The sequence below is a fragment of the Bradyrhizobium sp. WSM4872 genome (assembly GCF_055811715.1).
This window is the reverse complement of the sequence record NZ_JBVVPT010000003.1, coordinates 56,577-279,911: the sequence shown is the minus strand read 5'-3', so window position 1 is coordinate 279,911 and position 223,335 is coordinate 56,577. Positions and strand designations below refer to the sequence as shown.

Sequence of the window (223,335 nt, the reverse complement as noted above, 5' to 3'; positions counted from 1 at the left end):
CGAGGACTCCGCGCCGCAGCGCTTCCCGGCCCGCATCAAGGTCGAGAACGTCAACGAGCCCGGCGCGCTGGCGCAGATCGCGACCGTAATCGCCGAGCACGACGGCAACATCGACAACATCAGCATGCAGCGCCGCTCACCGGATTTCACGGAGACGACGATCGATCTCGAAGTCTACGATCTCAAGCATTTGAGCGCGATCCTGGCCCAGCTGCGCGCGAAGGCGGTCGTCGCCCGCGCCGAACGTGTTAATGGATAGACGCCTTCCGTCTTGGTCTATTCCTATGATTCCGTGAGTCCCGAAATGCCTGCACCTCCGCTCCGCCTCGGCGTCAATGTCGACCATGTCGCGACCCTGCGCAACGCGCGCGGCGGCCGCAATCCCGATCCGGTGCGCGCGGCGCTGCTGGCGATCGAGGCCGGTGCCGACGGCATCACCGCTCATCTGCGCGAGGATCGCCGGCACATCCGCGACGAGGACATGGCGCGGCTGAAAGCCGAGATCTCCAAGCCGCTCAATTTCGAGATGGCGGCGACCGACGACATGATGCGCATCTCGCTCGCCACCAAGCCGCATGCGGTGTGCCTGGTGCCAGAGCGGCGCCAGGAGGTGACGACCGAAGGCGGGCTCGACGCCGTCGGCCAGCACAATGCGCTGGCGCCTTATATCGCGCGGCTGAACGATGCAGGCATCCGGGTGTCGCTGTTCATCGCGGCCGATCCCGCCCAGATCGAGACGGCGGCGCGGCTGCGCGCGCCCGTGATCGAGATCCACACCGGCGCCTGGTGCGACGCCGTCGTCGACGGTCACGCCGATAAGGCCGAGGCCGAATGGCGGCGAATCGTGGCAGGGGCGAAGCTGGCGAAGGAAGCGGGGCTGGAGGTTCACGCCGGACACGGGCTGGACTACGCGACGGCGGAGACGATCGCCGGCTTACCTGAGATCATGGAGCTCAACATCGGCTACTACATGATCGGCGAAGCCCTGTTCGTCGGTCTCGCCGAGACGGTGCGCAGCATGCGCGCGGCGATGGACCGCGGCCGGAGCCGGGCATGATCATCGGCATCGGCTCCGATCTGATCGACATCACCCGTGTCGGCAAGGTGATCGATCGCCATGGCGAGCGCTTCCTCGACCGCATCTTCACCGCGGCCGAGCGGGCCAAGGCGGAGCGGCGCGCCAAGAACGAGAAGATGGTGGTGGCAACCTACGCCAAGCGCTTCGCCGCCAAGGAGGCCTGTTCCAAGGCGCTCGGCACCGGCATCAGGCGCGGCGTGTGGTGGCGCGACATGGGGGTGGTCAACCTGCCGGGAGGACGCCCAACGATGCAATTGACGGGCGGGGCGCTGGCCCGGCTCCAGGCCCTGACGCCGGAGGGCTTCGCGGCGCAGATCGACCTGTCGATCACCGATGATTGGCCGCTGGCACAGGCCTTCGTCATCATTTCCGCCGTGCCGCTGGCGAAACCCTGATTAGGTACCGATCATTTTATAATTCGCATTCAAAATCAAATGCTTATGCAGTTTTGATGCGATCCTTGATTGCGTGGCCTCCGACAACCGTCTAAAAGTCCGCGGACGCAAATCAGGCTGGGCGAATTCGGCTTTACGCCGGAATTGGCCCTCATTATCAGAATCAGGACAATCTCCTTGGGCCGCGAGCGATGGGCTGTTCGCGGGAGGAGGGCGCGCTGTGACCGCCCGCCGGAATTGAGAGAGCAATGAGCGTGACTTCAGGAACGAAAACTGAGAGCGGCGTCGGCGAAACGATCCGGGTCGTGATCCACGCTCTCCTGATCGCGCTGGTGATCCGCACCTTCCTGTTTCAGCCGTTCAACATCCCATCCGGCTCGATGAAGGGGACGCTGCTGGTCGGCGACTATCTGTTCGTCTCGAAATATTCCTACGGCTACAGCCACTACTCGATCCCGTTCTCGCCGCCGCTGTTCTCGGGGCGGATCTGGGGCTCGGACCCGAACCGCGGCGACATCGTCGTATTCCGCCTGCCGAAGGACGATTCCACCGACTACATCAAGCGCGTGATCGGCCTGCCCGGCGACCGCATCCAGATGCGGGACGGGCTGCTCTACATCAACGACACGCCGGTCGAGCGGCAGCGCATGAGCGAATTTGTCGGCGAGGACCCCTGCGGCGCCGAAGGCGGCGGCGTCTCCCGGGTGAAGCGCTGGAAGGAAACGCTGCCGAACGGCGTGTCCTACGAAACGCTGGACTGCGCCGACAACGGATACGTCGACAACACCAACGTCTACACCGTGCCGACCGGCCACTTCTTCATGATGGGCGACAACCGCGACAACTCCACCGACAGCCGCTTCCTTGGCCAGGTTGGCTACGTGCCGCAGGAGAATTTGATCGGGCGCGCCCAGATGATCTTCTTCTCGATCGCCGAAGGCGAGCATGCCTGGATGTTCTGGCGCTGGCCCTGGGCGGTGCGCTGGAATCGCTTCTTCAAAATCGTCCGATGAAAGACGAAGCCAAGGACATCGCGACCCTGCCGACCGAGGCGCAAGCGGGCCCCGACGGCGAAGCTGCGACCAAGAGCCTTGAGAGCAAGACGCCTGAAAACAAGACGCCTGCAAAGAAGAAGCGGGTGCGGAGCAGCAAGGCCAGGGGCTTGGATGCGAATGCGGGGCTCGAGGCGCGCATCGGCTACAGCTTTGCCGATCCGAACCTTTTGATGCAAGGCATCACGCATGTCTCCGCGTTGAAGTCCGGGCGCAAGCGCGGTGACAGCTATCAGCGGCTGGAATTCCTCGGCGACCACGTGCTCGGGCTCGTCGTCTCCGACATGCTCTATCACGCCTTCCCGAACGCCGACGAAGGCGAGATGTCCAAGCGACTTGCCGAACTGGTGCGCAAGGAGAGCTGCGCCGACGTTGCCAAGTCGCTCGGTCTGCTCGACGACATCAAGCTCGGCTCGGTCGGCTCCAGCGCCGACGCGCGCCTGCGCAAGAGCGTGCTCGGCGATATCTGCGAGGCCGTGATCGGCGCCGTCTTCCTCGATGGCGGCTACGCGGCGGCGGCCGATTTCGTCAAGCGCAACTGGACGGAGCGCATGCACAAGCCGCGACGTCCCTTGCGCGATCCCAAGACCGTTCTCCAGGAATGGGCGCAGGGCAAGGGATTGCCGACGCCCGTTTACCGCGAGGTCGAGCGCACCGGCCCGCATCATGATCCGCAATTCCGCGTCGCGGTCGATCTTCCGGGACTCGCTCCGGCGGAAGGCATCGGCGGCAGCAAGCGCGCGGCAGAGAAGGTGGCAGCTTCAGTGATGATCGAACGTGAAGGCGTTGGCGGCGGCAATGACGGTTGAAGCGAGCGGCGAGGCGCCCACTGCTACGCGCTGCGGCTTCGTCGCGCTGATCGGCGCGCCGAACGTCGGCAAATCCACGCTGGTCAATGCGCTGGTCGGGGCCAAGGTCACGATCGTCTCGCGCAAGGTGCAGACCACGCGCGCGCTGATCCGCGGCATCGTGATCGAGAACAATTCGCAGATCATCCTGGTCGATACGCCCGGCATCTTCCTGCCCAAGCGCCGGCTGGACCGCGCCATGGTCTCGACCGCCTGGAGCGGCGCGCATGACGCCGACCTCGTCTGCGTGCTGCTGGATGCCAAGGCCGGCATCGACGAGGAAGCCGAGGCGATCCTCACCAAGGTCGCCAGCGTCAAGCACGAGAAGATTTTGGTCATCAACAAGGTCGACCTGGTCCAGCGCGAGAAGCTGCTGGCGCTGGCGCAGGCCGCCAACGAGCGCATGGCCTTCGCAAAGACCTTCATGATCGCGGCGATCTCCGGCGACGGCGTCGACGACCTCAGGCATACACTGGCCGAGATCGTGCCGCCGGGGCCGTTCCTCTATCCCGAAGACCAGATGTCGGACGCGCCGATGCGGCAGCTTGCGGCCGAGATCACGCGCGAGAAGATCTTTCGCAAGCTGCACCAGGAATTGCCCTACCAGTCCACGGTCGAGACCGACAAGTGGGAGGAACGCAAGGACAAGTCGGTGCGCATCGAGCAGACGATTTTCGTCGAGCGCGAAAGCCAGCGCAAGATCGTGCTCGGCGCGGGCGGCGCCACCATCAAGTCGATCGGCGCGGACTCGCGCAAGGAGATCGGCGAGATCCTGGGCGTGCCGGTGCACCTGTTCCTGTTCGTCAAGGTGCGCGAGAACTGGAGCGACGATCCCGATCGCTACCGCGAGATGGGCCTGGAATTTCCCAAAGAATAACCACGAAAAGATCGGTCGGCGATGAGCGTACCAAGCAACGTACGGCGCTTCGAAGCGTTGCTCTATGCATCGTTGATGCTGGATGCCTTGTCGGTGGCGGTGCAGGACCGCACGCCGACTGCCGAGATGACCGAACAGATGATCATGACGTCGTCGCTGCTTGCCGGCGGCATGATCCTGCTGCTGGTCTATTTCGTGCGGCTGGCCGCGCGCGGGCGCAAGAACTGGCCGCGCTGGGTTCTGGCGGCAGCACTCGTACTGTCGGTGATCTCGCTCGGCCAGATCATCGGGGAGAAAGGCATGGAACTCGACAGCGCCATCGAGATCGTCTCCTGCGTGCTGACGGCGATGGGATTGTACTTCTCGTTCCGCGGCGACGCGCAGGGCTGGTTCAACGTGTAAGGCGTCGGGTGGATTGGCGGCGCTTCACCTTCCGGCCTTCGGCCAATCCGCCCTACGATTGAAGACCGGAATCCGCTAGACTTCACCGATGGAATGGACCGACGAAGGCATCGTGCTGGGGGTGCGGCGGCATGGCGAGAGCAGCGCCATCGTCGAGCTGCTGACCCGCGCGCACGGCCGCCATCTCGGTCTCGTCCGCGGCGGCGCCGGCTCTCGGATGCGGCCGCTGCTGCAGCCCGGCAACAGCCTCAGCGTGGTGTGGCGGGCGCGGCTCGACGAGCATCTCGGCACCTATGCCATCGAAGGCCTGAAGCTGCGGGCCGCGACGCTGCTGGGATCATCCCACGGCGTTTACGGCATCACTCATCTCGCTTCGATTGCGCGGTTGCTGCCGGAGCGCGATCCGCACGAACACCTCCTGGCGCTGCTCGAACATTCGCTGGACGATTTCGATGATATCGGCAGCGCCGCCGTACACGTGATCCATTTCGAGCTGGCGATGCTCACCGAACTCGGCTTTGGGCTGGCGCTGGAAAACTGCGCGGTGACCGGAGAGACCACCGACCTGATCTACGTCTCGCCCAAATCCGGTGGCGCGGTGTCGCGCGGGGCGGGCGAGCCGTGGCGCGACCGCCTATTGCGGCTACCGCCGTTCCTGCGCCAGGGCGAGGTGCAGGGCGACCTCACTGATCAGGATCTCCAGGACGGCTTTCGACTGACCGGCCTGTTCCTGCTGCGCCACGTGCTGGAGCCGCGTGGGCAGGGCCATTCCGACGCGCGGGCGGGCTTCATCAGCGCGTTGACGCGACAGCAGGCAAAGGCCGCGATTCCCGCGCCATGAGCCTAGCGCGGCTCTGCATTGTCGCAATATAGCGGCCCGCCGTGGAACGAAATCGGGTTTCCGTGACTTGCCCCCGGGGTTCCAACCGGGGATATCCTGATGCTGATCAAGGGACTTGTGATATCGGCAGCGCTGATCGCGCTGGCGCCGGACGCCCTTGCGGGTGAGCAGCCGGGCGTCTTTCGCCGTGCCTCCTGCACCGTTGTCAGATTCTATGTGGCCAAATATTCCGCTGCAGCCGCAGAGGCATGGGCGCGGTCCAAGGGCGCGACGGAGGCCGAGATCGAGACGGCGCGGCGGTGCCTGACCAATGCCCCGGGCACCACGCAGGCTAAAGCCGCGCCACCCACCCAGACCTTCACCGCAGGCTGGGCTGGCCAGTAGGCCGCCCACAGGGAACCAATCGATCCTTGCCCGATTCGCTTCCACGGTTTAACCGGGCGGCATGGGAAAACGATTGATTCCGCCGGAGGAACCGGCCGAAATTCACGAGGTGCCGCTGCGTGAGGCGCTGGAAGAGCGCTATCTTGCATACGCGCTCTCCACCATCATGCACCGCGCACTGCCCGATGCCCGCGACGGCCTGAAGCCGGTGCATAGGCGCATCCTCTACGGCATGCGCCTGCTCCGGCTCGACCCCGGCACCAGCTTCAAGAAATCCGCAAAAATCGTCGGCGACGTGATGGGCTCGTTCCATCCGCACGGTGACCAGGCGATCTACGACGCCATGGTGCGTCTCGCGCAGGACTTCTCCTCGCGCTATCCGTTGGTCGACGGCCAGGGCAATTTCGGCAATATCGACGGCGATAATCCCGCCGCCTACCGTTACACCGAAGCACGCATGACCGACGTCGCGCGGCTTCTGCTCGACGGCATCGACGAAGACGGGGTCGAATTCCGTCCCAACTATGACGGCCAGTCGAAAGAACCGGTCGTGCTGCCCGGCGGCTTCCCGAACCTGCTCGCCAACGGTGCGCAGGGCATCGCGGTCGGCATGGCGACCTCAATCCCGCCGCACAACGCCGCCGAGCTCTGCGACGCCGCGCTGCATCTGATCGAGAAGCCCGACGCGAAATCCAAGGCCTTGCTGAAATGGGTCAAGGGTCCGGATTTCCCCACCGGCGGCATCTGCGTCGATTCCAAGCAGGCGATCGCTGAAGCCTACACCACCGGCCGCGGCTCGTTCCGCGTCCGCTCGCGATGGGAGCAGGAAGAGGGCGCGCGCGGCACCTGGGTCGTCGTCGTCACCGAGATTCCCTTTCTGGTGCAGAAGTCGCGGCTGATCGAGAAGATCGCCGAGCTGCTCGACCAGAAGAAGCTGCCGCTGGTCGGCGATATCAGGGACGAGTCGGCCGAAGACGTTCGCATCGTGATCGAGCCGAAGTCGAAGAACGTCGATCCCGCGCTGATGATGGAATCGCTGTTCCGGCTGACCGAGCTCGAAAACAAGATTCCGCTGAACCTCAACGTGCTGATCAAGGGCCGCATTCCCAAAGTCGTGGGGCTGGCGGAATGCTTGCGCGAATGGCTCGACCATCTGCGCGACGTGTTGATCCGTCGCACCAACCATCGCAAGGCCGAGATCGAGCGCCGGCTGGAGATTCTCGGCGGCTTGCTGATTGCCTATCTGAACATCGACGAGGTGATCAGGATCATCCGCAATGAGGACGAGCCGAAGCCCGCGCTGATCAAGGCGTTCAAGCTCACCGAGGTGCAGGCCGAAGCCATCCTCAACATGCGGCTGCGCTCGTTGCGCAAGCTCGAGGAGATGGAGATCCGCAGCGAGGACAAGGATCTTCGCAAGGAGCTGAAGGGCATTGAGGGATTGCTGGCGTCCGAACCCGAGCAGTGGAAGAAGGTCGGCGAGCAGGTCGGCAAGGTCCGCGACATGTTCGGACCGAAGACGCCGCTCGGCAAGCGCCGCACCACCTTTGCGGACGCGCCCGAGCACGATCTCGCTGCGATCGAGGAGGCCCTGGTCGAGCGCGAGCCAGTGACCGTCGTCGTCTCCGACAAGGGCTGGATCCGCACCCTGAAGGGCCATGTCGAGGATCTCTCGGGGCTGGCTTTCAAGCAGGACGACAAGCTCGGGTTCGCGTTCTTCGCGGAAACGACCTCGAAGCTGCTGCTGTTCGCCACCAATGGAAAATTCTACTCGCTCGATGTCGCAAAACTTCCGGGCGGCCGCGGTCACGGCGAGCCGATCCGCCAGTTCATCGATCTCGAGCCGGAGGCCGCGCCGGTCACGCTGTTCGTCAACAAGGGCGGACGCAAATTCCTGGTCGCGAGCCACGAGGGCCAGGGCTTCGTCGTCAACGAGGACGATTGCGTCGGCACCACCAAGAAGGGCAAGCAGGTCCTCAACGTCGACATGCCGAATGAGGCGCGCACGGTCACCGAGGTGCTCGGCGACACCGTCGCGGTCATCGGCGAGAATCGCAAGATGCTGCTTTTCCCGCTCGAGCAGGTGCAGGAGATGCCGCGTGGCCGCGGTGCGCGCCTGCAAAAATACAAGGACGGTGGTCTTTCCGACGTCGCCGTGTTCGACGCCAAGGCGGGCCTGACCTGGAAGGACTCCGCGGGCCGCGAATTCTCTGCGACCATGAAGGAGCTCGCCGAGTGGCGCGGCAACCGCGGTGATGCCGGCCGCCTCGCGCCGAAGGGATTCCCGAAGTCGAACAAGTTCGGCAGGGTGATCGGGTAGGACGCGGGCCGTCGCCATATCGACAGTGTCATGCCCCGCCACCGGGTCTCGCCTTCGGCGAGCCCGATGACAGGCTCCGGCGGGGCATCCAGTACGCCGCGACCTCTCGGCTCAATCGTAGCTTTCTCTGGAGTACTGGATCGCCCGGTCAAGCCGGGCGACGACAGCGGGGGGCAGCGCGCAAACGCGCGGCAGATAGCTGTGAGCGCATAAGTGCCTTCCTCGAACGGGCACGAACATTGCCTTTTCCTGGCGACAGCAAACAGCTCGTCAACAGGCAAAAGGCACCAATGTCCAAACTGAAGGCTTTTATTCCGGCGCTATTCGCCTTGGCGCTGACCGCGCCGCCGGCGCATGCGGCGGGCAATCTCGTCGCGGTGCTCGAGGCGGAGATCATCACGCTCGATCCGCATTTCTCCACAGCCTACATTACGCGCACGTTCGGCTACATGGTGTTCGACACGCTGTTTGCGAAGGATTCCAAAGGCGAGATCAAGCCGCAGATGGTGCAGGACTGGAAAGTCTCGGCCGATGGCCTGACCTACAGTTTCACGCTGCGCGACGGCCTGAAATGGCATGACGGCCAGCCGGTCACGGCCGCCGATTGCGTCGCCTCGCTGCGCCGTTGGGGCACCCGGAGTGCGCTCGGCCGCCGCATCTTCGCGATCACGGCCTCGCTCGAGCCCACCGACGCAAAAACCTTCGTGCTGACGCTGAAGGAGCCGTCTGGTCTCGTCATCGACGCGCTCGGCAATCCCGTCAGTCCGGTCGCCTTCATGATGCCCGAGCGCGTTGCCAAAACGCCCGGCGACCAGCGCATCACCGAAATCGTCGGCTCCGGCCCGTTCGTCTACAGCAAAGCAGATCACCGCACCGGCGACCGCATGGTCCTGAAGAAATTCGCCGACTACGTGCCGCGTCCAGAGCCTGCCGACTTCCTCGCCGGCGGCAAGCGCGTCAACGTCGACACGCTCGAGATCCGCGTCATTCCGGACGGCGCGACCGCAGCCTCCGCGCTGCAGGCCGGCGAAGTCGATTTCATGCAATACGCGCCGTTCGATCTGCTGCCGACCATGGAGAAGAACTCACGGGTCAAACTCGTCAATTTTACCGGCGGCAACATGTTCGCGGGCGCCTATCGCCTCAACGCCGCATCGAAGCCGTTCGACGATCCCGCCATCAGGCGCGTGCTGTGGAAGCTGGTAGATCAGCGCGAGGTGCTGGACGCACTCGGCCTGGACGCCAGATACGCCGCTCCTTGCGCGACATACTTCACCTGCGGCACCACCTATGACAGCAAGGCCGGCACGGAAGCCGCCGCCAAGCCGTCGATCGAAGCAGCGAAGGCCGCGCTGAAGGCGACGAAATATGCCGGCGAGCCTGTTGTCGTGATGGAGGCCAACGATCTCGAAGCCCCGCGCGTCTCGGCGCAGGTGCTGGCCGAGCGGCTGAAACAGGCCGGGTTCACCGTCGATCTCCAGGTGATGGACTGGGCGAGCGTGCTGGCGCGCCGCGCCAAGAAGGAGGGCTGGAGCGTCTATGGCGTTCACGCCGGAGGTTTTGACCTCGGCTCGCCGCTGACCAACGTCATGGTCGCCTTCAACTGCGCCGACTTCACCGGCTGGCAATGCGATGCGCGCATTACGCCGCTGATGGAGGCCTTTGCCAAGGCGCCCGCCGAGGAGGATCGCAAGAAGATCGCCGGCGAGATCCAGGCCGTCATGTACGACCAGGCGCCCGCTATACCGTGGGGCCAGTTCGCCCAGCCCGCCGCCTCTCGCACGACTTTGCGCGGTCTGATACCGTCGGCCATCCCGGTGTTCTGGAACGTTGAGAAGTAGCGCGATGTACGATGTTATTGTTGTCGGCGGCGGCTCCGCCGGCGCCGCTGTTGCGGCGCGGCTCTCGGAAGATCCCGCACGCCGCGTGCTGCTGCTTGAAGCCGGCCTCGACTGGCGCGCCGACGAGGCGCCCTGGGAGGTGAGGACGCCGAATCCGATCCCGATCATCCACAAGCGCGAGTACCAGGAGAAATGGCAATGGCCGGATCTGCTGACGCGCCGTGTGGCCGGCCAGGAGCCGCGCTTCTACTGGCGCGGCAAGGGGCTCGGCGGCTCCTCGATGATGAACGGCCAGATCGCCATCCGCGGCGTCGCCGATGCGTTCGACGAATGGGCCGCAAATGGCTGCACCGGCTGGTCGGCCAGGGACGTGATGCCGTTGTTCTCGGTGATCGAGGATGATCTGGAATTCGGCGACGCCGCCGGCCATGGCCGCGGCGGACCGCTGCCGGTCTATCGGGCGCCGCCGGAAAAGTGGGGCCCGATCGATCGTGGCTTGCGCGATGCGGCGCTGGCGAGCGGCTATCCCTGGTGCGCCGACGTCAACGGCCCTGATGGCGAGGGCGTCGCTTGCTATCCCATCAACAGCCGCGACAGCCGCCGCATCACCACCAATGAGGGTTATCTGGAGCCCGCGCGCGGTCGCGCCAATCTGGAAATTCACGGGCATGCGCTGGTTGATCGCGTGCTGATCAGCGACGGTCGGGCGACCGGTCTTCGTGTTCGCATCGAGGGGCAGGGCACCCGCGAGATCAGCGCGCGCCAGATCGTGCTGTGCGCAGGCGCCATCCACAGCCCGGCAATCCTGCTGCGCTCGGGCATCGGACCTGCGGATGAGCTGAAGGCGATGGGGATTGCGGTCGAGCGCGACCTGCCGGTCGGCAGGCACTTCTTCGACCATCCGCTGTTTCGCGCCACGATCCAGCTCCAGCAAGACCTGCGGCCGACCGATCCGGACACGCGTCATACCAATTGCTGCGTGACCTATTCGTCGGGCCTCGCCGACGGCGGCAAGCGCGACATGATCCTGATCGCCTTCAACCACCGCGGCATCGGTGTGCCCGGAGCGATCGGGGCCGGGCTGTTCAACGCCTATTCGCGTGGCACGCTCAAATTGGCCTCGACCGATCCCGCGATCGATCCCGTTGTCGAGGAGAACATGCTGGCCGATCCCCGCGACATGCTGCGCATGATGGATGCGGTGAGGCGGCTTGCCGTGATCACCGAGCAGCCGGCGCTGTCAGGCATCGCCGACTGGATCAGGCTCGCCGACACCGATCTGACGCTGTCGCAAGCTGCGGCCTTGCCCGATCAGGAGCTCGACGCGCTGCTGCGGCGTGAGACCGGCGACATCCAGCATGCTGCCGGCAGCTGCCGCATGACCGGCGTCAACGACGCTGACGGCGTGGTCAACCCTGACGGCACCGTGAAGGGCATCTCCGGCCTGCGCGTCGCCGACGCCTCGATCATGCCATCGGATTGCCGGGCCAACACCCACTTCACGACAGTGGTGATTGGGGAAGCGATTGCGCGGATGATGATGCGGTAGGTTCAATCGCCGGTCCCGCCACGGCGGTCTGACGAACGCGCATGCGAAAAACCTACCGCTCGACGGCCAGGCCGAACAGCGGTCGGAGGTGTGTTCCCAGAATGTTGCCGACGAAAGCCGCGACCAGCCAGCACCAGCCGTGCAGGCTGCCCGATGCGATTCCGCTGAAATAAGCGCCGATATTGCAGCCATAGGCGAGCCGGGCGCCATACCCGAGCAGCAGGCCGCCGATGATGGCTGCAAGGAGCGAGGATGCGGAGATGCGCCATGTCGGATGGAATTTGCCGGCGAGGCCCGCGGCCAGCAACGCTCCCAGGATGATGCCGAAGTCCATCACGGAGGTGATGTCGGCGAAGACGCTTTGGTGCAGCGATGCGGCCCGAGCACCCTGCCAATAGGGCCATGAGGCGACGTCGACGCCGAAGCCCATCAGGATCTTCGATCCCCAGAGCGCGAAAGCGGAGGTGATGCCCCAGGGACGTCCCGCTAGATACAGCGTGGCGAAATTTCCGATCGCAAGCAGGATCGCGCCCCACAGGAGCGGCCACGGCCCCTGCATGAAGCGGCGCGCGCCGCGCAGCTTCGTCCGCGCTCCCGGCTCGAGTTGGCCGTGCCGGGCGATCTCGGCCCTGACGGTGATGAGGTAGATTGCAGCCATCACAGCCCAGCAGAGCACGAGCGCCGGCAGCCATCCGAGCCGTTCGATCAACGAGACGGCGCCGATGTTCGGCAGCGCGCTCCACCACGGCAAATGCAATGCACCGAGCGTAGATCCGGCGATGAAGGCCGCCAACGTCACCAGCATGCGGGTGTTGCCGCCGCCGGCGGTATAAAGCGTTCCCGATGCACAGCCGCCGCCAAGCTGCATTCCAAGGCCGAACAGGAACGCCCCGGTCAGCATGCCCACGCCCACTGCGCCGAGCTCGCCATGCACGGCGACGCCGAACAGCGTGCTTTGCGCCAGGACCGGAAAGAAGAGGGCGGTTGCCAGCGCCAGCATGACCATTTGCGCACGGAGGCCGGCACCTCGTCGCGCGACAATGAAGACGCGCCAGGCCGAGGTGAACCCGAACAGCGCATGGTACAGCGTCAGGCCAAGTGCGCCTCCGACAAGAAACAACAATCCCTGTTGCCAGGAGATCGTACCTGACAAGGCCACTGCGCCCGCCAGAAGAATTGCCGCAGCGACAACGACGACCGTGAAATTGACGCCGTGCCGGTCATTGTCAGGGGCAAGCAGTCGCGCATCGATGGATAGATCGGTCATGGCTCATCCAAAAAGCGGAGTCCTCGGCAGTGGGAGCTAACCTTGGCGAATTCTCCCCGTTCCAATCTTCCCACATTGGAACTGATGGGATCGCGCTAGGCTGTCATGCCCCGGCTCGACCGGGGCATCTAGTACGCCGCGGCTTCTCTTCTCAATCACGATCGTCTCGGAGTACTGGGTCGCCCGGTCAAGCCGAGCGACGACAGCGAGAGTGGAATGACTGGTCTTCGCGCCGATATACGATCCAAACAGCGGACGAGCGCTCGCGATCTCGCGGCGCGTTCCGCCCGAGTTTGCTTCGTCGCATTGCCCTCGTTGAGACAAGGGCGCAGGGAAGGCCGGGCGCCGGCTGGCACCCGCAGGTCCGTGCGCGATAGAAATGCACACGGGGTGGACCACAGGTTCGCCGGATCGCCCGGCCTTCCCTGCGCGATGGTTTTAACGTGTCCTTCGTGCTCTCCTCGGGGAGCGATGCACTATTGCCCCCGTCGCCATGCAGATGACTGATGCGCGCGCCCGGTTGGGCCGCCACATCACCGCAGGACTTGACGCACAGACCCCGGGCGTCAGGACCACACGACTTGTTCGTCCGCGCACGTCCTCGCATGTCGCTTCGAGTGCTGGCGTGTGCTCACACCCAAAGCCATGCCAAGACGCTTTCGGCATCGTGTCGTAGGCACGAAAGCCATTGCTCACAGCCGAAGCCGCCCTGCAATGCCTGTTATGCCCAACGCCGTCGCGTCCATCGCTGCCCAGCCCGCGGTTCGTGACGATCGCGATCCGCCCCTTGTCTCGGGCCAGGGTGTGTCGCTTGTACGTCAAATCCGAATTTCGGTAAAGTGGAATATTTCGCGGGGTGGGCTTGACAGGCGGTGTGGCGGAAATGGTCGCGGCTGTTTTGCCCGACGGGCACGGGGAGGCGAGGGGGACGAGCTTTGGCCCAAAGTGCTGAGAGACGGCAGCTTTTGAGGGCGGAGCGGGAGTCGTTCGGCTCGGTCATCATCGACGGCTTGTGACCCCGTAGCGGACTCTCGCATCGGTTACTAGTCAGCTTCAACGTAGCGAATGATGCTCTGATTTTGAACGTTTGCAACCAATTCATCCGCGCGGGACAAAAGACGGCGGAGCAGCGGCGACGGATTGGTCCGATTGTATCCCAGCGCCAGATCGACCGACGGCGTGCCGCCCTCGAGCGCTCTGGCGACGACGTTCGGTGCAAGCATGTTCTGCGCATAGAGCGGGACGAGGCTAATTCCGCCTGTGGAAGCCACGAGCGACATGGCCGATGATATGTTTTCGCCTTCGTATTTCGCCTTGAGGGTAATGCCGACCCGAGATGCGTAATCCTGTATGACCTCTTGCAAGACCGGCGATGTTCTTGCCGAGCTGACATAGATCTCGCGGGCGAGATCCTGCGGACGAATCTTCTTCCGTGACGCCAAGCGGTGTTCGGCCGGCAGCACGGCAATCAAGGGCTCCTTCGCCAATATCTTGAAGACGACGCCCTCGTTGTCTTTCTCTGGACGAAGGAAAGCAATGTCCAGCTTTCCCCGCATCAATGCCAGTGCGAGTTCTGGCGAAGATTGCGTGCTGAGCGTCACGTCGACATCGGGGGCTTCCTCGCGGAGGATGCGCAGCAACTGGGGGAGCCACATCACCTCCAGTCCGACGAGAAAGCCCATCGAGAGGACGGGCCTTTGCGGTTGCGCCGTCTGCCGGGCCCCTTCCGTTGCGGCCTCGACCTGCAGCAGCGCCAGCCGCGCATGATCGAGAAACACGCGTCCGGCAGCGGTCAGCGTCACGCCTCGCGCCTGGCGCTCCAACAATTGGACGCCGACTTCGGCTTCCAGATCGCGAATTTGCCGGCTCAAGGACGGCTGGGAGGTGTTCAGTCGCCGTTCGGCGGCGTTCAGCAGGCTGCCTTCTTCAGCGACGGCAACGAAATAGCGCAGGTGCCGGAGCTCCATGATCCCTCGTATATCTTCCAGGCATAGCTTGAAGCCTACAAGGTCTTGGTCAGGAGCCAAAGAGGGATTTACCGTTTCGCAGTCTTCAACCAAAAAGGACAACGAACAATGTCTTCGCCGAAGCATAGTATCGTCTTCAGCAAAGTGATCCCAGCACTCCAGGCCGATAGGCACGGCGTGATCGCAATTCAGTACGGCCTCGACAATTCTGCAGCGCGATCGAGAGTGAAGTCTCTCATTTAGCGGGAAACGCACGCGAATGCGCAGGAGCGACGAATAGCGCCGTGCCGGATCCGGCGATAACGCGTCGGCGATCGGGCGTCGCCACGGCAAGGGCTCGCCTGCGAGGCCACTGAACATCGTGTCTTTTGGAAAGCCAGGGGGCGCGGTCTGTGGCCTGATCAGCTTGGGCCTGCCTGCTTTTTAGACCCCCGTCCGCAAACTTTTCAACAAAGATCTAACAGCGCAGATGGAGCGACTCGATGTCGACGATCACGACTACAGACGGCGTAAGCATTTTCTACAAAGATTGGGGATCAGGTCAGCCTATCGTGTTCAGCCACGGCTGGCCGCTGACAGCGGACGACTGGGATGCCCAGATGATGTTCTTCCTTCGCCACGGCTACCGGGTGATCGCCCACGACCGGCGCGGCCACGGCCGGTCCGACCAACCCAACACCGGCAACAATATGGACAATTGGGTTGCCGACCTCGCGGCCCTGACTGAACACCTCAGCCTGCGCGACGCGATACATATCGGGCATTCGACAGGTTGCGGTGAGGTCGCTCGCTATGTTGCTCGCCACCCGGCGCGCGTCGCGAAGGCCGTGCTGGTCGCTTCACTGACGCCGAACATGTACCGGAGCGAGGACAATCCGTCCGGTCAACCGCCGGAGTGGTTCGAGGCGATCCGGGCAGGTATGTTGGGTAACCGGTCGGAGTTCTACCGTTTCGTCCCTGAGAATCCGTTCTACGGCTACAATCTCGACGGAGCCAAGCCTTCGGAGGCCATTATCGCCAACTGGTGGCGCCAAGGCATGGCTGGTGGTGCCCTCGCTCACTATGCGACCGTCGACTCTTGGCTCGAAGACTACACCGAGGATCTCAAGAAGATCACCGTGCCGGTGCTGGTGATGCATGGCGAGGCGGATCAAGTCGTCCCATTCGCAAGTACCGTGCCGCGTGCGGTCAACCTGCTTAAGAACGGCTCGCTGAAGACTTATCCCGGCTATCCCCATGGCATGCTCACCACACATGCGGATGTCCTCAACCCCGACCTGCTCTCGTTCATCAGGTCTTGACGACATCGCTCATCCGTCATCGTCTCCCGCACGAAGGAGATGCCGTTTGCAAGGCGGCCTCTCCTTCCAGTTCAAGAGACGGTGTACGACAGCCGCTTTTTGGCCCATAGCCGCCATGCAATCTGACGGCTTAGTGACGCCTTCAAGGGCACCCCGGACGCAACGAACCACTGAGTTCGCGTCCTAGATCATCCCCGCCAACCGCAATGCCACGCCCGCAGCGCAACTGCCCGCCAGCACCGTCAGCATCCCCAGCTTGAACCGGAAGATCGCGGTTGCGGCCGCGATCGACAGCACGAGCGCGGGGATATCGACGCTGGTCAGCACCGGCATGTCGAAGGCAAACAGGAAGGCGTGCACCGGAACGGTGTCGCGGAACAGCGTGTGCAGCGCGAACCAGATCGAGAGGTTGAGGATCACGCCGACGACGGCAGCCGTGATGGCACTGAGCGCACCGCCGAGGCCCTTGTTGCCGCGCAGCCGTTCAACGTAGGGGGCGCCTACAAAAATCCAGAGGAAGCAGGGTGTGAAGGTGACCCAGGTCGCGAGCAGCCCGCCGAGCGTGGCCGCGAGCATCGGCGACAGCCCGCTGGCGTCGCGGTAGGCGGCCATGAAGCCCACGAACTGAAGCACCATGATCAAGGGGCCCGGCGTGGTCTCGGCCATGCCGAGGCCGTCGAGCATCTCGTGCGGCTTGAGCCAGTGATAGTGCTCGACCGCCTGCTGGGCGACATAGGCCAGCACTGCGTAGGCGCCACCGAAGGTGACCAGCGCCATCTTCGAGAAGAACAGCGCGATGTGACTGAAGACATTGTCTTGTCCAACAGCGAGCAACAGCGCGATCACCGGCACCAGCCACAGCGCCAGCCACAACGCGCCGACGCGAATCGTGCGCGCGGTGTTGGGGCGTACATGCTCGGGCACGGCGTCGCCGAGCATGCTGTCGATCACGGCGCTGCTGCCGGCAGGGCCGTGACCGGCCGGCGCGAATTCCGGACGGCCCTGTTTGGCACCGATATATCCTATAACGCCTGCGGCGATGATGATGACCGGGAAGGGGATCGCGAAGAAGAAAATCGCGACGAAGGCGATCGCGGCAAGCGCGATCATGATGTGGTTCTTCAATGCGCGCTTGCCGACGCGCACCACGGCCTCGACGACGATGGCGAGCACGGCGGCTTTCAAGCCGAAGAACAGAGCCTCGACGAAGCTGACATTGCCGTAGGCGGCGTAGACGTAGCTCAGGCCCATGATGGCGATGATGCCGGGCAGGATGAACAGCCCGCCCGCCATCAGCCCGCCGGCGGTGCGGTGCATCAGCCAGCCGACATAGGTCGCAAGCTGCTGCGCCTCCGGGCCCGGCAGCAGCATGCAGTAATTGAGCGCGTGGAGGAAACGGGCTTCCGAGATCCAGTTCTTCTCCTCGACCAGGATGCGGTGCATGACCGCAATCTGGCCCGCGGGCCCGCCAAAACTCAGGCAGGCGACGCGGAGCCAGACGCGAAAGGCTTCGCTGAAGCTGACGCCGTGACCGGCATCAGCTCCTGCTTCGATCGTACGGATATCCATCAAGCCTTCGCCTTGTTGGTCGGCCAGTTGTGGGTCTCGGACGTGGCGTCGCGACACCAGCGATAAAAGGCGTCGTAGAGCAGCATGCCGGCCTCGAGCTGTTCGAGGTCGTCATCATACATCCGCGACAGCCCGAGCGAAGCTGCGAGCAATCCGGGAGCCTCCGGCGCAAGGTCGGGCCGCCCGGTGTCGGCGCCGCGCACGAGCGTTGCGAGCCGGAGCAGCGCCGGCGCGGCAATCCCGAACTCCTCGATCATCACGTCGAAGGTGCAGAGCTCGCCACGGTGGCTCCAGAACACGTTCTCGATGTCGAACGGGGCTGCCTTGAATCGCTCGCCGACGGCGATCACTTCGGACGGGGCCACGAACAAGAACACCGCATTGGGATCGACGAAACGTCGGATCAGCCAGGGGCAGGCGATGCGATCGACCTTGGGCCGCGCCCGTGTCACCCAGACGGTGCGTCCCTTGGCGTCGCGCGGCGGCAGCTTGCGGGTATCGAGCAGCGGCAGCTTTGCGTCCTTCCAGCCCTCGAAGCCGCCTTCCAGCGTCTCGGCCTGGACCCCAAGCTGCCTGAGCCAGGCTGCCGTGCCCTGCGCCAGCTTTGCGCCGCGCAGGCAGGAGACAATGGCGGTGCGGCCGGCGAATTCGGCACCCCATTCCGGAACATTGTCGTGACTGAGCTTGATCGAACCTGGGATCAACCGCCGGTCGGCGGCAAAATCCTCGTCGGTGCGCACGTCGATCAGGGCAGGAGCGTTCGCCGTGCCGATCAACCGTGCCAGTTTGTCAGATGATATCGTCGTGTAGGAAGACATGATGCGCCCTCGTGAAAAACAACGGGACGCGATACTTGGGCATGTCGCCTCGTGGGGAGATCGCTCAAATCCCCATGGCCTTCATTACACCGAAACGGCACCTACCTGTCAATCGGCTCGTTCCGGCGATTTTGCCCAGAAGACTCGCAGGTCTATATTAGGGGTCAACGGCCCGGGCCTTTCGGAGACTTTGCGATGCATTCCCATTCCGTCGAACAATGGACCCATGACCACGCCTTCCTGGGCGACAAGCACGACGAGAACGAGCGGCGCACCTGGCTCGTCGTCATCCTGACGCTGGTCATGATGGTCGGCGAGATCGTCGCCGGCTCGCTGTTCGGCTCGATGGCACTGCTCGCCGACGGCTGGCACATGGGCACGCATGCGGCGGCGCTGGGGATTGCCGCGTTCGCCTATCGCTTTGCGCGGAGGCACCTGGGGAGCTCGCATTTCAGCTTCGGGACTGGGAAATTCGGCGATCTCGCCGCCTTCGCCAGCGCGATCATCCTCGGTCTGATCGCGGTCGAGATCGCCTATGAGAGCGTGCTGCGGCTGATCAATCCGGTGCCGATCGTCTATGGCGAGGCGATCGCGGTCGCTGCCCTCGGTCTGTGCGTCAACCTCGCCAGTGCCTGGCTGCTCCGCGACAGCCATGGTCATCACCATCATGGCCATGCGTATGATGATCACGATCATCATGATCACGATGATCATCATCATCACCAGCATCACGACAACAATCTCCGCGCGGCCTATGTCCACGTCATGGCGGACGCAGCGACATCGGTGCTGGCGATCGTCGCTCTCGTGGTCGCCATGTATTCGGGATGGGCCTGGGCCGATCCGGCGGTCGGCCTGATCGGCAGTGCCGTGATCGCAAGCTGGGCGTTCGGTCTGATCAAGACGTCAGGCGCGGTGCTGCTCGACGTGCGCGCCGACGAGAAGCTCGAGCGTGTGATCCGGGCGCGCATGGAGGTCGGCGACGACCGCGTCACCGATCTGCATCTGTGGCAGGTCGGTCCCGGCCATTGCGCCGTGCTGGTGTCCGTGGTGTCGGACAAGCCCAAGCAGCCGGCGGTCTACAAAAAGCGGCTCGCCGGACTGAAGGGGCTGAGCCACGTTACCGTCGAGGTCGAGACCTGCCCGCGTTGACAATGTCTTTTGCGGGAATTCTGCGGACTGGCCGGGGTTGATCTTCGGTCACAGCCGACATGGCAGTCGACATGGCTGCAAGGGAGGGACGAATGATGCCAAGGGTCAAGAGGATCAAAAGGACCAAGCTCGCTGTCGCCGTCGCTGCACTCGTTCTGTCCGGTCATGCGGTGCTCGCGCAGTCCGAAAAGACGCGTGTCGAAAAGCTCTACGTCTTCAATTGCGGGGAGGGCACCGCTGGCGACATCTCGCGCTGGACGCCCGGCCTCAACGAGGGCAAGACGATGGACTTCGTCGACAGCTGCTATCTCATCAAGCACGCCAAGGGCTGGTTCCTGTGGGACACCGGCATCACCGACGCAGTCGCCGCGATGCCGAATGGCCTTGCGCCAGCCGATCCCAAAGCCGTGACCTGGCGCCGGCCGAAGACGCTTGCCGCCCAGCTCGAACAGCTCGGCCTCAAGCCGGATGACGTCAAGATGATGGCGGTCTCGCACACCCATCCCGACCACACTGGCAATGTCGAGCTATTCCCGCAGGCCACGCTCTACGTGCAGAAGGCCGAGTATGACTGGCCCGGCGCCAACAACGAGCCGCGGTTCAAGCCGTCACATCCGGTCGAGCTGCTTGCGGGCGACAAGGACGTGTTCGGCGACGGCAGCGTGACCATCCTGTCGACGCCCGGCCATACGCCGGGACACCAATCGTTGCTGGTAAAGCTGCCGAAGACCGGCGCCGTCGTGCTGTCGGGCGATGCGGTGCATTTCAAGGACAATTGGGACAACCGCCGCGTGCCCAGCATGAACGCCAACAAGGACCAGAGCGCGGCCTCGATGCAGAAGATCGCCGACACGCTCAGTAAGGAGAAGGCGCAGCTGTGGATCAACCACGACAAGTCCCAGCGCGACAGCCAGAATATGTCGCCGGAGTTTTACGACTAGCGCGGCTAGCCTTTCGGTGCGGTCACGGCGGGCGGGCTCGCGTCCGGCGCCTTCTTCGGCTTCAGCGAGCCGGCGTAGAAGGAGATCAGCCAGACCAGGATGATGGCGAGGAGATAGACACCCCAGGCCTGCGGCGGCGTGGTCGCCCAGCGCAGGAGGCCTTTGAATGTGCGGGGCGGGCGCGTGTCTTCGGTCATGCTCCGCTTGTGCGCGAAAGCTCCCGCCCGGTCAATCCGGCCGCGGTTGCGCGCGGATCATGAACAGCGCGGCCAGCGCCGAGAGGCTGAGCGCGGAGGAGACGATCAGCACCTTGGCGCCCATGACGTCGATGAGCAGGCCGAAGGCCAGCGGCGCCACGGCCTGCGCCATCCGTGCCGGCGCGCCGATGATGCCGAGGCGATAGCCGAAATCCTTGGGGCCGAAGATCGACAGCGGCAGCGTGCCGCGCGCGATGGTCAGGATGCCGTTGCCGGAGCCGTGGAACAGCGCAAACGCACTGGCCGCGGCGCCGCCGAAGATCGCCACGACCACCGCGCCGATCGGGTGGGTGAGGCAGGCGAGCCGCGTCGACCACAGCGGGTGAAAGCGGCTGAGGAAGCCTGCTTCCAGAACCCGCGCGGCCACTTGCGCAGGGCCAATCAGCGCTCCGGCCGCGATCGCCTCGACCGGCGTCGCGCCGGTGGTCTCCAGGATACGCGGAAAATGCGCGGCCATCGCGCCGGTGACGGTCCAGACCGCGGCGAAGACGAACGCGAGCAGGATCATGGTGCGGTCGAGCGGCAGATGCGGCTTCTCTGCTGTCGCCGCGGCCTGCCTCGCGCCCTTGATCGTCGGCAGCATGAAGAAATTCAGCGGCAGGCTGATCAGGATATTGGCGGCGGCCCAGGCGAAGCAGGTGTCGCGCCAGCCGATATGGGCGAGGCCCCAGGCGGTGAGCGGCCAGCCAATGGTGGATGCAAAGCCCGCCATCAGCGTGATGCCGGTGATCGGCCTGCGCGCCTCGGTGCCGTAGATGCGGCCGAGCGCGGCGAAGGCGGCGTCGTAGAGCCCCATCGCCATGCCGATGCCGAGCACGAGCCAGGCCATCGTCATCACCGCCACCGATTGCGAGAGGCCGAGCAGAACGAGACCGGCGGCGATCGTCAGGTTCGACACCGAGAGGACCTGCCGGCCGCCGACGAGATCGATCTGTCGCCCGATACGCGGGCCGAGCAGCGCCGAGATCACCAGCGAGGCCGAGAACGCGCCAAAGACCCAATTCGAGGAGATGCCGAGATCGCGCGCCATGGGATCGGCGAGCAGCGCCGGCAGATAGTAGCTCGAGGCCCAGGCCAGGGTCTGCGTGGTACCGAGCGCCAGGATGATCGGAAGCTGGCGCTGGCTCATATCCCGGTATTTCTGGTCGGCGGTGTCATCATTCCCATTTGCGGCCCGAGGCGGCAGCGCGTCAACAGCGTCCGCGACATATGCGACCTACCGCGGGTGAGAGCCTTGACGCAAGGTCGCGCCCCGCCTTTCGCTCGTCACGAATGCACGGCATAATGGCGCATGCAATTGACCTCGCGCCTTGCGTTGATGAACTGGTTGGCCGGCCAGGGGCTCACCGGCCTGCCCGAACCCGAACTGCTGCGCGGCTTCTGCGAGCGCTGCCGCGCCGAGGGGCTGGAACTCTCGCGTGGGCTTGTCGTCATCGATACGCTGCACCCGATCTACGAGGGGCGCGCCTTCCGCTGGAGCGATACGCCGACCAACGAGAGCGACGTCGTCGAATACGGCTCGACGGCCGAGGGCGACGCGGCCAACAATTGGCGCCGGTCGGTGTTCTATCATTTGCTCGAGCATGGCCACGACGAGATGGTGATCGACCTCGCCGACGCGCCCTCGCTCGATTTTTCGCAGATCGGCGAGCTCGCCGAAACGGGTCACCGCCATTTCCTGGCCTTTGTGCACCGCTTCGGCGAGACCGGAGCGCTTGGGCAGATGGACTGCCTTTACTCATCCTGGACAACGCGACGCGACAGCGGCTTCGCGGAAGGCGAGCTCGCGGCGCTGCGCGATCTCGTGCCGGTGCTGGGGCTCGCGATCAAGTCGGCGCAGCAGGTCGACATCGCGCGCACGCTCGGCCGCGTCTATCTCGGACGCGATGCGTCAGAGCAGGTTTTGAGCGGACGTATCTCGCGCGGCGTCACCGAGCGCATCAACGCCGTGCTCTGGTATTCGGATCTGCGCGGCTCGACCGGAATCAGCGAGAGCATCGGCCCCGACGAGATTATCCCGTTCCTCAACGACTATGCGCAGGCCGTGATCGATGCGATCCACGACGCCGGCGGCGACGTGCTGAAGCTGATCGGCGACGGCGTGCTCGCGATGTTCACCGGCGAGGACATGGCGCATGCCCGGCGCGCGGCGCTACGCGCCGAGCATCTGTTCCGCAAGAACGTCGCTGCGCTGAACCTGCGGCGGGGGGCCGAGGGCCGTCCCACCACGTCCGCCTATATCGGCCTGCATGTCGGCGAGGTCTTTTACGGCAATATCGGCAGCGAGGACCGGCTCGACTTCACCGTGGTCGGTCCGACCGTGAACGAGGTCAGTCGCATCGCCTCGATGAGCCGTTCGGTCGATCGCGAGCTGCTGGCCTCGGCGGAATTCTACAAGGGCCTCGACGCCGCCGGCCGCCGGTATCTCGTCTCCACCGGCCGCTACGCGCTGCGCGGCATCGGCCGCGCGCAGGATCTCTACACGCTCGATCCGGAGGTGGACGCGAGCGAGCCGGTGACGGGGAGCTACGAGCGATATCTGGCGGGCTAGGCTGGCTGCTCCCCCAATGTCGTCCTGGCGAAAGCCAGGACCCATAACCACCGACTGTAGTTTTGCGAAGACTTGTAGTTGGGGATTTCTTGCCAAACTGCTCCCTTGGGTAATGGGTCCTGGCTTTCGCCAGGACGACGCCAGAGAAATTGTCTAACACCGCGCCGCCACCTCATCGCCCACCATGTCCGGCTGCCGGTCCAGCGCCACCGCGGGCGAGAGCCAGATCACCAGCGCCTGCACGCCGAACACCGCCGCGGCGAGATACAGGCAGGCTTCCGCGCTCCAGACACCGCCGACGATAGCTCCGAGCGCCGAGCCGACCGGACGGGCGCCGTAGCTCATGATGTTGATGGCGGAGACGCGGCCGAGCAGGCGCGGCGGGGTTACCGACTGGCGCAGCGTCGTGGTCGAGATCACCCACAGGATCGGCCCGACGCCGAGCAGGAAGAAGCTCAACGCCGCAAGCCAGGGCGAGGGGACCAGCACCGTCAGCGCCATCACCATCGCGGCGACGAACCCGGTGACGGGGCCGAGGCCGACGACCGTGCCGAACGCGATGCGCTTCATCACGCGGGTGGCGAACAGCGCGCCGATCACCATGCCGACGCCGTACATCGTCAGCACGGCGCCGACACCGGCAGCGGTCAGGCCGAGGTGACGTACGGCGTAGGGCACGAACACCGCGATCTGCAGGAACCATCCGGTGTTGAAGATGAACTGGGTGATGAAGACCGGCCGCAGCAGCGGATGGTGGAACACGAACGCTGCGCCCTCGCGGATGTCCTGGAACGGATGCCGCCGTGGCGCCGGCGTGCGGGCGGGCTCGTAGATGCCGGAGAGCAGCACGACGGCGATTGCGGACAGCGCGGCCGCAAAGCCGAAGGCGGGGCTCGCGCCCCACCACCCCACCAGCGCGCCGCCGAGCGCAGGGCCGCTGGCGAACGCGATGGTGCGTGCAAGCTCGATCCGCGCATTGGCGGCCGGCAACAGGTCCGAACTCACCAGCGAGGGCACCAACGCCGGCGCGGCCACGCTGTAGACGACGGTACCGCACACGGCGGCAAAGCCGAGCAGAGCCAGCAGCGGCAGATTGAGCGCGCCGAGTGCGAGCAGCAGCACGATCGCTGCAAGGGCCGCGACCCGCAGCGCCTCCGCGCCCGCCATCAGCGAACGGCGGGAGATGCGGTCGGCCAGCAGGCCGGCCGGGATGGCGAAGAGGACGAAGGGCAGGGTCAGCGCGGTCTGGAGCAGGCCCGTCTGGCCTTCGGCGACGCCGAGCGTCAGCACCGCGACGATGGGGGCCGCGGCCAGCGCGATCTGTTCGGCCGACTGTGCCGCCAGGTTCGACCAGGCGAGGCGGTTGAATGTCTCGGGGAGGCGTGGGGAATTTGACATGGCTCATTTCCTGCAAAGTCGGGTTAGCGCCACTATCCGCCTCGGGAGGCCGCCGAACCCACCCGGTTCCCGACAGGGCGCCAAATAGCGACCGCCACCGGAACGCACCCGGCTAGATGCAGTTGCAAATGAGTTGCAATAAGGCTCGACTTCGGTATTCTCGCCCCATGGATGCTCGCTCGCCCGATTTGACCCGAGACGCCGCCGGCTGGCGCAATGACGCGCCTGCGACCAAGAGCCTTGCCGAGGTGAATGCCTCGGTCGCCCTCCCCATCGCGGGGGTGTGGTGGCGGCGGCTGCTCGCCTTCGTCGGTCCGGGCTATCTGGTGTCGGTCGGCTACATGGACCCCGGCAATTGGGCGACCGACCTCGCCGGCGGGTCCAAGTTCGGTTACACGCTGCTCTCGGTCATCCTGCTCTCAAATTTGATGGCGATCCTGCTGCAATCGCTGGCGGCACGGCTCGGCATCGTCACCGACCGCGATCTCGCGCAAGCCTGCCGTGCGACCTATTCGCCGGCCGTGAATTTCCTGCTCTGGATCGCCTGCGAGGCGGCGATCATCGCCTGCGATCTCGCCGAGGTGATCGGCACCGCCATCGCGCTAAAACTCCTGTTCGGCATTCCCCTGATCGGCGGCGCGCTGATCGCTGCGCTGGACGCCTTCTTGCTGCTCATCCTGATGAATCGTGGCTTCCGTTTCCTCGAAGCCTTCGTCATCGCATTGCTCGTCGTGATCGCAGTCTGCTTCACGGTCCAGCTTGCCGCGGCGGCACCGCCGGTGGCCGAGATGCTGAAGGGATTTGTGCCGAAGACCGAGATCTTCACCAACCCCGAGATGCTCTACATCGCGATCGGCATCATCGGCGCGACCGTGATGCCGCATAATCTCTATCTGCACTCCTCGATCGTGCAGACGCGCGCCTATGAGCGCAACGACACGGGCCGGCGCGAGGCGATCAAATGGGCGACGACGGATTCGACCGTCGCCCTGATGCTGGCGCTGTTCATCAATGCGGCGATCCTTGTGGTGGCGGCTGCGACGTTCCACAAGAGCGGCCATTCTGATGTGGCCGAGATCGGCCAGGCCTTCGAGCTGCTGTCTCCGCTGCTCGGCCTCGGCATCGCCTCGACGCTGTTCGCGGTGGCGCTGCTCGCTTCGGGCCTGAATTCAACGGTGACGGCGACGCTCGCCGGACAGATCGTGATGGAGGGCTTTCTCGATTTGCGCCTGCCGAGCTGGGCGCGCCGGTTGCTGACGCGCGGCATCGCGATCGTTCCCGTGATCGTCGTCACCGCAATCTATGGCGAGCGCGGCACGGCCGATCTGCTGGTGTTCAGTCAGGTCGTGCTGTCGATGCAGTTGCCCTTCGCGGTCATCCCGCTGGTCCGCTTCGTCTCCGACCGTCGCAAGATGGGCAAGTTCGTAATCCCGGTGTGGGTCGCGGCGATCGCGTGGATCGTCGCGGGCATCATTGTGATTTTGAACTTGAAGCTGCTCGCAGATACGCTGTTCGGGTGAACACGGCTGTCGTCGTCCGGCTCGACCGGACGACCCAGTATTCCAGAGACAGTTGTGAATGACCCGAGGCGTCGCGGCGTACTGGATGCCCCGCTTTCGCGTGGCATGACGGAGAGCTAATCCTGCGGCTCGGACGCGGCATCGCCCTGTGCGTCGATGCGCAGCCAGCCTGACGGCGCGAGGCGCTGCTGAGGCAGGAAGCGGGCCTTGTAGTCCATCTTCTTCGAGCCCTCGATCCAGTAGCCGAGATAGACGTAAGGCAGTCCTTGCCGGCGAGCCCGGGCGATGTGGTCGAGGATCATGAAGGTGCCCATCGAGCGGCTGACTTTGCCGGGCTCGAAGAATGAATAGACCATCGACAGGCCGTCGCTGAGCACGTCGGTCAGCGCGACCGCGATCAGCTGCTCGCCGCGGCCGGTGATGCCGCTGTCGGGACCGCGCTTGCGGTACTCGATGATGCGGGTCTCGACGTGGCTGTCCTCGACCATCATGGCGTAGTCGAGCACGGTCATGTCGGCCATGCCGCCATGGCGGTGACGGGAATCGAGATAGGCGCGGAACACCGAATATTGCTCGGAGGTCGGCACCGCGCTGCGCTGCTCGCCGATGATGTCGGCGTTTCGCGCGATGACTTTTCGGAAGTTGCGGGAGGGGCGGAACTCGTTGGCGATCACCCGGACCGAGACGCAGGCGCGACACTGGTCGCAGGCGGGCCGGTAGGCGATCGATTGGCTGCGACGGAAGCCGCCATGGGTCAGGAGGTCGTTGAGGTCACCGGCGCGCTCACCTACGAGGTGCGTAAACACCTTGCGCTCGTGCCGGCCCGGCAGATAGGGGCAGGGGGAGGGCGCCGTGAGGTAAAATTGTGGGGTGTCGCGCGAGTGCTGGGTCAAGGGACGTCGTGGGCCTCCAAAATATGCATCAGCATCGCGCTACGAAAGCCGCCGGTCAATTGGTCTACTCGGCAGGTCAGATCGGACAGCATAGCGGGTCCAGGTTGATAGGTTCTTGATCAGCGGGTCCATGATCGAAAGGTCGCTGATCAGTATGTCCTGGCGCCTTGAGGCACCGGTGCGCGAACGGAATTGTTGATCACGACCGTTCCCAACACGAAATCCTGCAGCAAGCGCCTGCGGCCGTTGAAGAGGCCGACCAGGACGACGAAAGGCGACAGGAACGAGACGGTCACCCAGAACAGCACGGCGTGGGTGGCGCCGAGCACGAAATAGCCGGGCGCGCCGTACCAGGTGCGCAATTCAAGATCCATCACGCGCATGCCGATGGTCGCGGACGACGGACCGCCGATGCAGGCGCCGTAATAGACGATGGCCCAGATCACGGAGGCCGGCCAGGCCAGCCAGAAAAGCGCCCAGCCGATGCCGAGCGTGACCACGCCGAACACCGCGATGAAGAGGTAGCCGAGGATCACCGGCACCGAGATCACGACCATGTCGATCAGGAAAGCGAACACGCGCCGCGTCGCAACGCCGCGGAACAGTTCCGGGTGCAGATAGGGATCGTAGGCGTGAGCCGCACCATCACTGCGCCAGGCATTGCCCGAGTCCGAATACGACATCACCGTCCTCCCGAGGGGAAACTCCCGTGGCAGCACATGGGAATAGGCCGTCCGCGTGCCAAGGGTGCCGGGATTAACAAGACGAAATATTCCGGCGATTCGGGGGCGGTGGAGGTGGTGGCGGCGCCACACCCTCCGTGTCGTCCTGGCGAAAGCCAGGACCCATTACCCCAGGGCGTAGTTTGGCGATGACTGGAAGTTGGTACGTTCGCCGGTATCGATACCGCGTGCTCTCGATAGATCACGCGGTATGGGTCCTGGCTTTCGCCAGGACGACGATGAAGAGACAGGTGTGCCCGGCCTTCGCCGGGACGACATTGGGGCCTACCCCTGAGCGCGCAGCTTCTCCGCCGCCTTCGGTGCAAAGTAGCTCAGCACACCGTCGGCGCCGGCGCGCTTGAAGGCGAGCAGGCTCTCCATCATGGCGCGGTCGCCGTCGAGCCAGCCGTTGTTGGCGGCGGCCGCGATCATCGCGTATTCGCCGGACACTTGGTAGGCGAAGGTCGGCATTGCGAACGTGTCCTTCACGCGGCGGACGACGTCGAGATAGGGCATGCCGGGCTTGACCATCACCATGTCGGCGCCCTCGGAGATATCGAGCTCGACCTCGCGCAGCGCCTCGTCGGTGTTGGCGCTGTCCATCTGGTAGGTGCGCTTGTCGCCGGTGAGCGTCTTGGCCGAGCCGATGGCGTCGCGGAACGGGCCGTAGAAGGCGGAGGCGTATTTTGCGGCATAGGCCATGATCTGCACGTCGAGCAGGCCGGTGCGATCCAGGCCCTCGCGGATCGCGGCGACGCGGCCGTCCATCATGTCTGACGGCGCGATGATGTCGCAGCCGGCTTCGGCCTGCACCAGGGCCTGACGCACCAGCACGGCGACGGTTTCATCGTTCAGTATCTTGCCGTCGGAGATCAGGCCGTCATGGCCGTGGCTGGTGAAGGGATCGAGCGCGACGTCGCAGAGAATGCCGATCTCCGGAAACTCCTTCTTGATCGCGCGCACCGCCTGGCAGACCAGATTGTTCGGGTTGGTGGCTTCCGAGCCCTCCTCGTCGCGCAGGGACGGGTCGGTGTAGGGAAACAGCGCGAGGCAGGGGATGGTGAGCTTCATAGCGCGCTCGGCGTCGCGCACGGCCTGGTCGACGCTGAGACGCTCGACGGCGGGCATCGAGGCGATCTGCTCGCGCTTGTTGTTGCCGTCGATCAGAAACAGCGGCCAGATCAGATCATCCGTCGTGAGCACGTTCTCGCGCACCATGCGCCGGGCCCATTCGGCCTTGCGGTTGCGGCGTGGGCGGACGGTCAGATCGAGGGCAGGGGAGGCCCCAGTGCCATCCCGGCGCGAGACCTCGCGCAATTCGATCGGACGCCCGTACTTGATCGCCATCACTCTTCCTCCGGCTGGAATTATTCTTATACCAGCTCGCATGGTTCCCGTCACCGCGGGTTGACCTGCCGCAAAAGATGGCAGCCGATTGATTTTGCGGGGCAAAGCAGCCAGAAGGGGGCATGTCCGAGATCTCCACCCGCGATGCGGCCCGCGACAGCGCCAGGGATGCCGTCCGAGACAATGCCAGAGACAGCGCAATGTCGGTGGCGGCGATCTCGTCGGATCGGGCCGAGTCCGACGACAATGTCTGGACGCGCCGGCTCGTGCTGTTCCTGCGGGTGATGGCGCTGCTCTCGATTCTCAAGGGCCTCTATCATTGGGCGCAGGTGACGGGCTTCGTCGGCGGCGAGGACGAGGCGTTCGAGAACCAGTCGATGGCCTGGCAGGCCTCAACCATCTACTTCGCCGTGATCGAGCTCGTTGCCGCGGTTGGCCTCTGGCTCGCCACACCTTGGGGCGCCGTGGTGTGGCTGACGACCGTGGTGTCGATGGCGGTGATCGAGCTGATGTTCCCGGGCATCTACGGCGGCAGCCTGATTGTGGTCGGCGTCGAAGCCTTCATGCTCGCCGCCTATCTCGCGCTCGCCTGGATGGCCGCACGCGAACGGCCGCCATAGGCGAAGTCATTTCAACGTTCTCTCTCTCTCTCTCTCTCTCTCTCTCTCTCTCTCTCTCGTGCCCCGGACGCTGCGCAGCACGTAGTGATGCGCTGCTGAGCCGGGGCCCATCTCTCCACAAGCGCGTTTGTAGCCCCTGGGTCCCGGATCTTCGCTACGCTCGTCCGGGACACGAGGGCGCAGTTGTGCCCGCTTGGTTGACCGTTCGTTGCGTAAAATTCGACGTAAGTTTTCGCTAACCAGCCTGTTCCGCCACAGCTCTTACGCGGGCGTTTCGAAACGGGGCGGGGCTGTTCTGGAATGCGACAATCGGGGCGGACGGAGGGTGAACAGGACCTTTCGAGAGTCAACAGACTGTTGCGAAAAGTGCTTGTGGCACAGGCTTAATCCGCAATTCACTGTCTTAAATTCATGATCTCTTTATTCTCTTATTTAAGCCGATCTTCAAACGAGCCCCCTTAAGTTGCACCTATCAGACGGGACACAAGTTTCGTCGAATGAGTGTCGATAAAAACGACAACAGGGGAAGTGTCATGATGAAAGCCGTCGCAACTGCGGCAGATACCGCAGAACGCGTCTCCGGCCAGCAGGGTTCGGTGCAGACGCTCTATCTGGAAGCTTTGACTCTGGTGGAGCGGCTGCATCGCCGGCTGCTCGACGTCATCAAGGACGAGTTCGATCGCCGCGGCCGTGCGGACATCAACTCGGTGCAGGCGCTCCTGCTCTACAACATCGGCGACAAGGAGCTGACCGCGGGCGAACTGCGCACGCGCGGTTATTACCTCGGCTCCAACGTCTCCTACAATCTGAAGAAGCTCGTCGAACTCGGCTTCCTCGATCATCAGCGCTCGCGCGTCGATCGCCGCTCGGTGCGCATTCGCCTGACGCCGCAGGGCCAGGAAGTTCGCCGCATCGTCGACTCGCTCTACCAGAAGCACGTCAAGACCGTGGAGCAGGTCGGTGGCATCTCGGGCGAGGAGTTCTCGACCCTGAACAAGTCGCTGCATCGCCTCGAGCGGTTCTGGACCGACCAGATCCTGTATCGTCTCTGAGCTCTTCGACGGGATTTGGCCAAGCCGGCCCACAACAAGACCGGCAAGTCTCCCGAACGTGCCTGAGCTTCCCCAAGCGCGCCGGCCCGGCTCTGTCCGGACCGGTGCGTTTTTTCTATTTCGCGGTTGCGAAAAAATCCCCAACCGGTGGGAACGAGTTCCCGGTTCGGTGCTTATCCCCTTCGATCGGAGGGCGGACGATGCTGGTCGAGCGTGGCGTGGGGGTGATGAACGTGGAACTCGTGAGCGAGGCCTATGCCATCGCCGCGAACTATCTTCGCCGCTCCGGCGCGATCCGGGACACCCTCGTCACCGACGAACACCTGCTCGAAATCGTCATCAAGCTGCTCCAGCACGGCGAATTCAACAAGATCAGGCTGGCCAACAAGGCCATCGTCAGGTTCGAGGCGCAGTCCGAGGCCAAAGCGGTTGCCTGATCTCAACTCCCAAACGCGGCAAGAATCAGAGGGTGCCATGGAAGCTGCCATCGACCGGATCATGCATACCTACGATTTGCTCGCCAACCGCACCTCTGCGGCGAGCGCGGAGGCGCGGGAAAAGGTGACGAACTACCTAAATACCTTGATGGAAGCCGGCGAGAAGGACACGCACAGGTTGACCGTGTGCGGCCTGACCTATCTGCGGCAGCTCGACGGCAGCGTGGATCCCGTGAAGGCGGGGTATACCGGGCTGTAGAGGCCGGCGGCCGGTCAGCCGGTCGCACCCCGCGGCGTTTCGAACCCAAAGCGGGCCTTTCCGGACATTGGACGACCGGATGCCGGCCGGTCGTCCAAATCCTCCAATCCCACCATATCTTGCATAAATCACAGGTCCGACCCGCAAACCCTTGGCCTGTTGCGGGCGATGTGGTAGATCGCGCTCGCCGCTTCCGATCGCCACACCAGACCCGCCCGTAGCCCGCCAAACGGCTGCGGCGGTGGAGATATTCGCAAGATGACCTTCGCCAAAACCGCCTCCGCGCCCGATTCGTTTTTCACCGCCTCGCTCGAGCAGGCTGACCCGGAAATCGCAGCCGCCATCAAGGGCGAGCTCGGCCGTCAGCGTCATGAGGTCGAGCTGATCGCCTCCGAGAACATCGTCAGCCGTGCCGTGCTGGAAGCGCAGGGTTCGGTCATGACCAACAAATACGCGGAAGGCTATCCGGGCGCGCGCTACTACGGCGGTTGTGAGTGGGTCGACGTCGCCGAGAACCTTGCGATCGATCGCGCCAAGAAGCTGTTCGGCGCCAACTTCGCCAACGTGCAGCCGAACTCCGGCAGCCAGATGAACCAGGCGGTGTTTCTGGCGCTGCTTCAGCCCGGCGACACCTTCATGGGCCTCGATCTTGCCGCCGGCGGCCATCTCACCCACGGCTCCCCCGTCAACATGAGCGGCAAATGGTTCAAGGCCGCGCACTACACCGTGCGCCGCGAGGACCAGATCATCGACATGGACGCCGTCGCCAAGCAGGCCGAGGAGGTCAAGCCGAAGCTGATCGTGGCCGGCGGCTCGGCCTATTCGCGGGCCTGGGACTTCAAGCGCTTCCGCGAGATCGCGGACAGCGTCGGCGCCTACCTCCTCGTCGACATGGCGCACTTCGCCGGTCTCGTTGCCGGTGGCGTGCATGCTTCGCCGGTGCCGCATGCCCACATCACCACTACCACGACCCACAAGTCGCTGCGCGGACCGCGCGGCGGCCTGATGCTGTGGAATGACGAGGCGTTGACCAAGAAATTCAACTCGGCGATCTTCCCGGGACTGCAGGGCGGCCCCCTGATGCATGTGATCGCGGCGAAGGCGGTCGCCTTTGCCGAGGCGCTGCGGCCGGACTTCAAGGTCTATGCGAAGAACGTCGTCGAGAACGCCAAGGCGCTGGCCGAGACGATGAAGAGCCACGGCTTCGATATCGTCTCCGGCGGCACCGATAACCATCTGATGCTCGTCGACCTCCGGCCGAAGGGCCTGAAGGGCAATGCTTCGGAGAAGGCGCTGGTTCGCGCTGCCATCACCTGCAACAAGAACGGTATTCCTTTCGACCCCGAGTCGCCGTTTGTCACCTCCGGTATTCGGCTGGGCACGCCTGCGGCAACCACCCGCGGCTTCGGCGTCGCTGAATTCCAGCAGGTCGGCGGCATGATCGCCGAGGTCCTGAACGCGATCGCGCAATCCTCCGACGGCAAGGCGCCGCTGGTGGAGGCCGCGATCAAGGAACGGGTCAAGGCGCTCACCGATCGTTTCCCGATCTATCAGTAAGGTCCAAGAAAACCGGTCAAGGTCAACGGATGCGCTGCCCGAACTGCAACAGTCTCGATACGCAGGTGAAGGACTCGCGTCCGACCGAGGACTCTTCCGTGATCCGCAGGCGGCGCGTGTGCGTCGCCTGCAATTTCCGCTTCACCACCTTCGAGCGGGTGCAGCTGCGCGAGCTCACGGTGATCAAACGCAACGGCCGCCGCGTGCCGTTCGACCGCGACAAGCTGATGCGCTCGGTGTCGATCAGCTTGCGCAAGCGGCAGGTCGAGCCTGAAAGGGTGGAGAAGATGGTCTCCACCATCGTGCGCGAGCTCGAGACCGGGGGTGAAGCCGAAATCTCATCGGAGGTGATCGGCGAGACCGTGATGGAACATCTGCGCACGCTCGACGACGTCGCCTATGTCCGCTTCGCCTCGGTCTACCGCAATTTCCGCGAGGCCAAGGATTTCGCCGACGTGCTCGGTGAGCTCTCCGGTGAGGAGGAAGCGCGGCTCGCCGCGATCCGCAAATGATCTTTCGCATCCTGGAGGATCAATTCGCGCAAAAGGCGCGCGAGTCCAGGGATGCCGACCGGCGCTTCATGGAGCTTGCGCTGGCGCTCGGCAGGCGCGGGCAGGGACGTACCTGGCCCAATCCCGCCGTCGGAGCCGTCATCGTCAAGGACGGCGTGATCGTCGGCCGCGGCTGGACCCAGCCCGGCGGACGGCCGCATGGCGAGCCTGAAGCGCTGCGGCGCGCAGGCGAGGCCGCGCGCGATGCCACGCTCTATGTCACGCTGGAGCCGTGCTCGCATTTCGGCAAGTCGCCCCCGTGCGCCGACGCAGTGATCGCCGCGGGCATCAAGCGCGTGGTCGCCGCGATCGAGGATCCCAATCCGGAAGTCGCGGGTCAAGGTCATGCGCGCCTGCGCGCCGCCGGCATCATGGTGGATGTGGGTCTGTGCGCGCGGGAAGCCGCTTTCGATCATGCCGGGCATTTCCGTCGCATCAGGGATCACCGCCCGCATGTGATCCTGAAGCTCGCGGTCTCGCCCGACGGCAAGATCGGTGCGGCTGGCGGCAAGCCGGTCGCGATCACCGGCGAGGCGGCGCGCAACCGGGTGCATCTCCTGCGGGCGCAGAGTGACGCCATCCTGGTCGGCATCGGCACGCTGCTGGCGGACGATCCGCAGCTCGACTGCCGCCTGCCGGGCATGGCGGTGCGCTCGCCGGTGCGCGTGGTGCTCGACCAGAACCTGCGCATTCCCGGCGCAAGCAGGCTCGTGGGCTCCGCGCGCGAGATTCCGCTGTGGGTGGTGGGTTCTGAACTCGCGGAGGCCGCGGCCGCCACGCGGCTCGGTGCTGCCGGCGCGCAGGTGATCCGCGTGCCGCCCGGCAACGCCTCGGGACTCGATCTTGCGGCGGTGCTGCATGCATTGGCCGGCAAGGGCATCACGCGGCTGATGGTCGAGGGCGGCAGCCGCGTCGCCGCGTCCTTTATCGCCGCCGACCTCGTTGACGAGATCTGGCTGTTTCGCGGCGCGGAGGCGGTGGGCGCCGACGGGGTGGATGCGCTCGCCGCATTGCCGCTGTCGAAAATCACGCAGTCGCAGGCCTACAAGGTTCATGCTAGCGAGACCTTCGACAAGGATACTCTCACCATCTACGAGCGCGCGTAATGTTCACCGGCATTGTCACCGATATCGGCGAGATCGTCGGCTTCACGCCGACCGCGCGGGGCCAGTTGCACCGGCTGCGCATCGCCTGCCGCTACGACCAGACCACCATTGCGGACGGCGCCTCGATCGCCTGCAATGGCGTCTGCCTGACGGTGGTCGCGTCCGGCGTCGAAAGCGGCAAGGACTCTGCTCAAAGGACATGGTTCGACGTCGATGCCGCGGCCGAGACGTTGGCGCTGACGACCGCAAAGCACTGGAGGGTCGGCACCAGGCTCAATCTCGAACGTGCGCTCAAGATCGGCGACGAGCTCGGCGGGCATATCGTCGCCGGCCATGCCGACGGCATCGCGACCCTCGTCAGCCGCGAGGACCTGCCCGACATGGCGCGGTTCGAGCTCTCCACGACGTGGGAGCTGGCGCGGTTCATCGCGACCAAGGGCTCGATCACGCTCGACGGCGTCTCGCTGACGGTTAATACGGTGAAGGACGTGAGCTTTTCGGTGCTGATCATCCCGCACACCCTGACGGTCACGACGATCGGCGGCTGGAAGGCGGGGAATGAGGTCAATATCGAGGTCGATCTGATGGCCCGCTACGCGGCGCGGCTGACGGAAATGAAGTGACGGCGTCTTTGAACTTGGCTTACCCGCTGGTGGCGACTACATAGCGCCAACCCCTGTGGAACGGATTTGACTATGGCAGACGCGCGGCGCGCACCCCTCAAGGACCAGACCGACATCTCCGGCGCACGCGCGCTGATTGTCGAGGCACGGTTCTATGACGATCTCCAGGACGCGATGCTCGAAGGCGCGGTGGCCGAGCTGAAGGCGGCCGGTCTGACCCATGACGTCATCACGGTTCCCGGCGCACTGGAGATTCCTGCGGCGATCACCATAGCGGTTGATGCCGCGGCCGCCAATGGCAAGCCCTACGACGCCGCGATCGCACTCGGCTGCGTGATCCGTGGCGACACCATCCATTTCGAGATCGTCTCGCAGGAATCCTCGCGCGCGCTGATGGACCTGGCGGTGGCGCGAAAGCTGCCGCTCGGCAACGGCATCCTCACCGTCAACACCGAGGCGCAGGCCTGGGCGCGGGCGCGCGCCAGCGAGCTGAACAAGGGCGGCGATGCCGCGCGGGCCGCGATTGCGATGCTGCGCATCAAGCGCCGGCTGGCGCGGGCTTGATCATGGCCGACAACAACAAGAAGCCGCCGGCCGGCACGGAGAAGAAGGCGAACCGGCGCGGTGCGGCGCGGCTCGCAGCCGTGCAGGCGCTGTACCAGATGGATATCGGCGGTGCCGGCATCAACGACATTTTTGCGGAGTTCGAGAGCCACTGGCTCGGTAACGAGGTCGAGGGCGACACATATCTCCCGGCGGAAGCGGCGTTCTTCCGCGACGTCGTCTCCGGCGTCGTGCGCGACCAGAAGAAGCTCGATCCGCTGATCGACGAGGCGCTGTCGAAGGGCTGGCCGTTGAAGCGCATCGAAGCGATCCTGCGCGCGGTGCTGCGGGCAGGGGCCTACGAACTGGAACACCGCAAGGACGTGCCGGGCCGCGTCGTCGTGTCCGAATATGTCGACGTCGCCAATGCCTTCGTCGACCGCGAGGAGACCGGCATGGTCAACGCGGTGCTCGACCAGATCGGCCGCCAGTTTCGCGGTGACGAGTTCGGGCGGGGGTAGATTGAGACGACGTCCGCCGTAGCCGTCATCCTGAGGTGCCGGAGCGAAGCGGAGGCCTCGAAGGACGGCGGCGTGCCACCGAAGGTGCATCTCGGCCGCGCATCCTTCGAGGCTCGCAAGGGCTCGCACCTCAGGATGACGGGTCTAGTGCCGTGACGCAGGACAAAGAAACGGTATCCGCCGAAGACTCCCTCATCGCGCGCTATTTCAAACCGCTGGCGACTGATCCCGGCGCGCTGGGGCTGGTGGACGATGCCGCCATCCTGCAGGCGCTCGGCAGCGACATCGTCGTCACCACCGACGCGGTGGTCGAGGGCGTGCATTATCTTGCCGCCGATCCGCCCGATACCATCGCGCGCAAGGCGCTGCGGGTGAACCTGTCCGATCTCGCCGCCAAGGGCGCCGTGCCGGCCGGCTTCGTGCTGACGCTGGCGCTGCGCAGCAAGGAAGACGCCTGGCTCAGGCCGTTCGCCGATGCGCTAGGCGAGGATGCCAAGACCTTCGCCTGTCCGCTGCTCGGCGGGGACACGGTGTCGACGCCGGGGCCGCAGATGATCTCGATCACCGCCTTTGGCCGCGTGCCGCAGGGGCGGATGGTTGGCCGCACCGGCGCGAAGCCGGGCGACCGTATCCTGGTCACGGGGACGATCGGCGATGCCGCGCTCGGCCTCGATGTGCTCACGGGCGGGACGATGGCGGCCATGCTGACGGCAGATCAGGCCGCGCAGGACTATCTGATCGATCGCTATCGCCTCCCTCGGCCGCGCAATGCATTGGCCGGGGCAGTGCTCGCCCATGCCAGCGCAGCGATGGACGTGTCCGATGGTCTGGCAGGTGATCTTGCCAAGCTCTGCGCCGCCTCCGGCGTCAGCGCCTTGGTCGAGGCGCACCATGTTCCGCTGTCACCAGCCGCTGCGATGTCCGCCGTCGGCCTTGAAAGGCTCGTGTCCGGCGGGGACGATTACGAAGTTCTGTGCGCCATTCCCGAATCGCGCTGCGCCGATTTCATACGGGAGGCCGAGCAGGCTGGTGTCCGCGTCACGGCGATCGGCACCATCATCGCCGGCCAACAAGCGCCGCGATGGACGGGCGCAGAAGGCCGCAAAATCACACTGCGCCGCCTATCCTATAGCCATTTCTAGGCCCTGGTGCGGCCAGGCGCGTCTAGTCTCTCTGCTTTTTGGGGACAACCGGGTACTATCGGCAATCGCAAACCGGCGGATTTGATTCGGATGACAGCGACCTCAACCGCGAGCAAGCTGCAGCCTGTTCCCGGCAGGGAATGTGGAAGCTGCACGCTCTGCTGCAAGGGTCTACAACATTCCTGAGATCCAGAAGCCTGCCGGCAAGTGGTGCGGGCAGTGCAAGCCCGGGCGCGGCTGCAAGATCCACGACAGCCTGCCGGACCAGTGCGCGGAATTCAATTGCCTCTGGCGAACGGATGCGGCGATGCCGGCGCAATGGAAGCCCGATCAGGCGAAGATGGTGGTCACCATCCATCCGATCAGCCGGAACATCCAGATCCAGGTCGATCCAGGCCTGCCATCGGCATGGAGCCGACAGCCCTATCACGATCACCTACGGCAATGGGCGACGAAGAACATGCCGAAGGGCATGCATGTGGTCGTTTTCGTCAACGAGCTGGCGACACTCGTTTTGCCTGACCAGGATGTGGCGCTTGGTCCCGTGACACCCGACCAGACGATCGCAGTTCGTTTGGAGCCTGGTCCGAACGGTGGCGTCTATGAGATCAAGGTCTCGACTACGCGGAGGACGGATGATGGCCAGACCTTCGAGATCGCGTCCTCATCCCGTCATCCTGTGAGGTCGGCGGCCTAGGCTTGGCCACGGCTGGGCTCGGTCCCTTCGGTAGGTCGCTTGCCTGTTCTGTGGCAAACGGGCGACTCCGGACCGGCCTAAATACTTGCCGAGATCGGCTTTTTCGGGTCATCCGGCGTTGCACCCTCAATTTGATTTTGGCAAGGTCGTGACCGACTAGGGCCGCGCCTTCGGGCAAGGAGCGGCCTTTTTCAAATCAAGGCGCCGCACCGCACGACGGAAAACAAAAGGCGCCGGGGGTACGTTCATCAAGGATCTGAGGCAAAAAATCACATGACAGCATTATGGTTGATTGTGCTCTGCGGAGTGCTTTCCGTCGTCTACGCGATCTGGGCGACGTCTTCGGTCTTGAGCGCGGATGCGGGGTCTCCGCGCATGCAGGAAATCGCGGCAGCGGTGCGCGAAGGCGCACAGGCCTACCTGCGGCGTCAGTACACCACGATCGGGATGGTCGGTATCGTCATCTTCGTGCTGCTCGCCTATTTCCTGGGGCTCTATGTCGCGATCGGTTTTGCCATCGGTGCGATCCTGTCGGGAGCTGCCGGCTTCATCGGCATGAACGTCTCGGTCCGCGCCAATGTGCGCACCGCCCAGGCGGCGACGACGTCGCTCGCGGGTGGTCTCGAGCTTGCCTTCAAGGCGGGCGCCATCACCGGCATGCTGGTGGCAGGTCTCGCGCTGCTCGGCGTGACCCTCTATTTCGGCTTCCTGGTCCATTCGCTGAAGCTTGCGCCTGACAGCCGCGTCGTCATCGACGCCATGGTGGCGCTCGGCTTCGGCGCCTCGCTGATCTCGATCTTCGCCCGTCTCGGCGGCGGCATCTTCACCAAGGGTGCGGACGTCGGCGGCGACCTCGTCGGCAAGGTCGAGGCCGGCATTCCCGAGGACGATCCGCGCAACCCGGCCACCATCGCCGACAACGTCGGCGACAATGTCGGCGACTGCGCCGGCATGGCCGCCGACCTGTTCGAAACCTATGCGGTGACCGCGGTCGCGACCATGGTCCTGGCGGCGATCTTCTTCGCCAAGACGCCGATCCTCGCCGACATGATGACATTGCCGCTCGCCATCGGCGGCATCTGCATCATCACCTCGATCATCGGCACCTTCTTCGTGAAGCTCGGGCCGAGCCAGTCGATCATGGGCGCGCTTTACAAGGGCCTGATCGCAACCGGCGTCCTGTCGCTGGTCGGCATCGCCGGCGTGATCTATTACCTGATCGGCTTCGGCAAGCTCGCCGGCGTCGATTACACCGGCATGGCGCTGTTCGAGTGCGGCGTGGTTGGCCTCGCCGTCACCGCGCTGATCATCTGGATCACCGAATACTACACCGGCACCGACTATCGTCCGGTGAAGTCGATCGCCCAGGCCTCGGTCACGGGCCACGGCACCAACGTGATCCAGGGCCTCGCCGTCTCGATGGAATCGACCGCGCTGCCCGCGATCGTCATCATTGCCGGCATCCTGGTCACCTATAGCCTCGCCGGCCTGTTCGGTATCGCAATCGCGACCGCCACGATGCTCGCGCTTGCCGGCATGGTCGTCGCGCTCGACGCGTTCGGTCCGGTCACCGACAACGCCGGCGGCATCGCCGAGATGGCGGGCCTGCCGAAGGAGGTCCGCAAGTCGACCGACGCGCTCGATGCGGTCGGCAACACCACCAAGGCGGTGACCAAGGGCTACGCGATCGGCTCCGCCGGTCTCGGCGCCCTGGTGCTGTTCGCGGCCTACAACGAGGACCTCAAGTTCTTCATTGCGGATTCCGCGCACCACGCCTACTTCGCCGACGTCAAACCGGACTTCTCGCTCAACAACCCCTACGTCGTGGTGGGCCTGTTGTTCGGCGGTCTGTTGCCGTATCTGTTCGGCGCGATGGGCATGACCGCCGTGGGCCGCGCGGCGAGCGCGATCGTCGAGGAGGTCCGCCGCCAATTCCGCGAGAAGCCGGGCATTATGCAAGGCACCGACAAGCCGGATTACGGCAAGGCGGTCGACCTTTTGACCAAGGCGGCGATCAAGGAAATGATCATCCCCTCGCTGCTTCCGGTGCTGTCACCGATCTTCGTCTACTTCGTGATCTATGCGATCGCGGGGGGCGGGGCGGCCGGCAAGTCGGCGGCGTTCTCGGCCGTGGGCGCGATGCTGCTCGGCGTGATCGTGACAGGCCTGTTCGTCGCGATCTCCATGACCTCGGGCGGCGGCGCCTGGGACAACGCCAAGAAGTACATCGAAGACGGTCATTTCGGCGGCAAGGGCAGCGACGCCCACAAGGCGGCCGTGACCGGCGACACGGTCGGCGATCCCTACAAGGACACGGCGGGACCGGCGGTGAACCCGATGATCAAGATCACCAACATCGTGGCGCTGCTGCTGCTGGCGATCCTCGCGCACTGAACCTGCAGTGCGCGACAAGCGACAAACCCGCGGTGCAAACCGCGGGTTTTTTGTTGTTCGCTCTAAGAGACCGTCGCCATGAAGTTCGAGACGACCAGATGTATAGGGTGCGGCTGCGACATGTTGGCGGCAGACAGTGTTTGTCCAACTTGCGGCAAGGCGCAAAGGGGCTCTCGGCAATCCGGGCCTCGCACAATGTTGGCAGTCGCGCTGGCGGCGGCCATCCTCCTCGCCTTCAACTGGTTCAAATCCCCAGCGCCACAAGCGGGACCTACTGCACGTCCATCTGCAGCCCTTCCTTCTGGATGATGCCGGCGAACTTCTTCGTCTCGGCGTCCACGAAGGCGGCAAACTGGTCGGGCGTGCCGTAGTCGGCGCGGGCGCCCATGGCGACGATGTTCTTCTTGATATCGTCACGCTCGAGCATCGCCTTCACTTGAAGGTTGAGCGCCTCGACAACGGCGGGCTGCACACCCTTCGGCAGGAAAACCGAGAACCACGACGAGACGTCGAAAGCCGCGAGCTCCGGCGCGCTCTCGCGCATGGTCGGCAGGTTCGGCGCGAGGTCGCTGCGCTCAGTCGTGGTGACGCAGAGGCCAGTAAGGGTGCCGTTCTGTACCTGCGGCAGGCTCGGATAGAGGTTGTCGAACAGGATCTGGATGTCGCCGGCGAGCGCCGCCTGGAGCGCGGGACCGGCGCCGCGGAACGGGATGTGCGTCATCTTCAGGCCGGTGAGCTGCAGGAACCAGGCGCCGGTGAGGTGAGGGCTCTGGCCGACGCCGGAGGAGGCGTAGCTGAGCTTGTCCGGATTGGCCTTGAGATAGGCGACCAGCTCGGCGATCGACTTGATGCCGGTCTTGGGATGCGCCGAGACGATGTTCGGGATCCGGATCATGTTGGAGACCGGCTGGAGCTGGTCCGGCTTGTAGGTGAGGTTCTTGAAAATGCTGTAGGCGATCGCGTTCGGGCCGGGATTGCCTATCAGGATCGTGTGGCCGTCAGGCTTGGCGCGGACCACCTCGGCTGTGCCGATCGTACCGCCGCCGCCGGACCGGTTTTCCACCACGGCCGATTGGCCCCAGGCGGTCTGCAGATGCGCCGCCAGAAGCCGACCCATCACGTCGGTCGAACCGCCGGCGGCCGCCGGCACGACGAGGCGGACGTTTTCGGTGGGCTTCCAGTCCGCCAGACTCGATCGCGGCAGGATCGCTGCGGTCGAGAGGGCGGCAGCGCCGGTGAGCACGCGACGGCGGGACAGCAATTGATTGGGCACGAATCCACTCCCTGCATCTTGTTTTGCAGGGAGCGTATGGAACAGGACGCGCAACGGCAAGCCGCACGAAGCCGCAGGCTGAAGGCTCAGTTAAAGCTGAGCAGCTTGAAGATCGGCGTGAGGTAGCTCATCTCCTGGCCCGACGTCGGCGTGGTCCGGCTGATGAAGTCGAAGATCTTGCCGTCCTGGAGACCGTAATTCGCAAGCCGGCGCACGCGCCGGTTCTTGTCGAAATAGACCGCGATGACGCGCTGATCGACCACCCTCTGGTTCATGAAGGCGACCATGCGCTCGGAGCGCTGCGAGATGTAATAGAACACCTCGCCGTCGAGGGTTGCCACGGTGGAGGGGGTGCCCATCACGATCAGCACCTGGTCCTGGCTCGCGCCGATCGGAATCTGCTCCAGCGCGCCAGGCGGCAGGATATAACCCTTCTGGAACTGCTCGCCGGTGCAGCCCGCAAGCGCAGCGCCAACCAGGGCCGCGGCCGCGAGCAGGCGCAAGCCGCGCCAACGTGCTTGAAGGCCGCGCGGCTTGTCTGCACGCAGGCTGGTCTGGTTCGTTATCGTCATAGCGGAACTGATTCCGTCCCCTTGCGTCGCGCGAGGCGCTGAAGTACCGGGCGGAGGCTCTGAATGCAACACGCGCGCGCCCGCTTGCGGAAACCACAATGCTTTGGCCGTTCAATCACTTCAGGAAACCCCGCCTAGCCTCGCCGGGCACCATTGAAGCCATCTATGGCATGATCGTGACGCAGGCGCGAGAACCCATATTTTACCGCGACTTGGGCGTGCCGGATACCGTTAACGGGCGTTTCGATCTGTTGCTGCTGCACCTCTGGCTGCTGCTGCGCCGCCTGCGCACGGTCCAGGGCGCTCCCGGACACGGCGCCACCGAGCTGTCGCAGGCGCTGTTCGACCGCTTCTGCGAGGACATGGACGACAATCTGCGCGAGATGGGGATAGGCGACCAGACCGTTCCGAAGCGGATGCGAGCCTTCGGCGAGGCGTTTTACGGCCGGGTCCAGGCCTACGATCAGGCCATGGAAAGCGGCGGCGAGGCGCTGGCATCGGCGATCTGCAAGAATATCTTGAATGGGGTCGGCATGGACCAGGCGCAGCGGCTCGCGGCGTATGCCAGGGCTGTCGAGGCCGAGCTCGCCCGGACCGGCGAGGCCGCACTGCTGGGTGCGTCCTTCAAGTTTCCCCCAGCACTCCCTGAGGATGTCACGCCATGACCCGACCGATACCAGCAACCGGGCCCGATCCCTGGCGGGTGCCCGTCATCGTTGCACAGATCCCGGATACCGGCCTGCATCGCAAGCTCGAGGCCTCGGCCGCCGAGCGGCAGGCCATGGCCGAGACGGCTGGCTTGCGCGAGGTTGTCTCGGTCCAGGCCGACTTCGATGTCGTGCCGAAAAGCGGCAACCGGATCCAGGTTACGGGCCACGTTCGTGCCCGGATCGGCCAGACCTGTGTGGTCACGCTTGACCCGATGGAGAGTGACATCGACGAGGCGGTGGACCTGATATTCGCCCCCGAGGCCGAGGTCCGCCGCCTGGCCGACCTGATGGAGGAGGGGCAGGACGATCAGGAGCAGGTCGCCGACCCGCCGGAGGCGATCGTCAACGGCACTATCGACCTCGGCCGGCTCGCCACCGACGCCCTGTTCCTGGCGGTCGACCCCTATCCGCGGAAGCCGGGGGTCGTGTTTGAGCCCGAGGTCATCGCCCCCGATCCGGAGGACCATCCCTTTGCGGTCCTGAAGGCACTCCAGGGCAAGAAGAAAGACCAATAGCTGCCGTCTTTCCCAGAGGACCGCTTTGCTACGGGGCGCGAGGTGTTTGCGGTGGTGGTTTGAAAGGTCGAATTATCTGTTTGATTTTGATGCGTTTCTTGTGAATTACGCCGTCCGCGGCCAGATGCTCCCAGATGCAAAAGGCTGGGGGCAAGAGGTTGTTTCGGGATAACAAAACGCTATTGTCGCGCCCCGGTCCGGGTGCGGCGTGGCGCTTGACCGACCGCCATGTTCGTGGCGAACCCATTTGCGGCCCCGCTCGTTCAAGACCGCACCAGACCAGGTTTCCAGGACTTTTATGCCAAGCAAGGTTCGCATCGCGCTTGACGCCATGGGGGGCGACGCCGGCGCCGCCGTGGTCATTCCAGGCGCCGCCATCTCGCTTGCCAGGCATCGCGAGATCGAATTCCTGCTGATCGGGGATCGCGCGAAGATCGAGCCCGAGCTCGAGCGCCACCCCGCGCTGAAGGCGGCGTCGAAGATCATCCATACCGATGTCGCGGTCAGCGGCGAGGACAAGCCGAGCCAGGCGCTGCGGCGCGGCCGCAGGACCTCCTCGATGTGGCTTGCCATCGATGCGGTGAAAAAGGGCGAGGCGGATGTTGCGGTCTCGGCCGGGAATACCGGCGCGCTGATGGCGATGTCGCGCTTCCACCTACGCACGCTGCCGGGCGTCGACCGTCCGGCCATCGCCGGCATGTGGCCGACCAGGCGCGGCGATTCCGTGGTTCTCGACCTTGGCGCCAGCATCGGCGGCGATACGCATCATCTGGTGTCGCTCGCCATCATGGGCGCGGCGATGGCCAGCGTGCTGTTCAACAAGAAGCGTCCCACGGTCGGCCTGCTCAATATCGGGGTCGAGGAGATCAAGGGGCACGAGGAGATCCGCGAGGCCGGCGAAATCCTGCGCGCCAGGAACCTGCCCGAGCTCGACTATCTCGGCTTCGTCGAGGGCGACGGCATCGGCAAGGGGGTGGCCGACGTCATCGTCACCGAGGGCTACAGCGGCAACATCGCGCTGAAGGCCGCGGAGGGAACCGCGCGGCAGATGGCGGAATTGCTCCGGGACGAGATGAAACGGGGCTGGCTGTCAAAGCTCGGCTATCTGTTTGCGCGCAACGCCTTCCAGGCCCTGCGGAACAAGATGGACCCGAACAAATCCAACGGCGGCGTGTTGCTGGGGTTGAACGGGATCGTGGTCAAGAGCCATGGCGGAATCGCTGCCGAAGGCTTTGCCTATGCGATTGATGTTGGCTATGAGATGGTCAAATTCGATCTCCTCAACAAGATCAATCAGATGCTCAACCGCGAAGGTGGTGCACTCAATTCCGTGCAGGCCGCGCAGGAGGCTGTTTCGTGACTCAAATTCGTTCGGTCGTGCTGGGCTGCGGCTCTTATTTGCCGGAGCAGGTGGTGACCAACGCCCAATTGGCGGCGCGCATTGACACGTCCGACGAGTGGATCGTGCAGCGCACCGGCATTCGCGAGCGGCATATCGCGGCCGAGGGCGAGTTCACCTCGCACTTAGCGCTCAAGGCGGCGCAGGCCGCGCTCGCCGATGCCGGCGTGGACGCGCAGTCGATCGACCTGATCGTGCTCGCGACCTCGACCCCTGACAACACCTTCCCCGCCAGCGCGGTCGCCGTGCAGCACGGGCTCGGCATCAATCATGGCGCGGCCTTCGACCTTCAGGCGGTGTGCTCGGGCTTCGTGTTCGGGCTCGCCACCGCCGACAATTTCCTGCGCACGGGCGCCTTCAAGCGCGCGCTGGTGATCGGCGCGGAAACCTTCTCGCGCATCCTCGACTGGACCGACCGCGGCACCTGTGTGCTGTTCGGCGACGGCGCCGGCGCGGTGGTGCTGGAGGCGCAGGAGCAGCCGGGCAATGCCGCGACCGACCGGGGGATCGTGACCACGCATCTGCGCTCTGACGGCCGTCACAAGGCGAAGCTGTTCGTCGACGGCGGCCCGTCCTCGACCCAGACCGTCGGCCATCTGCGCATGGAGGGCCGCGAGGTCTTCAAGCACGCGGTCGGCATGATCACCGACGTGATCGTCGATGCCTTCAAGGCGACCGGGCTCAATGCCGACAGCATCGACTGGTTCGTGCCGCACCAGGCCAACAAGCGAATCATCGACGCGTCCGCGCACAAGCTCCATATCGCGCCGGAGAAGGTGGTGCTGACGGTGGACCTTCACGGCAACACGTCGGCGGCCTCGATCCCGCTGGCGCTGTCGGTGGCGCGCAAGGACGGCCGCATCAAGCGTGGCGACCTGGTTCTGCTGGAAGCCATGGGCGGCGGCTTCACCTGGGGCTCCGCGCTGGTGCGCTGGTAAGCCACAGTCGATAAAATTTTGCCCGAATCAGATCGGATTATCGATGCGCCTGCATTGATGAGCGCTGTTGACCGCCGTATCGTAAGCTCATAATTTCAGACAACAATTGTTCGCCGTGATGTGGGGCAGGGCGATGACCGATCAAAGTAAAACCGTAACGCGTGTCGATCTGTGCGAGGCCGTCTACCAGAAGGTGGGGCTGTCGCGCACGGAATCGTCTGCCTTCGTGGAACTCGTGCTGAAGGAGATCACCGATTGCCTTGAGAAAGGCGAGACGGTGAAACTGTCCTCGTTCGGCTCCTTCATGGTCCGCAAGAAGGGTCAGCGCATCGGTCGCAATCCCAAGACCGGCACCGAGGTGCCGATCTCGCCGCGCCGGGTCATGGTGTTCAAGCCGTCCGCGATCCTGAAGCAGCGCATCAACGCCCAGCACCGCACCAATGGCGACGCCAGCAAGGCGCAACCCGAGGCGTAATCCGCCCTCCGGATAAGGATTTGGCATTTGGACAAGGCGCCGGATGCGTTCCGAACCATCAGCGAAGTAGCGCAGGAACTCGACATTCCGCAGCACGTGCTGCGGTTCTGGGAGACGCGATTCTCCCAGATCAAGCCGATGAAGCGCAGCGGCGGCCGCCGCTATTACCGCCCGGACGACGTCGACCTGCTCAAGGGCATCCGCCGTCTGCTCTACGGGGAGGGCTACACCATCCGCGGGGTGCAGCGGATCCTGAAAGAACACGGCGTCAAATCAGTGCAGGGCCTCGCCGACAGCGCGGCCGCGGTCTCGTTCGGCGCCATCGAGGACGCCGTCGGTGCGAGCCTGATGGAGCCCGAGGAGGAGACCGGCGTCCGCGGCGCCCGCGACAGCGACGATGACGACTACCAGGGCGAGGAGGAGGAGGGCATCGACTTCCGCTTCTCCGAGACCGACGACGAGGAAATCCTCACCACCTTCCGCAAGGGCGGCACCCCCGCGCCCGCCGGCCCCAGCGCCATCGACCGGGAGCGCCTCGGACGGGTGCTCGCCGAACTGATCGCCTGCCGCGAGATGCTGGATCAGGCGCTGAAGGACGCCTGACGCCGGATCTCCCCGGCTGTGGGTCAGTTCCGGCGCCTTTCGGCGGAGGCAGCAAAATGGTGTCACCTCGCCTTGCGCAAAGCGGCGATCCTAGCTAATGGAACGACGTTCGGAGCGTGGCGCAGCCCGGTTAGCGCACTAGTCTGGGAGACTAGGGGTCGGAGGTTCAAATCCTCTCGCTCCGACCATTTGTTCGTAGGCTTGGCTGAGCACACGCGCGAAAAGCATCGCAACGGATGCATTGTCTGTTCGCGATCAGGCCTAGGGCTCGCCCGGCGACAATGAGAGCATCAGAAGTGCCCGACGAGCCGATGACCCTCAAGTTCCGCTGTCCGCCGGGTCTTGAAGACAAATTGCCGCCGCCGGTCCCTGCGAGTTTAGGCCTGCCTGCCTGGCTGAAGGCGATGCCGACGCAGGCGTTCAACGCGATCAATCAGCGCGAGGAGGATACGGTTAAGCGGTGTCCTCCGGTCGTCGACGCCATGACGAGCGGCTTCCTGATCCCATTGATGTGCGATGTCAGGTTTGAGAACGGGGAAATTTCCTGGGACAATGACCTGCCAGCCGGTGGTGAGCTCGATTTCCCGCGCTCTCCCGTTGGATTTCACGACTCCAGTCAGGTCACGGGATCGCCGTTGTTCGAGCCGGACCGGCTTCTCATCAAGTTTCGTAACCCATGGCTGATCGAAGCGCCGGAAGGCTATTCGGTTCTGTTCATGCATCCGATCAATCGGTTTGATTTGCCCTTCACGACGCTGACGGGCCTCGTCGATTGCGATCGATATCGTGACAGCTGGATCCATTTCCCGGTGCATTGGCACGACGTGAATTTCAACGGCGTGCTGCAGAAGGGGACACCGATTGCGCAATGCATGGCGGTGAAGCGGGAAACCTGGGTCGCTCAGACCGCACCACTGACTGCAGAGGAGATGCGGCGGGTATTCGAGGTGACGAAGTCGGTCGCGCAGGAGCCCGGCGCCTATCGACGGCAGTTCCGTGCGTGAGCCGTGTTACGGCACTTCGCCTTGCAGAAACTTCTTGAGCGCGCTCGGGCGGAAGAAGAAGCGGCCGTGCGATGAATGGACGAGCGTGTAGGCGGCTTGTGCCAGCATGCGAGGGCGGCCGTGTAAGGCCGAACGAAGGCTCGCCTCGCCCGCTTCGCGCTCACCCAACTCGAACAGGCAGGCCGCGAGGTTGGTGCGTGCCATGGCATCGTCAGGGCGCAGCGCCAGCGCGAGCCGGTACATTTCTGCGGCCGTGGCATAGTCACCGTCCTGGCGCAGCACGCGTGCAAGTAGGGTCGAGATATCGGGACGCCCAGGCGCGACCTCGTGGGCCTTGACGAGAATCGCGCGCGCCTCACCGCGCGTATTGCGCTCGAGATGCAGGCGCGCAAGATCCAGTTGTAGGTCGATGCTTTCCGGCGCGAGCGCGAGAGCGTTGCCGATCACCGCGATGGCCTCATCGAGGCGCCGATCCTTGGCAAGCTGGCCGGCGAGTTCCTGGAACGCCGGCAGGAAAGGCGGGCGACGCGCCGCGGTCCGGCGCAATTGTTCGACGGCTTCCGTGCGACGTCCGGATTCGCCCAAGGCCGCGCCAAGTAGAGTTTCAATGCCCGGATCACTCGTGCGGCGCGCCGCCTTGTCCAAGGGCAGGATGGCCTCCGCTGCGCGGTTCTGAGCGAGCAAGGCGCGGCCAAGAACCCATGTCGCGACGATATCGTTCCGGCTCGTCTTCAAGACTTCGGCTGCAAGCCGCTCAGCCTCGGCGAAATTCTGCATCCGCAGCGCGAGCGTGGCGTGCTCGCGTAAATCGGTTTGATGAGGTCCGCGGCTGGGGGGAAGAACAGAGCGCTTCGACACCGGGCTCGCCATCGACGACTATCGAGGCGCCAAGTATGGCCTCGGCCCCAGCGTCGGGCAACCGCTATTCGGCTTCCCGCGCTGACGCCGGATGGGCGGCGTGCGCGTGTGATCATCTTGCGAGCAGTGGCTTAAGGAGTGGGTGTGATTGTCACAAAGCGCGCCGCCGCAATGGGGTCTGGCGCTGTCGGTGCCCGCGCGGAAGGACCAGTCGGCCTCCGGGGCGTTTCCTCGTTTTTAGTCTTGGTCCGTCGTCTTGGTATCAGTAATTTTGCGGGGCCTTAGGCGTGGCCCTTGATCTCGTAGCGACCCGGAACGCATTTGTAGCGATCGAGCCGCCAGTTGGCGTGGTAGATCGGATGCTCGCCCATCCATTTCGCCAGGGGGGCCTGTGCGCCGATCGCACACTGCATCATCGACATCTCGGGCGTCATGTTGCTGTCGGTCACGATTTCCTCGATGCAACTGCCTGAGCTGGCTGCACTCAGCCGGCAGAGCACGGCAACGACGGTCACGAACATTCCAGTCACCTCATCGGTAGTTTCTGACCACGAAGAGGATGCAAGCGGAGTGCCAGAGCCTGTGACGCAAACAACACGCTGGCCTGGCCGACTCGACCCAGCGTCCGGACTCCATTTGACGATTCGGATTGTGAAAAAATTGCCCCTAAACCGGAGCCGGGCAAATACGGGGAACCGGCTGGGGTGAGTCGCAGGGATGTCGAATTCCGGGGGCAGCGCCGCGCCGGTGGCGCTTCACAGGCCGCGCGCAGCCGGTAGGCTCGGAAGGACGTGGCCACCCGCCAAAAGAGCGGGACCGCCACAAGGGATATGGAAACGCGAGGGCAGACCATGAAGGCACGACCGACCGGCGTGATTCCGCCGATGACGACGCCGTTCCGCAAGGATGGCGAGATCGACTACAAGCTTGTAGCGCCCCAGGTCGACTGGATGATCGGCGCCGGCGCGCATGGCGTCGCGGCCGGCGGCTCAACCGGCGAGGGGCACACGCTCGATCACGAGGAATATCGCGACCTGATGGAGGCGACGGTCGCCGCGGTGAAGGGACGCATTCCCGTGATCGCCGGCATCATCGTCGATTCCACCCGTGATGCGATCCGCCGCGGCAAGCTGGTGCGCGACATGAATGTCGCCGCGCTCCAGGTCACGCCGGTGCATTATCTGTTCAAGCCGGACGACGAGGCGATGGTGGCGCATTTCCGCGCCATGGCTGATGAGACCGGCATGCCCATCATCATCTACAACGTGGTGCCGTGGTCGTATCTGTCGCCGGCACTGCTGACGCGGATCATGACCGAGGTGCCGCTGGTGGTCGGCGTGAAGCAGAGCGCGGGGGACCTGAAACTGTTCGCGGACCTGATGATGATGGCGCCTGACAAGCTGATCTACAGCGCGGTCGATGCCCTGATGTATCCGTCCTACACGTTGGGGGCCCATGGCTCGATCGCCGCGATCCTGACCGCGGCACCGCATGCCTCCGTCGCACTCTGGGATGCGGTGAAGGCGGGTGACCATCCACGCGCGCTCGATCTGCACAAGAAGCTGCTGACGCTGTGGAACGCTGTGATCGCCGACAATCTGCCGGCCTGCACGCGCTATGCGCAGACGCTGCAGGGCCTGCCCAGGACTTATCCGCGCGCGCCGATGCCGGAGGCCTCAAGCGCGCAGCAGGCGGCGATCCGCAAGGCGCTGGACGGGCTTGGCGCGTTGAACGGGCGGCGCGTCGAGGCGGCCGAATAGTCCACGCCCCGAAATTACTGATGAGCATGGCAGCGCCGATCCGCTTTTACCTGCGGATGCGGCGCTGCTACATTTTGTGCGCGCTCCGATGCGCGCGGCGCGAGCTGTGAAGAAACATACCGAGAAGGGAGGGGCCGAAAGTCCCATGAAGGATTTTGCGGGAAAGATCGCCGTCATCACCGGTGGCGGCACGGGAATGGGACGCGAGCTCGCGCGGCAGCTCGTCGCCGAGGGCTGCAATGTCGCGATGTGCGACGTCTCGGAAGCCGCGATGGCCGAGACCAAGCGGCTGTGCGAGGTCGAGAAGCTGCCGCAGGGCCTGCGCGTCACGACTCATGTCGCCGACGTCTCGATCGAGGATCATCTCAAGCGCTTCCGCGACGAGCTCGCCGAGCAGCAGAAGACCGACCGGATCCATCTTCTGTTCAACAACGCCGGCATCGGCGGCGGCGGTAGCCTGTTCACCAACACCCGCGAGCAGTGGGAGCGCACCTTCAACATCTGCTGGGGCGGCGTCTATCTCGGCGTCCGCACCTTCCTGCCGATGCTGGTCGCGGCCGACGAGGCCCACATCGTCAACACCGCGAGCGTCAACGGCTTCTGGGCCTCGATCGGCATGAACCAGTCCCACACCGCCTACAGCTCGGCGAAGTTCGCCGTGAAAGGATTTACCGAAGCGCTGATCAACGACCTCCGCCTGCACGCGCCGCACGTCAAATGCTCGGTGGTGATGCCCGGCCATATCGGCACCTCGATCGTCTCCAATTCGCGCAAGGTGCAGAGCGCCGACGGCTCGGAGCGGCTCAACGCCGACGAGGTCGCGCTGACCCGCAAGCGCATCGTCGCGGCCGGCGTGCCGGATGCCGACAAGATGTCGGACGAAGACATCCAGGCGGTGTTCACCGAGCGCGCCCGCAGCTTCCTCGAGGATGCGCCGACGACGGCGGCGCAGGCCGCCCGGATCATTCTCGACGGGGTCAAGGCGGAGCAATGGCGCATTCTCGTGGGCGAGGACGCAAAGCGCCTTGACGAGCGCGTTCGTGCTACACCGGAGCAGGCCTACGAAAGATCCTTCTACGAAAGCTTCACGCAGGAAGTCGGCTGGCGGCTCGGCTGAGGCGGCCGCCGGGCGCGCGGATATAGGTATGATGCTCATCATAGCAAGAGGCGCGCAGGCAATTTCGCGTGCCACCTCTTGCCAGTTCTCTTGGCAGTTCTCTTGCCAGTGCGCTGCCGGCGTCCTGCCCGTGTTCGGCCATTCATGACGAATAGGAATGTCACGCATGCGACCCGTCCCTGCGTTCAAGCGATGGTGATCTCCAACGGCTCTCATTCGGCGCACGGCAGCTTGGTCAGGGAACCAAAATAGTTTAGTCAGTCATGTGTAAGGCGATGACCAGAGCGTAGCTCCCGATGATACCCGCATGCCTCTCCGACGACTGGATCCTTTGCCCGGAGCGAGAGGACATCTCCGCTGAGTTCACGCGGCTCCTGACCGCGGCCCAGGAGGGCGGCGCCACGATCGCGGAATGCCTGATGATCGCGCGGCAGCTGAAGCGGGGCGACGACCAGTCCTGGCACCGCGAGTGGAAGAAGCTGGCGCAGACCAATCGACATCGTGCCGAGGCCGCGTTCGCGGAAGGTCACAGGGCGACCGCGCAACGCAACTGGCTCCGCGCCATGAATTACTACAGTGCGGCCGCGATGCCGCTCGATCAGGCGGACGAGCGCCGCTGGGTCGCGGTCCTCGCGATGCAGGATTGCGCCCGCCGCTTCCTCGCCGCGCGCGAGCCTGCCGGCGAAGTCGTGACGATCCCCTGGCTCGACGGCCATTCGTTGCAGGGCTATTTCCTGCCCGCGCCGTCGGGACGCGTGCGAGCCCCGACCGTGATCTGCATCGGCGAGCCGGGCCACCGCAAGGAGGAGTTTCTGTTCAAGCTCGCGCCGCATGCGCGCGAGCGCGACTTCTCGCTGCTGGCGCTGGATCTGTTCGGCGACCAGCGCGACGACTATCTCGACGCGCTGTTGCGGCGCCGGGATCTCGAGAGCGCGATTCCGTGCGTCATGGACTATCTGGAGACCTGCAGCGACGTCGATTTCGAGCGCGTCGCGATCGTCGCCGATGGCTGGGGCTCTTCCTTCGTGGCGCGCGCGGTGCTGCAGGAGCCGCGGCTTGCCGCCGCCGTCTGCGATGGCGGCCTGTGGGACCTGCACGAGCGGGCCTTCTTTGCCAGCCGGTTCGCGATGAGCGACGTCAGCATCGTTCCGGTGCCGCATGCGCCGCTGATGGCCTCCAGCGCAGACTGTCCGGTGCTGATCACGCTGGGTGAGGACGGCTGGCTCAAGGCCGATCGGGCGCGTCAGATCGTCCAGACGTCCCGGCTCGGCAGTTCGGATGTCATGTTGAAGGTCTTCACCGCGGCCGAAACCGGCGCGGCGCAGGGCCATGCGGATAATCCGAGCCTCGCCAATGAATACATCTTCGACTGGCTCGAATCCCGGCTCGGCGCCGCGAGGCGCATCTGAGGACGTCGACTCAGAAGTCGAGGGTCAGGCGTACGCAGGCCTTTTCGAGACGGGTCTTCAGCATCGCGAGCTTGGTGGTAAATTCCGTCAGCTCTTTCTCGTCGAACTCCTGGAAGACGAATTCCTTGATCGTCTTGTACTGCTCGTTGAGGCTCGCCAGGTGCTTCTGCGTCTTCTCGGTCAGGGACAGCCGCACCACCCGTGCGTCGGTCGGCGAGGGACGACGGCGCAACAGGCCCTTCTTCTCGAGCAGCTTGGACTGGGTAGTGACGAACGACGGGTCGACGTGGAGCAGTTTCGAGACGACGTTGACCGGAATGCCGTCGTCCTTGTCGAGGTCGGAGATCGCCATCAGGATCAGCCATTGCGGGCCGCTGATGCCGAGCGTTCTCGCCCAGAACTGACGCAGCTCCTCCAGGTACATGTTGATCGACGATATCTCCCAGGTGAAGCGCCTGATGATATCCAGATTGCCGATGGAGCGGAGGCGCGCCCCTTCTTTCCTCGTCGCTGACACAGCGTCACTCCCGTGATCTGATTTGTATGCGGCCGGTATCGTGCAAGCCATAGTCCACGCAAGCCTGCTCTGACGCAAGTGCAGAGCAGGGTAATTTCGTCACTAAAACTACAAAGATGATCAGCTCACGGAATCGCCTCGCAGCGGTGTTGCTCAGGGGGCACAGGTTTAGCGAAACCACAAAGCTTACCAAATAAGGTATTTTGATTAGTGAACGGCGCAGGCATATTGCTCCTTGACGGTGGGGGGTACTCGATCGTCCCGTTGCAGGTGGTTTGCTCACGGCCCTCGCGTGGAAAGAGGGTGTGTCCGAAAGCGCAAAGCGGCCGAGCGGATTTGAAAGACGGGGATCTGGGGGGCCTCACGGTCCGGTCTTCGTAACATGAGCAACTTGGAGGTTTTAATATGAAATTGGTGAAGAGCCTTTTGCTCGGCACTGCGGCGGGTCTGATCGCCGTCGGTGGAGCTCAGGCGGCTGATCTTCCGGTCAAGGCCAAGGCGGTCGAGTACGTGAAGGTCTGCTCGCTCTACGGCGCGGGTTTCTACTACATCCCGGGCAGCGACACCTGCATCAAGCTGGGCGGCTATCTGCGTGCCGAAGTGGCGCTCAATGCCGGCGGCAACTACAGCGCCCAGTACAACAACGTCTTCGCGGCCAACAACCGCCTGACCAACTATTACTCGATGCGCGCTCGTGAAGATCTCAACATCGACACCCGCACCGCGACCGAATACGGCGTTGTCCGCACCTATTTCGATGCGGTCTTCACCTGGACGACCGGCAACTATGTCGGCGCCGGTTCGGGAACGGGTGCCACCCAGTACAGCGGCACGCTCGGGCTCAACGCCGCAGGCACGGGCCTGATCGGCTCGACCAGCGGCGCGGTGAACGGCACCGACGGCACGACCTCCGGCGGCGCGCTCGGCGTCTACTACGCCTTCATCCAGTTCGCCGGCTTCACCATGGGCAAGGCCGTGTCGCAGTTCGACGCGCCCTGGATCAACTATCCCGGCAACAACTTCGACCAGCTCGTCGGCGGCAGCGGCAGCACCAACGGTGTTGCCCAGTTCACCTACACCGCCGATCTCGGCCAGGGCGTGACGGCGATCGTCTCGGCCCAGGACCAGACGCAGGTGTTCCAGACCGCGCTCTGGAATACGGCCGGCATGTCCACCACCGGCGTCCTCGGCGGTGCTTACGGCTCCAACGATCTCGGCGGCACCCGCTCTCCCGATCTCGTCGGCACGCTCCGCGTCGACCAGGCCTGGGGCCTGTTCCAGGCCTCGGTCGCAGCGCACGACAACCATGTCGGCTATTACGGCGCGAGCGAAGCCACCGGTCACCCTGAAGACAAGTGGGGCTGGGCCGTCCAGCTGGCTCTGGGGATCAAGAACATCCCGACCGGTGCCGGCGACGTGATCAACATCTCGGGCGTCTACACCGAAGGTGCGAGCCGCTACAACTTCCAGGAGCTGGCAGCGACCAGCTACTCGATGTTCGGCGGTTCGGGCGGCGCGTATCAGAGCATCGGCTTCGCCGGCGTGTCTGACGCGGTGTTCGCACCCGGCAGCGGCCTCGAGCTGACCAAGACCTACGGCTTCCGTGGTGCCTACACCCACAACTGGAGCCCGTACTGGAACTCGGCGCTCTATGGTGCGTGGGCCGCCGTCAACTACAGCGGCACGGCCAAGGGCATGATCTGCGGCAGCGCCGCGTTCGCGACCCTGACCGGCACCTGCAACCCGGACTTCAACATCGGCCAGATCGGTGTCATCACCCGCTGGACCCCGGTCAAGAACCTGACCTTCTCGGCTGACTTCACCTACAGCCATCTTGACCAGAAGTACTCGGGCGTGATCACGACGCCGGCGCTCACCAGCGTTGCCAAGCCCGCGGCGACCTATGAGCTGAAGGACCAGGACACCTACAGCCTGCTCGTTCGCGCCCAGCGCAACTGGTAAGCCTTGATCTTCGGATATGACGCAGCCCCGGCGGGACACCGCCGGGGCTTTTTTTATGAGATGAGCTTTTTTACGACGATGGCTTTCGGAAAATCCCGCGGCCTGTGCGGGCGACGAAGACGAGCCATGCGATTCGATCGGCCCCAAATTTATTTACTTACCTGAGTTACTAAGCTATATAACTCGCAGCCGATGACGAAAGTTGCGGCTCTGACTTGATGCTAAACCTCCAGAAACCTCCGGCAATGCCCTGCCGGAGGTTTTTCGTTTGAGGACACGGCTCTAGAATACGGTTCTAAGCGCGCATGACGCGCGCGCGGGAATTCGGCCGGTAGGCGAGGCGGCTGTGGCCGGCGCAATAGGACTGGCCGTCGGGTGCGGAGTTGCCGCAGAAGCAGAAATCGTCCGCGCCGGGCGTCGAGATCGGCCAGCGGCAGCGGTTCTCGGCAAGCTCCAGCAGCGAGCAGCGGTTGGCGTCGTCGATAGGGCCAGTGACTACGGGCGCGCTAGGCTCGCCATAGATCGTGGCGAGCATCTCGTATTGCAGCCGCGGCACGGTCCGCGATGTGCGCGAAGGCGCCAAGCCCCGGTCCTGAACTTTGCGATCGTCGATGGTCCGGCCGCGCGTCAGATTGAGGCGAGACAGCTTGCCGATCACGGCATTGCGGCTGACGCCGATGTCGGCGGCGATCTCGCGGCAGGAGAGCCCGGCCTCGAAATGCTGCTTCAAAAGTTCGATTCTTTCGTCGGTCCAGGTCGGGGAGAGAACAGGCATTGGTGCGGTCCCAGGTTGCAGATGGCGGCCATCCGTCTCTCGAGATCCGTCCGCCTCACGTTCGGCGCGCGCTCACGTCCTGCCATTGTCGCGAATCGACAAAAGCCCGTCCTTGATGGCGAGACGGATGCCTTCCTCGATCAGGGTACGTGCGACGCCGGGAACGCTGGTGCCGTGGGTGCCCTGTCTCACCAGCTTCTCCAGATAGGTGATGGTCGAGAGCGCCAAGGTTACGGGAATGCGGTCAGTCTCGGCTTTTTCGGTGGCCATGGACGAAACGCTAGCCTCTTACTCGTGTACATAAAAGTAACAATTAAGACTCTATTTAGGTTTGGAGGCGGAAGTCAAATGCAGGCCGCGGCGCTTGGTCAGCTCGTTGGAATCGCGAGGGAAATCAGGCATGGTAGGACACGCCGCGCGGCAGGCAGGCGGCGGTGTGGCCTCGACAGGTCAGGCGTGGGCAGGTCGGCTCAGCCGTGCACGATCGTCTTTTCGATCATGCAATGGATGCCCTTTGAGCCGTTGACGGTCTGGGTGACCCGCAGGTCGGCCGCCAGGCTGCACAGCGTATAGGCGTCCTCGCGCGACAAATTGCGCCTCTCGCCGAGCAGCACGATCATGTCGCGCAGCGCCCGCACCACGCACTGGTCGAGGTCGGGGTCCATCGCCATGGTCATGTAATGCGTCGCCGTCTCGCCGCGGGGATATTCGAGCCTGAGGTCCTTGCGCAGTGTCAGGCGAAAGCGGCCCTGGAGCGCGGTCTCGATCGCGGTGACGCAGACCTCGCCGTCGCCCTGCACGCCATGGCCGTCGCCGCAGGAGAACAGCGCGCCCGGGACGAACACCGGCAGATACAGCGTCGCACCGGCGCCAAGCTCCCTGTTGTCGAGATTGCCGCCCATGGCGCGCGGGACCAGCGAGGAGATGCGGCCCCAGGCGGGAGGGGGCGAAACGCCCATCACGCCGAAGAACGGCTTGAGCGGCAGGTCGAGCCCCCACGGCATGCGGGCGACCATCCGCGACCGGTCGAGCGGGATGTTCAGGATGCGCGTCTCGTGGAAATCGTCGGGCAGGGTGCCGGACAGCGGCTTGATCATGTTCCAGCCCCAGTCCTGCCGGAGTTGGACGTCGAGGATCTCGACCGCGAGCACGTCGCCGGGTTCGGCGTCCTCGACCGCGATCGGGCCGGTGAGGATATGGCCCGGCAGCATGCGCTCGTTCCTGGCATGAACCTCGTGCATCTCGGGCGGAATGTGAAACTTGCTGCGGTCGGGCAGCATGTCCGGACCGCCGCTGATGGTATCGACCGTGACCTCGTCACCGCTCGCGATGGTGAGGACGGGCTTGAGCGCGGCCTCGAAGAAGCCCCAATGACAGGTCTCGGGGCTGGAATGCAGGTGGTGATGGGTCATGGGGTGTCCGTCCGTTTCACAGGCCCGGGCTTGACCAGGCAATCGATCCTCTTCCAAGAAGCTTTCTGAAGATCGACGGGCGGGTCAAGCCCGCGCGCAACAGGCACGATCATTCCAGCGAGGCTCCCCTGCTTTTTGTCCTGTCCAAGACCCTCGGCGCCGCGGTGCTGCCGATCAACTTCATGATCGAGCTCGGGATCGTCTCGGTCGTCCTGATGGCGACGCGCTTTGCCGCATTCGGCCGCAAGCTCGCCGCGGCCACGCTGATCATGCTGGCGCTCGCCGCGTTTTCGCCGGTCGGCAACCTTTTGCTCTATCCGCTGGAGTCGCGTTTTCCGCCGTGGGATCCGTCGCGCGGTGCGCCCGACGGCATCATCGTGCTCGGCGGCTCGGTCGACACCGATCTGTCGGCGGCGCACCGCACGCCGGTCGTCGCGCACGCGGCCGATCGCTTGTTTGCGCCGGCCGAGCTCGCGCGCCGCTATCCGAACACGCGCATTGTTTTCACCGGGGGCACCGCGAACCTGCTTTCGACGGACTCTCGGGAGGCCGACTACTCCGCGCCGATCCTGGAGAATCTGGGCATCGCCAAGCAGCGCCTGATCCTCGAGCGGGACTCTCGCAACACCTACGAGAATGCCATCTTCACAAAACAATTGGTGGCGCCCAAGCTAGGCGAACGCTGGCTCCTGGTCACCTCGGCCTTTCACATGCCGCGTTCGATGGGGATCTTTCGCAAGGCGGGATTTGACGTGGAAGCCTATCCCGTGGACTGGCGAATGGGCGGGCGTGACGATCTCTTCTCTTTCACCAATGTCGGCACGGACGGGCTCGGCCGAACCGAGGTCGCCGTGCGCGAATGGATCGGACTCGTCGCCTACCGCCTGATGGGCCGGACTGGCGAGTTGCTCCCGGGACCGGCTAAGGACTAGAACCGTTCAAGAAACAATAACAGCGCCGGCGCGCGACTGCCGGCCGGGAGGACGCCATGCAACAGCAGAGTGCAGACCGCATCGATCTTGCCGGCCTCGTCGCCGATCTCAACAGCCTGTTGCGGCTGAAGACCACGGTGATCGGCATGAAGCTGTTCGCGCGGACCGCGGACATGGAGGCAATCCCCAAAATCCGGCGGCCGAACGCGGTCCACACCACCGACCAGATCGTCAGCATGGCGGCGCGTCTGGGCTGGACGGTCGGCATCACAGCCGACGATCTCGTCGGCGCGCAATGCCGCGCGGTGATCGGCCTTGCACCGCAGGACGAGAAATGGCTCGCCGGCGAAAACTATGTCGGGGTCTGGCACGGCACGGCGGAGGACGCACGCAAGCGCCAGGAGGCGCTGGACGTGGTTCCGTTCGGACAATATCAGGCGCTCGCGGTCAGTCCGCTGGCGAGCGGCCGGCTCGATCCGCCGGACATCTGTCTCGTCTATGCGACCCGGGGCAGATGATCATCCTGATCAACGGGCTGCAATATACCGGCTACAAGAAGTTCGAATGGGGCGTGGTCGGCGAGACCGCTTGCGCCGATTCGTGGGGCAGGGCGCTCAAGACGGGCGAGCCCAGCCTGTCCTTGCCATGCTATGCCGAACGGCGCTATGGCGGCGTGCCGGACGAGGAGATGCTGATGGCCCTGAAGCCGGAACATCTCGCCAAGGCAGTTGTGGGCATGAAGGCGCTGGCGAAGAACGGCCTGCGTTATCCGATCCCGCCCTATGGGATTCAAAGCGACGTCCGTGCCGGCATGGGCGTGAGCTACGCGAAGAAGCAAAGCAAAGGCCGACCATGAGCTCTGCGAAATTCGACATCGTCGTCTATGGCGCGACCGGTTTTACCGGCCAGCTCGTCGCCGAATACCTGACCCAGCATTACAAGAGCGACCATTCGCTCAAATGGGCGATGGCAGGCCGCAGCCTCGGCAAGCTGAAATCGGTGCGCGATGCGATCGGCGCACCCGGGAATACGGAGCTTATTGTCGCGGATGCGTCGGACCCGGCCTCGCTGAAGGCGATGGCGGAACGGACGATGTCGGTGATCACCACCGTCGGCCCGTATCAGCTCTATGGCGAGGAACTGCTCGCCGCCTGCGTCGCCACGGGCACGGATTATTTCGATCTCTGCGGCGAGCCGATCTGGATGCGCCAGATGATCGACAAGTACGAGGCGGCTGCGAAAGAGAGCGGCGCACGGATCGTGTTTTCCTGCGGGTACGATTCCGTGCCGTTCGAGCTCGGTACGTTCTTCGTGCAGGAAGAGGCCAAACGTGCCTTCGGCGCGCCGGCCCCGCGCGTGAAGGGCCGCGTGCGCGACATGCGCGGCACGCTTTCGGGCGGCACCGCCGCGAGCGCGAAGGCGACCTTCGATGCCGTGGCCAAGGATCTCAGCCTTGTCGCCATTCTCAACGATCATTTTGCGCTGACGCCCGGCTTCAGCGGCCCGAAGCAGCCGAAAGGCAACAGGGCCGCCTTCGAGGAGGACCTGCAATCCTGGGCGGCGCCGTTCATGATGGCGCTGATCAACACCCGCAACGTTCACCGCTCCAACATGCTGATGGGATTTCCCTACGGCCAGGACTTCGTCTACGACGAGATGGTCCTGACCGGTCCCGGCGAGAAGGGCGAGGCCAACGCCAAGCTCGTGATGGCTGCCAATGCGGGCAAGACCGGCCCCGACGCACCGAAGCCGGGCGAGGGGCCGTCGAAGGAAGAGCGCGAGAACGGTCTGTTCGATCTGCTCTATATCGCGATCGCACCCGATGGCCGCATGGTTCGCGCCGGCGTCACCGGCGATCGCGATCCCGGCTACGGCTCGACCTCGAAGATGATCTCCGAATGCGCGATCTGCATGCTGCGCGACACGACCGACGTCGCAGCCGGCTTCTGGACGCCGGGCGCGGCGATGCAGCACAAGCTGATCAAGCGGCTGGTCGAGAACGCGGGGCTGACGTTCGCTGTGGAGGAGTAGCTGTCACCTTCCCTTCTCCCAGGCGGCGAAACCGACCTTTCATCCTCAAGCCGTCTCGCGTGTTGAGCACGAGCAAGGTGATGTTCACAGCTCCTGCGGCAAGCTCGACAGCCTGCACCGCATAGAAGACTGCATCAAACTCGGCGGCGCTCGCCTTATGTGCGAGGAACAGTGCGGCGGGGACGAGGACCAGGACGCCATTGCCGGCGATCAGCGGCATTCGCTTGATCTTGGCGCTGACCAGGCCGGCTCGCCGACCCCGTGCCAGCGTAAGGCCCGTGCCCCCCGCCGCCGCCAGCGCCGGGACCAGCAAAAGAAAGCCCCATGGTATGGCCGTCTTGATGGCGGTGATGACGGCTTGGGATGCGAAAAGCTCACTGAGCGCAGTCGACAGCCAAAATGTCGAGATGGTCAGAAGCGCGATTGCGCCAGCGATGGGATGAATCACCTTGATCATCACTAGGTTTCCTTGACCGAGAACGGCTAGCTTGTTCAATATGACATGATGGTGTCGATATTTATGATACAAAGAACCATATTGACATGATGATGTCAATAAACATCATGGTGAGAATATGCGCGCTCCGAAGCGATCTCCGGCCGGTGATGCCTTGACTGACCTCATTCTCGATCTGTTCAGGGTCAACAACCTGACCGTGACGTGGGGCGACCGGCTGGTCGCTCCGCTCGGCCTGACCAGCGCCCGCTGGCAAATTCTGGGGGCAATCGTGGCCGCGGACCGCGCCCAGCCGGTCGCCTGGCTCGCCCGCGACCTCGGAGCGAACCGGCAGAACGTTCAGCGCATCGTCAATGACCTGGCCCAGGAAGGGCTCGTTACGTTCGAGCCCAATCCACATCACCGTCGCGCCCACCTCGTGGTGCTGACGGACAAGGGGCGGAAGACTTACGACGCTGCCATCCGCCTGTACGACCCCAGAATCAACGCACTCGTGCAAGGTCTGCCGATGGAAGAGCTCAGGACCGCCGGTCGCCTCATGAAGGCACTGCGCAAGAAGCTTGAAGACGAAGAGAGTGCGACAGAGGCTTGATCAATCGTCGTGCCGACATCGGCTATGTGGTGACGCTCTGCGACTGGTCCTTCTCGCGCCGCCTGTGCCGAGTTCGTTTCGACCTGATGCGCTTACACCGCCCGCGCGTCGTAGGCGTACATGAAATCCATGCCCTTTGCGCCGAGCGGCAGCAGCCATTTCATCATCTGATTTCGCATCCAGGCGCCGGTGGCGCTGAACTCGCGCTTGCTGTTGCCGTTGCGTCGCGCCATGGCGACGATCTTCTCGGTGCGCGGACGGCGCTCGGCCTCGAATTCCCTGAAGGTGGCGCCGAGCTCCTGACCCTCCTGCATCAACCGGGCAAGGCGCATCGCATCCTCCAGCGCGAGCGAAGCGCCCTGGCCGGCGTGGGGGCTGGTTGCATGGGCGGCATCGCCGATCAGCAGCGAGCGCTTGCGCGACCAGGTCGGCAGGGTGGCGACGTCGAGCGTGTCCGTGACCACGATGTTCTCGGCTGCCTCGATGATGCCAGGGATTGGATCGTGCCAGCCGCGGTGGAAGCCGCGCAGGTGCTGCTTCAGCGTCGCGTGGTCGAGCGCGCGGAACATCGCCGCGTCCATGCCGTGCGCCGGCTGCGTGCTCCACCACATCACGCCGTCGGTCGGATCGGGGCTGCAATAGCCGTAGCCGAAGAAGCCGCTCTGCCCGAACGTAGTCTCGACGTGCCGGCCGATCGGCCGGCCGTCGAGGACGGCGTGCGGCACGAAGCCGCCGAAGCCGATCAGTCCGGTATCGAACGGCTGCGGCCCGTCCGGCACCACCTGGCGGCGCGTCACCGAGTGCACGCCGTCGGCGCCGATCAGGAAGTCGCCTTCGGCCGTGGTGCCGTCGGCGAAGTAGGCGATGATCGGCTGGTCGCCGCGATCCTCGATCTTGATCAGGCGCTTCTCGAAATGGAGTGAAACGCATGCGCACCAGGCTTTGTCGATCAGCATCTCGTTCAGCGTGGCGCGGCAGACATTGACCGCGGGTTGGCCGAAGCGCCGCGCGAGGTCGCGGTTGATCGAGCCGAGCCTCTCTCCGGCTTGCGAATAGAAATCGAACGATTCCGCGATCGAGCCGCGGCTGATCAGCTCGTTCGAAAGGCCGATCTCGTCCATGATCTGCATGCCGTTCGGCGCGATCTGAAGGCCGCCGCCGATGCCTTTCGAATAGGGCCAGGCCTCGTAGATCGCGGACTCGATGCCGGCGCGGCGCAGCAGGATCGCCGCCACGGGCCCGGCGATGCCGGCGCCGATGATCAGGGCCTTGCGGGGACGATAGGACATGGCTTGCTCCCGACGTTTCCGTGGTGCTATGAGAATTACGGTCGCTAAATCTCTTAGTAACTAAGATATATGTCCACTAAGATACGAGGTCTGCCTTGTCAAGGACGAAGGCGCGCGCCGCGCTGCTGCAGGAGCTCGAGGAGGCGATGCGCAGGTCGTCAGCGCAGGGCGTGCTCTATGGGCAGACCGTTGCGAACGTGGCCGGAATTGCCAATTCCGATCTCGAATGCATGGACATCCTGTATCTCGAAGGCCGCGTCACTGCCGGCCGTCTCGCCGAAGTGACGGGGCTCACGACCGGCGCCATCACCGGCGTGGTCGACCGCCTCGAAAAGGCGGGGCTGGTGCGCCGAGAACGGGACGATGCCGATCGTCGCAAGGTTTTCATTACCGTCGTGCCGGAGGCGATACAAAGGCTCGGCCAGTTCTACGTGCCGATGCAGCAGGCGATGGAGAAGGTTTTTGGCGGCTATTCCGACCAGGAATTGCGCCTGCTGCTGCGTTTCGCCAATGAGGGCTACCAGGGCGTGCTCGCGGCGACCGCAGCGCTGAAGGGCCTGCTCGATACGCCGCCGGAAAAGCGGCCCACTCTCAAGCTGAAGAAGCTTCGTCGCCAGCCCTAGACTTGTAGATCTGCGTCGCCGCGATCATGCCCCACATCGCGCCCAGCATCATCCAGAAATGCCGCCAGTGGTCGGTGTCGATCACAAAACTTTCGCCGACGGTGCCGACGAAGGCGGAGAACACCGCGAGATAAGCGCGCTGCCAGGGCACAGGCACGAAGATGTGCCTGACGCCCATGATGACGGTGGTGAAGACCAGCGCGGGATAGCAGATGCCGGACAACCAGCCGCCCGACATGAAGGCGTTGAGATAGGAGTTGTGGGTGTCCTCGGGGAAGAAGCGGTGGAATTGCAGAGGGCCGATGCCGAACGGCAGGTCGAGCGCCATCTCCGCTCCCAGGATGTGCCGGCCGAACCGGCCGAAGCGGCCTTCGTCATAGCTCTGGTCGAAGCTCGCGCGCTGCTTGAACATCTCGGCGGTGGAATCGAACGACATCAACACCGCGATCAGCGCAAGGCCAAGCACCGCGGCCAGGATCGCCATGACGATGATGCGCGAGCGCTGCGCGTTGGTGCGGCTGGTCAGCACCATCAGCGCCAGCATGAAGGCGGATGTCAGCACCAGCCCGCCCCAGGCGGCGCGGGAGAACGCGAGCAGGATCGCCAGCGACATGATGCCGAAGGCGATGACGTTGCGGAACGCCTTGCCGGCCTTGTCGGAGACGACGCTCTGCAGCGAGAACAGCGCCGGCAGGATCAGGAAGGCCCCGAGCACGTTCGGGTCCTTGAAGGTGCCGCGCGCGCGTCCGTACAGCGTGAGGAGGTCGTCGCCGCCGGGAATCAGATGGAAGTAGCCGGCGACCGCCGAGAGCGAGGCGACCATCGCGCCGACCACGAGCCCGCGGCGGAGCATGTCGAGCCGGGCAGCGGTGTCTTCCGACGTGACCATGGCGAAGAACACGACCGTCACCGCCATGTACCAGGAGGTCGCAATCCAGCTCACCACCTCGGACTGCTCAAACAGCGGGATCGCGCTGATCGTGTAGCCGATATTGAGCAGGACCAGCATCAGCAGCAGCGGCATCAAAGCGAGCCGCAGACGCAGGCCGGTGGCGAAGAAGGTGACGGTGGCCAGCAGCGTCACGATCTCGTAGGGGCTCGGCTCGATGAAGACGATCGCGCCGGAGGCGCCGACCAGCCATACCAGCGCGCGCTGGAGCGCCAGCACGCCGGGCGCAGCGCGAACCGCTGCATTCATCTCCCCGGCTGTTGCCGCATACGCCATCACACGCTCATACGTTTACGCAACTCATACACAAACACCGCCAGGTGCCCGCCTTCGCGAGGCACGACGGAAGACCACAACTCAATACGCGTTCTCGTTCTTGGTCAGCAGCGAGATCGGCGTCTTCAGCAGAATGACGAGATCGAACAGCACCGACCAGTTCTCGATGTAATAGAGGTCGAACTCGACGCGTTTCTGGATCTTCTCTTCATTGTCGATCTCGCCGCGCCAGCCATTGATCTGGGCCCAGCCGGTGATGCCGGGCTTGACCCGGTGGCGGGCGAAATAGCCGTCGACGGCTTCGTCGAACAGGCGGCTCTGCAGCTTGCCCTGCACTGCATGTGGACGCGGCCCGACCAAAGAGAGATCGCCGGAGAAGACCACGTTGAAGAGCTGCGGCAGCTCGTCGAGGCTGGTCTTGCGGATGAAGCGGCCGACGCGGGTGACGCGCGAGTCGTTCTTGGTCACGACCTTCGAGGCCGTCGGATCAGCCTGATGATGGTACATCGAGCGGAACTTGTAGACGTCGATGCGCTCGTTGTTGAAGCCGAAGCGCTTTTGGCGGAACAGCACGGGGCCGGGGCTGTCGAGCTTCACGGCCAGCGCCACCAATCCCATCACCGGCAAGGCCACGAGCAGCGCGAGAGTGCCGACCACGCGGTCGAACAGCCATTTCATCACCAGGTCCCAGTCGGTGATCGGCGCCTCGAACACGTCGAGCGTCGGCACCTCGCCGATATAGGAATAGGAGCGGGGGCGGAAGCGCAGCTTGTTGGTGTGTGCGGAGAGGCGGATGTCCACCGGCAGCACCCAGAGCTTCTTCAGCATCTCCAGGATCCGCGTCTCGGCGGAGATCGGTAGCGCGAACAGCACGAGATCGACGCGGGTGCGGCGGGCGAACTCGACGATGTCGTCGACCTTGCCGAGCTTGCGCGCGCCGGCACAGGTGTCGAGCGCGCGGCTGTCGTTGCGGTCGTCGAACACGCCGAGCACGTGGATGTCGGAATCCTCCTGCTCCTTCAGCGCCCCGACCAATTGTTCGCCGTTGCGATCGGAGCCGACGATGATGGTGCGGCGGTCGAGCCGGCCCTCACGCCCCCAGGCGCGCACGAGCGAGCGCAGCACCAGACGCTCGCAGAGGAGCGCGGCGAGCCCGAGGACGTAGAAGGTGGCAAGCCACAGCCGCGATATTTCGCTGCCGAACTTGGCGAAGAAGGAGATGCCGATGAACGTCAGGAAGACGAAAGACCAGGACGAGATCATCCGCGTCATCTGCCGGAGCTGACCGCGGAACAGCTGCACCTGATAGATGTCGGCGGCCTGGAAGCAGACCACGGCGGAAACCGCGACGGCGATGACCTGCGCGGGATAGATCCAGCTGAAGGAGCCGGCGTGCGGCATGACATAGCCGAGATAGAGCACGATGCCGACGAGGCTCAGCAGCGCGAAATCGGCGAGCCGTACGAAGCCGGCGATCACGATCGGTGAATAGGCGCGGGCGACCTTCTGGTTGACGACGTCGAGCGCGGCGGGCGAGAGCCGCTGGCGGCGCTCCACAAAGGGCCGGTCAGCCGGCTTCGCCGCGGCGCTGGTCGCGGCATCGAGCATCGAGCGTGCGTTGAGCGGTTCCACGGGCGTCCACGTCCATTCCAAAAACCCGCGGACCGCGTCCTTGCGCCCCGGGCGAGCATCCCCTGGGCCTTGGATTATCGGACAAATCGGAAGATTCTCTAAAGCCGGTCTTAAGAATGGTTAGTGGTTGGTAAACGCGTCGCGATAGCCCGCGAGGACGCCCTCGACCATCGCCTGCTGGGAGAAATGCGCGGAGATGCGCTCGCGAAGCGACGAGGCGCGCTGCGCTGTTCCCAGCGGATTGTCGAGCGCGGCCGCAATCGCCTCCGCCATGGCTTCCGCGTTGCTCGGCGCAAACAGCGCCGGGTTCTCCGCGCCGAAAATCTCGGGAATGCCGCCAATCTTGGACGCGATCATCGGAATGCCGGCGGCACCGGCCTCGATCACGACATAGGGCATGGAATCGCCACGCGAGGGAACGACCAGCAGCCGCCCCTTGGAGAAGCCGTAGCGTGCCTTGACGTGACCGATGAAGCGGATGGCACCCGAGAGGCCGAGCCTCTCGACCTGCGCTTTCAGCGCCGCGGTCTCCTCGCCGTCGCCGCCGAGCGTCAGTGTGACCTTCTTGCCGCCCTCGTGCAGGCGCGCCACCGCGTCGACCAGCAGATCGGCGCCCTTGATGTGCCTGAACTCACCGACATAAGCGAGGTCGGTGGCGTCGTCGGCCATGACGACAGGTTCGAATTCCTCCGGCGTCACGCCGTTGAAGACGCAATGCACCACGCCCTTCGGCTTGCCGACGATGCGCTGATAGGTGTCGCGGGCAAACGCGCTTTCGAACAGGAACAGGTCGGTAGCGTCCATCAGCGTACGCTCGAGCCGCGCGTAAAACTCGCCCTTGAGGGTGTTGAGGGGATAATGCAACGAGCCGCCATGCGGGGTGTAGATGCGGATGGTGTCGTCGGATCGTCGCCGCATGCGGATAAAAGCGCCGGCCTTGGCGCCGTGGCCATGCATGACGTCGGGCTTGAGCGTGGCGATCAGGCGCCGCAAGCGGAACCAGACCAGGAGATCGTCAGGCGACGGTTCGCGGCGGATCGCCATCCGGTGCACGCCGAGTTTCAGCCGCGGTGCGAGCTCGGCAAGGGCCTTGTCGGCACGCTCACCGCCGGTGAGACTATCGGCGAGGATGCCGACATGATGGCCACGATCGACCTGGCCGTTGGCGACGTCGAGGATGTGGCGGAAGATGCCGCCGACCGGAGCGCGTACGGCGTGCAGGATGCGAAGCGGCTGGTCGGGAGAGGGGGGCATGATCAAAACCAGCGCTCGACGGCGAATGCTCGAACAATCTGACGAAATATCGAGACGGATTAAGAGCCCTCGTGGTTAACAAACGGTGACGGACGTGCACGCGCGAGCTGCCGCACGCCGCGATTAACCCAGCGGCAACCTTAATGGAGTGTAATCGCCCTGGTTGAGGTAGGTTCGTGGCGTTGCGCCTGCGGGAGTGTTCGATGCGTTTAGCGTTCTGGCGTGCCGGCAAGGACAAGGCGGTGGTCGAGCGGGCTGTCTCGAAAGCGGCAGCCAAGCGGGCCGAGTTCGAGCCCCGGATTGAAGCAAAGGCTGCGCCGGTTGCTCCGCGCCCCGCGCCAGTCGAATCCGGCGACATCGACCTGCACGCGCTCGGCGCGGCATTGGCGCGCAAGCGCGGCTGGATCATTGTGCCGACAGTGCTGGCGCTCGTCGCATCCGTCGCGATCGTCAATCTCATCACGCCGCGCTACAAGTCCGAATCCCGCATCCTGATCGACGGCCGCGAGAACGTGTTTCTGCGCCCCAACAGCGATCGCGCCGAGGAACGGCAGGCGCTCGACGCCGAAGCCGTCACCAGCCAGGTGCAGCTCGTGCTGTCGCGCGATCTCGCGCGCGAGATCATCAAGAAGAACAAGCTTGCGGAACGGCCGGAGTTCGATCCTGTGCTGCAAGGCATTTCGCCGCTGAAATCGCTTGCGGCGCTGGTCGGCATCGGCCGCGATCCGTTCTCGATGACGCCGGAAGAGCGCGTGCTGGACGCCTATTACGAGCGCCTCCAGGCCTACGCCGTCGACAAGTCCCGCGTCATCGTGATCGAATTCCAGTCTGCCGATCCCGATCTCGCAGTGCGCGTCGCCAATTCCATCGCCGACGGCTATCTCGTGCTCCAGCAGGATGCGCGCCAGGATCAGGCCCGAAACGCCAGCCAGTGGTATGCCGGCAGGATCGACGAGCTGCGGCGGAATGTCTCCGAGGCCGAAGCGAAGGCCGAGGACTTCCGCTCCAAGTCGAGCCTGTTCGTCGGCACCAACAACACGACGCTGTCGAACCAGCAGATGGGCGAGGTCAACACCCAGCTCAACAATGCGCGCGCGCTCAAGGCCGACGCCGAGTCCAAGGCGCGCCTGATCCGCGAGATGATCCAGAGCGGCAAGCCGATCGAATCGTCGGAAGTGCTGAACTCGGAATCGATGCGCACGCCTTCGCAGCAGCGCGTGGCGTTGCGGGCGCAGCTGGCCGAGCAATCTTCGACGTTGCTTGGCAACCATCCGCGCATCAAGGAATTGAAGGCGCAGCTCGCCGACCTCGACACCCAGATCCGCGACGAGGCCGCCAAGCTCGCCCGCACGCTCGAAAACGATGCGCGTGCCGCCAGCGGGCGCGTCCAGGAATTGTCAGCGAGCCTCGAGCAGCTCAAGAAACAGGCGACGGCCACCAACGGCCAGGACGTGCAGCTCCGCGCCCTCGAGCGTGAGGCCAAGGCCCAGCGCGACCTGCTCGAAACCTATCTCGCGAAGTACCGCGAAGCCAACACCCGCGAGACCATCGACACCGCGCCGACGGACGGCCGCATCATCTCGCGCGCGATCGTCTCGAACACGCCGGCCTATCCGAAGAAGCTGCCGATCGTGCTGATCGTGACCATCGCGACTCTGCTGCTCTCGTCCGGCGTCGTCGTCACCGGAGAGTTGTTGCGCCAGACTGCGCCCCGTGCCGTGGCGGTGTTCGCGCCAGCGCTCACGCGGGCGTCGGCTCGCCAGGAGCAAATCGTCCAGCCGATGGTCGTCGAGCCCTTGGTGGATCCGGCCGTCGATCCAGCCATGGCAGAACCCGCGCCGCTTCAGCCGGAGATGACAGCCGATGCCGATATCACAGAATTCGCGGAGATCGAACAACTGGCCGAGCGCCTGCGCGCCGCCGGGGTCATGGCGAAAAAAGTCACGGTGCTCGGCACCGCGAGCGGCGAAGCCATCACGCTGTCGACGCTGACATTGGCCCGGCACCTGGCGCGCGACGCGCGGGTCGTCGTGGTCGATCTCGCCGCGTCCTCGCCGACCATGGCCGCCGTGTCCGTCGATGCCTCGGCGCCCGGCCTTGCCGAACTGATGCAGGGCGAAGCGTCGTTCGCGCAGATCATCACCCGGGACAAGCTCTCGCGGCTGCATCTGGTCATGGCCGGCCGTCCCGGCTTCGATCGCAGCCTGCTGCAGTCGCCCCGCGTGACACTCGCGATCGACGCGCTGCTGCGCGCCTACGACCACGTGCTGCTCGATGCCGGCAGTGCCTCCGACCTTCCGGCGGAGCTCCTGACGGCGAATGCCCGCGCCGTCGTGGTGCCCGACGCCTCGATGGCGCCGGATGCGCGCGCACTGATGCGCGAGCAGCTCAGCGCCGTCGGCTTCAGCGAAGTGACGATGCTGAGCAGACCCGTGCAGCCGTCGGATGCGAGGGACGCGCCGCGCGTCGTGGCGGCGTGATTGTTTTTCCCTCTCCCCGTGCGGGAGAGGGTGGCTCGCCGCGATAGCGGCGAGACGGGTGAGGGGTATCTCTCCGCGAGTCCCACCGTCTTTTGAGTGTGAGGATAGATACCCCTCATCCGGCGCTTCGCGCCACCTTCTCCCACAAGGGGAGAAGGGAGGGCAGCTCGCAAGTGGCGAGAGATCAAGAGGCTGAGAACTTACCCGAACGCCCGCCGCAGCCGCTGCGCCAAATCGAACAGCATCTGGTTCTGTTTCACCAGCCGCTTGCCGTGGCTCAGCGAGGACATCGCCATTGCCGCGAGTTTTCCGCGTGACGTCAGCGGAACGAAACTGTCGAAGATGTCCTGGTCGTCCTTGCAGAACATCCGCTTGTACTCGTCCGAGCCGATGCCGAGGTCGAGCGAGCGGTAGCCGCGCTCGGCGCAGCGGTCGATGATGTAGCGCATCAGGATCAGCCCGGGGCTGTAGCGGGCGTGCTCGGACATCGTGTAGGTGTTGAACATCATCGAGAAGCGCTGGCCGTCGGCGACGCCGGCGAAGATCGCGATCACCTCGTCGTCGCATTCGAGCGCATGGATGTCGATGACGCGGCCGTCACCGCGTGGCGCAAGGCAGGCGCTGCGGATGAATTGCTCGACGCCGGGCTCAGCGAAGACGTTGGGAAGCTTCTGTTCGGCCATCCGGGCCGGCTTGACGCGGAAGAACCAGTCGAGCAGGCGGGTGATGTCCGCGTCGGCGGTCGCCAAATGATAGCGATAGCCGGCGAGCGCCTGGAGCTTCTTCTCCTTGCTCTTGAGGCGGCGGCGGAAGGAGTTGCTGATCCGCGATGCCGGGGGGCCGCCCGGTTCCATCGTAAGCAGCGGACAGCCGTTGACCGCGCTTTGGCGCGGCAAATGCGCGAACGGGTTCTGCTGGTCGTTCCAGTGCAGCGGCTGCTGGGTCAATGCGAGCACGTCGGCATGCTCGCTGAGCGGCGCAAACAGCGCGTCGAGATCGCCGCTGGCGATCTGCGCTGCAAATTCGGCGTTCCACAGGCCCATGTTGAAGGTCGTATGCTTGCCGCCCATGAAGCAGGCCGTGCGCACGCGGTGGTTTTGGCGCAGCGAGAGCGGCAGCAGCAGCAGCGGCTGATGCTCGGCGTCGCGGGCAACGACGATGAAAGGGCGGGCGCCTTCGTGCTCGCCGACCAGACGCTGCCAGGGACTAAGCAGATCAAATCGCTGATAGGGCGTGAAGAGGTGACCGGGCTGCTCGAAGGCGCGCCAGACGGCCTCGGTCGCGCCGAGATCTGTCGCAATATCGACATGCGCGATGCGGCCCGCTTTCGACCGCGCTGGCAATTCTGCCGTCCGGCTTTGCATCGCCGCAGCCATGGTCATTCGCGAACCTGTCGAGAAATCAAAAATATGCGTAATTCGGCCTGTGGCCGACCTTTGCAAAGAAATGTCAACAAAGAGTAATGACTATAAGAGGGGGGAACGGCCGCCGACGGGCGCGAGGTGGGACATTGGCATCCGACGACAGATGGCTGGAACGGCTGCGCCTCGAGCTGACCTGGTTCACGGGCCAGGCTGCGCTGCGCAGCCGTGGTGCCGGCGCCATCCTGCGCTTTGCGCATGTGCGGCCGAGGCGGCGCGGCGGGTTTCAGCCGCTGCACGAGAACGAGATCACGCCGCATTTCCTCGATCGCGCCATTCGTGCGCTGAAGCGGTGGAAGTATGATTTTGTCGGCATGGACGAGGTCTGCCGGCGCGCGGTGACGCTGTCGGAACAGCGGCGCTTCGTGGCCCTCACCTTCGACGGCGCCGGCAAGGATCTGATCGAGTTTGCCTGTCCGGTGCTGGCGCGCCACGCCGTGCCCTTCACGGTCTATGTGCCCACGGCGTTTCCCGACGGTGTCGGTGAGGCGTGGTGGCTCGGACTCGAACAGGTGATCGCGCGCGAGAGCCGTGTCAGCCTGATGATGGGCGAGAAGGAGCAGCGCTTCACTGTGACTGGCAACGCGGAGAAGCAGGCGCTGTTTTCGTTCCTCGATGCCTGGCTGCGCTCGCTGCCGCCGGCGGATGTGTCGGCTGCGATCGCAGACCTCTGCACGCGCTACCGGATCGACCTTGCCGCGCTCTCGCGCGAGGCATCGATGAAGTGGGAGGATCTGGCGAGGCTTGCGGCCGATCCGCTGGTGACGATCGGCAGTGCGACCGTGAACTATCCAGTTCTCGCGAACATGAAGGATGCGGCGGCGCTGCGCGAGATGACGATGGGCAAGGCGGTGGCGGAGGCGGCCTTCGATCGCGATATCCGGCATCTCGCCTTTCCGTTCGGCGATCGCGCCTCGTTCCGGCGCAGCCATGTCATCATGGCGGAGGAGGCCGGCTTTGCCAGCGCGGTGACGACGATCCCGGGCGTCGTGGATGCGGAGGGGCGCACCAATCTGCGCGCGCTGCCGCGCATTTCCTGGGATGGCCGGGTGCGCTCGCTGCGCATCATGCGGGTGCTGGTGTCGGGGGTTGCTTTTGCGCCGGTGAAGCCGACGGGCGGAACTACGAACTAGTTTTCGCCCGGTCCGGCCGCTGCATCCAGCTCACGATCGGCATCGCCGGCAGCACCCAGCCCATGCCGACCACCACGTAATAGATCGCCTGCCGCCAGCCGGATTCGGCGATCCACGGCATCTGCGCCAGCGCCATGCCGAGCAGGGCCCAGACGGTGGCGAGCACCAGGAGCAGGATGGTGCCGAGGAACTTGCGCGTGCGGATTGTCATGACGGAATATCGCGGCTTTCGCGTAAACTTGCGCTGCGGGAGCGGGGGACTATAAGGGGCACGCAGTTTGGTTCAAGCCTTGTCGGTTCAAGCTCTGGTTTTGCCTCGAATGACGACGATTTCCGCCCCGTCCGAACCGCATCGCGCCGTGCGCTGGTGGCTGATCTCAGTGGCTGCGCTAATCGCGCTGATGGTGCTGGTCGGCGGCGCGACGCGACTGACGGAATCCGGGCTCTCGATCGTCGAATGGAAGCCGGTCACGGGCAGCGTGCCGCCACTCTCGGAAGCGCAGTGGACGGCGGCCTTCGAGGCCTACAAGAAGATCCCGCAATATCGCGAGCTCAACGCCGGCATGAGCCTGTCCGAGTTCAAGGAGATCTTCTGGTGGGAATGGAGCCACCGGCTGCTCGGCCGTTTCATCGGCGTCGCCTATCTCTTGCCGTTCCTGTTCTTCCTCTGGCGCGGCGGCCTGTCCGGTGAGTTGAAGCGGCGGTTGTGGCTGTTGTTCAGCCTCGGCGGGCTCCAGGGCGCGGTCGGCTGGTGGATGGTGGCCTCGGGGCTGTCTGAACGCGTCGAGGTGTCGCAATATCGGCTGGCGACGCATCTTGTGCTCGCGCTCGTCATCTTCGCCGGCATTGTCTGGACGGTGCGGCGGCTCGCCGGGCGTCCGCAGATCGCGGCATCGTCGCGGCTGCGCTTCACCAGCGCCTTGCTCCTCGTCGTGACCTTTATCCAGATCTATTTTGGTGCGCTGGTCGCGGGCCTGCGCGCCGGCCGCGCCTACAACACCTGGCCGCAGATCGACGGTGCGTTCATTCCCTCAGGGGAGCGGCTGTGGTTCGAGACGCCGTGGTGGCGCAACATGTTCGACAATGCGCTGACAGTGCAGTTCGAGCACCGCATGACGGCCTATGCGCTGTTCGCGCTGGCGGCGTTGCACGCGTTCGATGCGATGAGTTCACGGGCGGGGTCTGCGGCGAGCGGCGCGCTTTTGCTGTTGGGCGCAGTCAGCCTGCAAGCATTGCTCGGCATCTTCACGCTGCTCAACCAGGTGCCGATCGATCTCGCGCTCGCGCATCAGGCGGTCGCGATCGTGGTGCTGACGCTTGCGGTGATGCAGACAGAGCGGCTCGCTCCACGGCATTCCACCGAAGCGCAGCCGCGCGCGGTTCCCGTCGGTCAGCCCGGCTGATCACTATCAGCCCGGCTGATCAGCAATAGCCGTAGATGCCGCACGAGTAGGGCAGACGCCAGAAATAATCGACCTGCTTCCCGCCGTAATACGCGCCCTGGTAATCGTAGTCCCAGGGGCGCCCGTAATAGCCCGGCAGCGTGTGCGAGCCCGGCAGCAGTGGCGTACCCGGCAAATTGCGGATGTAGCTGCCGATGCCGTAGGCCGGCGAGATCAGCGCATCCGGATCGGTCTCGACATAAACCCGCGGCGGCTCCTGCGGCGGAGCGGCCGCACGCCGCCTCGGCGTGGCCGGCAAATCGGCAGCAATCGCGGCTGAGACCGTCAGCATCGCCGCAAGGGCAGGCACCATCCAGCGCAGCATCGTCGGCTCCGAATCAAAAGGGCGATCCAGTGACGATGTATGCGGCAGGTATGGTTAATGACTGTTAACTGGAGCCATATTCCGGGGCGCACTCAGGCGCCCCGGAATGACCAGGACGGCTACGCGCCCAGCGCCTGTTCCAGATCGGCGATCAAATCTTCCTTGTCCTCGATGCCGATCGAGAGCCGCACCACGTCGGGGCCGGCGCCGGACTTGATCTTGGCAGCGTCGTCGAGCTGGCTGTGTGTGGTCGAGGCCGGATGGATGACCAGCGAGCGGGTGTCGCCGACATTGGCCAGATGCGAGAACAGCTGCAACTTCGACACCAGGCTGACGCCGGCGTCGTAGCCGCCCTTCAGGCTGAAGGTGAACACGGCGCCGGCGCCCTTCGGAGCGTATTTGCGCGCGAGCTGGTTGTACTTGTCGCTCGCAAGGCCCGCATAGTTCACCGCGGCCACCGCCGGATGGCCGGCGAGGAATTCGGCGACCGCTTTCGCATTGTCGCAGTGCTTCTGCATGCGCAGCGGCAATGTCTCGATGCCGGTGAGGATCATGAAGGCGTTGAACGGCGACAGCGCCGGTCCGAGATCGCGCAGGCCGAGCACGCGGCAGGCGATCGCGAAGGCGAAATTGCCGAACGTCTCCTGCAGCCGGATGCCGTGATATTCAGGCCGCGGCTCCGAGAGCATTGGATATTTGCCGCCGGTCGACCAGTCGAAAGTGCCGGCATCGACGATGATGCCGCCGATCGAATTGCCATGGCCTCCGAGAAACTTCGTCAGCGAGTGCACGACGATGTCGGCGCCGTGGTCGATGGGACGGATCAGATAGGGCGAGGCCAGCGTGTTGTCGACGATCAGCGGGACGCCCGCCTTGCGCGCCACCGTCGAGATCGCCTCGATGTCGGTGATGCTGCCGGCAGGATTGGCGATGGACTCGATGAAGATCGCCTTGGTGCGCGGCGTGACCGCACGTTCGAAGCTCGCAATGTCGTCGGGATCGGCCCACACCACGTTCCAGCCGAAGCTCTTGAACGCGTGCGTGAACTGGTTGATCGAACCGCCATAGAGCTTTCGCGCCGCGATGAACTCGTCGCCGGGCTGAAGCAATTGCTGCAGCACCACCACCTGCGCGGCATGGCCCGAGGCCACCGCAAGCGCGGCGGTGCCGCCTTCGAGCGCTGCGACCCGCTCTTCCAGCACCGCGTTCGTGGGATTGCCGATGCGGGTATAGATGTTGCCGAACGCCTGCAGGCCGAACAAAGAGGCGGCATGGTCGGCGTCGTTGAAGACGAACGACGTCGTTTGATAGATCGGAGTCGCGCGCGCACCGGTGGTGGGATCGGGCTGTGCACCGGCATGCACGGCGAGGGTCGAAAATCCCGGAAGGCGATCGCTCATGGAGGGCGTCCTGTTCTCGTGGTCTGAAATCGCGCGGCATGCTGATTGGCGCCGCGGCTGCCGTCAAGACGCGGCTTCACATCGGAACGATCGTGCTACGCATTGTCGCGTTCGCGAAATGAAACCTTCGCAATTGCGTCAGCTTTGCTCGCTCTTGTTTTTGGCGGCGCGGTCCGATGCCGCGGTGTCTCCGCCCCCGACACTCATCCGATTGAGGGATAAGCGCATGCCCTGCGTCGGCACCGGGGCGCGTTTGGAGCTCAGCGTGCGTGAATTGACGCCCATCCAGGAGATCTCCGACGACAGGCGGCCATATTCGATCTTGGGGCAGCGGTTCATCACCACCTTGATACCGACCGATTCCGCCTTCAGCGCCGCCGCATCGTCGCGCGCCCCCAACTGCATCCAGATCACCATCGGCAGCGGATCGAGGGTGAGGGCTTCCTCGACCACCGGCATGATGTGGCTGGAGTTGCGGAAAATGTCGATCATGTCGACGGGACGGTCGATGTCGGACAGCGAGGCGACGAAGGGTTTTCCGAGCAGCTCCTTGCCGACATGGCCGGGGTTGACCGGAATCATGTCGTAGCCGCGCTGGGCCAGATATTTGAACGCGAAATAGCTCGGTCGCACGTTGGCCGGCGAAGCGCCGACCATCGCGATCGATTTCACGTTGTTGAGGATGCCCCGGATGTAATTGTCGGGATACGCGTCGTGGTTCATTGGCTCATCTTTTCGGGCTCATCTTTTTCGCCGTCATTGCGAGGAGCGAAGCGAGGAAGCAATCCAGTCTGCCTCCGAGGTGGGATTTCTGGATTGCTTCGCTTCGCTCGCAATGACGAATTACTCGTCCCGCCATGTCGGCGTGCGCTTCTCGATGAAAGCGCCGATGCCTTCCTCGGCGTCTCGCGCCATCATGTTCTCGGTCATCACCTCTGCCGCATAGCGATAGGCGTCTGCAAGGCTCATCTCGGCCTGGCGATAGAACGCCTCCTTGCCGAGCTTGACGGTATAGGCGGATTTCAGTGCGACCTGTTCAGCCAGCGCAATGGCGGCGTCGCGCTCGGTGCCGGCGGCGACGACGCGATTGACGAGCCCGATCTCGCGGGCGCGCGCGGCCGGGATCGGCTCGCCCGTCAGCAGCATCTCCATCGCCTGCTTGCGCGGCACGTTGCGCGACAGCGCCACCATCGGCGTCGAGCAGAACAAGCCGATGTCGACGCCGGGGGTAGCGAAGTGTGCTGCTTCGGAGGCGATCGCGAGGTCGCAGCTTGCCACGAGCTGGCAGCCGGCGGCGGTGGCGATGCCCTGGACCGATGCGACCACGGGCTTGGGCAGGCGCACGATCGCCTGCATCATCGCGCTGCAGGCGGTCATCATCTCGGCGAAGAAGGCCCGGCCGCGATCCGGGTCGGCGCGGCGCGCGGTCAGCTCCTTCATGTCGTGGCCGGCGGAGAAGGCGGGACCGTTGGCCGCGATCACGACACCGCGGACGGCCTTGTCGTCGCGGATTTCGTTGAGCTCGGCATGCAGGCTTGCGATCATCCTCTCCGACAGGCTGTTGCGGGCGGCCGGGCGGTTGAGGGTCAGGACCGCGATGGGGCCCACGGTCTCGCGCAGCAGGATCGGCGGTTGCGGGGAGGGGGCGCGGGCGGCCTGGACGGACATCAAAGTGTTTCCGGTTGGATTATTGCGATTGGATGACGCAGATAACTTAATGTAACAGGGGACGTGAAGCGAGGGTGAGGGGGAGCATGGCGTTAGCGAAAATGAGCGTGGCGGAGCTCGAGCAGTTCCTCCGCAACGAGTTTCCTCAGGCCTTCAGCGGCGACGACATCACGATCGAGAGCGCGGACGGTCAGGCCTGCCTTTTGCGTCAGCGCTATAGCGAAAAGATGCTGCGGCCGGGCGGAACCGTGTCCGGCCCGACACTGATGGCGCTCGCCGATTTCGCGATGTACGTGGTGCTGTTGTCCGCGATCGGGCCGATCGGGCTCGCCGTGACCACCAATCTCAACATCAACTTCCTGCGCAAGGGGCAGCCCGGGCAGGACGTGCTGGCGGAGGCGCGGCTGCTCAAGCTCGGCAAGCGCCTCGCGGTCGGCGAGGTGAAGCTGTTGTCCGGCACCTCGCCCGATCCGATTGCGCATGTCACCTCGACCTATTCCATTCCAAACGTTTGAACTTTTCGCGGGTATCTTGATACCATATTTCTAAGTCATTGATGTTTAACAAGTAAATTCCGCCTTTGGGCATTGACCGCGGCGCCTGTGTTCTCTAGAAAACCGCCAGTCCGGTGCGGTGTTCGCGCCGATGCTCCCCGTTCACGGAAACTCTGACATGAAAACCTTTTCGGCAAAGCCGGCTGAGGTGACGAAGAAGTGGGTACTGATCGACGCCAAGGGTCTGGTCGTCGGCCGTCTCGCCACCATCGTCGCCATGCGCCTGCGCGGCAAGCACCTCCCGACCTACACCCCGCACGTTGATTGCGGCGACAACATCATCATCATCAACGCGCAGCATGCGGTTCTCACCGGCCGCAAGCGCGAGCAGAAGACCTATTACAAGCACACCGGCTATGTCGGCCACGTCAAGGAGCGCACCGCGCGCCAGATCCTCGAGGGCAAGCATCCCGAGCGCGTGCTCGAGAAGGCCGTCGAGCGCATGATCCCGCGTGGCCCGCTCGGTCGCGTCCAGATGGGCAACCTCCGCGTCTATGGCGGCGCCGATCATCCGCACGAGGCCCAGACGCCCGAGAAGATCGACATCGCCAAGTTGAACCGCAAGAACACGAGGGCCGCATAACATGGCCGAATCCATCCAGTCGCTCGACCAGCTCTCGCAGCTCAAGACGGCGGCCGCGCCCGACGCGCCCAAGCACGAGAAGAAGGTCGACAAGTTCAACCGCGCCTACGCCACCGGCAAGCGCAAGGACGCGGTCGCCCGCGTCTGGATCAAGCCGGGCGCCGGCAAGGTCACGGTCAATGCGCGCGAGGTCGAGGTCTATTTCGCCCGTCCAGTGCTGCGCATGATGATCGAGCAGCCGTTCTCCGTGGCCGCGCGGTCCGGCCAGTATGACGTGATCTGCACCGTCGCCGGCGGCGGTCTGTCCGGCCAGGCCGGTGCCGTCCGTCACGGCATCTCCAAGGCGCTGACCTATTTCGAGCCGGAGCTGCGCACCGTGCTCAAGAAGGGCGGCTTCCTCACCCGCGACTCGCGCGTGGTCGAGCGCAAGAAGTACGGCAAGGCCAAGGCCCGCCGGTCCTTCCAGTTCTCGAAGCGTTAATTGCTTCGGTCGCATTCGCCGCGAAAGCGGCTTCAATGAGATGCAAAAGGGCGCTGATTTCAGCGCCCTTTTTGCTGTTCGTTTGTATGCAAATTGATGGCGTGTTTCCTGAAAACTTGGGCTCGCATGAAAACCTGAATGGAACCCGCTGGACATAGCGTCGCATTTGGAAGGGCGCGCAAATCGGCTGAGCCGATCGCGTAACTGCTATGTCTAGAAGGGGGCCGACATGATGTCGCTCGATAGCATCACGCTCTATTTGGTCGCCACCATGGTTGCCGCACTGCTCGGCGCCATGATGGTGTTTTTCGGAAGGCAGGAGAATAGCGCTGCGCTGAAATGGTGGGGCACCGCGTATCTGCTCGGCGCTGCATCGGTGGCGCTCTGGACGGCGGCCGGCGACAGACTGGGGCCGCATCTTTACCTTGCGCTGAACGCGGTCGGCTTCGTCGCCTGCGGCATGGTGTGGAACGCGGCGCGCGTCTTTCATGGTCGCAAGCCGAACTGGCCGGGTCTCCTGATCGGCGCGCTTGCCTGGGCCGCTGCCGCCACGCTGCTCGATCCCTCCGCGTCCATGCTGCGCATGATCGTTGGCGCCGGCATCGTCTCGATCTACGCGGCGCTGACCGCGAGCGAGCTCTGGGTCGAGCGGCGCAAGAGCCTGCAGCGGCGCTGGCCGGCCTTCGTGGTCCCGGTGATGCACGGCTGCGTGTTGATGCTGCCGATCCTGCTCGGCAGCTTCCTGCGCCCGCACGATGCAGGTTTTGCCAACAGCATCTGGGTCACCGTGTTCGCGGTCGAACTCGTGCTTTATGCCGTCGGCACCGTGTTCGTGATCTTCATGCTGGTGTCCGAGCGCACCGTCACCGCGCACCGGACCGCCGCCTCCACCGATCCGCTGACTGGAATGCTCAACCGCCGCGGCTTCTCGGAAGCCTGCGGACGCGTGATCGAGCGCGAGGCCAAGGCCGGCCGTCCCGTGACCGTGATGATCTTCGACATCGACCATTTCAAGTCGATCAACGACCGCTTCGGCCATCCCGCCGGCGACGAGATGCTGAAATTGTTCTCGACCGTCGTCGTCAGCAATCTGCGCATCAGCGACATGTCGGGTCGCATCGGCGGCGAGGAGTTCGCAGCGCTCCTGCCGTGTTCGCTGGAGGAGGGCGTGCTGGTCGCCGAGCGCGTGCGCGAGGCCTTCGAGACCTCCGGCATCGTCGTCGACGAGGGCCCGGTCGACACCACCGTCAGCATCGGCGTGGCCGGCGGTCCGGCCGGCACCGAGCTCGAAGTGCTGCTGGCTTCGGCCGACACCGCGCTCTACCAGGCCAAGCGCGGCGGCCGAAACCGCGTCGAGTCGGCGGAGGAGCTGCCACTGTCGCTGGAGAACTGGCGCCGCCAGAGCGCGGCGCGGATCGGCATGCCCAACACGCAATCCAAGACACAACCGGCGACCGCCTAGGCTAAGGAGGCCTCGCGGTAATCCGCTGTTTACCATTCGATCCCTACCATTGCGGACATGGAATCGATCCGTCGACAGAATCCGCAGGCCGCCTTGATGTCGCTCGAAGCCGCTGCGACTTCGGCACGCGGCGGCTTCGCCTGCCTGTTCTCGACCGCGGACGAATACGAGAGCGCGCTGATCACCGAGCGCCGCGCCCAGGGGCGTTACACGCAAGGCCGCAGCTACTGGCCGCTCGCCCTGTTCGCCGGTTGTGCGCTGACGGTGGCGGGCACCGTTCTGCTGCTCGCCTGAGTGATCTGCATGTCTGGACCGGGCAGGGCGCCGTTTCGGCGCCTTTTTCTTTGTCGCGGGCTGCGGTAGACACGCCCATCGAACAAAAATGGGTGGAAACAGATGATCACCGAGATCGCGCAAATCGACGTCAAGCCGGGCAGCGAGAAGGATTTTGAGGCCGCCGTCGCCAAGGCCAAGGCCGCTTTCGGCCGCTCCAAGGGGTTTCATGGTTTCGAGCTGCACAAGTCGATCGAGAAGCCGCAGCGTTATCGTCTGATGGTGAAGTGGGAAACGCTGGAGAACCACACCGTCGATTTTCGCGGCTCCGAAAATTTCACCGAGTGGCGCGGCCTCGTCGGACAGTATTTTGCGGCCCCCCCTGAGGTCGAGCACACCGAAACCGTGCTCACCACCTGAGGCGGCTCAGGCCGCCTCGGCCAGAGGCGGCGCTTCATACGTCTTGAAGTGGTCGATCATGACCTTGGCGATGGCGACCAGTGGCAGCGCCAGCGCCAGGCCCCAGATTCCGAACACGACGCCGAGCAGGATCTGGAACGCGAACAGCGTGGCCGGCGGAATGTCCAGTGCCTGCCGCTGAAGGATCGGCGTCAGCACATAGCTCTCCATGGCGTGCACCCCCATGAAAAGGAGGAAGGCTGACAGCGCCGGAATCCATCCTGAGGCGAGGCTCGCCAGCACGACCACGACGCCGGCTATGATAGCGCCGACGGTCGGAATGAAGGCGAGCAGGCCTGCCTGGATCCCCAGGATGAACGAGCCGGGAATGCCGATGGCGACGAGTCCGATCCAGGTCACGACTCCCACCGCAAGCATCACGACGATCTGCGCGATCAGCCAGCGCTCCAGCGTCTCGCCGATTCGGTCGATGATCAGGGCTACGCGAGTACGATGCCTGGCCGGCGCGAGAAACAACAGGCCGTCATGATAGACGGTGGGCTGGGCGGCGAAGGCGAGCCCCAGGAACAGCACGATGAAGATGTTGCCGACCGCGCTGATGGTGCCGAGCAGCAGCTTGAACGTCTGGCTCACGATCGCCCCGCCGCTCGAGGCCAGCGCGCCAGCGCCCGGCAATCCGCCGTGCGAGCCCGAGTTCGGGGCCGGCGCCGGCGTCGCATCGGTGGAGGCAGCGGGTGCGGCGTTGCCGAGATCGAAGAAGCTGGTGTCAATCCCATGGTTTTCGAGGAAGGACCGGACGTTGGTGATCTGCGACTTGATGGTCTTGCTCAGCAGCGAGGCCTGCTCGGCGATGGTGGCGCCGCCGAGATAGGTCACGCCTGCGAGCATCACGGCCAGCGCGGCACAGACGATGGCGAGCCGGACCGCGTGGGGCAGGTGCACGCGGCGGCCGAGCGCGTTGGTCAGCGCGTTGAGGCCGACGCCGAGCAGCATTCCGGTGAAGATCAGGAGCAGGGTGGCGGCAAAATACCAGGTGAAGACCAGCATTGCCGTGAACAGCACGATGCCAATGCCCCCGACCGAGATCGCCCAGGCCAGATCAGCGCGGGTCCGGGGTCGCTCATCTGCGGGAATGGTCACATCGGCTCCTTTTCAGCGCGGTGCGCACCGCACTCTTTCGATAAACGCGATCCGGATCAAGACCGCGTCAACGCGCTGGTTTGACGCTGCCGCGTGAACGGTGCAGAGCGATGAGGAAAGAACAGGTGAGGGCGCTTGAGTTTCATCAGCAAGTGGGCCGGTCTGCTCGGCCTTCTCGCCGTGCTCGTGGTCGGCGACCAGATCCGGATCAACCGGCCCGGTCACAAATATCGCCTCACTGTCGAGGTGACGACGCCTGACGGGATCAAGACCGGGGCGGGCATTCTGTCCGTCGTGCCCGATCGCGGCTATAGCCGGGGCGGACGCACCACGATGCGCGGCGAGGCTGTGTTCGTCGAACTCGGCCAGGGAAAGAATGTGGTGGCATTGCTCGCGCATCAGCAGGGCGCGAAGCTCGATCTCGACGACATCAACTATGTCGCGCTCCGCGCATATGGCGCCGCGCGCGGCAACCGCGTCTCGTTCAACGAGCTCAACCGGCAGACCGGCGTCGTCGCGGTGCAGGGGGACCTAATGCCCGTGCTGGTGAGCTTTGGCGATCCCCTCGACCCCGCGACGGCGCGGCTTGTCGCCGGCGACCGTGCGGAGGCGGTCCTGGGCAACGGCTATGCACTCCACGGCCTTACCGCCGAAATGGTGCCCAACGGGCTCTGGCCGATTGATTTCGGTGGCGTGCTCGGGGAGTCCGTGACGCGCGGAATCGAGACGAAACTGCCCTGGCTGGCCACGCCGGGAGACGCGGCGGCGACCGCGCTGAAGGCCGCCGGCCTGCCCCTCGGCGGCGCGATCGAGGCCCGGGAGGCATTTGCGCGAAAATAGCATTGCCGTCCCGCGTACCCTTCTGTTGAATTTGTTCCACCCCAAGGGCATGTTTGGAGAATCGTCTTCGGCGAGAGGTCTGAACGGGAGATGAGAAAGCCGGTCGTCGGCGTGATCGGGAACGCCCATCGCGTTGAAAATCGATTTCAGGTCCAGATGGTCGGCGAGCGTAATCTGCGCGCGGTGGCCGAGGTGTCCGGCGGCCTGCCGGTGATGTTCGCGGGGTCGCCCGACATCACCGATATCGGCGCGCTGCTCGATACCGTCGACGGCATCGTGCTCACCGGCGCCCGGGCCAACGTCCACCCGACCCGTTTCAACGTCGATCCGTGTGAGGCGCACGAGCCCTACGACATCCACCGCGACGAGGTGGCTCTGGCGCTCTCGGTCGCCTGCGTTGCCCGCGGTATCCCGCTGTTCGGCATCTGCCGGGGCCTCCAGGAGATGAACGTCGCCTTCGGCGGCTCGCTGCATCCCGAGATCCGCGAGATCCCGGGCCGCATGAACCATCGCATGCCGAGGCTCGAGAACGGTGAGATCCACCCCGACCCGACAGTGGTGTTCGCCGATCGTCATGATGTCGATCTGACGCCGGGCGGCGCGTTCGCAGAATTGCTCGGCTGTAACAAGATCAGGGTCAATTCGCTGCACGGCCAGGGCATTCTCGATCCCGGCAAGCGCGTGCTGATCGAGGGCATTGCCGAGGACGGCACCATCGAGGCGATCCGCATCGCGGAAGCCAAGGCCTTTGCGCTCGGCGTGCAATGGCACGCCGAGTACGATCCGCAGCACAATCCGATCAATCGCAAGCTGTTCGAGGCGTTCGGTCAGGCCATGGTTGCGAAGCAGCGCGCAGCGGCGTAGCTGCAGGGCGCACCGAGGCCTATAACCATCGTCATTGTGAGCGCAGCGAAGCAAATCCAGTCGCTGTCGGGTGACGGCGTGGAGGCGACCTCGATCTCTCGGGCGGAATAAACCAGCTATCAAGAAATGGTGCGCGCCGGTTTTCTCGATTCCGATTCGTTCTTTGAGAACGAAGTGGAGTCAGACAGAGAACGAAAGTCGAGGACCGCAAACAAAAAAGGCGCCCCGAGGGACGCCTTTCGTGTGTCGCGGTCGTTCGCGCCGCTTAGCCCGAATAGTACATTTCGAACTCGACCGGGTGCGGGGTCATTTCGAAGCGGGCGACTTCGGTCATCTTCAGCTCGATGTAAGCGTCGATGAAGTCGTCGTCGAACACGCCGCCGTTTTTCAGGAAGCCGCGGTCCTTGTCGAGGTTTTCGAGCGCCTCGCGCAAGCTGCCGCACACGGTCGGGATCTGCTTCAGTTCTTCCTTCGGCAGATCGTAGAGGTCCTTGTCCATCGCCGGACCCGGATCGATCTTGTTCTTGATGCCGTCGAGGCCGGCCATCAGCATCGCGGCGAAGCCGAGATAGGGATTGGCGAGCGGATCGGGGAAACGCACCTCGACGCGCTTGGCCTTCGGCGAAGCGGTGTAGGGGATGCGGCAGGAGGCCGAGCGGTTGCGCGCGGAATAGGCGAGCAGCACGGGGGCCTCGTAGCCCGGAACCAGACGCTTGTAGGAGTTGGTCGACGGGTTGGTGAAGGCGTTGATCGCCTTGGCGTGCTTGATGATGCCGCCGATGTAGTGGAGGCAGGTCTCCGACAGGTCGGCGTATTTGTTGCCGGCGAACACCGGCTTGCCGTCCTTCCAGATCGACTGGTGCACGTGCATGCCCGAGCCATTGTCGCCGAAGACCGGCTTCGGCATGAAGGTGGCGGTCTTGCCGTAGATGTGCGCGACCTGGTGGATGCAGTATTTGTAGATCTGCATGTGGTCGGCCATCAAGGTCAGCGTGTCGAACTTCATGCCGAGCTCGTGCTGGGCGGAGGCGACTTCGTGATGATGCTTCTCGACCTTGACGCCCATCTTGGCCATGGCGCCGAGCATCTCCGAGCGCATGTCCTGCACCGAATCCTGCGGCGGCACCGGGAAGTAGCCGCCCTTGGTACGGACACGATGGCCGAGATTGCCGCCTTCGTATTCGGTGTCGGAGTTGGTCGGCAGCTCCGAGGAGTCGAGGCGGAAGCCGGTGCTGTAGGGATTGGCGGAGAAGCGCACATCGTCGAACACGAAGAACTCGGCTTCGGGGCCGACGAACACGGTGTCGCCAACGCCCATCGACTTCACCATCGCCTCGGCCTTCTTGGCGATGCCGCGGGGATCGCGGTTGTAGGGCTCGCCGGTGGTCGGCTCGAGCACGTCGCAGGTGATGACCATGGTGGTCTCGGCGAAGAACGGATCGATCGTCGCGGTCACCGGATCGGGCATCAGGCACATGTCGGACTCGTTGATCGCCTTCCAGCCGGCGATCGAGGAGCCGTCGAACATCGTGCCTTCGGCGAAAATGTCCTCATCGATCATGCTGATGTCGAAGGTGACGTGCTGCCACTTGCCGCGCGGATCGGTGAAGCGCAGGTCGACGTATTTGACGTCGTTGTCCTTGATCGATTTCAGGACGTCTTTGGCGGTCTTCATGCATACCCCTTTTGGCTCTGCGGGTCGGTTTCCAAACTTCGAGCGACCGTGTTCACGCTTCTTGAGGCGCGCGAGGCACAAACAAAACGAGGCCGCCGAAGCAGCCTATTTCTTGTCAGAATGTCGCAAAATGCGGGATAGCACCCGGCTCAGATAGCGTCCAGCCCGGATTCGCCGGTTCGGATGCGGATCGCCTCTTCGATGTTGGAGACGAAGATCTTGCCGTCGCCGATGCGCCCGGTTTGCGCGGCGCGGCGGATTGCGTCGATGGCGCGCTCGACCAGATCGTCGCCGATCACGATCTCGATCTTCACCTTGGGCAGGAAGTCGACGATGTATTCTGCGCCGCGGTACAGCTCGGCGTGACCCTTCTGCCGGCCGAAGCCCTTGGCTTCGGTGACCGTGATGCCCTGAAGGCCGACTTCCTGAAGCGCTTCCTTCACCTCGTCGAGCTTGAATGGCTTGATGATGGCTTCGATTTTCTTCACTGCGCGCCTCCCGGCCTTTCGAACAAATAGCAACGTCTTCGTCAGGATGCGCTTTTCATGACGCACGATCTTGTCTTCGCTATGCCGGGATCCCTGACCAGTCCGGCAACAACGGCCGGCCACACCCTGATAAATGCCAGTGAGCACGACGAACCGAAGCGACTTCCGCGAAAGCAGGGTCTATGCCAAGTTGCAAATGCCCTGATTATTGGAGCGTTATCAGCCTTTTAACGTGCAGCTCTGATAGGTGACGCCGACCCGCACAAAATACCGCAGACTACGAAATAGGCAAACGGTTCAATATCTGTGCAGATCGTTGTTCCGTTGCATGGGCCGCCGCGGAACGTGCCTGTTGAGAAGGCTTTTGGACAGGGAAGTGGCATGGAAGTTCTGACCAACGCCGAAATGCAGCGTGCCGACCAGCTCAGCATTGCGGCAGGCACCCCCGGCTTCAAGCTGATGCTCAGTGCCGGCCAGGCGGTCGCCGAGGCCGCCAACGCGCTGGTGGAGCAGGGGCCGATCCTGATCGTGGCCGGCCCCGGCAACAATGGCGGGGACGGTTTTGTCGCAGCCGCCGAGCTCGCCGCGCAAGGCCGCGAGGTCTCGGTGATCCTGATGTGCGAGCGCGACCAGCTCCAGGGCGATGCGGCCTCGGCCGCGCGGGGCTGGAAACACCCGGTGCTCCCGTTCAACCCGCAGGCGATCGGGCGACCGGCGCTGATCGTCGATGCGCTGTTCGGCGCTGGCCTCAGCCGTCCGGTCGAGGGCGAGGCGCGTGAGATGATCGAGGCAATCAACGCCAACGGGGCGCCGGTGCTCGCGGTTGACCTGCCGAGCGGCATCAACGGCACCAGCGCAGCCGTGCTGGGCGTGGCGGCGAACGCCACCGAGACAGTCACCTTCTTCCGCAAGAAGCCGGCGCATCTGCTGCTGCCGGGGCGGATGCATTGCGGCCACGTGCGTGTCGCCGACATCGGAATCGACGCGCAGGTGCTGGACGAGATCGCGCCGCAGATATTCGAAAACGATCCGGACTTCTGGGGCGCAGCCTTTCCGGTGCCGCGCATCGACGGCCACAAATACGCGCGGGGCCATGTGCTGGCGGTCTCGGGCGATGCGGCCGCGACCGGTGCGGCGCGGCTCGCCGCGCGCGGGGCGTTGCGCGCCGGCGCGGGCCTGGTGACTCTGGCCACACCGCGTGATGCGCTGGCAATCAATGCGGCTGCGCTCACCGCGGTGATGGTTCGCCCCGTCGATACCGCCATCGAGTTCGGCGAGCTGCTCGGTGACAAGCGCTACAACACCTGCATGATCGGTCCGGGCGCGGGTGTCGGCGAGCGCACCTGCGATCTCGTCCACACAGCGCTTAATGCGCAGCGGCGCCTGGTGCTCGACGCGGATGCGCTGACGAGCTTTGCCGCCAATCCCGAGCGCCTGTTCGAATCGATCAAGATGTCGCAGGACAAGGCGGTGGTGCTGACGCCGCACGAGGGCGAGTTCCCGCGGCTGTTCTCCGACCTCAGCAATAAACATCCGGGGCGCTCGAAGATCGAGCGCGTGCGCGCCGCCGCCGAGCGCTCAGGCGCGGTCGTGCTGCTGAAGGGCGCGGACACCACGATTGCCGCGCCCGACGGCCGCGCCACCATCGCCGCCAACGCACCGCCCTGGCTCGCCACCGCGGGTGCCGGCGACGTGCTCGCCGGCATCATCGCAGGCCTCCTCGCGCAAGGCGTCCCGGCGTTTGAAGCCGCCAGCATCGCCGTGTGGATGCATGGCGAAGCGGCGAGCGAGGCGGGGCCGGGCCTGATCGCGGAGGATCTCACCGAGACGCTGCCCGCCGTGCACCGACGAATCTATCATGCGCTGGGGATCGAGTACTAATGCTCAGGCAGCTCGCGCTCACCGATATGGGCGCGGCGGCGCAGGTTCACCGGGCCGCATTCGACCATGCGATGCCCAGGCTCGCTGGGCTGCATACGCCGGACGAGGATCGCTGGTTCTACCCCGAGCGTGTGTTCGCGAGGTGCCGCGTGTGGGGACGCTTCGATGCCGATGTACTGAGCGGGATCATCGCTTTCCGTGACGGCTTGATCGAGCAGCTTTACGTGCTTCCTGCTGTTCAAGGGCGGGGGACTGGCACCGAACTCCTTGACGTCGCCAAGCAAGCCAGCGAACGGCTGGAGCTCTGGACCTTTCAGCGCAATACGCGCGCAAGGCGCTTCTATGAAGCGCGCGGGTTTACGTTGATCGAGCAGACCAACGGGACCCGAAACGAGGAGAAAGAACCGGACGCTTGCTATCTTTGGATGCGTCCAGGCCGATAGCTCACTCCACCCCGTACCAGCGCACCAACCGCGGCGCGGCCCAATCGGTTACGACGGATTCGATCAGCCACCGCCCGGGGGAGGCCGCAGCGAACGCGATGCGCTGGGTCTGGCCGGGTTCGATCGCGAGCGTGTCGAGCCAATAGGGCTTCCAGCCGTCGTCGAGCTTGTCGAGCAGCCGGAAATGGTGGCCGTGGAGATGGAAGACGGTGGCGACGGGTGCGGGGTTCTTGAGGGCCAACACGACGGTGCGGCCAGCCTTGGTGCGAAAGGCGGGGGCGGAGGACGTCGAGAAATTTGCGGGCCGTACCCACCCGGCGTCGGCCGCCCCGAGCGCGACATCAAATCGCAGGGCGCCCCTCAGATCGAGCCGGTCGGGCAGGTCATTCGGAGGGAGCGGCTGCGGCGGCGACAGCGGCGCGCGCCGCTCAAGCTTGCCGGAGACGGTCAGGCGGCCGACCTGGCGCGCCTCCTTGCCGTCATGCAGCAGGAATGGGGCCGACGTGGCCGCATCCACGAAGGCGTCGGCGCGTGCGCCGGGAGCCAGCACCAGCGCGCCGTTGCGAGCCGGAAACGGCTCGGCCGGCTGTCCGTCCAGGGCCAGCACCTGGACCTCGTGACCTTCCAATTTGATCGCCAGAACAGAACGTTGCGAGCCGTTGATAAAGCGCAACCGCAGCCGCTCATTCGTCGAAGCTGAGAGTTCGAATGAAGTCGTTCCGTTGATTGTAAAGAGCGGGGATGTGTCCTTCGGGTCCCGGCCTGGGGTAAGCGCGGTCCCATCCGGCCGCAGCCGCCATTCCTCGATCAAGAGCACCACGTCGCGATCGGCGGCGACCGCGTTGGTCTCGGTGGCGATGATCGGAAGCGGGCGGGCGGGCTGCTTCAGGCCGTCCTCGAACAGCCGGAAGTCGGCCAGCAGGGTTCCCGCGTTTGGCACTGAAACGATTGATGTTTCCGTCGCTTCCGGGGCCGTCGGGGCGCGTCCCCGAAGCGGGTCGGCGGCGGCCGGGCCGTTGAGGCCGTACCAGACTGGTGCAAGCGGTACAGGCAGGCCGTTGCGGAAGACCACCTCGCAGCGGTCGCCACGTTTGAGACGGACATCCCCGAGGTGGCTTACGGCGGCCAGCTCCCAGATGGGTGTAGCCGGCTGCCCCGGCCTCAGAGCCAGCGTCGCCGGCCTTGCCTGAAGGGCGAGCTGGGCGGTCATGGCCGGGACTGCGCCGCCCGCCATCAGCCCGGCCGCAGAGGCGCCAAGTCCGGCGCCAAGTCCGGCCAAAACCTCGCGCCTCGTCGGGTCGAAGATCCGCGTTTTCATGGCCGATCCGGACCACGCCGAGCTGGATAAGTCCAGCCGTCGTGCCTAGTTGAAGCCTGTCTCTATCGGGCCATTTTTTTGCTGCGAACAGGCGGGCACATGCTATAAGCCCGCCGCCCGCGGCATCGCGGCCGGTCTTGATGCAAATTTACGCGGGCGTGGCGGAACTGGTAGACGCGCTGGATTTAGGTTCCAGTGACGAAAGTTGTGGGGGTTCGAGTCCCTCCGCCCGCACCAAGCGCTTTCAGCGTTTGCACGGATTACGCGATCTGCTCCCGCGCGGATGTTTGTCCGCCGGAAGCCGGTCCGATGAACCACCGGCGTTGAGGCGTTCGCCTCGCGCCGGATCGATTAATGACAGCGTCCCGACGCATGCGCGCCGGGACCGAACGAAAAGAAGATTGGACACCATGCAGGTCACAGAAACCCTCTCGGAAGGTTTGAAGCGCGAGTTCAAGATCAGCGTTCCCGCGTCTGATCTCGACGCCAAGGCCGGTGCCAAGCTCGTCGATCTCAAGGACAAGGTTCGCATCAACGGCTTCCGTCCCGGCAAGGTGCCGGTCACGCACCTCAAGAAGGTCTATGGCCGCTCGGTGATGGCCGAGACCATCGACCAGACCATCCGCGACACCAACACGCAGCTGTTCTCCGAGCGCGGCTTCCGCCTTGCGACCGAACCGAAGATCACCATGCCGACCGAGCAGGCCGAGGTCGAGGAGCTGCTCAACGGCAAAACCGATCTGACCTACACCGTTGCGATCGAGGTGGTGCCGTCGATCGCGCTCGCCGACTTCAAGACCTTCGAGGTCGAGAAGCCCGTCGCCGAAGTCACCGACGCCGACGTCGACGAGGCGATCAAGCGCATCGCCGATTCGAACCGCGGCTATGCCGCGAAGGACGAGGGCGCCAAGGCCGAGTCGGGTGATCGCGTCACCGTCGCCTTCAAGGGCACCATCAACGGCGAAGCCTTCGAGGGCGGCGCCGGCGAGGGCATCCAGGTGGTGATCGGATCCAACACCTTCATCCCCGGCTTCGAAGAGCAGCTCACCGGCATCGGCGCGGGCGAGACCCGCACGCTGAAGGTGGCGTTCCCCAAGAACTACATGAACGAAAAGCTCGCCGGCCAACCAGCCGAGTTCGAGACCACCGCGACGCTGATCGAGGCGCCGCAGGATCTCGCGATCGACGACGAGTTCGCCAAGACGCTCGGCCTCGAATCGCTGGACAAGCTGAAGGAAGCGGCGCGCGAGCGGCTGGTCGCCGAGTTCGCGACCGCGACGCGCCAGCGCGTCAAGCGCGCGCTGCTCGACCGCCTCGACGAGGCCCATCGCTTCGAAGCCCCGCCCTCGCTGGTCGACGAGGAGTTCAATCTGATGTGGAACTCGGTGAAGGCCGAGATGGACTCCGCCGGCAAGACCTTCGCCGACGAAGACACCACTGAAGACGCCGCCAAGGAAGAGTACCGCAAGATCGCCGACCGCCGCGTGCGGCTCGGCCTCGTGCTCTCCGAGATCGGCGAGAAGAACAAGATCTCCGTGACCGACGACGAGGTCGGCCGCGCCGTGATCGAGCGGGCGCGCTCGATGCCGGGCCGCGAGAAGGAGGTCTGGGACTATTACCGCAGCAACGCCCAAGCGTTGGCCCAGCTTCGTGCACCGATCTATGAGGACAAGGTCGTCGACTTCATCCTCGAGCTTGCCAAGGTGACCGAGAAGAAGGTCTCGCGCGACGATCTCTACAAGGACGACGAGGCGGAAAAGACCGCCGCCTGAGGGCTCCCGAAGAGCCTTTAGGAGAGCCTTTGGGATAGCCTTGCATTAAGGATGATCAGCGAAGAGGTCGAGCTAGCCAGTTGGCCGGCTGGGCCTCTTTGTACGAATCAGCTTCAACTGCCTCACGGATTAAGCCTTAATTCGCTCCGCACTTGTCAGGCGCGAATTGGGCTATATCTGTCGCTACGCCTTCTGCTTCTACCAAGCTCTTCTACTATCAAGTTCCTGCATCACGGGACGTCCATCGGCCTTCCGGCAGATCCAGCTCCGACTGGCAGCCGGGCCTGGCGATGTCCGCCTCTTCAAAACCTAGGTGACTCATGCGCGATCCGGTTGAAACCTACATGAACCTCGTGCCCATGGTGGTCGAGCAGACCAACCGTGGCGAGCGCGCCTACGACATTTTCTCGCGCCTTCTGAAAGAGCGCATCATCTTCCTGACCGGGCCGGTCGAGGACGGCATGTCGACGCTCATCGTCGCGCAGCTGTTGTTCCTTGAGGCGGAAAATCCGAAGAAGGAAATCTCGATGTACATCAACTCGCCGGGCGGCGTGGTGACGTCGGGCCTTGCGATCTACGACACCATGCAGTTCATTCGTCCGCCGGTCTCGACACTGTGCACGGGCCAGGCTGCCTCGATGGGCTCGCTGCTGCTCTGCGCCGGCGAGAAGGACATGCGCTTCTCGCTGCCGAACGCGCGCATCATGGTGCATCAGCCCTCCGGCGGCTTCCAGGGCCAGGCCACCGACATCATGCTGCACGCCCAGGAAATCCTGAACCTGAAGAAGCGGCTCAACGAGATCTACGTGAAGCACACCGGCCAGACCTACAAGGCGATCGAGGACGCGCTGGAACGCGACAAGTTCCTGACCGCGAGCGACGCCAAGGAGTTCGGCCTGGTCGACAAGGTCATCGACAAGCGCGCCGAGGAAACCGCGGCGCCGAAGACTCCGTAGCACTACTGCGGCGGCGAACCTTCGGGCTCGCCGGCGCCATCAGGGAGCGTTCACGTTAAGGACACGTGCGCGCGTCGCAAAACGTAGTTTTGCGCCCTGCGACAGGCAGAAAGTTCCGCTTTCGTGCTTGTTTTTCGTGGCAATCCAGCAACGCCGGGGTGATTTCGATCACTTCGCCCGTGCCAAGACCGGAAATCACGGTATTGTCACGGGTAGCCGGCGACCCCCGATTAGCGAATTCTTGATAGTCGGGTGACAGCATGGTTCGCTACGACTGATCGGCTATGATCGCGGGGAATCGAGTGACCGTGATTCGCACGGCATGCAACGCGTAGGGTCTTTTTTGGTACGGAATTTGCTCTATTTGAAGGACTGTACCGGCTGTCGTGCCGGAATAGGGCGATCGAGCGGACGGGATCGAACCGCGGACGGAGACATGAATGAGTAAGGTCGGCACGAGCGACTCCAAGAACACGCTGTATTGCTCGTTCTGCGGCAAGAGCCAGCACGAAGTTCGCAAACTGATCGCGGGTCCCACGGTCTTCATTTGCGACGAGTGCGTCGAGCTCTGCATGGACATCATTCGCGAGGAGAACAAATCCTCGCTGGTGAAGTCGCGCGACGGGATTCCGACGCCGAAGGAAATCTGCAAGGTGCTGGACGATTACGTGATCGGCCAGAACCATGCGAAGAAGGTCCTCTCGGTCGCGGTGCACAATCACTACAAGCGCCTCAACCACCAGACCAAGCACAACGACGTCGAGCTTGCGAAGTCGAACATCCTGCTGATCGGTCCGACCGGCTCGGGCAAGACGCTGCTCGCGCAGACGCTCGCCCGCATCCTGGACGTTCCGTTCACGATGGCGGATGCGACGACGCTGACCGAAGCCGGCTATGTCGGCGAGGACGTCGAGAACATCATCCTGAAGCTGCTCCAGGCCGCCGACTACAATGTCGAGCGTGCCCAGCGCGGCATCGTCTATATCGACGAAATCGACAAGATCAGCCGCAAGTCCGACAATCCCTCGATCACGCGCGACGTGTCGGGTGAGGGCGTGCAGCAGGCATTGCTCAAGATCATGGAAGGCACGGTGGCTTCGGTCCCGCCGCAGGGCGGCCGCAAGCATCCGCAGCAGGAATTCCTGCAGGTGGACACCACCAACATCCTGTTCATCTGCGGTGGTGCGTTCTCGGGCCTCGAAAAGATCATCTCGGCACGCGGTCGGTCGACCTCGATCGGTTTCGCCGCTCAGGTGCTCGCGCCGGAAGACCGCCGTACCGGCGAAATCTTCCGTCACGTCGAGCCGGAGGATCTCCTGAAGTACGGCCTGATCCCTGAGTTCGTCGGCCGTCTGCCCGTCGTGGCGACGCTGGAGGATCTGGACGAGGCTTCGCTCAAGAAGATCCTGGTCGAGCCGAAGAACGCGCTGGTGAAGCAGTACCAGCGGCTGTTCGAGATGGAGAACATCGAGCTGACCTTCGCCGACGAGGCGCTTGGCGCGGTTGCCCGCAGGGCGATCGAGCGCAAGACCGGTGCGCGCGGACTGCGCTCGATCCTGGAGGCGATCCTGCTCGAGACCATGTTCGACCTGCCGGGCCTCGAAGGTGTGGAAGAAGTCGTGATTTCCCGCGAAGTCGTGGAAGGAACGGCGCGTCCGCTCTACATCTACGCCGATCGGTCCGATCGCGCCGTCGAGAACGCCAGCGCCTGATTTCGGCGCTGGAACGCTCCAATCGTCTCCTCAAGCAAGGCTGCGGAAGGTATCTCCGCAGCCGGTGTTGCGTCGCTTTATTCGCGTGCGTAAGCGCCTGATGGCGCGCGTCTTTCAATGACTTGACACCCCCCCAGTCGATAGCCACCTAATGTAGGCGGCGAGCAAAAATTCTCTTCAAGATTCGCCTCAGTTCCGATCCGGCAGGCCGGTCCAACCTCAAAAGGACCGACCGGTTTAGCGGATCACCTCGGCACCTTGTGGCGGTTGCGCATGAGCATGGCGGGCTGCGTGCAAGGGGGCAAAGCAAAAGGAAAAGGCCATGACCAATCCAAAACCCAGGCCAACCATCGTTCATGGCGAAACGCACGCCTATCCCGTGCTGCCGCTGCGCGACATCGTCGTCTTCCCGCACATGATCGTTCCGCTCTTCGTCGGCCGCGAGAAGTCGATCCGCGCGCTCGAAGAGGTGATGAAGAACGACGCGCTGATCATGCTCGCGACCCAGAAGAACGCGTCCGACGATGATCCGGCACCCGATTCCATTTACGAGACCGGTACGCTTGCCAGCGTGCTTCAGCTCTTGAAGCTTCCCGACGGCACCGTGAAGGTGCTGGTCGAAGGGCTCGAGCGTGCGCGCGTGCAGAAGTACACCGATCGCGCCGACTATTACGAAGCGACCGCGGTTGCGCTCGCCGACACCGATGCGAAGTCGGTCGAGGCCGAGGCCATGGCGCGCTCGGTCGTGTCCGACTTCGAGAGCTATGTGAAGCTCAACAAGAAGATCTCGGCCGAGGTCGTCGGCGTCGTGCAGGCGATCACCGATTTCGCCAAGCTCGCCGACACCGTCGCCTCGCATCTCGCCGTCAAGATCGCGGATCGCCAGGGCATCCTGGAGACGCTGTCGGTCACGCAGCGCCTGGAGAAGGTGCTGGGCCTGATGGAGAGCGAGATCTCGGTGCTCCAGGTCGAGAAGCGCATCCGCTCGCGCGTCAAGCGCCAGATGGAGAAGACCCAGCGCGAGTACTATCTCAACGAGCAGATGAAGGCGATCCAGAAGGAGCTCGGCGACGACGACGGTCGCGACGAGCTCGCCGATCTCGAAGAGAAGATCTCCAAGACCAAGCTCTCCAAGGAAGCGCGCGAGAAGGCGCAGCATGAATTGAAGAAGCTGCGCCAGATGTCGCCGATGTCCGCAGAAGCGACCGTCGTGCGCAACTATCTGGATTGGCTGCTGTCGATCCCGTGGAACAAGAAGTCCAAGGTGAAGAAGGATCTGGAAGCCGCGCAGGCGGTTCTGGATGCGGATCACTACGGGCTGGAGAAGGTCAAGGACCGCATCGTCGAGTATCTCGCCGTGCAGTCGCGCGCCAACAAGCTGACCGGCCCGATCCTGTGCCTCGTCGGCCCTCCCGGTGTCGGCAAGACCTCGCTCGGCAAGTCGATCGCGAAGGCGACCGGGCGTGAGTTCGTGCGCGTCTCGCTCGGCGGCGTGCGCGACGAGGCCGAGATCCGCGGTCACCGCCGCACCTATATCGGCTCGATGCCCGGCAAGATCATCCAGTCGATGCGGAAGGCGAAGTCGTCGAATCCGCTGTTCCTGCTGGACGAGATCGACAAGATGGGCGCCGATTTCCGCGGCGATCCGTCCTCGGCGCTGCTCGAGGTCCTCGACCCCGAGCAGAACGCGACCTTCAACGACCACTATCTCGAGGTCGACTACGATCTGTCCAACGTGATGTTCATCACGACCGCGAATACGCTCAATATTCCCGGACCGCTGATGGACCGCATGGAGATCATCCGGATCGCTGGCTACACCGAGAACGAGAAGGTCGAGATCGCGCGCAAGCACCTGATCCCGAACGCGGTGTCCAAGCACGGTCTGGACTCCAAGGAGTTCTCGATCGACGACGACGCGCTGCTGCTTTTGATCCGCCGCTACACCCGCGAAGCGGGCGTGCGCAATTTGGAGCGTGAGCTCTCCACACTCGCCCGCAAGGCGGTGAAGGAGCTGATGATCTCCAAGAAGAAGTCGGTCAAGGTCACCGAGAAGACTCTGGAAGAGTTGCTCGGCGTGCCGAAGTACCGCTTCGGCGAGATTGAGAGCGAGCCGCAGGTCGGTATCGTCACCGGCCTTGCCTGGACCGATGTCGGCGGTGAGTTGCTGACGATCGAAGGCGTCATGATGCCCGGCAAGGGCAAGATGACCGTCACGGGCAATCTGCGTGACGTCATGAAGGAATCGATCTCGGCGGCGGCGTCCTACGTCCGCTCGCGCGCGATCGTCTACGGCATCGAGCCACCGCTGTTCGACCGCCGCGACATCCACGTGCACGTGCCGGAAGGCGCGACGCCGAAGGACGGTCCGTCGGCGGGCGTGGCGATGGCCACCGCGATCATCTCGGTCATGACCGGCATCCCGGTCCGCCACGATGTCGCGATGACCGGCGAGATCACGCTGCGCGGCCGCGTGCTGCCGATCGGCGGCCTGAAGGAGAAGCTGCTGGCTGCTGCCCGCGGCGGCATCAAGACGGTGCTGATCCCCGAGGACAACGCCAAGGATCTCACGGAGATTTCCGATGCGATCAAGGGCGGCATGGAGATCATCCCGGTCTCGCGCCTCGACGATGTCGTCGCCAAGGCGCTGGTCAAGAAGCCGGTGCCGATCGTCTGGGAAGAGGACACCAAGGTGACGGTGAAGCCGGACGGCGACGAAGCCGCCGGCGGCCTGACCGCTCACTGAGATCGCAGCTCGAAAAGATGATAAAACGGCGCCTTCGGGCGCCGTTTTTGTTGTGGGGCATTTTGTTTTGGGCAGCGGATGACGACGATGCACATCGACGGGCAATGCCATTGCGGCGCGATCACCTTTGAAGCCGAGATCGACCCCGAGACGGTGTCGGTCTGCCATTGCCGGGACTGCCAGACCCTGACGGGATCGCCGTTCCGGGTGACGGCGATCTGCACCAAGGCCGACGTCAAGCTGACCGCCGGCACGCCCAGGATCTACGGCAAGCGCGGCGACAACGGCCGGATGCGCTTCCAGCACTTCTGCGCCGAGTGCGGTTCCCCGCTGTTCACGAGCGGCGAGGGCGACCAGGAGGACGATTGGGGCATCCGCTGGGGCAGCATCCGCCAGCGCGATAAATTGCGGCCCGTCAGGCAGATCTGGTGCCAGTCGGCGGCGGTGTGGATCGACGCGGTGCCACTGCTGCCGGGACGGCCGGGGGATTGAGGCCGAGGAAGTGCAGTTCCGCGCTTGCCCGTTCGGGGCAGGTGGGGATAAAGAAGCGGCGAGGGGCGGTTAGCTCAGCTGGTTAGAGCATCTCGTTTACACCGAGAGGGTCGGGAGTTCGAATCTCTCACCGCCCACCAGCCTTTGCTCGCTTCGCGAGCTTCGGCTCGGCGAGCCAGCCTCACACGTTATTGGCGCGAAGCGAACGAAGGCTGCCGCGCAGAAGCCGATAGGCGCAGGCGGGCAATACCGAGACACAGAGGCCCTGATGCAACAACCAAGCGGACACGAGCAGAACGCCGACCAGATCGCCTACTGGAACGGTCCCAGCGGGCAGCGTTGGGCCGATCGCCATGCGGCACAGGAGAGCCTGCTTGGCCCCATCGCCGATGTGCTGATTGACCGCGCCAGGCCGAAGCCGGGCGAGCGCGTTGTCGATGTCGGCTGCGGCTCCGGCGCGACGACGTTCGCATTCGCGAAGGCTGTCGCGCCTGATGGCTTCGCGCTCGGGCTCGACGTCTCCGAGCCGATGCTGTCGCAGGCGCGCGCGTTTGCGCCAAAAGGCCTGCCGCTGGATTTCGCGCTGGCGGATGCGACGGTGCATGCGTTCGAGCCGGCGAGCTTTGACCTGCTGGCCTCGCGGTTCGGCGTGATGTTCTTCGCCGATCCCATCGCATCTTTCACCAACCTCCGCCGCGCGCTGAAGCCGACGGGGCGGCTGGCGTTTGCCTGCTGGCGCGAACCGAAGGAAAATCCGTGGATGATGGCGCCGTTGATGGCCGTCTACAAACACGTGCCCAAGATGCCGCCGGTCGGGCCGGACGAGCCGGGCCCGTTCGCCTTTGCCTCGGAAGAGCGCGTGACGCGCATCCTGAAAGGCGCGGGCTTCGTCGACATCGCGATGGAGCCGCACAATCTCGCGATGGATGTCGCGATCGGCGGCGGGCTCGATGCCGCGGTCGAGGGCGCGCTCCAGATCGGCCCGGCCAGCCGCGCGCTGCAGGGCCATCCGCCGGAGACGTATGCCGCGGCTAAAGCCTCGATCCGCGAAATGCTCGCGCCGTTCCTGAAGGGTCAGAGCGTGGCGCTCCAGGGCGCGATCTGGATCGTGACGGCGAAGGCGGCGTAGGCGTCGCTGTTCACGCGTCCCCGCGCCAAACAGTCAGTGTCGTCCGGGCCTAGTGCGCAATTGCGCACGGGGGCCGGCAACTGTTATGTTGGCTTGGTGTGCAGGTACGGTTTCCTGTCGCGCATGATGGCATTGAGGACTGTGAGCAGCTTCCTGGCGACGGCAATGAGGGCGAGTTTGGCTGGTTTTCCGGTCTGTCGCAGTCGGGTGTAGAAGGCTTCGAACGGATCGGCGCGGCGAACCGCGTTCAGAGCGGCCATGTAGAGGGCGTCACGCACGCGCTTTCGGCCCCCGGCGATCTTGCGTTTGCCACGGAAGGCGCCGCTGTCGACGTTGAAGGGGGCCAGGCCGGCAAGCGCCGCAATTTGTTTCGGTCCGACCCGGCCGAGTTCCGGCATCTGTGCGATCAGCTGCATGCAGGCTACGGGACCTACGCCGGGAAGTGACCGTATCAACTGCGCATCATCCGAGATTTCCGGCTCAGTCTTGATCAATGCGCTGATGTCGGCCTCGATCTCGGCGATCTCGCTGTCGAGGACTTCAATGAGACGGCCGATACGATCGGCCATGGCGCGGTCATCGGCCTCGCTGCGCCGGTTCTTCTCCTGAGCACGCATGAGGACCAGCTGATCCCGCCGTTTTGCCAGCCTGGCCAGCGCATTGCGGGCGGGATTGGCGGCTTGCTCGGTGGCCGGCTGCATGGCCCGGGCAAAGCTCGCCAGCATCCGCGCATCGATCGGGTCAGTCTTGGCCAGCTGGCCACTGGCGCGCGCAAAGTCGCGGGCCCGGGCCGGGTTGATCCGGGCGAAACGGATGCCGGCCTGACTGAGCGCCTCGCGAAGCTCGATGTCATAGACACCCGTGGCTTCGAAGACGACCAGCACATCGCATCGCCAACGCGCCACGATCTGTGTGATGGCCTGTGTCGCGTTGGCGATGCGCTCCGGCACGCCCAAGCTCTCATCGAAGATATCGAGATATCGTTTGGAGACGTCGATTCCGACGCAACGAAGGGGTATCATCATGGTGCCTGTCCCTGTGATGCGAGGTCTGTTGGCGCAGCCTCGTGCAACTGTTCAGGTTGATAGATGGAACGGGCGGGAGACCGAGCCGGCTCACGGCGTCAAGCGCCAAGGACCCAACGGCTTCCCGCCCACCCTCATCCTGACAGACTTCCAAGACACAGGGACCCATAACCCTAGGGAGAAGTGCGGCACGAGGCTGATAATCACGAGCCTTCGTTAAACTACTCCCTGTGGTTATGGGTCTCGGATCAGCGCTCCGCTTCGCTGCGCTTGTCCGGGACGACACCGGAGATTGGAGCCCGCACGCAACTACCTCACACCACATCATCCGGCGCCAAAGCGCAGCCATTGTCGGGATGGGTCTCGACCTGAAGGGTGGTGTGGCCGATGCGGTGGGAGCGCTTCAGCATTTGCGCCGTCTCCATCAGGAATGCATCGCCGGCGCCGGTGGGCATGACGAGGTGGCAGGTCAGCGCCGTCTCGGTGGTCGAGATCGGCCAGACGTGGAGATCGTGGATCGCGGACACACCGGGACGTGCCAGCAGGAACACCCTGATCGCGGCAATGTCGGTGCCTTTGGGAGCCGCTGCCATCGACATGTCGATGGAGCCGCGGAGCAGGCTGGTGGTGCTCCAGAGGATTGTGACGCAGATGATGAGGCTGGTGACGGGATCGAGCCAGAGCCAGCCGGTCCAGATGATCAGCGCCGCCGAGACCACGACGCCAAGCGAGACCGCGGCGTCGGCCGCCATGTGCAGATAGGCCCCTTCGATGTTGATGTCGTCCTTGCGTCCGCGCGCGAACAGCATGGCGGTGAAACCATTGATGAGGATGCCGATGCCGGCGACCACCATCACGGTGATGCCGGCGACCGGCTCCGGCTCACGCAGGCGCAAGAACGCTTCCCAGCCGATCGCGCCGGTCGCGACCAGCAGGAATACCGCGTTCGCCAGCGCCGCCAGGATGGTGGAGGCGCGCAAGCCATAAGTGAAGCGGCCGCTCGGCGCGCGCCGCGCCGCGATCGATGCGCACCAGGCCACGACCAGGCCGAGCACGTCGCTAAGATTATGGCCGGCGTCCGCAAGCAGGGCAGTGGAGTTGCCGATATAGCCGTAGACGGCCTCGGCCACGACCAGCGCGGTGTTGAGCGAGATGCCGATCGCAAACGCCCTGCCGAAGCTGGCGGGGGCATGGACATGCGCGTGGCCACCATGATCGTGATCATGGCCGTGGCTATGATCATGGTGATGATGGCCGTGATGGTCGTGGCTGCCCACCTCTACCGCTCCCCGGACGCTGCCAAATCAGGCGCCATTGTAGGCGTTTCGTTTGCCACGTCACGGCGGAACAGCACGTAGAGCGCCGGCAGCACCAGCAGCGTCAGCACGGTCGCGGAGATGATGCCGCCGATCACCACGGTCGCAAGCGGCCGCTGCACCTCGGCCCCGGCCCCGGTGGCAAGGGCCATCGGCACGAAGCCGAGGGACGCCACCAGCGCCGTCATCAGCACCGGACGTAGGCGTGTCAGCGCACCCTCGCGCACCGCGTCGGCGACGGGGTGCCCCTCGCTGCGCAGCCGCTCGATGAAGGCGATGATCACGAGGCCGTTGAGCACGGCGACGCCCGACAGGGCGATGAAACCGACGCCGGCGCTGATCGACAGCGGGATGCCGCGAAGCAGCAGCGCCATAACGCCGCCGGTCAGCGCCAGCGGCACGCCGGAGAACACGAGCGCCGCATCCGCCGCCGATCCCATGCCCATGAACAGCAGCAGGAACACCAGCAGCAGCGCCACCGGCACCACCAGCGTCAGCCGCTTGGTCGCCGAGACCAGTTGCTCGAACTGTCCGCCCCAGGCGATCCAGTAGCCCGGTGGCAGCTTGACCTTCTCCGCGACCGCTGCCTCGGCCTCGGTGACGAAGGAGCCGAGATCGCGTGCGCGGACGTTGGCGGTGACGACGATGCGCCGCTTGCCGTTCTCGCGGCTGATCTGGTTGGGGCCGGGCGTCGCATCGACGGTGGCAACCGACGACAGCGGCACATAGCGCATCTGGGCGAGGAGGGAGCCGGGCAGTGCCGTCCGGATCGGCGCACCGATTGTTGCTTCCTCACCCGGCGGCAGCGGGATCGGGATCGCCCGGATGGCCTCGAGATTGCCGCGCAGATGTTCCGGCAGGCGCACGACAATGTCGAAGCGGCGGTCGCCCTCGAACAGCTTGCCGGCCGACTTGCCACCCACCGCGATCTCGACGATGCCCTGCACCTCGCTGATGCTGAGCCCGTACCGGGCGAGCGCCTGGCGGTCGAGACGGACGGTGAGGATCGGCAGGCCCGAGACCTGCTCAATCTTGACGTCGCTGGCGCCGCGTATGCCGCGGATCGCGGCCTCCACCTGTTTCGCCGCGCCTTGCAGGATGTCGAGGTCGTCGCCGAAGATCTTGACGCCGACATCGCTGCGGACGCCGGAGATCAGCTCGTTGACACGGAACTGGATCGGCTGGGAGATTTCATAAGCGCTGCCGGGGATGTCGTCGGCGGCACGGTCGATGGCCTCGATCACGTCCGACTTGGACCTGCCCGGGTCGGGCCATTCGGCGCGCGGCTTCAGCATAATGTAGCCGTCGGTCTGTGCCGGCGACATCGGGTCGGTTGCGATCTCCGCTGTGCCGATGCGGGTGAAGAACTCCTTCACCTCCGGAATCTGCTTGATGCGTTTTTCCAGCGCCTTTTGCAGGTCCAGCGACTGGGTCAGGCTGGTGCCGGGAATCCGGATCGAGGCCAGCGCGACGTCGCCTTCGTCCAGGCTCGGAATGAACTCACCGCCCATGCGCGCGGCCGCAACGCAGCTTGCGACCACGATGATGGCGGCCATGATTGCGACGCCGAGGCGATGATCGATCGCCAGCCGGAGCAGGGGCAGGTAGGCGCGCTTCGCCAGCCGCATGAACAGGTTTTCGTGTTCGGACACCTTGCCGGTGACGAAGATCGCGACCGCCGCCGGCACGAAGGTGATGGAGAACAGCACCGCGGCGCCCAGCGCCATCAGCACCGTCAGCGCCATCGGCGTGAACATCTTGCCTTCGACGCCGGTCAGAGTCAGCACCGGCAGATAGACCACCGCGATGATCAGCGTTCCGAACAGGCTCGGCTTGATCACCTCGCTCGACCCGCGCCGGATCGCGCGCAGCCGTTCGGAGATCGTGAGCAGCCCGCCTTTCTCGCGCTGGGCCTCGGCCAGCATGCGCAGGCAATTCTCGACGATGATCACGGCGCCGTCGACGATGATGCCGAAATCGATCGCGCCCAGGCTCATCAGGTTCGCACTGACCTTGGTCTCGACCATGCCGGTGACCGTCATGGCCATGGACAGCGGAATGACGCAGGCCACCACGAGCGCGGCGCGAATGTTGCCGAGGATCAGGAACAGCACGGCCACGACCAGGGCCGCGCCCTCCACCAAATTGTTCTCGACGGTGCGGATGGTGGCTTCGACCAGATCAGTGCGGTCGTAGACGGTCCGCGTCACGACGCCGTCGGGCAGCGACTTGGCGATCTCCTCGAGCCGGGCCGCGACACGGCGCGCCACGGTGCGGCTGTTCTCGCCGATCAACAGCATGGCGGTGCCGAGCACGGTTTCCTCGCCATCCCGCGTCGCGGCTCCGGTGCGCAGGTCGCGGCCTTCGGTGACGATCGCGATATCCCTGATCCTGACCGGATTGCCGCCGCGCGAGCCGATGACGATGTCCCTGATTTCGCCGACATTGCCGACCTGGCCCGGCGAGCGAACCAGATATTGCTCGCCATTGCGCTCGATATAGCCGGCGCCGACGTTGGTATTGTTGGCGGCGAGCGCCGTCATGACGTCGCGAAAGCCGAGCCGGTAGGCCATCAGCTTGCCGGGATCGGGAAGCACATGGAATTGCCGCTCGAAGCCGCCGATGGTGTTGACCTCGATCACCCCCGGCACGTTGCGAAGCTGCGGCTTGATGATCCAGTCCTGCACGGTGCGCAAATCGGTCAGCGAATAATCGTGGCCGCCTTGGGTCTTCGCGCCCGCCTTGGCCTCGACCGTGTACATGAAGATTTCGCCGAGGCCGGTCGAGACCGGTCCCATCGCGACCTCGACGCCGGCCGGAAGCTGGTCCTTCACTTGGCTGATCCGTTCGCCGACGAGCTGGCGGGCAAAATAGATGTCGGTGCCGTCCTTGAAGACGACGGTCACCTGGCTCAGGCCGTAGCGCGACAGCGAGCGGGTGTAGTCGAGTTTCGGCAGGCCGCCCATGGCGGTCTCGACAGGGAAGGTGATGCGCTGCTCGGTTTCCAGCGGCGAATAGCCGGGGGCGCGGGTGTTGATCTGGACCTGGACGTTGGTGATGTCAGGAACGGCGTCGATCGGAAGGCGCTGGAAATTCCAGGCTCCGAAAGCGACGGCGCCAAGCGCGAGCAGCAGGACCAGCCAGCGCTGCTGCAGCGAGACGGCGATGAGGCGCTCAATCATGCTCGGCCTCGCCCTTGCCCATCTCCGCCTTCACGACGAAGCTGTTTTCCGCGACGTAATGCTCGCCGGCCGAAAGGCCGGCTCTGATCTCGACATGGCGCGGATCGGAATCTCCAAGCTCCACCGGGCGCGCCTCGATCTTGTCGCCATCCTCGCGGACGAACACGATGGTCCTGTTCTCCAGCGTCTGGATCGCGCTTTTGCGCACGGCGACCGCGACGTCGCGCGCGGCGAGGATCAGCCGTGCCGTGACGAACAGGCCGGGACGCAAGCGTCCGTCCGGATTTGCCAGCACCACGCGCGCCAGCGCGGTCTGGGTCTCGCTCGAGCCGATCGGGGCCATATAGGAGATGGTGCCCTTGATCTCGCCGCGGCCGTCGTCGGGATCGATCAGCACCTCGTCGTTGAGGCGGACGCGCCGCAGATCCTGGCGATAGATGGACAGATCGACCCAGATGGTGGTGAGGTCGGCGACGACGAAAGCGGGCTTCTGCTCGGAGGCGTATTCGCCGAGCGAGATCTGCCGCTCGATGATGGTGCCGGCAAGCGGCGCCTTAAGCTCGTAGACGGTGAGGCTCTGGTTGCTCTCGATCGCGGCGAGCAGATCGTCCTTGCCGACCTTGTCGCCGATGCGCTTCTGGATCGACTTGGCGACGCCGGGAAAGCGCGGCGTCACCTGCACCACGGCTTCCTGGTTGGCGCGCAGGATGCCGTTGAAGGCGAGCGTGTCGGTCAGCGTGACGCTCCCGGCTTCCGCCAGCGTCACGCCCGCGGCTGCGAGCTTGACGTCGGAGATGCGGATCCGGTCGGCGCCGTGCTCGTCCTGCTCGACATGGTCGTTCGGCTTCTCCGGCTTCTTGTCTGCGGCGTGTTCGGCCTGCTCGACCCTGGACGGACCGAGCAGGGAATAGCCGTAAGCGCCAAGTGCGGTGCCAAGTGCGGCGGCAAACAATGCGACGAGGATGGTGGAGGACGTCTTCATCGTGCGCTCTCCCGCGCCAGCGTGAAGGGATTGCCGACGAGGCCTTCGATGGTCGCCACCCCCGCGTGGAAATTCTGCAGCGCCTCCTGCTCGCGCAGCCGCGCCTGGGTGACGCTGGCCTGGGCATCGAGCACTTCGAGCAGGCTGAAGCGGCCTTGGCCGTAGCCTTGAGCGATGGCGTCCGAGGCTTCGGTGGCTTTGGGAATGGCGCTCTCGCGCAGCACCGCGAGCTCGCGCAGCGAACCCTGGAGCGAGTCGTAGGCGCGACCTGCAACCACGATCAGCGTGTTGCGGTTGGCCTCGCGCTCGGCCTTGGTCTTGGCGAGGCTTTCCTGCGCCGAAAGGATATTGCCCTGGTTCCGGTCGAACACGGGGATCGGCACCGAGACGGTGAGGCGTGCAGCGTCGTCATTGGTCTCGTTGAAATGGCGCCAGCCGGCGGCGATCCGCACGTCGGGATAGGGCCGCAGCCGCGCCAGCAACAGCTCGGCGTTGCGCTGGGCATAGATCGCGGTCCAGCGCACCAGCTGCGGATTGGCATCGATCGCGGCGACGACCGACTGGAATGTCGGCGGCCGGCCCATGGTGTCGAGCCGTCCGGAGACCTCGCTGAATTTCGGTGCCGCGTCGCCCATCAGGACTGCAAGCTCGCGCCGGGCGCTGGCCAGCGTCGCCTTGAAGCGCTCGCGGTCGGCCTTCACCAGGGCGGAAGCCACTTCCGCGCGGCCGGTCTCGGCCGGCGAGGAGGCACCGGCCTCGACGCGGCGGCGCAAGAGCGGCGTCAGCCGGTCAATGGCGGTGATCTGCTCGTCGAGGATCTGGATGCGCCGCTGTGCGCCGAGCACGCTGAGGAAAGCGATCGCGGTCTCCGACAGCACCTCCAGCCTGACGGCCTTGCGCTGGATCGCGGCGACCTCGATCCCGGCGACACCCGCTGCAATCCGCGCGTCGCGCTTGCCGAACAGCTCGAAGGCCTGGCTGATCTGGAGCGTGGTCTCGGCCGATCGCGTGCCGCGATAGATGCCGGACCCGAATGAATTGTCCTGTTCGTAGGTCAGTTCCGGATTGAGAAGCGCACCTGCCTGGATGCGCTGGCCCGTGGCGATGCCGACATCGCGCTCCGCCGCGGTCAGCCGCGGGCTCGTGGCCAGCGCGCGCGAGAGCGCGCTCCGCATCGTCAGTGTCTGGGCGTGAGACGGCGCAAGCGCCAATCCGGCAATCAGACACCCTGCCGCGCACGCCAGGCGCGCGGCCATTCCCCTGCAAAACATGAAACCGACCTGTAAAGGATGAACCCAATGGGCGCGCGGGGCGCCCGACCAAATCCGTTCAGGCCATCTGTTTGGGAGGCGGGGAGTCGGTATCGGGGACAATGCCGGCGAGCCGGGCTACGCGTTGCGGGCGCGATGCGGACACGAGCCCGATCGATCCGGCCGGTGGCGCCGGCTGCGCCACCGTCACCGAGAAGCAGCCATGGCAATGATGCCCGCCGACGGCCTTGTGCTCGTTGTGATCTGTGGAGCCGTCAAGGACCGCGCTGATCTCCGAGCCGCCACCGGGCGTGGTGACGTCGATGTCGTGCAGGCCATGCAGCGCTCCCGCGAGCAGGTAGACAACCGCGATCAGCACAGACAGCAGCCCGCGCCAGTTGCGCGGCCGGCATGATCCTGAGGGCTGGCGGTTCGGGAGCACGACGTCACTCTCGTTGCGGTCTGCGCCCGGCCTAGCATGGGGGCGAGAACAGTGTCGACCCGCAACATTGTTACGTCCCTGGAACAATTGCCGCAGCGGCCGCGAAGACGCCGGTGCTTCTCATTGGCGCGTGATCAAGCTCAGTCGAGCATCGGCTGCCGCACCGCGTGCTGCGTCCGCTATGTCGCCAGCATCGCCGGCTTCGAGCGTGACGACGGCGCGACAGCCCGCTTCCATGGCCCGTTCCAGCCATTTGATGGCTTCATCGATCCACTGGTCGTGGTGCTCGGGATCGGCGATTGCCTTTTCCCGGAATGCATCTGCCTGATGAAGGCACGCGGTTCTGCGATCCACGCGGCTCTCCCGATCCGGAGGTTCCGCCCCGATCGCATCCTTGATGATCGGAGAGCCGGCGTCGTTAACATAGGACAGGAACCGCCGCCCAAAAAGAAAGCCCCAGCCGGGACTGACCGGCTGGGGCTTTCGTGCTCACAAACTTCATCCATTGGGACTTGGACAGATAATCCGCATCGCGCCGGTTCGTTCCCGCAGGCTCGGTCCAGTTTGGAACGTTCTTTCTTTGTTGTGATTAGCGACGAGGAGAAATCGAGGAGGACGGACCATGGACGGATTGATTTATCTCATCGGCTTGATCGTGGTGGTCATGGCGATCCTGTCGTTCTTCGGCCTGCGCTGAGAGAGCGGCGATGACGATGGAAACTCTCATACGGGAAGAGATCATGGAAGGCGGCGGCGTCGCTGCCGACGACCGGCGCACCATCCAGTGGAGCTCGGTCATCGCAGGCGCTTTGGCTGCCGGCGCAATGTCGTTCATCCTGGTCGGCTTTGGAGTCGCCGTCGGCCTGGGCGTCAGTTCAGCCTCGCCGACATGGCGCGATGCATCGGCGGCGCTGGCTTTGCTGTCGGGGCTGTATCTGATCATCCAGGCGATTATCAGCTTCGGCTTCGGCGGCTATGTCGCCGGCCGGACAACGCGACCAGCCCCGGCGATCACAACGATCGAAGACGACGGCGAACGGCGGGACGGGCTGCATGGCCTGATGTCCTGGGCGCTCGCCGTGCTGCTTGGTGCCGCTCTGCTCGCGATGCTCGGCGCAGCTGCGATTGATCGTTCGCCAATGCGCAGTTCGGCCAGCAATACCTCCGCCGCCGAGCCTCTGTTGAGCTACGAGCTGGACAAGCTGTTTCGCGCGCCGCGGCGGCCCCCCAACACGGACCTCAGGGAATCCCGCGCCGAAGCAGGACGCATCTTGATGACGTCATCGAGCCACAGCGGCGTCAGCACCGATGACCGGGCCTACCTCATGCAGCAGGTGGCCGCGCTGACGGGACTCGCGGCACCCGACTCGGAACGACGGGTCGATGCGGCGATTGCGGATTCAAAGACGGCGATCAACCGGGCGCGTCGTAACTCCATCATCGTCGCCTTCTCCGTTGCCGCAGCAACCCTGATCGGCGCTGCCGTGGCCTGGGCTGCGGCGGTGGCCGGCGGGCGGCACCGCGATGGAGAGCCGCTGCCGAACTGGATGGCAAGCTCGAACCGCTTCCATCGCAATCCGCGCGCGATGCCGGTGCCGTAAGAATCTAGCGATGGCCGGGAGCGATCCCGGCCACATCGCTGTGGCGAGGCGCTAGGCCTTCTCCTCCCAGATCATGGCGAGGTGGATGATGGTCTGCACCGCCTTCTCCATGTCCTGCCGGCTGACCCATTCGAGCCGGGAGTGAAACGCGTGCTCGCCGGCGAAGATGTTGGGGCAGGGCAGCCCCATGAAGGAGAGGCGGGAGCCATCGGTGCCGCCGCGGATCGCGGTGCGCATCGGGCGCAGGCCGGCGCGGCGGATCGCTTCAATGGCGTATTCGAGAATGTGCGGGTGGCGATCGATCACCTGCTTCATGTTGCGGTACTGCTCCCGCACCTCGAATGTGTAGGTCGAGCGCGGATAATCCTTCATCACGTCCTTGACGATGTTCTCGAGCAGGATCTCCTTCTCCTTCAGCCCTTCCTCAGTGAAGTCGCGCACGATGAAGGAGAGCGTCGCCTGCTCCAGCGCCCCCTCGATCCCGATCGGATGCAGAAAGCCCTGCTTGCCTGATGTCGTCTCGGGCGAGCAGCCTTCCCTGGGCAGGCGCTCGACGATGGCGGCGGCGATCTTGATCGCGTGCTCCATCTTGCCCTTGGCATAGCCGGGATGGGCGCTGACGCCGTTGATGGTGATGGTGGCGCCGTCCGCCGAGAAGGTCTCGTCCTCGACGCAGCCCGCGCTCTCGCCGTCCATGGTGTAGCCGAACTCGGCGCCGAGCTTCTTGATGTCGACATTGTCGACGCCGCGGCCGATCTCCTCGTCGGGCGTGAACAGGATCTTGATGGTGCCGTGCTTCACTTGCGGGTTGTTGATGAAGAAATGCGCGGCATCCATGATCTCGGCGACGCCGGCCTTGTTGTCGGCGCCGAGGAGCGTGGTGCCGTCGGTGGTGATGATGTCGTTGCCGATCTGGTTTTTCAGCGCAGGATGCTCGGCGAAGCGGATCACCTGGCTGGTGTCGCCCGGCAGCGTGATGTCGCCGCCGCGATAGTTCTTCACGACCTGCGGTTTGACGTTCTTGCCGGTGACGTCGGGCGAAGTGTCCATGTGCGAGCAGAAGCAGATCACCGGCACCTTCTTAGGTGTGTTGCCGGGGATCGTTCCGTAGACGTAGCCGTAATCGTCGAGATGCGCGTCCTCGACACCCATGGCCTTCAGTTCGGCGGCGAGCACGCGGCCGAGGTCCTTCTGTTTCTCCGTCGAGGGCGAACTCGGGGATTCCGGATCGGACTGGGTGTCGATGGTGACGTAGCGCAGGAAGCGCTCGGTCACGGTATGCGAAAAGGTGAGGGAGGACATTTCTGGTCAAACCGCCGGGTCAGGGGAGAGAGGCGGTATACCAGAAAAGCAGGGCGCGGTGAGGCCGGAGGACGCCGATCAGGCTTAACGAAACGTGAGTGGTCAGATCGCCTCTTTCAGCTCCTTGACCGGGCGGAAGGCGACCTTCTTGCTGGCCTTGATGTGGATAGGCTCGCCGGTGGCGGGATTGCGGCCGGTGCGGGCGGCGCGCTTGCGGACCTGGAGGATTCCAAGTCCGACGATCCGGACACGGTCGCCCTTCTTCAGGTGCTTGGTGATGAGCTCGACCATGTCGGTCAGAACGGCCTCAGCGCGCTTCTTCGAGAGATCCTGGCTCTCCGCGATGTCGGAGGCGAGGTGCTTGAGCGTGATGGTGGCGGGAGCGGCAGCCTTCTTCGCCGAATCCTTCTTGGCCGAGTCTTTCCTAGCCATGTCTGGCCTCCTCGATTCCTGCCGGTGGTCGGGATGAGGACCCCCAAACCCCGCAAGTTCCCGGAGGGGTAGACGATTCGGGGCTGGACTGACTACGTCAGCCCGCGCGGCCGAGGGTCACGTTCGTGCGCGCCATCAGCGGAAATCCGGTCATTCCGGCAGTGGATGCAACATCCTTGACTTCAACAGGTCCGGCCTTTAAGTCCCCCCTCGTTCCGCAGACATTTGCGTGTCACGCGGGAGTAGCTCAGTTGGTTAGAGCGCCGGCCTGTCACGCCGGAGGTCGCGGGTTCGAGCCCCGTCTCTCGCGCCATTTTTGGCAATCCTTTCATACCCTTACCTTCAAATCCTGATCTCGCTTCGATCCCGGGTCATGCGCGAGCGGGCTTCTGCGTGCTTTTTGGTCTTCGACCTGCGCAAAATTCCTCGTCCGCGCGACGGCCGCCAGGCGATCGAGTTGATTGCGCCGTTGATCACATGGTACCGCTCAATCCGGGATTGTTCGGATCGATTTGATGCAGGCAGCCGATTTCAGCGCGACGTTGCAGAATTTGTTCGCGAAGGGCGTGCGCTACGGGACCGTCATCGATCTGGGCTGCGCCGATGGGCACTTCGTGCTCAACCATCAGCCGTGCCTCGGCGGTGCGGTGCCGCTGAATGTCGACGCCAATCGGATCTATGAGGACTCCCTCAAGGCGATCAAGGAGGTGCTTGGCGGGCACTATCGCATTTGCGCCATCACCGACCATGAGGGCGAGATCGAGATCACGGAGTCCGTGCATCCCTACTGGTCATCGCTGCGCCCCGCGGGCGACGTCTACTGGTCGCGGGTCAACGACCTCTCCACCAGTAAGGTAAAAGTGCCGGCGACGACGCTGGATGCGCTGGTCGAGCAGCTGTCGCTCAAGCCGCCGTTCCTGCTCAAGCTCGATGTGCAGGGCGCGGAACAGGCCGCACTGAAGGGCGCGCGCGGCGTGCTCGAGAATTGCAGCGTGGTCGTCTGCGAGACCGACGTTGACGACTTCCAGGACATCAACATGATGCTGCTGGACGCAGGTTTCTTCCTCTACGATTTGACGACGCTGCAGCGCCTGCGCGACGGAACGCTCGGCTGGTTCTATCCGGTCTATGTCGGCGGCAAGCTCGCCCATCTGAAGCCGCAGGCGTTCTGGGACGCCGGCGACAATGCTGCTGTGATCGACGTGCAGGAGACGCGCCGCAAGATGATCCTGGAGCAAAACAGGAAGGCCCTCAACCGGCTGCGTTATGGGCGGAGCGGTGTGGGCCGCAATGATCCCTGTCCGTGCGGTTCAGGCGAGAAATTCAAGCACTGCTGCGGCAGCTATTGACCCGCTTCATGTTGGCGTCCTCGCCGTCGCCTGAATCAAAAAGGCCGCCCTAAGGCGGCCGTTTGGTATCAAACCGGACCTTTTTCGTCCTCAGCGGATCTCTGACGTCCCCGCGCTGGTCACCACGACCGGCTTGCCGGCCTTGATCACGTGGGCGGATTGGGCGGTCTGGCTGTAATCGGCATTGGTGCGGGCTGCGATCCCGAAGCCGGCCACCGTGATGCCGGCCACCAGCGCCACCACCACGATCTTCAGGTGGGTCGCACGATCAGCAGAGTGAATGGAGTGGTTCATCTGAGCCTCCCGACGGGCTTTGCCGCCGTCTATGGCTCTTCTTGTAAGGACCATCTGTTTCCGGATGGTTTCGCGGGTTCCGCAAAATGGTTTCATCTCCCCGCCGGCCGGTTTCGCCGGGCTGGGGCGTCCCGGATCGGGCCTCAGGCGGCCGCCCGGCCGATATCGTCCCGAATTGAGCGCGCCGCCCAGACGAACAGGAGCGCCCCCAGCGTGGTCGTGACCGCCGCCGAGAGCAGGGAATAGCGCACGGCGTCGGCGCCGTAAGCGCCCTTGAGGGCATCATTGACCACGCCTACCGCGAGCGGCCCAACGCCTTGGCCGAAGCAGGTCGCGGTGAGCGCGATCAGGGCGGAGGCCAGCGCCCGCATGCTCGGCTTTGCCACCGTCTGCGCGATCGCGAAGATCGGTCCGAGATGGAAGCCGACCAGGAACGAGGTCAGCGCCAGCGTGGCCACCATCATCGCAAAGTCCTGCGTCAGCATGCACAGCGCGAACACCGGGCCGGCAAGGCCCGAGGTGACGGCGGGCGCCCACAGCTTCCAGCGATCGTCGCGGCGGCTGATCTGCGCCACCACGAAGCCGCCGAGCAGCGTGCCCGCCATGCCGGCGAGCCCCTTGAAAGTGCCGGCATAGGTGCCGATCTCGGCGCTCGACAGATGGTGCACGCGCGCCAGGAACGGCGGGATCCAGGCCGCGGTCGCGTAGTTGGTGTAAGTGGTGAGACAGAAGCCGATCAACACGATGATGAAGCTCTGTTGCGAGGCCAGGAAGCGCAGCGTCGGGCCGAGCGGCTCAGGCACGAACTTTTCCTGCATGGCGCCGCGCTTCGGTTCGGAGATCGTCAGCCACACAACGATAGCGAGCAGGATGCCGGGCAGGCCCGCGACGTAGAACGCCATCCGCCAGCCATAGTGCTGGTTGACGTAGCCGCCGACGAAATAGCCGAGGAAGACGCCGAGATAGGTGCCGACGGCGTAGATGCCGAGCGCGCGCGGACGCTCATTCTTGGCAAAGAGATCAGCGACGATCGATTGCGAGGCGGGAGAGCCCGCGGATTCGCCGATGCCGACGCCGATCCTCGCCAGCGCCAGCGACGTGACGCTCGAAGCAGCGCCGCACAAGGCCGTCATCGCGCTCCAGAACGCAAAGGCGACGGCGACGATGTTGCGCCGGTTGAGCCGGTCGGCGACGCGCGCGATGGGAATGCCGAGCAGGGAATAGAACAGCGCGAAGCCGAAGCCCGCGAGCAAGCCCATCATGGTGTCGCTGAGCTGGAACTCCTTCTTGATCGGCTCGATCAGCACGTTGAAGATCGTGCGGTCGAGGAAGTTCAGCGCGTAGATGATCGTGAGCAGGCCGAGCACGTAATAGCGCCGTGCCGAGGGTTTTGTCGCGGCGGCCGTTTGCACCGACATTTGTGACGTCACATCGACCATCGCTTCCCCCAAATTAGTCTTTGTTATCGTTGTCGGTCCAGCTTTGATTGGCGTTGGCCGCTTCACGCGTCGCGGATGTAGTTCCCCGCTTCGAATTCGACCGGAGGCGCGCTCAAATCGAACGAGAGTCCGATCGGATCGCGGCCTGCTTCCATCGTCTCGAGCTGCTCGGTCAGCATGCGCCGGATCATGAGGATGCCGCGGTCGCTCTGGCCGAAATGCTCCTCGGAATGGATCGTCTGCGGTCCCTGGCCGACCTGGGCTTCATAGTCGCCCGGAAATTGCTGGTGCTCTTCCTCGGTCATGTCCCACCAGAACTTGCCGTTGAATTTCGAGCGCATGCGGCCGATGTCGCCGGGGTTCTTGACGCGGCCGGCGACGTAGATGCGGAACGAGGTGTCGTCGATCGGCAACGTCCAGCCGATCGACTCGACGCGGGCGAACTGCGCCACGCGCGGGTTCGGCACGACGCGCAAGGTGGGGAGCGCCGCCTCGGTGACGCGGTAAAACACACGGCCGTCATCCTGCTTGCGGATCGAGCGCACGGCGATGCCACGCGGGGTCTTGTCGAACGTCACCTCCGGCATCGATGCCATCATGTTGGTGAATTGCGGACCCGAGAACGAGCCGTGCAGCACCGGCACGTGGTAGGGATCGACCACGTTCTCGAAATGCTGGAGCCAGTTGCAGGGGATCATCGCGGGACCACCGCCGCCGATCGAGGAATCGTCGGCCTCGACGAACTCGCCGTCGTCCATGGTCTCCAGGCATTGATAGGCCGGCAGCACCGGGCGTTTTTCGGCCGGGCCCATATAGGCGAAGATCAGCCCGTAGCGTTCCTCGACCGGATACCAGGGCTGCCGCACCTTGTCCTTGAACTGGCCGCCCTCGGGCTCGCAGGGCTGCTCCAGACAGTGACCTTCGGCGTCGAACTTCCAGCCGTGATAGCAGCAGCGGATGCCGTCCTCCTCGACCTTGCCGTAATAGAGCGTGGTGCCGCGGTGGCAGCAGCGGGCGTGCAGCAGGCCGGCGCGGCCGTGCTTGTCGCGGAACAGCACCAGGTCCTCGCCCAGCGCGCGAACCTTTTTTGGGGTGTCGGTGGCGTCGCTGATGAGCCCGACCGGATGCCAGTAACGTCGCAGCAGTTCGCCCATCGGCGTGCCACGCACGACCGAAGTAAGCTCGGTGCGGGTGTGCGTGGGCTTCATCGCATAGGCCGTGCCGAGATCGCGATCCCGCTGGGTGATGGTCATGCAGATCCTCCCGCTGTCGGCCTTGCTGGCTCGGCTTGTGACGCCTGAACACCAGTGAAGGGCCGATTGATGACAATGTCAACGAATTTCCAAATGCCTCTTAGTCGCATTCGGATCGGGCTGGGGAGGTTGCGCTACCAAGACTTGGCACGCCGCGGCTTTCTTGGCAGAGGTGGATCATGAGCCAGACATCAAGCAGGGCCGGGCGCACATCGTCCGATGCGGACGAAAGTCGGTCGCCGGCGCCGATCACCGTCATGCTGTCGTCTCGGCTGATGGTGCTGGCCAATCTGCTCAAGCGTGGCGCCATCCTGCGCTACAAGCGTCTTGCCGGATTGTCCTCGGTCGAGTTTGGCCTGGTCGCCTCGCTCGGCCGGCGGCCGCCGATGAGCGTGGCGCGGCTTGCGGAAGCCGTCGGCCAGGACAAGGGGCAAATCAGCCGCGCGCTTGCGGAACTCGTATCGCGCAAGCTGATCGCGAAATCAGCGAACCCGAAAGACAGCCGCGAGGTGCTGGTCTCGCTGACCGCGACGGGCCTTGCGGCGCATGATGCGATCGTCGCCGGTGCGCAGGAGCGCAATCGGCGTTTGCGCGAACATCTGAGCGAAGCCGAGTTCGAGACGCTGCTGCAGCAGGTCGATCAATTGACGAAGATCGCCGCCGAGCTGCTCGAGAGCGAGAAGATTTCGCGCTGACGTTTCGGCAACCCGGGACATGTTGGATCGCTTCCAAGACTCTTTCTAAGACTCTTTCTAGGACTCTCTCTAAGAGGCTTTCAATTAGGGAATTCGCGCGCGCTCCCCTAAGCGTCACCGCAAGCGCATGCCGTCATGGGACTGACGGCATGTGCAAATCAAAATACGCAGTTTTGGGGTTGCGCGTTGAACAGTCTTGGAATGCTGCGGTCGGCCGTACTGGCGACCGCATCCGCTTGGGTTTTGCTGCCGCAGGCATCGCTTGCACAATCTCCTGCGCAGAGTGGCGCGCAGAACATTCCGTCGGTGACCGTCACCGCGCCGGAAGCGCGCCGCCGCGCCACCTCCGCCCAGCGCCGCCCGCCGCGATCATCCCAGCAGACAGCCAACCGAAGCAGGCCGCAGCCGCCGCGCAATATCGGTTTCGTCGAAACCCCGCTCGGCCCGGTGCACGGCTACGTCGCTGGCCGCAGCTCGTCCGGCACCAAGACCAACACACCGATCATGGAGACGCCGCAGGCGGTGTCGGTGATTGGCGCGGAGCAGATCCGCGACCAGAAGCCGAACAAGCTCGACGAGGTCCTGCGCTATACTGCCGGTGTCCGCGCCGGGACCTTCGGCGCGGACACGCGCAACGACTGGTGGCTGATCCGCGGCTTCAAGTCCGACGATGTCGGACTGTTCCTCGACGGCATGCAGCTGTTCTCCACGTCCTATGCGAGCTGGAAGCTTCAGACGCCCAACATGGAGCGCGTCGAGGTGCTGCGCGGTCCGTCGGCCGTGCTCTATGGCGGATCGAGCCCGAGCGGCATCGTCAACGTCATCAGCAAGATGCCGCCGGCGGAGCCCGTCCGTTTCATCGAGACCGGCGTCAACAATTTCGGCAACGCCTTTGTCGGCTTTGATGTCGGCGGTCCGGTCGCGACGAGCCCTGAGAACGGGAAGCTGTTCTACCGCGTCGTCGGCCAGGTCCAGAACGGCCCTACGCAGGTCAATTTCACGCCTGATGACAACTACTTCATCGCGCCGTCGGTGACCTGGAGGCCAGACGCCGACACGACGTTCACGGTACTGGCTTCAGCGTCCCGGCAGGAAACCCGTGGCATCAACTTCCTGCCCTATGAGGGCACGGTGACCAACGCACCGTTCGGCAAGATTCCGACCAGCTTTTTCGCCGGCGATCCCAGCGTCGACAAGTTCACGCGCGAGCAGGAGATGCTGGGCTATCAGTTCGAGCGCAATCTCACCGACGATTTGACGTTCCGGCAGAATGCGCGGTTTGCCCATGTCGACGTGAGCTATCGCGGCTATGTCGGCAATAATTGGGCTGACATCAACACAGCTAATCTCGGTCGCTATAATTGGTATGCGAAGAACACCGCCAACCAGGCCAATCTCGACAACCAGCTGGAGTACCGCTTCAACACCGGCGCGGTGCGGCACACGATGCTGTTCGGGGTCGATTTGAAGGGGTATCAGATCGACGACTATCAGGCTTTCAACTTCGGCACTGTCCCTTCAATCAACGTCTTCAATCCCGGCTACGGGTCTGACATCCCATTGACGGGCGCACCGTTCCGCAACTTCCAGATCACGCAGAAGCAGGCCGGCACCTATCTTCAGGACCAGATGAAGCTCGGCAATTTCACGCTGGTGCTGAGCGGCCGCAATGATTGGGTCGAGACGACGCAGGCTGCCCGCGATACCGGCGCCACGCTCGCCAGCCGCGACGACAGCCGATTCAGCGGACGCGCCGGGCTGATCTACAATTTCGACAATGGCATCGCGCCCTATGTGTCCTACGCCACGAGCTACAATCCGATCATCGGCCTCAACGCGCAAAACCAGCTGTTCCTGCCGGAGACCGGCCAGCAGGCCGAAATCGGCGTGAAGGTCGCGCCGAGGGAATTTAACGGCTATTTCACCGCCTCGGTGTTCGACCTGAAGCGCCAGAACGTGGCAACCACTGATCCTGTCGTCCCGACCTTGCAGAACCAGACCGGCGAGGTGACCTCGCGCGGCATCGAGCTCGAAGCGGTGGCGAACGCCACGCGTGAGCTGAAGCTGATCGGCTCGTTCACGGCCTACCATTTGTTCAACAGCAGGGATCTGGACCCATCTTTGGTCGGCAAGACCCCGACCAACACGCCTGAGCTCCTGGTGTCGGGCTGGGCGGACTACACCTTCAAGGACGGGCCGCTCGCGGGGTTCGGCTTCGGCGGCGGTGTCCGCTATGTCGGTTCGTCGTGGGCGGATACCGCCAATACCCTCGAGGTTCCCGCAGTCGTGCTCGGCGATCTCGCGCTCCACTATGAGTGGCAGAACTGGCGCACCGCGCTGAACGTGGTCAATTTGACCGACAAGATCTACTTCGCGAGCTGCGCGGCGGCGTCCTCTTGCTTCTACGGCGACCGCCGGCGCGTGACCGCCAGCGTCTCCTACAAGTGGTGAGGCAGATGACGAGAACGGGCGAGGGAAGGCCGTCGTGAGAGCCTGACCGGCCCGTCACCGGCTTTCGCCACGAGATCGATGAGCTCGCGGGCCATGCCCCCCGGCCCGAAGCTCATGCGAGCGCGGCGCGCGACGAGTTAGCCAACGTTGCCGCCGCGCTCGCCGCTGATTTTCCTGGGCGGCAGAAGCGGGCGCCGCCCGCCCGACGCATTCGCCAGACGGGCCCGGGTCCGATCGTGATGCATGGCTCCCGGATCGCTCGCCCGAGAATGGGTGCGCCTGTCGTCGTTGTAATCTGGACTTTGCTGCGCCGCGGCCTAGATAAAGTGAGCCTTCCCAAGAACGGACGTCACGACCCAGCGCGTGTGGACTGATCGGGGCGCCCTTGCTGGGGCCGTCGATCTGCTCCATACCAGCCGCGGGGTGATTCCGGGATTTCCACCGTTCTGAGGGCGACAAAGGGCCTAAAAAGAGCGTGTCTTGCGCCCATTGGTGCACTGCGCTAAGGCTCAGAACAATTCCAAACTGGACGAATCCGTGGCTGTCCCGAGGCTGCGGGAAAAAGGGCTCGTCAATGAGCGGCATTCTGCAGAACTATCTTCCACTCGTCGTCTTCATAGGGGTAGCGGGCCTCATTGGCCTGGTGCTGCTGATCGCGCCGTTCATCGTGGCGTTCCAACAGCCTGACCCGGAAAAGCTGTCGGCGTATGAGTGCGGTTTCAACGCCTTCGACGATGCCCGAATGAAGTTCGACGTCCGCTTCTATCTCGTCGCCATCCTCTTCATCATCTTCGACCTCGAGGTGGCGTTCCTGTTTCCCTGGGCGGTGGCGTTCGGCAAGCTCGGCGCGACCGGCTTCTGGTCCATGGTGGTGTTCCTTGGCGTGCTGACGGTCGGGTTCGCCTATGAATGGAAGAAAGGCGCACTGGAATGGGATTGAACCCTGTGTCGTCCGCCGGTCCGGTGCTCGCGCCGGCCCCCAAGGGCATCCTGGACCCGTCGACCGGCAAGCCGGTCGGGGCCAATGATCCGTTCTTCCTCGAGGTCAATTCGGAACTGTCCGACAAGGGCTTCTTCGTGGCCGCGACCGACGACCTCATTACCTGGGCGCGTACCGGCTCGCTGATGTGGATGACCTTCGGTCTCGCCTGCTGCGCGGTCGAGATGATGCAGGTCTCGATGCCGCGCTACGACGTCGAGCGCTTCGGCTTCGCGCCGCGCGCTTCGCCGCGTCAGTCGGACGTGATGATCGTCGCGGGGACCCTGACCAACAAGATGGCGCCTGCGCTGCGCAAGGTCTACGACCAGATGCCCGAGCCGCGTTACGTCATCTCGATGGGCTCCTGCGCCAATGGCGGCGGCTATTATCACTATTCCTACTCGGTCGTCCGCGGTTGCGATCGTATCGTGCCGATCGACATCTACGTGCCGGGCTGCCCGCCCACAGCGGAAGCGCTGCTCTACGGCGTGCTGCTGCTGCAGAAGAAGATCCGCCGCACCGGCACCATCGAACGCTAAGGTTTTACGTCATGGACGACGCCAAGCTCGACGCCCTGGGGCAGACGATCGTTAGCGCGCTTCCGGGCGCCGCCATCGGTCATTCGGTGGCCTTCAACCAGCTCACGGTGGATGTCGAGGCCAGCAAGATCGTCGAGGTGATCAAGTACCTCCGCGACGACCCGAACTGCCGCTTCATCAATTTCACCGACATCACAGCGGCGGACTATCCCTCGCGCGAGAAGCGCTTCGACGTGATCTATCACTTCCTGTCACCGACCCTGAACGCGCGGGTCCGGCTCAAGGCCCAGGCCGACGAGACCACGCAGGTGCCGTCGCTGATCGAGGTGTTTCCCGGCGCCGACTGGTTCGAGCGCGAGGCCTACGACCTCTACGGCGTGATCTTCGTCGGTCATCCCGACATGCGCCGCCTCCTGACCGATTACGGCTTCGAGGGTCATCCGCTGCGCAAGGATTTCCCGACCACCGGCTTCCTCGAGGTCCGCTATGACGACCAGGAGAAGCGGGTCGTGTACGAGCCGGTCAGGCTCAACCAGGAATTCCGCAAGTTCGACTTTTTGTCCCCGTGGGAGGGCGCCGACTATCCGGTGCTTCCGGGCGATGAAAAAGCGGGGCCGAAGGTCTGAACATGAACGAGCAACCGCAAGAACTCCGCAATTTCACCATCAACTTCGGTCCGCAGCATCCGGCCGCGCACGGCGTGCTGCGCCTGGTGCTGGAGCTTGACGGCGAAGTCGTTGCCCGCGTCGACCCGCATATCGGCCTGCTTCACCGCGGCACCGAAAAGCTGATCGAGCAGAAGACCTATCTGCAGGCGATCCCTTATTTCGACCGCCTCGACTACGTCGCGCCGATGAACCAGGAGCACGCCTTCTGCATGGCTGCAGAGAAGCTGCTCGGCATCGAGGTGCCGCGCCGCGCGCAGCTGATCCGCGTGCTCTATTGCGAGATCGGCCGCATCCTGTCGCATTTGCTCAACGTCACCACGCAGGCGATGGACGTCGGCGCGCTGACCCCGCCGCTGTGGGGTTTTGAAGAGCGCGAAAAGCTGATGGTGTTCTACGAGCGCGCCTCCGGCAGCCGCATGCACGCAGCCTACTTCCGCGTCGGCGGCGTGCATCAGGACCTGCCGCAGAAGCTGGTCGACGACATCGACGCCTGGTGCGATCCGTTCCTCAAAGTGGTCGAGGATCTCGACCGGCTGCTGACCGCCAACCGCATCTTCAAGCAGCGTAACGTCGACATCGGCGTGGTGTCGCTGAAGGAAGCCTGGGAGTGGGGCTTCTCCGGCGTGATGGTGCGCGGTTCGGGCGCGGCGTGGGATCTGCGCAAGTCGCAGCCCTATGAATGCTACGCCGAGATGGATTTCGACATCCCGATCGGCAAGAACGGCGACTGCTACGACCGCTATCTGATCCGCATGGAAGAGATGCGCCAGTCCGTGCGCATCATGAAGCAGTGCATCCAGAAGCTGAATGCGCCGGACGGCAAGGGCCCCGTCGTCGTCGAAGACAACAAGGTCGCGCCGCCGCGCCGTGGCGAGATGAAGCGCTCGATGGAAGCGCTGATCCATCACTTCAAGCTCTACACCGAAGGCGTCCACGTGCCCGCGGGCGAAGTCTACGCCGCGGTCGAGGCGCCCAAGGGCGAGTTCGGCGTCTTTCTGATCTCGGACGGCACCAACAAGCCGTACAAGTGCAAGATCCGCGCGCCCGGCTTTGCGCATCTGCAGGCCATGGACCACATCTGCCGCGGTCATCTGCTCGCCGACGTTTCCGCGATCCTCGGCTCGCTCGACATCGTGTTCGGAGAGGTCGATCGGTGATGGCGCAGGCGCCGATCCAGTTTGACCGCGCCTCGGGGGCCCTTGAAGGGGCTAACCTGTGGGAGCGGACGGCTGCCTTGGCGCTGGTGACGGGATCGAAGATCTCCTCGCATTTCTCGCATATGGGCTACATCGCCTGCGCCAATCTGCTGCGCAAGACGCTGCCCGAGCGCAACATCGCGATCAAGCTCAACCCCGACGCCGTGTTCGAATTTCCCTACGGCGACGGCTATTGGAGCAAGCTGCTCAACCGCTCCTACAATTACGAGGACGAGCTGGAGCTGTTGTTCGCCGACTCCATCGACGTCGACTATACGCTGCTCGATTGCGGCGCGAATTACGGCTATTGGTCGGTGCTGGTGTCGAGCAAGCCGTTCGGTTCGCACAAGGCGATCGCGATCGAGCCGTCGGGGCAGAACCATCCGAAGCTCGCCAATAACGCCCGCATCAACGGCAGCCGCTTCGAGACCATGAAATGCGCGATCGGCGCGGCCCGTGGCACCGCGCGTCTGTCAGGCACCAAGCACGAGGCCTTCAGCATCGCCGGCGACGCGTCGGCAGGCGGCGAGGACGTGCCGGTCATCGCGCTCGACAATCTGATCGACGACGGCAAGATCGTCGCGAGCGGCAAGTACCTGATCAAGCTCGACGTCGAGGGCGTCGAGATCGAGGCGATCAAGGGCGGCGCCCGGCTGCTCCAGGCCGACAGCGTCGTCATGTGCGAGGAGCACGGCAGCGACCGCTCGCACGCGGTCTCGCGCTACATCCTCGAACACACCCCGCTGAAGCTGATCGTCTACGATCCCAGCACAAGGCGTATGGAAACGGTGACCGAGCTGTCGATCCTCGACCGCATCAAGGTCTCCACCCACGTCGGCTACAATGTTTTCGGCACCGCAAGCGCATTCTGGCAGGACAGGATCAATGCCCTGAATGCGAAAACCGCGCGCCGCGTGCAGTGAGAGATTGAAGAGATGTCCGTTCGCCGATTAGCACCGAAGGAAGTCCAGCCCGCGAGCTTTGCGTTCACGGAGGAGAACCTCGCGTTCGCCAAGCAGCAGATCGCGAAATATCCGGCCGGGCGCCAGGCTTCGGCCGTCATCGCCATCCTCTGGCGCGTTCAGGAACAGCACGACGGCTGGGTGTCCGAGGCCGCGATCCGCGCTGTCGCCGACATGCTCGACATGCCCTATATTCGCGTGCTCGAGGTCGCGACCTTCTACACGATGTTCCAGCTGGCCCCGGTCGGCAAGAAGGCCCACGTCCAGGTCTGCGGCACCACGCCGTGCCGCCTGCGCGGCGCCGAGGATCTGATCCACGTCTGCGAGCACCGCATCCATCACGAGCCTTTCCATCTCTCCAAGGACGGCAATTTCAGCTGGGAAGAGGTGGAGTGCCTCGGTGCCTGCGTGAATGCGCCGATGGTGCTGATCGGCAAGGACACCTATGAGGATCTGACCAAGGAAAGCTTCGGCAAGGTGCTCGACGGCTTTGCGTCTGGCAATCCGCCCAAGCCCGGTCCGCAGAACGGCCGCCAGTTCTCGGCGCCGACCGGTGGGCCGACCACGCTGAAGGAGATCACCTGATGCGTGATCTCTCGCCGCCAGTTGAAGGGAGCAGTGTTGTGAAGAAGTGGGGCTTCGTCGCAATGCATTCCGCCGTGGCGGCCACGTTCATTTTCCTGCTTCAGCGCTTCGCCCTGAACGCGTCGCTGGAATCCAGTCTGCTCTGGGCGCTGACCTTCGCCGTCTGCGCCGCCGGGCTTGCCTACAAGCAAGCCAACCGTTGATCGGAAAGCACTGACATGCTCGAGGACAAGGACCGCATCTTCAAGAACCTCTACGGCCTCCATGATTGGGGGCTCGAGGGCGCGCGGCGCCGCGGCGCCTGGGATGGTACGAAGAACATCATCGACAAGGGCCGTGACTGGATCATCAACGAGATGAAGGCGTCGGGGCTGCGCGGCCGCGGTGGCGCCGGCTTCCCGACCGGCCTGAAATGGTCGTTCATGCCGAAGGAATCGACCGACGGACGGCCGAGCTATCTGGTCGTCAACGCCGACGAATCCGAGCCCGGGACCTGCAAGGATCGCGAGATCATGCGGCACGATCCGCATCTGCTGATCGAGGGCTGCCTGATCGCGAGCTGCGCGATGAACGCGCATGCCTGCTACATCTATGTCCGCGGTGAGTTCATTCGCGAGCGCGAGCATCTCCAGGCAGCGATCGACCAGGCCTATGAGGCCAAGCTGGTCGGCAAGGACAATGTCAACGGCTGGCCGTTCGACATCTACGTCGCCCACGGCGCCGGCGCCTATATCTGCGGCGAGGAAACCGCGCTGCTCGAGAGCCTCGAAGGCAAGAAGGGCCAGCCGCGTCTGAAGCCGCCGTTCCCGGCCAATGTCGGCCTGTATGGCTGCCCGACCACCGTCAACAATGTCGAGTCGATCGCGGTTGCGCCGGACATTCTGCGCCGGGGCGCGGCGTGGTTCGCCGGCATCGGCCGTCCGAACAATGTCGGCACCAAGCTGTTCTGCATCTCCGGCCATGTCGAGCGGCCCTGCAACGTCGAAGAGGCCATGGGCATCCCGTTCCGTGAGCTGATCGAGAAGCATTGCGGCGGCATCCGCGGCGGCTGGGACAACCTCAAGGCCGTGATCCCCGGCGGCTCCTCGGTGCGCATGGTGCCGGCCGAGCAGATCATCGACACGCCGATGGATTTCGACTCGTTGAGCAAGCTGCGCTCGGGCCTCGGCACCGCGGCCGTGATCGTGATGGACAAATCGACCGATTTGATCCGCGCCATCGCCCGCATCTCCTATTTCTACAAGCACGAGAGCTGCGGCCAGTGCACGCCGTGCCGCGAGGGCACCGGCTGGATGTGGCGCGTCTTGACCCGCATGGCCGACGGCCGCGCCCACAAGCGCGAGATCGACATGCTGCTGGAAGTCACCAAGCAGGTCGAAGGCCACACCATCTGCGCGCTGGGCGACGCCGCGGCGTGGCCGATCCAGGGCCTGATCGCGCATTTCCGTCATGAGATCGAAGCGCGCATCGACCAATATTCGCACAAGGCCGACATCGACGATGCCGGCGTCCGCGATCCCGTGAACATGGTCGCGGCGGAGTAGAGACAATGACCAAGCTCATCATCGACGGCAAAGAGATCGATGTCCCCGCCGAATACACGCTGCTTCAGGCGTGCGAGGCGGCCGGCGCCGAGATTCCGCGCTTCTGCTATCACGAGCGGCTGTCGATCGCCGGCAATTGCCGGATGTGCCTCGTCGAGGTGAAGGGCGGCCCGAAGCCGGTCGCGAGCTGCGCCTGGGGCGTGCGCGATTGCCGTCCGGGTCCCAAGGGCGAGCCGCCGGAAATCTCCACCCGTTCGCCGATGGTGAAGAAGGCGCGCGAAGGCGTGATGGAATTCCTTCTCATCAACCATCCGCTGGATTGCCCGATCTGCGACCAGGGCGGCGAGTGCGACCTTCAGGACCAGGCGATGGGCTACGGTGTCGACACCAGCCGCTTCGCCGAGAACAAGCGCGCGGTCGAGGACAAATATCTCGGCGCGCTGGTCAAGACGTCGATGAACCGCTGCATCCAGTGCACCCGCTGCGTCCGCTTCTCGGCGGAAGTGGCCGGCGCCCCCGAAATGGGCGCGACCGGCCGCGGCGAGGACATGGAGATCACGACCTATCTCGAGCACGCGCTGACGTCTGAGCTCCAGGGCAATCTCGTCGACATCTGCCCGGTCGGCGCGCTGACCTCGAAGCCCTACGCCTTCGCCGCGCGCCCGTGGGAGCTCGGCAAGACCCAGTCGATCGACGTGATGGACGGCTTGGGCTCTGCGATCCGCGTCGACACCCGCGGCCGCGAAGTGATGCGTATCCTGCCGCGCATCAACGAGGCCGTGAACGAGGAGTGGATCTCCGACAAGACCCGCCACGTCGTCGACGGCCTGCGCACCCAGCGCCTCGACCGGCCCTATATCCGCGAAGCCGGTAAGCTGCGCGCGGCAAGCTGGCCCGAGGCCTTTGCCGCGATCGCCTCCAAGGCGGCGCGCACCGACGGCAAGCGGATCGGCGCCATCGCGGGCGACCTCGCCGGCGTCGAAGAGATGTTCGCGCTGAAGGATCTGCTGGCCAAGTATGGCTCGGGCAATCTCGCGGTGCAGGGCGGCGACGCCTTCGAGCCCGCGCTCGGCCGCGGCTCCTACATCTTCAATCCGACGCTGGCCGGCGTGGAGCAGGCCGATGCGCTGCTCATCATCGGCGCCAATCCGCGGAAAGAGGCGGCCGTGTTCAACGCCCGCATCCGCAAGCGCTGGCGCGCCGGCGGCTTCAAGGTCGGCGTGATCGGCGCCAAGCCCGATCTGACCTACGATTATGACCATCTCGGCGCAGGCACCGAGACCCTCGGCGAGCTCGCGGCCGGCAAGCACTCCTTCATGGACGTGCTGAAGAACGCCAAGAATCCGATCATCATGGTCGGCGCTGGCGCTGCCTCGCGCCACGACGGCGCCGCCATTCTCGCAGCCGCCGCCAAGCTCGCGCTCGACGTCGGCGCGCTCAAGGACGGCTGGAACGGCTTCGGCGTGTTGCACGAGAGCGCCTCGCGCGTCGGCGCGCTCGACATCGGCTTTGTCGCCGGTCAGGGCGGGCTGAACGCGGCGCAGATGACGACGTTCGGGACGCTCGATCTGCTGTTTCTGCTCGGCGCGGACGAGATCAAGCCGTCGGACGGCACCTTCGTCGTCTATATCGGCACCCACGGCGACCGCGGCGCCCATCGCGCCGACGTGATCCTGCCGGCCGCCGCCTATACCGAGAAGTCGGCGATCTACGTCAACACCGAAGGTCGCGTGCAGATGACCGGACGGGCCGCATTCCCGCCGGGCGAGGCTCGCGAGGACTGGGCGATTGTCCGCGCGCTGTCGGAGGCGCTCGGCAAGAAGCTCGGCTATGACTCGTTGTCGGCCCTGCGCCAGGCGATCTTCAAGGCGGTGCCGCATCTGATCCGTCTCGACCAGATCGAGGCCGGCTCGGCCGACCAGATCAAGAAACTCGCGGGGAAGGGCGGCACGACGGAGAAGGCTCCGTTCAAGCCGGTCGTCGAGGACTTCTATTTGACCAACCCAATCGCGCGTGCGTCCGCCGTGATGGCGGAGTGTTCGCGGCTTGCCTCCGGGCAGATGCTGACCGCAGCGGAGTGAGCTGATGGAATTCTTCGAAAGCGCATTCTGGACCGGGTTCCTTTGGCCGCTGATCATCATGATCGCGGAGAGCGTCCTTGTGCTGGTCGTCCTGCTCGTGGCGATCGCCTACATCCTGCTCGCCGACCGCAAGATCTGGGCAGCGGTGCAGATCCGCCGTGGCCCGAACGTGGTCGGGCCCTGGGGTCTGCTGCAATCCTTCGCCGACCTCCTGAAGTTCGTGCTGAAGGAGCCGATCATCCCGTCCGGCGCCAATAAGGGCGTGTTTCTCCTGGCTCCCCTGGTCTCATGCGTGCTCGCGCTCGCTGCCTGGGCGGTGATCCCGACCAATCTCGGCTGGGTGATCTCCGACATCAATGTCGGCGTTCTCTTCATCTTCGCGATCTCGTCGCTGTCGATCTACGGCATCATCATGGCCGGCTGGTCGTCGAACTCGAAATATCCGTTCCTGGCGGCGCTGCGCTCGGCGGCGCAGATGGTGTCCTACGAGGTCTCGATCGGCTTCGTCATCATCACGGTGCTGCTCTGCGCCGGCACGCTGAACCTCTCGGCCGTGGTCGAGGCGCAGCATGTCCGGGGCCTCGCCAGCCTGATCGGGTTGCCGCAGCTCACGATCCTGAACTGGTACGTCTGGCCGCTGTTTCCGATGTTCGTGATCTTCTACGTCTCGGCGCTGGCTGAAACCAACCGTCCGCCCTTCGACCTCGTCGAAGCGGAATCCGAGCTCGTCGCCGGCTTCATGGTCGAGTACGGCTCGACGCCGTATCTTCTGTTCATGCTCGGCGAGTATGTCGCGATTGCCACGATGTGCGCGATGGCGACGATCCTGTTCCTCGGAGGCTGGCTGCCGCCGGTGGACCTGCCGCCCTTCAACTGGGTGCCGGGGATCATCTGGTTCTCGCTGAAACTGTTCTTCATGTTCTTCCTGTTCGCGATGGCCAAGGCGATCGTGCCGCGCTACCGCTACGATCAACTGATGCGCCTCGGCTGGAAAGTGTTCCTGCCGTTGTCGCTGGCGATGGTGATCGTGGTGGCCGGTGTGCTGCACTTTGCCGGCATCGCGCCGAAGTGAGGGCCGTCATGGGTATCAACATCAACGCCACTGCACGCTCGCTCCTGCTGTCGGAATTCGTCTCGGCGTTCTTCCTCGCCATGCGCTATTTCTTCCAGCCGAAGCCGACGCTGAACTATCCGTTCGAGAAGGGCCCGATCTCGCCGCGCTTCCGCGGCGAGCATGCGCTGCGCCGCTATCCGAACGGCGAAGAGCGCTGCATCGCCTGCAAGCTGTGCGAGGCGGTCTGCCCGGCGCAGGCCATCACCATCGAGGCCGGCCCGCGCCGCAACGACGGCACCCGCCGCACCGTGCGCTACGACATCGACATGGTGAAGTGCATCTATTGCGGCCTCTGCCAGGAAGCCTGTCCGGTCGATGCCATCGTCGAAGGTCCGAACTTCGAGTTCGCGACCGAGACCCGCGAGGAACTGTTCTATGACAAGGCCAAGCTGCTCGCCAATGGCGACCGCTGGGAACGCGAGATCGCGAAAGCGATCGAACTCGACGCGCCGTACCGGTGAGATGAGAGCATGATCCTTCCCGCGCTGTTCTTCTATCTGTTCGCCGGCGTCTGCGTCGCCTCGGCGGTGATGGTGATTGTCTCGCGCAATCCCGTGCACTCCGTGCTGTACCTGATCCTGGCCTTCGTCAACGCCTCCGGCCTGTTCGTGCTGATGGGCGCCGAATTCCTGGCGATGATCCTGATCGTCGTCTATGTCGGCGCGGTCGCGGTACTGTTCCTGTTCGTGATCATGATGCTCGACGTCGACTTCCTCGAGCTGCGCGAGGGCTTCATCGAGTACCTCCCGGTCGGCCTCGTGATCGGCGGCATCTTCCTGTTCGAGCTGCTCCTCACCGTCGGCTTCTGGGTCATCAACCCCGGCGTCGCCAAGACGATCACCGCGGCGATCCCGACCAACGTCTCCAATACCGAGGCGCTGGGCCTGGTGCTCTATACCAAATACATCCACTACTTCCAGCTCTCGGGCATGGTGCTGCTGGTCGCAATGATCGGCGCCATCGTGCTGACGCTGCGGCACAAGGCGAGCGTCAAGCGGCAGGACATCAACGTTCAGAACGCGCGCACGCCCGAAATCGCGATGGCGATACGCAAGGTGGCGCCGGGGCAGGGGCTCCAGGACTCTGACGCGGCGGAGTGGGTGAAATGACGATCGGGCTCGGACACTATCTTGCGGTCGGCGCGATCCTGTTCACGCTCGGGATCCTCGGCATCTTCCTGAATCGCAAGAACATCATCGTCATCCTGATGTCGATCGAGCTGATCCTGCTCGCGGTCAACATCAATCTCGTGGCGTTCTCGACCTTCCTCGGCGATATCGTCGGGCAGGTCTTCGCGCTCCTGGTGCTCACCGTCGCGGCCGCTGAAGCCGCGATCGGTCTCGCCATCCTGGTGGTCTATTTCCGCAACCGCGGCTCGATCGCGGTTGAGGACGTCAATCTGATGAAGGGCTGATCGCATGATCCGGAAAAGTGGATACCGGTTTTCCGACCAGATCGTGCGGAAAGATTAAATCATGGTCCAGGCAATCGTCTTTCTGCCTCTGCTGGGCGCTATTCTGGCCGGCCTGATCGCGCTGTTCGGCGCGCATGCCCGCAACCCTTCGGGCGACACGGTCGAGCATCACGATGATCACGGTCATGGCGCGCACGCCCATGCGTCCGACACGATCACCGACGATGCGTCGGTCATTCACGAGACCCATCACGAGCCCGGCGACGGCCACGATGACCACCACGTCTCCGAGCCGCCCGCGGCGGGCTCGCGCGGCGCCGAGCTGATCACCACGGCGTTGCTGTTCGTGTCGGCGGCGCTGTCCTGGATGACGCTGGTCGATGTCGGCTTCATGCACCACGACATGCGCATTCCGCTGCTGCCGTGGATCCTCTCCGGCGATCTTCAGGTCTACTGGACGCTGCGGGTCGACACGCTCACCGCCGTGATGCTGGTGGTCGTGACCACCGTGTCCTCGCTCGTGCACCTCTATTCCATCGGCTACATGGACGAGGACCCGAACCGGCCGCGCTTTTTCGGCTATCTGTCGCTGTTCACCTTCGCCATGCTGATGCTGGTGACCGCCGACAACCTCGTGCAGCTGTTCTTCGGCTGGGAAGGCGTGGGTCTGGCGAGCTACCTCCTGATCGGTTTCTGGTACCAGAAGCCCTCGGCGAACGCCGCCGCCATCAAGGCCTTCGTGGTCAACCGCGTCGGCGATTTCGGCTTCGCGCTCGGCATCTTCGCGATCTTCCTGCTGGCCGGCTCGACCGATTTCGAGACCATCTTCCACGCTGCGCCAGGTCTCACCGGCAAGACCATCAACTTCCTCGGTTGGCACGCCGACGCGCTGACCCTGACCTGCCTGTTGCTGTTCATGGGCGCGATGGGCAAATCGGCGCAGTTCCTGCTGCACACCTGGTTGCCGGACGCGATGGAAGGCCCGACCCCGGTGTCGGCGCTGATCCACGCCGCGACCATGGTCACCGCCGGCGTCTTCATGGTGGCGCGCCTGTCGCCGCTGTTCGAGCTTGCGCCGAACGCGCAGGCCGTCGTGATGTTCTTCGGCGCCACCACGGCGTTCTTCGCGGCGACCATTGGCCTCGTCCAGAACGACATCAAGCGCATCGTCGCCTACTCGACCTGTTCGCAGCTCGGCTACATGTTCGTGGCGATGGGGGCAGGGGCCTATTCGGTCGGCATGTTCCATCTGTTCACGCACGCCTTCTTCAAGGCGCTGTTGTTCTTGGGCTCCGGCTCGGTGATCTACGCGATGCATCACGAGCAGGACATCCGCAACATGGGCGGCCTGTGGCGCAAGATCCCCTACACCTACGCGGTGATGGTGGTTGGCACGCTCGCGCTCACCGGCTTCCCGCTGACCGCCGGCTATTTCTCCAAGGACGCGATCATCGAGTCCGCCTACGCCTCGCACAATCCTTTCGCGATGTACGGCTTCCTGATGACGGTGGTCGCGGCCGGCCTGACCTCGTTCTACTCGTGGCGGTTGATCTTCAAGACCTTCCACGGCGAGCCGCATGACGATCACCATTACGAGGCCGCGCATGAAGCGCCGATCTGGATGCTGATCCCGATCGGTGTGCTCGCGGTCGGCTCCATCCTGGCCGGCTTCCCGTTCAAGGAGCTGTTCGCCGGTCACGGCATCGAGGAGTTCTTCCGCGAATCCGTGAAGATGAACCCGCACATCATCGAGGATATGCACCACATCCCCGAGACCATCGCCTTCCTGCCGACGGCGATGATGGTGCTGGGCTTCCTGGTGTCGTACCTGTTCTACATCCGCCGGCCCTATCTGCCGGTCGAGCTCGCGAACACGCAGCCGATGCTGTACAAGTTCCTGCTCAACAAATGGTACTTCGACGAGCTCTACGACATCATCTTCGTCCGTCCGGCGAAGTGGATTGGCTACCAGCTCTGGAAGAAGGGCGACGGCTTCATCATCGACGGCCTCGGTCCCGACGGCGTCTCTGCCCGGGTGTTGGACGTCACCCGCAACGTCGTGAAGATCCAGACCGGCTATCTCTACCACTACGCGTTCGCCATGCTGATCGGTGCCGCCGGCCTGATCACCTGGTTCATGTTCGGCTTTGGGGGCCAGTAAAATGACGACCTGGCCAATTCTATCCGTCACGACGTTCCTGCCGCTGGTCGGCGCGCTGATCGTCTATCTCAGCCGCGGCGATGACGAGGCTAGCAGGCGCAATTCGCGCTGGATCGCGCTGTGGACCACGCTGATCACCTTCGCGGTGTCGGTGATCCTGGTCATGCGGTTCGATGCGTCGAGCGCCGACTTCCAGTTCGTCGAGAAGGCGAACTGGCTCGCTACCGGCATCACCTACCACATGGGCGTGGACGGCATTTCGCTGCCGCTCGTGATCCTGACCACCGCCATCATGCCGTTCTGCATCATCGCGAGCTGGAAGGCGATCACCAACCGCGTCCGCGAATACATGATGGCGTTCCTGATCCTGGAAACGCTGATGATCGGCACCTTTTCGGCGCTCGATCTCGTGCTGTTCTACCTGTTCTTCGAAGGCGGCCTGATCCCGATGTTCCTGATCATCGGCGTCTGGGGCGGTCCGCGCCGGGTCTATGCGTCCTTCAAGTTCTTCCTCTACACGCTGCTCGGCTCGGTCCTGATGCTGCTCGCCATCATGGCGCTGTACTGGAACGGCGGCACCACCGACATCCCGACCCTGATGCACACCGCCGTGCCGCGCAGCTTGCAGACCTGGGCGTGGCTTGCCTTCTTCGCCTCGTTCGCGGTGAAGATGCCGATGTGGCCGGTGCACACCTGGCTCCCCGACGCCCACGTCGAGGCGCCTACCGCAGGCTCGGTGGTGCTGGCTGCGATCATGTTGAAGATGGGCGGCTACGGCTTCCTGCGTTTCTCGCTGCCGATGTTCCCGCTGGCCTCGCACGACTTCGCGCCGCTGATGTTCACGCTCTCGGCCATCGCCATCATCTACACCTCGCTGGTGGCGCTGATGCAGGAGGACATGAAGAAGCTGATCGCGTACTCCTCGGTGGCGCATATGGGCTTCGTCACCATGGGCATCTTTGCCGGCACCATGCAGGGCGTCGCCGGCGGCGTGTTCCAGATGATCTCGCACGGCATCGTCTCCGGCGCGCTGTTCCTCTGCGTCGGCATCGTCTACGACCGCATGCACACTCGCGAGATCGCGGCCTATGGCGGCCTCGTCAACCGGATGCCGCTCTACGCGCTGACCTTCATGGTCTTCACCATGGCCAACGTCGGTCTGCCCGGCACCTCCGGCTTCGTCGGCGAGTTCATGACGCTGCTCGGCACCTTCAAGGTCTCGATCGCGACCGCGTTCTTCGCCACCTTCGGCGTGATCCTGTCGGCTTGCTATGCGCTCTGGCTCTACCGCAAGGTCGTGTTCGGGGCGCTGGTCAAGCCGTCGCTGGCGAGCATGAAGGATCTCACCTTCCGGGAGGGCCTGACGCTGTTCCCGCTGATCGCGCTGACGATCCTGTTCGGCATCTATCCGAAGCCGGTGCTCGACATGTCGGCGGCCTCGGTCCAGCAACTCGTCAACAATTACAACACCGCTGTGACGGCCGTGAAGGCCGCCGCACTGCTCCAGTGAGCGGGCAGGTCAGGAAATCGCCATGAGCTTTGAGACTGCAGGTTATCAACTGGCGCCGGTGCTGCCCGAGCTCGTGCTCGCGGTCGGGGCCATGGCACTCCTGATGCTCGGCGCCTATCGCGGGCAGGAGACCACCAAGACGGTCACGACGCTCGCGGTGCTGCTCCTGATCGTGGTCGGCGTGCTCGAATACATGTTGCCCGCGGGCAAGCACGTGACCTTCGGCGGTAGCTTCATCGTCGATGATTTTGCCCGCTTCATGAAAATCCTGGCCCTGATCGGCTCGGCCGTGACGCTGGTGCTGTCGACCGAGTTCCTGTCGGATCCATCGCGCCGCATCTTTGAATACGCGATCCTGGTGCTGCTCTCGACGCTCGGCATGATGGTGCTGATCTCGGCCGGCGACCTGATCTCGCTCTATCTCGGCCTCGAATTGATGTCGCTGGCGCTCTATGTCGTGGCGGCCTCGAACCGCGACAACGCCAAGTCGACCGAAGCCGGCCTGAAGTACTTCGTGCTCGGCGCGCTGTCCTCGGGCATGCTGCTCTACGGCTCCTCGCTGATCTATGGCTTCACCGGCACGGTGGCCTTCACCGGTATCGCGGCGGCCGCGACGATCTCGAATGTCGGCCTGGTGTTCGGCCTCGTTTTCCTGCTCGCCGGCCTCTGCTTCAAGGTTTCGGCGGTGCCGTTCCACATGTGGACGCCCGACGTCTACGAGGGCGCGCCGACGCCCGTGACAGCCTTCTTCGCCTCGGCCCCGAAAGTGGCCGCGCTCGCGGTCTTCACCCGCGTTACGCTGACCGCATTCCCGGGCATCGTCTCGCAGTGGCAGCAGATCCTGGTGTTCGTGGCGATCGCCTCGATGGCGCTGGGCTCGTTCGCCGCGATCGGGCAGAGCAACATCAAGCGCCTGATGGCCTATTCCTCGATCGGCCATATGGGCTTTGCCCTGGTCGGTCTTGCCGCCGGCACCGTGGAGGGCGCTCAGGGCGTCTTGATGTATATCGTGATCTATGTCGCGATGACGCTCGGCTCGTTCGCCATCATCCTGGCCATGAAGCGCAACGGTCAGCCGGTCGAGCAGATCAGCGATTTCGCAGGTCTCTCGCGCACCAATCCGCTGCTCGCCTTCATGTTCGCGATGCTGCTGTTCTCGCTCGCCGGCATTCCGCCGCTCGCCGGCTTCTTCGCCAAATGGTACGTCTTCGTCGCCGCCATCAAGGCGAATTTGTTCACGCTCGCTGTGATCGGCGTGCTGACCAGCGTGGTCGGCGCCTACTACTATCTCAGCATCGTCAAGACGATGTATTTCGACGAGCCGGCCGGGCAGGTCGATCCGGTGCGCGTCGAAGTCAAGACGGTGCTGGCGGTCGCGGGCCTGTTCAACATCCTGTTCGCCCTGTTTGCGGGCCCGGTGGTGAGCGTCGCCTCCGCCGCCGCCAAGTCGCTGTTTTAGGATGGCATTCGCGCTCGGTCCTCGTGCGGCGTCGGCGGGCTACAAGCTCGCAGCTTTCGAACGGACCGGCTCGACCAATACTGAGGCGATCGAGCACGCGAGGCGCGGCGAACGCGGCCCGATGTGGTTCGTGACCTCGGAGCAGACCGCCGGCCGTGGCCGCCGCCAGCGCGCCTGGATCGCGCCAAGGGGTAATCTTGCCGCCAGCGTGCTCGAAGTCCTCGACGTCGCCCCTTCCGTCGCCGCGACGATCGGCTTCGCGGCCGGGCTGGCCGAGGAGGCCGCGCTGGAGAAGGTCAGCCTGGAGGCGGCGCTGCGCCTCGGCGAGGGCCGTCCCCGCTACACCCTGAAATGGCCGAACGACGTGCTGGCCGGCGGCAAGAAGCTGGTCGGCATCGGCCTGGAGGCCGAAGCCATCGGCGAGCGTCTTGCCATTGTTGGCGGCATCGGCACCAACGTCGTCGCCGCGCCCGAGGGTACGCCCACGCCGGCGGTGTCACTGGCCGCGCTCGGCGTCCAGATCAGCGCGGAGGAGTTGTTCTCGGCGCTCTCGGACGCCTGGGTGGAATTCCGCGGTATCTGGGACAATGGCCGCGGCTTTGCCGACATTCGCAAATTGTGGCTGGAGCGCGCCGCCGGCCTCGGCGAGCGGGTCGCGATCCACACGGGAGTGATGACGCTGGAAGGCATTTTTGACACGATCGACGACACCGGCTGCCTGATCGTCCGCACCGCGGAGGGTCGGCGCGTGCCGGTGGCCGCGGGCGAGGTGTTCTTCGGCACGGCCGCCTCCGTGGGAGCTGCGTGATGGCGAAGCCTGAAGAACTGGTATTTGCCCCGCTCGGCGGGGTCGGCGAGATCGGCATGAATTTGTCGATCTACGGCCTCGGCAACCGCCAGCAGCGTGCCTGGCTGGCGATCGATCTCGGCGTCTCCTTCGGCGACGAGGAGCATCTGCCGGGCATCGACCTGATCATGCCCGACATCAGCTTCCTGGAGAAGGAACGCAAGAACCTGATGGGGCTGGTGCTGACTCACGCCCATGAGGACCATTTCGGCGCCATCATCGACCTGTGGCCGAAGCTGAAATGCCCGATCTACGCGACCCAGTTCAGCGCCGCGCTGTTCGAGGCCAAGTGCGCCGCCGAGCGCAATGCGCCGAAGATCCCGGTGACGGTGGTGCCGTCAGGCGGGCGCGTCGATATCGGCCCGTTCAACGTCGAGTTCATCCCGGTCGCGCATTCGATTCCGGAGTCGCATGCGCTGGCGATTCACACCGATGTCGGCACGGTGCTTCACACCGGCGACTGGAAGATCGATCCGACCCCGATCATCGGCCGCCCGACCGACGAAAAGCGGCTGCGCGAGCTCGGCGATGCGGGCCTGCTCGCCCTGATCGGCGATTCCACCAACGCCGTGCGCGACGGCCGCTCACCGTCGGAAGCCGAGGTCGCCAAATCCATCACCGAGCTCGTCAAGGCCGCCAAGGGCCGCGTCGCGGTCACGACCTTTGCCTCCAACGTCGCGCGCCTCAAGGCGGTCGCCATCGCTGCGAAGGCCGCCGACCGTGAGGTCGTCGTGGTCGGCCGCGCCATGGAGCGCGTGGTGCAGGTCGCGCGCGAGACCGGCTATCTCGACGGCGTGCAGAGCTTCCGCTCCCCCGACGTCTACGGTCATCTGCCGCAGGACAAGGTGCTGGCGCTCTGCACCGGCAGCCAGGGCGAGCCCCGTGCCGCGCTGGCGCGCATCGCCAATGACGACCATCCCGAGATCACGCTCAACCGCGGCGACAGCGTGATCTTCTCCTCGCGCACCATTCCCGGCAACGAGAAGGCGGTCGGCGCGATCATCAATGGCCTGGTGTTGCAGGGCGTGGAGGTCATCACCGACCGCGACCAGCTGGTCCATGTCTCCGGTCATCCCCGCCGCGACGAATTGCGCGACATGATCGCCTGGACCAGGCCGCAGCTCCTGATCCCGGTCCATGGCGAGGCCCTGCACCTGAACGAGCACGCCAAGCTCGCGCGTGCCGCCGGCGTGCCGCGCGTGCTGGTCTGCCGCAACGGCGATCTCGTCAAGCTCGGCCCCGGCGATCCCGGCATCATTGGGCAAGTGCCTGCAGGCCGTCTCTACAAGGACGGCACGATTCTGGAGGACTCCAAGTCCCGCGCGGTGGTCGAGCGGCGTCGCATGGCCTTCTCCGGCTGCGCCTTTGTCGCCATCGCCATGACGGAGCAGGGCGAGCTTGCCGACGATCCCGCGGTCGAACTCGTCGGCATCCCCGAGAAGAACAAAGCGGGCGAGCCCTTCGACGACATCGTCTTCGACGCCGTGGTCTCCACTGTCGAGGGCCTGCCGAAGGCGCGCCGTCGCGACGCGGATGCGCTGGCGGAGTCGGTGCGACGCGCTGTCCGTTCCGTGATCAACGAACATTGGGGCAAAAAGCCCCCCTGTCTGGTACACGTCCTGACAGTGTAACGGGAGAAGAAACATGCTGGGCCGGCTCAACCATGTCGCGATCGCGACCAAGGACGCCGTCAAGGCCGCCAAAATCTATGGCGCCGCGTTCGGGGCCCAGATCTCGGAGGCCGTCGCGCTACCCGAGCATGGCGTCACCACCGTGTTCGCGACGCTGCCCAACACCAAGATCGAGTTCATCGAGCCGCTCGGCGAGGCCTCGCCGATCGCTAAGTTTCTCGATCGCAACGCCGACGGCGGCATCCACCACGTCTGCTACGAGGTGGTCGACATCATCGCCTCGCGCGACACGCTGGTGAAGGAGGGCGCAAGGGTGCTCGGCGACGGCGTGCCGAAGATCGGCGCCCACGGCAAGCCGGTGCTGTTCCTGCACCCGAAGGATTTTTCCGGGGCGCTGGTCGAAATCGAGCAGGCATAGGCCGAAGCCATGGCCATCCAGATCTCAACCGCAATCGCGATCTACTTCGTCATCTGGTGGGTCGCGCTGTTCCTGACGCTGCCGTTCGGCGTGCGCAGCCAGCACGAGGACGGCGTCGGAGTGCCGGGCAGCGACCCCGGCGCGCCGATCCTGACGCGAATGAGGAGCAAGCTGATCTGGACCACGATCATCTCGGCGATCATCTACGCCATCGCCATGGTCGCCTATCACGCCGGCTATCTCTCGATCGAACGCCTGTCGAAATTGATGGGCATGCCGTTCTAGGAATTTTTGGTTGGCTTTGTTGGGGGACCAATGACTTTTCAGCGGATCGTCGTCGCGCTTCTGGTGCTGATCGTCGCCGGCCTCGGTGCCATCGGCTATTTCGAGTGGAAGATGGCCGTGCAGGTGCGCACCCTGAAGGCGTTCGTCGAGGGCTACGTCTTCAACGAGGCCGTCATCGCCTGCGAGCAGGCCAAGAGCTCGACACCGTTCAAATGGAACGGCGGCAAGAGCACCTCGGTGATCGGCCTGAACTCGGTCAAGACAGACAAATACACCGTCAGCGCCAGCTACACGCTGGTGGCGGACAGCGTCTATTGTGATTACGATCCGATCAAAAGAAAGGCCGAGATCGGCTCGAGCTTCCTGGAGCGGGAGTAACGATCCGGCCCATACAGGAGCATGATCCGGAAAAGTGTGAAGCGGTTTTCCGACAAGATCATGCTCAAATAACAATGGGATGGGATCGTCATGACCGGAGACCGGGCAGGGGATTATCGGATTCTGCATGAGGCTGACTTGCGGGATTATCTCGCAGGGGTTCCGGACCTCGCAGGGACGCTCGGTGGCGAGCCGGCCTCCTGGTCGATCACCGAAGTCGGCGACGGCAATCTCAATCTCGTTTTCATTGTCAAGGGCGGCCGTGGCGGCGTCGCCGTGAAGCAGGCGCTGCCCTATGTCCGCCTCGTCGGCGAGAGCTGGCCGCTGCCGCTGTCCCGCGCTCATTACGAATATCTCGCTTTGTCGCGGCAGGCCGAGCTCGCGCCCGGCCTCGTGCCGGCGCTGCTGCATCATAACGAGGCCCTGGCGCTGACGGTGATGGAACTGCTCGAGCCCCACATCATCATGCGCAAGGGGATGGTTGCGGGGGCGCGATATCCGCGCTTTGCCGATGACATCACCACCTTCATGGCGCGGACATTGTTCTTCACCTCCGACCTCGCGTTGTCGGCGGCCGAGAAGAAGCAGGGCATCGCCGCCTTCGCCGGCAACCATGCGCTGTGCAAGATCACCGAGGATCTGATCTTCACCGATCCCTACCGCATCGCCGAGCAGAACCGCTGGACCGCGCCATATCTCGATGCGCTCGCCGCAGAGCTGCGCGAGGATATGGACCTGCATGTCGCGATCTCCCGGCTGAAGCTGAAGTTCATGGCCAGCCCCGAGGCGCTGCTCCACGGCGACCTTCACACCGGCTCGATCATGGTCACGGTCGGCGAGACGAGGGTGATCGACCCCGAATTTGCATTCTACGGCCCGATGGGTTTCGATGTTGGCGCCGTGCTGGCCAATCTGCTGATGGCCTATTTCGCCTCCGCGGGTCACGAGCGCTCGCCGGGCGAACGGGCGGCGTTTGAAACGTGGGTGCTCGAGGCGGTCGAAAAGGTCTGGAGCGAGTTCGCGCGCAAGTTCCTCGATCTCTGGCGCGCCGGAGCGACTGGCGACGCCTATCCTGTCTCACTCTTTGCCGGCGAGAAGGGGGCCGCGCGGCTGGAGACGGAACGGCAGGCCTACATGCAGCGGCTGTTCACTGACACCGTGGGCTTTGCCGCGGCGAAAACCATCCGCCGCATCTTCGGTCTCGCCCACAACATCGACTTCGAGCTGATCGAGGATCCGAAGCAGCGCGCGGTCAGCGAAGCCCGCGCGGTGCGATTGGCGCGTACGACGATGGTCGAGGCAGCGGCGTTTCGGACCATCGCCGAGGTCACCGGCGCCGCGCGAAAGCTGCGGGATTGGCAGCCGGAATTATCGAACTGAGGTCGTCGCGCAATGACGCGGTGAGGGCACATCAATAGAGCCGCACCGGGAGCAGGACGCCGTCCGTGCCTGCCAGCAGACCCCAGGTCTCGTTGGCCGCAAGCACGAACTCCCTGCTCTGGACCGTGCCGTCCTCGACCTTGAGGATGACCTTGTACTTGCCGGGCGGCACATCGATCTTTTGGCTGTCCGGCAGTTGGCCTGCGATACAGTCGGAGCTCGCCAACTTTTCGCCGGCATGCGCCGCCAGCTTGATCGTCTGCTCGGCGACGGTGATGACCGCCGCTTCATCCGTCTTGTTGCCGAGCATCAGCCTCACTTGCCCCGGCTCGGGCAGAAGGCCGTCAGTTGCGTGGCCGGATTTGCGCCTCGACAGCTCGGCGATTGTCTTGTCATCCTGACGGGAGAGCCGGAGCAGGGTCGGTCCGCGGGCCGTCGTGAAGGCGATCTCCGCCCGGTCCGAGGCGACCACCGCACCGTCTTGCTCCGTCCAGCCGCGCTTGCCGAGTACGTCGCGATAGAAGCCGAGCACAGAAGCGAGATCGCGCGGCGTCTCCGCGTAGACCGACGTGATCAGCGGCGAATTTTTCGCGGTCGCAAGGGCCCAGCCGTCGGGCAGCGGCAGGCCGGTACCCTCGGAGAGCTTGGCCTCGAAACTCACGCCTACGCGCCGCGCGAGCGTCCCGACGGGGATGCTGAGCAGTCGCTCGACGAAATTATTCGCCGTCTCATGGCTCCGGACCGCCCACCATGCCTGGTCGACATCGTCGTCCTGATCGGAGGTGCTGCTCCAGCCAATCCGGATGCTGTCTACCTCGCTGTTCCGGCCAAGGCTTGCGGCGACCGGGCTCGCCAGCAGAGCCATGGTGGCGACCAGGCCGCCGGCAAGCAAAACACCTAACGTTCGGCTTTTCATCTGTCGGATTCCCACGTTCGCGAGATCACCGGGCTATGGCCCTTGTCCTGATCTTGGTCGCATCGATTGGGGATCACGTTCACGGCGTGTAGATCGCTGTTTCCGCTCTGATTCCCACCGGGTTGAGGATTTTGCCGCAATGCACGACCTCATCTTGAGGGCTCGGCCCTGGGGCGATCACTCAAGGATGGGCTGCAAGGAACTGCGGCATCCAAGACGAAAAGAGAAGCTTGCGTTCGACGTGCGCTGAATGGTCAACTCGCCGGACTGGAATACGCCTGCGTTGCCGGAGGGGACCATGATGTTGAGAAGAGTGGCGATCGTCGCGGGTTTGGCACTGGCACTCGCCGCCTCAGCAGAGGCCCAGACCCCGCGCAAGGGCGGAACCATCCGCATGACCGCGCCTTATGGCTCGAGCTTCACCAGCCTGGACATTCATACGACGCAGCGCGCCCAGGACGAGATCTACGCCAAGGCCCTGCACCGGTCGCTCTACATCTGGAATTCCGCGGAAGGCAAGCCGGTTCTGGAGCTCGCCAAGGAGGACGTCGTCTCGGGCGGCGGCCTCGTTCACACCTTCAAGCTGCGCGACGACGCCTATTTCCACAACGGCCGCAAGATGACGGCCGACGACGTCATCTGGACCTACAACCGCATCATGGACGGCACCAAGGCCTATCCCGGCGCGCGCTATGTCCGCGTGATCGAGGGCGCTGCCGCGGTCGAGAAGGGCCAGGCCAAGGAGATCTCCGGCCTCAAGAAAATCGACGACTTTACGATCGAGATGAAGCTGACCGAGAAAGTCGATCCGGGCTTCTATTTCTGGAACGCGATCACATCGATCTATCCCGCCGACGAAGCCGCCAAGGAGAGCTTTCTCCAGAAGCCGATCGGCCTTGGACCTTTCAAATTCGTCGAGCACGTGCCGGGATCGCGCATCGTTCTGGAGCGGTGGGACCGGTTCTACAGGCCCGGCAAACCCTACGCCGACAAGATCATCGTGTCGGTCATGGGCGAGGCCGCGGCCCGCGATGTCGCCTTCCGCAACAAGGAGATCGACACCTCCGTGCTGGGACCGGCGCAATATGTCGCCTATCAGAACGACGCCGACCTCAAGGGCACCGTCGTCGAAGTCGCCGAGGTCTTCACCCGCTACATGGGGATGAATCCAACGTTCAAGCCGTTTGCCGACAAGCGGGTCCGGCAGGCGATCAACTACGCGATCGACACCGACCTGATCATCAACAAGCTGGTCAAGGGCAAGGCCTACCGCGCCACCAGCTGGCTGCCGCTGACCTCGCCAGCCTACGACAAGTCCATGAAGCCCTACGCCTTTGATCCCGCCAAGGCCAAGCAGCTGCTCGCCGACGCCGGCTATCCCTCGGGCTTCGAATTCGAATGGACCACCAGCCAGAACGAGAGCTGGGGCCTGCCGATCGTCTCGGCCGTGATCCCGATGCTGGACAGGGTGGGCATCAAGGCGAAGGTCAAGCAGGTCGAGACCGCGGTGCTGGCGGAGGTGGTTCGCAGCGGCGACTACCAGGCCTTCATCTATTCCCAGGCGAGCGGCCCTGATCCGCAGGCTGCCCTCAAATGCTTCCACTCGGCGACGCCGCAACCCGCCTGCAACTACATGAACTTCAAGAATGCCGAGTTCGACAAGCTGATCGACGAGGCCGGGCAGGCGGACGATCCGGCCAAGCGCACCCAGCTGCTGCGAAAGGCCAATGCGCTGCTCTACGAAGAGGCGCCGGTCTGGTTCTTCAACTACAACAAGGCGGTCATGGCGGTGCAGCCGTGGCTCAAGGGAATTCAGCTGAACGCCACGGAACTCACCCATCAGAACGTCGAAGACCTCTGGGTCGACGAGACCTCGCCCGCGAAGTGATACGCGCTCTCGCGCTCCCTCCGTCGCCATGAACGACGGAGGGAGAGAGGAAAAGTGCCGATGCTCTCCTTCCTGTTCCGCCGCCTGCTGCAGACCATTCCGACCGTGCTCGCCGTGGTGGCTCTGGTGTTCGTGCTGTTCAGCGTCGTTCCCGGCAGCATCGTCTCGTCCATGAGCGACGATGCCGATCCGCAGGTCGAGCTGCGCATGAAGAAGCAGCTCGGCCTCGACGATCCCGTCTATGTCCGCTTCGGCGTCTACATCGCCAAGCTTGCGACCGGTGATTTCGGAACCTCGTTCCGGACGCGCGAGCCTGTGACGTTCATGATCGCCAAGCGGATATGGCCGACGCTCCAGCTCATCTTCGCGGCCATGGCGTTTTCTGTCGTGATCGGTGTTCCCCTGGGTTTCATCGCCGCGCTGAAGCCGGGGGGCATCGTCGACACGCTGGCCATGGTCGTGGCGGTGTCTGGACTTTCGATCGCCAAATTTTGGCTCGGATTGGTGCTGATGTACTTGTTTGCGTTGAAGCTCGGCTGGCTGCCGAGTTTCGGCTATGGCGATGGCGGACTGAAATATTTGATCCTGCCTGCCGTGACGCTTGGCGTCTCGCCGATGGCGCTGTTCGCCCGGACGACGCGCGCCGCGGTCCTCGAGATCATGACCGCGGATTTCGTCCGCACCGCGCGCTCCAAGGGCATGAGCGAGACCCGGGTCGTGAAGTGGCATGTGATGCGCAACGCGCTTGTCATCATTCTCACCACCGTCGGCCTGCAGTTCGGCGCGCTGATGGGGCAGGCGGTCGTGGTCGAGAAACTGTATTCCTGGCCGGGCATCGGCTCGCTGCTGGTCGACAGTGTCCTGCAGCGCGACATTCCGGCCGTCCAGGGCTCCATTCTTGTCGTGGTGCTGTCCTTTCTCGCGATCAATCTGCTGATCGACGTGCTCTACGGCGTGATCGATCCCAGGATCAGATACGCATGAAGCTCCGCGCCAATCTCGTCATCGGTGGCGCGCTGTTCGCGCTCGCGATCCTGGTCGGCCTGCTCGCGCCCTGGCTGGCGCATACCGATCCTGTCCTGGACGCCAATCTGCTCAACGCGGAAGAGCCGCCGAGCTGGACCTGGTGGTTCGGGACCGACGACCAGGGCCGCGACATCTATTCCCGCGTCGTCTATGGCGCGCGCGTTTCGCTGACGGTCGGCATCGTCTCGCAGCTCATCAACAGCGTCATCGGCGTAGCGCTGGGCCTGAGCGCCGGCTATTGGGGCGGCTGGTGGGACGATGTCGTCAACGGCCTGACCAATCTCATGCTCGCGATCCCCTCGCTGATCTTCGCGCTGGCCATCATGGCGGTTCTGGGACCCGGCCTGACCAGCCTTCTGATCGCACTCGGCTTGACCAACTGGTCCTTCACGTGCCGGATCGCGCGGGCCTCGGCGCTGTCGCTGAGGAGCCAGGGCTACGTGCAGGCCGCGACCGTGCTCGGCTACGGCGATCTGCGCATCATGATCACCCAGCTGCTGCCGAACATGCTGGGGCCGATCGTCGTCATCGGCACGCTCGGCATGGGCAGCGCGGTGCTGTCCGAAGCCGCCTTGTCGTTCCTCGGCCTCGGCGTCCGCCCGCCGTTTCCGAGCTGGGGCAGCATGCTGTCGGATGCCCGCGACCAGATCACGACGGCGCCGTGGCTCTCGGTGTTTCCCGGCCTTGCGATCTTCCTGACGGTGCTCGGCCTCAATCTGCTCGGCGACGGCCTGCGCGACATTCTCGATCCCCAATCGCGGAGCCGCCGCACATGACCGGCGCGCCGCTGATCGAGGTCGAGAATCTCAGCATCGATCTCGACGATGGATCGCGGCGCGTCGCGGCGGCCGAGGGCATTTCATTCCGCATCGATCGCGGCGAGACGTTCGGCCTGGTCGGTGAATCCGGCTGCGGCAAGAGCATCACGGCGCTCGCCTTGATCGGCCTGTTGCGGCAGCCGTTGTCGATCGGCGGCGGCGCCATCCGGTTTGAGGGGCGGGAGATCCAGCACCTTTCGGCCGCCCGGCAACGCGATCTGCGCGGCAATCGCATCGCCATGATCTTCCAGGAGCCGATGACGGCGCTGAACCCGGTCTCGCCGGTGGGCCGGCAGATCGCCGAGATGTTCGTGCTGCACAAGGGCAAGAGCTGGCGGGAAGCCGACAGACTGGCGGTCGAGGCGCTGGCGAGCGTCCGCGTTCCCGCGCCGGAGCGGCGCGTGAAGGACTACCCGCACCAGCTCTCAGGCGGCATGCGCCAGCGCGTGATGATCGCCATCGCGCTCGCCTGCGGTCCGGATCTCCTGATCGCCGACGAGCCGACCACTGCGCTCGACGTCACCGTGCAAGCCGAAATCATCGAGTTGATGCGGAATTTATGCGCCGAGCGAGGAACCGCCATCCTGATGATCAGCCACGATCTCGGGCTGGTCGCCAATGTCTGTCGCCGCGTGGCCGTGATGTATGCCGGCCGCATCGTCGAGGAGCGAGGCTCGGCCGATATTTTCCGGGCACCCTCGCACCCCTATACGCGAGGCCTGGTCGCCTCGTTGCCGCGGCTCGGCAGTCGCGCAGCCCTTGGCCGCACCCGGCTGACGGAGATCGCGGGCGTCGTGCCGGCCATCACGAATTTCCCCGACGGCTGCCGGTTCAATCCACGTTGCGCGCAGGCGACCGATATTTGCCGGACCACCGCGCCGGGAGCGGATGTGCTGGAGGCCGGCGGCCTGGTCAGGTGTCACCACCATGCATGAGCCGCAAGACAGGGTGGGTGAGACACGGCCGAACGACGATGTCATTCTCAGCGTTGAGGATCTCGCGGTCCATTTTCCGCTCGGAGGTGGCCTGCTGGGGCGCGGCCGTCGGCTGCTCCGTGCCGTCGACGGCGTCGATCTCACCCTGAAGCGCGGCGAATGCCTCGGCCTCGTCGGCGAGTCCGGCTCCGGCAAGTCCACGGTCGCATTGTCGATCCTTGGCCTCTTGACGCCGACGCGCGGCCGCATCGTGCTGGACGGACAGGTCGTGACGAACCGGCCATCCGGGGATCGGAAGGCGCTGGCCCGCATCGTGCAGATCGTGTTTCAGGATCCCTACGCCTCGCTCAATCCGCGCCAGACCGTTCGCCGCACGCTGGAGGATCCCCTGCGTGTGCATGGCGTCACGGCCAGGAGCGAGATCGAGGACCGCGTCGCGAAGATGCTGCGGCATGTGGGCCTGCGGCCGGAGCAGGCCGACCGCTACCCCCATGAATTCTCGGGCGGCCAGCGCCAGCGCATCGGCATTGCCCGTGCGCTGATCCTCAACCCGAAGATCGTCATCTGCGACGAACCCGTCTCGGCGCTCGATGTCTCGATCCGCGCCCAGATCATTAACCTGCTGCTGGAATTGAAGGAAACCCTCGGTCTCTCCTACATCATGATCAGCCACGATCTCGGCGTCGTCGAACACATGAGCGACAAGGTCGCCGTGATGTATCTCGGCCGCATCGTCGAGAACGGCCACTGGCGCGAGATTTTCGAGCGGCCCGCGCACCCCTACACGCAAGCCCTGATCGCCGCCATCCCCGATCCCTTGCGTCACGCACCGCTGGCGACGACAGGCGGCGACCTTCCCAACCCGCTCAATCCGCCGAACGGATGCGCCTTCAGCCCGCGATGCCGCCACGCGGAAGCTGTGTGTCGGAGCGAGCCGGGGCCGGTGCTCGAAACGCGTCCAGATGGGCACGCGGTGAGGTGTTGGCGAAGCGAGGAGATTCGTGGAGAGAGCGTCGCTCTATCACCGTCACCCTGAGTGGCCGCTTCGAAGCTCCGGATGAGGTGCATTCGCGTTGCTCGCGTCGTCCCTTAGCGATCACGACTTCGCGGTTGCGCCGGAAGGATCGTCTTCGCTGGCCCCAACGAGTAGATGGCGCTGGTGGCCGTATGAGTGTTGTTGCCCAATTTGCGTGAACGAATTCTTGGACCCACTCCGGCCAGATGTGTTCGTCAGTGAGCGGTCGGCCGTCACAGAAGATGCACCGCCTGGGCGGTCGGGCTGCGCGTCTTGTCATCGGAAATCAATGCTGCCTTGCGGTTGAAAGGCCGAAGTCCAGCACGTTTCCCTGATGCACGTCCACTCCCTTCAGGAAAGGGTTGCGCCAATCAACTCTCTTTTTGCGTCGGTACGAGGTTGACGACCCGGGACATAAGTTGGCCGGGGGGGATAAGGCGCCCAATATCCTTTAGCGCGAAAAAGGCGTCGTTGTCTTCATCAGGAACGAACTCGGGCTCGGGAATGACTATCACTGCATTCGGGGAAACCCAGTTGCTATGAAGGGCCAAGTCCTTCTGAATGATGTCGATGATCATAGGATTGCTCATCCAAGTCCCCGTCACGGCCCATAGGAAAGTCTTTCTATTCATCATACGTTCGCGCAGGGGCGTGAGATAAGCGTCCAAGGGCATTCTCGCCATGGCGATAATATTCCAATACTTCTCTGAAACAATCTTCTCGCGAATGATGCGGCCCTCGCGGCCGTAATAGACTGTTCTGGCCTCCTTGTGCACTTCCGTCCAAGTGCCGTGTAGCCATTGGTTCCGCAACTCGGTCATGTTAATCATTTCCTCCCGGGAGAATTGACAGACCATGTCGTTGACGAGCGCGATATGAGCAGAAAACACAGGCAAATAGTGCAAGACAGATCGCGAGCTCAGCTTCTGCGCTTCCTTCTCCAATCCGTTGAGCCGTACCTTGAATTCCCAAGATGCATCGAGCATTCCGTTGATCAGCAGCACGAACAGTTTGTTTCTAAGTTCGGGCTGAGTCTCGAAGTCCTGGTGCCATAGGGGCAGCGACCACGTGTTGATCACGCTCGAGACTGCCAACCCAATGCTCATAGCTCTCGATGCAAGGTCTTGCTCCTTGGTTTTCGGCATGTGGATTGTCCTCTCATCAGACCATAGCCCGTCTGCATACCGCCCAAATTAAGCGCCGCGCACTCCCAGTGCTGCCTTCAGGTGAAGCTACGTCTTGTGCCACGAACCACGGCACGGCAAGAACTGTCGAAGACCGGTTGTTTTGTCGACGCGGGAGCTCAAGTAAAAGCAGAATTCGGACCGATACGTAGCCCAAGGCCACCAGCCGCTCCTGTAAGCAGCGCATCCGTGTAAGAAGTAAAGGCGCTTGCCGGCTATGATTGTCGGCTCGGCATTCCACGGTCGCTGCACGAAGACGGGCTGGGACTTCCCCTTTGCGATAAATGGAAACCCGCTTTGTGGTTTGACGGCTTGGCAGGCATCTATTGCTGATCCTCGATAGGGGCCAGTCTCGAGCTGCTGTGCGGCCTCCTGATCAGTGAAGGGAAATGTGATGCCACCAGAGATGTTGTCAGAGTAGACGTCCTTGGCGTCCGCATCGCCAGTATTTTCTAGCGTTACGGTGACCTTGATCGGCTGATTGACCTCAAGCGGGCCATCCAAGGCCGCGGATGTCGCCGATAGGTCTCCATGCTGGTAATTGAGCCAAAGTCCGAGGGCGCTCAACAAGAACGGCAACAGAAACTGCGTCAAGGTCGCCCATCGTGGTAGGGATTGAGTGGCGGCCCAGAAGCGGCCGACGTTTGAAAGCCAGGGAGCTATTCGCTTCTTCATCGGTTGTGAAGTCGGGGCTGCCAGTGGCGATTGCGCTGTTTGAGCGCTTTTAGGTTTGGCGCGCGGGCCTTTGCTTTTCCCCATAGTCTGAATTCAACCACGGCGGGCGAACGAGAGTCTAGCTGCCCTCGTCAATCCAACCACTTTCTCAGGAGGTGCTGCCACTGACGCCACGCCCGCTATGATGAGATCGTGCCCCTGTTTCGCCCGACCCATCAAACCGCGGCCCCGGCAAGGCAATGGATTGCCGGTCAGGCCTATCGTCTGACACCGACCAGACGAGGGCGGCGATTCGCTGCTGAGTTCTCGGCCGGCAGAGCGCGCAGCCAATCACGAAAACTGACGACCTCCGAGCAATCCGCGGTGCCTTCAGGCGCAACCAGCCAATCACCCAAACCCGATCCCTCATCGATCCGGTCGCAGCGATAGCCTGGATGGTGGCCGAGGCCGCGGGCGATCAGCAGGTTGACCTTGCCCTCGACCAATTCGTGCAGGCCCGCCGGATGCAGCACCCGCAGGCCGATCTCCGCATGCGTGCTGCGAAACGCCGCCAATGCGAGGCGGCGGAGGTCGAAGCTGCCATGGACCCCCAATTGCAGCAGCACCGCACCTGCCGGTCTCAATTGCGAGGTCGCCTCCGCAATGTGGCGAAACCCTTCGGAGACCCCGGGCAGATAGGCCTGACCGGCCGCGGTGAGGATGAGCTGCTTGTGCAATCGCTCGAACAGCTGCACGCCGAGGCGCGCCTCCAGTGCCTTCACCTGCTGCCCCACGGCGGCCGGCGTCACGTGCAGCTCGTGCGCGGCGAGCTTGAAGCTGAGATGCCGCGCGGCGGCTTCGAACGCGCGGAGCGCGTTGAGTGGGGGAAGGGCGTAGGTCATCGCGCCCATTTTGACACTGATGGGCCATGGCCTTGCAATAGATTTTCTTGCGCTGAGCTGCAGCAATGATGCTTTGCGAAGCTGTGATGGCGCCGGATACGGTCGAACCCGCAATCCGGAGAAACTCCATGCCGCCAGCTCACATCGTCAGCCACAATCCCGCAACGGTCCATCCGCCCGCCGGCGGCTACTGCATGGGACTTGAACTGACGCAGCATCGCCGTCTGTTGTTCATCAGCGGCCAGGTGCCCCAGAGATCCGACGGCACCGTGCCCGAAGGTTTTGAGGCGCAATGCGAGCAGGCCTGGCGCAATTTGATCGAGGTGCTCGCCGCCGCCGGCCTTGGCGTCGCGCATCTGGTCAAGGTCACCACGTTCCTGACCGACCGCAATCAACTCGTGACCAACCGCTCCATTCGTCGCGCGATGCTGGGCGAACACCAGCCCGCGCTGACGGTCGTGATCGTCGAGACCGTCGACAGCCAATGGCTGCTGGAGATCGAGGCGATCGCCGCGGAGTAAAACCGGCCGACATTGCAACGAGCCAATCATATCAGGTGTCCCATGGCTGAGATCATCCATCCGTTCTACGAAGCGCATCGCGGCGCCATGGAGGCTGCCATGCGCGAGCGGCTCGACCTGGCCGAACCGATGTTGCGCGAGCGCGCGCAGCTTTCCGCGATCGACGGGATCAGGCGGGAGGTGATGGACGAATTCGAGATCGTGCTCACCCAGATGCCCTATGTCGGCGGCGCGGCAAGCCGCATGAGCGATTTCTTCATGCGCCTCATGGGTTTCATGGCCATCAGCCGGGTGCTGCGGCGCCACGGCGTGCCGGTGCCTGTGATCGGCGAGATCGAGCAGGAAACCTACAAGGCGCAATTGCTGACCGTATCGGTAGCGGAACGTCTCGCCTCAGGTCGTCAGTTCATGTCGCCGGAGAACCAGGCCTTGCTACGCGAGCAAGCGGCAAGAAGCGCGACCGAAAGCCATCAGACCGAGTTTCCGGACGATTTCGTCTATGATTTCGTCGAACCCGGACCAGGCGACAGTTTTGAATTCGGTATCAACTACAAGGCTTGCGGCTTCTGCAAACTCGCGGCGCGTTATGGTGACAAGGAGATCCTGCCGAATATTTGCGGGCTCGATTTCGTCGCCTACGCAGCGCGAGGCATCCGCCTGGAGAGGACACAGACGCTCGCGGGCGGTGCCAGCCATTGTAATTTCCGGTTCTCGCGGCTTGGGTCGGATGAGAAAGCGGCGAGTTAGACCGCGGTCCTCATGCTCTGCGATGAAGGTTAGGCTCGATTGCCCCTGCTGTCACCTCGTCATTGCGAGCGCAGCGAAGCAATCCAGAATCGTTCCGCGGCGGCAGTCTGGATTGCTTCGCTGCGCTCGCAATGACGGAGGTTGGGGCGCTGTCTGGAGTCCATCCGCGCACACCGCCATGATGACATCCTGCTCCTGTTTTGCCCGACGAGTCAAACGCCGCCACGGTCGCAGCCTCGAAATTTCGGCTTTTTGTAAGTCGTTGAATTCCCTCACAGTCTCTACTGTGCATGGGGTTGTTTTCGCACTTTTTGTTTTGAGGGCTGTCTACTCCACCGCCTTTTCCCTCAGCCGCTGCGCATAGACGTTGATGACCAGCGCCGCCAGCAGGATCAGGCCGCGGATCAGGATCTTCAGGAAGCTGTCGATGTTGACGTGGTCGAGGCCGTTATTGAGAACGCCGAGAACGAAGAGACCGACGATGGTGTTGCCGATACCGCCGCGGCCGCCGAACAGGCTGGTGCCGCCGACCACGACGGCGGCAATGGAGTCGAGCAAATAGGTGTCGAACTCGTTCTGCTGCGCGCTGCCGAAATGGGCGACGCCGAGCATGCCGCCGATACCGGAGCACACCGCCGAAATCACCATGACGGCGCCGAGGATGAGCTTGACGTTGAGGCCGGAATATTCGGCCGCCTCGCGGTTGCCGCCGACCATGTAGACGTAGCGGCCGAAGCGCGTGTAGGTCAGCACCAGATGCCCCAAGAGCAGCATGATCGCGGCGACGATGACGATCCAGGGAATGCCGCCGATCGATCCGGAGCCGAGCGTGGTGATCACGCCGGGGACCTTGTAGGCGATCTGGCCGCGCACCAGCAGCGCCGAGATGCCGGCCGCGATCTGCATCATCGCCAAGGTCATGATGAAGGAGGGGATGCCGATCACGGTCAGCCCCAACGCATTGACGAGGCCGAGAAACGCGCAGAGCAGAATGGCCAGCAGGATCGCCGCGGCGCCGGGCAGGGGAATGTTGGGAATGTTGACGTAGGATTCCTGGAGCGTGAAGTAGGCGACCGCGATGCCGGTGACGTTGGCGATGCTGGCGATCGAGAGGTCGATCTCCGCGCAGAGGATCACGAAGGTGAGGCCGACGGCGATGATTCCTGTGACCGACACCTGGGTCAGGATGTTGCCGAGATTGTCCAGCGTCGCGAAGGATGGGCTGGCCAGCGCGAAGAAGCCGGACAGGAAGATCAGCGTCAGGAACGGCGCAATGTTGCGCATCTGCGAGCGCAGGAACGGCGCGAGCCCTCGCGCCCGCTGCCCCGCCGCCAAAGCCGTGTCACTGCTCGCCATGGTGCTTCTCCGTCACGCCGCTTCCAGCAGGCGGTCCTTGCTGACCGGCTCGTTCGTGAATTCACGCACCAATGCGCCGCGCTTGAGCACGAGGATGCGATCGGCCAGCGACAGCACCGTTTCCGGCTCGGTCGACAGCACGATAATCGCGAGCCCTTTGGCGCGGAGATCGCGGACGATGTTGATGACGTCGTTCTTGGCGCCGACATCCATGCCGCGGGTGGGCTCGCACAGCACCAGGAGTTTGGGCGGATAGGTCAGCCATTTCGCCAGCGCGACTTTCTGCTGATTGCCGCCGGAGAGCATGCCGAGATCGAGCCCGACCACCGGCGGTCTGATCTGGAGCTGCTCGACCTGGCGCTGGGCAATGTCGCGCTCCTGCGCCGGCTTGAGCAGCAGCGCCGAGATGCGATCGAGAATGCTGATCGAGATGTTCTTGTAGACCGGCTCCTGGTGAAACAGCATGTCGCGCCGGCTCTCCGGCACCAGCGCCACGCCGGCGCGCCGCGCCGCTGCCGTGCTGGCGAAGGTCTTGGGCTTGCCTTCGACCGCAAGCGTGCCGCCGTCCGGCTTCAGCTTGCCGAACAGGATGCGGGATAATTCCTGCTGGCCGCAGCCCATGAAGCCGTAGATGCCGAGCACTTCGCCGGCGCGGGCCTCGAAGGAGATGTCCTTCAGGCTGCGCGCCAGCGACAACTGGTCGACCTTGAGGACCACCGAGCTATCGCTCGGTTGGGGCAGCATCAGATCGTCGCTGTAGCTGTGCTCGAGCGCTTCGCCGGCGCGGCCGATCATGGCCTCGATCAGCGCGCCCTTGCTGGTCGCAGCACTTGCCGTTTCCGCGACCTTCCGTCCGTTGCGGAACACGGTCACCGTGTCGGAGACGCGCAAGATGTCCTCGATGAAATGCGAGATGAAAACGATCGCCGTGCCTTCCTCGCGCAGGCGCCGCAGCGTTGCGAACAGTCGCTCGACCTCGGGTGGGGAGAGGGCGGAGGTCGGCTCGTCCAGGATGACGATGCGCGCGCCGGAGAACAGCACGCGCGCGATCTCGATCAGCTGCTGGAGTCCGATCGGGAGATCGCCCAGCCTGCTCATCGGATCGACGTCGATGCCGAAGCGGGCGAGCTGCTCGCCGGCCTCGCGCGCCATCCGCCGCCATTGCACCAAGCCGAGCCGGTTGGTCGGCTGGTTGCCCAGAAACACGTTCTCCGCCACCGTGAGGTCGGGCGCGACCGAGAGCTCCTGGTGCACCATGGCGATGCCGGCGCTGTGCGCGTCGCGGGCGGAGCGGAAATGCATCTCCTGTCCGTCGATCAGGAAGCGGCCGGAGAATTCGGTGTGCACGCCGGCGATGATCTTCATCAGCGTGCTTTTTCCCGCGCCGTTCTCGCCGACGAGACCGTGGATCTCGCTCGCGTGGAGCGCGAAGTCGACACCACGAAGCGCCTCGACGCCGCCGAAGCTCTTCGTGATGCCCTGCAGTTCCAGGATGGGCGAACGATCCTCTCGCATGGAATTTCAGATCTTGGAGGCTCAGATCAGGAAGTGATCCTGCATCCACTGCATGCCTGCGGCGTTGGCCTTGGTGACGACCGGTCCGTCGGTGACGACGTTCTTGGGGATGCCCTGTCCGCTCTTTTCGCCCCCGACCACGGCGGAAACGCCCGCGATGACGGCGCCGCCGTGGATGCGGCAGGACGGATTGCGGACGGTCGCGAACATGCGGCCTTCGCTGACCGCCTGGATCGCCGGCGGCATCGCGTCCACGCCGCCGATCAGGATGTTGGTGCGGCCCCGCGCCTTCATGATATTGGCGGCGGCGAGCGCCATGTCGTCATTGTGGAAGAACGCCGCGTCGATCTGCGGATACTTCGTCAGGTAGGTTTCCCAGAGACGCGCAGTCTTCGACACATCCCAGTCGGCCGGCTGGGTGTCGAGCACTTCGATCCCGGGGAATTGCTTCACGACATTGTTGAAGCCCTTGGCGCGGCCCTGCGCGCCGGTGTGGCCGAGGGCTCCTTGCGTCATGATGATCTTGCCCTTGCCGCCCATGGCGTTGCACAGCGCCTGCGTCACCGAGGCGCCCATGAACTCGTTGTCGGGGGCGAGAAAGGAGTGGACGTTGATCTGGTCCAGCGGCGCAATCAGCGTGTCCATGTCGATCACGGGCGTGCCGGCGTCGATCATCTTCTGCACCGGCTGGGTGAGGGTGCCGATGCCGAAAGCCTGGATCGCGACGAAGTCCCATTTTTGCGAAGCCATGTTGTCGATCGCCGCGCGCTGCTTCACCGCATCGAGCTGGCCGTCGAACCAGGTGACCTCGACGTTGAACAGCTTGCCCCAGAATTCCGCGGCCTGCTTGCCCTGCGCGCACCAGGTCGCCTGGAGGCCTGCGTTGGAGAACGCCGCCTTGAGCGGCTTCTCGCTGCGTCCGACTTCGGCTGCAAGGGCGGGGTTAATGCCCATGCTGCCGAGGATGGCAGTCGCCGCGCCGGCGGTTGCTGCCGCCTGAAGAAGATCGCGCCTCGTCGTCGAGAAATCTTTCGTCCCGGACATCGCTCGCTCCCATACAATTTTATCTCGGCGCGTCATTGATTGCGCGACCGATGTCCGAAAGTGTCTCACAAGAGTTGGTGCCACTCAATCCGCAATCAACGGCGGGTCGCCGCGAGCCCGTGTTGGTGCAGCGCAAAGCGTCAGGCCGGGACACCCGCGAACGCGTCGATCTCGATGAGCAGTCGGTCCCACGCCTGCGCGATGTCCGGCGACCAATCATCGCGGAGAAGATCGCGCAGCGTATCCCGGATGACGGCGAAGAAGGCGGTGAACAGCTCGCGCGGCGTGCCGTAGCCATCGTGCGACACGACCTCGCACGCGATCAGCCGGAATTGCCCACGGCGATCACCGGCGAAGTCGAGAATCGCCTCGATCGTGAGTGCGAGCATCGATCCCATCACGAGCTCGCTGCCTTGCGTGCGGAACATCGCCCGCGTTTCGGGATGCTGTTCGAACAGCCGCTGATAGACCTGTGGGGTGAGATCGGTGCAGCGCGAGGCTGCAAGTTCAAAGCTCTGTTCGATCGGATTGGGAGAAGCATTCATCGGTGCTTTAGCCCCGCAGACAAAAAAAGAGCGGGGCCCTAGCCCCGCTCAAAAATTGTGTCGACCCTATTATCCCCGATTCTAAGATTTGATCTTGATTGGCGGGGCGACGCTGCATTTTGCGCGTCAGGGGCTCCTCCCGAGACTTGGACCACCAGACTTCGACCTCGCGGCCAGCCTGAGCAAGGGGATGCTAGATCAACTTTTCTCACTTGTCATCATTTTCGGCAACGAATGTTCAAAATTCGAGCATTTGACGAAATGATCGGGTGGCCGGCCGTGTAAGCATATGACAAATATAAGAAATCTGTGGACGGGGCAGGGCTCGACTGCCTCAAATGCCGGAGGTTCCCTGCTGGTGGCGTCCGGACCACAGTTTTTCGGGGAATTTGCGCTGCATTAAAAAGGCGGCGGAACCGGGCTCGACTCGGCCATCTGTGCGGTGTTTAGTTAGTAGACGAACGAATGGTTCGGCGGATGCGCGCACGGCTGCAAAAATTCCTACCTCTGGTCCTGCTCGCCCTGGCGATGCAGGTGCTGGCGCCGATTGCCGCCTGTCTGGCGGCCGGCCAGGCCGTGGCCGATCCGCTTTCCGCCGCCGTCATCTGTCACAGCGCAGGCGAGCAAGGCGGCCTGAACGATCCGGCGGGTACGCCGGTCGCACATGCCGGTGCATGCGCCCTCTGTTGCTTGGCGCAATTGGGCGCGTCGCTCGATTCGCCGTCGCACGCCGCGCTTTCCGTTCCCTTCCGCCACGCCGAGTGCGTGGTATGGCACGCCGTGGAGGCATCCGCCGGCGCGACCCATAAAGGCACAAACGCCCAGGCGCGCGCGCCGCCTCAATTTTCCTGACGACTCTCATGATCGCCGCGGTCCGCCGCAGGCGATTGATGCTGTCGAATGGCCGGAGAGAAAGCCCGGCGTCAGGAATGCCCCATGTTATGTTGTCATGCCCGCCGTGGCGCGAGCGTCGTCGCCGTTCAGGCCGCGCTGCTTGCATCGTCGAGCGGAGCCTTTGCCCAAAGCGGCAATACCGAGCTTCCCGCGGTGACTGTCGTGGCCCCGCAGGCTGCCCGTCCCAAACCAATAAGCCGACCGTCGAAACCGCGCTCCGCATCGGTGGGCCGTGCGGCAAGGCCCGTGACGCCAAGCGCAAGCGTCAGCGTATCCACCCAAAACAGGGCCGTGACGGCCAGCGCTGCCCGCGATGGCGTCAATCAGGCGCCGGCCGGTCAGACCGCGACGACCATCGATCGGAGCCAGTTCGACAACCGCCCGTCGTTTTCGGTCAGCGACGTCCTGCGGGATAGTCCGGGTATTTCGATCAAACAGGGGAACGGTCCCCGCGATTTCGGCATCTCGATCCGCGGATCCAACGCCCGGAACGGTTTTGGCATCCGCAATCTCGTGATCTTCGACGACGGTTTTCCGGTGACGCAACCGGATGGCCTGTCGCGCAGCGATCTGATCGATCCGCATGCCTATGGGGCAATCGACGTGGTCCGCGGTCCCTCGTCGGCTCTCTATGGAAACTACGCGACCGGCGGCGCGCTAAATTTCCGAACCCGGCCCGGTGGCACGATCGACGGCGTCGAGTATGGCGTCGACGGCGGCAGCTACGGCTATCTTAACAACTACCTGGCGGCCGGAAAGAAGGTCGGTAATTTCGAGGGATCGCTGTTCGCAAGCGACACGCGGGGCGACGGCTACATCGGCAATAGCTGGTTCAATACGCAGACTGTCAACTTCCTCGGCACGCTCAAGGCCACGCCGGACGACCGCTTTACGGTCAAGATCATCAACAATGACCTGAGTGCGCGGTTGCCGCTCCGGCAGTCGCTGAACCAATTCTACACCAATCCCTACCAGCAGGGGTGTACGAGCGGTACGGCGGCGGCCGCCGGATGTCCCACCGTGTCTCTCTTCAAGAACGGCTTCAACGGCGGCAAGGACAACGAGACAGCGACGCAAGCCGGTCTCGGGCGAAACGATCGACGAACCATTGTCGGAGCACGATGGGACCACGACTTCGACAATACGACCACGTGGCGAAACCAGTTCGTTTTCGACGACAGGAACATCAGCCAGCCGACCGGCGCGACCAGCGCCATCGGCGATTTCCCCTCCTACAACTACATGAGCGACATTACGAAGCGTGGCGAAATCTTCGGCGTGGAGTCCACCACATTGGTCGGCGCCTGGTACAATACACTCGTGGCGTCAAGCGATACGCGTAACGTCATGCCAGGCGGAAACGCCACACTGGGACTGATCTCGGCCAACACCTTCAGCGATACATCCAACTACGGAATACGGGCGAGGGAGGAACTGAAGCTCACTCCTGATTTGACGGCGATAGCCGGAATCGGTTGGGAAACTACAATTCTGAGAGGCGTCAATACCCTCTATAAATACAACACCTTCAATGTTCCGGTAGCGACGATACCGGTGCCTACCGCCGCCGATCGCAAGATCGAGAACACGGCTCCTGAGTTGGCGCTGCTCTACAGGCTCGATCCAGAATGGCAGTTTCGCGGACGTGTGGCGACCGGATACGGAACGCCGCAGGTCTCGAATCTGTTCGTTCTTCCGAACGGTGATTTTGGCAACAACACGCAGCTCCAGACGCAAACCAATGTCGGATACGATCTGGGCTTCGACTGGACGCCGAGCAGTGCGGTCAAACTGAGCGCGACGGCCTTTTACGAGTTTTTTCGAAATGAATTGGTGAGTCAGGCCGTCAGTAACCCGAGCGCGAGCAACGCGACTTACATGTTCAACGCACCGCGATCCGAGCATCGGGGCGTCGAACTTGCTGCCGATTGGAAGTTCCATCCGGGCTGGCGGTTCATGGCGGCGTATACCTATCTCGACGAGGTCTACACCGAGTATGTGGAGAACATCACCAATGTCGCAGTGTTCAGCTTCAACCGGGCAGGCAACAAGATCCCCGGAATCTCGCCGAACGAGCTGACGGCCAGGATCGGCTACGACGAATTCGCGGGGTCGCTGGCGGGGCTCGGGGGTTTTGTCGAAGTCCAGTGGAAGGACTCCTTTTACATGGACAATGCAAATCTGCTGAAAGCGCCGGGCTATGAGCTGATCAACGTGAACGTCCACTACAAGACGGACCTGGTGTCAGACACCTTCAGATCCCTCAACCTGTTTCTCGAAGTCAGGAACGTATTTGATCGCACTTATGTTGCGTCGGCAAACAACATCACCAATACGGTGACCACAGCCGGACTTCCAAATCTTGCCAGCGTGCTGGCGAACACGACGGGATCGATTTACGCGGGCTCGCCGCGCACGTTCGTCGCGGGTATGAAGGTGGCGTTCAAATGATGCGGGCTCTCAAAGGGAGTGCGGCTGTGGTCCGAACTGGCTTGTTGGCGATACTCGCCCTCGCCTTTTTGCAAGGCGCGGCACTTGGACAGATGCACGCTCAGCATGCGTCGGAGGCCGCTTGTGACGAGCCGACGCTGCGTTGCGCGACCAAGACGACGCCTGCATTCGGTCCGGATGGAACGCTGTGGCTCGTCTGGATGGCGGGCGGGCAGGTTTCAGTTGCGAGTTCGCAGGATGCAGGGCGGAGTTTTTCGCCTCCCACCCAAGTCACGACAAAGCGGCCCAACCTTGATTGGGGGCCGGATGCCCGGCCGAAGATCGTGGTCGATCGAAATGGGGGCATCGCGCTGGCGTTCTCGATCTTCAGGGATGAAGCTTTCAACGGCCAGGTGCTCTACACCCGCTCGTCAGACGGCGGAAAGCACTTTGCGGAGCTGAAGCCCATCACCGCAAACAACGAGAGCCAGCGTTTTGAGGCGCTCGCGCTCGATCAGGATGGAACGGTGTTTGCGGCCTGGCTCGATAAGCGCAATCGTGTTCCTGCAAAGGAGGCGGGGCGAAAATACGAGGGGGCAGGGTTGTTCTTTGCCTCGTCGCGCGATGGGGGCGCCACTTTCGCGGATGCTGGTCTCGCGCGTGACAACACCTGCGAATGTTGCCGATTGGGGCTGACATTCGCAGCGGCAGGCCGGCCGGCCGTGATCTTCAGAAACATCTTCGAGGGCGGCGTGCGCGATCACGCAGTCATGACCTTTGCCGACATCTCGACACCAGGCGAGATCCATCGCGTCAGCAACGACGACTGGCAGATCAACGCCTGTCCGCATCACGGGCCGAGCCTCACGGTTGCGCCGAACGGGACCTATCACGTTGCCTGGTACACGAACGGAAAGGTGCGGAAAGGACTGTTCTACGCCCACTCGCGCGACGAAGGCCGCACCTTTTCCACGCCGATGGCGCTGGGGCAGCCGGGGCGCAACCCGACGCGCCCGTTCTTGCTCGCAGGCCCGGCGGGAACCCTGATGGTCTGGAAAGAGTTCGATGGTGAGAAGACCTCGGTCCAGATGACGATCTCCCGCGACGATGGCGAGACGTGGTCGCTGCCGAAGACGATATCGAGCACGACCGATACATCCGATCATCCCTTGCTCGTTTCCAATGGCCGACAGACCTACCTGTCATGGATGACGAAGGCGGACGGCTATCGTTTCAGGGCAATCGAGGACCAACCATGAAACGTCGGTTTGTGGGCCTTCTGGGCCTCGGTATCTTAATCGCATCAGCGTCAGCGCTAGGAGCGGCGCCGGCCCTTAAGCCCTTCGAGCGGGGCACGTGGCAAAGCGTGCTGAGGGGGCATGCGGGTCGCCCGACGCTCGTGCATTTTTGGGGCGTAACCTGCGGGCCCTGCAAGGTCGAGCTGCCGCTGCTCGGGCAATTTGCGAAGGATCATCCCGGGATCGACGTCGTCACGATCAGCGCGGATCTCGTGCCGAACCTGCCGGCGGCGACGCAATCGATGCTCGATAAAGCGGGGCTGTCGACGACCGAAAACTTCATCTTCAACGACGGTTTTGTCGAGCGTTTGAGGTTCGAGATCGACCCCGGCTGGCAGGGCGACATTCCCCGGACAATGCTCATATCGCGCGATGGAGTCATCACGACGATTGAAGGCTCGGCCGAGCTAGCCGACTTCGAAAAATGGTCTGCGCAACAACTCACCAACCACTGAAAGTCAATCTGCAAACGGGAAGACCGATATGAAGACGATGTTGAAAGATGTGTTGATCGCAGCGTTCGCTCTCGCGCTCTGCACGGCACCAGCGGCGGCCGACGACGTCAAGGCCGGCGATCTCGTCATCTCGCAGGCGTGGAGCCGGGCGACACCGGGCGGCGCCAAGGTCGCCGGCGGCTATCTGACCATCGAGAACAAGGGCACAGTGGCCGACAAGCTGGTCGGCGTTTCCGCCGACATCGCGGGGAAGGCCGAGGTTCACGAGATGGCGATGGAGAACGGCGTGATGAAGATGCGCCTGCTCGACAAGGGTCTCGTGATCGATCCCGGAAAGACAGTGAAGTTCGCCCCCGGCGGCTACCACCTGATGCTGCAAGAGCTGAAGGGCCCCTTCAAGCAGGGCGACAAGGTGCCGGTGACGCTTCAGTTCGAGAAGGCGGGCAAGGTCGCCGTCTCCCTCGATGTCCAGGGCGTCGGCGCGCAGGCGCCCGGCGACAGTGGGCACATGATGAAGAAAATGCCTGATCATTCGGGAATGAAGATGTGATGAAACAGATCAACCCTTCCATGACAATGCATCGAATCCTTGCGAGTCTGATCGCCGCGCTCGCAGCGTCGCCCGCGGCGGCGCATATCACGCTAGAGACCAAACAGGCGGCGGTCGGCTCCTACTACAAGGCCGTCTTCGCCGTGCCGCACGGTTGCAAGGGCTCGCCCACGGTGAAGATCCGGGTGCAGATTCCGGAAGGCGTGATCGCTGTGAAGCCGATGCCGAAGGCGGGCTGGACCGTCGATATCGTCGACGGCAAATACGCCAACGAGTACGACTATCACGGCAACAAGCTTTCCTCCGGCGTCAAGGAGGTGGCCTGGTCCGGCGGCAAGCTGCCGGACCACAATTACGATGAGTTCGTCGTCAGCAGCTTCCTCACCACGAGCCTGAAGCCGAACACGACGCTGTATTTCCCTGTCGTCCAGGAATGCGAGACGGGCGTCAGCCGCTGGATCGAGATCCCCGCGGAGGGGGCGAAGCATTCGCACGAGGGCAGTTCTCCGGCGCCTGGCCTGCAACTCCTGCCAAAGCCCTGATGCGCCTGCTCGCCGCGTTCGCGACGCTGCTCCTCTTTGTCGGTTTCGCGACCGGCGCCTCGGGGCACGCGGCGCTGGTCGCGGTCGAGCCGGCGAGCGGCAGCATGCTCGCGAGCGCGCCGAAGGCCGTGGAGCTGCACTTCAACGAGGCGGTCACGCCGGGCGCCATCCAATTGATCGACGGGGCGGGCAGGGCGCGGGATGATGTGCGCGTCGACGCATCGGGCGAGACCATCTCGGTCGCGATGCCGGCGGACCTGCCGCAGGGCACGGCCGTCGTCAGCTATCGCGTGATCTCGCAGGATGGCCATCCCGTCGCGGGATCGGTGATCTTCTCGATCGGCATGCCGACGGGGACGCAACCTCCCGCAACCGCCGATGCCGGATTGAACGTACTGATCTGGCTGGCGCGGGTCGGTCTCTACCTTGGCCTCTTCGTCGGCGTCGGCGGCGTGTTCTTTGCGCGCTGGGTTGCGTGGTCGATGACCGGCATAACCGTGCCGTGCGTGGCGCTCGCTATCGGCGTCCCGAGCGCGGTGGTGTCCCTTGGTGTGTTGGGGCTGGATCTCCTCGGGCTACCGCTATCGGGTCTCGCGACGATAGCTCCCTGGAAAGTTGCATCCGGGACGAGCGCGGGCCCAGCCTTGCTCGTGGCCATCGTCGCGATGCTGTTCGCGTTGCTGGCGCTAGGCAACGCGTGGTGCGCGCGCGCTCTGGCGATCATTGCCTTCGTCGGAGTCGGCTTGTCGCTGGCCATGACCGGGCACGCCGCTACGGCATCGCCTGAACTATTGACCCGGCCGGCAATCTTTCTCCATGGTCTCGGTGTCGCGTTCTGGATTGGTGCCCTCGCGCCGCTGGGCGCCCTGTTGTCGAAGCGGGCTGCCGCGGCATTGCCTGTCGTGAACCGCTTTTCTCGCATCGCCGCGCCGATCGTTGGCGTTCTCGCATTGACCGGCCTCGCGCTCGCCTTCGTCCAGCTTGAAAAGCCGTCTGCGCTGGTCGAGACCCGCTACGGACTGATCCTCTCGATCAAGCTTGCGCTGGTCCTCATGCTGCTGGCGCTTGCCGCGCTCAACCGCTTTCGCCTGACCCCGGCGCTGGCGGGGGATCACAAGACCGCGCAGAGCCTGAAGCGCTCGATTGTGCTCGAATGCGTCATCGCGCTCGGCATCTTCGGCGTCATGGCCGGCTGGCGCTTCACGCCGCCGCCGCGAACCATCGTTCCGGAGACGCCGCTGGCGATCCACATCCACACCGACCGGGCAATGTTCCAGGTCCTGGTCTCGCCGGGTAAGGTGGGTATCGACGATTTCGTGCTGCAGCTCATGACCGGCGAGGGGGCGGTGCTCGAGGCCAAGGAGGTGACGCTGACGCTGAGCCTGCCCGAACGCGGCATTGAGCCGATGGAGCGGAACGCCTTGCTGGGGCCGGACAGCTATTGGCACGTGCGCAAGGTCGAGCTGCCCTTTGCCGGCCGCTGGCATGTGCGGATCGACGCTCTGGTGAGCGATTTCGAGAAGATCACGCTGGAGGACGAGCTCGAGGTGTCGGCGCCCTGAACCCGGCTCTTCGGCACCTCGCGTCGAACCTGAAGTCGACGGAAAAATGACAGGAATTCCGCTGTGTTAGCGGCTTTTCCTCGTTCCCGGTCTTGTGTTTTGGCTCCCAATCCGGTTTCACTGCAGGCCATCACTGATTCCTCGAGTATTGCCATGCGGTTGTCGCGGTTCTTTCTGCCCATCCTGAAGGAAAATCCGAAAGAGGCGGAGATCGTCTCGCATCGGCTGATGCTGCGTGCCGGCATGATCCGGCAGGAGGCCGCCGGCATCTATGCCTGGCTGCCGCTCGGCTTCCGCGTGCTCAAGAAGATCGAGCAGATCGTGCGCGAGGAGCAGGACCGCTCCGGCGCGCTGGAACTGTTGATGCCGACGCTCCAGCTTGCCGACCTCTGGCGCGAGAGCGGCCGCTACGACGCCTATGGCCCCGAGATGCTGCGCATCGCCGACCGCCACAAGCGCGAGCTGCTATACGGGCCGACCAACGAGGAAATGATCACCGAGATCTTCCGCGCCTATGTGAAGTCCTACAAGAGCCTGCCGCTGAATCTCTATCATATTCAATGGAAATTCCGCGACGAGCAGCGTCCCCGCTTCGGCGTGATGCGCGGCCGCGAATTCCTGATGAAGGACGCCTATTCGTTCGACCTCAACGAGGCCGCGGCACGCGTCGCCTACAACAAGATGTTCGTGGCGTATTTGCGCACCTTCGCGCGGATGGGGCTGAAGGCGATCCCGATGCGCGCCGAGACCGGCCCGATCGGCGGCGATCTCAGTCATGAGTTCATTGTGCTCGCCGAGACCGGCGAATCCGGCGTTTTCATCAATCGCGACGTGCTGGACCTGCCGGTGCCGGGCGAGGACGTCGACTATGAGAGTGATTTGACGCCGATCATCAAGCAATGGACCTCGGTCTATGCGGCGACGGAAGACGTTCACGACGCCGCGCGCTTCGAGCAGGAAGTGCCCGCGGACAAACGGGTGAACACCCGCGGTATCGAGGTCGGGCAGATCTTCTATTTCGGCACGAAGTATTCCGATGCGATGAAGGCGCTGGTCGCGGGACCCGACGGTGTCGACGTGCCGATCCACGGCGGCTCCTACGGCGTCGGCGTCTCGCGCCTGCTCGGCGCCATCATTGAGGCCTGCCATGACGATGCCGGCATCAAATGGCCGGAGGCCGTTGCCCCGTTCCGCGTGTCGATTCTCAACCTCAAGCAGGGCGATGCCGCGGTCGATGCGGCCTGCGAGAAGCTCTATGCGGAGCTGTCCGCCAAGGGCGTCGACGTGCTCTACGACGACACCGACCAGCGCGCCGGAGCCAAATTCGCCGCCGCCGACCTGATCGGGATCCCCTGGCAGATCATGATCGGGCCGAAAGGGCTCGCCGACGGCAAGGTCGAGCTCAAGCGGCGAAGTGACGGCGCCCGCGAGACCATGTCGCCTGCGGACGCGGTCGCAAGACTTGTGGGCTGATAAGGCTGGTCGGCTGAATATTGTTCATCGCCCGAGATCGCGGCCGCCAATCCGGCCACATTTGACCCCGAATCATGGGACTATCAAGCGATGGATGAACCCATGACCGAAACCGTTCAAACCGCGCCTTTTGCGCCATTCGAGTGGATGCTGTCGGCGCGTTACTTACGCGCGCGCCGCAAGGAGGGATTCATCTCGGTCATTGCCGGGTTCTCCTTCCTCGGGATCATGCTGGGCGTGGCGACGCTGATCATCGTCATGGCCGTCATGAACGGCTTCCGCAAGGAGCTGCTCGACAAGATCCTCGGGCTCAACGGCCACATCCTGGTGCAGCCGCTGGAATCGCCGCTGACCGACTGGAAGGACGTCGCCGACCGCCTCAGCCAGGTCCAGGGCATCCGGCTCGCAGCGCCCGTGGTGGACGGTCAGGCGCTGGCGTCATCGCCGTGGAACGCCTCCGGCGTCCTGGTGCGCGGCATCCGCTCCGACGACCTCAACAACCTCACCTCGATCGCCAAGAACATCAAGCAGGGCTCGCTCGAGGGTTTTGACGACGGGCAGGGGGTCGCGATCGGCCGGCGCCTCGCTGACCAGCTGTCGCTGCACGCCGGCGACAGCATCACGCTGGTGGCGCCGAAGGGCGCGGTCACGCCGATGGGCACGACACCGCGCATCAAGCCGTACAAGATCGCAGCGGTGTTCGAGATCGGCATGTCGGAGTATGATCTCGGCTTCGTGTTCATGCCGCTCGCGGAGGCGCAGGCCTATTTCAACCGCAGCAACGACGTCACCTCGATCGAGGTCTTCACCACCAATCCGGATCAGATCGTCGCGTTCCGTCAGGCCGTGACGGAGGCGGCGGGGCGGCCGGTGTTCCTGGTCGACTGGCGTCAGCGCAACTCGACCTTCTTCAACGCGCTCCAGGTCGAACGCAACGTGATGTTCCTGATCCTCACCATGATCGTGCTGGTCGCGGCGCTCAACATCGTCTCCGGCCTGATCATGCTGGTGAAGGACAAGGGCAGCGACATCGCGATCCTGCGCACGATGGGGGCCTCGCAAGGCTCGATCATGCGCATCTTCCTGATCACGGGCGCCTCGATCGGCGTGGTCGGTACGATGGTCGGCTTCATCGTCGGGCTGGTGATCTGCCTCAACATCGAGTCGATCCGGCAATTCCTGTCCTGGCTGACCAGCACCGAACTGTTTTCGCCAGAGCTGTATTTCCTGTCGAAGCTGCCCGCCGAGATCGACATCGGCGAAACCTCGGCCGTCGTCATCATGGCGCTGACGCTGTCGTTCCTGGCGACGCTGTATCCATCCTGGCGCGCCGCGCGCCTCGATCCCGTCGAAGCGCTGCGGTACGAGTGAGGGGCTGATGGAGAGCCAGGGGGCGGAAGATGTACCGGTCATTTATCTCCACGAGATAAAGCGGCAGTACTTGCAGGGAGAGGTGCCGCTGACGATCCTCGACGGCGCCAAGCTCGCGCTGTGGGCAGGCCAGTCCGTCGCGCTGGTGGCGCCGTCCGGCTCGGGCAAGTCGACGCTGCTGCATATCGCGGGACTGTTGGAAGCGCCCGATTCCGGGGAGGTCTACGTCAATGGCGCGCCGACCTCGCAACTGCCCGACATCGAGCGCACCCAGCTTCGCCGCACCGACATCGGCTTCGTCTACCAGTCCCACCGGCTGCTGCCGGAGTTCTCGGCGCTGGAGAACGTGATGATGCCGCAGATGATCCGCGGCCTCAAGAAATCAGAGAGCGTCAAGCGCGCCAAGGAGATCCTTGGCTATCTCGGCCTCGGCGAGCGCATCACGCATCGTCCGTCCGAGCTGTCGGGTGGCGAGCAGCAGCGCGTGGCGATCGCGCGCGCGGTGGCCAATGCGCCGCGGGTGCTGTTTGCGGACGAGCCGACCGGCAATCTCGATCCGCACACCGCGGACCACGTCTTCCAGGCGCTGATGCAGCTCGTCAAGGCGACCAAGGTCTCCATGCTGATCGCGACCCACAACATGGAGCTCGCCGGCCGCATGGACCGCCGCGTGTCGCTGTCGAACGGCCAGGTGGTCGAGCTCGAGTAAGACACGCGAAAACAACCCCATGCACAGTAGCCAAGTGCTTGGCCGGACTGACGAAAAAAATGGCGCCCCCCGGAGCCCTCAAGGCCGGATCACCGTCAATTTGAACGGTCCGCCATTGGTGGCGGCATGGTCCACCGCCTCGTTGGCATGGTCGAGATCGAAGGCGGTGGCCTCGTACTCCTCCAGCCTCAGCAGTCCCGCGCGCACCAGCGCGATCAGGCGGCCTGCCGCATCCGGCGGGTACATCCAGACGCCGTGGATGCTGATGCAGTTGCGCATGATCCAGGGGTAGGGCAGTTCGAGCCCCGCGCCGCCCGCCATGCCGACGCCGCCCATCAGCACGACGCGGCCGTAAGCGCGCACCGTCATGATCGCCGCGCGCACCACATTCGTGCTCACCGAGGGCGGCATGATGTCGAGCACGCAGTCGATGGGCCCTCGCGCCGCGCGCTTCATGCTCTCGCGGTCGTCGTCCTCGTTGCCGGAGAGACTGACCGGCTTGACGCGATCGCCGAAGCGGCGGACGAGGTCGGCCAGGATCTTGTCGTTGCGGCCGGGCGCGACCACGCAGGCCGCGCCCATCGCGAGCGCGACCGAGACGGCTGCGCTGCCGAAATTGCCGGTGGCCCCGCTCACCAGCACGGTCTCGCCCGGCTGAAGATTGGCGGCAAGGAAGCCGCCGTAGGGCACCAGCAGCGTCCCCAACGCGCACCATCGCGTGGCTTCGTCGGACGTGATTTGGCCAAGACGCTTCGCGTTCTCCGTCGGCACCCGCATCTGCTCGGCGAACGAGCCGTGGCGAAAATGCTGTTGCAGGCGCATGGCGCCGGCACCGGGTGCGGTGAGTCCTTGCAGGGCAATGTCGGGCGCTGCGGCGTCGTCGCGCGAGCGCACCGTCGGATCGCAGAACACCCAGTCGCCAACGCTGAGCTTTGTCGCGTCCGGGCCGACGGCGCGGACCCGGCCGATGCCGCCTGGCCCCGGGATGATCGGCAGGTCGAGCGCATAGTTCCGCTCGCCGCTGAAGACCTCGTTCATGTAGGACAGCACCCGCGTTGCGATGACGTCCACGATGACCTCGCCCGTGCCGAGTACAGGCTCCGCGGCTTCCTCAATCGCAAGCGGCGATCCAAACGATTTCAATACGGCAGCTTTCATGATCTCACCTCATGTTCGGGTGAGGCCCATATGCGCCGGCTTTTCAGGTCCGGGAAGGCCTGGTATTATCCTAGTATTCCCTGGGCCCTCCATCGAGGCACGTCACCATGGCCGACCCACGCCGCGTTGAATTCGGCGACTTCCTCAGGTCCCGCCGCGAAAAGCTGTCGCCGAAGACCGTCGGGCTTCCCGCGGGCCTGCGGCGCCGCACGGCGGGCCTGCGCCGCGAGGAGGTCGCGCAGCTCGCCGGCATCGGTGTCGACTGGTACATCCGGCTCGAGCAGGGCCGCACCGTCAGCCCCTCGGTCACCACGGTCGACGCGCTGGCGCGCGCGCTCCGCCTCAGCAAGACCGAGCACGCCCATCTCAAGGCGCTGGCGCGCGACGGCGACAGGCGCGCGTTCACGCGCGAGATCGTGCCCCCGCCGGTTCGGCGGATGATCGAGAGCCTGGCGCAGCCGGCCTACATCACGGGGCGGCGCTGGGACGTGCTGGCCTGGAACGCGGCGGCCGAGGAGATCTTCGGGTTTGGACAATTGCCCGAGCAGGACCGCAACACGCTGCTGCTGGTGATGACGAACAAGCAGACGCGAAAATTCTACGGTGCCGGCTGGGCGGATGTCGCGAAGAGCATGGTTGCGATGTTTCGCGCCACTCACGACGTCTGGGCCGGCGATCCTGCCTTTACGGAATTGCTGACGCGGCTGCGCCAGGGCAGTCCGGAATTCGTCAAATGGTGGGAAGCGCACGAGATCCGCAGCACCGCCGCGGGCCTCAAGACCATGAACCATCCGACCAAGGGCGTGCTCCGGTTCGAGCACACCAGCTTTCAGGCCAATGACGATCCGGCGCTGAAGCTCGTGATCTACACGCCGGTGTAAGGGAGTTGACGATGAGCTGAGTACCAACAAGGCTGCTCATCGCGCCCCTTGCGACGGCGTTGCCGAAGGCGTTGTCCCGCCGCTCGGGACAGGATTGGCTGTCACCGGCCAGGCAGTCGATTGCCAAGGGACTGCCGGCCAGGAGCCTTTCGGAGCCGATGCTACTGACGCGCACGAGGCGACAAGTTGCGTCCACACAGACGTCAGGCCCGTCAAGTCGATGTTGAACTGCGAGATATCCGCCTCGTCATCGGGCATCAGCGTGGTTTCGCGGACATGCAGCGAGCGGGACGCCAGTATCACCCTGACCATGTCAGGATCGATGCTGCCGCGCCACACTTCGTATTTTCCGGCCCGCAGCGGAGATCCCCCGGCCGTCTTGTCCGGCTCGGCGTCCGCCGTCACCAGGATGGTGCTCTTGCCGGCAGCCGTCTCGTCGACTTCGCTGGCGAATGTCAGCGGAACGCGCTTCCCGCTTTCGCAGGACAGGCGCCATTCCATCGTCCGGAACGAAGCGCCGTTCTCCTTCTTCAGTATCGCGAACTTCCGGACGAAGGGGCGCGCCTCCTTTTCCAGTTTCCACGCTGTCTCGGCAAGCGAACGCGTGTCGATGCCGAAACGATAGAGCTCGTCGCGCGTCAGCATGTGCAGGTTTTCGAACTTCACAGTCCGGATCAGATCGTCAAGCTCGCGGCTGATCCCCATCGCCGCGATGAACTCAGCGCGATCGCGATCGGCCCTGGCGATCCGGCGCTGCCTGTATTCCGCGACGGCCGCCGGAGGCGGATGCCCGTGAAAGGCAAGGACCAGCCTGGAATTATGGACCGCCACCGCGGCGTCGGGGGCGACCTCGCGCGATGTCGCTCCGAGAAACAGGTAGCCGCAGGCCGAGTTGCACATCGCATGGTAAGTGGTGAGTTCGGCTTCCACCTCACCGCCGGCGTTTTTGATTTTCAGGCACGCGGCGTCCACCTGCGTGCCCGCGGCGCACGCCGTCGCGATGGTTCGGCCGACCCGGGCGATCGCCTTGCGGCTGCGCAACAGCCGCCCGATGACATAGGACTGCTCCACGTTTCCGCCGGGCGAATAGAGGTAGATCGGACGCTGCGTGTCCTTGACGCCGGCGAGGAAGCGGCGAATGCGCGGCGCAGCGTCCTGGTCGATATCGCCCTCGATGGCGATCCAGCGGTCGCAGCCCGGCCCGCACGCGTCAGGTGACCCCTTGGCAAGATAGATCGTCAGCCTGGACGCAAATCCAGCCTTCTCGGCCGGCGTCCCTTCGGCATGCAATGCGCCGGGAAGCAACAGCGAGGCCAGGACAAGCAGACTACGGGCGAGCATGAAACGACGGGGACCACGCGGTGAAAAGCAGAGATGGATGCTACACGACGATCCGCACTGCCACAACTTGAAGTGGCGCGTCCGCGCGGCTCTGTCCACGGGGCCTGGATTGGCAATCGGGCGGCCACGTGGAAGCAGGCAGAACGGCAATCTGCCAGGGACAGTGATGACGGGAACCTAAATGCCATCATGCGGTTATCGCGCAGACAATCTGCGCGACCCGTCTGCATCACTCGAAGTTCAGGCGGGCTAACTGAAGCGAACAGCAGCGGGACGATCAGGCAGCTAGCTCATCGTGGAGCTAGGGAAGTGGCAGGGGAAGACCAATGACGACAGCGACCGGGGTCCGCTCGGCCGATCGCAATTCCGTCTTAGCCACACTCGGCGATTACATCCGAGAGATCAGCAATCCCGACGATCTCGCCTATGCTGCGGCGGAACTGCTCGGCCGTAGCCTCAACGTCAGCCGGGCGGGCTACGGCACGGTCGACACCTCAGCCGAGACCATCACCATTGTCCGCGACTGGAACGCACCGGGCATCCTGAGCCTCGCAGGCGTCCTGCGCTTCCGCGACTATGGCAGCTACATCGAAGATCTCAAGCGGGGCGAGACCGTCATCTGTGCCGATGCGGAAAAAGACCCTCGCGTCGGCGATCGTGCCGAAGCTCTCGAGGCGATCTCGGCGCGCGCGCTGGTCAACATGCCGATCTCGGAGCCCGATGGGGTCGTGGCGCTGCTGTATTTGAACAATGCCGGGCCGCGCGAATGGAGCCCTGAAGAGCTGGAGCTTATTCGCGACGTTGCCGAGCGCACGCGCACGGCGGTCGAGCGCCGCCGTGCGGAGACGGCCGTGCGGGAGAACGAAGCCCGGCTGGTTTTCCTGGACGCACTCAACAAGGAGACGGCCAGGACTCGCGATGCCGACGGCGTGATGGCGGTCACGACCAAAATGGTCGGCGAGCATCTCGGCGTCTCGAACTGCGCCTATGCCGACATGGACCCGGACCAGGACGGCTTCACGATACGCGGCGATTGGGCCGCGCCCGGCGCAATGCATATCCTCGGTCACTACAGTCTGGCCGACTTTGGCAAGAAGGCGGTGCGAGAGTTGGGCGCGGGCAGGCCGCTCATCATCAATGACAATTTGAGGGAGATTGCGCCGGACGAAGCCGCCACTTTCCAGAACATCGGGATCGGTTCGACGATCTGTATGCCCTTGGTGAAGGAAGGACGACTGACAGCCCTGATGGCGATTCATCACCGCGGCCCGCACCGGTGGACGCCGCGCGAACTCGCCTTGCTCACCGAAGTGACCGAGCGATCGTGGGCCCACATCGAGCGCGTCCGATCGGAACAGGCGGCGCGGGAGGCCGCCGAACGACTGACGCTTGCAAACAAGGCGGCCGGTATCGGCACCTGGGACTACGACCCGGTCAACAACGTCCTTCGATGGGATAGCCGCTGCAGGGAGGTGTTCGGTCTACGGCCGGACGCCGAAGTCAGCTATGAAGGGTCGTTCCTGAAGGGCCTTCATCCCGAGGACAGGCAGCGCGCCCACGAGGCCGTCTCCGCAGCCCTGACGCCGCACGCGCCGACGACCTACAATATGGAATACCGAACCATCGGCATCGAGGATGGGGTCGAACGCTGGATCGCCGCGACCGGTCAAGCCATCTTTGCCAATGGCCAGGCTGTTCGGTTCATCGGAACGGTTCTGGACATCACCGCGCAAAAGAAAACCGAGCGTCATCTTAGACTGCTGAATGATACCGGGGCTTCGGTCTCTCGCGAACGCGATCTCGAGAAGATCGTCCAGATCGTAACGGATGCCGGCGTCGAGCTGACTGGCGCTCAGTTCGGGGCCTTCTTCTACAATGTCGTTGCGCCGGATGGCGGCAGCTACATGCTGTATTCGCTGTCCGGTGTGCCGCGGTCGGCTTTCGAGAACTTTCCGATGCCCCGCAACACCGCCGTGTTCGAGCCGACGTTCAAGGGCACGGGTGTGATGAGGTCCGATGACATCCTGCAGGACCCGCGCTACGGCAAGAACGCGCCGCGGAAAGGCATGCCCGCGGGGCATCTTCCGGTCCGATCCTACCTGGCGGTCCCCGTGATCTCGCGAACCGGCGAAGTCCTCGGCGGACTTTTCTTCGGTCACGCCGAGACGGGCAAATTCCAGGCCGAGCATGAGGCCGCATTGCTTGGTATTGCGGGCCATGCCGCAACCGCTATCGACAACGCCCAGCTCTTGACCCGGCTGGAGGCGCTCAATGCCGGATTGGAGCAACGTGTTGCCGACGAAATTGCCGAGCGCATGAAAGCCGAAGAGCAGCTGCGGCAATCCCAGAAGATGGAAGCCGTCGGGCAATTGACCGGCGGCATTGCCCACGACTTCAACAATATGCTGGCCGTTATTCTCGGCAGCCTGAACCTTGCCAAGCGGCGGCTCGGCAGGGGAGAGGTCAGCATAGACCGCTTCATCGAGGGCGCCATCGACGGCGCAAATCGCGCAGCCACGTTGACGCAGAGGCTCCTCGCGTTCTCGCGCCAACAGCCGCTCGCGCCTGAAATCGTGGACATCAACAAGATGGTCGGCGGGATGAGCGAGCTGCTCGAGCGCTCGCTTGGCGAGCTGATCCGCCTCGAGACGGTGCTGGCGGCTGGCCTCTGGCGGGTCAAGGCGGACCCGGCCCAGCTCGAAAGCGCCATGATCAATCTCGCGGTCAACGCGCGCGATGCCATGCCAAAGGGGGGCAGGCTGACGATAGAAACCAGCAACGCCTCGATCGATCGAAAATATGCTCGCGAGTATGCGCTCGCACCTGGGCAGTACGTTCTCGTCGTCGTGACGGACAACGGCACCGGAATTCCGGCCGATGTGCTCGGCAAGGTGTTCGATCCGTTTTTCACGACCAAGGTCGTGGGCAAGGGGACCGGCCTCGGCCTCAGTCAGGTCTACGGTTTCGTGCGGCAGTCGGGCGGCCATGTCAAAATCGACTCGGAAGTCGATGTTGGCACGACCGTGAAGATCTACCTTCCACGCTTCGCCGGCGAGGAGGCGGGCGAAGATCTGTCGCTGGAAGCGATACCTGCCGGTGCAAGCCATCAGAACGAAACCATTCTCGTCGTGGAAGACGATGAGCGCGTCCGCAGCATGTCGTCCGAAAGCCTGCGCGAACTCGGCTACACCGTCATCGAGGCAGCCAGCGCCAAAGACGCGATCAGGACGATCGAGAATGGCTTCGTTCCAGATCTGCTGTTCACGGATGTCGTCATGCCCGATATGACCGGCGCCGAGCTTGCGGCCGAGCTGTCGAGACGATACCCGGGGCTGAAGGTGCTGTTCACCACCGGCTACACACGCAATGCAATCGTTCACGATGGCGTGCTCGATGCCGGCAAGCATCTGCTTCCGAAGCCCTTCGCTATCGAAGACCTGGCTGCCAAGGTCCGCATCTTGCTCGACGAGATCTGAACGCGCTTTGCAAACGATCTCTCCCGTTTGCAAGCCGCCTCCACAAGGGCTATGTCCCGGCTTTCGGAAGAGCACGACATGACAATCTCGGACGACAACGACCTCGCGCGCCTGAAAGAAATCGGGCGCATCGTCGCCAATATCCTGGAGGCAATGGGAAAGGCGCTCGAGCCGGGCATGACCACCTCCGAGCTCGACCGGATTGGCCGAACGCTGCTGGAGGCTGCCGGCGCACGTTCGGCTCCGGAGCTGGCCTACGACTTCCCCGGGGCGACCTGCATCAGCGTGAACGAGGAGATCGCTCATGGCATCCCGGGCGATCGGCGGATCGCGCGTGGGGACCTCGTGAACATCGACGTGTCAGCCGAGAAGAACGGCTTCTTTGCGGATACGGGAGCCTCATTCGCCGTTCCACCCGCAACCCGCGCGGTCGAACGTCTTTGCAGGGATGGCCGGCGCGCGATGTGGACGGGCCTGCAGCAGGTTGGAGCCGGCAAGCCGATCGCCGGTATCGGCCAAGCCATCGGGACCTTCGCGCGGAAGAACGGTTACAGCCTGGTCAGGAACCTTGCCAGTCACGGCGTCGGCCTGTCGCTCCACGAGGAGCCGACGGAGATCGCAACATGGCCGGACCGCTCCGAACGCCGCGTCATGAGCGAAGGCCTGGTGTTCACCGTCGAGCCGTTCCTGTCCCTTGGCGCCGAATGGGCACAGGATGGCGATGATCCGTGGACGCTCTACAGCAGCCCCGAGGCGCCGACCGTTCAATACGAGCACACCGTGATCGCAACCCGAAGCGGACCGTTGATCGTTACGATGGCTGGTTAAGAGGCGTCCTCAAGCCACCGGATCTCGGGCAGCATCCGAATGGCTTCGACTTCGATTATCCCGCGCCAGCGGCGGTGCTTAGTCTCGCCGACCAGATTGCCGAGCGTGGCGCCGGAAGCTCAACGCGAGGCGGGCCGCATATCAGCGTCCCGATCTAATTGACGCGCCGCGAGCGGCGAGGGGGCTTCTTCTGCGCAAAATACGGGTTCGCCTCGCACGCCGCCGACCGACCGACGGCTAAAAATCTGCACTGCTCGAGCGAGGTGTAGCGGCAATCGAAATAGCCGACGGGACCGTAGATATGCATGCAGACCGGATAGCTCGGATCGTAGGTCTGCGCGTGCGCAGGCGCGCCCGCGAGGAGCAGGCCGGTCGCAAGGAGCGCGAGGCGCATCTCAGCGCGGCACGTAGTAGCCGGGTGAATAACCCGGCACCTGCGCGCGCGGCCGGTTCTGATACGCATAGGGATCGTCGCTCTGGCCCGCGAAATACGGGTTCGCGATGCAGGTGAGGGCGCGGCCTGACGAACTCGCTTGGCACTGCGCGTAAGTGTCGAACGTGCAATTGCTCAGCCCCGGCCATTCATCGCCGGTGAGACAAAAGGCATGGTGAGTGCCGAACGCGCGCGCCGGCGTGCTTGCGTCGAGCGTCAGCGCAAATGTGGCGAGTGCGAGCGAAAATGTGGCGACAATGGGGAGAGCAGTTCGTCTGCGCATTCAATTCTCCAATCACGCGAACGTGCGCGCGACGTTGTCACGCGCTCGTGCTGCAGATGTCGTGTAGCCGACGATGGAACTCATGAAAACACTTGTTTCAAAGGGTTTCCCGCGCGCGGTGGTAAATCTTCATTAATGAAGCGCGATCCTTTGGCGCGGACTGTGGCGTCGAGGTTACAGCAATTCCGTCGAGCGCTGTTTATGACGACGCCACGGCCCGGGGGCCTAACGACGAAACTGGAACGGGAATCAAATGAACAAGAATCTGTTGCTTGCTGCTGTGAGCCTTGTCGCGCTCGGCGCGGCTGCACCGGCAGTGGCTGCTGACCTCGCTGCGCGGCCTTATACCAAGGCGCCGGCGATGGTTGCCGCGATCTACGACTGGAGCGGCTTCTACATCGGCGTCAACGGCGGCGGCGGTTCCGCCCATTCGACTTGGGATCTCGTCGGCGGTGGCCGCGAGGGTTCGCACGACGCGACCGGCGGCACGGTCGGCGGTCAGATCGGCTACCGCATGCAGTCGGGCCAGTGGGTGTTCGGCATCGAAGGTCAGGGCAACTGGGCTGACTTCTCGGGCGACAACGTCAGCGCGATCCCGGGGTTCGGGACTCGCAACCGCTCGAAGATCGACTCGTTTGGTCTGATCACCGGTCAGATCGGCTACGCCTGGAACAACGTCCTCGTTTACGCCAAGGGCGGTGCGGCTGTCGTCGGCGGCAAGTACGAAGTCTCGACCATTGGCGGTGCGCTGCTCTCGTCGGCCGACCAGACCCGCTGGGGTGGTACGGTCGGTGCAGGCCTCGAGTACGGCTTCGCGCCGAACTGGTCAGTCGGCGTCGAGTACAACCACATCTTCCTGCAGGACAAGGACGTCACCTTCGCGCTGGTGCCCTCGACCGACCGCATCCGTCAGGACGTCGACATGGGCCTCGTCCGCCTGAACTACAAGTTCGGCGGCCCGAGCCTCGGCCGTTACTGAGCAGAAGCCTGATATCGATCGCTCGACTTCGAGCGGTCGGCGAAAGCCCCGGCCATCGGCCGGGGCTTTTTTGTTGTTCAAGTTCAGCAGGTTAACCATTCGCTTTCGAGATGGCGAAGATGGCTTGACTCCCGAGAACGAAATGAGAACAATGTTCTTTATACGTTCTCACCATGGAGTAAGCCATGTTCAGGATTTTCGTCGAAGAAGCCGCCGCGCTAGCCTCGATCGCGCTGTTTGTCGGGATGATCGCGATCTGGGCCCAGGTGCTCCCGCAGCTCTAGGCGCGGCCAGGTTGGGGAAAAGCAGGACGACGCGGCCGATCGGCCGTTCCGGCGTGGACTCTGGCACCATGACGCCCCACCATTGTGAGGCGAGTCGGCCGGGCGAGTGCAGGATGCCTCCCGTGCCGGTGACCGCTCCATCTCATCTGCAAGAGGCCGTCACGCGACCATGCCGAGCGCCGGATTTGTCCACCTTCACGTTCACTCGGCCTATTCGCTGCTCAAGGGCTCGATCAAGATCGCCAAGCTCGCGGAGCTTGCCAAGAAAGACCATCAGCCGGCGCTGGCGCTGACCGACACCGATAACATGTTCGGCGCGCTGGAGTTCTCCGACAAGATGGCGGGCTCCGGAATCCAGCCGATCGTCGGCTGCGAAATCGCGATCGAGTTCGGCGACCAGGACCCCACTGCCCGCAACGCGCTTCTGCCCTCGCGCGTGGTGCTGCTGGCCGCGCAGGAGCGCGGCTATCGCAGCCTGATGCGGCTGAACTCGCGCGCGTTCATGGAGACGCCCGACACTCATGCTCCCCACATCAAGTTCGACTGGCTCGAAGGCGAGACCGAAGGCCTGATCGCGCTGACGGGCGGTCCGGACGGGCCGATCTCGCTGGCGCTTGCCGGTGGTTATACCGAGTTGGCGACAGCGCGTTGCGAGCGTCTCGCCAGCCTGTTCGGGGACCGCCTCTACGTCGAATTGCAGCGCCACAACATCGAGAAGGAGCGGCGGGTCGAAAGCAGCCTGATCGACATCGCCTATACCAAGGGCCTGCCGCTGGTCGCGACCAACGAGCCGTATTTCGCCGCGACCGACGATTACGAAGCCCATGACGCGCTGCTCTGCATCGCCGGCGGGCGGCTGATCGCGGAGACCGAGCGCGAGCAGCTTACGCCCGATCACCGCTTCAAGACCCGCGCCGAGATGGCGGTGCTGTTCGCCGACATTCCGGAGGCGCTGGCCTCGACGGTCGAGATCGCCGAGCGCTGCTCGTTCCGGCCGATGACGCGCAAGCCGATCCTGCCGTTCTTCACGGTCGGCGCCGCCGCAAGCTCCGATGCCGCCGCGGTCGAGGCGGCCGAATTGAAGCGGCAGGCGGAGGAGGGGCTCGCCAACCGCTTGCGCGTGCACGGACTGTCGCAAGGCACGACGGAAGAAGATTACAGCGCGCGGCTGGCGTTCGAGCTCGACGTCATCATGCGCATGAAATACGCGGGCTACTTCCTGATCGTCTCCGACTTCATCAAATGGGCTAAGGGCCAGGGCATCCCGGTCGGGCCGGGCCGCGGCTCCGGCGCAGGGTCGCTGGTGGCGTGGGCGCTGACCATCACCGACCTCGACCCGATCAAGTTCGGCCTGCTGTTCGAGCGCTTCCTCAATCCGGAACGCGTCTCGATGCCGGATTTCGACATCGACTTCTGCCAGGACCGCCGCGGCGAGGTGATCAGGTACGTCCAGGAGCGCTACGGTCGCGACCAGGTCGCGCAGATCATCACCTTCGGTACGCTGCAGGCGCGCGGCGTGCTCCGCGACGTCGGCCGCGTGCTGCAGATGCCCTATGGCCAGGTCGACAAGCTCACCAAGCTCGTGCCGCAGAATCCGGCCGCGCCGGTGACGCTTGCGGCTGCGATCGAGAGCGAGCCGAAACTCCAGGCATTCCGCGACGAGGACCCGGTGGTGGCGCGCGCCTTCGACATCGCGCAGCGCCTCGAAGGCCTAACCCGTCACGCCTCGACGCATGCGGCCGGCATCGTGATCGGCGATCGCCCCTTGAGCGAACTCGTGCCGATGTATCGCGATCCCAAATCCGACATGCCGGTGACCCAGTTCAACATGAAATGGGTCGAGCCGGCCGGCCTCGTGAAGTTCGACTTCCTCGGCCTGAAGACGCTGACCGTGCTCGACGTCGCGTGCAAACTGCTCAAGCCGCGCGACATCCATGTCGACCTCGCGACGCTGCCGATCGACGATGCCGAAAGCTACCAGATGCTGGCGCGCGGCGAGGTGGTCGGCGTGTTCCAGGTTGAAAGCCAGGGCATGCGGCGCGCGCTGGTCGACATGCGCCCCGACCGTTTCGAGGATATCATCGCGCTGGTCGCGCTCTATCGACCGGGTCCGATGGCGAACATCCCGACCTATTGCGCGCGCAAGCACGGCGACGAGGAGCCGGAATATCTCCACCCCGTGCTGGAGCCGATTCTCAAGGAGACCTTCGGCGTCATCATCTACCAGGAACAGGTGATGCAGATCGCGCAGGTGATGTCGGGCTATTCGCTCGGCGACGCCGACCTGCTGCGCCGCGCCATGGGCAAGAAGATCCGCACCGAGATGGAGAAGCAGCGCGAGATCTTCGTCGCAGGCGCAGTGAAGAACGGCGTGCCGAAGGGGCAGGCCGACACCATCTTCGAACTGCTGGCGAAATTCGCCGACTACGGCTTCAACAAGAGCCACGCGGCGGCCTATGCGCTGGTGTCTTACCACACCGCCTACATGAAGGCGCATTACCCGGTGGAGTTCATCGCGGCGTCGATGACGCTCGATCTCAACAATACCGACAAGCTGTCCGAATTCCGCGCCGAGGCGCAGCGCCTCGGCATCAAGGTCGAGCCGCCCAACGTCAACCGCTCCGGCGCGACTTTCGAGGTCGGCGACAAGACCATCTACTACGCGCTCGCGGCGCTGAAGGGCGTCGGGATCGCGGCCGTCGAGCAGATCATCGCGGAGCGGACCAAGAACGGCCTGTTCACCTCGCTCGCCGACTTTGCCGCGCGGGTGTCGCCGCGCGCGATCAACAAGCGCATCATCGAAAGCCTCGCCGCCGCGGGCGCCTTCGACACGCTGGAGCCCAACAGGGCGCGGGTCTTCGCCGGCGCCGACTCGATTCTCGCCGCGTGCCAGCGGGCGAACGAAGCTGCAACCATCGGCCAGAACGACATGTTCGGCAGCTCGGCCGACGCGCCGACGATCATGCTGCCGCAGATCGAGCCCTGGTTGCCGGCCGAGCGGCTGCGCCGCGAATACGACGCGATCGGCTTCTTCCTGTCGGGACATCCGCTCGACGATTACGCCACCGTGCTGAAGCGGCTGCGGGTGCAGTCCTGGGCCGAGTTCTCGCGCGCGGTGAAGACCGGCGCCACCGCCGGCAAGGTCGCGGCCACCGTGGTGTCGCGCATGGAGCGGCGCACCAAGACCGGCAACAAGATGGGCATCATGGGGCTCTCTGATCCCACGGGTCACTTTGAGGCGGTGCTGTTCTCCGAAGGACTCGCGCAATATCGCGACGTGCTGGAGCCGGGCGCCGCGGTGCTGCTCCAGCTCGGCGCCGAGCTCCAGGGCGAGGACGTCCGCGCGCGCGTGCTGCACGCCGAACCGCTGGACGAGGCCGCGGCCAAGACGCAGAAGGGCCTGCGCATCTTCGTGCGCGACACCAAGCCGCTGGAATCGATCGCCAAGCGTCTCGCCGGCCCCGACATGGCCGCTTCGAACGGCGCCGCGCCGAAGGTCGGCAGTCCGGGCATCGCGCCCCGCTCCAACGGCGACGGCGAGGTCTCGCTGGTCATGATGCTCGACCTCGAGACCGAGGTCGAGATGAAGCTGCCCGGCCGCTTCAAGGTCTCGCCGCAGATCGCCGGCGCCATCAAGGCGGTCGCGGGCGTCGTGGACGTGCAGCAGCTCTAGCAACGCGCACGGTGTTGCAGGCAGTTGCATGTCTTGCGCGGGACATGCTGCGGCCCTGTTGCAACCTGTCGCTGTTTTCGGTTAGCATGCACTCGGGGAAAATCTGGGGGCGTGATGCTGTTGCGTGGGCTGGTATTGCTCGTGGCTGCGGCACTGCTGTGCGGCTGTGAGACGGCGAGGAGCGGGCTCGGATATTCGGAGACGGTACGAAAGCTGGGTCCGCCGAAAGCCGGGCAGGCCCGCGTCGTCGTGTTTCGCGAGAAAGGCTTCGGCGGCATCGGCGATCCGGACTGGGAATTCTCCCTCGACGGTACGCCGATCAAGGGTCTGAAGACCGGGACATATGTCTATGTCGATCGCCCGGCAGGCCAGCACCAGTTCGTAGCAGAGGAGGCGGCGCTCGGCGTCACGCGCGTGGACTTCTCGGCTCAGTCGGGGCAGACCGTGTTCTTCGTAGCGCGCTTCAGTCAGCGCAAGAGCGCCATGATCGCGAACGCGAGCACGGGGGTGCTGGGCTGGGGTCTCACGCTTGCGATGACGTCCGGCTATAAAAATCAGGGGCCGCTGGATTTCCTGCCCTTGGATGAATCGGCCGCCAGGACGACGATCGCAGAGCTTCGGTTGGCGGAATAGCCCCGCGCGAATTCGGCCCCGCCCGCACCGTCATTTGTGGTGTCGTCACATTGTTGCGGCTATGATCGCAGTAAGGCCGTTCGTCCATCGTGCCGGGAGGTAACGTGACATGTGCGACAAGTGCAATGAATCCCCACATGAGAGGATCGCGCCGTCGCGACGATCCGCGATGTTGTTTGGTGCCTCGGCGCTCGGCCTCGCCCTCACTGGCAGAGCCTTCGCCAAGGAGACCAAGGCGCCGCCCAAGCCGCAGAACGTGCTGTCGCCCGACGCATCATTGAAGCGGCTGACGGAAGGCAATGCCCGCTATGTCGACGGCGTGTCGCGGCGGCACGATTTCAAGCACGAGCGCGAGGCATTGGTCGGCGGACAGAATCCGTTCGCGGCCGTGCTGAGCTGTGCCGATTCGCGCATCGCGCCGGAATATGCCTTCGACACCGGCCGCGGCGATCTGTTCGTTTGCCGCGTCGCCGGAAATTTTGCCGGCACCGAAACCATCGCCAGCATGGAATACGCGGTGGCCGTGTTGAATACGCCGCTGATCCTCGTGCTCGGCCATGACGCTTGCGGCGCGGTCGATGCGACGCTCAAGGCGATCAAGGACAACAAGCCGCCGCCGGGCCATATTCCCTCGCTGGTCGATGCGATCACGCCCGCAGCCAAGGCTGCGATGCAGCAGGGTGGGGACGTCCTTGACAAGGCGATCCGGCAGAACGTCACCGACAACGTCACGAAGCTGAAGTCGGCAACGCCGATCCTCAATGCGGCGGTGGAGCAGGGCAAGCTGAAGGTCGTCGGCGGCATCTATCGGCTCACGACGGGAACGGTCGATCTAATCGCGCAGGGCTGAACCGGCTGACTCGCCTCGCACCGGTGCGTCGCCGCGTCACTTGCGCGGAGCTGACGCCGGCGCGGGGTGGCCATGCCGCCGCCTCAATCCAAGCCTTCGTTATTTGGAAGCCTTTCGTTCAAGTGCCATTCAGCTGGCGGCGCGTCTGATGCGTGGTGGCACCTCAACAACAAAAACGGGCAAGCAAGCCATGCGTGGGACGCTCAGAGTCTTCATTTGCCTTCTCCTGCCAATCGCGGTCCTTGCCGCGGGCGCGCCGGAGCCGGCGCGTGCGCAGCAGCAGGAAAAGCGTATCGCGCTCGTGGTCGGCAACGGCGCCTATGCCAAGTCGCCGCTGGCCACGACGGCAAACGATGCCGGCCTGATCGCGCAGACGCTGCAGGCGGCGGGCTTCGACGTCGTCGGCGCCCGCGATCTCGACGGCGACACGCTGCGCAAGAGCTTTCGCGATTTCATCCAGAAGGCGCAGGCCTCAGGCCCGGGCACCGTCGCAATGGTCTATCTCGCCGGCTATGGCGTGCAGCTCGCGGGTGAGAACTATTTCATCCCGGTCGATTCCAACATCACCCGCGACACCGACATTCCGACGGAAGGCCTGCGCATCGGCGACTATCTCCGCCAGCTGGCTTCCGTTCCGCTCAAGGCCAACATCGTCGTGCTCGACGCCGCGCGGGCCCAGCCCTTCGTGGAGGGCGGCCAGCAGATCGCGAGCGGACTTGCGCTGGTCGAGCCCGAGGCCAACATGCTGATCGCGTTCAACGCCGCGCCCGGCACGGTGGCGCCCGAGGAGCCCGGACCTTACGGCATCTATGCGCAGTCGCTGGCGGAGATGATCCGCACCGGCGGCCTGCCGCTGCCTGAAGTGTTCGACCGCGTTCGCCTGCGCGTCAACGAGTCCAGCAAGGGCGCGCAGGTGCCCTGGAACGAGCAGAAGATATCGGCGCAATTCTCGTTCTTCGAGCGCGGGCCCGACGCGCCGCAGCCTGAGGCCGCGCCCGACCAGGTCGCCGCGATCCGCAACAAGCCGATCCGCGATCTCGGTGTGCAGGATGCCTATGCCGCCGCGCTCACGCGCGACACGCTGCCGGCCTACGAAGAGTTTCTGACCGCCTATCCCGGCGACCCGCTGTCGAAGCGCGTGATGGTGATCGTCGCGGCGCGACGTGAGGCCGTCACCTGGCGGCGGACCTATCGTACCGACACGCCGGAAGCTTATTGGTCGTATCTGCGTCGTTATCCGCGCGGTCCGCATGCGGCGGATGCGCGCCGGCGCCTGGCAATTCTCACCGCGCCGGCCGAGCCGCCGCCGAGCTTCACGATGATCGACTACGACGTGCCGCCACCGCCGCCGGAGGAGGTGGTCTATGTCGACCGTCCCGTGCTGTATTTCAGCGATCCGGATTTTGGCTTCGCGCCGCCACCGCCGCCGCCGGTCTACTATCTGCCGCCGCCGCCGCCGGATTTCGTCGTGCTGTCGCCGCCGATGCCGGTGATCGGCCTGTTCGTGCTGCCGCAGCCGATGTTCGTGCCGATTCCTGTGTTCGTCAGGCCGCCGGTCTATGTCGCTCCGCCGCCGAACAACATCATCTATCAGAACATCCATAACAGGACGGTCATCAACACGGTGATCAACCAGCCGCCGGCAGCGCCGGTGGGGGCGGGTGCCGGACCGGGCAATCTCACGCCGGCCATTGCCGGGCGCATCAATCCGGCTGGTCCAGCCATGCCGCAGGCGGCCGTGCAGCGCGCCGCCCTGATCCAGCAGGGCAAGGCGCCGATGCCGCCGAGCGCGACGGTGCAGCCGACGACGAGGCCAGGAACGCCTCCGGCGAGGCCCGCCAATGTCGCACCGACCGGTACGCCACCTGCCACTCCACCTGCCAGTCCACCTGGCATCCCACCGGCCAGGCTGCCCCAAGCCAACACGCTGCCGGTTCCCGGCACTCAAGGCGGCCCACCTGTACCGTCAGCGGGAGCCGGGCCACTGCAAGGCGGCAGACCCGGGCAGCCGACGGCCACCGCACCCGGCGCGCCGCTGCCGACCCATTCCGGGGCGCCTGCGGGGGCGCCGACGACTGCTGCTGGCACCACGCCGAAAGCGCATCCCGGTGCACCGACCGGCGCGCCGACGACTGCGCCCACGGCGACAAACCCGGCCGCCGTGCCCGGCCAACTGCCGAAGGCGCCGGTGGCCCAGGCCCCGCCCGGGACCGGGCCTGGGGAGCATGGCAAGTCCGCGACCCGCGAGCCGGCTGGTTCGCCGGCTGCCCGCATGCCTCCGCCTCCCGGCCTAGCTGGACGACCGGTCACGCCGCCGCCCCAGGCGGCGCGGGAGCCGATCAGGCCGCAACATCAGCCGACCGCTGCTCCCGCCCAGGCTGCCCGGCCGTCGGCACCACCACCGCGGCCTCAGGCCGTGGCGCGGCCGACGCCTCCGCCTCCACCGCGTGTTGCGCCGCCGCCACCGGCACGGCCGGCTCCCCCCGCGGCGGTCGCTCGGCCGGCGCCGCCGCCGATGGCGCGACCCGCGCCGCCGCCGCCGGTCGCCCGGCCGGCACCGCCTCCGCCGCCCCGGGTGGCCGTCGCGCCACCGCCGCCGCCGCGCCCGGCAGCACCTCCGCCGCGTCCTCCGGCGCCGCCGCCGGCGGCAAAGAAGTGCCCGCCGAACCAGCCCAGATGCTAGGCAGGGGCTAGGCCGCAGCGTGGTCTTTACGGAAGGGGGCCTCTCGCGGGCGAAAGCCGCCCCGAAAGGCCCTTATTTCCTTGCTTCTGGTCGAAATCGCGCTATACACCGCGCCATCTCACACGGAAGCATGGCTCACAAGGCCGTCCGGTGGCAGCCGGGGCGACAACGCTCTGTCCTGCTCACACGCTTCCGGAGGAACCAACCGGAGAATTAGAACGATGGCACTACCCGATTTCACTATGCGTCAGCTCCTCGAAGCCGGCGTGCACTTTGGTCACCAGTCTCACCGCTGGAATCCGAAAATGGCGCCGTTCATTTTCGGCGCCCGCAACAACATCCACATCGTCGACCTCGCGCAGACCGTGCCGTTGCTGCACAACGCCTTGCAGGCGGTCAGCGACACCGTCGCCAAGGGCGGCCGCATCCTGTTCGTCGGCACCAAGCGCCAGGCGCAGGACGGCGTTGCCGACGCGGCCAAGCGCTGCGCTCAGTACTTCGTCAATTCGCGCTGGCTCGGCGGCACGCTGACCAACTGGAAGACGATCTCGGGCTCGATCAAGCGCCTGCGTCATCTCGACGACGTGCTCGCCGGCGGCGATGCCTCCTCCTACACCAAGAAGGAGCGCCTGACGCTTCAGCGCGAGCGCGACAAGCTCGACCGCTCGCTGGGCGGCATCAAGGACATGGGCGGTCTGCCCGACCTGATCTTCGTGATCGACACCAACAAGGAAGACATCGCGATCCAGGAAGCCCAGCGGCTCAACATCCCGGTCGCGGCGATCGTCGACACCAATTCGGATCCGAAGGGCATCACCTATGTGGTGCCGGGAAATGACGACGCCGGCCGCGCGATCGCGCTCTATTGCGATCTGATCGCGCGCGCAGCCATTGACGGCATTTCGCGCGCCCAGGGCGATTCCGGAATCGACGTCGGCGCTTCGGTTCGGCCGGTCGCAGAAGAGCTGCCCGCTGCCACGAGCGGCTTCCAGGGCCTTGCCGGTCCGCGCGGCACCTCCGACGACCTCAAGAAGCTCCCGGGCGTGTCGGGCGCGATCGAGAAGAAGTTCAACGACCTCGGCATCTTCCACTTCTGGCAGCTGGCCGAGCTCGACCACGACACCGCGCACAAGATCGGCGAAGAAGTCGGGCTGCCGAGCCGCGCGGACGCCTGGGTGGCCAAGGCCAAGGCGCTGACCGCGGAAGCGGAATAGTCAAAAAGAGCGATGGGTTGGCCGGACGAGTTCCGGCCACCATTCAGTTGACGCGAATTCCTGAGATGGACCGCGGCGAGGCGATCTGGCCGCGCCGCGGCAAACCGGCAGGCAAAAAGGATTTTGAACGATGGCAACGATCACAGCTGCGATGGTCAAGGACCTGCGCGAGTCGACCGGCGCAGGCATGATGGACTGCAAGGCCGCGCTGACCGAAAACGACGGCAACATGGAAGCGGCGCAGGATTGGCTGCGCAAGAAGGGCCTGTCGAAGGCCGCCAAGAAGTCGGGCCGCGTCGCCGCCGAGGGTCTGATCGGCGCGCTTACCAAGGGCAACAAGGGCGTCGTGGTCGAGGTCAATTCCGAGACCGATTTCGTCGCGCGCAACGGCCAGTTCCAAGGCCTCGTCAAGATGATCGCCCAGGTCGCATTCAACGTCGGCGCCGATGTCGAGAAGATCAAGGCCGCCAAGGTCGGCGACGTCACGATCGAAACTGCGATCAATGACGCGATCGCTACCATCGGCGAGAACATGACGCTGCGCCGCGCAGCTTCGCTTGAGGTCAGCCAGGGTGTGGTGTCGAGCTACGTCCACGGCGCGGTCGTCGAGGGCGCCGGCAAGATGGGCGTGATCGTGGCGCTGGAATCGCCGGGCAAGGCCGACGAGCTCGCAACGCTTGGCCGCCAGATCGCGATGCATGTCGCGGCCGCCAATCCGCTGGCGCTCGATCCGTCCGGTCTCGATCCGGCGGTCGTCAAGCGCGAAAAGGACGTGCTCGCCGACAAATATCGCCAGCAGGGCAAGCCCGAGAACGTGATCGAGAAGATCGTCGAGTCCGGCCTGAAGACCTATTACAAGGAAGTCTGCCTGCTCGAGCAGGCCTTCATCCACGACACCGGCAAGTCGGTGGCGCAGGCGGTGAAGGAAGCCGAAGGCAAGATCGGCGGCGCGGTGAAGATCGCGGGCTTTGTGCGCTATGCTCTCGGTGAGGGAATCGAGAAGCAGGAAAGCGACTTCGCGGCCGAGGTCGCGGCGGCCAGCGGCAAGAAGTAAGCGCCGGAACGTTCCCTCCGGCGTGCCGCCGGAAGCGGCGCCCGGACAAGGAAATTGCTCATGACTGATCCGGTCTATCGTCGCGTCGTGATCAAGCTGTCCGGCGAATATCTCGCAGGACCGCAGGGTTTTGGCATTGATCAGCCGACCATCGACCGGGTCGCCGACGATCTGATCGCAGCCCGCCATCTCGGCACCGAAATCGCCGTCGTGATCGGCGGCGGCAACCTCTTTCGCGGCGTCGAGGTCTCTTCGCGCGGCGTGTCGCGCCCGACCGGCGACACCATGGGCATGCTCGCCACGATGATGAACTGCCTCGCGCTCGAAGCCACGATCGAGCGCAAGGGCACGCCTGCGCGCACGCTGTCGGCCTTCGTCATGCCCGAGATTTCCGAGCTGTTCACCCGCACCGCGGCACACAAATACCTCGCCGAGGGCCGGATCGTGCTGCTCGGCGGCGGAACCGGTAATCCGTTCTTCACCACCGACACGACCGCAGTGCTGCGCGCCGCCGAGATCGGCGCCCAGGCGGTGCTGAAGGCGACCAATGTCGACGGCGTCTACTCGGCCGACCCGAAGAAGGACCCGACGGCGACGCGATTCGACCGTCTGACGCATTCGCAGGCGATCGAGGGCGGCTACAAGGTGATGGATGCGACCGCCTTCGCACTTGCCCGCGAGACGTCGCTGCCTATCATCGTGTTCTCGATCGCGGAGCCGGGCTCGATCGGCGCTGTACTGCGTGGCGGCGGCCACGGAACCATTGTCGCCGGCTGACGGCTTGTCGTTGCGCCCTTTAGGAAGGGGCGCGGAGAGGTCGCCGGGATTTTGAAGGAGAAACGTGATGGCCACGGATAATTTCGATCTCAACGAAGTGAAGCGCCGCATGCAGGGGGCGATCCAGTCGCTCAAGCACGAACTTGGCGGCCTGCGCACCGGTCGCGCCTCCGCCTCGATGCTCGATCCGGTGCAGGTCGACGCCTATGGCAGCCACATGCCGCTGAACCAGCTCGCCACCGTCAGCGTGCCGGAGCCGCGCCTGATCTCGGTGCAGGTCTGGGACAAGTCGATGGTCAAGGCCGTGGAGAAGGCGATCGTCGATTCCAATCTCGGCCTGTCGCCGGCGACCGAGGGCCAGGTGCTGCGCCTGCGCATCCCCGAGCTCAACGAGGAGCGCCGCAAGGAGCTCGTCAAGGTCGCGCACAAATACGCGGAAGCCGCCAAGGTCGCCGCGCGCCATGTCCGTCGCGACGGTCTCGACGTTCTCAAGAAGCTCGAGAAGAATCACGAGATGTCCGAGGACGATCAGAAGCGCCACGCCGACGAGGTGCAGAAGGCAACCGACGGCACCATCTCCGAGATCGACCAGTTGCTCGCCGCCAAGGAAAAAGAAATCCTCACCGTCTAAAGCGCGATGGATCGCGCTCTAGGTTATTGTTCGCGCATGATCTTTTCGGAAAACCGCTTCGCACTTCGCGCTAACGCGGCCCTTCGGGTCCGGATCATGCTTTAAGGCAGCCTCATGTCCAACGCCGCCGCGCCCGCAACGGAAGGACCAGATCGGTCTGATGCGCCTGCGCATGTCGCCATCATCATGGATGGCAACGGACGTTGGGCGGCCGCGCGCGGCTTGCCCCGGGCGGAAGGCCATCGCCGCGGCGTGGAGGCCCTGCGCCGCGTGGTTCGCGCGTCGCATGAGCTTGGCATCCGTTATCTCACCATCTTCTCCTTCAGCTCGGAAAACTGGTCGCGTCCGGCGAGCGAGATCGGCGATCTGTTCGGCCTGTTGCGCCGCTTCATCCGCAACGATCTGGCGAGCCTGCATCGCGACGGCGTCAAGGTCCGCATCATCGGCGAGCGGGACGGGCTGGAGGGCGACATCTGCGCACTTCTCAACGAGGCGGAGGAGCTGACGCGCGATAACACGCGCCTCACGCTCGTCGTCGCCTTCAATTACGGCTCCCGGCAGGAGATCGCGAAGGCGGCGCAGAAGCTCGCGCGCGAAGTCGCCGAGGGCCGGCGCACGCCCGACACGATCGATGCCGAGACACTGGGGACGCATCTCGACGCGCCCGACATTCCCGATCCCGATCTCATCATCCGCACCAGCGGCGAGCAGCGCCTGTCCAACTTCCTGATGTGGCAGGCCGCCTATAGCGAGCTCGTCTTCGTGCCGATTCACTGGCCCGATTTCGACAAGGCGGCGCTGGAAGGCGCAATCGCCGAATTCGCCAGGCGCGAGCGCCGTTTCGGCGGCCTGGTTTCGAAAACCGCCTCGTGAGCGAGCCCGACTCCGCACCGGCCGGCGCTCAGCCTGCCCCGAGCAATCTTGTGATGCGAATCCTCGCAGCGCTGGTGCTGGCGCCGCTCGCCATTGCGCTCGCTTATGCCGGCGGCTGGCTGTGGGCGCTTCTCGTCACTCTGGTGTCGATCGGACTGTTCGCGGAATGGCTGATGGTCGTGGGCGCAGGCTCGACCGCGCTGACCGGGACGGGGACGATCATCATCGCCACGATGGGCTTGTGCGTTGCCTTCGGCGCGCTGAAGACCGCCATCATCACCGGCCTCATTGGCGGTGCGATCGTGACGGTGATCGCGCGGGGCAAGTTCGTCTGGGCGGCCTCCGGATTCGCCTATGCGTCGGCGGCGCTACTCGCCTCGATCCTGCTGCGGAAGGATCTCGTGAACGGCTTCGCCGCGCTGATGTTCGTGCTGCTCGTGGTGTGGGCGACCGATATCGGCGGCTATTTCGCCGGCCGCGGCATCGGCGGACCGAAGCTGTGGCCGCGCGTCAGCCCGAAGAAGACCTGGGCAGGGGCGCTCGGCGGCTTTGTCGCGAGCCTTTTGGTCGCGGTCGGCTTTGCCGCTTGCGGGATCGGAAAGATAGTTCCATTGCTGCTCGTGAGCGCGGTCCTGTCGGTCGTGTCGGCCTGCGGCGATCTGTTCGAATCCGCGGTCAAGCGGCGCTTCGATGTCAAGGATTCCAGTCACTTAATTCCCGGCCACGGCGGGCTATTGGACCGCCTGGACGGTTTTGTCGCCGCCATCCTGGTGGCATGGATTATCGGCTTCCTCCGCCATGGTGTGCATAGCGCCGGAAGCGGTCTTATGGTTTGGTGAACATATGAGCGCGGTTCCTTTGCGTAACAACAAGGCTGCGGCATCGACCGTTCGCAGCGTCACGGTTCTCGGCGCCACCGGCTCGATCGGCGACAGCACGATGGATCTGCTGCGCGCCTCTCCGGAGCGCTACCGTGTCGAGGCGCTGACGGCGAACAGCAATGTCGAGGCGCTGACAAAGCTCGCGAAGGAGTTTTCCGCGCGCTTCGTCGCGATCGCCGACACCTCAAAATTTGCCGAGCTCAAGGCTGCGCTCGCGGGCACCAGCACCGAATGCGGCGCCGGCGAAAGCGCGGTGATCGAGGCCGGCGCGCGTCCGGCCGATTGGGTGATGGCCGCCGTAAGTGGCGCCGCCGGGCTGAAGCCGGCACTGGCGGCGGTCGATCGCGGCGCGCATGTCGCGCTCGCCAACAAGGAATGTCTCGTCTGCGCCGGTGATTTCTTCATGCAGCGCGCGGCGAAAGCGGGCGCCTGCATCCTGCCTGCGGATTCCGAGCACAATGCGCTGTTCCAGGCGCTCGCCTCGGGCAATCGCGACGAGCTCGTCCGTGTCATCATCACGGCTTCCGGCGGCCCGTTCCGCACCTGGAAGCCTGCCGACATCGAGCAGGCGACACTCGAGCAAGCCCTGAAGCATCCGAACTGGAGCATGGGCCAGAAGATCACGATCGATTCCGCCTCGATGATGAACAAGGGGCTCGAGGTGATCGAGGCCTCCTATCTGTTTGCGCTCTCGCCCGACGAGATCGACGTCCTCGTTCATCCGCAGTCGATCATCCACGGCATGGTCGAGTTCTCCGATCGCTCGGTCGTGGCCCAGCTCGGCGCCCCCGACATGCGCACGCCGATCGCGCATTGCCTCGGCTGGCCCGACCGCATCAAGGGTCCGGCCGCCAAGCTCGATCTGGCCAAGATCGGCCAGTTGACCTTCGAGGCACCGGATTTCGAGCGCTTCCCCGGGCTGCGCCTGGCCTTCGATTCGCTCCGGACCGGGAAGGGGGCGACCACGGTCTACAACGCCGCCAACGAGGTCGCGGTCGCCGCCTTCATCGCGGGCAAGATCCGGTTTGGCGCGATTGCCCGGCTGGTGGAGGCGACGCTGGACGACTGGGTTCGTGGCGGGAACCAGGCCCCGCTGACGTCGGCGGACGATGCAATCGCTGTTGACCATGTTGCGCGAAATAGGGCTGCCGCCCTATTGCCTCAAATTGCCTTAAAGGCATCCTAGATGGTTCGGGGCCAGGGCCTAGCGGCGCTGGATGAGGGAATTCGATGATCGACTTTTTCGTCCATAGTTTCAATACGTTGAGCCATGGGCTCCTCGGTTACGCGGTTCCCTTCCTGTTCGTCCTGACCATCGTCGTGTTCTTCCATGAGCTCGGCCATTTCCTGGTCGCGCGCTGGGCGGGCGTTCGCGTGTTAACTTTTTCGCTCGGTTTCGGACCTGAGCTGGTCGGTTTCAACGACCGCCATGGCACCCGGTGGAAGATTTCGGCGATCCCGCTCGGCGGCTACGTCAAATTCTTCGGCGACGAGAGCGAGGCTTCGACGCCATCGACCGAGAAGCTTGCGGCCATGACGGCCGAGGAGCGCGCCGGCAGCTTCCATCACAAGAAGGTCGGCCCGCGCGCCGCCATCGTTGCCGCCGGACCGATCGCCAATTTCATCCTGGGCGCGCTGATCTTCGCCGGCATGGCGCTGTATTACGGCAAGCCGAGCACGATCGCGCGCGTCGACGGTGTCGTCGCCGACGGCGCGGCGGCGGCAGCCGGCTTCAAGATCGGCGACGTCGTCGTCCAGATCGACGGCAAGCCGATCGAAAGCTTTGCCGACATGCAGCGCATGGTTGCGATGAATGCCGGTTCGCCGCTTGCCTTCCAGGTCAAACGCGACGGCGCCATCGTGTCGCTGACCGCGACGCCGGCGCTGCTCGAGCGCAAGGATCCCTTCGGCAACAGCCACCGTCTCGGCGTGCTCGGCGTCGAGCACAAGTCTCAGGCCGGTGAGGCCTCGACATCGCCGGTCGGCCTCGGCGAAGCGCTCAAGATCGGGGTGGAGCAGGTCTGGTTCATCATCACCAGCACCTTCAAGTTCCTGGGCTCGTTGTTCGTCGGCAACGGCAATCCGAACGAGGTCAGCGGCGTGCTTGGCATTGCCAAGATGTCGGGGCAGGCGGCCAGCGCCGGGTTCCAGTTCGTGATCAACCTCTGCGCGGTACTCTCGGTGTCGATCGGCCTGCTGAATCTGTTCCCGATCCCGCTGCTCGATGGCGGTCATCTTATGTTCTATGCGGCGGAGGTTGCCCGTGGTCGGCCCCTGTCCGAGCGGACTCAGGAGATGGGATTCCGAATCGGGCTGGGCTTGGTGCTGATGTTGATGGTGTTTGCGACCTATAACGACATCCTGCGGATGGCCGCATCCTGATAGGGGCTTTTTTGTGGCGTTGCCCGGGCGTTGCTCTTGGGCAACGTCTTGGAATGAAAATGAAATTACGGCGCGCTCGACCGTTTGCGGCGTCGGTGAAATTGTCTACAAGCGGCTTGAACTTGGGGAATCTCCAGACCGGCGTTGGGGTTGGGTCTGGTACGGAATGATAAGGGCGCGTTGCGCAATGAAGTTTGGACTGCGACTCCGGGGGGGCTTGCTCGCAACCCTGATCATGTTCGGCGCGCCGGTGCTTGCCCCGGTTGGGGCTGCCTTTGTGTCTTCGTCTGCGCTTGCTCAGACCGTGCAGTCGATTTCCGTCGAAGGAAATCGCCGGGTCGAGGTGGAGACGATCCGCTCCTACTTCAAGCCGGGTCCCGGCGGTCGCCTGGATCAGGGTGCCATCGACGACGGCCTCAAGGCGCTGATCGAGACCGGCCTGTTCCAGGACGTCAGGATCAACCGCGGCGCCGGTGGCCAGATCGTCGTCTCCGTGGTGGAAAACCCGGTGATCGGCCGCATTGCCTTCGAGGGCAACAAGAAGATCAAGGACGAGCAGCTCACCGGTGAAGTCCAGTCCAAGGCGCGCGGCACCTTCTCCCGCGCCATGGTGCAGTCCGACACGCTGCGAATCGCCGAAATCTATCGCCGTTCCGGCCGCTACGACGTCCGCGTCACGCCTGAAGTCATCGAGCAGCCGAACAACCGCGTCGATCTCATCTTCACGGTCGAGGAGGGCGCCAAGACCGGCGTCAAGTCGATCGAGTTCGTCGGCAACAACGCGTACTCGTCCTACCGCCTGCGCGACGTCATCAAGACGCATGAATCGAATCTGCTGAGCTTCCTCGCCAGCAGCGACATCTACGATCCCGATCGGGTCGAGGCCGACCGCGACCTGATCCGCCGCTTCTATCTCAAGAACGGTTTCGCCGACGTCCAGGTCGTCGCCGCGCTCACCGAATACGATCCGGAGAAGAAGGGCTTCAACGTCACCTTCAAGATCGAGGAAGGCTCGCAATACCGGGTCGGCTCGATCGACTTCCGCTCCAGCATTCCGAACTTCGATCCCACATCGATGCGCAACTATTCGCGCGTCAATGTCGGTTCGCTCTACAACGTCGAATCGGTCGAGAAATCGGTCGAGGAGATGCAGATCGAAGCCTCGCGGCGCGGTTATGCCTTCGCCGTGGTCCGTCCCGGCGGCGACCGCAATTTCGAGGCGCACACCGTGTCGGTCGTGTTCAACATCGACGAGGGTCCGCGCACCTATATCGAGCGTATCAACCTTCGCGGCAACACCCGCACGCGCGACTACGTGATTCGTCGCGAGTTCGACGTCTCCGAAGGCGATGCCTACAACCGCGCGCTGGTCGACCGTGCCGAGCGCCGCTTGAAGAACCTCGACTATTTCAAGAGCGTGAAGATTACGACGGAGCCCGGCTCGTCGAGCGACCGCGTGATCCTGCTCGTCGACATGGAAGAGAAATCGACCGGCGACTTCTCGGTCTCGGGTGGTTACTCCACCACCGACGGCGCGCTGGCCGAAGTCTCGGTCTCCGAGCGCAATTTGCTCGGCCGCGGCCTGTTCGCCAAGGCGGCGGTGACCTACGGCCAGTATGCCCGCGGCTACTCGCTGTCGTTCGTCGAACCCTATCTGCTCGACTACCGGGTCGCGCTCGGTCTCGACCTCTATCAGCGTGAGCAGAAGTCCAACAGCTACATCTCCTACGGCACCAAGACGCTCGGCTTCTCGCCGCGCCTCGGTTTCTCCCTGCGTGAAGATCTGTCGCTGCAGGTGCGCTACTCGATCTACAGGCAGGAAATCACGCTGCCGTCCTACCTGGCGAACTGTAACAACAATTTGGGCACGGCGGCTTTTAACCCGAGCCCGGCCTTCGCCAATGCAAATGGGATCGACCTAAGCTCGACGAACGGCCTCGGCTGCTACAGCGATGGCGAAGCTTCGCTGCCGGTGCGCAAGGAGCTTGCCAACGGCAAGACCCTGACCTCGGCGCTCGGCTACACGCTGACCTACAACACGCTCGACAACAACAAGAACCCCACCGACGGTCTGTTGGTCGATTTCCGGCAGGACTTCGCCGGCGTCGGCGGCGATGTCTCCTATCTGAAGACTGTGGTCGACGCGAAGTACTACACTCCTCTGGTGTCGGATATCGTCGGTCTCGTTCGCCTCCAGGGCGGCATGCTGAACAAGATGGGCAGCGATCTGCGCATGCTCGATCATTTCCAGATGGGTCCGAACCTCGTCCGCGGCTTTGCCCCGAACGGTATCGGACCGCGCGATTTGAACCCCTTCGGTACGCAGGACGCGCTTGGCGGCACCAAATATTGGGGTGCTTCGCTCGAATTGCAGATGCCGTTCTGGTTCCTGCCGAAGGAAGTGGGTCTGAAGGGCGCCGTCTACGCCGACGCTGGCGGGCTGTTCGACTATCAGGGCCCGACGACGTGGTCGGTGACGAACGAAATGACCACGACCAAGAATTCGACGTGCACGCCGTCGACCGTCAATCCAGCCTCGGCTGGAACCTGCACCGGCCTGGTGTATGACAACGGCAATGCGGTCCGCTCGTCGGTCGGTGTCGGCTTGATCTGGGCCTCGCCGTTCGGTCCGCTGCGCTTCGACTACGCCGTGCCGCTGACCAAGGGCAAGAACGACCGTACGCAGGAGTTCCGGTTCGGCGGCGGCACCTCGTTCTAATTCGAACAGCAAGGCACGATCCGGACTACGGAGCCGGTTTCCGAAAGGGATCGTGCCAATCCAGGAGATGAGGCATGATGCGGCTTGGCCGCTTCATGCCGAAGCCGGACCGCGACGGGGTGGAATGGCGCAGCCGACCTTCTTCACACAGCCGCCCGCCTCAGCGCTGGCCGACATAGCCACGCTGACCAAGGCGGAGCTGGTCGATCCCGCCAGGGGCGGCCAAATCATCAGGGGTCTGGCTTCGCTCGACGAAGCCGGCCCGATGCACCTGACGTTCTTCGACAATCTCAAATACGCCGATGAGCTCAAGGCGACCAAGGCCGGTGCTTGCCTGGTGAGCCCACGCTTCGAGGCCCGGGTGCCCGCGCATGTCGCCGTGCTGCGGGCGCCACAGCCGTTCCGCGCCTTCGTCAGGATCGCGCGGGAGTGGCATGGCGACGCGCTCCGGCCGCAATCCTGGACCGGCAACGACGGCATCGCGCCGTCGGCCGTCATCGATCCGACGGCCAGGCTCGAGGACGGCGTGATCGTCGATCCCCTGGCCGTGATCGGCCCTGACGTGGAGATCGGCAGCGGCACGGTGGTCGGTGTGGGGGCCGTGATCGGCCCCGGCGTCAAGATCGGCCGGGACTGCAATGTCGGCGCACGCACGGCCATCCAGTGCGCGCTGATCGGCAACGACGTGCTGATCCACCCCGGCTGCTCGATCGGCCAGGACGGCTACGGATTCATCTTCTTCGGCCCCGAGGGCCATCTGAAGGTGCCCCAGACCGGCCGCGTGCTGATTCAGAACAACGTGGAGGTCGGCGCCGGCACCACCATTGATCGGGGCTCCTTGCGCGACACCGTGATCGGCGAGGGGACCAAAATCGACAATCAGGTCCAGATCGGCCACAATGTGACCATTGGCCGGCACTGCCTGCTGGCAGCCCAGATCGGCCTTGCCGGCAGCCTGACCCTCGGCGACAACGTGGCGCTGGGAGCGAAGGTGGGCATCAACAATCACGTCAAGATCGGGGATGGAGCTCAGGTGACTGCCATGAGCGGCGTCAAGGACGACGTTCCTCCCAACGGACGCTGGGGTGGTTTTTTCGCCAAGCCGACCAGGCAATGGTTCAAGGAAATATTGGCGGTGGAGCGCTTGGCGCGCGACAGCAAGGCCGATCCGAAGCAGGAGGAACGGGAGTGACGGACGAAGCACCGGTCAGGTTCGAGCTTGTGGACATCAACATGATCCTGCAAACGCTGCCGCACCGTTTTCCGATGCTGCTGATCGATCGCGTGATCAACATCCGCACCGATTACAGCGGCATCGGCATCAAGAACGTCACCTTCAACGAACCGCCGTTCCAGGGCCACTTTCCCGATCGCCCGGTCTATCCCGGCGTCATGATGATCGAAGCGATGGCGCAGACCGCGGGTGTGATCGGCATCAAGTCGGTCGAGGGCACCGACAAGCCGCGCGCGGTCTATTTCCTGACCATCGACAAGTGCAAGTTCCGCAAGCCGGTGCTGCCCGGCGATACCATCGAATACCACATGCGCTCGATCGGCCGCCGCAAGGCCATGTGGTGGTTTCACGGCGACGCCAAGGTCAATGGCCAGGTGGTTGCGGAGGCCGACGTCGGCGCCATGCTGACCGACTGAGCGGGATCAACTTCTCTGGATACGCTCGCGTGCAGCACACGCGTACCGGCCACCGCTGACCTCGCGCTTGATGTTCTGCTTGAAGAACTGGCCCATGGACGGTGCGCCCAGCAGGCGCTCGACCGTGTCGATTGGCACGCCGCAATAGCGGTCATAAACGCCGTCCACTGCCACGACGAGGGCCTGCTGCGCCCGGTCGTAACAGACCCGCTGGAGCACCGTGCTGCGGGTAATGTCGCGGCATTCGAATGTCTTGAGATCGACGAGGCGGTTTTCGCCGGTCTCGATCGTCTCGGACACGATCGGCGCTGCGGCGAGCTGTGCGAGCAGAAGTGCCAGGGCCCTGACCACGATACCTGAAGCTCCGCGTGAACTTGTTGATGCGCCGGGAAGGCTGCCTCATCCGGCACTTGAAACAGGGAGAGATCATACGTCACTGGACAGATCGGGCATAGTCGCGCTAACCAGCGGAAAACCGAGCGACTTCAACACCTAATCAGACCTTCTTGATGAGTCAGATTGCTTGATGAGTAAGATTGATCCCACCGCACGGGTCGCGGACGGCGCCGTGATCGGCGAGGGCACCGAGATCGGACCCTATTGCATCATCGGCCCGCATGTCGTGATCGGCACGAACTGCAAGCTGATCGGGCATGTGCATATCACCGCGCAGACCACGATCGGTGACGATTGCACCATCTATCCGTTCGCCTCGCTCGGCACGCCGCCGCAATCGCTCAGCTATCGTGGCGAGTTGACGAAGCTCAAGATCGGTTCGGGCTGCACCATCCGCGAGTCCGTGACCATGAACGCCGGCACGGTCGCAGGCGGCGGCATCACAGAGGTCGGCGACCGCAACTACTTCATGAACTGCAGCCATGTCGGCCATGACTGCCATGTCGGCAACGACGTGATCTTCGCGACCTCGGCCACGCTTGGCGGTCACTGCGAGATAGGTGATTTCGTCTTCATCGGCGGTCTGTCCGCCGTGCACCAGTTCACCCGCATCGGCCCGCAAGTTATGGTCGGAGGCGTGTGCGGCGTGCGCGACGACGTCATTCCGTTCGGTCTCGTCAACGGCCAGTATGCCGTGCTCGAAGGCCTCAACCTGATCGGCATGAAGCGGCGCAAGTTCACAAAGCAGCGGCTTGCGACCGTGCGCGCGTTCTATCAGAAACTCTTCCATGGCCCCGCTACCTTTGCCGAACGCCTGGAGGCGGCGCGACCGCTCGCCGGCGAAGATCCTGCGATCGGCGAAATCCTCGACTTCATCGGCAAGGGCAAGCGCCCGCTCTGTCTTCCTGCCATCGCGAAGTGATGATGCGATGGCCCCGGGCATGACATCGGTGGCTTCGGAGATTTCATCGCCGGTCGGCGTGGTCGCGGGCGGCGGCGCGATGCCGTTCGCGGTTGCCGACTCGCTCGCGGCCCGCGGCATTACACCAGTGCTGTTTCCCCTTCGGGGGGCCTGCGATCCGGCACGGGTGGAAAAATTCCGTCATCGCTGGATCTCGGTCGGCCAGCTCGGCCGCGCCATGCGGCTGTTTCGCGAGGAGGGCTGCCGCGACCTGATCTTCATCGGCACGCTGGTACGGCCTTCGCTCTCGGAGGTTCGGGTCGACTTCACGACGCTCCGGCTGCTCGGCAATGTCATCCGCGCCTTCCGCGGCGGCGACGATCATTTGTTATCCGGCGTCGGGCGCATTCTCGAGCAAGGCGGCTTTCGCATGGTCGGCATCAAGGATGTCGCGCCCGACCTCTTGATGCCCGAGGGCTGCATCAGCCGCGCCTGGCCGAGCGACACCGGCAAGACCGACATCGAGCGCGGACGCGCGGTGCTGACCGCGCTCGGTCCGTTCGACATCGGCCAGGCTGCGATCGTGATCGACGGCCATGTGGTGGCGGTCGAGGATATCGAGGGCACCGATGCGCTGCTCGCGCGCGTCGCGCGGCTGCGCGAAGAGGGCCGCATCCGCGCTGCCACCCGGCGGGGCGTGCTGGTGAAGGTCCCAAAGAGCGGGCAGGACCTGCGCTTCGACCTGCCGACGATCGGCCCGCGCACCCTCGAGGGCGTCGCCGCCGCAGGGCTGGCCGGGATCGCCGTCGTTGCCGGCAACACCATCGCCGCCGAGCCGGAGGCGATGATCGCGCTCGCCGACGCCAAATATCTCTTCGTCATCGGCCTGCCGGCGTGATGCAAGGCCGCGATCCCAAGCGCAAGATATTCCTGATCGCCACGGAGGAATCCGGCGACCGGCTCGGCAGCGCCTTGATGAAGGTGCTGCGGCAGCGCCTCGGCGACGGCGTGCAGTTCGTGGGCGTCGGCGGCCACACCATGGCGCGTCAGGGGCTCGAAACGCTGTTTCCGATCGAGCAGCTCTCGATCGTCGGCTTCGCCGCGGTCGTGCAGCAATTGCCGAAAATCCTGCGGCTGATCCGCGAGACGGCGGAGGCCGTGACTGAAGCCGCGCCGGACGCGCTCGTCATCATCGACAGTCCCGACTTCACCCACCGTGTCGCCCGCCGCGTGCGGGCGCGGAATCCGGCGATCCCGATCGTCGACTACGTCTCGCCGCAGCTCTGGGCCTGGCGGCCGGGACGGGCGCGGACCATGCTCGGCTATGTCGACCATGTGCTCGGCCTGTTGCCGTTCGAGCCGGAGGAATATCGCAAGCTCGGCGGGCCACCATGCAGCTATGTCGGCCATCCCCTGATCGAGCAATTGCCCTCGCTGCGGCCGAACGCTGAGGAGCAGGCGCGCCGCGACGGCGAGCCGCCGGTCTTGCTGGTGCTGCCCGGCAGCCGCCGCAGCGAGATCAGGCACCATCTCGACGTGTTCGGCGCGACGCTCGGCCGATTGCAGACGGACGGCCGCGGGTTCGAACTGATGTTGCCGACCATGCCGCATCTCGAGGCCACCATCCGCGAAGGCGTCGCGAACTGGCCGGTCAAGCCTCAAATCGTGGTCGGCGAGAACGAGAAGCGCGCCGCCTTCCGCATCGCGCGCGCGGCACTGGCAAAATCCGGCACGGTGACGCTGGAGCTCGCGCTGTCGGGCATTCCGATGGTGACGGCCTATCGCGTCGGCGCGATCGAAGCCTTCATCCTGCGCCGCGCGATCCGCGTCTCCTCGGTGATTCTCGCCAATCTCGTGATCGGCAAGGATGTCATCCCGGAGTTCCTGCAGGAAGACTGCACGCCGGAGAAGCTGGCGCCTGTGCTGTCGCAGCTTCTGACCGACTCACCGCTGCGCCGCCAGCAGGTGGAAGCGTTCGCCCAGCTCGATACGATCATGTCGACCGGCAACAAGTCGCCGAGCGTGCTGGCAGCGGATATCGTGCTGGCGACCATGCGCAAGGGCAGGCGGGTTAGCTAGTCTAGGACGCGTACTCACAAGCGTCGGCTTGCGGCGCTAAGCGGAAGTCTCCCACGTAAAGCGCGGTCGCCGGCTTGTGACCCGAAGCTGACGTCAGGTTGTGCGGACGGAAACTTGCAGGTCGCGAATAGGTTGCTAACATGAAGCCATGCGACCATTCCTCATTTCTCATCGGATAGGCATGGCATTTCGGAGCGCCCCGATTTTCCTGCGGACGCTTATGCGGTTCTTAAGGACTAAGATTGCCGAGGCCCTATCGCGGAGGTCGTCGTATCTCAGCACCTTCGAGCGAATTGAGTTGACACGAGGGGTATACTTCCTCGTCTCAGTCCCGGAGGCGGAAGTGAAATTGATGTCAGTAGGAGATGGGGGTTCCGCAATCATACAGTCGATGACCCTCTCAATCGATGATACCAAACAAATATTCCAATCAATCGATCGCGCGTACGATTGTCGAGAATTTGCTGAAATTCAGCTCGGCGATTTGAGGTGGAAGACGGACTGTCGTGTCCGATCAAATCCGGACAGAGTGACGATCTCCTTCGAACGAGGCTGGGAGCGAACGCGCACAGATTTGAGGCGGCAAGACATAGCGGCGGCAATAGCCAGCTTTAGCGATCTGTTTAGAGCCAAATAGAGGCAGCTACCGGTAGGTCAGCTTGTGGCCCATCGCTGCCGTTTACTCAGTGCCGCTACATGTCGGGTCGGAAGGATAGACCAGAAGTTTGAACCGAGCGCCGAACCGACGCTATTGACCCAACCCGGACATGATCTATCCGGTCATGGCAATTGACAGCGTTTCTCATCTGGATCATTTTATCGTCAGGTTGATACGACCTGCTGCTTGCGCCCCTGTGGGGATGGTAAACGTATTATAGGTCTTTCACAGATCTTTGCCCGAACGAACGGGTCAGCAACGCAAGCTCCTGGCACCTCGGTTTCGTTCAAAGCAAAGGATGAAAGATGATGCGCGATTATCGCCACGCCAAAGCCATGGCGCAAACGGCTCGGGCCTTTCTCGCTGACCACGGTGCGAAGATTACCAATAGCCAAAGCCTTGAACTGATTGCCAAGGCGTTTGGCGTTGCCGATTGGAACACACTTGCAGCTGCAATTCGCGGCGAGGTTACCGCGCCGCGCATGAAGGGTGTGACGCCATCAACCACAGTCGATGCGGGGATTAAGCCTCGGCCACTTCGGTTTTCTACCGAACTTGAAATCACTCTGCAGCGCGCCCTCGGCTATGCAGATGCGCGAAAACACCAGTATACGACGCTAGAACACCTGCTGCTCGCGCTGACAAATGACGCGAATGCTTCGAAGGTGATGCAAGCGTGCTATGTCGATCCTGCGGCGCTCCAGAAAAGTCTGACTGACTACATCGACAACGAGTTGCTAGCCATCGTGGTCGAAACCGGCGCGCTCCCCGGCGAATCTCGCCCGACGGCGGCGCTTCAGCGTGTAATGCGGCGCGCTATCTCGCACGCCGAGCAAATGGGCCAGCAGGAGGTTACCGGCGATAACATGATGGTCGTTATCTTTGCCGAGCGGCTAAGCCCGGCAGTGCGACGGCTCTATAGTCAGAAGATGACTGCTCAGGATGCGGCGAACTTCGTTGAGCGCGGCATCATTAAACGAAGTGGCACCGCCGCGCCCTGATCGTTGCGGTGCCGCGCCCAATTTGGGGCTTCCGCAACTGGCCCAACTCGGACCCAGGGTGAGGTGCGCTCACGCGGCTTCTGTCGGAGACGGAGCGGACCTCTACGACAGCGGCTCGGATCACGCTCTAGCCGAGACCAGCATCGACCTGAAAACATTGCCGCGTGATGCGCTGGCTGTCGTCGGAGGCGAGGAACAGCGCCATGTTGGCGATGTCGTCGGGTGTCACCGCGTCGGGAATGGCCTGACGCGTGCGCAGCTCGGCGATCACCTGGTCGTCGGGATACCACAGCCGGCGCTGACGCTCCGTGATCACCATCCCCGGCGCTATCGCGTTGACGCGGATGCGGTCGGGCCCGAGCGACCGGGCCAGGGAGTTGGTGAAGCCGACGATCGCGGCCTTCGCCGCGGCGTAGACCGGCAGCCCCGGCGCGCCGCGCATCCAGGCAATCGACGACATGTTGATGATCGAACCGCCGCCGCGCGCCTGCATCTGCGGCACCACCGCTTGCGCGGCAAAGAAGACGTGCTTGAGGTTGACGCCGATCATCCAGTCGAACTCGGCCGGGGTGACCTCGGCCAGCACCTGACGCTGATCATTGGCGGCGTTGTTGACGAGAACCGCGGCATCGCCAAGCGATCTGTGCACCTGCGCCATGGCGCCGCGCAAGGCGTCGATGTCGAGGAGGTCGCAGGGCACGAACAAGGGTGCGGTTCCAGCCGCGGCCTTCACTTCCGCGACCAGCGCCCGGCCGGCTGCTTCATCGAGATCCAGGAACGCGACGCGAGCCCCCTGGGCTGCGAACGCCCGCACGAAGGCGGCACCGATGCCGCTGGCGCCACCGGTGATCAACACCACGCGATCCCTAAGACCGGCATAGCTCGTTCTTGTCATGCGATCAGTCGCTCCGTCTCGGGGTCGAACAGGCAGATGCGGCGCGTGTCGAGCGCGAACGGGGCGGCGGCGCCCGGTGTGGGGCGGATGTCCGGCGTGATGCGCGCCAGCGCAGGCTCGCCGCCAAGCCGCAGCAGCACGATCGTTTCGGCTCCGGTCGGCTCGACCATCTCCACCGGCGCATTGACGACGACGGGCGGATCGGCGGAGAACACGCGGCTGCCCTCGGCGATGCATTCCGGCCTGATCCCGACCACCACGTCACGGCCGACGAAGGGGGCCGCCGCGTCGTATTGGCCAAGGCGGAGGCGGACCTCGTCCGGCCGCCCCGCGCCGATCACGACCACCGGGCCGCCGGCATCGGCCTCGAGCCGTGCCGGCATCGTGTTCATCGGCGGCGAACCCATGAAACGGGCCACGAACAGATTGGCGGGATAGCGATACACGGTGTCAGGGTCGGCAAACTGCTGCACCACGCCCCGATGCATCACGGCGATGCGCGTCGCCATCGTCATCGCCTCGATCTGGTCATGGGTGACATAGACGATGGTGGCGCCGATGCGCTGGTGCAGCCGCTTGATCTCCATCCGCATCTCGACGCGCAGCTTGGCGTCGAGATTGGAGAGCGGCTCGTCGAACAGGAAGAGCAGGGGATCGCGCACCAGCGCCCGGCCCATTGCCACACGCTGGCGCTGGCCGCCGGAGAGCTGCGAGGGCTTGCGACCGAGCAGCGGCTCGATCTGGAGCAGCTTGGCGACATTCGCCAGCGCCTTGTCCTGCTCCGGCTTCGGGACGTGGCGGCATTCCATGCCGAAGGTGATGTTCTGGCGCACTGTCATCGACGGATAGAGCGCGTAGGACTGGAACACCATGGCGATGTCGCGGTCCTTCGGTGGAATGTCGTTGACGACACGTCCGCCGATTTCCACGGTGCCTGCGCTCGGAAGGTCGAGCCCTGCGATGATGTTGAGCAGCGTGGATTTGCCGCAGCCGGATGGGCCGACGAGCACGGTGAATTCACCGCTCTCGATGTCGAGATCGATGCCCTTGAGCACCTCCAGATTGGCGTAGCGCTTGGAAAGGGAGCGAATGCTTAGTGCTGCCATGACAATCCGATCATTTCACGGCCCCGGCGGTGAGGCCGCGTACGAAATACTTGCCACCGATCAGATAGATCAGCAGGGTTGGCAAGGCGGCGATCATCACCGCCGCGCTTTGCACGCCATGCTGCGGGATGTCGGCAACGGCGGCCGATAGCGCGATCAGTGCGGCGGTGACCGGCTGCTGCTGACCGGTCGTGAATGTCACGCCGTAGAGAAACTCGTTCCAGATATGCGTGAACTGCCAGATCACGGTGACGACCAGAATGGGCGGCGAGAGTGGCAGGATGATGCGCCAGAAAATACGAAAGAACCCTGCGCCATCGATGCGCGCAGCTCTTATCAAATCCTGCGGGATGGCAGTGTAGTAGTTTCGGCAGAACAAGACGGTAAAGGAGAGTCCCTGGATCGTGTGGATCACGACCAGGCCAGTTAGCGTGTTCATCAGGCCCGTGTCGCGCAACACGATGGTCCAGGGAAGCAAGCGCATCTGCTGGGGAAGGAAGAGGCCAAGGGTCACGATGCCGTAGATCCAGCTATCGCCGCGAAAACGCCAGAGCGATACGGCGTAACCGGCGACAGCACCCAGCAGAGTCGAGAAGATCGTCGCGGGAATCGTGACGAGCGCGGAGTTCAGCATGTACGGCCGGATGCCGGCGCAGGTCTCGGCGACGCAGAAGCCGCTCCAGGCGGCGGCGTAGTTGCTCCATGCCCATTGCTTCGGCCAGCCGATCATCGAGGCCTGTGCGATCTCCTCATTGGTACGGAGCGAATTCAGCACGACAACAGCCAGTGGCGCGAGCCACGCTGCAGCGACCAGCGACACCACGAGATAGATCAGTATCCGGCCTGGTGCGATGGTTCGCTCACGCATGGATCGCCCGCCGCCGCTGGACGTAACGCCACGCTGCATAGGGCAGCAAAACCGCGAGAAGAATGAGCAACATGAGCACTGCCGCCGCCGCTCCCCGTCCGAGCAGGCTGCGCTGGAACATCAGGTCGTAGACGACGAGAGCCGGCAGCTGGGTGGCGATCCCGGGCCCACCATTGGTGAGCGCGCGGACGAGGTCGAAGGTCGAAATCGCGAACTGCAGCTGGATGACGATGACGGTGATGGTGATCGGCCAAAGGGTCGGCAGGATGACCCGCCGGTACATTCGGATCGGTCCGGCGCCGTCGATCTGCGCGGCCTTGATCAGGTCGGCGTCGACGGAGCGGAGGCCGGCGAGGAACAGCGCCATGGCAAAACCGGAGGACTGCCAGATCGCAGCAATGACAATGGTCCAAATGGCCATGTCGCGATCGATCAGCCAGTCGAACCGGAACGAGGTCCAGCCGAGATCGCGGACCAGCTTCTGGATCCCGAGGCCAGGATTGAGCAGCCAACTCCAGACCGTGCCGGTGACCACGAACGACACCGCCAGAGGGTAGAGGAAGATAGACCGCAGCAGGTTCTCGCCGCGTATGCGCTGATCGAGCAGGATCGCAAGGATGAGGCCAGCCGCCAGACTCAGCAACACGAAGGCACAGCCAAACAGCAGCAGATTGTCCAGGGCAATCTGCCAATTCCGCGATGCTGCAACCGAAGAATAGTTGCGCAAGCCGACCCAGCCCGAGACCGGGACCAGTGTGGACGGTGTGAACGATATCCAGATCGTCCAGAGCGTAAACGCAATGAGGTGCGCGGCGGACAGCAGCAGCGGCACCCAGATCGTCAAATATTCGGGCAGCCGGCGCACCCAGTCAAAGGCCGCCGGCCGGCCCGGTGTTGTCGAGACGGCGATCGTCAACGTGAGCTCTCGACGGCCTCGGCGAGGCGTATGGCCGCTTGCTCGGGCTTGATCGTCTTGTTCTTCACGTACTCCGTGATCACGTCGATCATCGCTGCGGTCATGCCGTTTTCCTGCGCCATGTTGTGCGCGAGGCTGAGGACGGCCTGATTGCTGGCGATCGCGTCTTTCAGGGCTGCTGCCGTCCGCCGTTGACCGTCCGACCAGCCTTCGCCCGACAGATCGACATCGGTGCGCACGGGGATCGATCCCGTGATCTGCGAATACATGGTCTGGATCGCTGGATCCATCACGAGCTGGGCCATCAGCGTCTGGCCGGCTTGCAGGTCGGCCTCCTTGCGCTGCCAGAATATGAAGGCATCGGCATTCAACAGGAAGACCGGCTTGCTATTGTCGCTCGGGCCCGGAGCGATCATGAAGTCCTCGAACTTGAAGCCGGCGTTGCGCAAAACGCCCTGCGCCCACCCGCCCATGATCATCATGCCCATGTCGCCGTCGACGAAGCGCTTCAGGTTGGTTGAAAAGTGCTGGGCGCCGACATTGGGGTCCATCCAGTCGGCGATCTTGCGCACCTGGACGAAGGCGGCTTTTATCTCGGGGCCCTCCAGGGCCTTCTTGTCGAGGTTCATGATGGCTGCGCGGTATGCAGTGGGACTGATGCCTGCCAAAGCGGCCTCGAATTTTTGGCCGTCGTCCGGGCGGGTGCCACCGTTGGCGATAGGATAGGGGACGCCGCCTGCTTTCATCTTTTCGGCGAGGTCGTTGAACTCAGCCCATGTGACGGGGACCTTGTCGGCCTTGGCCTTGTCCATCGCGCGTTTGGAGAGAAACAGCATGTTGGTGCTGTAGATCTGCAACGGCAGCGCAATCCACTTGCCCCCCGGCTTGTGCAATTTTGCAAGGTCTGGCGCGACAACCTTTTCATAGCCTGCGGCAGCGACGACGGCATCGAGATCGACGGTTGGGGCAATCTTCGACCAGGCCGCGATCTCGGGGCCCTTGAGCTGCGAGCAGGCCGGTGGATCGCCGGCCATGATCTGGGCACGCAGCTTGTTCATCATCTCGGTGGTGAAGCCGGGGACGGGCGAATGCTGCCAAACCCCGCCCTTCTCCTCGAATTTCTTGCCGAGGGCCGTGATGGCGGCGCCATCGCTGCCTGCGGACCATTGCGAGATCGCAGTCAGACGCGGCTTGATCGCGCCTTGCGCGCGGGCAAATGCCGGCAGCCCGAGCGCGGCGGCAGATCCGGCGAGCAGTTGGCGCCTTGTTGTCGTGATCGGCATGGCAAGTTCCTCCCGGTGTGAACTCTTTCGCGCGAGAGCCGCGCGGCATCAGGTATCTCAGGCGGCCTCGATTGATGCGGCCGGCATGCCGCCGCGGCAAGCGAGGCAGAAAGCCGCGAATGCCAGCGCCGCCCGCGGATCGTTGCCATGCGACGGCGGCACGAAAGCGAGCGACACTTGCGCGTGCTTGCGGCCGCCCAACAGGCAGGCGTCGATCCCCTCGACGAGCGCGTTGCGATCGTCCTCGGCGAGAAGCGATGGCCAGCCGCTGATCGCGACGCCCTTGCATGGCTTCACGTTCAGCGTGTTGCCGATCGCAAGCCCCAGCCGGAACAGCCGCCGGCGCAATTCCTGCGGCACGCGCGACGAGAGCGGTATTGCGGTTACCCATTCGCTGCCGAGTTGAAGCAACTCCGCTTCGGCGACGCCAAGAAGTCCGGCGAGGGCGGGAAGCGACGTATAGGCTTCGACGCAGCCATGATGACCACAGCGGCAAATTGGTCCGTCGGCTCCGAACACCATGTGGCCGAGTTCGACCGGCTGGAGGGCATCGTCCTCGATCGGATCATCCATCCAGGTGCCCGCGACGCCCTGGCCGACGAAGACGAACAGATGCGCGCCGCTGAATGGATAGTTCTCCGTGCGGCAACGGTGAAAGATGGCGTGCGCGACGACCGAATTGGTGAACTCGACCGGCACGCCGGCAAACGTCCCGCCGAACATCTCGCTGATACGCCCGATGTCGCAGGGAATGATCGGATTGCCTGACGCGCCCAGCCGGCCGAGGCCCGGAATGGAGACGCCGATCTGCGCGAGGGGGATGCGCCGGTGCCGCGTCCAGTCGCGCAGCAATGTCATGGCCTCGCGAAACGCCCGGCCGACCGTCGCGGCGGTCGGCGCGGCCGGCAGCGGCACGTGCCCGATGTCGTGCAGTTCACCCGACAGGCCCCCGATGCCGACGCTGAGCCGCTGGGTGGTCAGCTCGAAAGCCGCGAGCGCCACCGCCCCATCGAGCGACACGAGGCCGGTCGGGCCACCGACATAAGGGGCAGGGCGCCGCACCTCTTCGATCAGGCCTTCGGCCTTCAGGTCGAACAGGATGCGCGATAGGCTCGCTTCCGACAGGCGCACGGCCTTGGCCAGCGGCGGGCGAAACGACCCGCCTGACTGAAGCAGATGAGTCAAAATGGCAGCACGCGTCTGCCGCCGACTTCTCGGCTGCTCCGGCATTTCCATCCCTGTCGTCATTCTTACTTAGTGTAAGAATTTGCGCGCGAAGCGTTTCGACGTCAAGCGTCGGCCGACGCATTGCGCCGACTTGTTGTTGTGCGCGGCAGCAAGATTGTGTCGGCGCAAAATAAAAACGGCGCCATCCGGAGATGGCGCCGCTTCGAAAGCCGTGATGGCTCGACCTTACTTCCGGTTGTTGATCGCGACGTAGTCGCGGCGGGTGACGCCGGTGTAGAGCTGGCGCGGCCGGCCGATCTTCTGCTGCGGATCCTCGATCATCTCGCTCCACTGGCTGATCCAGCCGACGGTGCGGGCGACCGCGAACAGCACGGTGAACATCGAGACCGGGAAGCCCATCGCCTTCAGCGTGATGCCCGAATAGAAGTCGACGTTCGGGTAGAGCTTGCGGTCGATGAAGTACTGGTCGCTGAGCGCGATCTTCTCGAGCTCGAGCGCCACCTTCAGCATCGGATCGTCGCCATGGCCGGTCTCCTTGAGCACGGCGTGACACATCTTCTGCATGATCTTGGCGCGCGGATCGTAGTTCTTGTAGACGCGGTGACCGAAGCCCATCAGGCGGACTTCAGAATTCTTGTCCTTCACCTTGGCGATGAACTCGGGGATCTTGTCGACCGAGCCGATCTCGGCGAGCATCGCCAGCGCTGCTTCGTTGGCGCCGCCATGCGCCGGGCCCCACAGGCAGGCGATGCCGGCGGCGATGCAGGCGAACGGGTTGGCCCCGGAGGAGCCGGCGATACGCACCGTCGAGGTCGAGGCATTCTGCTCGTGGTCGGCGTGCAGGATGAAGATCTTGTCCAGCGCGTCAGCCAGCACCGGGTTGATCTTGTAGTCCTCGCACGGCACGGCGAAGCACATGTGCAGGAAGTTCTCGGCGAACTTCAGCGAGTTTTTCGGATACACGAAGGGCTGGCCGACCGTGTACTTGTAGGCCATCGCAGCCAGCGTCGGGATCTTGGCGATCATGCGCATGGAGGCGATCATGCGCTGCTTCGGATCGTTGATGTCGGTCGAGTCGTGATAGAACGCGGCGAGCGCGCCGACAGCCGCCACCATGATCGCCATCGGATGGGCGTCGCGGCGGAAGCCCTGGAAGAAGCGGGCCATTTGCTCGTGCACCATCGTGTGATGGATCACGCGGTCGTCGAAATCCTTCTTCTGGGCGGCGGTCGGAAGCTCCCCGAACAGCAGCAGATAGCAGGTCTCGAGGAAGTCGCCGTTCTCGGCGAGCTGCTCGATCGGATAGCCGCGGTATTCCAGCACGCCCGCGTCACCGTCGATATAGGTGATCTTGGACTGGCAGCTCGCGGTCGAGGTGAAGCCCGGGTCGTAGGTGAACAGGCCGGACTGGCCGTAGAGCTTGCCGATATCGATGACGTCGGGCCCGACGCTGCCGCTGTGGATCGGAAGATCGAAATTCTTGTTTCCGACCGTCAGTGTGGCGGTCTTATTGCTTGGTTTTGCGTCCATCAGAGGTCCCCGATGTATGGTGAAACGGGCCGGACCCGGAGGCCCCGATGAGATATCGCGGGGCAGGCCGGATGTTCCAGAAGGTACGGGTGAGATGGGTATATTATTGCTGTGTGCGCTGCAAGATGGCGCCACGCATGGTCGACTTACGTCGTAGCCTGGTTCTCGGCCCCGGTTCTTGGCCTAGTCCTTGGCCTGATCTTTAAGCCGGCCCAGGCTTTCCTGGCGTCCCAGAACGTCCAAAACCTCGAATATGCCGGGCGACGTCGTCCGGCCGGTCAGCGCCGCCCGCAGCGGCTGGGCGACCGCGCCGAGCTTGAGGCTATTTTCCTCGGCAAAGGCGCGCAGCGCGGCTTCCGCATTGGCCGCGCTCCAAGCCTCGACTTTCTCCAGCGCGGAATGAAGCTGGCCGATCAGCTTGCGGTTCTCAGGCGTCAGCAGCGCTGCCGCCTTCGGATCGAGCTCCAGCGGCCGGTCGGCGAAGATGAAATAGGCGCCGTCGATCAGCTCGATCAGCGTCTTGGCGCGCTCCTTCAGGGCCGGCATGGCCTTCAGGAGCTGCGCGCGCGTGGTGTCGTTTAACTTGGCCTTAAGCTCGTCACGGCTGGGCACGACGTGGTCGAGCACGTCCTCGAACATCTTCACGAGTGATTGATCGTCGGCATTGCGGATGTAGTGGCCGTTGAGGTTTTCCAGCTTGGCGAAATCGAAGCGCGCAGCTGCGCGGCCGACGCTGGCGAGGTCGAACGCCGCGATCATCTCCTCCGTCGAGAAGATTTCCTGGTCGCCATGGCTCCAGCCGAGCCGGACGAGATAGTTGCGGAGCGCGGACGGGAGGTATCCCATGGCGCGGTAGGCATCGACGCCGAGCGCGCCGTGCCTCTTGGAGAGCTTCGAACCGTCCGGGCCATGGATCAGGGGGATGTGGGACATGCTCGGCAGCGTCCATCCCATCGCGTCGTAGATCTGCTTTTGGCGGGCCGCGTTGATCAAATGGTCGTCGCCGCGGATGACATGGGTGACGCCCATGTCGTGGTCGTCGACCACCACTGCGAGCATGTAGGTCGGGTTGCCATCGCCGCGCAGCAGGACGAGGTCGTCGAGATTCTCGTTCTGCCAGACCACGCGGCCCTGGACCTGATCGTCGATCACGGTCTCGCCGGTCTGCGGCGCGCGGAGCCGGATGGTGGGCTTCACGTCGGCTGGGGCCGTCGCCGGATCGCGGTCGCGCCACAGACCGTCATAGAGGCGGGTACGCCCCTCTGCGCGCGCCTTCTCGCGCATCGCGGTCAGCTCCTCGGCGGTGGCGTAGCAGCGATAGGCCTTGCCGTCGGCGAGCAGCTGCTCGGCGACCTCGCGGTGGCGGGCGGCGCGGCTGAACTGGTAGATGACGTCGCCATCCCAGCCGAGCTCCAGCCATTTCAGGCCGTCGAGGATGGCGCCGATCGCGGCCTCGGTGGAGCGGTCCCGGTCGGTGTCCTCGATCCGGAGCAGCATCTTGCCGCCGTGCTTCTTCGCGTAGAGCCAGTTGAACAGGGCCGTGCGCGCGCCCCCGATATGGAGGAAGCCGGTCGGCGAGGGAGCGAAGCGGGTGACGACGGGAGAGGTCATTCTTGGCAAGGCCTATGCATTGGAGGCGGTGGTATATAACAGGACCGGTACATAACTAAAGCCCGGCAGCGGACGGCTTAAGGCCTTGCTTAAGCCCTTGGCTCAGCGTCCCGAATTTGGCAGAAGGGCCGCTGATTTCCCTACAGGATTTTCGTAATGACAGAACCGGTGGCGAACGAGGTTGGGCGCGATTTCATTCGTGACATCATCCAGGCCGACCTCGAGCAGGCCAAATACAAGGAGATCGTGACCCGGTTCCCGCCGGAGCCGAACGGTTACCTGCATATCGGCCACGCCAAGTCGATCGCGCTCAATTTCGGCATCGCCCAGGAGTTTCCGGGCCGCTGCCATTTGCGCTTCGACGACACCAACCCGGTGAAGGAAGAGCAGGAATATATCGATTCCATCCAGGCCGACGTGCGCTGGCTCGGCTTCGACTGGGGCAAGAACCTGTTCTTCGCCTCGGACTATTTCGACCGCCTCTACGAATGGGCGGAGCAGCTGATCCGCGACGGGCTCGCCTATGTCGACGACCAGACCCAGGAGGAGATCCGCGCCTCGCGCGGCACGCTGACCGAGCCCGGCAAGAACTCGCCGTTCCGCGATCGCAGCGTGGATGAAAATCTCGATCTCTTCCGACGCATGAAGGCGGGCGAATTCCCGAACGGCGCGCGCGTGCTGCGGGCCAAGATCGACATGGGTGCGGGGAACATCAATCTGCGCGACCCCGTGCTGTACCGCATCCTGCATGCGCACCATCCGCGCACCGGGACCAAGTGGAGCATCTATCCGAGCTACGATTATGCCCACGGCCAGTCGGACGCCATCGAAGGCATCACGCACTCGATCTGCACGCTGGAGTTCGAGGACCACCGGCCGCTCTATGACTGGTTCATCGAGAAGCTGCCGGTGCCGTCAAAGCCGCACCAGTACGAATTCGCGCGGCTGAACCTGACCTACACCTTGCTGTCCAAGCGCGTGCTGACCCAGCTCGTCCGCGAGGGCCATGTCGCGGGTTGGGACGATCCGCGCATGCCGACCATGGCGGGGATGCGCCGCCGCGGCGTGCCGCCGGCCGCCCTTCGCGAATTCGTCAAGCGCATCGGCGTGGCGAAGGCCAACAGCGTTGTCGACGTCGGCATGCTCGAGTTCTGCATCCGTGAGGAGCTGAACCGCACGTCGCAGCGGCGGATGGCGGTGCTGAAGCCACTCAAGGTCGTGATCGAGAACTATCCGGAAGGGCAGACCGAGGAGCTCGAGGCGATCAACCATCCGGACGATCCCTCGGCCGGCACCCGGAAGATCACGTTCGGCCGCGAGCTCTATATCGAGCAGGACGACTTCATGGAGAACCCGCCGAAAAAATTCTTCCGTCTGTCGCCGGGCAACGAGGTGCGGCTGCGCTATGCCTATTTCGTCAAGTGCACCGGCGTAATCAAGAACGATGCCGGCGAAGTGGTGGAGCTGCGTTGCACCTACGATCCCGCGACCAAGGGCGGCAACGCGCCCGATGGCCGCAAGGTCAAGGCGACAATGCACTGGCTGTCGGCGGCAACATCCGTGCCTGCGGAAATCCGCGTCTACAACCAGCTATTTGCCAATCCGAGCCCGGACGCCTCGAACTTCGCGGCCGACCTCAATCCGCAGTCGCTGGAAATTCTCGCTGACGCCCGGATCGAAGCATCGGTCGCCGAGAGCAATTCGACCGAGCCGATGCAGTTCGAGCGCCAGGGCTATTTCGTGCGCGACAAGGACTCGACGCCCGGCAAGCCGGTATTTTCGCGCACCATCGGTCTGCGCGACACCTTCGCGAAGGAAGTTGCGAAAGGCTGAGGGACCACAATGAGCGACGAAGCCGACGCGATCGTTTCCGCCATTATCGCGAAATGGTGCGCCGGCTTCGCCACGCTCGATGCGGCCGCGCTGTCGTCGCTTTATGGGAAAAATACGTTCTTCTTCGGCTCCAACCCGAAGCTCTACCGGGGCAGGGATGGCGTCGCAGACTATTTCAACGGCCTGCCGCGCTGGCGTCAGCCGAGCGCGTTGTTTTCCGAGGTGAAGGCGGCGCAGGCAGGTCCTGATCTGATCAATATGGCCGCGACCATCTCGTTCGATCTCGCCGGCGAACGCCCCGGTTTCTCGGTCAAGATGAGCTGGGTCATCATTCGCGAGGACGGCGACTGGAAGATCGTCAATCACCACGCCTCGTCGCAGGCGCCGCTGATCTGACCCGTGGGGCACACGGCATCGTCGTTCTCGTGAGAGAACGAACATGCACCTCGCGCGTTGGGGTGGGCCCAACAAGGAACCCACCATGCAGAACATCGCAGAACATATGGAAGTCATCGGCGCCGACGGCGTCCATATCGGCACAGTCGACAAGGTCGAAGGCAATCGCATCAAACTGACCAAGAAGGACAGCGGCGAGGGCAGCCACAAGGGGCATCATCACTTCATCGACAAGGGCCTCGTCGCCGATATCGAGGGCAACAAGGTCCGGCTCTCGGCCAAGGCGGACGTGGCCGTGACGATGGAAGAGGAAAAGTAGCGATCGCGCCCTTTCGTTCCTGATCCGTACCGCTATCCGCCCGCCTGCACGTTCCGGTAGCTTCTGACTTCGTTGCGTATCACCGAGTGCAGAGAATGGCGGAGCCGGGCCGGCCGCTACGGTCGCAGGGGATCGCGGGGACGTGGCCCGCGGGCCGCGCCGCGTCCGCGGGCGGCCTCGCGCCTGCAGGCCTCGACCTCTGGACATCGCTCGCCGAGACCTTGCGCGCGTGGCTACGCGCCGAGGCTGGCGCTGGGCGGCTATTGCCGTGGGTGCCCGTGGCGTTTGGCTGCGGCATCGCGCTTTATTTCTCTGCCGATCACGAGCCGGTGCTGTGGGTCGTTGCAACGACCGCCAGCGCGCTCTTGCTTGGCGCGGCTCTGTTGCGGCGGAGCCGGCTGTTCGCCCCGGCCATCATGATCGCAGCGGTCGCGGCCGGCTTTGCCGTCGCGACCTGGAAGACGGCGCGCATCGCCCACCCGGTGCTGGCAAAGTCGCTCTATTCGGTGTCGTTGTCGGGCTTCGTCGAGGCTCGTGACATCCGCGAGCGGACAGATCGTTTCGTGCTGCGCGTCACCGCGATGGAGGCGCAACGCAGCGACGTCAGGCTCGAGCGCGTGCGCCTGTCGGTCCGCAAAGGCACCGCACCGGAGGTCGGTAGCTTCGTTCAGCTGAAGGCGCGGCTGATGCCGCCGCTCGCGCCGGTGCGACCCGGCAGCTACGATTTTTCGCGTGACATGTTCTTCCAGGGCATCGGCGCCTCCGGTTTTGCAATGGGCGCAATCACGGTGGCGCCGCCGCCTGAGACCGGCGGCTTGCGGCTGCGTTACGCGGCCTTCATGCAAGGCCTGCGCGATGCGATCGATGCCCGCATCCGCGCGACGCTCGACGGTGACAACAGGGCGATCGCGACCGCGCTGCTCACCGGGCGGCGCGATGCGATCACCACGCCGGTCAACGACGCCATGTTCATCTCCGGCCTCGGCCACGTGCTCTCGATCTCCGGTTAACAGATAGCCTCATCGGTCAGAAGCATTCACGAAGCTTCTAAATCCACAGTTTTCAACGGCTTAGGCCAAGAAGCACGTGGCGGCTTCGTTCACCGGCGGTCACAATCGGTCATTGGTTCGCGCACCCCGTGCTTCCCAAAAGGAAGGACTGCTTCCCATGCTCAAGATTTCCGACGATCGTGTTCGCTTCACCGACACCTACGTGCGCCGGCTCAGCCTGCCGGCAGGCAAGGCGGACCACATCGCGTGGGACCCGGACCTGCCGAGCTTTGGGGTACGGGTCCGGCCCGGCAAGGCGTCGTACGTGGTCCAGTACCGCGTCGGGATCGAGCAGCGCCGCAAAAGCCTTGGCGACGTCCGCAAGGTCACCCTGGAGGACGCCCGCAGCATCGCCCGGAAGCGCTTCGCCCAGATTGAACTCGGCATTGACCCAGACGCGGAGGAGGAGAAGCGCCGGGTCGACCAAGCCTCTGACGCCCAGACATTCGAGAAAGCCGTGGAACTGTACCTGGAGGCCCAAAAGCCCCGGGTCAGGCCAAACACCTACATCGCCGAGGAGCGCTACCTGCGGCGGCACTGCCAGCCCATCCAACGTAAGCCGGTCAGCAAGGTCAGCTTCGAGGAGATCGCAAGCCTTCTGCGCACCCTGGTGCGAGACCATGGGCCGACATCAGCCGCGCGGGCGAGGGGAGCGCTCCTGGCGTTCTTCTCCTGGTGCATGCGCCAAGGGCTAGCGAAGGCCAACCCGGTGATTGGGACAGAGAATCCGATCCGCGGCAAGGAGCCTCGAGATCGCGTTCTGAACGACGACGAGATCCGTATTATTTGGCGCAATTGTCTCGACGACGATTTCGGGAAGATCGTTCGGCTTCTGCTGCTGACCGCCTGTCGTCGCGACGAGATCGGCGGTCTGCGGTGGGATGAACTCGACCTCGCCGACAGCAAGCTTTTGCTGCCAAGGGAGAGAACGAAGGCGAAGCGAGCGCACGAGCTCTCGTTGATGCCGACGGCGCTTGAGATCCTTCAATCGATCCGGCGGCGGAACAGCCGCGATACGGTGTTCGGAGGCGGCGCAAACGGATTCAACGCGTGGTCATACAACACCCTCGCACTCAGCGCGCGCATCACCGCGGCCGAAGGCAAAGCTCTGGCGCCTTGGCGACTGCACGATCTCCGTCGGACTGTCCGCACCAGAATGGGCAAGCTTGGCGTCCTGCCGCACGTGGCTGAGCTGGTGCTGAACCATGCTGGCCACAAGTCTGGTATCGGCGGCGTGTACGATCACCACGACTACGGCCCCGAGATCGCCGACGCGCTTCAGAAGTGGGAGGCGCACCTGCTTGCGATTGTAATTTGAAGTGGCGGCGACCACAGCGCAGATACCGCGAAATATTGATCGAAGTGCGTGCGCTTCTCGGACTGTGCGCGGAGGATCGGAGCTTCCATCAAGTTTGCGCGACAATCCGCGCTCTGCGTCGCGCCACTCCGGAGCACCTTGACCGAGAGGCAATCCGGAAAACGCGCGAACAAGCACGGACCATCGTTGGATTGATCGATCGACTGGAGAAGGCCCTTAGGTCGGAGGGCCTGTCGGCCGAACTTAAGCTGCGTCTGGGCAGCGGCAGCACGACCAACAGCCCAAGGCAGCAGCTTTTGATTGCGCTCAATGAGGTGAGCAAAATGTGCCAGGCCGGCGACGAAAACCAGCCTGTCGCTGATCAGATCCGAATTTGGTGCGCGCGGATTGCCTACTCATTGATGTTTAGATTTTCGGAGCAGGAGATCACAAGCGGCTCGCCAGATTCGACTTACCGCGCGATCGCCGGGCTTCTGTATGAGGTCCTGACAGGCGAGGCAGATCGAGACCTTAAGCGGGCCTGTGACGATCATCTGCAAGCGATGCGCAGCATTGCGGGTTAGTACAATTCACAAGCAAAAATTCTGCCGGTTTGTGCGAGCCGAATCGGGGCGCTCTGACGAACACTCCTGACAGTCAAATTCTGTCAGGAGGTTTCGACAGTGAACGCCTATCCCGAAGTGACCGAACGAGCAGTGCTGCATCACGCCGGCATCGATGATTATCGCATGCTGACCTTTGCGGAGTGGTGTCAGCTCAACGGTTTCAGCGCCAGCACCGGCCAGCGTCTAATTGCCAGCGGGCAAGGGCCGGTATTCGTCAAACTCTCGACCCGCCGGAAAGGCGTTACCATCGGCGAAAATCGCCGCTGGCAGCGTGCGCGCGCAATCGAAACGGCGGCTTGATCATGGGCACCCGCAAGCCCGAACTGCTCGAGCCCGTCGTCGTCGACCGGTTCTTTTCAAATCGCCGCAAGGACGTGATCACCACGACGCTGCAAACGTTCAAGGGGCACACGCTCGTTGATCTGAGAAAGCACGTCCACGACAAGGAAGGCAAAATCCATCCGACAGCCAAAGGCATCACCATGAAGGTGACGCGCTTGTCGGATTTGCAAACTGCGATCAACAAGGCGCTCGCCAAAGCACAGGAGCTCGGCCTCCTTGACGGGGCCGAGACCGAATGAAACCGCCCGCGAAAATCCTCGATGGAGAAGCGCTGGCAGATGCAATCTGGCTGCTCGAAACGCGCGCGTTGATCCACGCGTTTCTCGAATACGAGCACCAGTTCGAGCATCTTGCTGACGCGATTGATCCGCTCCAAGATTTTGCCGAGCAATCGGGCCTAGTCACGACGCTCGGCCAGGACGAAGTTCAGCGGCTCATCGCAGCGCCTTTTGCTCGCTTCCGTGACATCGTGGCTGCGGAAGTGAATGACGAATTCGCCGATGCAGCGCCCGAGCTGCCTTCCGACTATGCATCGCAACTCGTGATGCAGTGGGAATTGGACGACGAGCGGGATCGCTACAAGTGGACTGGCGAGATGCGGCCGGTTCAGCGGCTCGCCGCTACCAGCAAGCCGTCGTATCGGACAGCTCAGTCAACAATTGACGCCTTTCACTTCGTGCTGAGCCTCGGCGATCCGAAACGGCTGGCAGATTGGCTGCTCAATCATTCCGACGACGCACCGGCGCTTTTCAAATCTGTTGAGGCAGCCTGATGGGCATCACACCAGCCAATGCCGCGATGGCGCGGACACTCATGGTCGACTTTGGTCTGGTCAAGGCCGATGACGAAGACCCGCGCCGCGAATTTCCGCCCGCTGATAGCTTTGAGCAATTCGGCGAACCCGAGGCTGGCCGCCTGTCGATCGTTTCCGCGCCTGCTGAACAGAAGTCACCCGCTTATGCCGCGATCACGCCGGCAGTGTGGAAGGGTACTGAGGCAGAGCAACAGCGTTGGCTGGCGAGCGGCCGCATTCCATGTGGTGACCTGACAATCCTGGCCGGCAACGGCGGATCAGGCAAAACCGAGATCGTCACGCAGCTGTTGGTCCACACCGCCGCCGGCCTCGGCGACTGGCTCGGCTGCACGATTGAGAACGGCCCGACGCTGTTCCTGTCCTGCGAGGAGCCGGAGCACAACATTCGGGACCGTGTCGAGCGCATCGCCAAGCATAGGTGCATCGACCCGCACGGCCTGACCGATCTGCACCTGCTTTTCCCGGACCTCGAGAGCACGTGGCTGGTGCACGCCGGCGGCGATGGCCGTCTGACCCGCGCGCCGCTGCTCGACTGGCTGGAAGGCTGGATCCGCGATCGCCGCCCGCGCCTGGTGGTGATCGACAGCATCGCCGCGGTGTTCGACGGGGAGGCGATCGCGCGCCGGCAGGTCCGCGCGTTCCTCGCCATGCTCCGAAAGATCGCCCGGGAGAACGACGTCGCCATCGTGATGCTCGACCATCCCAGCGTCCGCGGCATGGCCGACGGGAGCGGGACCGCCAACAGCGTCGACTGGCGAAACTCGGTGCGCTCGATGCTGCACCTGTCCGACCCCGACAAGGACGACCAGGACCAGCGCACGCTGGCCGTCACCAAGAGCAATTACGGACGGTCGGGCGAGAAGGTGACGCTCCGCTGGGGCGGCCTGACCTTCACGACTGCCATGGCCGGCGAGAGCTCGCCTTATCGCGCGTCAGTCGATCGCGACATCGAGGAGCTATTCCTGCGCCTGCTCGACAAGCGCCTCGCCCAGGGCCGCCCGGTACACGCCAAGACCGCCAAGGGCAGCGCGCCGGCTGAGTTCGTGCTCGACCCCGAGGCCACCGGCATCACCGCCGACGCCTTCCGTAACGCCATGGAGCGCCTCTTTGCCCGCGGTGCGATCAAGACGGTCGAGACCGGATCACCCAGCAAGCGGCGCCAGCACATCGAGCGGGTGGCGTCATGACCCGTAGTTTCCCGGCTTCCAACGCCCCTACCAACGCTCCTCCGACGCTTCCAACACCCCTGCCAACTATCCTGCCAACACCCCTACCAACGGGTACCAACGGTACTGCCAACGCCTGTTCTCCAACCCCCCATACCCCCCGAGCGTTGGAAGCGCCCAACGCCGCTGGGGCGCGGCTAGGCGTTCCGGCCGCTCAAGGAAGGGAAGGGCGGAAAGTAGCTCGTTGTCGGCATGTACGAAGTAACGCCGAGATCAGCGCCGGCCGACGGTGCATTATGCGCCCGCCTGGCCGACGGGATAACCGTTATCCCGGTTGCTGTGGAACGCGCCCTGCGCTTCCCATGTGCTTCCCGATCCTGCGTGACGCATCGCGCTTGTTCGCCAAGGCCTTGACTGCCTTGCTCAATCGCCTTGGCCGTCCGCTTTGTCTCAATCATGTGGCGTCGAGCGGCGAGGGGTTTTCGCGCGCGCTCTCTCATGAACTTCAACACTCTTGGAAGCAGACGCGCGCGCAAGGCAGCCGGCCGATGGTCGGTCAGATCCCCATGAATTGCCAGGAAAGAAGGGGGTGGGGGTGCCGGTGGGGGAAGGAACGAGCTCTCATTCCCAATTTCATGTCCTCGCTGTCTTTCGCGGTCGCTCCTGAAAAATTCGGCGCCGCTCTCTCCGAAAACTTCGTTGGTCATTGCTAAACATGAAGCCCCTCTTGATCGGATCACGCGAGCAGCTGCTTCAGGTCGTCCGCGATCGGCGCGACGAGCTCAACCTTAGTCACGAGACGCTTGACGCCATCACGGGCTTGCAGGGCGGCTACGTGAGCAAACTGCTGTCGGACCCACCGGTGCGAGGCTTTGGCGAAATGTCGCTCCAGGCTCTCCTGGACGCCCTGGGGCTACGTATCGCGTTCGCGGTGATCATGGAGGACCGGGAGCAGATCGAGCGCGTGCGGGCGCGCTGGCAACCCAGAAAGCGGCGGCCAACAAATGGGAAGGCAGCCGCACCGGCCCGACCTTCGGAAGCAACATTGTGGTGCGTTGCTAGCGATCCGCAAATCACGCCGAATGTTGACGGCACGAACCTAACAGAGGCCAACGATGGCAAACAACACGAGAATGATCGGCGCGCGGATCAAGCCTGATCTGGAGGAGCGCATGAAGGAACTGGCGGCCCGCGAGCGGCGCACGGTCTCCGACTGGATTCGCTGTCGGTTGGAGGATGCTGTGGCGGCCGCTGCCTCGCCCGACCAGCACCGTAGCGAAGCAGCGTGAGGATTTTGACCATGTTGCGCAGGAAGGCCGGCGAAGAGGCCGGAGGGCACGCACTTCCGCAATCCGAAGCATCGGCGGCGCGCGCGCCGGCGGTCCAAGGAAAGTTGGATTGCGCCTTGGGCGCGCTGGCCGAGCTTGAGGAGCAGGGCGCAGAGTTTGCGCTCGATGCGGCCGAGCGGAAGCCTGGCGCGGCAGACAAGCTGGCCGGGCACCGATCCAAGATCGAGGCTGCCAGAACTGCCGTGGCCGAGCTGCAGGCCGCATTGCGGCTCGCGCTGCGTCAGGACGCCGAAGCCGAGATCGTGATCCAGGCTGCTGCGCGCGACCAGCAATTGCGCGAATTCGCCGCGACCGCAGAGGAGTGGACTCGGGCCGGCGTGGAGTTGTCCGATCTGCTTGAGAAGGCGGCGAAGCTGCGCGTCAATCTCGGCACGCTGGCCGAGGAGATGCAGCAAAAACTTCCCATCGGCATCGTCCCGCACCCGATCGATTTCAAGACGCTGGACCTCATGGTGGGCGGCATCGCGCACCCGATCGCGATCGACGCGATGCTGGCGGGGGAGATGTTCAAGCATGGGCTGCCGAACGCCTTTCTGCCCGGCGCACGGGCACCCCACGCATCGCTGGCATACGACCAGCCCAGCATTGAACCCGCGTCTGTCGCCTTCCGGCGCGCCGGTGCGTACTTCGTCGGACTCCTGCGCGATCGGTTTGACGCGCTCAAATCTCACATTTCGGAGGCAGCATGACAGATCAGGTCCAGACGCCCGCACCGCCGCCGGCCGCACAGGTAACCGCGACCGACGCGCAAGCGCAGATGAATGCGCTGACGGGTGACAAGGGATGGGTCGACCGCTTTCTGACTTCAGATCCCGCCGCGGTGAAGGAATTCAAAGCGCTCACGGGGGCGATCGTCGATGGCGGTGCCGCTGACGACGTCGTGGCGTCGATCATGGGCGGCAAAGCACCTGAGCTCGGCAACGCCGTTCAGCGCCAGATGGCAAGCACCGTCGAGATGTTCCGCGAAATGGCAATCGGCGACGGCGTCACCAAGCAGTTCATCTCCGGCGAGAAGGTCTCCGCTCAGGAGTATCAGGCCGTTGCCAACCTGAAGCGCGAACTGATGGGCAGCGCGGAATTCGTGAAAGCGTATCTCGGCGGCGACCTCGCGGCCAAGAAACGGATGAGCATCATCAACGCCGTGCTCGTGAACGGCGTCAAAGTGGAGTCAGCGGCATGATCTATCAGATCGACATCGTAGATCCGAAAACGAACCAAGAGCAGACCGTGACGGTCGAGCTCAGCCCCGAGCAGAACGTTGCGGCACGCGCCAGTCAAGACTGGATGCGCGAAGTTCAATTGCATGCGCGCATGCCCGAGGGCTTCATGCCCATCGGCCGTCGCGTTCGTCCGCTGCCGATCGCAGCGATCAACTGAGGGGGCAAACCATGGCTGATCACTTCATCGCACTGAACCGAGGCCTTACCGGTTTCAAACAAAGCGACTTCACCACGGGCACGGCATCGAGCGCCGGCGCCGGCATCGAGCTTCGCATCCTCGACGGCGCGGGCTGGAACAAGAAGGACGCGCTGAACGCGCTCAATGCCTTTCGTCTTTTCATCGAGACGGCTCCGTGGGTCACGGCCGCCGGTGTCGACCTGAAATTGTGAGCTCCAGAGGACACGGAAGCCCTCTTCATCCAGGCTTGGTGGTTCGCCTGGGGAGACTGAACCACCGCTAATTTTCGTGAAGCGTATACGCCCCGCGAAAGCGACAAGGCAAAAAGGAGAAGGCGGCCCCCCGACGAGGATAAGGCCGAAACGGAAGTGGTGTCGTCAGCGGCATCGCTGAATTTTCGGTTCGTCGACATGACCGCTTTTCGTCTGAAGCTTTCGCTTCTTGCGCTCGTCCTGCTGCCGGCAATTGCTGCAGCTCAAACCTTCCCGACTGTTCCGCAGAACACCGTTCTCGGCCGGACAGCGTTCGGCGCCGGGCCGGCGCAGCCCATCCCGTTCGCGAGCATCACGGCCAACCTCTGCAACCTCTTCACGACCACGACAAAGGGCTGCGTCCCGGCCCCGGCAGCTGCAACCGGCCGCTATCTCGGTGACGACGCGGCCTGGCACACCTTCCTGACGCAACAGGTGGTGGCCGGCGCCGGTGTTTCCCTGTCTGGAACTTGTGCGGGCAGCGCGATCAACTGCACGGTGAACGCCACCGCGGCCACTCAATACGTGGTCCCGTCGCGAGCCGCCGCTATCGGCTCGGATTTGTCGGCGCTGTCGGCGGTCAAGACGCTCGGATATACGACTGCCGGCGACGGCGGCGGCGCGACCTTCAAGAACGTTGGCTCCGCGGCCTTCATCGACTCCTTCGTCTCCACAGTCTCGGTCAGCACGCCCGGCTCGGGCTGTACGAACGGCACGTACTACGGAAATAAAGTCACCGGCGGCAACGGTTTTGGCCTCGTCGGCACTGCGGTGATCAGCGGCGGAGTCCTCACCTCGTTCACCATCACTGGCACGGGGGGCAACGCCTACCATGTCGGCGACCAGGTAACCGTCCCGCTGAACAGCGGCCCGGTTGCCGCCGTGCCCTGCTCGACGACTCAGCCGAAGATCACGGTGACGGGCCTGACCAGTCCGCTGGCGAGCTTCACCGATAGCGTGGGTACGCATTTTCAATACGTTGTCGATCAGGGCAACTACATCAACGCGCGCCAGTTCGGCGCCAGGATCAATTGGGTTGTGGCCACCGGCGACGCGGCGGCCACCAACGACAAGACCTCCATCCAAAGCGCGATGAATTTTGCGGCCTACGGCAACTATCAAATCGACGGGGGCGGATATTCCGGTCACACGGTCATCGTTCCTCAAGGCACCGCATATGTCTGTGGTGGCTTGATGATTCCAGAGAGCGTTGTTCTCCGAGGCGTGAGTCAGGTCGGCACCACACTCAAAGAGTGCGATACGGAAGTAAACACCGTTAATTTCATTACGCTTGGCGACCCTACCGCACGCTTCTCGTGCTTTTATAATAGCATTCGCCACATCACATTGTTCGGTGCGAACCATACGATCAGCGGCACCGTGGCAATGGTGTATACTAACTGCCAGCAACAGTCTGTTGCGGTTCTTGAAGTCACGATCTACCCCATCTACCGGGGCTGCGTGTATACCGAGACCGGATCGGGTGGGACCGCTTTTTTCCGCATCACCAGCATGTATTGCGTTGCAAACTATCAAGTCACGCCATTCGGCGTGTCGTTGAACTATCCGAACGCGATCCAGACGATCGATGGCGACACTCAATTCACATCAGGCTCGTCGACATGGCCAGGACCCGCAGTGATCGTCAACACTGGCGCAGTGAACGTCATCCGCGAGACCTACTGTGAAGAGGTCGTTACCTGCATTCTAGTCAATGTCCCCGCCGGCAACGGGGCCATGACCTACATCGAAAACGTCGCCGGCAGCAGCACGGTGACGAATTTAGTGACGCGCAACGCCGGCAGCGCCACAAGTCAGATCAAAGCCTCGATGGTGTCTCGGAATGGAGCCACCAACACGCTCAACAATGGCGGCGTATTGACGACGGTCAACGTCATCGCCGACGCGGTGTTTTGAGGAAGTGAGACAAACGAGATAATGACCCGCCCGACGGGGCGGGGCGCAATTCGGCTTCAACTCATGGGGTGTTCCACTGAAGGAACACTATCCGCAAGGGCGTTCCGTTTTTGGCATCATTACCTGTCTGCGCTTGGATACCGCTCGCGCTAGATGAGGTTTGGGTAATGATTCAGCTCGCGCCCGGTCTGCGGCGCTTTGTAGCGCCACCAGCCGGCAAGCTAGGCTATCTTGCGACGTGGCGAGGTCGGCGGCGTCGAGCGCGGATTGCTCATGCGCAGAGATTTGCGGAGGCTCAGCTCTTCATAGAGCTGAAAATCGTCGGGGGACGCATCTCCGCGGGCCATCTTGCGGACAAGCTGCTCCAGCTGCTGATCAAAATCAGCTGCGGATCCCTGCGAACTCATCCTTTTTTCGACCATGACGGTCATATGGTATGTCCTGCTTCCTTATCAACGGCTTAAGGGCCGACTGATCATTCCACTTCTTTGTGACTGGAGTGGGGTGCGAGGTTCACCGCGGCTTTGATTTGTTGAGCGGCCCCGCCGCCGCTGCGGGGTTCGTGAATTTGTACGACTAATCCCATGAGTCCTGCAAGAAGCTTGATCCGGCCGGCCGTGGACGTTGCTCCCCGATTGTCGGGCTCCGACGCATCGTAGAAGTAAGGGTCGCTGTTAGTCGCCACTACAACGCCCCACACGTCATCAGGTTTCCCGGCGCGGATG

Annotated in this window: 214 protein-coding genes, 4 tRNA genes and 3 pseudogenes (2 of these 221 running past the window's edge); 153 read left to right on the top strand and 68 right to left on the bottom strand. The window is 64.1% G+C overall.

Features of this window, described 5'->3' with window-relative positions; translation table 11 throughout:
• From AC0L3C_RS07020 to AC0L3C_RS06965, 12 genes are all read left to right on the top strand, one after another.
• A protein-coding gene (locus AC0L3C_RS07020) for a RelA/SpoT family protein (protein ID WP_473407510.1) crosses the window boundary here: on the top strand, window positions 1–259 show its 3' portion. It extends 2,024 nt beyond the left edge of the window; only the last 259 of its 2,283 coding nucleotides appear in the window; its start codon lies beyond the left edge, outside the window; it ends in the stop codon at window positions 257–259.
• A 45-nt stretch (window positions 260–304) separates the two neighbouring features.
• Window positions 305–1,057, top strand: coding sequence for a pyridoxine 5'-phosphate synthase (locus AC0L3C_RS07015; protein ID WP_473407509.1), 753 nt, complete (start codon window positions 305–307; stop codon window positions 1,055–1,057).
• Window positions 1,054–1,473: a holo-ACP synthase gene (gene acpS, locus AC0L3C_RS07010; protein WP_007611179.1), complete on the top strand. Its 420-nt coding sequence runs from the start codon at window positions 1,054–1,056 to the stop codon at window positions 1,471–1,473. Before AC0L3C_RS07015 ends, acpS begins: the two co-directional genes overlap by 4 nt.
• A gap of 248 nt (window positions 1,474–1,721) precedes the next feature.
• On the top strand, window positions 1,722–2,486 hold the full coding sequence (gene lepB, locus AC0L3C_RS07005; RefSeq protein ID WP_473259622.1) for a signal peptidase I: 765 nt from the start codon (window positions 1,722–1,724) through the stop codon (window positions 2,484–2,486).
• Window positions 2,483–3,334, top strand: a complete 852-nt coding sequence (gene rnc, locus AC0L3C_RS07000) for a ribonuclease III (protein WP_473259624.1) — start codon at window positions 2,483–2,485, stop codon at window positions 3,332–3,334. Before lepB ends, rnc begins: the two co-directional genes overlap by 4 nt.
• Entirely contained in the window at window positions 3,324–4,250 is a 927-nt protein-coding gene (gene era / locus AC0L3C_RS06995; RefSeq protein ID WP_456764016.1) for a GTPase Era, read from the top strand. The genes rnc and era overlap by 11 nt, the downstream gene beginning before the upstream one ends.
• A 21-nt stretch (window positions 4,251–4,271) precedes the next feature.
• Window positions 4,272–4,652: a hypothetical protein gene (locus tag AC0L3C_RS06990; protein ID WP_473407508.1), complete on the top strand. Its 381-nt coding sequence runs from the start codon at window positions 4,272–4,274 to the stop codon at window positions 4,650–4,652.
• A gap of 88 nt (window positions 4,653–4,740) precedes the next feature.
• Window positions 4,741–5,493: a DNA repair protein RecO gene (recO, locus tag AC0L3C_RS06985; protein WP_473259626.1), complete on the top strand. Its 753-nt coding sequence runs from the start codon at window positions 4,741–4,743 to the stop codon at window positions 5,491–5,493.
• Between the two features lie 99 nt (window positions 5,494–5,592).
• Entirely contained in the window at window positions 5,593–5,877 is a 285-nt protein-coding gene (locus AC0L3C_RS06980) for a hypothetical protein (protein WP_473259628.1), read from the top strand.
• A gap of 61 nt (window positions 5,878–5,938) precedes the next feature.
• The gene (parC, locus tag AC0L3C_RS06975; RefSeq protein WP_473279244.1) at window positions 5,939–8,197 is read left to right on the top strand and encodes a DNA topoisomerase IV subunit A; all 2,259 of its coding nucleotides are present in this window, start codon (window positions 5,939–5,941) and stop codon (window positions 8,195–8,197) included.
• 290 nt (window positions 8,198–8,487) lie between these two features.
• Window positions 8,488–10,038, top strand: coding sequence for an ABC transporter substrate-binding protein (locus AC0L3C_RS06970; RefSeq protein WP_473407507.1), 1,551 nt, complete (start codon window positions 8,488–8,490; stop codon window positions 10,036–10,038).
• 4 nt (window positions 10,039–10,042) lie between these two features.
• Complete coding sequence (locus AC0L3C_RS06965) at window positions 10,043–11,587, top strand: GMC family oxidoreductase (protein ID WP_473407506.1); 1,545 nt, start codon at window positions 10,043–10,045, stop codon at window positions 11,585–11,587.
• A gap of 52 nt (window positions 11,588–11,639) precedes the next feature.
• Here the strand turns inward: AC0L3C_RS06965 and AC0L3C_RS06960 are convergent, their stop codons facing one another.
• Window positions 11,640–12,854 (bottom strand): YeeE/YedE family protein, encoded by a 1,215-nt coding sequence (locus tag AC0L3C_RS06960; protein WP_473407505.1) that lies wholly within the window; start codon window positions 12,852–12,854, stop codon window positions 11,640–11,642.
• Window positions 12,855–13,897: 1,043 nt separating this feature from the next.
• Complete coding sequence (locus AC0L3C_RS06955) at window positions 13,898–14,821, bottom strand: LysR substrate-binding domain-containing protein (RefSeq protein ID WP_473407504.1); 924 nt, start codon at window positions 14,819–14,821, stop codon at window positions 13,898–13,900.
• 108 nt (window positions 14,822–14,929) lie between these two features.
• Here AC0L3C_RS06955 and AC0L3C_RS06950 point away from each other — a divergent pair.
• A pseudogene (locus AC0L3C_RS06950) lies at window positions 14,930–15,028 on the top strand (alpha/beta hydrolase); the annotation flags it as partial.
• A gap of 275 nt (window positions 15,029–15,303) precedes the next feature.
• Window positions 15,304–16,122: an alpha/beta fold hydrolase gene (locus AC0L3C_RS06945; RefSeq protein WP_473259642.1), complete on the top strand. Its 819-nt coding sequence runs from the start codon at window positions 15,304–15,306 to the stop codon at window positions 16,120–16,122.
• A 183-nt stretch (window positions 16,123–16,305) separates the two neighbouring features.
• On the opposite strand, the gene chrA is transcribed toward AC0L3C_RS06945, so the two are convergent.
• Both chrA and AC0L3C_RS06935 read right to left on the bottom strand, forming a co-directional pair.
• Entirely contained in the window at window positions 16,306–17,691 is a 1,386-nt protein-coding gene (gene chrA, locus AC0L3C_RS06940; RefSeq protein WP_473407503.1) for a chromate efflux transporter, read from the bottom strand.
• Window positions 17,691–18,509 (bottom strand): chromate resistance protein ChrB domain-containing protein, encoded by an 819-nt coding sequence (locus tag AC0L3C_RS06935; RefSeq protein ID WP_473407502.1) that lies wholly within the window; start codon window positions 18,507–18,509, stop codon window positions 17,691–17,693. The genes chrA and AC0L3C_RS06935 overlap by 1 nt, the downstream gene beginning before the upstream one ends.
• Before the next feature lie 195 nt (window positions 18,510–18,704).
• Between AC0L3C_RS06935 and dmeF the strand changes: the two genes are divergently transcribed.
• Together dmeF and AC0L3C_RS06925 are read left to right on the top strand one after the other, a co-directional pair.
• On the top strand, window positions 18,705–19,661 hold the full coding sequence (dmeF, locus tag AC0L3C_RS06930) for a CDF family Co(II)/Ni(II) efflux transporter DmeF (protein ID WP_473279237.1): 957 nt from the start codon (window positions 18,705–18,707) through the stop codon (window positions 19,659–19,661).
• Window positions 19,662–19,756: 95 nt separating this feature from the next.
• On the top strand, window positions 19,757–20,602 hold the full coding sequence (locus tag AC0L3C_RS06925; RefSeq protein ID WP_473407555.1) for an N-acyl homoserine lactonase family protein: 846 nt from the start codon (window positions 19,757–19,759) through the stop codon (window positions 20,600–20,602).
• Between the two features lie 5 nt (window positions 20,603–20,607).
• Here AC0L3C_RS06925 and AC0L3C_RS06920 read toward each other — a convergent pair whose 3' ends face one another.
• Together AC0L3C_RS06920 and AC0L3C_RS06915 are read right to left on the bottom strand one after the other, a co-directional pair.
• Window positions 20,608–20,799 carry a hypothetical protein gene (locus tag AC0L3C_RS06920; protein ID WP_473279236.1) on the bottom strand — a complete coding sequence of 64 codons (192 nt, stop codon included), beginning with the start codon at window positions 20,797–20,799 and terminating at the stop codon, window positions 20,608–20,610.
• Window positions 20,800–20,830: 31 nt separating this feature from the next.
• Window positions 20,831–21,988, bottom strand: a complete 1,158-nt coding sequence (locus tag AC0L3C_RS06915) for an MFS transporter (RefSeq protein ID WP_473279235.1) — start codon at window positions 21,986–21,988, stop codon at window positions 20,831–20,833.
• Window positions 21,989–22,150: 162 nt separating this feature from the next.
• On the opposite strand from AC0L3C_RS06915, the gene AC0L3C_RS06910 reads away from it, so the two are divergent.
• Window positions 22,151–23,410: an adenylate/guanylate cyclase domain-containing protein gene (locus AC0L3C_RS06910; RefSeq protein WP_456764029.1), complete on the top strand. Its 1,260-nt coding sequence runs from the start codon at window positions 22,151–22,153 to the stop codon at window positions 23,408–23,410.
• Between the two features lie 153 nt (window positions 23,411–23,563).
• Here AC0L3C_RS06910 and AC0L3C_RS06905 read toward each other — a convergent pair whose 3' ends face one another.
• Complete coding sequence (locus AC0L3C_RS06905) at window positions 23,564–24,808, bottom strand: MFS transporter (protein WP_473407501.1); 1,245 nt, start codon at window positions 24,806–24,808, stop codon at window positions 23,564–23,566.
• Between the two features lie 167 nt (window positions 24,809–24,975).
• Between AC0L3C_RS06905 and AC0L3C_RS06900 the strand changes: the two genes are divergently transcribed.
• Entirely contained in the window at window positions 24,976–26,328 is a 1,353-nt protein-coding gene (locus AC0L3C_RS06900) for an Nramp family divalent metal transporter (protein WP_473279232.1), read from the top strand.
• A 116-nt stretch (window positions 26,329–26,444) separates the two neighbouring features.
• On the opposite strand, the gene AC0L3C_RS06895 is transcribed toward AC0L3C_RS06900, so the two are convergent.
• The 3 genes from AC0L3C_RS06895 to hemB form a co-directional block, all read right to left on the bottom strand.
• Window positions 26,445–27,221 carry an arginyltransferase gene (locus tag AC0L3C_RS06895; RefSeq protein ID WP_473407500.1) on the bottom strand — a complete coding sequence of 259 codons (777 nt, stop codon included), beginning with the start codon at window positions 27,219–27,221 and terminating at the stop codon, window positions 26,445–26,447.
• 149 nt (window positions 27,222–27,370) lie between these two features.
• Complete coding sequence (locus tag AC0L3C_RS06890; RefSeq protein WP_473279231.1) at window positions 27,371–27,904, bottom strand: RDD family protein; 534 nt, start codon at window positions 27,902–27,904, stop codon at window positions 27,371–27,373.
• 324 nt (window positions 27,905–28,228) lie between these two features.
• Window positions 28,229–29,290 carry a porphobilinogen synthase gene (gene hemB, locus AC0L3C_RS06885; RefSeq protein ID WP_473407499.1) on the bottom strand — a complete coding sequence of 354 codons (1,062 nt, stop codon included), beginning with the start codon at window positions 29,288–29,290 and terminating at the stop codon, window positions 28,229–28,231.
• Window positions 29,291–29,412: 122 nt separating this feature from the next.
• Between hemB and AC0L3C_RS06880 the strand changes: the two genes are divergently transcribed.
• The 13 genes from AC0L3C_RS06880 to AC0L3C_RS06820 all read left to right on the top strand — a co-directional run bounded on the left by AC0L3C_RS06880 (window position 29,413) and on the right by AC0L3C_RS06820 (window position 40,792).
• Entirely contained in the window at window positions 29,413–29,910 is a 498-nt protein-coding gene (locus AC0L3C_RS06880) for a DUF6163 family protein (protein ID WP_473259667.1), read from the top strand.
• Between the two features lie 533 nt (window positions 29,911–30,443).
• A complete protein-coding gene (gene ldtR, locus AC0L3C_RS06875) occupies window positions 30,444–30,962 on the top strand; it encodes a transcriptional regulator LdtR (RefSeq protein WP_007603420.1) in 519 nt (172 codons plus the stop codon).
• 200 nt (window positions 30,963–31,162) lie between these two features.
• The gene (locus AC0L3C_RS06870; RefSeq protein ID WP_473259669.1) at window positions 31,163–31,399 is read left to right on the top strand and encodes a hypothetical protein; all 237 of its coding nucleotides are present in this window, start codon (window positions 31,163–31,165) and stop codon (window positions 31,397–31,399) included.
• A 37-nt stretch (window positions 31,400–31,436) separates the two neighbouring features.
• Window positions 31,437–31,658: a hypothetical protein gene (locus AC0L3C_RS06865; protein ID WP_007603423.1), complete on the top strand. Its 222-nt coding sequence runs from the start codon at window positions 31,437–31,439 to the stop codon at window positions 31,656–31,658.
• A gap of 258 nt (window positions 31,659–31,916) precedes the next feature.
• Window positions 31,917–33,215 (top strand): serine hydroxymethyltransferase, encoded by a 1,299-nt coding sequence (gene glyA, locus AC0L3C_RS06860; protein ID WP_473259671.1) that lies wholly within the window; start codon window positions 31,917–31,919, stop codon window positions 33,213–33,215.
• Between the two features lie 29 nt (window positions 33,216–33,244).
• Window positions 33,245–33,727: a transcriptional regulator NrdR gene (gene nrdR / locus AC0L3C_RS06855; protein WP_007603426.1), complete on the top strand. Its 483-nt coding sequence runs from the start codon at window positions 33,245–33,247 to the stop codon at window positions 33,725–33,727.
• A complete protein-coding gene (gene ribD / locus AC0L3C_RS06850; RefSeq protein ID WP_473407498.1) occupies window positions 33,724–34,872 on the top strand; it encodes a bifunctional diaminohydroxyphosphoribosylaminopyrimidine deaminase/5-amino-6-(5-phosphoribosylamino)uracil reductase RibD in 1,149 nt (382 codons plus the stop codon). Before nrdR ends, ribD begins: the two co-directional genes overlap by 4 nt.
• Window positions 34,872–35,495 carry a riboflavin synthase gene (locus AC0L3C_RS06845; protein ID WP_473259676.1) on the top strand — a complete coding sequence of 208 codons (624 nt, stop codon included), beginning with the start codon at window positions 34,872–34,874 and terminating at the stop codon, window positions 35,493–35,495. The genes ribD and AC0L3C_RS06845 overlap by 1 nt, the downstream gene beginning before the upstream one ends.
• Before the next feature lie 72 nt (window positions 35,496–35,567).
• On the top strand, window positions 35,568–36,059 hold the full coding sequence (ribH, locus tag AC0L3C_RS06840; protein ID WP_473259678.1) for a 6,7-dimethyl-8-ribityllumazine synthase: 492 nt from the start codon (window positions 35,568–35,570) through the stop codon (window positions 36,057–36,059).
• A 2-nt stretch (window positions 36,060–36,061) separates the two neighbouring features.
• Complete coding sequence (gene nusB / locus AC0L3C_RS06835; protein ID WP_007611091.1) at window positions 36,062–36,559, top strand: transcription antitermination factor NusB; 498 nt, start codon at window positions 36,062–36,064, stop codon at window positions 36,557–36,559.
• Between the two features lie 152 nt (window positions 36,560–36,711).
• On the top strand, window positions 36,712–37,701 hold the full coding sequence (gene thiL, locus AC0L3C_RS06830) for a thiamine-phosphate kinase (RefSeq protein WP_473407497.1): 990 nt from the start codon (window positions 36,712–36,714) through the stop codon (window positions 37,699–37,701).
• 142 nt (window positions 37,702–37,843) lie between these two features.
• The gene (locus AC0L3C_RS06825) at window positions 37,844–38,398 is read left to right on the top strand and encodes a hypothetical protein (RefSeq protein ID WP_473407496.1); all 555 of its coding nucleotides are present in this window, start codon (window positions 37,844–37,846) and stop codon (window positions 38,396–38,398) included.
• Window positions 38,399–38,671: 273 nt separating this feature from the next.
• Window positions 38,672–40,792, top strand: a complete 2,121-nt coding sequence (locus AC0L3C_RS06820; RefSeq protein WP_473407495.1) for a sodium-translocating pyrophosphatase — start codon at window positions 38,672–38,674, stop codon at window positions 40,790–40,792.
• A gap of 271 nt (window positions 40,793–41,063) precedes the next feature.
• Here AC0L3C_RS06820 and AC0L3C_RS06815 read toward each other — a convergent pair whose 3' ends face one another.
• Window positions 41,064–42,065: a Bug family tripartite tricarboxylate transporter substrate binding protein gene (locus AC0L3C_RS06815; protein WP_473279222.1), complete on the bottom strand. Its 1,002-nt coding sequence runs from the start codon at window positions 42,063–42,065 to the stop codon at window positions 41,064–41,066.
• A gap of 86 nt (window positions 42,066–42,151) precedes the next feature.
• Complete coding sequence (locus AC0L3C_RS06810) at window positions 42,152–42,637, bottom strand: outer membrane protein assembly factor BamE (RefSeq protein ID WP_473407494.1); 486 nt, start codon at window positions 42,635–42,637, stop codon at window positions 42,152–42,154.
• Between the two features lie 98 nt (window positions 42,638–42,735).
• On the opposite strand from AC0L3C_RS06810, the gene AC0L3C_RS06805 reads away from it, so the two are divergent.
• From AC0L3C_RS06805 to AC0L3C_RS06770, 8 genes are all read left to right on the top strand, one after another.
• Window positions 42,736–43,302, top strand: coding sequence for a ubiquinol-cytochrome C chaperone family protein (locus AC0L3C_RS06805; protein WP_473259692.1), 567 nt, complete (start codon window positions 42,736–42,738; stop codon window positions 43,300–43,302).
• Entirely contained in the window at window positions 43,299–43,862 is a 564-nt protein-coding gene (locus AC0L3C_RS06800) for a YceD family protein (protein ID WP_473259694.1), read from the top strand. The genes AC0L3C_RS06805 and AC0L3C_RS06800 overlap by 4 nt, the downstream gene beginning before the upstream one ends.
• A 298-nt stretch (window positions 43,863–44,160) precedes the next feature.
• Window positions 44,161–45,222, top strand: coding sequence for a phosphate acyltransferase PlsX (gene plsX / locus AC0L3C_RS06795; protein WP_473407493.1), 1,062 nt, complete (start codon window positions 44,161–44,163; stop codon window positions 45,220–45,222).
• Entirely contained in the window at window positions 45,219–46,199 is a 981-nt protein-coding gene (locus tag AC0L3C_RS06790; protein ID WP_026233249.1) for a beta-ketoacyl-ACP synthase III, read from the top strand. The genes plsX and AC0L3C_RS06790 overlap by 4 nt, the downstream gene beginning before the upstream one ends.
• Before the next feature lie 133 nt (window positions 46,200–46,332).
• Window positions 46,333–46,674, top strand: coding sequence for an integration host factor subunit alpha (locus AC0L3C_RS06785; RefSeq protein ID WP_018456841.1), 342 nt, complete (start codon window positions 46,333–46,335; stop codon window positions 46,672–46,674).
• Window positions 46,675–46,701: 27 nt separating this feature from the next.
• On the top strand, window positions 46,702–47,277 hold the full coding sequence (locus AC0L3C_RS06780; protein WP_063996100.1) for a MerR family transcriptional regulator: 576 nt from the start codon (window positions 46,702–46,704) through the stop codon (window positions 47,275–47,277).
• 110 nt (window positions 47,278–47,387) lie between these two features.
• Window positions 47,388–47,465 (top strand) — tRNA-Pro (locus AC0L3C_RS06775).
• 123 nt (window positions 47,466–47,588) lie between these two features.
• Window positions 47,589–48,281 carry a hypothetical protein gene (locus tag AC0L3C_RS06770; RefSeq protein WP_027567252.1) on the top strand — a complete coding sequence of 231 codons (693 nt, stop codon included), beginning with the start codon at window positions 47,589–47,591 and terminating at the stop codon, window positions 48,279–48,281.
• Window positions 48,282–48,287: 6 nt separating this feature from the next.
• On the opposite strand, the gene AC0L3C_RS06765 is transcribed toward AC0L3C_RS06770, so the two are convergent.
• Window positions 48,288–49,151 carry a tetratricopeptide repeat protein gene (locus AC0L3C_RS06765; protein WP_473259752.1) on the bottom strand — a complete coding sequence of 288 codons (864 nt, stop codon included), beginning with the start codon at window positions 49,149–49,151 and terminating at the stop codon, window positions 48,288–48,290.
• Window positions 49,152–49,420: 269 nt separating this feature from the next.
• On the bottom strand, window positions 49,421–49,660 hold the full coding sequence (locus tag AC0L3C_RS06760) for a hypothetical protein (protein ID WP_007603449.1): 240 nt from the start codon (window positions 49,658–49,660) through the stop codon (window positions 49,421–49,423).
• Window positions 49,661–49,990: 330 nt separating this feature from the next.
• On the opposite strand from AC0L3C_RS06760, the gene AC0L3C_RS06755 reads away from it, so the two are divergent.
• The 3 genes from AC0L3C_RS06755 to AC0L3C_RS06745 all read left to right on the top strand — a co-directional run bounded on the left by AC0L3C_RS06755 (window position 49,991) and on the right by AC0L3C_RS06745 (window position 53,425).
• Window positions 49,991–50,899 carry a dihydrodipicolinate synthase family protein gene (locus tag AC0L3C_RS06755; protein WP_473407492.1) on the top strand — a complete coding sequence of 303 codons (909 nt, stop codon included), beginning with the start codon at window positions 49,991–49,993 and terminating at the stop codon, window positions 50,897–50,899.
• 145 nt (window positions 50,900–51,044) lie between these two features.
• Window positions 51,045–52,016: an SDR family NAD(P)-dependent oxidoreductase gene (locus AC0L3C_RS06750; RefSeq protein WP_473407491.1), complete on the top strand. Its 972-nt coding sequence runs from the start codon at window positions 51,045–51,047 to the stop codon at window positions 52,014–52,016.
• Between the two features lie 296 nt (window positions 52,017–52,312).
• Complete coding sequence (locus AC0L3C_RS06745) at window positions 52,313–53,425, top strand: alpha/beta hydrolase family protein (RefSeq protein WP_473407490.1); 1,113 nt, start codon at window positions 52,313–52,315, stop codon at window positions 53,423–53,425.
• Between the two features lie 10 nt (window positions 53,426–53,435).
• Here AC0L3C_RS06745 and AC0L3C_RS06740 read toward each other — a convergent pair whose 3' ends face one another.
• Complete coding sequence (locus AC0L3C_RS06740) at window positions 53,436–53,942, bottom strand: MarR family winged helix-turn-helix transcriptional regulator (protein WP_007603453.1); 507 nt, start codon at window positions 53,940–53,942, stop codon at window positions 53,436–53,438.
• A 405-nt stretch (window positions 53,943–54,347) separates the two neighbouring features.
• Between AC0L3C_RS06740 and AC0L3C_RS06735 the strand changes: the two genes are divergently transcribed.
• On the top strand, window positions 54,348–55,904 hold the full coding sequence (locus AC0L3C_RS06735) for a porin (RefSeq protein WP_473407489.1): 1,557 nt from the start codon (window positions 54,348–54,350) through the stop codon (window positions 55,902–55,904).
• Between the two features lie 295 nt (window positions 55,905–56,199).
• On the opposite strand, the gene AC0L3C_RS06730 is transcribed toward AC0L3C_RS06735, so the two are convergent.
• The 3 genes from AC0L3C_RS06730 to AC0L3C_RS06720 all read right to left on the bottom strand — a co-directional run bounded on the left by AC0L3C_RS06730 (window position 56,200) and on the right by AC0L3C_RS06720 (window position 58,091).
• Window positions 56,200–56,679 (bottom strand): GcrA family cell cycle regulator, encoded by a 480-nt coding sequence (locus AC0L3C_RS06730; RefSeq protein ID WP_473279215.1) that lies wholly within the window; start codon window positions 56,677–56,679, stop codon window positions 56,200–56,202.
• 72 nt (window positions 56,680–56,751) lie between these two features.
• A complete protein-coding gene (locus AC0L3C_RS06725) occupies window positions 56,752–56,949 on the bottom strand; it encodes a hypothetical protein (RefSeq protein ID WP_007603456.1) in 198 nt (65 codons plus the stop codon).
• A gap of 200 nt (window positions 56,950–57,149) precedes the next feature.
• On the bottom strand, window positions 57,150–58,091 hold the full coding sequence (locus AC0L3C_RS06720; protein WP_473407488.1) for an acetamidase/formamidase family protein: 942 nt from the start codon (window positions 58,089–58,091) through the stop codon (window positions 57,150–57,152).
• Between the two features lie 164 nt (window positions 58,092–58,255).
• Between AC0L3C_RS06720 and AC0L3C_RS06715 the strand changes: the two genes are divergently transcribed.
• The 3 genes and pseudogenes from AC0L3C_RS06715 (at window position 58,256) to AC0L3C_RS06705 (ending at window position 61,054) form a co-directional block, all read left to right on the top strand.
• The gene (locus tag AC0L3C_RS06715; protein ID WP_473407487.1) at window positions 58,256–59,023 is read left to right on the top strand and encodes a YdcF family protein; all 768 of its coding nucleotides are present in this window, start codon (window positions 58,256–58,258) and stop codon (window positions 59,021–59,023) included.
• A gap of 56 nt (window positions 59,024–59,079) precedes the next feature.
• Window positions 59,080–59,879 (top strand): annotated as a pseudogene (locus tag AC0L3C_RS06710) (DUF169 domain-containing protein).
• Entirely contained in the window at window positions 59,876–61,054 is a 1,179-nt protein-coding gene (locus AC0L3C_RS06705; protein WP_473407486.1) for a saccharopine dehydrogenase family protein, read from the top strand. The pseudogene AC0L3C_RS06710 and the gene AC0L3C_RS06705 overlap by 4 nt, the downstream one beginning before the upstream one ends.
• Here AC0L3C_RS06705 and AC0L3C_RS06700 read toward each other — a convergent pair.
• Entirely contained in the window at window positions 61,005–61,511 is a 507-nt protein-coding gene (locus AC0L3C_RS06700) for a hypothetical protein (protein WP_473407485.1), read from the bottom strand. The two genes, AC0L3C_RS06705 and AC0L3C_RS06700, sit on opposite strands and share 50 nt — an antisense overlap.
• 118 nt (window positions 61,512–61,629) lie before the next feature.
• On the opposite strand from AC0L3C_RS06700, the gene AC0L3C_RS06695 reads away from it, so the two are divergent.
• Window positions 61,630–62,103, top strand: a complete 474-nt coding sequence (locus AC0L3C_RS06695) for a MarR family winged helix-turn-helix transcriptional regulator (RefSeq protein WP_473259776.1) — start codon at window positions 61,630–61,632, stop codon at window positions 62,101–62,103.
• A gap of 92 nt (window positions 62,104–62,195) precedes the next feature.
• Here the strand turns inward: AC0L3C_RS06695 and AC0L3C_RS06690 are convergent, their stop codons facing one another.
• Complete coding sequence (locus AC0L3C_RS06690; RefSeq protein WP_473259778.1) at window positions 62,196–63,392, bottom strand: FAD-dependent oxidoreductase; 1,197 nt, start codon at window positions 63,390–63,392, stop codon at window positions 62,196–62,198.
• A 146-nt stretch (window positions 63,393–63,538) separates the two neighbouring features.
• Here AC0L3C_RS06690 and AC0L3C_RS06685 point away from each other — a divergent pair, with 146 nt between their 5' ends.
• Window positions 63,539–64,015 (top strand): MarR family transcriptional regulator, encoded by a 477-nt coding sequence (locus AC0L3C_RS06685; protein ID WP_473407554.1) that lies wholly within the window; start codon window positions 63,539–63,541, stop codon window positions 64,013–64,015.
• Here the strand turns inward: AC0L3C_RS06685 and AC0L3C_RS06680 are convergent.
• From AC0L3C_RS06680 to AC0L3C_RS06670, 3 genes are all read right to left on the bottom strand, one after another.
• Window positions 63,984–65,240, bottom strand: coding sequence for an O-antigen ligase family protein (locus AC0L3C_RS06680; RefSeq protein ID WP_473407484.1), 1,257 nt, complete (start codon window positions 65,238–65,240; stop codon window positions 63,984–63,986). The genes AC0L3C_RS06685 and AC0L3C_RS06680 overlap by 32 nt on opposite strands.
• A gap of 81 nt (window positions 65,241–65,321) precedes the next feature.
• Window positions 65,322–66,872: an undecaprenyl-phosphate glucose phosphotransferase gene (locus tag AC0L3C_RS06675; protein WP_473279207.1), complete on the bottom strand. Its 1,551-nt coding sequence runs from the start codon at window positions 66,870–66,872 to the stop codon at window positions 65,322–65,324.
• 120 nt (window positions 66,873–66,992) lie between these two features.
• On the bottom strand, window positions 66,993–68,126 hold the full coding sequence (locus AC0L3C_RS06670; RefSeq protein ID WP_473259785.1) for a glycosyltransferase family 4 protein: 1,134 nt from the start codon (window positions 68,124–68,126) through the stop codon (window positions 66,993–66,995).
• Window positions 68,127–68,329: 203 nt separating this feature from the next.
• On the opposite strand from AC0L3C_RS06670, the gene AC0L3C_RS06665 reads away from it, so the two are divergent.
• A complete protein-coding gene (locus AC0L3C_RS06665) occupies window positions 68,330–70,606 on the top strand; it encodes a GumC family protein (protein ID WP_473407483.1) in 2,277 nt (758 codons plus the stop codon).
• Window positions 70,607–70,806: 200 nt separating this feature from the next.
• Here AC0L3C_RS06665 and AC0L3C_RS06660 read toward each other — a convergent pair whose 3' ends face one another.
• Complete coding sequence (locus AC0L3C_RS06660; RefSeq protein WP_473407482.1) at window positions 70,807–71,988, bottom strand: GNAT family N-acetyltransferase; 1,182 nt, start codon at window positions 71,986–71,988, stop codon at window positions 70,807–70,809.
• 128 nt (window positions 71,989–72,116) lie between these two features.
• Here AC0L3C_RS06660 and AC0L3C_RS06655 point away from each other — a divergent pair, with 128 nt between their 5' ends.
• Window positions 72,117–73,160, top strand: coding sequence for a polysaccharide deacetylase family protein (locus AC0L3C_RS06655; protein WP_473407481.1), 1,044 nt, complete (start codon window positions 72,117–72,119; stop codon window positions 73,158–73,160).
• Here the strand turns inward: AC0L3C_RS06655 and AC0L3C_RS06650 are convergent.
• Window positions 73,150–73,371, bottom strand: a complete 222-nt coding sequence (locus tag AC0L3C_RS06650; protein WP_007611039.1) for a DUF2842 domain-containing protein — start codon at window positions 73,369–73,371, stop codon at window positions 73,150–73,152. The genes AC0L3C_RS06655 and AC0L3C_RS06650 overlap by 11 nt on opposite strands.
• 109 nt (window positions 73,372–73,480) lie before the next feature.
• On the opposite strand from AC0L3C_RS06650, the gene AC0L3C_RS06645 reads away from it, so the two are divergent.
• The gene (locus AC0L3C_RS06645) at window positions 73,481–74,563 is read left to right on the top strand and encodes a COX15/CtaA family protein (protein WP_473279202.1); all 1,083 of its coding nucleotides are present in this window, start codon (window positions 73,481–73,483) and stop codon (window positions 74,561–74,563) included.
• 19 nt (window positions 74,564–74,582) lie between these two features.
• Here AC0L3C_RS06645 and AC0L3C_RS06640 read toward each other — a convergent pair whose 3' ends face one another.
• The 4 genes from AC0L3C_RS06640 to AC0L3C_RS06625 all read right to left on the bottom strand — a co-directional run bounded on the left by AC0L3C_RS06640 (window position 74,583) and on the right by AC0L3C_RS06625 (window position 77,995).
• Complete coding sequence (locus tag AC0L3C_RS06640; RefSeq protein WP_473279201.1) at window positions 74,583–74,927, bottom strand: hypothetical protein; 345 nt, start codon at window positions 74,925–74,927, stop codon at window positions 74,583–74,585.
• 119 nt (window positions 74,928–75,046) lie between these two features.
• Complete coding sequence (locus AC0L3C_RS06635; protein ID WP_007611036.1) at window positions 75,047–76,327, bottom strand: O-acetylhomoserine aminocarboxypropyltransferase; 1,281 nt, start codon at window positions 76,325–76,327, stop codon at window positions 75,047–75,049.
• 138 nt (window positions 76,328–76,465) lie between these two features.
• Window positions 76,466–77,050 (bottom strand): CoA-binding protein, encoded by a 585-nt coding sequence (locus AC0L3C_RS06630; protein ID WP_473279199.1) that lies wholly within the window; start codon window positions 77,048–77,050, stop codon window positions 76,466–76,468.
• 120 nt (window positions 77,051–77,170) lie between these two features.
• The gene (locus AC0L3C_RS06625) at window positions 77,171–77,995 is read right to left on the bottom strand and encodes an enoyl-CoA hydratase (RefSeq protein ID WP_473279198.1); all 825 of its coding nucleotides are present in this window, start codon (window positions 77,993–77,995) and stop codon (window positions 77,171–77,173) included.
• A gap of 86 nt (window positions 77,996–78,081) precedes the next feature.
• Here AC0L3C_RS06625 and AC0L3C_RS06620 point away from each other — a divergent pair, with 86 nt between their 5' ends.
• The 6 genes from AC0L3C_RS06620 to AC0L3C_RS06595 all read left to right on the top strand — a co-directional run bounded on the left by AC0L3C_RS06620 (window position 78,082) and on the right by AC0L3C_RS06595 (window position 81,768).
• Window positions 78,082–78,510: a PaaI family thioesterase gene (locus AC0L3C_RS06620; protein WP_007603483.1), complete on the top strand. Its 429-nt coding sequence runs from the start codon at window positions 78,082–78,084 to the stop codon at window positions 78,508–78,510.
• A 157-nt stretch (window positions 78,511–78,667) separates the two neighbouring features.
• The gene (gene rplM / locus AC0L3C_RS06615) at window positions 78,668–79,132 is read left to right on the top strand and encodes a 50S ribosomal protein L13 (protein WP_018455120.1); all 465 of its coding nucleotides are present in this window, start codon (window positions 78,668–78,670) and stop codon (window positions 79,130–79,132) included.
• Between the two features lies 1 nt (window position 79,133).
• On the top strand, window positions 79,134–79,613 hold the full coding sequence (gene rpsI, locus AC0L3C_RS06610) for a 30S ribosomal protein S9 (protein ID WP_007603485.1): 480 nt from the start codon (window positions 79,134–79,136) through the stop codon (window positions 79,611–79,613).
• Window positions 79,614–79,842: 229 nt separating this feature from the next.
• Window positions 79,843–81,075 (top strand): GGDEF domain-containing protein, encoded by a 1,233-nt coding sequence (locus AC0L3C_RS06605; RefSeq protein WP_473407480.1) that lies wholly within the window; start codon window positions 79,843–79,845, stop codon window positions 81,073–81,075.
• 57 nt (window positions 81,076–81,132) lie between these two features.
• Entirely contained in the window at window positions 81,133–81,369 is a 237-nt protein-coding gene (locus AC0L3C_RS06600; RefSeq protein ID WP_473279196.1) for a hypothetical protein, read from the top strand.
• 102 nt (window positions 81,370–81,471) lie between these two features.
• On the top strand, window positions 81,472–81,768 hold the full coding sequence (locus AC0L3C_RS06595; RefSeq protein ID WP_027518288.1) for an antibiotic biosynthesis monooxygenase family protein: 297 nt from the start codon (window positions 81,472–81,474) through the stop codon (window positions 81,766–81,768).
• 6 nt (window positions 81,769–81,774) lie between these two features.
• Here the strand turns inward: AC0L3C_RS06595 and AC0L3C_RS06590 are convergent, their stop codons facing one another.
• Window positions 81,775–82,908, bottom strand: coding sequence for an AI-2E family transporter (locus tag AC0L3C_RS06590; protein WP_473407479.1), 1,134 nt, complete (start codon window positions 82,906–82,908; stop codon window positions 81,775–81,777).
• A 135-nt stretch (window positions 82,909–83,043) separates the two neighbouring features.
• On the opposite strand from AC0L3C_RS06590, the gene AC0L3C_RS06585 reads away from it, so the two are divergent.
• Entirely contained in the window at window positions 83,044–83,748 is a 705-nt protein-coding gene (locus AC0L3C_RS06585; protein ID WP_473407478.1) for a hypothetical protein, read from the top strand.
• A gap of 90 nt (window positions 83,749–83,838) precedes the next feature.
• Entirely contained in the window at window positions 83,839–84,612 is a 774-nt protein-coding gene (locus AC0L3C_RS06580) for a gamma-glutamyl-gamma-aminobutyrate hydrolase family protein (protein ID WP_027518285.1), read from the top strand.
• A 265-nt stretch (window positions 84,613–84,877) separates the two neighbouring features.
• Here the strand turns inward: AC0L3C_RS06580 and glnA are convergent, their stop codons facing one another.
• Both glnA and AC0L3C_RS06570 read right to left on the bottom strand, forming a co-directional pair.
• Complete coding sequence (gene glnA, locus AC0L3C_RS06575) at window positions 84,878–86,287, bottom strand: type I glutamate--ammonia ligase (protein ID WP_007603494.1); 1,410 nt, start codon at window positions 86,285–86,287, stop codon at window positions 84,878–84,880.
• 149 nt (window positions 86,288–86,436) lie between these two features.
• On the bottom strand, window positions 86,437–86,775 hold the full coding sequence (locus tag AC0L3C_RS06570; RefSeq protein WP_007603495.1) for a P-II family nitrogen regulator: 339 nt from the start codon (window positions 86,773–86,775) through the stop codon (window positions 86,437–86,439).
• 381 nt (window positions 86,776–87,156) lie between these two features.
• Between AC0L3C_RS06570 and AC0L3C_RS06565 the strand changes: the two genes are divergently transcribed.
• Together AC0L3C_RS06565 and AC0L3C_RS06560 are read left to right on the top strand one after the other, a co-directional pair.
• Entirely contained in the window at window positions 87,157–88,656 is a 1,500-nt protein-coding gene (locus AC0L3C_RS06565) for an NAD(P)H-hydrate dehydratase (RefSeq protein WP_473407477.1), read from the top strand.
• Window positions 88,656–89,099 carry a GNAT family N-acetyltransferase gene (locus AC0L3C_RS06560; protein WP_473279191.1) on the top strand — a complete coding sequence of 148 codons (444 nt, stop codon included), beginning with the start codon at window positions 88,656–88,658 and terminating at the stop codon, window positions 89,097–89,099. Before AC0L3C_RS06565 ends, AC0L3C_RS06560 begins: the two co-directional genes overlap by 1 nt.
• Window position 89,100: 1 nt before the next feature.
• Here the strand turns inward: AC0L3C_RS06560 and AC0L3C_RS06555 are convergent, their stop codons facing one another.
• Window positions 89,101–90,417, bottom strand: coding sequence for a multicopper oxidase family protein (locus AC0L3C_RS06555; RefSeq protein WP_473407476.1), 1,317 nt, complete (start codon window positions 90,415–90,417; stop codon window positions 89,101–89,103).
• 152 nt (window positions 90,418–90,569) lie between these two features.
• Here AC0L3C_RS06555 and AC0L3C_RS06550 point away from each other — a divergent pair.
• The 8 genes from AC0L3C_RS06550 (at window position 90,570) to AC0L3C_RS06515 (ending at window position 99,224) form a co-directional block, all read left to right on the top strand.
• Window positions 90,570–90,654: transfer RNA gene (locus AC0L3C_RS06550), tRNA-Leu, on the top strand.
• Between the two features lie 173 nt (window positions 90,655–90,827).
• Window positions 90,828–92,189 carry a trigger factor gene (gene tig / locus AC0L3C_RS06545; RefSeq protein ID WP_473407475.1) on the top strand — a complete coding sequence of 454 codons (1,362 nt, stop codon included), beginning with the start codon at window positions 90,828–90,830 and terminating at the stop codon, window positions 92,187–92,189.
• A gap of 320 nt (window positions 92,190–92,509) precedes the next feature.
• Window positions 92,510–93,145 (top strand): ATP-dependent Clp protease proteolytic subunit, encoded by a 636-nt coding sequence (locus AC0L3C_RS06540; RefSeq protein ID WP_473259823.1) that lies wholly within the window; start codon window positions 92,510–92,512, stop codon window positions 93,143–93,145.
• A 440-nt stretch (window positions 93,146–93,585) separates the two neighbouring features.
• Window positions 93,586–94,857, top strand: coding sequence for an ATP-dependent Clp protease ATP-binding subunit ClpX (gene clpX / locus AC0L3C_RS06535; RefSeq protein WP_007603503.1), 1,272 nt, complete (start codon window positions 93,586–93,588; stop codon window positions 94,855–94,857).
• Between the two features lie 322 nt (window positions 94,858–95,179).
• Window positions 95,180–97,603 (top strand): endopeptidase La, encoded by a 2,424-nt coding sequence (gene lon, locus AC0L3C_RS06530; RefSeq protein WP_473279188.1) that lies wholly within the window; start codon window positions 95,180–95,182, stop codon window positions 97,601–97,603.
• Between the two features lie 87 nt (window positions 97,604–97,690).
• Window positions 97,691–98,095, top strand: a complete 405-nt coding sequence (locus AC0L3C_RS06525) for a GFA family protein (RefSeq protein WP_473407553.1) — start codon at window positions 97,691–97,693, stop codon at window positions 98,093–98,095.
• Window positions 98,096–98,158: 63 nt separating this feature from the next.
• A tRNA-Val gene (locus AC0L3C_RS06520) sits at window positions 98,159–98,235 on the top strand.
• 128 nt (window positions 98,236–98,363) lie between these two features.
• Window positions 98,364–99,224 carry a class I SAM-dependent methyltransferase gene (locus tag AC0L3C_RS06515; protein ID WP_473407474.1) on the top strand — a complete coding sequence of 287 codons (861 nt, stop codon included), beginning with the start codon at window positions 98,364–98,366 and terminating at the stop codon, window positions 99,222–99,224.
• 83 nt (window positions 99,225–99,307) lie between these two features.
• Here AC0L3C_RS06515 and AC0L3C_RS06510 read toward each other — a convergent pair whose 3' ends face one another.
• The 7 genes from AC0L3C_RS06510 to AC0L3C_RS06480 all read right to left on the bottom strand — a co-directional run bounded on the left by AC0L3C_RS06510 (window position 99,308) and on the right by AC0L3C_RS06480 (window position 107,775).
• Window positions 99,308–100,249, bottom strand: a complete 942-nt coding sequence (locus AC0L3C_RS06510; protein WP_473407473.1) for an IS110 family RNA-guided transposase — start codon at window positions 100,247–100,249, stop codon at window positions 99,308–99,310.
• 314 nt (window positions 100,250–100,563) lie between these two features.
• On the bottom strand, window positions 100,564–101,526 hold the full coding sequence (locus AC0L3C_RS06505) for a cation diffusion facilitator family transporter (protein WP_473259834.1): 963 nt from the start codon (window positions 101,524–101,526) through the stop codon (window positions 100,564–100,566).
• Window positions 101,527–101,528: 2 nt separating this feature from the next.
• On the bottom strand, window positions 101,529–104,747 hold the full coding sequence (locus AC0L3C_RS06500) for an efflux RND transporter permease subunit (protein ID WP_473407472.1): 3,219 nt from the start codon (window positions 104,745–104,747) through the stop codon (window positions 101,529–101,531).
• Entirely contained in the window at window positions 104,740–105,729 is a 990-nt protein-coding gene (ihpB, locus tag AC0L3C_RS06495) for a divalent metal ion exporter adaptor subunit IhpB (RefSeq protein ID WP_473407471.1), read from the bottom strand. Before ihpB ends, AC0L3C_RS06500 begins: the two co-directional genes overlap by 8 nt.
• Window positions 105,726–107,000 carry a divalent metal ion exporter subunit IhpA gene (gene ihpA, locus AC0L3C_RS06490; protein ID WP_473407470.1) on the bottom strand — a complete coding sequence of 425 codons (1,275 nt, stop codon included), beginning with the start codon at window positions 106,998–107,000 and terminating at the stop codon, window positions 105,726–105,728. The genes ihpB and ihpA overlap by 4 nt, the downstream gene beginning before the upstream one ends.
• 58 nt (window positions 107,001–107,058) lie before the next feature.
• Window positions 107,059–107,421, bottom strand: coding sequence for a hypothetical protein (locus AC0L3C_RS06485; protein ID WP_473279181.1), 363 nt, complete (start codon window positions 107,419–107,421; stop codon window positions 107,059–107,061).
• A 120-nt stretch (window positions 107,422–107,541) separates the two neighbouring features.
• On the bottom strand, window positions 107,542–107,775 hold the full coding sequence (locus AC0L3C_RS06480) for a hypothetical protein (RefSeq protein WP_473259847.1): 234 nt from the start codon (window positions 107,773–107,775) through the stop codon (window positions 107,542–107,544).
• Window positions 107,776–108,128: 353 nt separating this feature from the next.
• Here AC0L3C_RS06480 and AC0L3C_RS06475 point away from each other — a divergent pair, with 353 nt between their 5' ends.
• The gene (locus tag AC0L3C_RS06475) at window positions 108,129–109,022 is read left to right on the top strand and encodes a hypothetical protein (RefSeq protein ID WP_473407469.1); all 894 of its coding nucleotides are present in this window, start codon (window positions 108,129–108,131) and stop codon (window positions 109,020–109,022) included.
• A gap of 51 nt (window positions 109,023–109,073) precedes the next feature.
• On the opposite strand, the gene pepT is transcribed toward AC0L3C_RS06475, so the two are convergent.
• Both pepT and AC0L3C_RS06465 read right to left on the bottom strand, forming a co-directional pair.
• Complete coding sequence (gene pepT / locus AC0L3C_RS06470) at window positions 109,074–110,324, bottom strand: peptidase T (RefSeq protein ID WP_473407468.1); 1,251 nt, start codon at window positions 110,322–110,324, stop codon at window positions 109,074–109,076.
• A 102-nt stretch (window positions 110,325–110,426) separates the two neighbouring features.
• Window positions 110,427–110,756: an HU family DNA-binding protein gene (locus AC0L3C_RS06465; RefSeq protein WP_473259853.1), complete on the bottom strand. Its 330-nt coding sequence runs from the start codon at window positions 110,754–110,756 to the stop codon at window positions 110,427–110,429.
• A gap of 236 nt (window positions 110,757–110,992) precedes the next feature.
• Here AC0L3C_RS06465 and AC0L3C_RS06460 point away from each other — a divergent pair.
• Both AC0L3C_RS06460 and AC0L3C_RS06455 read left to right on the top strand, forming a co-directional pair.
• Window positions 110,993–111,069: transfer RNA gene (locus AC0L3C_RS06460), tRNA-Asp, on the top strand.
• Between the two features lie 202 nt (window positions 111,070–111,271).
• Window positions 111,272–112,105, top strand: a complete 834-nt coding sequence (locus AC0L3C_RS06455; protein ID WP_473407467.1) for an FkbM family methyltransferase — start codon at window positions 111,272–111,274, stop codon at window positions 112,103–112,105.
• Window positions 112,106–112,195: 90 nt separating this feature from the next.
• Here AC0L3C_RS06455 and AC0L3C_RS06450 read toward each other — a convergent pair whose 3' ends face one another.
• From AC0L3C_RS06450 to AC0L3C_RS06440, 3 genes are all read right to left on the bottom strand, one after another.
• Window positions 112,196–112,399: a hypothetical protein gene (locus tag AC0L3C_RS06450; protein WP_026232877.1), complete on the bottom strand. Its 204-nt coding sequence runs from the start codon at window positions 112,397–112,399 to the stop codon at window positions 112,196–112,198.
• Between the two features lie 143 nt (window positions 112,400–112,542).
• Window positions 112,543–113,838 (bottom strand): spinster family MFS transporter, encoded by a 1,296-nt coding sequence (locus tag AC0L3C_RS06445; protein WP_473407466.1) that lies wholly within the window; start codon window positions 113,836–113,838, stop codon window positions 112,543–112,545.
• Between the two features lie 62 nt (window positions 113,839–113,900).
• Complete coding sequence (locus AC0L3C_RS06440; RefSeq protein WP_473407465.1) at window positions 113,901–115,091, bottom strand: Rieske 2Fe-2S domain-containing protein; 1,191 nt, start codon at window positions 115,089–115,091, stop codon at window positions 113,901–113,903.
• Window positions 115,092–115,270: 179 nt separating this feature from the next.
• Between AC0L3C_RS06440 and AC0L3C_RS06435 the strand changes: the two genes are divergently transcribed.
• The 24 genes from AC0L3C_RS06435 (at window position 115,271) to mtnK (ending at window position 139,388) form a co-directional block, all read left to right on the top strand.
• Complete coding sequence (locus AC0L3C_RS06435; RefSeq protein ID WP_473259862.1) at window positions 115,271–115,786, top strand: MarR family winged helix-turn-helix transcriptional regulator; 516 nt, start codon at window positions 115,271–115,273, stop codon at window positions 115,784–115,786.
• A gap of 201 nt (window positions 115,787–115,987) precedes the next feature.
• On the top strand, window positions 115,988–118,237 hold the full coding sequence (locus tag AC0L3C_RS06430) for a TonB-dependent siderophore receptor (protein WP_473407552.1): 2,250 nt from the start codon (window positions 115,988–115,990) through the stop codon (window positions 118,235–118,237).
• Between the two features lie 574 nt (window positions 118,238–118,811).
• Complete coding sequence (locus tag AC0L3C_RS06425) at window positions 118,812–119,177, top strand: NADH-quinone oxidoreductase subunit A (RefSeq protein ID WP_007603535.1); 366 nt, start codon at window positions 118,812–118,814, stop codon at window positions 119,175–119,177.
• Window positions 119,168–119,755: a NuoB/complex I 20 kDa subunit family protein gene (locus tag AC0L3C_RS06420; RefSeq protein ID WP_007603537.1), complete on the top strand. Its 588-nt coding sequence runs from the start codon at window positions 119,168–119,170 to the stop codon at window positions 119,753–119,755. Before AC0L3C_RS06425 ends, AC0L3C_RS06420 begins: the two co-directional genes overlap by 10 nt.
• Before the next feature lie 11 nt (window positions 119,756–119,766).
• A complete protein-coding gene (locus AC0L3C_RS06415) occupies window positions 119,767–120,381 on the top strand; it encodes an NADH-quinone oxidoreductase subunit C (RefSeq protein WP_473407464.1) in 615 nt (204 codons plus the stop codon).
• Window positions 120,382–120,383: 2 nt separating this feature from the next.
• Window positions 120,384–121,580: an NADH-quinone oxidoreductase subunit D gene (locus AC0L3C_RS06410; protein WP_354058961.1), complete on the top strand. Its 1,197-nt coding sequence runs from the start codon at window positions 120,384–120,386 to the stop codon at window positions 121,578–121,580.
• Complete coding sequence (locus tag AC0L3C_RS06405) at window positions 121,580–122,542, top strand: FkbM family methyltransferase (protein WP_473259868.1); 963 nt, start codon at window positions 121,580–121,582, stop codon at window positions 122,540–122,542. Before AC0L3C_RS06410 ends, AC0L3C_RS06405 begins: the two co-directional genes overlap by 1 nt.
• Before the next feature lie 12 nt (window positions 122,543–122,554).
• Entirely contained in the window at window positions 122,555–123,166 is a 612-nt protein-coding gene (gene nuoE, locus AC0L3C_RS06400) for an NADH-quinone oxidoreductase subunit NuoE (RefSeq protein WP_007610983.1), read from the top strand.
• The gene (locus AC0L3C_RS06395) at window positions 123,166–123,369 is read left to right on the top strand and encodes a hypothetical protein (protein WP_026232874.1); all 204 of its coding nucleotides are present in this window, start codon (window positions 123,166–123,168) and stop codon (window positions 123,367–123,369) included. Before nuoE ends, AC0L3C_RS06395 begins: the two co-directional genes overlap by 1 nt.
• A gap of 15 nt (window positions 123,370–123,384) precedes the next feature.
• Window positions 123,385–124,710 carry an NADH-quinone oxidoreductase subunit NuoF gene (nuoF, locus tag AC0L3C_RS06390; protein ID WP_027518249.1) on the top strand — a complete coding sequence of 442 codons (1,326 nt, stop codon included), beginning with the start codon at window positions 123,385–123,387 and terminating at the stop codon, window positions 124,708–124,710.
• Between the two features lie 5 nt (window positions 124,711–124,715).
• Window positions 124,716–126,791, top strand: a complete 2,076-nt coding sequence (nuoG, locus tag AC0L3C_RS06385; RefSeq protein ID WP_473279171.1) for an NADH-quinone oxidoreductase subunit NuoG — start codon at window positions 124,716–124,718, stop codon at window positions 126,789–126,791.
• Window positions 126,792–126,795: 4 nt separating this feature from the next.
• Complete coding sequence (gene nuoH, locus AC0L3C_RS06380; RefSeq protein WP_007603555.1) at window positions 126,796–127,863, top strand: NADH-quinone oxidoreductase subunit NuoH; 1,068 nt, start codon at window positions 126,796–126,798, stop codon at window positions 127,861–127,863.
• A gap of 14 nt (window positions 127,864–127,877) precedes the next feature.
• Window positions 127,878–128,366: an NADH-quinone oxidoreductase subunit NuoI gene (gene nuoI / locus AC0L3C_RS06375; protein WP_026232873.1), complete on the top strand. Its 489-nt coding sequence runs from the start codon at window positions 127,878–127,880 to the stop codon at window positions 128,364–128,366.
• A 9-nt stretch (window positions 128,367–128,375) separates the two neighbouring features.
• Window positions 128,376–129,014 carry an NADH-quinone oxidoreductase subunit J gene (locus AC0L3C_RS06370; protein WP_007610978.1) on the top strand — a complete coding sequence of 213 codons (639 nt, stop codon included), beginning with the start codon at window positions 128,376–128,378 and terminating at the stop codon, window positions 129,012–129,014.
• Window positions 129,011–129,319 (top strand): NADH-quinone oxidoreductase subunit NuoK, encoded by a 309-nt coding sequence (gene nuoK / locus AC0L3C_RS06365; protein ID WP_015685769.1) that lies wholly within the window; start codon window positions 129,011–129,013, stop codon window positions 129,317–129,319. Before AC0L3C_RS06370 ends, nuoK begins: the two co-directional genes overlap by 4 nt.
• A gap of 61 nt (window positions 129,320–129,380) precedes the next feature.
• Window positions 129,381–131,480: an NADH-quinone oxidoreductase subunit L gene (gene nuoL, locus AC0L3C_RS06360; RefSeq protein WP_473279170.1), complete on the top strand. Its 2,100-nt coding sequence runs from the start codon at window positions 129,381–129,383 to the stop codon at window positions 131,478–131,480.
• A 1-nt stretch (window position 131,481) separates the two neighbouring features.
• The gene (locus AC0L3C_RS06355) at window positions 131,482–132,990 is read left to right on the top strand and encodes an NADH-quinone oxidoreductase subunit M (protein WP_473407463.1); all 1,509 of its coding nucleotides are present in this window, start codon (window positions 131,482–131,484) and stop codon (window positions 132,988–132,990) included.
• Window positions 132,991–133,012: 22 nt separating this feature from the next.
• Window positions 133,013–134,449 (top strand): NADH-quinone oxidoreductase subunit NuoN, encoded by a 1,437-nt coding sequence (gene nuoN, locus AC0L3C_RS06350; RefSeq protein ID WP_007610975.1) that lies wholly within the window; start codon window positions 133,013–133,015, stop codon window positions 134,447–134,449.
• A 1-nt stretch (window position 134,450) separates the two neighbouring features.
• Window positions 134,451–135,257: a biotin--[acetyl-CoA-carboxylase] ligase gene (locus AC0L3C_RS06345; RefSeq protein WP_473407462.1), complete on the top strand. Its 807-nt coding sequence runs from the start codon at window positions 134,451–134,453 to the stop codon at window positions 135,255–135,257.
• The gene (locus tag AC0L3C_RS06340; RefSeq protein ID WP_473407461.1) at window positions 135,257–136,927 is read left to right on the top strand and encodes a ribonuclease J; all 1,671 of its coding nucleotides are present in this window, start codon (window positions 135,257–135,259) and stop codon (window positions 136,925–136,927) included. Before AC0L3C_RS06345 ends, AC0L3C_RS06340 begins: the two co-directional genes overlap by 1 nt.
• A gap of 13 nt (window positions 136,928–136,940) precedes the next feature.
• Window positions 136,941–137,345: a methylmalonyl-CoA epimerase gene (gene mce, locus AC0L3C_RS06335; protein WP_007603572.1), complete on the top strand. Its 405-nt coding sequence runs from the start codon at window positions 136,941–136,943 to the stop codon at window positions 137,343–137,345.
• A 9-nt stretch (window positions 137,346–137,354) separates the two neighbouring features.
• A complete protein-coding gene (locus AC0L3C_RS06330) occupies window positions 137,355–137,630 on the top strand; it encodes a DUF1467 family protein (RefSeq protein ID WP_473259891.1) in 276 nt (91 codons plus the stop codon).
• A 30-nt stretch (window positions 137,631–137,660) separates the two neighbouring features.
• A complete protein-coding gene (locus tag AC0L3C_RS06325) occupies window positions 137,661–138,008 on the top strand; it encodes a hypothetical protein (protein ID WP_275171304.1) in 348 nt (115 codons plus the stop codon).
• Between the two features lie 90 nt (window positions 138,009–138,098).
• Entirely contained in the window at window positions 138,099–139,388 is a 1,290-nt protein-coding gene (gene mtnK, locus AC0L3C_RS06320; RefSeq protein WP_473407460.1) for an S-methyl-5-thioribose kinase, read from the top strand.
• Window positions 139,389–139,419: 31 nt separating this feature from the next.
• On the opposite strand, the gene AC0L3C_RS06315 is transcribed toward mtnK, so the two are convergent.
• The gene (locus AC0L3C_RS06315) at window positions 139,420–140,304 is read right to left on the bottom strand and encodes a hypothetical protein (protein ID WP_473407459.1); all 885 of its coding nucleotides are present in this window, start codon (window positions 140,302–140,304) and stop codon (window positions 139,420–139,422) included.
• A 298-nt stretch (window positions 140,305–140,602) separates the two neighbouring features.
• Between AC0L3C_RS06315 and AC0L3C_RS06310 the strand changes: the two genes are divergently transcribed.
• From AC0L3C_RS06310 to AC0L3C_RS06290, 5 genes are read left to right on the top strand one after another with little or no spacing between them, the layout of a single operon-like run.
• Window positions 140,603–142,192: an ABC transporter substrate-binding protein gene (locus AC0L3C_RS06310; RefSeq protein ID WP_473407458.1), complete on the top strand. Its 1,590-nt coding sequence runs from the start codon at window positions 140,603–140,605 to the stop codon at window positions 142,190–142,192.
• Between the two features lie 60 nt (window positions 142,193–142,252).
• Window positions 142,253–143,176 carry an ABC transporter permease gene (locus AC0L3C_RS06305; RefSeq protein ID WP_007610960.1) on the top strand — a complete coding sequence of 308 codons (924 nt, stop codon included), beginning with the start codon at window positions 142,253–142,255 and terminating at the stop codon, window positions 143,174–143,176.
• Window positions 143,173–143,994 (top strand): ABC transporter permease, encoded by an 822-nt coding sequence (locus AC0L3C_RS06300; RefSeq protein ID WP_027518234.1) that lies wholly within the window; start codon window positions 143,173–143,175, stop codon window positions 143,992–143,994. The genes AC0L3C_RS06305 and AC0L3C_RS06300 overlap by 4 nt, the downstream gene beginning before the upstream one ends.
• Entirely contained in the window at window positions 143,991–144,971 is a 981-nt protein-coding gene (locus tag AC0L3C_RS06295) for an ABC transporter ATP-binding protein (protein ID WP_473407457.1), read from the top strand. The genes AC0L3C_RS06300 and AC0L3C_RS06295 overlap by 4 nt, the downstream gene beginning before the upstream one ends.
• Window positions 144,964–146,007: an ABC transporter ATP-binding protein gene (locus tag AC0L3C_RS06290; RefSeq protein ID WP_473407456.1), complete on the top strand. Its 1,044-nt coding sequence runs from the start codon at window positions 144,964–144,966 to the stop codon at window positions 146,005–146,007. The genes AC0L3C_RS06295 and AC0L3C_RS06290 overlap by 8 nt, the downstream gene beginning before the upstream one ends.
• A 350-nt stretch (window positions 146,008–146,357) precedes the next feature.
• On the opposite strand, the gene AC0L3C_RS06285 is transcribed toward AC0L3C_RS06290, so the two are convergent.
• The 3 genes from AC0L3C_RS06285 to AC0L3C_RS06275 all read right to left on the bottom strand — a co-directional run bounded on the left by AC0L3C_RS06285 (window position 146,358) and on the right by AC0L3C_RS06275 (window position 148,726).
• On the bottom strand, window positions 146,358–147,131 hold the full coding sequence (locus tag AC0L3C_RS06285; protein WP_473407455.1) for a hypothetical protein: 774 nt from the start codon (window positions 147,129–147,131) through the stop codon (window positions 146,358–146,360).
• Window positions 147,132–147,218: 87 nt separating this feature from the next.
• Window positions 147,219–147,764: a hypothetical protein gene (locus tag AC0L3C_RS06280; RefSeq protein WP_473407454.1), complete on the bottom strand. Its 546-nt coding sequence runs from the start codon at window positions 147,762–147,764 to the stop codon at window positions 147,219–147,221.
• Window positions 147,765–148,102: 338 nt separating this feature from the next.
• Entirely contained in the window at window positions 148,103–148,726 is a 624-nt protein-coding gene (locus AC0L3C_RS06275) for a LysR family transcriptional regulator (protein WP_473407551.1), read from the bottom strand.
• 128 nt (window positions 148,727–148,854) lie between these two features.
• Between AC0L3C_RS06275 and AC0L3C_RS06270 the strand changes: the two genes are divergently transcribed.
• Entirely contained in the window at window positions 148,855–149,247 is a 393-nt protein-coding gene (locus AC0L3C_RS06270; RefSeq protein WP_473407453.1) for a RidA family protein, read from the top strand.
• A 42-nt stretch (window positions 149,248–149,289) separates the two neighbouring features.
• The gene (locus AC0L3C_RS06265) at window positions 149,290–149,994 is read left to right on the top strand and encodes an L-2-amino-thiazoline-4-carboxylic acid hydrolase (protein WP_473407452.1); all 705 of its coding nucleotides are present in this window, start codon (window positions 149,290–149,292) and stop codon (window positions 149,992–149,994) included.
• A gap of 327 nt (window positions 149,995–150,321) precedes the next feature.
• Here AC0L3C_RS06265 and AC0L3C_RS06260 read toward each other — a convergent pair whose 3' ends face one another.
• The 4 genes from AC0L3C_RS06260 to AC0L3C_RS06245 all read right to left on the bottom strand — a co-directional run bounded on the left by AC0L3C_RS06260 (window position 150,322) and on the right by AC0L3C_RS06245 (window position 154,454).
• Entirely contained in the window at window positions 150,322–151,350 is a 1,029-nt protein-coding gene (locus tag AC0L3C_RS06260) for an ABC transporter permease (protein ID WP_247819375.1), read from the bottom strand.
• 12 nt (window positions 151,351–151,362) lie between these two features.
• The gene (locus tag AC0L3C_RS06255) at window positions 151,363–152,865 is read right to left on the bottom strand and encodes a sugar ABC transporter ATP-binding protein (RefSeq protein ID WP_473407451.1); all 1,503 of its coding nucleotides are present in this window, start codon (window positions 152,863–152,865) and stop codon (window positions 151,363–151,365) included.
• 21 nt (window positions 152,866–152,886) lie between these two features.
• The gene (locus AC0L3C_RS06250) at window positions 152,887–153,909 is read right to left on the bottom strand and encodes a sugar ABC transporter substrate-binding protein (protein WP_199198585.1); all 1,023 of its coding nucleotides are present in this window, start codon (window positions 153,907–153,909) and stop codon (window positions 152,887–152,889) included.
• A gap of 140 nt (window positions 153,910–154,049) precedes the next feature.
• Window positions 154,050–154,454, bottom strand: a complete 405-nt coding sequence (locus AC0L3C_RS06245) for a globin (RefSeq protein WP_473407450.1) — start codon at window positions 154,452–154,454, stop codon at window positions 154,050–154,052.
• A 477-nt stretch (window positions 154,455–154,931) separates the two neighbouring features.
• Between AC0L3C_RS06245 and AC0L3C_RS06240 the strand changes: the two genes are divergently transcribed.
• The 10 genes from AC0L3C_RS06240 to AC0L3C_RS06195 all read left to right on the top strand — a co-directional run bounded on the left by AC0L3C_RS06240 (window position 154,932) and on the right by AC0L3C_RS06195 (window position 165,738).
• Window positions 154,932–155,306 carry a DUF2946 family protein gene (locus AC0L3C_RS06240; protein WP_473407449.1) on the top strand — a complete coding sequence of 125 codons (375 nt, stop codon included), beginning with the start codon at window positions 154,932–154,934 and terminating at the stop codon, window positions 155,304–155,306.
• A gap of 84 nt (window positions 155,307–155,390) precedes the next feature.
• The gene (locus AC0L3C_RS06235) at window positions 155,391–157,799 is read left to right on the top strand and encodes a TonB-dependent receptor family protein (protein WP_473407550.1); all 2,409 of its coding nucleotides are present in this window, start codon (window positions 155,391–155,393) and stop codon (window positions 157,797–157,799) included.
• A gap of 26 nt (window positions 157,800–157,825) precedes the next feature.
• Entirely contained in the window at window positions 157,826–159,037 is a 1,212-nt protein-coding gene (locus AC0L3C_RS06230) for a sialidase family protein (protein ID WP_473407448.1), read from the top strand.
• Window positions 159,034–159,531, top strand: coding sequence for a TlpA disulfide reductase family protein (locus AC0L3C_RS06225; protein ID WP_473259924.1), 498 nt, complete (start codon window positions 159,034–159,036; stop codon window positions 159,529–159,531). The genes AC0L3C_RS06230 and AC0L3C_RS06225 overlap by 4 nt, the downstream gene beginning before the upstream one ends.
• Window positions 159,532–159,559: 28 nt before the next feature.
• The gene (locus AC0L3C_RS06220) at window positions 159,560–160,081 is read left to right on the top strand and encodes a copper chaperone PCu(A)C (RefSeq protein ID WP_473259927.1); all 522 of its coding nucleotides are present in this window, start codon (window positions 159,560–159,562) and stop codon (window positions 160,079–160,081) included.
• Window positions 160,082–160,107: 26 nt separating this feature from the next.
• The gene (locus AC0L3C_RS06215; RefSeq protein WP_473407549.1) at window positions 160,108–160,623 is read left to right on the top strand and encodes a YcnI family copper-binding membrane protein; all 516 of its coding nucleotides are present in this window, start codon (window positions 160,108–160,110) and stop codon (window positions 160,621–160,623) included.
• The gene (locus AC0L3C_RS06210) at window positions 160,623–162,185 is read left to right on the top strand and encodes a copper resistance CopC/CopD family protein (RefSeq protein ID WP_473407447.1); all 1,563 of its coding nucleotides are present in this window, start codon (window positions 160,623–160,625) and stop codon (window positions 162,183–162,185) included. The genes AC0L3C_RS06215 and AC0L3C_RS06210 overlap by 1 nt, the downstream gene beginning before the upstream one ends.
• A gap of 153 nt (window positions 162,186–162,338) precedes the next feature.
• Window positions 162,339–163,658, top strand: coding sequence for a proline--tRNA ligase (gene proS, locus AC0L3C_RS06205; protein ID WP_007610920.1), 1,320 nt, complete (start codon window positions 162,339–162,341; stop codon window positions 163,656–163,658).
• A 90-nt stretch (window positions 163,659–163,748) separates the two neighbouring features.
• Window positions 163,749–165,029: a lipoprotein-releasing ABC transporter permease subunit gene (locus AC0L3C_RS06200; RefSeq protein ID WP_473259931.1), complete on the top strand. Its 1,281-nt coding sequence runs from the start codon at window positions 163,749–163,751 to the stop codon at window positions 165,027–165,029.
• A gap of 7 nt (window positions 165,030–165,036) precedes the next feature.
• Window positions 165,037–165,738, top strand: coding sequence for an ABC transporter ATP-binding protein (locus AC0L3C_RS06195; protein ID WP_007603608.1), 702 nt, complete (start codon window positions 165,037–165,039; stop codon window positions 165,736–165,738).
• 78 nt (window positions 165,739–165,816) lie between these two features.
• Here the strand turns inward: AC0L3C_RS06195 and AC0L3C_RS06190 are convergent, their stop codons facing one another.
• A complete protein-coding gene (locus tag AC0L3C_RS06190; RefSeq protein WP_473407446.1) occupies window positions 165,817–166,896 on the bottom strand; it encodes an alcohol dehydrogenase catalytic domain-containing protein in 1,080 nt (359 codons plus the stop codon).
• 107 nt (window positions 166,897–167,003) lie between these two features.
• On the opposite strand from AC0L3C_RS06190, the gene AC0L3C_RS06185 reads away from it, so the two are divergent.
• Window positions 167,004–167,777, top strand: coding sequence for a helix-turn-helix transcriptional regulator (locus AC0L3C_RS06185; protein ID WP_473407445.1), 774 nt, complete (start codon window positions 167,004–167,006; stop codon window positions 167,775–167,777).
• A gap of 36 nt (window positions 167,778–167,813) precedes the next feature.
• Here AC0L3C_RS06185 and AC0L3C_RS06180 read toward each other — a convergent pair whose 3' ends face one another.
• Complete coding sequence (locus AC0L3C_RS06180; RefSeq protein ID WP_473407444.1) at window positions 167,814–169,118, bottom strand: hypothetical protein; 1,305 nt, start codon at window positions 169,116–169,118, stop codon at window positions 167,814–167,816.
• Between the two features lie 326 nt (window positions 169,119–169,444).
• On the opposite strand from AC0L3C_RS06180, the gene AC0L3C_RS06175 reads away from it, so the two are divergent.
• On the top strand, window positions 169,445–172,594 hold the full coding sequence (locus tag AC0L3C_RS06175) for a GAF domain-containing protein (protein WP_473407443.1): 3,150 nt from the start codon (window positions 169,445–169,447) through the stop codon (window positions 172,592–172,594).
• A gap of 78 nt (window positions 172,595–172,672) precedes the next feature.
• Window positions 172,673–173,422, top strand: a complete 750-nt coding sequence (gene map / locus AC0L3C_RS06170; RefSeq protein ID WP_473259943.1) for a type I methionyl aminopeptidase — start codon at window positions 172,673–172,675, stop codon at window positions 173,420–173,422.
• 154 nt (window positions 173,423–173,576) lie between these two features.
• Here map and AC0L3C_RS06165 read toward each other — a convergent pair whose 3' ends face one another.
• Window positions 173,577–173,816, bottom strand: a complete 240-nt coding sequence (locus AC0L3C_RS06165) for a DUF3551 domain-containing protein (protein ID WP_473259945.1) — start codon at window positions 173,814–173,816, stop codon at window positions 173,577–173,579.
• Window position 173,817: 1 nt separating this feature from the next.
• Window positions 173,818–174,138 (bottom strand): DUF3551 domain-containing protein, encoded by a 321-nt coding sequence (locus AC0L3C_RS06160; RefSeq protein ID WP_473259947.1) that lies wholly within the window; start codon window positions 174,136–174,138, stop codon window positions 173,818–173,820.
• A 253-nt stretch (window positions 174,139–174,391) separates the two neighbouring features.
• Between AC0L3C_RS06160 and AC0L3C_RS06155 the strand changes: the two genes are divergently transcribed.
• The 16 genes from AC0L3C_RS06155 (at window position 174,392) to fabZ (ending at window position 195,421) form a co-directional block, all read left to right on the top strand.
• Window positions 174,392–175,117: an outer membrane protein gene (locus AC0L3C_RS06155; RefSeq protein ID WP_473259949.1), complete on the top strand. Its 726-nt coding sequence runs from the start codon at window positions 174,392–174,394 to the stop codon at window positions 175,115–175,117.
• Window positions 175,118–175,570: 453 nt separating this feature from the next.
• The gene (gene dnaE / locus AC0L3C_RS06150) at window positions 175,571–179,074 is read left to right on the top strand and encodes a DNA polymerase III subunit alpha (protein ID WP_473407442.1); all 3,504 of its coding nucleotides are present in this window, start codon (window positions 175,571–175,573) and stop codon (window positions 179,072–179,074) included.
• 114 nt (window positions 179,075–179,188) lie between these two features.
• Complete coding sequence (locus AC0L3C_RS06145; protein ID WP_026232865.1) at window positions 179,189–179,707, top strand: hypothetical protein; 519 nt, start codon at window positions 179,189–179,191, stop codon at window positions 179,705–179,707.
• 109 nt (window positions 179,708–179,816) lie between these two features.
• Window positions 179,817–180,557, top strand: a complete 741-nt coding sequence (locus AC0L3C_RS06140) for a carbonic anhydrase (protein ID WP_473407441.1) — start codon at window positions 179,817–179,819, stop codon at window positions 180,555–180,557.
• 190 nt (window positions 180,558–180,747) lie between these two features.
• On the top strand, window positions 180,748–183,240 hold the full coding sequence (locus AC0L3C_RS06135; RefSeq protein WP_473407440.1) for a caspase family protein: 2,493 nt from the start codon (window positions 180,748–180,750) through the stop codon (window positions 183,238–183,240).
• Between the two features lie 221 nt (window positions 183,241–183,461).
• Window positions 183,462–184,454, top strand: coding sequence for a 30S ribosomal protein S2 (locus AC0L3C_RS06130; RefSeq protein ID WP_007610895.1), 993 nt, complete (start codon window positions 183,462–183,464; stop codon window positions 184,452–184,454).
• Between the two features lie 130 nt (window positions 184,455–184,584).
• Window positions 184,585–185,508 carry a translation elongation factor Ts gene (gene tsf, locus AC0L3C_RS06125; RefSeq protein WP_473407439.1) on the top strand — a complete coding sequence of 308 codons (924 nt, stop codon included), beginning with the start codon at window positions 184,585–184,587 and terminating at the stop codon, window positions 185,506–185,508.
• A 60-nt stretch (window positions 185,509–185,568) separates the two neighbouring features.
• Window positions 185,569–186,285 (top strand): UMP kinase, encoded by a 717-nt coding sequence (gene pyrH / locus AC0L3C_RS06120; RefSeq protein WP_473282875.1) that lies wholly within the window; start codon window positions 185,569–185,571, stop codon window positions 186,283–186,285.
• A 67-nt stretch (window positions 186,286–186,352) separates the two neighbouring features.
• Window positions 186,353–186,916, top strand: coding sequence for a ribosome recycling factor (gene frr / locus AC0L3C_RS06115; protein ID WP_007603628.1), 564 nt, complete (start codon window positions 186,353–186,355; stop codon window positions 186,914–186,916).
• A 114-nt stretch (window positions 186,917–187,030) separates the two neighbouring features.
• Complete coding sequence (locus tag AC0L3C_RS06110; protein WP_473259961.1) at window positions 187,031–187,789, top strand: isoprenyl transferase; 759 nt, start codon at window positions 187,031–187,033, stop codon at window positions 187,787–187,789.
• 53 nt (window positions 187,790–187,842) lie between these two features.
• Complete coding sequence (locus tag AC0L3C_RS06105; protein WP_473259963.1) at window positions 187,843–188,628, top strand: phosphatidate cytidylyltransferase; 786 nt, start codon at window positions 187,843–187,845, stop codon at window positions 188,626–188,628.
• A 4-nt stretch (window positions 188,629–188,632) separates the two neighbouring features.
• Window positions 188,633–189,856, top strand: coding sequence for a 1-deoxy-D-xylulose-5-phosphate reductoisomerase (dxr, locus tag AC0L3C_RS06100; RefSeq protein ID WP_473259965.1), 1,224 nt, complete (start codon window positions 188,633–188,635; stop codon window positions 189,854–189,856).
• Between the two features lie 44 nt (window positions 189,857–189,900).
• Window positions 189,901–191,052 carry an RIP metalloprotease RseP gene (gene rseP, locus AC0L3C_RS06095; RefSeq protein WP_473407438.1) on the top strand — a complete coding sequence of 384 codons (1,152 nt, stop codon included), beginning with the start codon at window positions 189,901–189,903 and terminating at the stop codon, window positions 191,050–191,052.
• 187 nt (window positions 191,053–191,239) lie between these two features.
• Complete coding sequence (gene bamA / locus AC0L3C_RS06090; protein ID WP_473259967.1) at window positions 191,240–193,771, top strand: outer membrane protein assembly factor BamA; 2,532 nt, start codon at window positions 191,240–191,242, stop codon at window positions 193,769–193,771.
• 124 nt (window positions 193,772–193,895) lie between these two features.
• Window positions 193,896–194,963: a UDP-3-O-(3-hydroxymyristoyl)glucosamine N-acyltransferase gene (gene lpxD / locus AC0L3C_RS06085; RefSeq protein WP_473407437.1), complete on the top strand. Its 1,068-nt coding sequence runs from the start codon at window positions 193,896–193,898 to the stop codon at window positions 194,961–194,963.
• Between the two features lie 41 nt (window positions 194,964–195,004).
• Window positions 195,005–195,421, top strand: a complete 417-nt coding sequence (fabZ, locus tag AC0L3C_RS06080) for a 3-hydroxyacyl-ACP dehydratase FabZ (protein WP_051058562.1) — start codon at window positions 195,005–195,007, stop codon at window positions 195,419–195,421.
• 6 nt (window positions 195,422–195,427) lie between these two features.
• Here the strand turns inward: fabZ and AC0L3C_RS06075 are convergent, their stop codons facing one another.
• Complete coding sequence (locus AC0L3C_RS06075; protein WP_473259971.1) at window positions 195,428–195,772, bottom strand: KTSC domain-containing protein; 345 nt, start codon at window positions 195,770–195,772, stop codon at window positions 195,428–195,430.
• Window positions 195,773–195,947: 175 nt separating this feature from the next.
• Between AC0L3C_RS06075 and lpxA the strand changes: the two genes are divergently transcribed.
• The 4 genes from lpxA (at window position 195,948) to AC0L3C_RS06055 (ending at window position 200,456) form a co-directional block, all read left to right on the top strand.
• On the top strand, window positions 195,948–196,739 hold the full coding sequence (gene lpxA, locus AC0L3C_RS06070) for an acyl-ACP--UDP-N-acetylglucosamine O-acyltransferase (protein WP_473407436.1): 792 nt from the start codon (window positions 195,948–195,950) through the stop codon (window positions 196,737–196,739).
• A gap of 19 nt (window positions 196,740–196,758) precedes the next feature.
• Window positions 196,759–197,616, top strand: coding sequence for an LpxI family protein (locus AC0L3C_RS06065; protein WP_473407548.1), 858 nt, complete (start codon window positions 196,759–196,761; stop codon window positions 197,614–197,616).
• Window positions 197,613–198,797, top strand: a complete 1,185-nt coding sequence (lpxB, locus tag AC0L3C_RS06060; protein ID WP_473407435.1) for a lipid-A-disaccharide synthase — start codon at window positions 197,613–197,615, stop codon at window positions 198,795–198,797. Before AC0L3C_RS06065 ends, lpxB begins: the two co-directional genes overlap by 4 nt.
• A 963-nt stretch (window positions 198,798–199,760) precedes the next feature.
• Entirely contained in the window at window positions 199,761–200,456 is a 696-nt protein-coding gene (locus AC0L3C_RS06055) for a Clp protease N-terminal domain-containing protein (RefSeq protein ID WP_473407434.1), read from the top strand.
• A gap of 127 nt (window positions 200,457–200,583) precedes the next feature.
• Here AC0L3C_RS06055 and AC0L3C_RS06050 read toward each other — a convergent pair whose 3' ends face one another.
• The 8 genes from AC0L3C_RS06050 to gltX all read right to left on the bottom strand — a co-directional run bounded on the left by AC0L3C_RS06050 (window position 200,584) and on the right by gltX (window position 209,853).
• The gene (locus AC0L3C_RS06050) at window positions 200,584–201,351 is read right to left on the bottom strand and encodes an SDR family NAD(P)-dependent oxidoreductase (RefSeq protein ID WP_473407433.1); all 768 of its coding nucleotides are present in this window, start codon (window positions 201,349–201,351) and stop codon (window positions 200,584–200,586) included.
• Window positions 201,348–202,457 (bottom strand): ABC transporter ATP-binding protein, encoded by a 1,110-nt coding sequence (locus tag AC0L3C_RS06045; RefSeq protein WP_473407432.1) that lies wholly within the window; start codon window positions 202,455–202,457, stop codon window positions 201,348–201,350. The genes AC0L3C_RS06050 and AC0L3C_RS06045 overlap by 4 nt, the downstream gene beginning before the upstream one ends.
• Window positions 202,458–202,467: 10 nt before the next feature.
• Complete coding sequence (locus tag AC0L3C_RS06040) at window positions 202,468–203,325, bottom strand: carbohydrate ABC transporter permease (RefSeq protein WP_473282853.1); 858 nt, start codon at window positions 203,323–203,325, stop codon at window positions 202,468–202,470.
• A complete protein-coding gene (locus AC0L3C_RS06035; RefSeq protein ID WP_473259987.1) occupies window positions 203,318–204,241 on the bottom strand; it encodes a carbohydrate ABC transporter permease in 924 nt (307 codons plus the stop codon). Before AC0L3C_RS06035 ends, AC0L3C_RS06040 begins: the two co-directional genes overlap by 8 nt.
• Complete coding sequence (locus AC0L3C_RS06030; RefSeq protein WP_473407431.1) at window positions 204,238–205,524, bottom strand: ABC transporter substrate-binding protein; 1,287 nt, start codon at window positions 205,522–205,524, stop codon at window positions 204,238–204,240. Before AC0L3C_RS06030 ends, AC0L3C_RS06035 begins: the two co-directional genes overlap by 4 nt.
• Window positions 205,525–205,581: 57 nt before the next feature.
• Window positions 205,582–206,760 carry an ROK family transcriptional regulator gene (locus tag AC0L3C_RS06025; protein WP_473407547.1) on the bottom strand — a complete coding sequence of 393 codons (1,179 nt, stop codon included), beginning with the start codon at window positions 206,758–206,760 and terminating at the stop codon, window positions 205,582–205,584.
• Window positions 206,761–206,937: 177 nt separating this feature from the next.
• Window positions 206,938–208,242: a citrate synthase gene (gene gltA, locus AC0L3C_RS06020; protein ID WP_018458093.1), complete on the bottom strand. Its 1,305-nt coding sequence runs from the start codon at window positions 208,240–208,242 to the stop codon at window positions 206,938–206,940.
• 183 nt (window positions 208,243–208,425) lie between these two features.
• Window positions 208,426–209,853 (bottom strand): glutamate--tRNA ligase, encoded by a 1,428-nt coding sequence (gene gltX / locus AC0L3C_RS06015; protein ID WP_473407430.1) that lies wholly within the window; start codon window positions 209,851–209,853, stop codon window positions 208,426–208,428.
• Window positions 209,854–210,009: 156 nt separating this feature from the next.
• On the opposite strand from gltX, the gene AC0L3C_RS06010 reads away from it, so the two are divergent.
• The 17 genes and pseudogenes from AC0L3C_RS06010 (at window position 210,010) to AC0L3C_RS05930 (ending at window position 222,610) form a co-directional block, all read left to right on the top strand.
• Window positions 210,010–211,686, top strand: a complete 1,677-nt coding sequence (locus tag AC0L3C_RS06010) for a glutamine--tRNA ligase/YqeY domain fusion protein (RefSeq protein WP_473407429.1) — start codon at window positions 210,010–210,012, stop codon at window positions 211,684–211,686.
• A 9-nt stretch (window positions 211,687–211,695) separates the two neighbouring features.
• Entirely contained in the window at window positions 211,696–212,082 is a 387-nt protein-coding gene (locus AC0L3C_RS06005) for a nuclear transport factor 2 family protein (RefSeq protein ID WP_473407428.1), read from the top strand.
• Between the two features lie 85 nt (window positions 212,083–212,167).
• Entirely contained in the window at window positions 212,168–212,401 is a 234-nt protein-coding gene (locus tag AC0L3C_RS06000) for a DUF2171 domain-containing protein (protein ID WP_007610829.1), read from the top strand.
• Between the two features lie 95 nt (window positions 212,402–212,496).
• A pseudogene (locus AC0L3C_RS05995) lies at window positions 212,497–213,408 on the top strand (ComEC/Rec2 family competence protein); the annotation flags it as partial.
• Window positions 213,409–213,568: 160 nt separating this feature from the next.
• Window positions 213,569–214,768 carry a tyrosine-type recombinase/integrase gene (locus AC0L3C_RS05990; protein ID WP_473407427.1) on the top strand — a complete coding sequence of 400 codons (1,200 nt, stop codon included), beginning with the start codon at window positions 213,569–213,571 and terminating at the stop codon, window positions 214,766–214,768.
• Window positions 214,769–214,803: 35 nt separating this feature from the next.
• Window positions 214,804–215,331: a hypothetical protein gene (locus tag AC0L3C_RS05985; RefSeq protein WP_473407426.1), complete on the top strand. Its 528-nt coding sequence runs from the start codon at window positions 214,804–214,806 to the stop codon at window positions 215,329–215,331.
• A gap of 99 nt (window positions 215,332–215,430) precedes the next feature.
• A complete protein-coding gene (locus AC0L3C_RS05980; protein WP_473407425.1) occupies window positions 215,431–215,673 on the top strand; it encodes a helix-turn-helix transcriptional regulator in 243 nt (80 codons plus the stop codon).
• Window positions 215,674–215,675: 2 nt separating this feature from the next.
• Complete coding sequence (locus AC0L3C_RS05975) at window positions 215,676–215,954, top strand: transcriptional coactivator p15/PC4 family protein (protein ID WP_473407424.1); 279 nt, start codon at window positions 215,676–215,678, stop codon at window positions 215,952–215,954.
• Window positions 215,951–216,487, top strand: a complete 537-nt coding sequence (locus tag AC0L3C_RS05970) for a hypothetical protein (RefSeq protein ID WP_473407423.1) — start codon at window positions 215,951–215,953, stop codon at window positions 216,485–216,487. Before AC0L3C_RS05975 ends, AC0L3C_RS05970 begins: the two co-directional genes overlap by 4 nt.
• A complete protein-coding gene (locus AC0L3C_RS05965; RefSeq protein ID WP_473407422.1) occupies window positions 216,487–217,716 on the top strand; it encodes an AAA family ATPase in 1,230 nt (409 codons plus the stop codon). Before AC0L3C_RS05970 ends, AC0L3C_RS05965 begins: the two co-directional genes overlap by 1 nt.
• Window positions 217,717–218,422: 706 nt before the next feature.
• Window positions 218,423–218,854, top strand: a complete 432-nt coding sequence (locus AC0L3C_RS05960) for a hypothetical protein (RefSeq protein ID WP_473407421.1) — start codon at window positions 218,423–218,425, stop codon at window positions 218,852–218,854.
• The gene (locus AC0L3C_RS05955) at window positions 218,811–218,984 is read left to right on the top strand and encodes a hypothetical protein (RefSeq protein WP_473407420.1); all 174 of its coding nucleotides are present in this window, start codon (window positions 218,811–218,813) and stop codon (window positions 218,982–218,984) included. Before AC0L3C_RS05960 ends, AC0L3C_RS05955 begins: the two co-directional genes overlap by 44 nt.
• Before the next feature lie 11 nt (window positions 218,985–218,995).
• Window positions 218,996–219,733, top strand: a complete 738-nt coding sequence (locus tag AC0L3C_RS05950; RefSeq protein ID WP_473407419.1) for a hypothetical protein — start codon at window positions 218,996–218,998, stop codon at window positions 219,731–219,733.
• A 68-nt stretch (window positions 219,734–219,801) separates the two neighbouring features.
• Entirely contained in the window at window positions 219,802–220,224 is a 423-nt protein-coding gene (locus AC0L3C_RS05945; RefSeq protein WP_473407418.1) for a hypothetical protein, read from the top strand.
• Window positions 220,221–220,421, top strand: a complete 201-nt coding sequence (locus tag AC0L3C_RS05940; RefSeq protein WP_473407417.1) for a hypothetical protein — start codon at window positions 220,221–220,223, stop codon at window positions 220,419–220,421. Before AC0L3C_RS05945 ends, AC0L3C_RS05940 begins: the two co-directional genes overlap by 4 nt.
• Before the next feature lie 11 nt (window positions 220,422–220,432).
• Window positions 220,433–220,654, top strand: coding sequence for a hypothetical protein (locus tag AC0L3C_RS05935; protein ID WP_473407416.1), 222 nt, complete (start codon window positions 220,433–220,435; stop codon window positions 220,652–220,654).
• 198 nt (window positions 220,655–220,852) lie between these two features.
• Window positions 220,853–222,610, top strand: coding sequence for a hypothetical protein (locus tag AC0L3C_RS05930; protein ID WP_473407415.1), 1,758 nt, complete (start codon window positions 220,853–220,855; stop codon window positions 222,608–222,610).
• Window positions 222,611–222,831: 221 nt separating this feature from the next.
• On the opposite strand, the gene AC0L3C_RS05925 is transcribed toward AC0L3C_RS05930, so the two are convergent.
• Window positions 222,832–223,041, bottom strand: coding sequence for a hypothetical protein (locus AC0L3C_RS05925; protein WP_473407414.1), 210 nt, complete (start codon window positions 223,039–223,041; stop codon window positions 222,832–222,834).
• A 44-nt stretch (window positions 223,042–223,085) separates the two neighbouring features.
• On the bottom strand, window positions 223,086–223,335 hold the 3' portion of the coding sequence (locus AC0L3C_RS05920; protein WP_473407413.1) for a GAF domain-containing protein. 791 nt of this gene lie beyond the right edge of the window; the window shows 250 of its 1,041 coding nt (coding positions 792–1,041); its start codon lies off the right edge, out of view; the stop codon is at window positions 223,086–223,088.

What these genes read in the sequence shown, in the direction of transcription:
- AC0L3C_RS07015 (WP_473407509.1), top strand. Translation starts at nt 305, where the DNA reads ATGCCTGCACCTCCGCTCCGCCTCGGCGTCAATGTCGACCATGTCGCG.
- acpS (WP_007611179.1), top strand. Translation starts at nt 1,054, where the DNA reads ATGATCATCGGCATCGGCTCCGATCTGATCGACATCACCCGTGTCGGC.
- lepB (WP_473259622.1), top strand. Translation starts at nt 1,722, where the DNA reads ATGAGCGTGACTTCAGGAACGAAAACTGAGAGCGGCGTCGGCGAAACG.
- rnc (WP_473259624.1), top strand. Translation starts at nt 2,483, where the DNA reads ATGAAAGACGAAGCCAAGGACATCGCGACCCTGCCGACCGAGGCGCAA.
- era (WP_456764016.1), top strand. Translation starts at nt 3,324, where the DNA reads ATGACGGTTGAAGCGAGCGGCGAGGCGCCCACTGCTACGCGCTGCGGC.
- AC0L3C_RS06990 (WP_473407508.1), top strand. Translation starts at nt 4,272, where the DNA reads ATGAGCGTACCAAGCAACGTACGGCGCTTCGAAGCGTTGCTCTATGCA.
- recO (WP_473259626.1), top strand. Translation starts at nt 4,741, where the DNA reads ATGGAATGGACCGACGAAGGCATCGTGCTGGGGGTGCGGCGGCATGGC.
- AC0L3C_RS06980 (WP_473259628.1), top strand. Translation starts at nt 5,593, where the DNA reads ATGCTGATCAAGGGACTTGTGATATCGGCAGCGCTGATCGCGCTGGCG.
- parC (WP_473279244.1), top strand. Translation starts at nt 5,939, where the DNA reads ATGGGAAAACGATTGATTCCGCCGGAGGAACCGGCCGAAATTCACGAG.
- AC0L3C_RS06970 (WP_473407507.1), top strand. Translation starts at nt 8,488, where the DNA reads ATGTCCAAACTGAAGGCTTTTATTCCGGCGCTATTCGCCTTGGCGCTG.
- AC0L3C_RS06965 (WP_473407506.1), top strand. Translation starts at nt 10,043, where the DNA reads ATGTACGATGTTATTGTTGTCGGCGGCGGCTCCGCCGGCGCCGCTGTT.
- AC0L3C_RS06960 (WP_473407505.1), bottom strand. Translation starts at nt 12,854, where the DNA reads ATGACCGATCTATCCATCGATGCGCGACTGCTTGCCCCTGACAATGAC.
- AC0L3C_RS06955 (WP_473407504.1), bottom strand. Translation starts at nt 14,821, where the DNA reads ATGGAGCTCCGGCACCTGCGCTATTTCGTTGCCGTCGCTGAAGAAGGC.
- AC0L3C_RS06945 (WP_473259642.1), top strand. Translation starts at nt 15,304, where the DNA reads ATGTCGACGATCACGACTACAGACGGCGTAAGCATTTTCTACAAAGAT.
- chrA (WP_473407503.1), bottom strand. Translation starts at nt 17,691, where the DNA reads ATGGATATCCGTACGATCGAAGCAGGAGCTGATGCCGGTCACGGCGTC.
- AC0L3C_RS06935 (WP_473407502.1), bottom strand. Translation starts at nt 18,509, where the DNA reads ATGTCTTCCTACACGACGATATCATCTGACAAACTGGCACGGTTGATC.
- dmeF (WP_473279237.1), top strand. Translation starts at nt 18,705, where the DNA reads ATGCATTCCCATTCCGTCGAACAATGGACCCATGACCACGCCTTCCTG.
- AC0L3C_RS06925 (WP_473407555.1), top strand. Translation starts at nt 19,757, where the DNA reads ATGCCAAGGGTCAAGAGGATCAAAAGGACCAAGCTCGCTGTCGCCGTC.
- AC0L3C_RS06920 (WP_473279236.1), bottom strand. Translation starts at nt 20,799, where the DNA reads ATGACCGAAGACACGCGCCCGCCCCGCACATTCAAAGGCCTCCTGCGC.
- AC0L3C_RS06915 (WP_473279235.1), bottom strand. Translation starts at nt 21,988, where the DNA reads ATGAGCCAGCGCCAGCTTCCGATCATCCTGGCGCTCGGTACCACGCAG.
- AC0L3C_RS06910 (WP_456764029.1), top strand. Translation starts at nt 22,151, where the DNA reads ATGCAATTGACCTCGCGCCTTGCGTTGATGAACTGGTTGGCCGGCCAG.
- AC0L3C_RS06905 (WP_473407501.1), bottom strand. Translation starts at nt 24,808, where the DNA reads ATGTCAAATTCCCCACGCCTCCCCGAGACATTCAACCGCCTCGCCTGG.
- AC0L3C_RS06900 (WP_473279232.1), top strand. Translation starts at nt 24,976, where the DNA reads ATGGATGCTCGCTCGCCCGATTTGACCCGAGACGCCGCCGGCTGGCGC.
- AC0L3C_RS06890 (WP_473279231.1), bottom strand. Translation starts at nt 27,904, where the DNA reads ATGTCGTATTCGGACTCGGGCAATGCCTGGCGCAGTGATGGTGCGGCT.
- hemB (WP_473407499.1), bottom strand. Translation starts at nt 29,290, where the DNA reads ATGGCGATCAAGTACGGGCGTCCGATCGAATTGCGCGAGGTCTCGCGC.
- AC0L3C_RS06880 (WP_473259667.1), top strand. Translation starts at nt 29,413, where the DNA reads ATGTCCGAGATCTCCACCCGCGATGCGGCCCGCGACAGCGCCAGGGAT.
- ldtR (WP_007603420.1), top strand. Translation starts at nt 30,444, where the DNA reads ATGATGAAAGCCGTCGCAACTGCGGCAGATACCGCAGAACGCGTCTCC.
- AC0L3C_RS06870 (WP_473259669.1), top strand. Translation starts at nt 31,163, where the DNA reads ATGCTGGTCGAGCGTGGCGTGGGGGTGATGAACGTGGAACTCGTGAGC.
- AC0L3C_RS06865 (WP_007603423.1), top strand. Translation starts at nt 31,437, where the DNA reads ATGGAAGCTGCCATCGACCGGATCATGCATACCTACGATTTGCTCGCC.
- glyA (WP_473259671.1), top strand. Translation starts at nt 31,917, where the DNA reads ATGACCTTCGCCAAAACCGCCTCCGCGCCCGATTCGTTTTTCACCGCC.
- nrdR (WP_007603426.1), top strand. Translation starts at nt 33,245, where the DNA reads ATGCGCTGCCCGAACTGCAACAGTCTCGATACGCAGGTGAAGGACTCG.
- ribD (WP_473407498.1), top strand. Translation starts at nt 33,724, where the DNA reads ATGATCTTTCGCATCCTGGAGGATCAATTCGCGCAAAAGGCGCGCGAG.
- AC0L3C_RS06845 (WP_473259676.1), top strand. Translation starts at nt 34,872, where the DNA reads ATGTTCACCGGCATTGTCACCGATATCGGCGAGATCGTCGGCTTCACG.
- ribH (WP_473259678.1), top strand. Translation starts at nt 35,568, where the DNA reads ATGGCAGACGCGCGGCGCGCACCCCTCAAGGACCAGACCGACATCTCC.
- nusB (WP_007611091.1), top strand. Translation starts at nt 36,062, where the DNA reads ATGGCCGACAACAACAAGAAGCCGCCGGCCGGCACGGAGAAGAAGGCG.
- AC0L3C_RS06820 (WP_473407495.1), top strand. Translation starts at nt 38,672, where the DNA reads ATGACAGCATTATGGTTGATTGTGCTCTGCGGAGTGCTTTCCGTCGTC.
- AC0L3C_RS06810 (WP_473407494.1), bottom strand. Translation starts at nt 42,637, where the DNA reads ATGACGATAACGAACCAGACCAGCCTGCGTGCAGACAAGCCGCGCGGC.
- AC0L3C_RS06805 (WP_473259692.1), top strand. Translation starts at nt 42,736, where the DNA reads ATGCTTTGGCCGTTCAATCACTTCAGGAAACCCCGCCTAGCCTCGCCG.
- AC0L3C_RS06800 (WP_473259694.1), top strand. Translation starts at nt 43,299, where the DNA reads ATGACCCGACCGATACCAGCAACCGGGCCCGATCCCTGGCGGGTGCCC.
- plsX (WP_473407493.1), top strand. Translation starts at nt 44,161, where the DNA reads ATGCCAAGCAAGGTTCGCATCGCGCTTGACGCCATGGGGGGCGACGCC.
- AC0L3C_RS06785 (WP_018456841.1), top strand. Translation starts at nt 46,333, where the DNA reads ATGACCGATCAAAGTAAAACCGTAACGCGTGTCGATCTGTGCGAGGCC.
- AC0L3C_RS06770 (WP_027567252.1), top strand. Translation starts at nt 47,589, where the DNA reads ATGACCCTCAAGTTCCGCTGTCCGCCGGGTCTTGAAGACAAATTGCCG.
- AC0L3C_RS06765 (WP_473259752.1), bottom strand. Translation starts at nt 49,151, where the DNA reads ATGGCGAGCCCGGTGTCGAAGCGCTCTGTTCTTCCCCCCAGCCGCGGA.
- AC0L3C_RS06760 (WP_007603449.1), bottom strand. Translation starts at nt 49,660, where the DNA reads ATGTTCGTGACCGTCGTTGCCGTGCTCTGCCGGCTGAGTGCAGCCAGC.
- AC0L3C_RS06755 (WP_473407492.1), top strand. Translation starts at nt 49,991, where the DNA reads ATGAAGGCACGACCGACCGGCGTGATTCCGCCGATGACGACGCCGTTC.
- AC0L3C_RS06750 (WP_473407491.1), top strand. Translation starts at nt 51,045, where the DNA reads ATGAAGGATTTTGCGGGAAAGATCGCCGTCATCACCGGTGGCGGCACG.
- AC0L3C_RS06745 (WP_473407490.1), top strand. Translation starts at nt 52,313, where the DNA reads ATGATACCCGCATGCCTCTCCGACGACTGGATCCTTTGCCCGGAGCGA.
- AC0L3C_RS06735 (WP_473407489.1), top strand. Translation starts at nt 54,348, where the DNA reads ATGAAATTGGTGAAGAGCCTTTTGCTCGGCACTGCGGCGGGTCTGATC.
- AC0L3C_RS06730 (WP_473279215.1), bottom strand. Translation starts at nt 56,679, where the DNA reads ATGCCTGTTCTCTCCCCGACCTGGACCGACGAAAGAATCGAACTTTTG.
- AC0L3C_RS06725 (WP_007603456.1), bottom strand. Translation starts at nt 56,949, where the DNA reads ATGGCCACCGAAAAAGCCGAGACTGACCGCATTCCCGTAACCTTGGCG.
- AC0L3C_RS06720 (WP_473407488.1), bottom strand. Translation starts at nt 58,091, where the DNA reads ATGACCCATCACCACCTGCATTCCAGCCCCGAGACCTGTCATTGGGGC.
- AC0L3C_RS06705 (WP_473407486.1), top strand. Translation starts at nt 59,876, where the DNA reads ATGAGCTCTGCGAAATTCGACATCGTCGTCTATGGCGCGACCGGTTTT.
- AC0L3C_RS06700 (WP_473407485.1), bottom strand. Translation starts at nt 61,511, where the DNA reads ATGATCAAGGTGATTCATCCCATCGCTGGCGCAATCGCGCTTCTGACC.
- AC0L3C_RS06695 (WP_473259776.1), top strand. Translation starts at nt 61,630, where the DNA reads ATGCGCGCTCCGAAGCGATCTCCGGCCGGTGATGCCTTGACTGACCTC.
- AC0L3C_RS06690 (WP_473259778.1), bottom strand. Translation starts at nt 63,392, where the DNA reads ATGTCCTATCGTCCCCGCAAGGCCCTGATCATCGGCGCCGGCATCGCC.
- AC0L3C_RS06685 (WP_473407554.1), top strand. Translation starts at nt 63,539, where the DNA reads ATGCGCAGGTCGTCAGCGCAGGGCGTGCTCTATGGGCAGACCGTTGCG.
- AC0L3C_RS06680 (WP_473407484.1), bottom strand. Translation starts at nt 65,240, where the DNA reads ATGGCGTATGCGGCAACAGCCGGGGAGATGAATGCAGCGGTTCGCGCT.
- AC0L3C_RS06670 (WP_473259785.1), bottom strand. Translation starts at nt 68,126, where the DNA reads ATGCCCCCCTCTCCCGACCAGCCGCTTCGCATCCTGCACGCCGTACGC.
- AC0L3C_RS06665 (WP_473407483.1), top strand. Translation starts at nt 68,330, where the DNA reads ATGCGTTTAGCGTTCTGGCGTGCCGGCAAGGACAAGGCGGTGGTCGAG.
- AC0L3C_RS06660 (WP_473407482.1), bottom strand. Translation starts at nt 71,988, where the DNA reads ATGACCATGGCTGCGGCGATGCAAAGCCGGACGGCAGAATTGCCAGCG.
- AC0L3C_RS06650 (WP_007611039.1), bottom strand. Translation starts at nt 73,371, where the DNA reads ATGACAATCCGCACGCGCAAGTTCCTCGGCACCATCCTGCTCCTGGTG.
- AC0L3C_RS06645 (WP_473279202.1), top strand. Translation starts at nt 73,481, where the DNA reads ATGACGACGATTTCCGCCCCGTCCGAACCGCATCGCGCCGTGCGCTGG.
- AC0L3C_RS06640 (WP_473279201.1), bottom strand. Translation starts at nt 74,927, where the DNA reads ATGCTGCGCTGGATGGTGCCTGCCCTTGCGGCGATGCTGACGGTCTCA.
- AC0L3C_RS06635 (WP_007611036.1), bottom strand. Translation starts at nt 76,327, where the DNA reads ATGAGCGATCGCCTTCCGGGATTTTCGACCCTCGCCGTGCATGCCGGT.
- AC0L3C_RS06630 (WP_473279199.1), bottom strand. Translation starts at nt 77,050, where the DNA reads ATGAACCACGACGCGTATCCCGACAATTACATCCGGGGCATCCTCAAC.
- AC0L3C_RS06625 (WP_473279198.1), bottom strand. Translation starts at nt 77,995, where the DNA reads ATGTCCGTCCAGGCCGCCCGCGCCCCCTCCCCGCAACCGCCGATCCTG.
- AC0L3C_RS06620 (WP_007603483.1), top strand. Translation starts at nt 78,082, where the DNA reads ATGGCGTTAGCGAAAATGAGCGTGGCGGAGCTCGAGCAGTTCCTCCGC.
- rplM (WP_018455120.1), top strand. Translation starts at nt 78,668, where the DNA reads ATGAAAACCTTTTCGGCAAAGCCGGCTGAGGTGACGAAGAAGTGGGTA.
- rpsI (WP_007603485.1), top strand. Translation starts at nt 79,134, where the DNA reads ATGGCCGAATCCATCCAGTCGCTCGACCAGCTCTCGCAGCTCAAGACG.
- AC0L3C_RS06605 (WP_473407480.1), top strand. Translation starts at nt 79,843, where the DNA reads ATGATGTCGCTCGATAGCATCACGCTCTATTTGGTCGCCACCATGGTT.
- AC0L3C_RS06600 (WP_473279196.1), top strand. Translation starts at nt 81,133, where the DNA reads ATGGAATCGATCCGTCGACAGAATCCGCAGGCCGCCTTGATGTCGCTC.
- AC0L3C_RS06595 (WP_027518288.1), top strand. Translation starts at nt 81,472, where the DNA reads ATGATCACCGAGATCGCGCAAATCGACGTCAAGCCGGGCAGCGAGAAG.
- AC0L3C_RS06580 (WP_027518285.1), top strand. Translation starts at nt 83,839, where the DNA reads ATGAGAAAGCCGGTCGTCGGCGTGATCGGGAACGCCCATCGCGTTGAA.
- glnA (WP_007603494.1), bottom strand. Translation starts at nt 86,287, where the DNA reads ATGAAGACCGCCAAAGACGTCCTGAAATCGATCAAGGACAACGACGTC.
- AC0L3C_RS06565 (WP_473407477.1), top strand. Translation starts at nt 87,157, where the DNA reads ATGGAAGTTCTGACCAACGCCGAAATGCAGCGTGCCGACCAGCTCAGC.
- AC0L3C_RS06560 (WP_473279191.1), top strand. Translation starts at nt 88,656, where the DNA reads ATGCTCAGGCAGCTCGCGCTCACCGATATGGGCGCGGCGGCGCAGGTT.
- AC0L3C_RS06555 (WP_473407476.1), bottom strand. Translation starts at nt 90,417, where the DNA reads ATGAAAACGCGGATCTTCGACCCGACGAGGCGCGAGGTTTTGGCCGGA.
- tig (WP_473407475.1), top strand. Translation starts at nt 90,828, where the DNA reads ATGCAGGTCACAGAAACCCTCTCGGAAGGTTTGAAGCGCGAGTTCAAG.
- AC0L3C_RS06540 (WP_473259823.1), top strand. Translation starts at nt 92,510, where the DNA reads ATGCGCGATCCGGTTGAAACCTACATGAACCTCGTGCCCATGGTGGTC.
- clpX (WP_007603503.1), top strand. Translation starts at nt 93,586, where the DNA reads ATGAGTAAGGTCGGCACGAGCGACTCCAAGAACACGCTGTATTGCTCG.
- lon (WP_473279188.1), top strand. Translation starts at nt 95,180, where the DNA reads ATGACCAATCCAAAACCCAGGCCAACCATCGTTCATGGCGAAACGCAC.
- AC0L3C_RS06525 (WP_473407553.1), top strand. Translation starts at nt 97,691, where the DNA reads ATGCACATCGACGGGCAATGCCATTGCGGCGCGATCACCTTTGAAGCC.
- AC0L3C_RS06515 (WP_473407474.1), top strand. Translation starts at nt 98,364, where the DNA reads ATGCAACAACCAAGCGGACACGAGCAGAACGCCGACCAGATCGCCTAC.
- AC0L3C_RS06510 (WP_473407473.1), bottom strand. Translation starts at nt 100,249, where the DNA reads ATGATGATACCCCTTCGTTGCGTCGGAATCGACGTCTCCAAACGATAT.
- AC0L3C_RS06500 (WP_473407472.1), bottom strand. Translation starts at nt 104,747, where the DNA reads ATGATTGAGCGCCTCATCGCCGTCTCGCTGCAGCAGCGCTGGCTGGTC.
- ihpB (WP_473407471.1), bottom strand. Translation starts at nt 105,729, where the DNA reads ATGAAGACGTCCTCCACCATCCTCGTCGCATTGTTTGCCGCCGCACTT.
- ihpA (WP_473407470.1), bottom strand. Translation starts at nt 107,000, where the DNA reads ATGTTTTGCAGGGGAATGGCCGCGCGCCTGGCGTGCGCGGCAGGGTGT.
- AC0L3C_RS06475 (WP_473407469.1), top strand. Translation starts at nt 108,129, where the DNA reads ATGACGATGGAAACTCTCATACGGGAAGAGATCATGGAAGGCGGCGGC.
- pepT (WP_473407468.1), bottom strand. Translation starts at nt 110,324, where the DNA reads ATGTCCTCCCTCACCTTTTCGCATACCGTGACCGAGCGCTTCCTGCGC.
- AC0L3C_RS06465 (WP_473259853.1), bottom strand. Translation starts at nt 110,756, where the DNA reads ATGGCTAGGAAAGACTCGGCCAAGAAGGATTCGGCGAAGAAGGCTGCC.
- AC0L3C_RS06455 (WP_473407467.1), top strand. Translation starts at nt 111,272, where the DNA reads ATGCAGGCAGCCGATTTCAGCGCGACGTTGCAGAATTTGTTCGCGAAG.
- AC0L3C_RS06450 (WP_026232877.1), bottom strand. Translation starts at nt 112,399, where the DNA reads ATGAACCACTCCATTCACTCTGCTGATCGTGCGACCCACCTGAAGATC.
- AC0L3C_RS06445 (WP_473407466.1), bottom strand. Translation starts at nt 113,838, where the DNA reads ATGGTCGATGTGACGTCACAAATGTCGGTGCAAACGGCCGCCGCGACA.
- AC0L3C_RS06440 (WP_473407465.1), bottom strand. Translation starts at nt 115,091, where the DNA reads ATGACCATCACCCAGCGGGATCGCGATCTCGGCACGGCCTATGCGATG.
- AC0L3C_RS06435 (WP_473259862.1), top strand. Translation starts at nt 115,271, where the DNA reads ATGAGCCAGACATCAAGCAGGGCCGGGCGCACATCGTCCGATGCGGAC.
- AC0L3C_RS06430 (WP_473407552.1), top strand. Translation starts at nt 115,988, where the DNA reads ATGCTGCGGTCGGCCGTACTGGCGACCGCATCCGCTTGGGTTTTGCTG.
- AC0L3C_RS06425 (WP_007603535.1), top strand. Translation starts at nt 118,812, where the DNA reads ATGAGCGGCATTCTGCAGAACTATCTTCCACTCGTCGTCTTCATAGGG.
- AC0L3C_RS06420 (WP_007603537.1), top strand. Translation starts at nt 119,168, where the DNA reads ATGGGATTGAACCCTGTGTCGTCCGCCGGTCCGGTGCTCGCGCCGGCC.
- AC0L3C_RS06415 (WP_473407464.1), top strand. Translation starts at nt 119,767, where the DNA reads ATGGACGACGCCAAGCTCGACGCCCTGGGGCAGACGATCGTTAGCGCG.
- AC0L3C_RS06410 (WP_354058961.1), top strand. Translation starts at nt 120,384, where the DNA reads ATGAACGAGCAACCGCAAGAACTCCGCAATTTCACCATCAACTTCGGT.
- AC0L3C_RS06405 (WP_473259868.1), top strand. Translation starts at nt 121,580, where the DNA reads ATGGCGCAGGCGCCGATCCAGTTTGACCGCGCCTCGGGGGCCCTTGAA.
- nuoE (WP_007610983.1), top strand. Translation starts at nt 122,555, where the DNA reads ATGTCCGTTCGCCGATTAGCACCGAAGGAAGTCCAGCCCGCGAGCTTT.
- AC0L3C_RS06395 (WP_026232874.1), top strand. Translation starts at nt 123,166, where the DNA reads ATGCGTGATCTCTCGCCGCCAGTTGAAGGGAGCAGTGTTGTGAAGAAG.
- nuoF (WP_027518249.1), top strand. Translation starts at nt 123,385, where the DNA reads ATGCTCGAGGACAAGGACCGCATCTTCAAGAACCTCTACGGCCTCCAT.
- nuoG (WP_473279171.1), top strand. Translation starts at nt 124,716, where the DNA reads ATGACCAAGCTCATCATCGACGGCAAAGAGATCGATGTCCCCGCCGAA.
- nuoH (WP_007603555.1), top strand. Translation starts at nt 126,796, where the DNA reads ATGGAATTCTTCGAAAGCGCATTCTGGACCGGGTTCCTTTGGCCGCTG.
- AC0L3C_RS06370 (WP_007610978.1), top strand. Translation starts at nt 128,376, where the DNA reads ATGATCCTTCCCGCGCTGTTCTTCTATCTGTTCGCCGGCGTCTGCGTC.
- nuoK (WP_015685769.1), top strand. Translation starts at nt 129,011, where the DNA reads ATGACGATCGGGCTCGGACACTATCTTGCGGTCGGCGCGATCCTGTTC.
- nuoL (WP_473279170.1), top strand. Translation starts at nt 129,381, where the DNA reads ATGGTCCAGGCAATCGTCTTTCTGCCTCTGCTGGGCGCTATTCTGGCC.
- AC0L3C_RS06355 (WP_473407463.1), top strand. Translation starts at nt 131,482, where the DNA reads ATGACGACCTGGCCAATTCTATCCGTCACGACGTTCCTGCCGCTGGTC.
- nuoN (WP_007610975.1), top strand. Translation starts at nt 133,013, where the DNA reads ATGAGCTTTGAGACTGCAGGTTATCAACTGGCGCCGGTGCTGCCCGAG.
- AC0L3C_RS06345 (WP_473407462.1), top strand. Translation starts at nt 134,451, where the DNA reads ATGGCATTCGCGCTCGGTCCTCGTGCGGCGTCGGCGGGCTACAAGCTC.
- AC0L3C_RS06340 (WP_473407461.1), top strand. Translation starts at nt 135,257, where the DNA reads ATGGCGAAGCCTGAAGAACTGGTATTTGCCCCGCTCGGCGGGGTCGGC.
- mce (WP_007603572.1), top strand. Translation starts at nt 136,941, where the DNA reads ATGCTGGGCCGGCTCAACCATGTCGCGATCGCGACCAAGGACGCCGTC.
- AC0L3C_RS06330 (WP_473259891.1), top strand. Translation starts at nt 137,355, where the DNA reads ATGGCCATCCAGATCTCAACCGCAATCGCGATCTACTTCGTCATCTGG.
- AC0L3C_RS06325 (WP_275171304.1), top strand. Translation starts at nt 137,661, where the DNA reads ATGACTTTTCAGCGGATCGTCGTCGCGCTTCTGGTGCTGATCGTCGCC.
- mtnK (WP_473407460.1), top strand. Translation starts at nt 138,099, where the DNA reads ATGACCGGAGACCGGGCAGGGGATTATCGGATTCTGCATGAGGCTGAC.
- AC0L3C_RS06315 (WP_473407459.1), bottom strand. Translation starts at nt 140,304, where the DNA reads ATGAAAAGCCGAACGTTAGGTGTTTTGCTTGCCGGCGGCCTGGTCGCC.
- AC0L3C_RS06310 (WP_473407458.1), top strand. Translation starts at nt 140,603, where the DNA reads ATGATGTTGAGAAGAGTGGCGATCGTCGCGGGTTTGGCACTGGCACTC.
- AC0L3C_RS06305 (WP_007610960.1), top strand. Translation starts at nt 142,253, where the DNA reads ATGCTCTCCTTCCTGTTCCGCCGCCTGCTGCAGACCATTCCGACCGTG.
- AC0L3C_RS06300 (WP_027518234.1), top strand. Translation starts at nt 143,173, where the DNA reads ATGAAGCTCCGCGCCAATCTCGTCATCGGTGGCGCGCTGTTCGCGCTC.
- AC0L3C_RS06295 (WP_473407457.1), top strand. Translation starts at nt 143,991, where the DNA reads ATGACCGGCGCGCCGCTGATCGAGGTCGAGAATCTCAGCATCGATCTC.
- AC0L3C_RS06290 (WP_473407456.1), top strand. Translation starts at nt 144,964, where the DNA reads ATGCATGAGCCGCAAGACAGGGTGGGTGAGACACGGCCGAACGACGAT.
- AC0L3C_RS06285 (WP_473407455.1), bottom strand. Translation starts at nt 147,131, where the DNA reads ATGCCGAAAACCAAGGAGCAAGACCTTGCATCGAGAGCTATGAGCATT.
- AC0L3C_RS06275 (WP_473407551.1), bottom strand. Translation starts at nt 148,726, where the DNA reads ATGACCTACGCCCTTCCCCCACTCAACGCGCTCCGCGCGTTCGAAGCC.
- AC0L3C_RS06270 (WP_473407453.1), top strand. Translation starts at nt 148,855, where the DNA reads ATGCCGCCAGCTCACATCGTCAGCCACAATCCCGCAACGGTCCATCCG.
- AC0L3C_RS06265 (WP_473407452.1), top strand. Translation starts at nt 149,290, where the DNA reads ATGGCTGAGATCATCCATCCGTTCTACGAAGCGCATCGCGGCGCCATG.
- AC0L3C_RS06260 (WP_247819375.1), bottom strand. Translation starts at nt 151,350, where the DNA reads ATGGCGAGCAGTGACACGGCTTTGGCGGCGGGGCAGCGGGCGCGAGGG.
- AC0L3C_RS06255 (WP_473407451.1), bottom strand. Translation starts at nt 152,865, where the DNA reads ATGCGAGAGGATCGTTCGCCCATCCTGGAACTGCAGGGCATCACGAAG.
- AC0L3C_RS06250 (WP_199198585.1), bottom strand. Translation starts at nt 153,909, where the DNA reads ATGTCCGGGACGAAAGATTTCTCGACGACGAGGCGCGATCTTCTTCAG.
- AC0L3C_RS06245 (WP_473407450.1), bottom strand. Translation starts at nt 154,454, where the DNA reads ATGAATGCTTCTCCCAATCCGATCGAACAGAGCTTTGAACTTGCAGCC.
- AC0L3C_RS06240 (WP_473407449.1), top strand. Translation starts at nt 154,932, where the DNA reads ATGCGCGCACGGCTGCAAAAATTCCTACCTCTGGTCCTGCTCGCCCTG.
- AC0L3C_RS06235 (WP_473407550.1), top strand. Translation starts at nt 155,391, where the DNA reads ATGTTATGTTGTCATGCCCGCCGTGGCGCGAGCGTCGTCGCCGTTCAG.
- AC0L3C_RS06225 (WP_473259924.1), top strand. Translation starts at nt 159,034, where the DNA reads ATGAAACGTCGGTTTGTGGGCCTTCTGGGCCTCGGTATCTTAATCGCA.
- AC0L3C_RS06220 (WP_473259927.1), top strand. Translation starts at nt 159,560, where the DNA reads ATGAAGACGATGTTGAAAGATGTGTTGATCGCAGCGTTCGCTCTCGCG.
- AC0L3C_RS06215 (WP_473407549.1), top strand. Translation starts at nt 160,108, where the DNA reads ATGCATCGAATCCTTGCGAGTCTGATCGCCGCGCTCGCAGCGTCGCCC.
- AC0L3C_RS06210 (WP_473407447.1), top strand. Translation starts at nt 160,623, where the DNA reads ATGCGCCTGCTCGCCGCGTTCGCGACGCTGCTCCTCTTTGTCGGTTTC.
- proS (WP_007610920.1), top strand. Translation starts at nt 162,339, where the DNA reads ATGCGGTTGTCGCGGTTCTTTCTGCCCATCCTGAAGGAAAATCCGAAA.
- AC0L3C_RS06200 (WP_473259931.1), top strand. Translation starts at nt 163,749, where the DNA reads ATGGATGAACCCATGACCGAAACCGTTCAAACCGCGCCTTTTGCGCCA.
- AC0L3C_RS06195 (WP_007603608.1), top strand. Translation starts at nt 165,037, where the DNA reads ATGGAGAGCCAGGGGGCGGAAGATGTACCGGTCATTTATCTCCACGAG.
- AC0L3C_RS06190 (WP_473407446.1), bottom strand. Translation starts at nt 166,896, where the DNA reads ATGAAAGCTGCCGTATTGAAATCGTTTGGATCGCCGCTTGCGATTGAG.
- AC0L3C_RS06185 (WP_473407445.1), top strand. Translation starts at nt 167,004, where the DNA reads ATGGCCGACCCACGCCGCGTTGAATTCGGCGACTTCCTCAGGTCCCGC.
- AC0L3C_RS06180 (WP_473407444.1), bottom strand. Translation starts at nt 169,118, where the DNA reads ATGCTCGCCCGTAGTCTGCTTGTCCTGGCCTCGCTGTTGCTTCCCGGC.
- AC0L3C_RS06175 (WP_473407443.1), top strand. Translation starts at nt 169,445, where the DNA reads ATGACGACAGCGACCGGGGTCCGCTCGGCCGATCGCAATTCCGTCTTA.
- map (WP_473259943.1), top strand. Translation starts at nt 172,673, where the DNA reads ATGACAATCTCGGACGACAACGACCTCGCGCGCCTGAAAGAAATCGGG.
- AC0L3C_RS06165 (WP_473259945.1), bottom strand. Translation starts at nt 173,816, where the DNA reads ATGCGCCTCGCGCTCCTTGCGACCGGCCTGCTCCTCGCGGGCGCGCCT.
- AC0L3C_RS06160 (WP_473259947.1), bottom strand. Translation starts at nt 174,138, where the DNA reads ATGCGCAGACGAACTGCTCTCCCCATTGTCGCCACATTTTCGCTCGCA.
- AC0L3C_RS06155 (WP_473259949.1), top strand. Translation starts at nt 174,392, where the DNA reads ATGAACAAGAATCTGTTGCTTGCTGCTGTGAGCCTTGTCGCGCTCGGC.
- dnaE (WP_473407442.1), top strand. Translation starts at nt 175,571, where the DNA reads ATGCCGAGCGCCGGATTTGTCCACCTTCACGTTCACTCGGCCTATTCG.
- AC0L3C_RS06145 (WP_026232865.1), top strand. Translation starts at nt 179,189, where the DNA reads ATGCTGTTGCGTGGGCTGGTATTGCTCGTGGCTGCGGCACTGCTGTGC.
- AC0L3C_RS06140 (WP_473407441.1), top strand. Translation starts at nt 179,817, where the DNA reads ATGTGCGACAAGTGCAATGAATCCCCACATGAGAGGATCGCGCCGTCG.
- AC0L3C_RS06135 (WP_473407440.1), top strand. Translation starts at nt 180,748, where the DNA reads ATGCGTGGGACGCTCAGAGTCTTCATTTGCCTTCTCCTGCCAATCGCG.
- AC0L3C_RS06130 (WP_007610895.1), top strand. Translation starts at nt 183,462, where the DNA reads ATGGCACTACCCGATTTCACTATGCGTCAGCTCCTCGAAGCCGGCGTG.
- tsf (WP_473407439.1), top strand. Translation starts at nt 184,585, where the DNA reads ATGGCAACGATCACAGCTGCGATGGTCAAGGACCTGCGCGAGTCGACC.
- pyrH (WP_473282875.1), top strand. Translation starts at nt 185,569, where the DNA reads ATGACTGATCCGGTCTATCGTCGCGTCGTGATCAAGCTGTCCGGCGAA.
- frr (WP_007603628.1), top strand. Translation starts at nt 186,353, where the DNA reads ATGGCCACGGATAATTTCGATCTCAACGAAGTGAAGCGCCGCATGCAG.
- AC0L3C_RS06110 (WP_473259961.1), top strand. Translation starts at nt 187,031, where the DNA reads ATGTCCAACGCCGCCGCGCCCGCAACGGAAGGACCAGATCGGTCTGAT.
- AC0L3C_RS06105 (WP_473259963.1), top strand. Translation starts at nt 187,843, where the DNA reads ATGCGAATCCTCGCAGCGCTGGTGCTGGCGCCGCTCGCCATTGCGCTC.
- dxr (WP_473259965.1), top strand. Translation starts at nt 188,633, where the DNA reads ATGAGCGCGGTTCCTTTGCGTAACAACAAGGCTGCGGCATCGACCGTT.
- rseP (WP_473407438.1), top strand. Translation starts at nt 189,901, where the DNA reads ATGATCGACTTTTTCGTCCATAGTTTCAATACGTTGAGCCATGGGCTC.
- bamA (WP_473259967.1), top strand. Translation starts at nt 191,240, where the DNA reads ATGAAGTTTGGACTGCGACTCCGGGGGGGCTTGCTCGCAACCCTGATC.
- lpxD (WP_473407437.1), top strand. Translation starts at nt 193,896, where the DNA reads ATGGCGCAGCCGACCTTCTTCACACAGCCGCCCGCCTCAGCGCTGGCC.
- fabZ (WP_051058562.1), top strand. Translation starts at nt 195,005, where the DNA reads ATGATCCTGCAAACGCTGCCGCACCGTTTTCCGATGCTGCTGATCGAT.
- lpxA (WP_473407436.1), top strand. Translation starts at nt 195,948, where the DNA reads ATGAGTAAGATTGATCCCACCGCACGGGTCGCGGACGGCGCCGTGATC.
- AC0L3C_RS06065 (WP_473407548.1), top strand. Translation starts at nt 196,759, where the DNA reads ATGACATCGGTGGCTTCGGAGATTTCATCGCCGGTCGGCGTGGTCGCG.
- AC0L3C_RS06055 (WP_473407434.1), top strand. Translation starts at nt 199,761, where the DNA reads ATGATGCGCGATTATCGCCACGCCAAAGCCATGGCGCAAACGGCTCGG.
- AC0L3C_RS06050 (WP_473407433.1), bottom strand. Translation starts at nt 201,351, where the DNA reads ATGACAAGAACGAGCTATGCCGGTCTTAGGGATCGCGTGGTGTTGATC.
- AC0L3C_RS06045 (WP_473407432.1), bottom strand. Translation starts at nt 202,457, where the DNA reads ATGGCAGCACTAAGCATTCGCTCCCTTTCCAAGCGCTACGCCAATCTG.
- AC0L3C_RS06040 (WP_473282853.1), bottom strand. Translation starts at nt 203,325, where the DNA reads ATGCGTGAGCGAACCATCGCACCAGGCCGGATACTGATCTATCTCGTG.
- AC0L3C_RS06030 (WP_473407431.1), bottom strand. Translation starts at nt 205,524, where the DNA reads ATGCCGATCACGACAACAAGGCGCCAACTGCTCGCCGGATCTGCCGCC.
- AC0L3C_RS06025 (WP_473407547.1), bottom strand. Translation starts at nt 206,760, where the DNA reads ATGGAAATGCCGGAGCAGCCGAGAAGTCGGCGGCAGACGCGTGCTGCC.
- gltA (WP_018458093.1), bottom strand. Translation starts at nt 208,242, where the DNA reads ATGGACGCAAAACCAAGCAATAAGACCGCCACACTGACGGTCGGAAAC.
- gltX (WP_473407430.1), bottom strand. Translation starts at nt 209,853, where the DNA reads ATGACCTCTCCCGTCGTCACCCGCTTCGCTCCCTCGCCGACCGGCTTC.
- AC0L3C_RS06010 (WP_473407429.1), top strand. Translation starts at nt 210,010, where the DNA reads ATGACAGAACCGGTGGCGAACGAGGTTGGGCGCGATTTCATTCGTGAC.
- AC0L3C_RS06005 (WP_473407428.1), top strand. Translation starts at nt 211,696, where the DNA reads ATGAGCGACGAAGCCGACGCGATCGTTTCCGCCATTATCGCGAAATGG.
- AC0L3C_RS06000 (WP_007610829.1), top strand. Translation starts at nt 212,168, where the DNA reads ATGCAGAACATCGCAGAACATATGGAAGTCATCGGCGCCGACGGCGTC.
- AC0L3C_RS05990 (WP_473407427.1), top strand. Translation starts at nt 213,569, where the DNA reads ATGCTCAAGATTTCCGACGATCGTGTTCGCTTCACCGACACCTACGTG.
- AC0L3C_RS05975 (WP_473407424.1), top strand. Translation starts at nt 215,676, where the DNA reads ATGGGCACCCGCAAGCCCGAACTGCTCGAGCCCGTCGTCGTCGACCGG.
- AC0L3C_RS05970 (WP_473407423.1), top strand. Translation starts at nt 215,951, where the DNA reads ATGAAACCGCCCGCGAAAATCCTCGATGGAGAAGCGCTGGCAGATGCA.
- AC0L3C_RS05965 (WP_473407422.1), top strand. Translation starts at nt 216,487, where the DNA reads ATGGGCATCACACCAGCCAATGCCGCGATGGCGCGGACACTCATGGTC.
- AC0L3C_RS05955 (WP_473407420.1), top strand. Translation starts at nt 218,811, where the DNA reads ATGGCAAACAACACGAGAATGATCGGCGCGCGGATCAAGCCTGATCTG.
- AC0L3C_RS05950 (WP_473407419.1), top strand. Translation starts at nt 218,996, where the DNA reads ATGTTGCGCAGGAAGGCCGGCGAAGAGGCCGGAGGGCACGCACTTCCG.
- AC0L3C_RS05945 (WP_473407418.1), top strand. Translation starts at nt 219,802, where the DNA reads ATGAATGCGCTGACGGGTGACAAGGGATGGGTCGACCGCTTTCTGACT.
- AC0L3C_RS05940 (WP_473407417.1), top strand. Translation starts at nt 220,221, where the DNA reads ATGATCTATCAGATCGACATCGTAGATCCGAAAACGAACCAAGAGCAG.
- AC0L3C_RS05935 (WP_473407416.1), top strand. Translation starts at nt 220,433, where the DNA reads ATGGCTGATCACTTCATCGCACTGAACCGAGGCCTTACCGGTTTCAAA.
- AC0L3C_RS05930 (WP_473407415.1), top strand. Translation starts at nt 220,853, where the DNA reads ATGACCGCTTTTCGTCTGAAGCTTTCGCTTCTTGCGCTCGTCCTGCTG.
- AC0L3C_RS05925 (WP_473407414.1), bottom strand. Translation starts at nt 223,041, where the DNA reads ATGACCGTCATGGTCGAAAAAAGGATGAGTTCGCAGGGATCCGCAGCT.